Genomic DNA, 230,686 nt, shown 5'->3' with positions numbered 1-230,686 from the left:
TACCGCTGGCACTGGATACCGCTAATAAAAAAGCGATTGAAGCTGGTATTTCCGTATATAACCGTTCAAAAGGAAAACCAATCGTTAACTCTGCAGATGCCGGAGACAGAATCGAAAATATCGATTTAGCTGCAGCAAATGATGCAATTGTTATCGCATTATGTTCCGCAGAAGGCGTTCCATCTGATAATGACGAACGTATGATGCACTGCCAGAACATGTTAGAGAGAGGTCTGGAACTTGGCATGGAACCTACTGATCTCTGGTTTGACCCGTTATTCCTTGTTGTTAAAGGAATGCAGGACAAGCAGATGGACGTTTTAGAAGCAATTAAAATGTTCAGCGATATGGGATTAAACTCTACAGGTGGATTATCCAATAACTCTAACGGTATGCCAAAACATATCCGTCCGATCATGGATTCTGCTTTAGTAGCTATGGCTATGATGAATGGTTTGACTTCCGCTATCGTAAATCCTTGTGATTTAAGATTGATGGAAACAATCAAATCCTGTGATGTATTTAAAAACAATACCTTATATGCGGATTCCTATCTGGAGATCTAATATATGCATAAAGTTACTTTTAAGTTTGAAAACAGCGAAGATATTATTGTCTTCGCTGCTTTCGGTGAAAGCCTTCTTGAGGTAGCGAGAAAAACAAACGTAGCTATCGATGCACCGTGTTCAGGAAATGCATCTTGCGGGAAATGCAGAGTAAAGCTCGTTGGCGGTGAATTAGAATCAAAAAAGACGCGTCATATTACGGATGAGGACTATGCCGAAGGCTGGCGTCTCGCCTGTGTCAGTACCATAAATGCGGATGTGGAAGTACTGGTGCCGGATATTGCCTCTGCTTACAGAAGCCGTATGAAAGTGGCAGATCTAAGTTCGCCGGAAGAATTAAAGATTTTTTCCGATGCAAAAGAACAGATTTTAGAAGCAGGTATTGAACTGAAGAATACATTAGAGATTTTGAATGTATCTATGGATGAGCCTACTTTGGATGATACCATGCCTGACAATGAGCGGTTTACCCGCGCAATTACGGCAATAACCGGTATTGAAAAGATCCGTGTTCCATATTCGGTTTTGAAGAAATTGCCGGATGTGCTTAGGGAAAGCAATTTTTGTGTCAAAATAATTGTAAGAAAAATTGAAACAAATATATTTGTATATGATGTTTTCCCGGAGAATGAAGATGTGATTGTAGGTGGAATTGCAATTGATATCGGAACAACAACGGTTTCAGCAATTCTGATTAATATGCTGGACGGATCTATTCTTGCAAAAGGTTCTTCCGGAAACGGACAAATCCGTTACGGTGCCGATGTAATTAATCGTATAATTGAATCGGCAAAACCAGGCGGCAAGGAGAGACTGCAAAAAGCAGTTATTGAAGAGACGATTAATCCGTTGATCCAGACCATGTGCAGACAGGCGAAACTGGATCCTATGAGTATATATCGTATGTGTATTGCAGGTAATACCACTATGAACCATTTATTAATGGGTATCAATGCTGATCCTCTTCGTATGGAACCATACATTCCAACCTTCTTTAAAACGAATTCACTGTATGCATCTGATATTGGAATTCATATTAATCCGGATTCCCATATTATTATAGCTCCAAATATTGGAAGCTATGTAGGCGGAGATATAACAGCAGGTGCTTTTGTAAGTGCACTGTGGAATAAACCGGAGTTTTCCTTGTTTATTGACCTTGGTACCAATGGCGAGATTGTATTTGGTAACTCTGACTTTTTAATGAGTTGTGCCTGCTCAGCAGGACCGGCATTTGAAGGAGGGGATATCAGCTGTGGCATGCGGGCTACAGATGGAGCAATTGAAGCTTGTACCATAGATAAAGAAACAATGGAGCCAAATCTCTCTGTAATTGGAGATGAGGGGACGAAACCGATTGGAATCTGCGGTTCCGGTATCATTGATATTATCAGTGAGTTATTCCGTTGCGGCATTATTAACCCTAAAGGTAAATTTGTCCGTGAAGGAAAACGCGTAAGACACGATAAATTTGATATGGGCAGCTATGTGCTGGCATTTGAGTCAGAAGCAGGGTCTGTGAAGGATGTGGAGATTTCAGAAGTTGATATCGATAATTTTATCCGTGCAAAGGGAGCAATTTTCTCTGCAATCCGGACGATGTTATCTTATTGTGATTTTGATATTTCAATGATAGAACATGTTTATGTAGCAGGTGGCATTGGAAGCGGTATCAATATGGAAAATGCAATTCATATTGGGATGTTCCCGAAAGTTCCTTTGGAATTGTACCAGTATATTGGAAATTCATCCCTGTCAGGGGCATATGCAATGCTTTGCTCTACTCAGGCTGAGCGGAAAGTATATGAAGTTGCAAGAAATATGACTTATCTGGAATTAAGTGCAATCCCTCAGTATATGGATGAGTTTGTTGCAGCATGTTTCTTACCGCATACAGATACGACACTATTTGAAGACTAACTAAATTGGGATATTGAAAGGGAGCAATGGGAATACATATGAATATTGAGTACGAAAAAGACAACAAAGAACGAATCCCGTTCGAGCATTACCTTGAAGAATATCGCAAAATAGATCCGATTGAAGCAAGCAGACGCACAGGAGTTCCCTTTGATGAAGAAAAGCAGGTATTTACGCTGCGGATGATGCAGAAAAGTTATCTGATATCTTATCCGGAATTCAGTGTGGAAAAAGCAGAGACTGATGATGAGACATATGGTGCCCTTATGGAAGAAATATCTGCAAAGATTATTGCAATCCGTTTTTTGACAAAAGGCACAGCATCTGAGACAACCGGAAAGTATCTGACTTATCGTGAAGTGCCCTGGGGTGAGGTTTATTTCAGACAGTTTCAGGGCAGATGCCTGATGCGTCTGGCATTTTCCTACGGTTCAAAGTTAGAACTTTTTCAGGCACAAATGGAAAAAGTGGGCGCCGTAAGATTAGAGCTTGGCGATGTATCTTACGAGTTTGAATTCATAAATGGATATTTTGTACGATTTATTCTATGGGCTGGGGATGATGAGTTTCCACCGTCATCCCAAATACTATTTTCTGATAATTTTCCACTATCCTTTGAAGCAGAGGATCTGGCAGTTGTTGGAGATGTGTCCATCGGCACATTAAAAAAAATCTAAAATCCGTTAAAGTGTCAGGAAAACATTGGACGGATAGTTTTGAAAGGAGATATTTCTATGGGTTACAAATCAGACATCGAAATTGCACAGGAGACTACCATGTCCCCAATTACAGAAATTGCAGCAAAAGCAGGTATTGACGAAAAATATCTGGAGCAATATGGTAAATACAAAGCGAAAATTGACTACAACCTTTTAAAAGAAAGTGATGCTCCAAACGGAAAATTAGTTCTTGTAACAGCAATCAACCCGACTCCGGCAGGTGAAGGAAAAACGACAACTACGGTAGGTCTGGCTGATGGTTTACAAAAACTGGGCAAGAACGTTATGGTTGCGCTTCGTGAGCCATCTTTAGGACCGGTATTCGGCGTAAAAGGCGGCGCAGCAGGCGGCGGCTATGCACAGGTAGTTCCGATGGAAGACATCAACCTTCACTTTACAGGTGATTTCCATGCTATCGGTGCAGCCAACAACTTACTGGCAGCGATGCTGGATAACCATATCTTCCAGGGCAATGCATTAAACATCGACCCAAGAAAGATCACTTGGAGAAGATGTGTGGATATGAATGACCGCCAGCTTCGTAATGTAATAGACGGACTGGGCGGAAAGACAAACGGAATGCCTAGAGAAGACGGATATGATATTACCGTTGCATCTGAAATTATGGCAGTATTATGTCTGGCAAAAGATATCACAGATTTAAAAGAGAGACTTTCCAAGATTATCGTTGGATATACATATGGAAAAATTGCAGAGCAGAAACCGGTAACCGCAGGCGACTTAAATGCACAGGGCGCTATGACAGCACTGTTAAAAGATGCTCTGAAACCAAACCTGGTTCAGACTCTGGAACATGTGCCTGCAATCGTTCACGGCGGACCATTTGCCAATATCGCACATGGCTGTAACTCTGTAATTGCAACAAAGATGGCATTAAAACTGGGTGATTACGCAATCACAGAAGCAGGATTCGGCGCTGACCTTGGAGCAGAGAAATTCCTGGATATCAAATGCCGTATGGCAGGGCTTACCCCTTCCGCAGTTGTTATCGTAGCAACTGTGCGTGCATTAAAATACAATGGCGGCGTTCCAAAGGCTGACTTGAATAACGAAAACTTAGAAGCACTGGAAAACGGTATGCCAAACTTACTGAAACATGTAAGCAACATCAAAAATGTATACGGACTTCCATGCGTAGTGGCAATCAATGCATTCCCAACGGATACCAAGGCTGAATTAGACCTGGTAGAAGCAAAATGTAAAGAACTTGGTGTAAACGTAGCACTTTCTGAAGTATGGGCAAAAGGCGGCGAAGGCGGCGAAGCTCTTGCAAAAGAAGTAATCCGTTTGGTAGAAGAGCCGAGCGAATTCCACTATTCTTATGAATTAGAAGGAAGTATCGAAGATAAATTAAATGCAATCGTACAGAAAGTATATGGCGGAAAGAAAGCAGTTCTCACAGCAAATGCTCAGAAGCAGGCGAAAGAACTGGAAAACCTTGGATTCGGGAACTGCCCGATCTGTGTTGCTAAGACACAGTACAGTCTGACAGATGACCAGACAAAGCTTGGCGCACCGACAGACTTTGAAGTAACAGTACGTAACTTAAAGATCTCCGCAGGAGCAGGCTTTATCGTAGCCCTCACAGGAGAGATCATGACCATGCCAGGACTTCCAAAAGTACCGGCAGCAGAAAGAATCGACGTAGACGAGACAGGAAAGATTTCCGGATTGTTCTAGAGCGTGTTTGAAAATTCATTTCCGCGCAGCTGACAGAAAGCAATTTTCAGACAATCTTTAGAATCAATGGATAAAGCTTGGAAAAGCTTTGATTTGCAGGAATTTATATTGATAAGTCCGAAATGGGGCGTAGTATTTCATATATTACGCCCCATATTAAAAAACATGTAGGAGGGTATTATGGGATTTTCAACTGTACCATGTAATGAATTTGTAGAAGTATTAGCATCCAAAGCTCCGGTTCCGGGCGGTGGCGGAGCATCAGCATTAGTGGGTGCCATTGGCACAGCACTGGGAAATATGGTGGGAAGTTTAACTGTAGGTAAGAAGAAGTATGCAGAAGTGGAAGAGGAAATGTACGCGTTAAAAGCAAAATCCGACCAGCTTCAGAAAGATTTCTTGACATTAATCGAGAGAGATGCGGAAGTTTTCGAGCCCCTTTCCAAAGCATACGGTATGCCCCGTGAAACCGAAGAAGAAAAAGCAGAAAAAGCACGTGTAATGGAAATTGTTTTAAAAGATGCCTGTTCCGTACCCATGGAAATCATGGAAAAATGCTGTGAAGCAATTGATATTATTGTAGAATTTGCAGCAAAAGGAAGTACACTTGCCATCAGTGATGCTGGTGTTGGCGCAGCATTTTGCAAAGCAGCATTAGAAGGTGCCAGCTTAAACGTATATATTAATACGAAATCTATGAAGAACAGAGAGTATGCCGAAGAATTAAATAAAAAGGCAGATGAGATGTTAGAGAAATATACAAGTCTTGCAGACGAAATCTTTCAGAGTGTGCTTGGAAGACTGAAATAGGAGAAAGAGAAAGTTGGAAGAAAATTATGAAATAGAAAGGAAGCCACGCTGTAATTCTTTCAACTTGTTTTAATTGTGGCAGTATTGCAGGAAATCTGCAATATGCAATGGGTATAAAAATGGCAAAACAATTACTTGGAAAAGAAGTAACGGCAGCTTTAAATGAAAAAATCAAAGCAGATGCAGAAGCGCTAAAAGGAAAAGGAATTAATCCTACTCTTGGAATTATCCGTGTTGGGGAAAGACCGGATGATGTCTCTTATGAAAGAGGTGCAACAAAACGCTGTGAAACTTTGGGCGTATCTTATGAAAAATTCTTACTCCCTGCAGATGTATCACAGGAAGAATTAATGGAAACCTTAGATAAGGTGAATAAAGATGAGAAAATCCACGGGATTTTGATCTTCCGTCCATTGCCAAAGCATTTAGACGAAGATGCAGTTATTAAAGCTTTGAATCCGGAGAAAGATGTAGACGGAATTACAGATGGTTCTATGGTGGGTGTGTTTGCCGGAACAAAACAGGGATTTCCTCCATGTACTCCACAGGCATGTATGGAAATACTGGATCACTATAAAATCGATTGTACCGGTAAAAAAGCGGTTGTTGTGGGACGAAGCCTGGTAGTAGGAAAACCCGCGGCTATGATGCTGATTAAGAAGAATGCTACCGTAACGATCTGTCATACAAGAACAGTGGATATGCCTTCTGTTGTAAAAGAAGCCGACATTGTGATTGTAGCTGCAGGACGTGCGGGAGTAGTAGATGGTTCTTATTTGTCAGCAGGACAGACTGTAATTGATGTTGGAATCAATGTGAATGAGGAAGGCAAGCTCTGCGGCGATGTAAAATACGATGAAGCAGAACCGATTGTAGAAGCAATCACACCTGTTCCGGGCGGAGTAGGAAGTGTAACAACTTCCGTTCTGGTAGGACATGTGGTGGAAGCGGCTATGAGAACCTTATAATTAAATATGAGATCTGGAAAGGAACGGGAAAGCTGAAAAGCGGTACCGTTCCTTTTTTTATCAATCGATACCCAGATTTTTGATGTGTGCTTTGAGCGCAATGTTAATGTATTGTGATAAAGAGCGCTCATCAGAATCAGCTAATTGCCGTAGCTTTTTAATTACATTTGTTTCCAGTGTTAAGCTGACCTTTTTTTTCATCTTCTCATCTCCCTGTAGTAAAAATTGGCAAAATTATTATATACCCTGCTTTCGGTTTTTACCATGTGCAAATGATACAGGAATCTTAAAAAAACATGGATATTATATAAGATTATTTTTCAAATTTTACCAGCATAATTGAAAAATAATGAGCATTATAGTAAAATATTAATTTATAATCATTTATTGCAAATAATAAAAGATATGGGGAGAATGTGAATTATGGATGAACATGATAATGAATATTTATTTATTCATGAACAGTTCTATCAGGAGCTGGACAAATTGAAACCGGTGGAGAAGCTGTGCGTGATGCAGCATATCCTTTTGGATCATGACACTAGGTATAAGCTTTATTGTATGGCACGAAACCGGGCGGAAGCTGAAAAATTAAACGAAGCCCTGAACACAATTTTCACATACGGAAGCCAGATTGTACGCTGACCATTTGAAACGGTAATTTTCATTAAGCTTTCTTAATCTTTCTTTAAATCTCAGCGAATGCAGTCAAAAAATGTTATAATACCACAGACATCAGTTTTAGCATTGAATGATCCGCTTTTATGAGAGGAGAAAATTATGAGTTATTCAAGAGATCAGTACAATAACCAATATGGAGGATATCCGCAAAATGGCAGGATGCCTAAGCGGAAAAAGAAAAGAAGAATATGGCCGTTTATTTTATTAGTATTGCTTTTACTCATTGGGGCAGCAGCAGTGTTTGTTCTTGTGAAATTTGCGAAGATCCAGCGTAATGATATCCCGAAAGAGGATCTGGTTATCAATACAAATCTGGATCCGGCTGAACTTAAAAATATGTCCGGCTATACCAATATTGCATTTTTTGGTGTGGATTCCCGTGAAGGAAGTCTTTCTTCAGGGGCAAACAGCGATACGATTATGATATGCAGTATCAACAATAAAACAAAAGAAATCAAACTGGCATCAGTTTATCGTGACAGTTACCTGGATAATACCCAGGGAGGATATCAGAAAGCAACAGAAGTATATTCCATTGGAGGACCAAAGCAGTCTTTAAATATGCTGAACAAAAACCTGGATTTGAATCTGAGTGATTATATTACAGTTGATTTTCAGGCACTTGTAGAAGCAGTTGATTTGTTAGGCGGCGTTGATATAGAGTTGACGGAAGGTGAAGTACAGTGGCTGAATGGTTATCTGGTTGAGGGACGGGAAGTTGTGGGAAAAGAAACACCCGATGTTCCAGGACCGGGCATGCAGCATTTAAATGGTATGCAGGCGCTGGCATACAGCCGTATCCGTTACATCGGACTTGATTATGAACGTACGGAACGCCAGAGAAAAGTATTAGAACAGCTGATGCAGAAGGCAAAAACAACCGATTTGCTCACATTAAATAAAGCGATCGATACAATTCTGCCTATGGTCCTTACAAGCCTTTCTAATACGGAAATATTAAAGCTGGCAACAGGTATATCCGGTTATAACATGGGAGAAACCACAGGTTTTCCAATGGATAAAGATACTGCGGATATTCCATCAGCGGGAGACTGTGTGGTTCCTAAAAATCTTGCAAATAATGTTGTTCAGCTTCATCAGTTTTTATTCAGCGGGGAAAGCTATACCCCATCAGCAACTGTGCAGGAAATCAGTAATCAGATCATTAATAATACAGGCATCCAGTAAAAAGCAAAATAGAGTGGTATAGCCACTCTATTTATGAATGGACTAATACCACCTGGTCATTGGAAGATCATTATTGATGCCTTTTGAGATTAAGATCTGGTTCAGGTCGATGATACCATTGTGGAATGTGGCAGCGCACGCATTTAAATACAAATCCCACATTCTGGTGAATTCACTGCCCATCATCTCGTTGATCGTATCACGGTGTTCGTTGAAATTCTGGCTCCAGCAGCGAAGGGTTTTAAAATAGTGACGGCGGAGACTTTCTACGTCCAGGGTGTAGAAATTATAATCACCCAGGATATGAATCATTTCCCGCAGACTTGGCACAGTACCTCCGGGGAAAATATATTTTTTAATCCATGGATCACCGGGATGTTCCTGCAGCGCGCTGATATAGTGCAGCAGGAATAGCCCGCCCTTTTTCAAAACGGAGTCTACATTTTTAATGTACAGTTCGTAGTTGTCACGTCCTACGTGCTCCAGCATGCCTACACTTACAACGCGGTCAAAAGTTCTGCCGCTCTTAGCCAGATCTCTGTAATCCATCAATTCTACAGAAATCTGCCCGGTCAGGCCTTCTTCTTTGATCCTGTCCTGAAATTTTTTCTGCTGTTCTTTGCTGAGTGTAATTCCAAGTCCGGATACACCATATTTTTTAGCAGCTTCAATTAGCAGAAATCCCCAGCCGCAGCCAATGTCAAGGAGGCTCATACCTTTTTGCAGGTAAAGCTTTTCGAGAATGTAATCAACTTTATTTACTTGTGCATCGTACAGGGTATCATTCGCGTTTTTGAAATAGCCGCAGGAGTAGCTCATGGTGTCATCCAGCCATAAGCTGTAGAAATCATTACCGATATCGTAATGAGAAGATACTTCTTTTTGCTGATTCTTTTTCGAGTGTGAAGAGAAGATTAGTTTTTTCAGCGCAGAATGATTTGTGGAAAATTTCCCCATCTGCCCCAAAAAGTGGTCCAGTGCATCAAACAGGTCTCCGTCTATATCGAGATCACCCCGCATGTATGCTTCGCCTAAGGCGAGTGAAGTGCTTGTTAGCAGTTCCTGTTTTGGAATATCATTTTGCAATTTGACCGTAAAGGCGGGGGTCCCGTCACCGATTAGATGTTCTTCTTCTTTTAGCTTTACTAAAAAGGGATATTCATCAAATCTTTGAAGAAATTGAATTAAAAAGTTTTCTGTTAATGTCATTAAATTTACCTCCAGTCGTTTATAGATATTTCTTATAATACCAAAACAGTATGATATTATTTACAAAATAATTATAAACTTATTAAAATACTTTACAATATTAAATCTGTACAATAATTCACGGTTATATACAGCAAATCTTGAAAATATGTAGATTTAGATTGTGAATTTGTTGTGAACAATTATGTTTTGGGGATAAAACACTTGACACAATTGTTAAGTAAGGTATACTAGTATTATGAATTAATTTACATAATTATATGAAATTCAATTTGGCATTTAAGCATTAAAAACGAAATTCGCAGCAGGAGACAAAAGGAGAATACAAAAATATGCATTATAAATCATTGTGCAGGGTCATGGTTGCAGCTATGTCGCTTTCCCTGGTAGTTCCCAATGTTTCTATGGCAGCAGAACCCACGACGGTCGCATCAGAGAATCACACGGAGGCTCATTCACAGCCGGTAACAAATCCGGAGACTGAACCAGTTCCGCCAGAGACTCAGCCGTCAGAGACAACGCCATCAGAATCAAATACACCATCAGAAACACCAACTGAACCAACGACTCCGACTGAATCGGAATCACAGCCAAATACCAAACCGGAAACAGAACCACCCACTGAGACAGAGACGCCTTCAACAGGAGAAACGGGAGATGGCACGAATCCGGGTGATGATTCAGAATCCAACTCACAGGACGGGTCAGATACAGAAAAACCTACAGAAAGTGAGACGGAAGATCTACATAAGCAGCCTCAAATCGTAGGAACGGAAAAAGAGACCGAAAAGAAAGATCAGACTGAGAGTAATAAACAGACTGAATCCAATCAAAATCAAACGAATAATTCACAATATGGCAGCAATCAGGAACTGGTTGCAAACCAGCAGATCGTGATACCGCCTCAGATTCTATCTTCATTCCGTTTTGTTACGGTAAAGAAAGTATATGCGCTGTCAAAACAGAAAAATTTAAAGGTATACAGTGACAAAGATACTTCTTCTACGGTAGTTGGAAAACTGCCTAAGAATGGACTTTGTTATGTGCTGCAAAGTGAAGATGAAGAGTGGACATACATAGAGTCCGGATCCGTCAGAGGTTTTGTAAAAGCAGATAAACTTACGACTGGTAAAAAAACCAATAATTATGTAAAGAAAAAGACAGAGAAAAAGTTGCAGAAAGCAACTGCGTTAGTGAATCCCTTAAAGAATCCGGCTTTAACTTTTACAAAAACAACTACGAAGACAACAGTAGTTAAAAAGAGATATGCAATCGCTAAGACAGAAGGATTGAATATCAGAGAAGGTAAATCAGAAGAATCCCGTATCATTGGAAAACTTCCAAAAGGTGCTCTTTGCTATGTGTTAAAAGATGCAAAAAAAGACTGGGTTTACGTAGAATCCGGTGATGTGAGGGGATTTGTAAGCAGCAAACTCCTTATGCAGGGTAAAGAAGCTGAAAAGCTCGTAGAAGAAACCGGCGAAGATGAAATCGCTTTAGCAGATGAGCTGATTGACTCGGAAGAAAATGAAGTACTGTACTATACATTAACTTCAACCAAAGAGGGTGCAATCTCAAGTTCCATCCGTGATTCTATGGTTCGGTTTGCACAGCAGTTCGTAGGCAATGCTTATGTCTGGGGTGGTGTAAGTCTGACAAATGGAGCGGATTGTTCCGGATTTGTACAAAGTATCTATGCACAGTACGGTTACAGCCTTCCGCGTGTAGCTGAAGATCAGGCTCAGTATGGAATGAAAATTCCGGTTGAAGAAGCAGCACCGGGTGATTTAATTTTCTATGCCAGGGATGGTTATATTCACCATGTCGTTATGTATATAGGAGATGGTAAGACTGTAGAGGCACAGAGTACGGCAACCGGTATTGTAAATGCTAATGTTAATACGGGTGAAGCTGTCTGGGCAACCCGAATCATATCAGATGATGATGTAGCCAATGTGGAACTGGTATCCAATAATACAGGTCAGTATACTTCAGCAAGCGATTCCGATATCGGACAGCTTCTGGGTACATTTAAATTAACAGCATATTGCAGCTGCCCGATTTGTTGCGGTCAGTGGTCCGGAGGTCCTACAGCCAGCGGTGCAATGCCAATTCAGGGACGAACCGTAGCTATGGCAGGTGTTCCATTTGGAACCAGACTGGTAATTAATGGTCAGATCTATACCGTTGAAGACAGGGGCACACCTTATGGTCATGTGGATATTTATCTCAATAACCATCAGGAAGCAGTTAATTTTGGCGTACAGTATACGAATGTATATATGGCAAATTAATTTACGTTAAAGATGATAAAGAGCGTCGTATTTCAGAAAATGAAGTACGGCGCTTATAAATTATGGTTAAAATAGAATGTTTGATAAGTTTGGGGGAAGGATATGAAGGCACATCAGACGGACTTTTCCAAAGGAAATGTTTATAAGAATATATTAGAATTAGCTGTGCCAATGACCATGGCACAGCTAATTAACCTTTTGTACAATATCGTTGACCGGGTGTATATCGGCAGAATACCGGAACAGGGTACTCTGGCGCTTACCGGACTGGGTCTCTGCTTTCCGATTATTACAATGGTATCGGCATTTGCAAATTTATTCGGTATGGGTGGGGCTCCGCTTTGTTCCATTGAACGTGGCAAGGGGGAAATTCGGGAAGCAGAGAAGATAATGGGTACATCCTTTTCCATGATGATACTTTGCGGTGTTTTGCTTACGATTTTAGGACTGATCTTTAACAGACCTATATTATATGCTTTTGGGGCGAGTGACGCGACTTATCCATTTGCCAGGGATTATACTATGATTTACCTGTGTGGCAGCGTTTTTGTGATGATTGGACTTGGAATGAACAGCTTTATCAATAGCCAGGGATTTGGACAGATGGGTATGCTGACGGTTTTACTGGGGGCTGTGACCAATATTATATTGGACCCTATATTTATCTTTGTATTTGGTATGGGGGTAAAGGGTGCGGCGCTTGCTACGATTATTTCCCAGTTTCTCTCAGCAATCTGGGTTCTGAAATTTTTGACTGGAAAACGGGCGATCTTAAAGCTCCATTTGAAGACGATGAAAGTGAAATGGCATCGACTTAGGGAGATTGTAGGATTGGGACTGTCTGGATTCATTATGTCCGTTACTAGCAGTGCAGTACAGGTGGTCTGTAATGCAAGCCTGCAGTCCTATGGCGGTGACTTATACGTTGGAGTAATGACGATTTTAAACTCCATACGGGAAATTTTAAGCATGCCGGTGCAGGGAATTACGAATGGGGCGACTCCGGTATTAGGCTTTAATTATGGTGCTGGAAATTTTGGGCAGGTGAAAAAAGCAATTCGATTTATGTCTGTAGTATGTGTAGTTATAACTACAGTATCCTGGCTGATACTTATACTGTTTCCGGAATTTTTTATCCGTATCTTTAATAATGAGCCTGAAATGATACAGGCAAGTGTTGAAGCCATTCAATTATATTTCTTTGGCTTTTTTATGATGGCACTGCAGTTTGCAGGGCAGACAGTTTTCGTATCTCTCGGAAAGGCAAAGCAGGCAGTGTTCTTTTCGCTGCTGCGCAAAGCTGTTATCGTGATACCACTGACCCTTATGCTTCCTCAGATTGGAAGCCTTGGAGTAAAGGGAGTGTTTATCGCAGAACCTGTTTCAAATTTTATCGGGGGCCTGGCATGCTTTATTACCATGCTTTGTATGGTGCTGCCGGAATTATCAGGGAAAAATAGGAAAGAGGTAAAACAGTAGAACGGTAGTAGAATAATAGAAGGGAAAAATTTTAGATAGAAGGGCAATTTTATACAGTAGATTAAAAGAAGTCAGAGAAGTTTTGATAAAATAATATAAGATTATCAGATTTGCCCGTAAAACTCCTTGTTTAAATTGATATAAAAAAGATAGCTGGCACAAGCTTGGTCAACTTTTTTGTATTATGTGTATGGAATGAGCGTTAAGCGATAATGTAATACAGGAACAATCGGGATTGGACAAGATCAGCTTCCTGCAGGTAAAAAATTTATTACAATTAATAACAAAGTGTAAATAGAAGATTTAAAAAAATCAAAGAGTGTTTGATACAAAAGAACAGATAGGACAATATATCTTATCTGTTTTTATTTGTATTAATATTTGATTTTAGACTGTGTGGTGTAACAATCATATGAGTAGGGTATGGCAATCTATTAATTTATTGCAAAAATTTTTTGGCAATATCAATGCATTTCAGTACAATAATAATAAGATTATTACTTTTCATGTTATAATAATTATTAGATTATACGTGTTAAAAAGATGGGGGTAAAAAGGATGAAGAGAAAAAAAGTGATTAAGAAATTAGCAAGCGTAGGATTAGTGTGTAGTTTGTTGCTTAGTAATCAAGTTCATATATTTGCACAAGAAGGTGGAACTATTATTACTGAGCCTGTTACAGAGCAAACAGAAGTTGTGAAGGAAAGTGAAATTATTGTAGAGAATGATTCGAAAGCAAAAATAGAGGATAGTACAGAGGTAGTAGGGAAAGAAGAAGCTGACCATGAAGATGTGGATAACAAATTAAAGGATGACATCAATGAAATGAAACTGGAAATGGAATCAGATACTGTTGGTGGAGATGATAATTTTTTAGAAGATTTTACAGAAAAGAATAGAGATGAGCAGATTTCATACATATGTTCAATAATGCAAAAAGATATAAAAGATTTGGATTTGGTCGAGGAATTAAAGGATATAGATGGAAATCCTTTATATCTTTTGGTAACATTTAAGACAGAAGGGTATGCTGTTTTAATAAATGGATGTAATTATTCAGTGGAGTATACAGAAAAAGGACAAAACCCTTATGTTAGAGTTGTAGGAGAAAAATACTATTTAGGACCCTTACAGTATTTTTATAATGAAGGTGGTAGTCTCCATAACGTTATTACGAAGGAAATAATTTCAGATGATGATATGTGGCTAGGTAATTCAATAAAAGCAAAAGTATTGGAGATCAAAAAAAATCTCAAGAAACAGGGGACGTTAGCAGTAATTTTGAATCAAAGCAGGCTAATCCATATGAAGAAATTCTTGTGCCATATGTTGATGAAATAGAGAATATGTATTTTGGTGATAATGTCGGAACAGATATAAATCCGCATGGAACGTGTGGTATTTTGGCTTCTAGTATGATGCTTACATATTACGACCGCTTTATTAATAATAACTTTCTTCCCAAAAATCTTGAACTTGTGAAGCATTATGATGATACACTTCATGAGGAATTAATAAACAATTATCAAGTAGGTGCAACACTTGGAGGCTCTTTTCCCAGCGATGATGCGCAGCTGTTAAATCTTTATATCGGACAGAATGGATATATAAGAAACGGTGGATATCAGGCTAATAGTTCCTTGATATCAACACAGGGATTGATTCAATCAATAATTGAAGGTAGACCAGGATTGATTTATACAGTTTTCAACGAAAAATATGAAAAGCATACAATGCTTGCTTATGGATATAAGCTTGAAAATGGGATTGGAAAATTTAAAATACATACAGGGTGGCATGATAGAGATCTGAATACAATTTATTGCCAAAGAGAAGGAAGTGGTGATATTTGTGATCATACAAATGGACCATGGATTGATAGCGGACTGTTGTTAATCGGCGGTTCCACCTGGTTGGAAAAATATGAACAACATAACCATGATTTTTCAGAATGGATGGGAGTATCAGATATTGGAGATAGACCATTGATGAAGTGCAAAATATGTGATTTACTCACGGAGGATGATTATCCTAATAATATGCAATATTCAATTATGATGGATTATGACACTACAACCTCTGGAAAAATAAATTATAGTGGTGACGTTGACTGGTTTAAGATAGATGCACCCTACAAGGGAGGATATACGGTCAGGACAGTAGGAAAAAACATGGGAAACGGAACAATGTACCTGAACCTATATTCGGAAAAAGGGAATTTGATCCATTCCTGGCAAGGAGGGGATACGAATAAATATCTGGTTCTGGAAAAAGGGGTATATTATCTACGCGTCGCATCCTCACTGGTAACAGCAGATTATACAGTGGAAATAGGAAAATCGGAAGAAGATCAGGTAGGGGATACCCTTGCGGATGCCACAGAACTGAAGTTTGATACACTGGTGGAAGAAAAAATAAATTATAGTGGCGATGCTGACTGGTTTAAGATAGATGCACCTTATAAGGGAGGATATACGGTCAGGACAGTAGGAAAAAACATGGGAAACGGAACAATGTACCTGAACCTATATTCGGAAAAAGGGAATTTGATCCATTCCTGGCAGGGAGGGGATACGAATAAATATCTGGTTCTGGAAAAAGGGGTATATTATCTACGCGTCGCATCCTCACTGGTAACAGCAGATTATACAGTGGAAATAGGAAAATCGGAAGAAGATCAGGTAGGGGATACCCTTGTGGATGCTACAGAACTGAAGTTTGATACACTGGTGGAAGCAAAAATAAATTATAGTGGCGATGCTGACTGGTTTAAGATAGATGTACCTTATAAGGGAGGATATACGGTCAGGACAGTAGGAAAAAACATGGGAAACGGAACAATGTACCTGAACCTATATTCGGAAAAAGGGAATTTGATCTATTACTGGCAAGGAGGGGATACGAATAAATATCTGGTTCTGGAAAAAGGGGTATATTATCTACGCGTCGCATCCTCACTGGTAACGGTTAATTATACAGTGGAAATAAGAAAAGAGGAGGATGTAAAATGAAGAAGATTATAAAAAAACTAATATTCATAGTTATTATTATATTAAGTGTATTTGGAATATGGCAATTGGTTAAAGTAGCTCATGATGCAGATCATATATTTAATCGAACAAGATATGTGTTTGATGGAAAGGTTCTTACCATAAATGAAATTAGAGAAAAATCTTATGGCTTTTATGGTAAAAACAATATGAAAGATAGGACATTTGCAATAAAAGAAGGATCTATAACAGATAAGATATTTAAACAAAAAGTGAAAGGGGTAAATAAAATAATGGAAAAACAAATTATTACAGAAACAACTCCTTTTCAAGAATTCGATCTGAGTGGAGGACAAGCGTGGGTGCAAAAGCAGTGTTCTATACTAAAACCAGTTTTTTATGAATATAGTTTTTACGAATATCATGAAAAAGTATATATTAGGATGAAATTTGCGGTTGACTACAAAAGGAATTCTTTATCTGGAATGTATGAATTTGAAGATGTAACAGTAGAACAATTGAAACAGCTAATAAATAGCAGATAAAAAGATGGGTATTTCTGGAAATACTAATAATGTCGGAACAGTCCAGTTAAAAAAACTGCCGTTCCGGCTCTTTTTATTTTAAAGATACTGGCTAAGCCTTTTACTGTAAAGGACTACCAACATCATAAAAGGCTTGAACCGTTAATACTTTATAGTTACTAAGACAAAGAGTGTGTTTCTAAATGACAGCTCACTGGAAACGATGCTGTATCTTGCCAGTGGGAATGTCATAAAAAAATGGACTTAGAGATATCGAAACTGTGACAGGGTGCTGAACCAGTTGATTGGAAGCAGGGGAGCGGGCCCAGGGGGATAAGACTTGTCAAACGAAGTTTGAGGATTTTATAAATGGTGTTTAATGTATTTCTTAATGTTTCTCAGTGTAAGCAGCTTCAAATGGGTAAAATCCTGTTTGCAGCTGCTTTTGTTTTGAGAAAAAATATCATTGTTGCCGTGAGACAACCCTGATTTCATTAGCAACTGCGGTGAGTTATGGAAATATATGGATATAAACGGTGCGCAAAAGCAACGAAAATAAGTATTGCAATTAAAAATATGCAGTAATATAATGACAACCAGTTAGCAAGTGCTAATTGAAACTAATAATTTATATTTAACCCAAATAGGAGGGAACACATTATGAACAGAATTGCAAAAAAATTATTCGCAGCAGGATTAGCAGGAAGCATGACACTTAGTATGGGACTGACTGCATTTGCAGCAGAACAGCAGGGACCATTTGATGCAAAATTGTATAAAACAGGTACTACGACATTATCCATGGGTGATGGGGCACTTTTGGATGCTGTATATACTGAGACTTCAGGTGGGATTCAGGTTACGGTAAATGTAGATGAAGGTTTTAAGGCTTATGGGATGAGCGGGTCTCTCACAAAAGTATATATGGATACGGATGGGGATGGTGTAATCAATAAAGATGTGAATGTGGTAGCAGACCGGGACGGTAATGATAAAACGGATGCCCTTATCTTTACTTACACAGGTCCTGTATCCGATACAGAGAATTTAAAAATAAAAGGTGATTTTACAATCAGCGTATTGAATTTCATGCCAATGAATTCTATTGGTGATTTGGTGATTGAAAACCATGCAAAATAGCAATATTGCATTCATTTAAATCAGCATTGGCTGTGTATGGTGAAAGTAATCATATAAAATATTTTGTAAATGTATATGATTATTGAAAGTTCAGATTGAGAAGAATTTTCGTTTATACGTGAATTCTTCTTAATTACTGTTTAAAAAGAAAATTAACGGGAGGAAATCATGAAAATAATACTGAAAAAAAGCATAGCTGTTATGCTGGCATTCGCCATGATTATGACTTGTTTTTCTTTGGATGTATCTGCAGCGGAGGAAAAAACCGTTTTGGAACAATTTCAAGAAAAACTGGAATATGCTTTGACGCTAAAAGAAGAAGATTATACACCGGAAACGTGGAAACCATTTAAGGAGTATGTATTGGACCAAATGGCGGTGAATCCGGACATCCCCACTTATCCGGAGGCTGTAATTAAAAATTTTCTGAATTCCATTACAGCGTATTTGGATCAGCTGGAAAAAAAGGAAAAGACAGTTTATGAACAATTGCTGGAGAGAATTAGTTATGCAAAAACCCTGAAGGAAGAAGATTATACGCCGGCTTCCTGGAATTATTTTTCGGAATTTATGCAGGGGATAGAGGGGAATGAATATCTGGAGCCCATGGCAGCCATGTTTCTTGGCGGTTTAAATGCAGCCATCGATCAGTTGGTACCGGTGAATTCAGATACTACCACATTAGAAGACGGAGTGTATTCCGTGGGCTTATCCCTTTGGAGAAATTTTCAAAAAAGTGTTGATTTTTTCACACAGGAAATTCCGGTCCCGATTGTGAAAAATGGGATGATTACGGCAAAAGACGGTAAATATACATTAACATTAAAGATTTACCATTATTCTGATATGAAGTCCATAGAGGTATTAAAACCCGAATATCAAAAAAACCAGACAGCTGATGACTGGACTTTACTTTATAACTTTGGAACGAAAGGATTTTTACATAACTTCAATCCTTTGGAGAGCAATTTACATCCAAACGTTATAAATAGATTTTCTGCTGAAAATGATAATTTCTGGTCGGATGTGAAAATGGAAGAGGATTCTGATGATTCCGTTTATGTTTCGTTTGAAGTGAACGATTTATCCCAGGATATCTATGGAGACATTGTTTATTCTGTAGAGAAGAATGATGAAGAATATTATCTGTTCAATTATTTTTTGGCATCCTTAGATGTAAGCAGCATAAAGCAAATGCAGGAGCTTCCGCTTGCAGATAGTGAAGGAGAAGCGGGCTGCAGTAAAGGAGTGCTTTATGAGGCTGACGCACTATGTTTCCCGGATGAGTTGGGGAGATATACAATTTCCCAGGGAAAGATGACTCTGACCTACAGGTTTGATAACAAAGAGCAGCAGGAACAGATTAAAGATCCGGTAAAATTATACGACTGGAATAAGAATCTTATAAACTTGACGGATGAAGGTGAATTTTCGGCTGTTTACGAAAATTATAAAGATTTAATTTTTGGAAAAAGGTACTTGCTGATATCGAATCTCCTCAGTACCACATATCGCGCCTATGATATGATCCCCCAACTGGATGTCAAAACAATTTCATTGGAAGATCCCCAGTCAGGCACCATACTGGAAAGCAACAATTATGTGGTCTCTGAAGATGCCACGCTGAAATCAGAAGAAGTTACAGATAATCCGGATGAGTGGGATTTATATGATGATATCGATAATAATATAGGGGGCATAGCCAAAAATATACTGGCTTTCCGCTATTATATACAAAGCGGTGAGAATAAGATAACAAAACCAACACAAAAAGTAACTTTTAAGTTTAAGATACCGGATGACTGGGATAAGACAAGAATCCAGTTATTCAGAATGGCAGCAGAGGGTCCGGACTTAAGCGTTCAGGGCGGAAAAGTGGAAGGGGATTATTATGTAATCCAGACCAACGACATATCAAATTATGCCTTATATGAAGTTAAAAATGCAGACCAGGATGCACCAGAGCTTTTAGATGGAACCTATACTGTCCCTGTTACCGTATGGCATATCGTGGATGAAGGAAAACAGTCCATGTCTTCTAAATGCGTTGGCAAAACAGCGAAAATCGTAGTGAAAGACGGTGTGAAGACCATGTGGCTGGATTACCGTATGGTGACTAATGGATTGCTAGAGTCTTATATGACGGACATGTGGTATTATGACAAGGATGTAACTTACGATGCCGCAGGATACCCTCAGGGTGAGATACATCGGGTAACCTTTAACTCATATTTTAAATATGATGACGGATCTTATCTCACAGATATATTCAATGAGGGAACAGGGAGGTATTACCCTAAGACCGGATATTTTGTATTGCCCAGCGATAAAGCACAATTCCCGGTAAGGTTCCGTGTTCCGGTCATGGATGGATTTTCTGAAACCGGAGACAATTCCCAGGATGCCAGATTTTCTATTGACTATGCAAATATTAAAAAAGTATCAGATGATACGCTAGATCCTGATCCGGAAGAAATCCCACCGTCAGGACAGCAGACAGTCCTTGTAAATGATGGTATTTATACAACAGACAGTGCACTCTGGATTATGCGTTCTAACAGTGAGAGCGAATATAATGGTGTCATCAAAGGAGCGCGCCTTGCAGTAAAAGGTGGAAAAGTTACCGCATTTATTGATTTGCAGTCAGTAAAAGCAGGTTCGGGTGATATCTGGCTTACAAGTCTCAGTTACCAGGATGGGGAAGCATATAAAGATGCAGAAGTTACGCAGAAAGACGAAGATGGGAATATTACACAGGTAAAACTCACCCTGCCTTCCAGCGTAACATGTACAAATGTAAAGGCATCGTTCTCTGATATCAGTGAGGAAGGCCGTATATTCCTGGATCTTAGGAATGTAAAAGAACAACAGTCGGATAAGACCGGCTTAATGGAAAAACTTGCAGAAGCAAAATCTTATGAAAAAGACGGGTTTACGGCAGATACCTGGGAAAAGTTACATAATGCAGTGACCACTGCCCAGAAAATAGCAGATCATGCTGCTGCAAATCAGACAGAGATTGATGAACAGACAACATTACTGGAAGCCGCCATAGCAGGACTGATGCCTGCCGACAAACCAGGAGAAGTAAAGAAACAGGCTCTCAGAGAAGCACTAAAAGAAGCAAAAACATTTGAGGCAGAAGACTATACAGAGGAAAGTTTTGCTGATTTACAGGCAGTTATTGCAGAAGCCCAGGCAGTTGCAGATGATAAAAATGCGGATCAGCAGTCTGTAGATGCACAGGTAACTGCAGTGCAGGCGGCGGTGGCATCCCTTGTGAAATCCCAGACACCGGAAGCGGCAGATAAAACGGCACTGGATTTAGCGCTTGAGAAGGCAAATTCCTATACAGAGCAGGGTGCCTATACAACGGAGAGTTTTCATACCCTGCAGACAGCGATAATTTCAGCATCTCTTGTAAATGAAGATGTAAATGTCTCCCAGGAAGCAGTTGACCGGCAGAGTGCTTTATTAGATGCAGCCATAAATGCATTAACAGAGAATACAAAAGGTGTATTGAAAGACGGTACTTACATCATCCCGGCAATTCTGCGCCATTCGAGTAATCAACAGGATTCAATGGGAAATGCAGCGCTTATAAAACCATCCACACTTACTGTAGCAGAAGGAACTGCAACAATAACCATGGATTTTGAACCTTTGACCATTGCAGCATTTGGAAAAGGATATTTAGCAAGATTACAATATCTGACTTATGAAGGAGATGAATATCCACCGGAAGACAGTGAATTAATCCCGCTGACCGTGGACGCTCAATATACCGATATCTATGATGCTTACAATGATCCGGAAACCGGTCTGGATGAGAGTATAAAAGGACAGTTCTATCCGAAAACCATGTCAATGCCGGTTGCCATTGATGATTCTGAAATCTGGATGCAGGTGTACGTCCCTATTATGGAAAGCATCAGCGAAGGAGCAGGAACACAGTTTGCAAGACTGCAATTAGACTGGGATAACCTGGCATGGAAAGATGGCGGCGGAACAGATACCACCGTACTGAAAGCACTGATTGAAACGGCTGGTTCCCTGGAACAGGGTTCTGCATCCGATGAACTATACGGAGTACTCACCGCAGCAATCCAGTCATCAACTGCACTGGTAAATAATATACGTGCAGAGGAACCGCAGATTCAGGCACAGGAAAATGTTTTAAAGCTTGCTGTGGAAGCGGTAACAGCGGATTCCCAGGGAGCGGACAAAACGGTTCTTCTGCAAAAACTGGAAGAGGCAGAGGTGTATCTTGGACAAACACGTATTTACACGGCCCAGTCATTGGCAGTACTGCAGAATATTTATGATAAGGCAAGGGTGGTCTATGACAAAGAAAGGGCATCTGAGTCTGAAATTACCGCCATAATAAATGCACTGAATATTGCTGTTCAGGGTCTTCATGAAATCGTAAGACCGGATGTGACGGATCTGAATCAGAAAATTAACAGTGCAAAAGCAATCCAGAATACCGGTGGAATTTATACGAAGGCAAGTTTTGCGGCTTTGCAGACAGCGATTGGAAAAGCGCAGTCAGCTGCAGAGGATGATGACAGAACCCTGGAAAGCGTTCAGGCGGCAATTAACCAGCTGCAAAAGGCAGTCACAGGATTAGTGAAGACCAGCATAAGTCTGGATAAAAAGGCTGTGTCCATGACCGTTGAAGAGACAATAACATTAAAAGCTTTCGTAAATGAAACCGGCGCTTCCATTCAATGGACATCTTCGAATCCTAAGATTGCATCTGTTGATAAGAATGGAACGGTAAATGCCATTGCGCCAGGAAGCATAACCATCAAAGCAACTATAAACAGTGTAAGTTCAATCTGTAATATTACAGTCAAAGCAAAAGAAGTGAAACCAGTGCCAAAGCCTACAGCATCTCTGTCACTGAATAAGAGCAAGCTAACACTCTATACAAAAGGTGCCAAAACCTTTACACTAAAAGCAGCCGTTACAGGCAGCAGTAAAAAGGTAATCTGGAAATCCAGTAATACTAAGGTTGCAACTGTGAAAAACGGCAAGATCACAATTAAGAGAAAAACAGGAAGTGCAAAGATTACTGCAACTGCAAACGGAATCACCAGGACCTGTAAGCTTACAGTGAAAAAACCAAGTCTGAAGCTGGCGAAATATAGTAAGACCCTGAAAAAAGGAAAAAGTATCCGGATATCCGCCAAAGCTTTGCCAGGGGGAAAAATCAAATACAAGTCAGATAATAAAAAAGTAGCAACGGTAACCAGTAAAGGACTTGTGAAAACAAAGAAAAAAGGAAATGCGAATATTACAGTAAGCTGCAATGGAATTAAGAAAATTTTCAAAGTCAAGGTAAAATAAAATATACGAAAGAGCGTATCGAACAATTGATACGCTCTTTTTGCAAATGGAGTGATAAAAGCAATTATTAATCACATGCTGAAATTATCACAAGGCTATTAAGTGCTTATAATGAGAAAATATATCACAAGTTGCGTTGGAGCAACTACGAAACGCCTTGTAAATAAAGGCAAAAATGGATATCATCTGGAAAAACGGTTGCACAGTAGCAACAAAATAAGGATTGCAAAATATTACAGCTGGCTATATACTGTTGGAGTCAAAGTTAGCTATGGCTAATTAAATACATACAGAAAGAAACCAGGAGGAATCAGTAAGATGAAAAGAACGACAAAAGCAAAAGGTCTGTCAGTGTTGATGGCAGCAATGATGACCATGAGCTCTTTTTCGGCAGAGGCGTTTGCGGCTGAGCAGGATACAGCAGATTTGATCGTGTCACAATATCAGCAGGAAGCAGCGTATAACCTGCAAGAAGAGTTATTTCAGGTAAGCGCCCAGTTTTGGAAGACGGATAAAGATGAAGTTTCCATGTCCAATGGAATTATAAAAAGTGCCAGATTCATATCAGGGGACGGCGAAATGCAAGTGTACCTGGACGTACAGAAATTAACAGTCAGTATGGGAGGGAATGAGATCAGTGCATATATGCAGGGTCTGCAGTATAAGTCCGGCAATGAGGAAAACTCCTCAGCATCAGAGTATACAGATGCCGAGGTAACCGCACGCGACCAGGACGGAAATATCGCTCAGGTAAAACTGGTACTTCCTGAGAATACAGGACTTACTGATATTATGCTGGACAGCGGTATGATGGGGACACAGGGGGCAAGATTATATCTGGATCTGGAAAATGCAGTATTGCAGGATATCGACAAATCAGAGTTAAATGACCAGATTCAAAAAGCATCTGATTATGAGGAAGCAGCATATACACCAGAAAGTTACACAGTTTTTACAGAAGCATTGGCAGCAGCCGTTAAGACGGCAGCAGATCCTGCTGCATTCCAGGATGAGATAAATAACGCTTCACAAACTCTTGCGTCGGCAATAGCCGCACTGGTGAAGACGGCAGATAAGGAGTATTTGCTTAATGATGGTCTTTACAAAGTTACGGCACAGTTCTGGAAGTCAACAGAAGATGAATTGTCCATGTCCAATGGAATTGTAAAGTCCTGCAGAATTTTATCTGAAAACGGACAGATGAAAGTTTATCTGGATGCCCAGGCTTTATCGGTAGAGATGGGATCGCAGGTCATAACTTCATACATGCAGGGGCTGCAGTATTTAAGTGGAGATGTATATGTGGATGCAGATGTGACAGCCAGAGACAGTGAAGGGAACATTTCCCAGGTCGAACTGGTTCTTGCAAAAAATACGATACTGACAGATATCAAACTGGACAGCGGAAGAGTGCAGCCGGCGAGATTATATCTGGATCTGGAAAATGCAAAAGTCCAAAATGTGGATAAGAGCAGCCTGAATGCACAGATACAGTCAGCATCTGAATATACAGCGTCTGAATATACGGACGAAAGTTTTCAAAATCTGCAGACAGCCCTTCAGGCAGCGAAAGCTGTAGCTGAAAGCCCCATTGCAATGCAGCAGGAAGTATCTGATCAGTCGGATGCACTGATGGCAGCGGTAAACGCACTGGTAAAAAAAGCGTCAGTGGCAGATGGAAATTACACTATTCCGGTCAGCGTATGGCATGCATTAGCTGAACAGCCTTCCATGGGAAATGATGCGGTTATAAAGACTGCAGATCTAACTGTGAAAGATGGAAAAGGAATCTTAAAACTGACATTGCTGCCTGTTGATTTACAGGGGTTAAAAGGTTACCTCGGGTGGATGAAAAAAGTAACTGCAGATGGAACTGTAGATGCAGAAGTGCTGTCCACTTTTGATGTCTATGACAGTTTTAACGATAAGGAAAATGGAACAGATCCCCAGATGAAAGGAAAGGCATATCCAAGCAGTCTGTCATTTCCGGTTGACATAAATCTAAATGAAATGGAAATTCAGATGTACATACCGATTATGGAAGGTATACAATCTGGATCAGGTACACAAAATGCCCGTTTAAGATTAGACTGGACAAAGCTTACCCCAGTTAAAGAGGAAGAGCCGGCAGTAGATTTTTCTGCTTTAAACGCAAAGATTAACAGTGCCAGAGCAATCAACAATAACAATGGAATTTATACAAAGAGCAGCTTTGATGCTTTACAGAATGCCATTGCCAAAGCTCAGGCGGTTGCAGGCAATAAGAACAGCAAGCAGGCGGATGTGGATCAGGCACTTCAGGAACTGCAAAATGCGGTGAACGGACTGGTAAAGGAAAGCCCTGTGCCCACAGCAACTCTGGCATTGGACAAGAGCAATATCACTCTCTATACCAAGGGCAGCACTACCGCTACATTAAAAGCGACTGTGACAGGAAGTAGTCAGGCAGTGACATGGAAATCCAGTAATCCGGCTGTTGTGGAAGTCTTAAACGGAAAACTGACAGCAAAAAAAGCAGGTACTGCAGTGATTACCGCCACAGCTAATGGCATCAGCAAGACTTGTACGGTAACCGTAAAAGCACCGGCTTTAAAATTAAGCAGATCCAAAGCAACCCTTTATATCAATGGAAATAAGACAATAACCCTGAAGGCAGGCGTAACAGGTGCGAGCAGCAAAGTGACCTGGAAATCCGCCGATAAAAAGATTGCAGTGGTAAAGAACGGAAAAGTAACGGCGAAAAAGACCGGGACAGTTAAAATAAAAGCTACCGCAAACGGCATTACGAAGACTTGCACTATCACAGTTAAAAAGCAGAAGCTTCAAATTAAGTCATCTTCTATAGAATTAAAGAAGGGCGAAAAAGTTAAAATCGTGGCAAAGGCAGTGCCAAGTGGAAAAATCACCTATACATCCAATAAGAAAAAAGTAGCAGCTGTAACCAGTAAAGGTGTTGTAAAGGCGAAGAAAAAAGGAACTGCGAAGATTACGGTCCGGTGTAATGGACTGAAAAAAACAGTTACAATAAAAGTGAAGTAATTCCAACAGATTTTAATTTTAACAGGGATGCGGCATAAGATATGCGGCATCCCCTTTTCGGGAGGAGTGAGCGTATGAGAACAGAGCTGACACCGGTACGTGTGAAAATTCTGTTAAATATTTTGAAAATGGAGAAAAACGAATTAAGTGCGGCAAATATAGCAAAAAAACTGCATATTTCCAAGTCAACGGTAAGCCGTGCGGCAGACAGTTTTGCAAATGAGAAAATACTGTATGAAAAAGAGTTAAAATTTACGCCTTATGGAGAAAAACAGGTCAAAAGAATTGATCATGAAAAAGAGATCCTCCAGAACTGGTTTATCAGTGAAGGCGGAATGTCTTTTCAAGAGGCAGAAGATCAGGCGATTCATCTTTTGCTATGCACTGCTGACCAGACCAGGGAGCTGCTGATCGAAAAACTGGCAAGCGCCGCTAACAGATGTGCCCTCTGCGATGTGGATGGATTCTGTGAAAAGTGTATTGACTATCTTCTGGCTGACGGGGAATATTCTATTGCTTATACGATTTATAAAGATAATTCCAAAGAACATCTCCAGGTATCCATGGCAAATGAAGGCTTCTGCCACCCTGGCATTCTACGTGTGAAAGATGGTGTGGGATACGTATATCTGAAGTCAAAACGGCTGGTTCGCCCGCTTCCTACGGGAAAAGGAATGATGTCCGGACAGGTAGATGAGGTGGCATATCTGATGAACCATCAATTTCAGGCAGCAGTACGTAATAACAATATCTGGAGCTTTCCTACTTCCTGTATGAAATTTACCTACAATAAAGGAGAAGGGGTCTTGCTTGGAAGTGCTCCTCTGAAAATGAAATGTTCTTCAGGCAGTATGTATATGCCCGAAAGTGTAGCAATATTTACTATGGCACTGGTGCTGTAAAGGATACCGAAATGATAAGATTTATCATAGTTGCGCAGGTGCAACCCGGTATTTCCTTTATTAAATGCGCTGTGGTAAGGATTTTACATAAAGTCAGGTTGCATGGGAGCAACTTTTTCTTTCCTTGATCATATTTAATTTATCATTATAATAGAGAAAAGAGGTTAGCCGAGACTAACGACAGGGCGTGTCTGAATCATTATTGCACCCAGGCATAAGTGATTAAGACACGTTCTGATACAGAGATTATAAAAATAGGAGAGTGAAACATGAAAGGTATGATAAAAAGAGCCATTGCACTACTTTTGGCACTATTAGTGATCGTTACTTCCTGTCCATATGAGGCCATGGCCGGGGAAAAGGGAAGTCTTCAACAACTTCAGGGAAAATTGGCTTATACGCAAGCCTTATTGCAGGAATTTGAAGGTGATATCCAGACATGGCTGCAGCCATATATTGACGGAGCCCATGCAGTTGCGGATGATCCGCAAGCTTCAGATGAAGAAGCAAGAACACAAATGGAAACATTGGACATGGTGATTGAGACCTTAAATACATATGAAGAAAGCCAGGATCAGACAACACAGGCCAAATCAGGAGGTTTATCCAAAGCAGAAGGTTCGGAAGGTTTCAGCCAGAATTTGTCAGAAGCAGAGTTAAAAGGCCAGGAATCCCAAACCGACCCGTCGGCTTTAAATGAAGCAATTGCACAGGCAGCCGGGATAGCTAAGGGAAATTATACCGATAAGAGTTATGATGCTCTCAAAAAAATAGTGACAGCAGCAGAATTAACGGTAAATGATGCCGCGCTTAATCAGGAGACGGCAGACATTTATACATCTGCAGTCTGGGCGTCTATAGCAGCGCTGACAGAAAAAACGGTAGAAGGAAAAATTCTGGATGGCATTTATACCATTCCTTCTGTTTTAAAACATGCAAATAACAGGCAGGATTCTATGGGAAATGCGGCTCTGAAAAAACCATCTCACTTAACGGTAATAGACGGAAAGGGGACGTTAACTCTTGATTTTGTATCCTTGTCCATTGCCCTTGGCACCGGCTATCTGGGACAGTTTTATTACCTTACCTATGACCAGGAAGGCTATCCGCCTGCAGGTACGGAAGTTTTTTCCCCAACGGTGACAGCTTATTATGAAGGGGTATACGATACTTATAATAATCCGGTAAATGGAATTGACGCGTTGATGAAAGGAAAGCTTTATCCTAAATCCATGACCATGCCCGTGACACTGGGCGACAGTGAGATCTGGGTTCAGGTATATGTGCCAATCATGGAAGGCATCTCAGCAGGAGCTGGAAAACAGTTTGCGAGACTACAGCTGGATTATGGAAACATGGAGCAGGTTTCCGGATTGGATTCAGATAAATCCATACTAAATGCAATGATTAACCGGGCGAAAAACGTTGCCCAGGGAACGGCTTCCGATGAGGTATATGCAGCTCTGCAGGCATCCATTGCAGCTTCGGCAGAACTGGCTGCCAATATGAATGCATCCCAGGATCAGGTAAATGCCCAGACAGACGCACTGCAGTGTGCAGCAGAAATAATTACCGGAAAAATTTTAATCACTGATAAAAGTGCTCTGGAGGCAAAACTTGCAGAAGCGAACGCGTATTTGTCTAAGACGAAAGAATATACGGCTGCATCCCTGGCATCTTTAAAGAAAATAATTGAAACAGCGGATACCGTTTTCGGGAAAGAAGATGCATCCCAGGCAGAAATTGACGGCCAGGTCACAATTCTGGAGCAGGGGGTTGCATCACTGGTAAAACTGGCTGATAAGACTGCACTAACAGCAAAGATCAAAGAGGCACAGGGCTATCTGGAGCAAACCGGTGTCTATACCGAAGAGTCCTTAAATGTCCTGAAAAGCGCAGTCGAAGGCGCCAAAAAGATTTCTGACAATGCCCAGGCGGTTCAAAGCGATGCAGATGAAGTTGTGAAATCTCTGAATTCAGCAATTGCAAACCTGGAAAAAAAGAAAACGGCAGATAAGAGCAAGTTAAAAGAGAAACTGGAAGAAGCTGAAAAACTGGCAGAACAAAGTGATACATATACGTCATCTACCCTAAAAGCACTGAAAACGGTGATGAAAGCAGCACAGGCAGTTTATGACGCAAATGATGCGCCCCAGACATCCATAGATGCACAGACAGAGGCTCTTACGGCTGCAATCAGAGGTTTAAAGAAAACCACGGATGAAACACTGGACTATAAGAATTTAAAAGATGGTGTCTATTCTGTTTATACGGATATGATTAAGACAGACCGGGTCAGCAAGTCCATGTCCAATGATGCCATTAACCATACAATTAAATTAACGGTGAAGGATGGAACGTACAATCTGACTCTGGATTTTACAGGTCTTAAAATTAATGGCAGTTTCGGTTATTTAAGTAAATTGAAGTACTATGCAGATGGGTACACCTATGACTCCCTTGGAAATCCCCAGGGGACTTTAAAGGACGTAACCGTACTGACAACCCAGAAAGACAGCGATGGCAATGTGGTTGTGGATATCTATAATGATGCGCAAAGCCCATACCCGGACACCGTTTCTTTTGAACTGGTAAATACGGCTTTGAACGATGAAAATGGATTAGTACCCTTACAGGTATTTGTGCCTATCATGGATGCTATTTCTGCAGGAGCAGGTACGCAGAATGTATTGATGAAATTAGACTGGACTACGCTGAAAAGCACAACGGATGACGATCCGGATTTGCAGCCGGATGATCCCGCAGAGCAGTCACCGGCATTTGATAAAACGGTAAATGGGGTTCGTATAGCAGCCGAAAAAGGAATGATACCCGAAGGTGCCAAAGCAGAGGTTACAGAGATTGCCCAGGGAGAGGAATATACCAGTGCAAAGACAGCACTTTCATCCGTGTTTAGCAATTTTAAACTTTACAAAATTACCCTGAGTTTGGACGGGAACGAAATACAGCCCGAAGGTTTTATAACGATCAGTATTCCACTGGGCAGTTTATCCGGAACAAAAGCCGGAGTTTATCGTGTGAACAGTGACGGAACGAAATCTCTTTTAGCGGGCAGCGTGGAAGACGGGATGTATGTATTCAAAACAAATAAGACCGGGCTGTTTGCAATTGGTGAGAAGACAGCTTCATCTATTACACCAAATACAAATAAACCCACTGTAAATACCCCGAAAACATCCGCGGGCACAACCCCAAGCACAGGCGGTACGGCTGTAAAAACAGCAGCAAATGCAAAGACAGGAGATACAACACCGATCGTACTTTTTGGAATGTTGTTTATGGCATCACTTGGGATTTTATCCTTAGCTGTTAGCAGAAGACTGAAAACAAGGAATAGGTGAGCAGAATGAAAAAAAATCTAAAAATAGAAAGGGTGCCACATTGCGATTCTTTCGGCCTGCATAATTGTGGCAGTATTGCAGATCAGACTGCAATAGGCAATGGGTGAGAAGTGTGAAAAAGTATTTGAAAAGATTGATAGCCGTATTAGCAGCAGCTGCAGTGGCAGCAGGATCAGCCGGTTCTGTGATGCCGGTACAGGCAGCAATGGCAAATGGAGTCTATACCGCAGTCGTCCATCCGAGTTACAGCCATCCGGTATCAGGGGAAATTGAAGATTCCGGAGGAGAATCGTCCCAGGTACTGGGACAGTCTATGGTGGAGAGTGTATTATATACCCAGGCTCTTTTGGAGGTAGACGAAAGCGGAAACACCTATGCTAATGTGAGATATTTTTTGGCGGACCAGATATCCGATGTGCAGTTTGCCGTGCAGGAATGGGGAGACAGCAACTGGATGAGTACGGATGGCAGCGTGATGCAGGAAAATGCAGGCGGAACCTATTGTACCGATTACCGCATCCTTCTGACTTCTGAAACTACAGTAGTCAGGAGTACGTTTTATGTGGAACCAATGGGAAGATATGTAATCTTTTATTATTATTTTTCAGATCTGACGGAAGGAAACAATACGGACTTCATACAATCTGTCACAGTCACAAATGACATCCAGGCCCCAGAGACCCAGGCTCTAGAGACTCAGGCAGCAGCGCCCCAGACGCCGGCACCCCAGGCTGAGCCCCAGACAGCGTCCTCCCAGGAAACACCTCAGACAACGCCTCAGACAACACCTCAGACAACAGCCCCTCAGACGGAGTCCCAAAAAGAAACAGCAGCAGCACCGACAGCGGCACCTGTAACCGAAGCTTCAAATCAGACCGGGCAGAAGAAGAAAGAGGAGAAACAGGATAATAGCAAATCTGATAATCCACTGGATGATGCAGTTGGGTTATCTGCATCAAAACCAATTGCAGCATCGGAAGAGGAAAGTGAAGAAGAAACAGCTTTACGCAAGGATAACGAGGATCGGACTGTGGGTGCAGGCAGCAGTTCAGGCGACATGGGACAGATGGTGAAATTAACCATAGTTACAGTCGTTGCCGGTGTTGTGACAGGAGTGGTATTGATGGCAGCTGCAGGTGGTATTCTATATGTAATCTACAAACGCAGTAAGGAGGAGGATGATGATTAAGCGCAAACTACTAAAAAAAGCCGGAATCCTTTTACTTGGGCTCTTTACCATGGTGACCCTGGGCGGCTGCGTTGATCAGACCCAGGGTAATAAGACCTTATCCCAAACCGCGGAAGTTACGGATTCCCTTCGCATTGCCGCAACCTCTATGGCAACCGTTGCCATCTGCGAAAAGCTGGATCTGGATCTGGCAGGGGTGCCTAAAAGCAGCCTTACAACCCTCCCGGACAGATATAAAGACGTGGAAGTAATCGGAACACCTATGTCTCCGGATATGGAGATTTTAAAGTCAATAAAACCGGATTGGGTATTAAGCCCGTCCAGCCTGCAGTCAGACCTGCAGAGTAAATACGAAGCAGCGGGTCTGGATTATGCTTTTCTGAATTTAAAAAGTGTTCCAGGAATGTATAAGTCAATTCAGGAACTGGGGCAGCTCTTTGACCGTGAGGAAGAGGCAGAGGTCCTGGTAAATGAATTCCTGGATTTTTATAATTCTTACAAAGATAAAAATGCAGATCAGGAAAAACCACGGGTGCTGGTATTGATGGGCCTGCCCGGCTCTTATATTGTAGCCACAGAAAATTCCTACGTTGGAAGCCTGGTGGAACTGGCAGGTGGAATCAATGTATATGAGGGGAGCGATCAGGAATTCCTTACGGCAAATACAGAAGATATGAAGAGCAAAGACCCGGATATTATATTAAGAACGGCGCATGCCATGCCGGATCAGGTCGTGAAGATGTTTGCCGATGAATTTGAGACGAATGACATCTGGAAACATTTCAGGGCCGTAAAAGAAGGCAGGGTTTACGATCTATCCTATGATAAATTTGGAATGAGCGCTACCTTTAATTATCCGGAAGCTTTGGAGGAATTACAGCCCATTCTCTATCCGGAAAGCGGAAGCAGTGTCAAAAAAGCGGATGCGCTTAAGGATACAGAGAACTTATCAGAAGAAATAACAGAAGACAAAACAGAAAACATAACAGAAGACAAAACAGAAAACATAACAGAAGACAAAACAGAAGACAAAACAGAAAACGAGGAGCAGACACATGGTAGCAATTAAAGGACAGGTGGGACAGGAAGCCGGCAGGAAAAGAAAAATATCGAAAACCGGGCGGAAAACAGTTTCTTTCATGGTGATGATCATCCTTTTAATCACGCTGTTCTTTTTAGCAGTAAATATAGGAAGCCTGAAAGTATCTTTTATACAATTATTAAAAGGATTGTTTGTTGCGTTTGATGACCAGGTTGCTACTATTTATGACCTGCGTTTCCCCAGAATTATGATCTCCATGCTTGCAGGGGCTGCCATATCCGTCTCCGGTGTGCTGTTTCAGGCGGTGCTGAAAAATCCCCTGTCAGACCCTGGTATTATAGGCATATCCAGCGGTGCCAGCTTTACGGCAGTATTAATAACGGCATTTGCACCCCAGTGGTTTTTCTTCACTCCGATATTTGCTTTTCTGGGTGGATTAACAGCCTTTTTATTAGTCTATGGACTTTCCTGGAAGGGCGGCCTAAGCCCTCTGCGTATTATTTTAGTTGGTGTAGCCGTAAATTCCATGTTTGCAGGGCTTTCCAGCGCATTTAATTCCATGAACGGCGGAAATATGTCCGGTGTAGCGGCTATTGTGAATGGGAATATTACCATGAAGACCTGGGATGATGTCCACACACTTGTCTGGTATGTTGCAGCAGGATTGATTTTATCCATGGTATTTTCCGGGAAATGCAACCTGTTATCCCTGGAAGATAAGACAGCAAGAGGACTTGGGGTAAATGTCAATACAGTTCGTATTGTAATTTCCTGTGTCGCCGTACTGCTCGCCAGTATTTCTACAGCTGTGGCAGGTGTGATTGGATTCTTAGGGCTGATTGTTCCCCATATTGGCAGAATTCTGGTAGGATCGGACCATAAGGTGCTGCTTCCTTTTTCCATGCTGCTTGGAGCATTTACGTTTCTTCTGGCGGATACCATTGGAAGAACCGTCGCCGCTCCTTACGAGGTTTCCGCATCCATTATTATGTCGGTGGTGGGAGGACCATTCTTTATTGTATTATTAAGGAGGAGTTCAAAGTATGGAAGTTAAAAACCTGTCGTTTTCCTATGGGAAAAATAAGATCCTGGATGATATATCTTTTCAGGTGGAAATGGGGAAGATCACAACAATCATGGGTGCAAACGGGTGTGGAAAGTCGACCTTATTTTCGCTCATGACAAAAAATCTGATGCCCGACAAAGGAAAGATTTATCTGAATGGAAAGAATATCCGTAACATGAAATTAAAAGATTTTGCCACAAAGGTATCCATCGTTCATCAGTACAACTCCTCAAGCAGTGATATAACTGTGGAAAAACTGGTATCTTATGGGCGGACCCCTTACGCCAGGATGATGCATGGACAGAATGAAGACGACGAAAAAATGATTTCCTGGGCGATGGAAGTGACGAATATTGAAAAATATAAAGACCGGGAAGTAGCAAAGCTTTCCGGAGGTCAGAAACAGCGTGTCTGGATTGCGATGGCACTTGCCCAGAATACAAAGATATTGTTTCTGGATGAACCTACCACATATCTGGATATCCGATACCAGATAGAGATTTTGGAATTGGTAAAAAAATTAAACCGGGAATATGGCATCACCATTATTATGGTGCTTCATGATATCAATCAGGCTATGTACTTCAGCGACAATGTAATCGGTTTGAAAAAAGGGAAAATTGCGGTTTATGGAAATCCGGAAATGGTGATTGACTCTGATGCAATTCAGTCCCTCTATGGAATCCGTCTGGATATTGCTGACGTTAAAGGAAAAAAATTTGTGCTGGCTGTATAATCAGTATTCTCTTAAGCAGTGTTCATTCGACAAATCTTTATAAAATTCATGGATAAAGGAAATTTAAAGTGTTTATCTCTTGCAATTATTCTAATAAATGTTACAATCTAAAAGGAAAGTATTGAAGTACAATATAGAAGCTGGAAAGGAACGTGGTGATACCTATGCATTGCACAAGAAAAGTAACGGACAACATTTATTGGGTAGGCGGAAACGACAGAAGACTTGCCTTATTTGAAAATTTATTCCCAATTCCGAGAGGAGTATCTTATAATTCCTATTTAATTATGGATGAAAAAACAACACTGATGGATACCGTGGATTTTTCCATCAGCCGTCAGTTTATTGAAAATGTTCAATATGTATTAGCCGGCAGAACTCTGGATTATTTAGTAATTAATCATATGGAACCGGACCACTGTGCAAATATTGAAGTGCTGGTAAGGTTATATCCCGAGATGAAACTGGTTGGAAATGCCAAGACGGTACAAATGATCAAACAGTTCTATGAAATGGATCTGGAAGGAAAAGTGATTGAAGTCAAAGAAAAAGATGAACTTTCACTTGGAGTACATACCCTGCAGTTCTTTATGGCACCTATGGTGCACTGGCCGGAAGTAATGGTAGCTTATGAACAGTCAGAAAAAATATTATTCTCCGCAGACGGATTTGGAACTTTCGGAGCATTAAACGGCAACATCTTCAATGACGAGATGGATTTTGACAGGGACTGGCTGGATGATGCCAGACGCTACTATACCAATATTGTAGGAAAATACGGTGTGCAGGTACAGGCACTGCTGAAAAAAGCAGCAACTCTGGACATCGAAATGATCTGCCCGCTTCACGGTCCCGTATGGAGAAGTGATCTTGGATATTTCATAGACAAATACGACAAATGGAGCCGCTATGAGCCGGAAGATAACAACGTGGTAATTATCTATGGTTCCATGTACGGCAATACGGAAAATGCAGCCAATGTGCTGGCAATGTCACTGGCGGACGCAGGCGTGAAAAATATTGCGGTATATGACGCTTCCGTAACCCATGTATCCCATTTAATTGCGGAGGCATTCCGCTGCAGCGTAATCGTAGTTGCAACGCCTACCTATAACGGTGGAATTTACCCATCCATGGAATCTTTCCTGCTGGATATGAAGGCGCTTGGGATTCGTAACCGTAAAGTCGGTATTCTGGATAACGGTACCTGGGCACCTACCGCATCCAAACAGGTGAAGAAAATCTTAGAGGAAATGAAAGAGATTGAAATCCTTGGAGAAGTATCGATTAAATCTACGTTAAAGCCAGCGGGGCTTGCAAATGTAGAAGAGTTAAAAGATGCCATTATGACATCTTTGAATGCCTAAGAATAGCAGAAGAGTTTGAAAAAACGTTCTTTGCACAAGTGAGTTCCATCACCTGCGAAGAACGTTTTTTTCATTTGTCTCTAAAAGCGGCTGCACCTGCGGGTCATAAAGTGGGGCGTGCGCTATAGTTCATATTCTGCATCCAGCAGCAGATCCCTGGCAGCAAGTACTCCGTATCCCCGGTTGCCAGCCGTATCCTGAACCAGATCTCTGGGATTAGCGCCTACCTCGGCATAAAGCTGGTTAACTCCCCCTGACAGGGTCAGAGGCGTTACTTCATGAGCATTCATGGAGCGGGAGGGTTTGGTTACCAGCCTTGCCACGGCAGCAATTTTAGCAAGTTCAAGGGATGAGATCCGGCCTTTGTCAGCCAGCGGCGTTCCGGGAACCGGAGTTCTTCGCATAACAGCCATTGCTTCCACGCCATAGTCTCTGGCACGGAGCATTTCATCTGCAATTTCTTCATAGGTATGTTCCGGACCGATTGGTTCTACACAGTAATAGAGTTCCAAACCTGTTTTTTTAATGACATCCAATGTCTGTATGCGTCGTTCCGGTAAAATGTCCGTATCAATGCCTTCCCCCAGACGCCGGATATGGTAGACACCCGTGAACCCGGTTTCCTTCAGGAGCATTGCTTTATCTTCATCAAAATCACCGATGTTAGCTACAAACCGGATATGATCAGGCAATACTTTTTTTACTTCCCTGGAAATATTCAGGAATTCTTCAAAGTCATAATGTGCTGTTGTCATTAGAAACAGATCATGGGTTCCGGCAGCAATTAACTGACGGACCGTTTCTAAGATATCCTCAATATCGTCCATAGTCTTCAGAAATGTGCCATCCATCACATAATTGCTCTCTGCCATAGAACAAAACTTACAGTTCATAGGACAGGGCTGGGCATTCAATCCAATCTGAGAAAAAATGTATGACTTATTATCATATTCATTACGGGTCATTTCATTTGCTAGTGCTAATAAATCGTAGAATTCCCTGCTTCCGTTTTTCGTCTGCAGCAGGGCAACGGCATTCTCTTTTGTCAGCTCGGCAACCGATGCTTTTTTTAATAATTCTGTAATCATAAGAATTCCTCCTGATCCGGTATTGCCGGAAATGTAAATTTAATAGGAACTATCCGGGGAAAATCCCCTGGGAAATGGAGCGTGCAAGATGGCTTCATTTTTAAACACGTTCTGGACATATTATAAAATAATTTGTGTTATACAGCTGGAATTAATTTTCGTTTTTTGTAAAAAATAATAGATAATATAAAAAAATTCCAAAAAATATTGAAAAATATAAAAATGGTAATTGACAAATCCAGCATACATGCTTATAATGTAGTTGTGTAATTTAATATTGCTATATTAAGTGCTAAGGTTAATATCAGGACGAAGGGTATTAATTTTAGAAGAGGGAATTAGGTGAGAATCCTAAGCGATCCGGTCACTGTATTCAGGGAGTGAACCTTCATAATCCATTGCATAACCCATTGTGTGAGAAGGAGAAGGCAAACTATGATCTGTAAGTCAGGAAACCTGCTTAATGTATGAGATGCGCTTCCGTGAAGAGCGAAACATCCAGCCAGTTTAGTGTATGTACATATTCTATAAGTGCAGTACATTAATCTGTATCAGGTGTCGGCTTAGGGTGAGCAGGCATATTTTATTGTAGAAACTGATGAGAGCCTGGTTTATCAATTCTGGAAAAGATTGATAAACACGCAGATTGCGATGAATCTCAAAGCATATATAAATTCACAAAATACCTCCTTCATGACCGTTGTATTCATAACATCTCTTAGATGACCTCCGCAAAGATTCTGGGAGAAAAAGTGTCATGACCAAATGATGTATGCAGGTTCCCGCAAACTTGTATATATCGGAAGAACAGCTGATTTCCCGCAAAAATCAGCTGTTCTTTTTTTGTGTATTTAAAACAAGCCATTTCATATTAAAAATTCATTTTCTCTGTCTGCACACCCTGTTTTGTGCGAAATTAAAGTTAATTTCTTAACTTTTGGAATGGGTATTGTGCAATTTATTGATATAAGGTATAATATCATCAATATATATAGACAAGATATATAAGGACATTTTAGAAGAAGAAGGAGGATTGCGGATGCTTGATCAGTCATTTTACCAAAAAACAGACGAAATCATCGCACATTATGGCAAAAAGGCCAGTTCGTTAATTCCGATTATGCAGGATATTCAGGGGGAATACCGATATCTGCCGGGCGAACTGCTTACGTATGTGGCAAAAGAAATAGGAGTTAAAGAGGCAAAGGCTTATAGTGTTGCTACCTTTTACGAAAATTTTTCTTTTGAACCAAAAGGGAAGTATGTCATTAAAGTTTGTGATGGAACAGCATGTCATGTGCGAAAATCAGCACCCATATTAGAAGCACTTTTTAAAGAGTTAGGGCTTAGTCAGAAAAAGCATACAACTGATGATATGCTTTTTACGGTAGAGACGGTATCCTGCCTTGGGGCATGCGGACTGGCGCCTACGCTGACTGTTAATAATGAAGTACATCCCACAATGTCACCGGAGAAAGCATTGGAATTAGTTGCGGAATTGAGAGGTGCAGGCGTATGATCATTGATAGCAAAAAAACATTAGAAAAACATAGAAAAGATTCCAAAGAAGTGATTAAATCTTTTTCCTGCAGAATTCTGGTCTGTTCCGGCACCGGCTGTATCGCAACCGGTTCTGAAAAAATATATGAACGCATGAAAGAGCTTTGCGGCGATTTGGAAGGCGTTGTGGTAGAGATGCAAAGAGAAATTCCCCACATCGGTGTAGTAAAGAGCGGATGTCAGGGAATTTGTGAATTGGGTCCTTTAATGAAGATCGAACCTTATAATTTTCAGTATGTTAAGGTGCAGTTAGAGGATTGTAAGGAAATATTTGACCGTACCATTATGAAAGGGGAACCGGTTGAACGACTGTTTTATCATAAAAAGGACAAAGTATTTGCCCATCCAAAGGATATCCCTTTTATTTCAAAGCAGACTCGGATCGTACTTGAAAACTGTGGAAATATAGATGCAGAATCCATTGATGAATACATAGCATCCGGCGGATTTAATGCCCTTGCAAAAGCAATTTTTGATATGAAACCGGAAGAAGTCGTGGAAGAGGTTGATAAATCCGGGCTCAGAGGACGTGGGGGCGGCGGCTTCCCGGCAGGCAGAAAGTGGAAACAGGTAGCGCGGCAAAAGGAAAAAATCCGCTATATTGTATGTAATGGCGATGAAGGCGATCCCGGTGCTTTTATGGACGGAAGCGTTATGGAAGGGGATCCGTTTAAATTAATAGAAGGTATGATTATTGCAGCCTATGCGGTACAATCCCACGAAGGCTATATTTATGTAAGGGCAGAATATCCATTATCCGTAGCAAGGCTGCGCATGGCGATTCAGCAGGCAGAAGAATACCACCTTTTGGGTGATAACATTATGGGAAGTGATTTCAGTTTCCATCTTCACATTAACCGCGGTGCAGGTGCTTTTGTATGCGGTGAGGGCAGTGCACTGACGGCTTCCATTGAAGGAAATCGCGGAATGCCCCGTGTAAAACCGCCGAGAACGGTAGAAAAAGGACTATGGGAAAAACCAACCGTTTTAAATAACGTAGAAACTTTTGCCAACGTGCCTAAGATAATTTTAAAAGGCGGCGAGTGGCTTCGTACCATTGGATCAGAAGGAAGTCCGGGTACCAAGACATTTTCAATAACCGGAGCAATTGAAAATACAGGATTAATCGAAGTTCCAATGGGAACTACCCTGCGTGAAATTATTTATGATATCGGCGGCGGCGTTAAGAATGGCGGTGAATTTAAGGCTGTTCAGATCGGAGGCCCCTCAGGAGGATGTCTTACAGAAGAACATCTGGATGTGGGACTGGATTTTGATTCCGTTAAGAAGTTTGGAGCAATTGTAGGCTCCGGCGGACTGGTTGTTATGGACGAACATACCTGTATGGTAGAAGTAGCCCGTTTCTTCATGAGTTTTACACAAAGAGAATCCTGCGGTAAATGTGTACCCTGCCGTGAGGGAACAAAACGGATGCTGGAAATTCTGGAAAGAATCGTTGCAGGAAATGGAAAACTGGAAGATCTGGATCAGCTGGTAGAACTGGCTGAGATGGTAAAGAGTATGGCTCTTTGCGGACTTGGCAAGAGTGCCCCGCTGCCTGTTTTAAGTACCCTGAAAACTTTCCGTGATGAATATGTAGAGCATATTGTTGATAAGAAGTGTGCATCTAAGACCTGTGAGGCACTGCGCTCCTATCACATTAATCCGGAATTCTGTAAAGGATGCAGTAAGTGTGCGAAGTTCTGCCCTGTAGCAGCAATTACTGGAAAGTTAAAAGAAGCATATACGATCAACAATGACCTTTGTATTAAGTGCGGTGCCTGCAAGGACAACTGCGCATTTGATGCAATCTACATCGAAGCATAGGAGGGATTATATATGGGATTTATGACAATAGACGGTAGAAAAGTAGAATTTACCGACGAGCGGAATGTCCTTTCTGTGATTAGGAAGGCCGGTATTTCATTACCTACTTTGTGCTATCATTCAGAAGTTTCTACTTTTGGCGCCTGTCGCTTGTGTACCGTAGAAGACGACAGAGGAAGAACCTTTGCTTCCTGTTCAGAAGAACCAAGAGACGGGATGGTGATCTTCACCAATACCGGAAGAATAAAAAAACATCGGAAATTAATTGTGGAACTGCTTTTGGCAGCCCACTGCAGAGATTGTACGACCTGCGTAAAAAGCGGGGAGTGCGTGCTTCAGGAATTAGCTCACAGAATGGGTGTTACCAATGTCCGTTTCCAGAATACCCGTGAGATCAGACCGGTGGATAACAGTTCACCATCCATCGTTCGTGATCCCAATAAATGTATTCTCTGCGGAGACTGTGTACGTGCCTGTGAAGAAATCCAGGGGATTGGTGCATTGGGATTTGCATTTAGGGGAACGGATGCCATGGTTATGCCGGCATTTAATAAAACCATCGCAGAAACCGATTGTGTAAACTGCGGACAGTGCCGTATTTACTGTCCTACAGGAGCAATCAGTATCCGTACCAATGTAGATGAAGTCTGGGATGCTATTGCAGATAAAGATGTGCGTGTGGTTGCGCAGATTGCCCCGGCTGTCCGGGTTGCGGTAGGAGATGCATTTAACCTGACAAAAGGCAGGAGCGTAATGGGCAAGATTGTAAATGTGCTGCACCGCATGGGATTTGATGAAGTATATGATACTGCATTCAGTGCAGATCTTACCGTTATGGAAGAATCAGAAGAATTTCTGGAACGTATCGAAGAAGGTGAGAATCTTCCGCTACTGACATCCTGCTGCCCGGCATGGGTGAAATTTGTCCATGACCAGTATCCGGAATATGTGAAAAATATTTCCAGCTGCAGATCTCCACAGGGAATGTTCTCCGCAGTTGTAAAAGAATTTTACCGTCATCCCAAAAATGCAAATGGGAAAAAGACGATTATGGTGTCCATTATGCCATGTACGGCAAAAAAAATGGAAGCCAACAGACCAAATAGTTATACAAAAGGGAAAAAAGATACCGATTTAGTTATCACTACAACAGAGTTAATACGAATGATTCGAAATTCCGGTATTGAATTTGAAACCCTGGATCCGGAGGCATGTGATATGCCATTTGGATTTGGATCCGGCGGCGGAATGATCTTTGGTGTTACCGGCGGTGTGACAGAAGCTGTTTTAAGGCGTCTGACAGATGAGCATGACAAAGCAACCCTGGACGCAATTGCAGAGTGCGGGGTACGTGGAGAAGATGGTATCAAAGAAGTTACGGTACCTTACAATGGCACCGACTTGAAGATCTGTATTGTAAGCGGTCTTGCCAATGCAAGAGACGTCATGGAACGGGTGAAAAAGGGCGAAGCAGATTACCATTTCATCGAGGTAATGGCATGCAGAAGAGGGTGTATCATGGGTGGCGGACAGCCAACCAGAGCAGGAGACCGGACCAAAAATGCCAGAGAAAGAGGATTGTACAATGCAGATAATATAACGATTATCAAGAAATCGGATGAGAATCCGCTGATTGCACCTCTGTATGATGGATTGCTGAAAGGAAAGGTACATCAGTTACTGCATAATCAGGAAACGTAATTAAGTAAATATATACATTTTGGGACTGCCCGAAAGGGTTAGTCCCTCCTTGTGTTATTTAAATAACAAAAGAAAATTTAAGAAACGGAGATGAAAGAAATATGAGCAGGCTTAGTATTATTACTAGAAATCAGGCCCAGACCACAGTCGAAGAGCTCTACAAGGATTTGGAACGCAGAATCGTTGCCAGTCCACCAGGATTGTGTCCGGTAGACCTGGCAGTATCTTTCCTGAAGGTCTGTCATGCACAGACTTGCGGAAAATGTGTTCCCTGCAGGGTAGGATTAGGACAGCTTCAATGTTTGCTGGAAGATGTTCTGGATGGAAATGCAAAGATGGAAACCATTGATTTGATCGAAGAAACAGCCAGAAGCATTTATTATTCCGCAGATTGTGCAATTGGCTATGAAGCAGCAAATATGGTGTTAAAAGGCGTGCATGGCTTTCGAGATGATTTTGAAGAGCATATACTGCGCGGAAGATGTACCTGTGAATTAAATCAGCCGGTACCATGTGTTGCTCTGTGTCCTGCGGGAGTAGATATACCAGGATACATCGCCCTGGTGGCTGAAGAACGATATGCAGATGCGGTAGCATTAATCCGTAAAGATAATCCTATGCCGTCCGTATGCGCATTGATCTGTGAACATCCCTGTGAGGCCAGATGCCGCAGGAATATGATAGATGATGCGGTTAATATCCGTGGATTAAAACGTTATGCAATCGATCATGCAGGTGACGTGCCGGTACCGGAGCCGGCAAAAGCAACCGGTAAAAAGGTTGCAATCATAGGAGGCGGACCGGGCGGAATCAGTGCTGCTTATTATTTAGCTTTAATGGGGCATCAAGTGACGATTTATGAGCAGAGAAAGCAGCTGGGCGGTATGCTTCGTTACGGGATTCCTAATTACAGGCTGCCCCGCATCGCTCTGGATAAGGAAATAGATGAACTGTTGTCAATCGGTGTCAAAGTTAAGACGGAAGTAACGGTTGGGGAAAATCCCAATATCGTGGATATCCGCAACCAGTTTGATGCGGTCTATATTGCCATTGGTGCTCATATTGATAAAAAGATTGGTATTGAAGGTGAAGAAGCCACTGGAGTGGTATCTGCAGTTGAAATGCTTAGAAGTATCGGTGATAATGAAATGCCTGAATTTGACGGAAAAGATATCATTGTAGTCGGTGGCGGTAATGTTGCTATGGATGTTGCAAGATCAGCAGTCCGCCTTGGTGCGAAAAAAGTAAGAATCGTCTACCGCAGGCGTATTGAAGATATGACAGCAATGCCCGAAGAAGTACAGGGCGCCATTGCAGAGGGCTGTGAAGTATTAGAACTCCAGGCACCCCTTCGCATTGAACAGGATGAAAATGGAAATGCATGTGCACTCTGGGTTCAGCCTCAGATTATTGGTCTGGTGCAAAGAGGAAGACCGGCACCTGCAACAGCTGCGCAGGAAGAAGTTCGCCTGGACTGCGATATGGTTATTGTGGCAATCGGACAGGGTATCGAGTCCAAGGCCTTTGAAGAATATGGAATTCCGGTAAAACGAGGAGTTATTGAAGCCCTAAGCTGGAGCGGAATCAAAGATATCCCGGGCGTATTTGCCGGAGGCGACTGTGTTACCGGACCGGCTACGGTTATTCGTGCAATTGCTGCAGGTAAAGTGGCGGCTGCCAATATCGATGAATATCTTGGATTTAAACACACGATCAAATCAGATGTAGAGATTCCGAAAATCAGGCTGGATGACAGAAATGCCTGTGGACGTGTTACCATGAAAGAACGGGATGCTTCCGAACGGAAAGATGATTTTGAACTGATTGAATGCGGCATCACTCATGAAGAAGCATGTCAGGAATCCAGAAGATGTCTGCGCTGTGATCATTTTGGATTTGGCGTATTTAAAGGAGGGAGGATAGAAAAATGGTAAAATTGACAATCGATAAACAGCAGATAGAAGCAGCGGAAGGCACTACCATTTTAGAAGCAGCAAAAAGTGCAGGAATTCATATCCCGACTCTGTGTTATTTAAAAGAAATAAATGAAATCGGAGCCTGCAGAGTCTGTGTAGTTGAAGTAGAAGGGATCACCAAATTAGTTACCGCATGCAACAACGTGGTAGAAGACGGAATGGTAATCCATACCAACAGCCCGAAGGTACGTAAAACCAGAATGACTAATGTGAAACTTATTTTATCTCAGCATGACTGTAATTGCCCTTCCTGTGTCCGAAGCGGGAATTGCAATCTCCAGAAGATTTCCAATGATCTGGGTATTTATCATGTACCTTATAAGACGAAGCTGTCCCATATAAAAGGGTCGAAGGAATTTCCGCTGCTTCGTAATTATGAGAAATGTATCAAATGTATGCGCTGCATTCAGGTTTGTGATAAGATCCAGAGTTTAAATGTATGGGATCTTGCCAATACCGGTTCCCGTACCACGGTAGATGTATCCGGAAACCGTACTTTGGAAGAGGCAGACTGTACCCTGTGCGGACAGTGTATTACCCATTGCCCGGTTGGGGCACTTCGGGAAAGAGATGATACAGACCGGGTATTCGATGCCCTCGCAGATCCGGATAAAATTACGGTAGTGCAGATTGCACCATCCGTCCGTGCAGCATGGGGCGAGCCTTTGGGACTGGACCGGGAATTTGCCACTGTGAACCGCCTGGTTTCTGCCCTTCGGAAGATGGGATTTGATTATATTTTTGATACGGATTTTTCTGCTGACCTCACAATTATGGAAGAAGCAAGCGAGTTCTTAAAGAAAGTGGAAAATAAAGAAAAGGAGAAGTTTCCGATGTTTACCTCCTGCTGTCCGGGGTGGGTACGTTTCTTAAAAGCACAGTATCCGGATATGGTAGATCAGTTGTCTACCGCCAAATCACCGCAGCAGATGTTTGGAGCAATGGCGAAGAGTTATTATGCGGACTTACTTGGGGTGGATCCTTCCAGAATTTATTCCATTTCCATTATGCCATGCCTTGCGAAAAAGCATGAGTGTGCAATACCCACCATCAATGATGCCGGTGCTGGACCGGATGTGGATGTAGTGCTTACAACCAGAGAAATAGACCGGATGATCCGAGCCGAACATATCGCGGCAAAGGAATTGGAAGAGGAAGAATTCGATATGCCTCTTGGTATTGGCTCAGGTGCCGGTGTGATCTTTGGTGCAACAGGCGGCGTTATGGAAGCCGCTCTTCGTACAGCTTATTATTTCGTAACAAATGAGAATCCGGATCCTGACGCATTTAAAGATGTACGTGGTATGAAAGGATGGAAAGAAGCAACCTTTGATCTGGCCGGAACTCCCCTGCGTGTAGCGGTAGCCAGTGGTCTTGGAAATGCCAGGGAGCTAATCAAAGCTATCCGAAAAGGAAAGACGGACGTAGACTTTGTTGAAATTATGGCATGTCCGGGCGGATGTTCCGGCGGCGGCGGACAGCCAATTCAGGATGGAGAAGAACTGGCGGAAGTGCGTGCAGCAAATCTCTATGGACTGGATAAAGTAAGCGATATACGGTTCTCTCATGAGAATCCGTCTATTGTACAATGTTACCAGCATTATTTGCAGCGTCCTCTGTCACATCGTGCCCATGAACTGCTGCATACCGATCATCATAGCTGGAAGATGCCGGGAGAAGAATAATCGGTCACTTTACTAGATTCAGTTTTGAAAAATGATTCATCAATGATTCTATCATTGGCCCCCTCTGCATATACTATACCAGTATATAGAGGGGGTATTTTAATGGAAGAATTCAATTTATACAAAGATATACAAGCCCGTACCAAAGGTGAGATCTTCATCGGCGTAGTTGGGCCTGTAAGGACAGGAAAATCTACCTTCATCCGTAGATTTATGGAACTGATGGTATTGCCGGCGTTAAAAGAAAACGACAAGGCGATTGCAACAGATGAAATGCCAACCAGCGGCAAAGGACGTACCATAACTACCGTAGAACCGAAATTCATACCAAAAGAAGCAGCAAAACTGTCTTTATCTGAAGATGTGGATGTTAGAATGCGGCTGATCGACTGCGTAGGCTACATGGTAAAAGGCGCAGCAGGAATGGATGACAATGAGAAGGTCCGTATGGTTAAGACACCCTGGTCGGAAAAAGAAATTCCGTTTACCCAGGCGGCAGAAATCGGAACAAGAAAAGTTATTCGTGACCATGCTACCATCGGATTAGTAGTTACCTGTGACGGAACATTTGGAGAAATACCAAGAGAAAATTATCTGGAGCCGGAAAAACGTGCGATCACAGAATTAAAGAACATCGGAAAACCATTCCTGGTATTGGTTAATTCAGAACGCCCTTATGGAGAAGAGGCAAAGCAGGCGGCATCTTATATCTTCGATACTTATGGGGTTACTGCGATGCCGGTAAACTGTGAGCAGTTGAAAAAAGAAGATGTAAGCAAAATCCTGGAACAGGTACTATACGAATTCCCACTGGTTAAGATTGAATTTTATGTGCCCAAATGGGTAGAAATGCTTCCGGGCGACCATGTGATAAAGGAAAGCCTGATCAAAAGCATACGGGATATCATGAAAAAAATGCAGCATATACGGGATATTTCCAATGAAGCGCTGCAGATGGACTATGACTTTATTAATAGTGTGAAGCTTGACGCAATCGAGCTATCCCAGGGAACTGCCAAAGTCCGTATAGATCTGGACGATACATATTACTACGAGATGCTCAGTGATATGGCGGGAGTTCCGATCCAGGGCGAATATCAGCTTCTTTCTATTATTAAAGAACTTTCCAGGAAAAAGGGCGAATACGAAAAAGTAGAAAATGCCCTGGAAGCAGTCAGAAATACCGGATATGGAATTATTACGCCGAATCAGGAAGAAATTGTTCTGGATGCCCCGGTAGTCATTAAGCAGGGCAGTAAATTCGGCGTGAAAATCAAAGCAGCCAGCCCATCGGTTCATCTGATCCGGGCTGACATTGAGACGGAAATTGCACCCATTGTAGGCAGTGAGCAGCAGGCGCAGGATCTGATGTCATTTATTAATGAAAACAGTGCCAAGGATGGAATCTGGAATACAAATATTTTTGGAAAATCAATCGAACAGCTGGTAGATGATGGAATTCATACAAAGCTTGCGAAAATTGGAGAAGAAAGCCAGACAAAACTTCAGGATACGATGAAGAAAATTGTAAATGAGTCTAATGGAAGCCTTATTTGTATCATCATATAGGTAATCAGAATCGTGCAGCGGCATTCGATCAATTTCGGATGCCGCTGTTTCTGTCGAAATAGAAATGAAACAAAAAATTGACAAATACTAGTAAATGTTTTATAATATCTTCATATTCTTAATATAATCGTAATAAATATACGAGGGGTTCCACGGGGAGTTTCACGAAAGGAACGAGTATGAAGGAATTAAAAAGAATATTGTCATTGGTTCTATTGTTTGTTTTGCTGGCTTCTATATCTATGGACAGCCAGGCAGCATGGAAACGTTACAAAGGAGACCGCTGGAAATACACAGTTTCGTCTGAAAATACGGTCAGAAAAAAGTATGTTAAGAACAAATGGAAAAGAATTAATGGTAAATATTATTACTTTGATTCAAAGGGATGGCTGAAAACCGGACGGATTAAGGTAAAGAAGAAATGGTATTATTGCGATTACGAGAAAGGGCGTATTTCTAACCAGTGGGTAGGAGACTACTATTATGGCAGAAATGGAGTTATGGTCAGGAACAAATGGGTGGGTATGTATTATGCCGGTAAGAACGGCAAAAAAGTTCCTGGAAAAATTCGGAATACAAAAGATGTACGGCTGTTGTCTGCGATTACTTATCTGGAAGCAGGGAATCAGTCCTATGAAGGAAAACTGGCAGTGGCAAATGTAATTTTAAATCGTGTCAATGACAGCAGTTTCCCGAATACGATACAGGAGGTCGTATATCAAAGCGGGCAGTTTACGCCTGCAATGAATGGAATGCTGAGCTGGTTGTTAGAAAGCGGTCAGGCTGTGCCATCCGAATGTATCAAGGCTGCAAAAGATGCTCTTACGGGAGTGAATAATGTACCTGGATATCTGTATTTTACAACTGGAGTATGGGGGCCGTTAAAGATTGGTGACCATTACTTCCGCAAAACTTATTAACATCGTATGATGAAGATTGAACAGGGAGATTTTACAAGTGAAAAAAAAGATATTAACAGCTGTAGCAGTGATGTTTGTCGCATTTATCGTAACTCAGCCATTGAATGCGAAAGCGGATTGGAGACAGACTGCAAAAGGGAATTACTATTATATTGGTAATGATGGTAAAAAGGTAAAAGGCCGCTGGATTGGGGATTACTATCTCAATTCTAAAGGCTACATGGTAAAAAATAAGTGGGTCGTAAGCAACGGAACAAAGTATTTTGTCGGGGCAGATGGGAAATGGATTCCAAATTTCCGTAAGGGATGGTATCAGATCGGAAAGAAATGGTACTATTATACAAGTTCCGGTAAGATGAAGACTGGATTTTTTACGGTAAAAGGGAAAAAATACTATTGCAACAGCAAGGGGATCATGCTTACAGGACTCCGTAAAATCAGTGGAAAGCGATATTATTTTGACAGCAGCGGAGCGATGAAATTTGGTTTTCGGACAGTGAAGGGAAATCGTTATTATTTCCGCAAGACTAATAAAGATGGTTATGCATTTACCGGACTTCGTAAAATGGGCGGAAAGTATTATTATTTCTCTGCAACCGGTATTATGCAAAAGGGCTGGCAGACGGTTAACAATGCCCAATATTACTTCCAGAGCGATGGTAAATCAGCTACCGGCTGGGAGAACATCAGCGGAAATACATATTATTTTACAAACAAAGGTATTATGGTAAAAGGTTTGCAGAATATTGACGGAGCTTTGTATTATTTTGGTGATAATGGAATCATGTATAAAAATACCACAATAACCGTCAATGGAGTCACCTATCAGGTCGATGCAAGCGGAAAATGTAATCAGAATGTGAATGATCCAAGCGGCGGCGGGTCAGTTTCCCAGGAAATGTTATTCTTTACGAAATATGAATCGGGTCCGGAGGCTTATGGACAGACTGGTGGAGACAATGGAAACGCATGTGGAAAGTATCAGTTCGATTATCGCTATTCACTGCTTCCTCTGGTAAAATACTGTTATTCCAAAGATCCGGTAACTTTTAAAGAATTTCAGCCATATGCAGCTTATGCCCTTACGGAGAAAAATAAGGCGAAGCTGAAAGGCAACCAGAAATTCTTCCGGGCATGGCAGACAATTTATGCAAGAGCACCAAGATTATTTGCTTCATATCAGGATGAATTTGCAAAACAGGAATACTATGATGAAACTGAAAGATATCTCATGAATATGGGTATCAATATTAAGTTCCGCCCGGACGTGGTAAAAGGAAGTGTATTCAGCTACTCTATCCAGCATGGAGCCTATTCTGCGGCACTTGCAGTGAAGGCAGCGGGAATAAATAATGGAACTTCAAACAGAAGTTTTATTAACAAATTATATACTTATAGAATTAGTAATTTCCCACTTTATCGAACTAGATATAACAGTGAGAAAGCAGAAGCTTTAAGTTATTTGTAGTTCATGGGAGATGTTAGGAGGCGATGCTTAGTCATCGTCTCCTTTTTTGCGTCGATCCCCTCATTCTTTCCCTTGACATGAAAATTATTGTAACTTATTATATTATTTAAAGAGTTTTTTGAAAATTTAATCATGGAGGACTTACAAATGACATTAGAAGAAGTGCTTCTGACTGTGAAAGAGCCAGATGAGGGTGCAATGAACAACTGCAGGAAAAGGTGGGACAGTATTGCAAAGCCGCTGCATAGCCTGGGTAAAATGGAAGATTATCTTGTGAAGATTTCCGGAATGACAAAAAGCAGTAATATTGATCTGGCGAAAAAAGCATTGGTAGTAATGTGTGCAGACAATGGTGTGGTAGAAGAGGGTGTGACCCAGACCGGGCAGGAAGTAACCGCAATCGTATCGGAAAATTTTCTGAAAGAGCAGGCGACGGCAAGTATTATGTGCCGGGTGGCAGGAGCAGATATTTTCCCGGTGGATATAGGAGTTGCAAGAGATACCAGTATCATTAATCATAAAATTGCCTATGGAACCAGGAATATGGCAAAAGAACCGGCAATGACCAGAGAAGAGACTATACTGGCTATTGAAACGGGAATTCAAATGGTTGCTGAATTAAAAGAAAAGGGATACCGTATCATTGCTACCGGAGAGATGGGGATTGGTAATACCACAACCAGCAGTGCGGTTGCCTCGGTTCTTTTACATACATCGGTGGAAGTGGTAACAGGAAAAGGAGCAGGACTTTCTTCAGAAGGATTCAAACGTAAGATCGACACTATTAAAAAGGCGATTGCGCTTCACACGCCGGATCCTCAGGATGCCATAGATGTGTTATCGAAAGTGGGCGGTCTGGATATCGCCGGACTTGCAGGTGTATTTTTAGGCGGGGCAGCATACGGGGTTCCCATTGTAATCGATGGATTTATTTCTTCCGTGGCGGCGCTTGCAGCTGTGAATATCTGTCCTTTGGCAAAAGCGTATATGCTGGTTTCCCACGTATCCAAAGAACCTGCGGCACACCTGATTCTGGAAGCGCTGAAGATGGAAGCGGCACTTACCTGTGATATGTGTCTGGGAGAGGGTACAGGGGCTGTAACCCTGTTTCCGGTATTAGAGATGGCAGTGGCAGTTTATAACGGGATGAGTACATTCCAGGATATACAAGTGGAGGAATATAAGCCTTTATCATAAAAGGGCTGGGGGTAAGTGTGAAAGAAAAACATTTTCACACTATTGATATGGGAATAGCACAAGCCAGCTTGTGCTATTGCTGGGGGTAAGTGTGAAAGAAAATCACTTTCACACTTTCTATTGACGCAGTACCGCAGATCTGTCTGCGGTATGCAGGAGGTACAGATATGTTAATGATTGTAACAGGAGGCAGCGGAAGCGGCAAATCTGCCTATGCAGAAGAACAGATTATGAAACTGGGAGAAGGAAGCAGAATATATATTGCGACGATGATGAGCTTTGACGCAGAAGGCGACAGAAGGATTGAAAGGCACCGTAAAATGCGGGCAGCCAAGAACTTCCAAACCATTGAGTGCTATATGGATTTAAGCTCTGTCAATCTTCCCCCGGACGGAATTGTGTTACTGGAATGTATGTCCAATCTGGCTGCAAATGAAATGTATGCACCGGGCGGTGCAGGTGAAAATATGGTAGAATCCATTCTGCAGGGCATACAATCTGTTTTATCCCAGGTAAAAGCGCTGGTGGTTGTGACGAATGAGGTATTTTCCGATGGACAGGAATACGATTCCCAGACCATGCAGTATCTTGAATATTTGGGAATCATCAATCAGGAACTGGCTAAAAAGGCAGATACAGTTACAGAGGTGGTATGTGGTATTCCCCTGGTTAGAAAAGAGAGGCTGGATTCATGAAAAAGATAGGTAATAGTTTTATCATTGCATTTGCAATGTACTCCAAGATCCCTATGCCCAGGACCGAATGGACAAAGGATAACATGAAATATGCAATGTGCTTTTTTCCGGTGATTGGAGCGGTGATTGGAGCGGTTATACTTCTGTGGAATTATATCCAGGGGTATGCTGGGTTTGGAAATTCATTTTATACAGTTGTTCTGATGATGATACCGGTTCTGATAACCGGAGGAATCCATCTGGATGGTTTGCTGGACACCTCGGATGCTTTGAGTTCCTATAAACCAATGGATCAGAAACTGGAAATACTGAAAGATTCCCATGCGGGGGCATTTGCAATTATCGTAGGGATATGTTACTTTTTTTTACTGTTTGGATGTTATTCGGAGACAAATGCCAGAATGCTTTCGGTACTGGCAATCGGTTTTATGCTGTCCAGGGCACTTAGCGGACTTGCGATTGTCAGCTTTCGTATGGCGAAGAATACCGGGCTGGCAGCAACCTTCTCAGATATGGCTGTAAAAAGCAGGGTAAAGATGGTAATGATCATTTATATCATTTTGTGCGCTGTGGGGATGATTCTCCTTGAACCGGTTCTTGGAACCGTTTGTTTCCTCAGTGCCCTTTTCATGTTTGCTTACTACCGCCATATGTCTTATCAGAAGTTTGGCGGGATTACCGGAGATCTGGCAGGATTTTTCCTGCAGGTATGCGAACTGGTAATGGCGGCTGCCGTTGTAATAACAGCTAAGATTATCGGGATGTAAGTTATCAAAAAAGTATGGAACAAGTAAAGATATGGAATAGTATAGTATCAATGTAAACATGAACCAGCAAATGAACGAAATTTCGTAAACATAGAAATAACAGAAAGGAATAGACTATGAAACTTGTAATCGGCGGTGCTTTCCAGGGCAAGAAAAAAGCAGCCTGTGAGCGGTATCAGTTGTCGGATTCAGACTTTATAGACGGCATTACCTGTATGCCGGAAGAGTTAAAAAGCTGCAGGGGGATTTTTCACTTTCATGAATATATAAAGAGAATGATCCGGGAGGGGGAAAATCCAACAGGGCTGATAGATATGTTATATGAAACCAATCCGGAGATTATCATTGTGTGCAATGAACTTGGATATGGGGTAGTCCCGATGGAAAAGTTTGACCGGGAATATCGGGAAACAGTAGGAAGGCTTTGCTGCAAAGCCGCTGAATATTCGGATGAAGTAGTGCGGGTGGTATGCGGACTGGATACGGTGATCAAACATGCCTGAGATTTTACTGATACGCCATTCCAAAACAGAAGGAAACCTGCTGGGGCGTTATATCGGAACTACAGACGAACCACTCTGTGAAAAAGGAGTTGAACTGCTGAAGCAGAAAAAATATCCTACAGCGGACAGCCTTTATGTAAGCCCGATGAAAAGATGTATAGAAACAGCCAAGAGAATCTATCCCGGTATGCCCTGCGAAATTATAGAGGATTTTCGGGAATGCAGCTTTGGAGAATTTGAAAATAAAAACTATAAAGAACTGGATGGAAACCCTGCGTATCAGGCGTGGATAGACAGCCAGGGAACAATTCCTTTCCCGGGCGGAGAGAGCCAGGAAGCATTTCGCAGCAGATGCTGCCATGCATTTCAAAATACCGTGAATGATATTATAAGCAAAAAAGTTTCAAGAGCTGCTATCGTGGTTCATGGCGGTACCATCATGAGCATTATGGAAGCGTTTGCTGTTCCGAAAAGAGCATTTTATGATTGGCAGGTAAAGAATGCGCAGGGCTTCCTGGTGGCGTTAGATGAGGCGGCCTGGCGGGAAGAGAAGAAGATTCGGGTGGTAGAGAAAATTGGGGTTTAGCTGATCAAGACGCTTTGTAAATGATAGGTAGTGTACAGAAAGATGGGTGTGGGAAACTGGCATGGGCTCCGTCAGCTGGCCGCAGAACTGGTATGGTCCGCCCCCTTCTCTTTCCGTACACCACCTCCATCTACAAAGCGTCCCCTTCTTATCTAAACCCGTCAATTTCGAACATATGGTTGAATTTATAAAAAATATGTGCTATCATGTACAAGATATTTACAAAATATGAGCATCACAATACACGGCGGTGAATAATGAAAAGAAATGACTGGATATTGGCAGGTGCTGTAATAGCGGTTGCTTTCATTGCATTTATTGGATATACAATTTTTCAAAAAGACGGAAATATGGTTCAGATAATGGTAGATGGAAAAGAATACGGAGTCTATTCCCTTTCTGAGGATCAGGTGATTGAGATCAATGATACCAATACTCTTGAGATTAAAGGCGGGAAAGCAGATATGATTTCGGCAAAGTGTCCGGATAAGCTCTGTGTCCAGCAGAAAGCCATTAGTAAATCAGGAGAATCGATTATCTGCCTTCCCTATAAAATTGTAGTCCGGGTGGAAGGGGCGAAGGATGCCTCCGATTATGATTCCATAGCCGGCTGAAAGAATCACTTTTTGTGAAGCATACATTGATATTGGATTTAACTTCGCAGTTTACATAGGAAGAATAAGTTTGAAAAGTGTGAAAGGAAATCGCTTTCGAACTATCTACGCGCCCTTCATTGGGGAGAATTCTCCCACAAACTGTGACGCGCAGCTGTCAGAAAGCAATTTTTAGATACGCCTAGCGCAAGTCAGCTTGTGCTACTTAGGGAGATTAAGATGGGAACTAGAACAAAGGCGGCATATTTTGGTGTGTTTACTGCTTTGGCATTGATTGTCAGTTATGTGGAGACACTGATTCCATTTTATTTTGGTGTCCCGGGAGTGAAACTGGGGCTTACTAATATTGTCATCATATGTGTTTTATATTTTATGAGTGCCAGAGATGCACTTTTGCTTTCTGTTTTAAGAATTGTACTGGGAGGATTCCTGTTTGGAAATATGTACAGTATTATATACAGTCTTGCAGGAGGACTGTTAAGTCTTGCAGTGATGTATCTGCTGAAACAAAGCAAAGGGTTTTCCATCGTTGGGGTCAGCATGTGCGGCGGAATCACCCATAATATAGGACAGCTGCTGGTTGCAATGGCAGTGGTGGATAATTTTAACCTGTTTTACTACCTCCCGGTATTACTGATCTCCGGGCTGGTTACCGGGCTGCTGATCGGAATATTAGGAAAAGAATTACAGAGAAGACTGCCAAAGGAGATTTTTAGATGATAGCATATTTACGTGGGGACGTAGCTGCCCTGAATGAGAACAGCGTAATACTGGAAGTGAATAATATCGGGTACCTGGTATATGTCTCGGGCAGAGATGCTGACAGGCTTGCAGGAGCAAAAAAAGAGGTTTGTGTCCACACTTACATGCATGTAAAAGAAGATGCTTTACAGCTGTACGGTTTTTGTACCCAGGATGATCTTGAAATATTTAAACTGCTTCTTGGCGTAAACGGGATTGGACCCAAGGCGGCGCTTGGTGTATTGACGGCGCTTTCTGCAGATGACCTGCGGTTTGCAATTTTATCAGAAGATGCCAAAGCGATTGCAAAAGCTCCGGGTGTTGGAAATAAGACTGCCCAGAAAGTAATTCTGGAACTGAAAGATAAACTAAGCCTGGAAGACGCATTTGAAAAGCGTTTGACAAATCAGAATGATCTGGCTGTGTCCACCGGAATGACGGATAACAAAGGGGAAGCAGTTCAGGCGCTGGTTGCACTTGGATATTCCAATACGGATGCATTAAAAGCCGTGAATAAAGCAGAACTTACCGAGGAAATGGACACAGAAGCAATCTTAAAAGCAGCGCTGAAGCAAATGGCATTTTTATAAATCCCGTCATTTTAATGATGGGGAGTTCAAAACAGGTCTTTGGAGGCGGAACATGGGAAAACGTATTATCACAACGGATACATTAGAAGAAGATATAAAAATAGAGCCGGCTCTGCGCCCGCAGACTTTAGATGAATATATTGGACAGGAAAAGGCAAAAATTAACCTTAAGGTTTATATAGAAGCGGCAAAGCAAAGAGGGGACGCTTTAGACCATGTTCTTTTTTACGGGCCGCCAGGTCTTGGTAAGACTACGCTGGCGGGTATTATTGCGAATGAGATGGGGGTGAACATGAAAATCACCTCCGGACCGGCAATTGAAAAGCCCGGAGAAATGGCAGCAATTCTCAATAATCTGCAGGAAGGAGATGTCCTTTTTGTAGATGAGATACACCGGCTGAACAGACAGGTGGAAGAAGTGCTCTATCCTGCAATGGAAGACTATTCCATTGATATTATGATCGGAAAAGGTGCGGCAGCGCGTTCGATTCGCCTGGATCTTCCTAAATTTACACTGGTTGGGGCAACCACCCGTGCAGGGCTTCTGACAGCGCCCCTGCGGGATCGTTTCGGAGTTATCCATCACTTAGAGTTTTATACGGAATCTGAACTGCAGACGATTATTGTGCGTTCTGCAAAAGTGCTGGGTGTAGAGATTGATACAAATGGTGCCAAAGAACTGGCAAAGAGATCCAGAGGCACGCCAAGGCTTGCGAACAGGCTTTTAAAGCGTGTAAGAGACTTTGCACAGGTAAAATATAATGGGCATATTACGGAAGATGTGGCGGCGTTTGCTCTGGATTTGCTGGAAGTTGACAAATACGGGCTGGATATGATGGATCGAAGTATTCTGACGATTATGATCGAAAAATTTAAGGGAGGTCCGGTAGGCCTTGATACCCTGGCAGCGGCCATTGGAGAAGATGCCGGAACCATTGAAGATGTGTATGAACCCTACCTGATTAAGAATGGTTTTATCATGCGTACACCAAGGGGAAGGGTTGTTTCTGAGCTGGCATATCATCATCTCGGCATAATGTTATAAATTGTCTTATAAATCGACCTTGATTTTTCTTCCACTTCTCTGTATAATGAATAACAGTAAACTCCAATATTTTGTAGTATTTTATAGAATGTTGTGATAATAGAGAAAAAAGTGGAGGAAGTCATATGTCAGCCAAGAACAAAGCAGAAGTCTTGATTGCGGGAAAAATATATACTTTGAGTGGATATGAGAGTGAAGAATATCTGCAAAAGGTAGCTACATACATTAATAATAAACTGGCAGAATTTAAAAAACTGGAAGGATATAATCATCTGTCAAAGGAGACAAAAGGGATTCTTTTGGATCTGAATATTGCGGATGATTATTTTAAGGCGAAAAAGCAGGTAGAACTTGTAGAGGAAGAATTGACTTCCAAGGACAAGGAATTATATGATTTGAAGCATGAAGTAATCGGTGTTCAGATCAGATATGAGACTGCTGAAAAAGATTTAGAAAGACTGCAGAAAGAATCCACGGAATATCAGAAAAAAATTGTGAAGCTTGAGACAGAGCTGGATGAATTATTGAGGAAATAGACAAAGAGAGGCTGTTGCTTAAGATAAATCGTGCAACTGCCTCTTTTTTGATCAGAGCGTATCTGCAGATTGATGAAATTCCATGCAGGCTCTGTGATAATGATAAATAATGAGGTGACTGATGAAAGTAGAATTACTGGCCCCGGCAGGGTCTTACGAAAGTTTAACAGCAGCAGTAAATGCAGGAGCAGATGCTGTTTATGTAGGGGGAAGCAGATTTGGAGCCAGGGCATTTGCAAATAATCTGACGGAAGAGAAACTGCTTCAGGCGGTTGACGAGTGCCACTTAAGAGGAAAACAGCTTTATTTAACCGTAAATACCCTTTTAAAAGACGATGAGATGGCAGAACTCTATGATTACATTCTTCCCTATTATACCAGAGGGCTGGATGCAGTTATTGTACAGGATATGGGTGTTTTTACTTTTTTGAGAAGAGAATTTCCCGATCTGCCCATACATGCCAGCACCCAGATGACAATTACAGGTCCGGATGGGGCTAAGCTTTTAAAAGATCTTGGTGCCTCCAGAATTGTAACTGCAAGAGAATTGTCATTGCAGGAGATAGCCGGAATCCATAAACAGGTAGATATTGAAATTGAAAGCTTTGTGCACGGGGCTCTGTGTTACTGCTATTCCGGACAATGCCTGTACAGCAGTCTGATCGGAGGACGAAGCGGCAACCGGGGCAGGTGCGCCCAGCCCTGCAGACTTCCTTATGATCTGTACCAGAAAGGGAACAGGCTTAATTATGGAGCGGACAAGTTTCTCATGAGCCCTAAAGATATGTGTACCCTGGATCTTATTCCGGAACTGGTAGAGTCTGGTGTCTATTCATTTAAAATTGAAGGAAGAATGAAAAAGCCTGCATATACCGCAGGTGTGGTTCGAATTTACCGTAAATATATTGATTTATATTTACAAAAAGGAAGAAGAGGGTTCCATATTGAAGAAAATGACCGTCTGGAACTGATGGATCTCTATAACCGCGGTGGTTTTTCTACAGGATATTATAAAACCGGGAACGGAAAAGAAATGATGTCTCTTGTTCGCCCTAACCACATTGGAACCAAAGCGGCTAAAGTTGTGGATACCGGGAAGAATATATTAAAGCTAAAAGCAGCAGAAGCACTTCATCCCGGAGATGTTCTGGAATGCCTGGATGAAAAGTCAGGGCAGAAAGGGACAGAATTTACAATGCGGGAAGAAAAAAAACCAGGAGAAGTCTTCCAGGTTAAAATCCCGGCAGGAAAAAAACAGGAGACATATAAAACGATTATCCGTACAAGAAATGAACAGTTGTTAAAACAGCTGGAGGATACGTTTCTTCTTGGCAAATTTAAAGAAAAAATTAATGGGAAATTAAGACTTTACAAAAAAAATCCTGCTATACTCGAATTAAGAATGGGGGATTTTGCAGTTCATGTTACAGGCGACGTAGTAACAGAAGCGATGAATCAACCATTGTCTTATGAAAAAGTAAAAAAACAAATGCAAAAAACGGGGAACACGCCTTATATATTTGAAAAGCTTGATATTGAAATGGACAATGATATTTTTCTTCCGGTACAGTCTTTAAATGAACTGCGGCGCATGGGACTAGAACAGCTGACCATTGAAATTCAGGACAGTTACCGAAGAAACATTCCATCAAAAGAGAGTAAGGATGAAAGAGAAATAAACCGCTCATTTAAGGACATCCCAAAGCCTGTCGGTTACACATATGGTGATAAAGGTGGCAGTCCAAAGGGTCAGGGGGATCGAAAGACAGATATGAAGTTCATGGTATCCTTAGAATCTCTGGATGCATTTGAAATGCTCCTTGGACTGGAAGAAGTATCCGCAATTTATTTGGACAGTTCAGCGTTTAAAGATAACCGGGAGTTTCAAAGTTCTGGAAAATACATCGCTCAGTGTCATGCGGCAGGTAAAAAGTGCAATTATATTATGCCGTATATTTTCCGGTCAGAGACCAGAAAATATTATGAATCGGAATCTGCTTTAAAAATGCTGGCGGCTTACGATGCATTGGTTGTGAAAAGTCTGGATGAAGCAGGTTATCTTAAGGAACGCGGCTTGACCAATCCCCTGATAGCAGACTACAATCTCTATGCTTTTAATCGGGATTCCGAATCCTTCTTTAAAGAACAGGGATTTGCTTCCGACACAGTGCCTTTGGAGCTGAATGCAAAGGAAATAGGAAAAAGGGGCTGTGAAAACAGTGAGATTCTGGTTTACGGTCATCTGCCAATGATGGTCAGTGCCCAGTGTCTGAAAAAAACAGCCGGGAGATGTAATAAAGTGCCGGAAGTGCTGTATTTACGTGACCGTATGAAAAAAGATTTTCCAGTTAAAACAAACTGCCAGTTCTGTTATAATGTAATCTATAACAGTGCGCCGGTGGTACTTCTGGATAACCGGGAAGAGATCAGAAAATTATGTCCGGCAGCGATACGTCTGAGTTTTACATTAGAAAATAAGGCACAGGTTATGTCTATTACGGAAAAATATATTGACGCATTTTGCAAGGGGAAAAATAGCAGGCTTGATTTGCCGGAGTTTACAAGAGGGCATTTTAAGAGAGGCGTGGAGTAGGTGAAAAAGTGACAAATCTAATCATTCAGGTTTCAAAATATGTAATTATTATTTTAATGGCGATTTATACATTGCAAAGCTATGTGGTATTTCGCAAGAAGGATGAAGACGATGCCGATTTTTTATTTTTAAGGCAGAATGTAATTATGTTCTGTATGCATTTTGTGGCATTTATGGTGCTTTATCTGGAAATGGAAGAATCGCAGCTGCTGTTCTTCTATGGCGCCCAGGTTATTTATCTGGCTGCCACTCTGGTGCTGTTTCGGAATCTTTATCCGAAGGCGTCCAGATTATTAATCAATCATATGTGTATGCTGATATCCATAGGTATGATTATGATTACCAGAATATCTTATGACCAGTCAATCAAGCAGTTTAAAATTGCAGCAGCTTCTACCGTGATAGCACTGTTTATTCCGGTTATTATACGTAAGCTGCGTCTTATTACAAAATGGGCTTGGGTGTATGCTGTTCTGGGTATCGGGCTGCTTGGACTGGTTGCAGTTGCGGCTCGTTCAACCTATGGAGCAAAAATTGCATTTACAGTGGGAGGAATTACCCTGCAGCCATCAGAATTTGTAAAAATAATCTTTGTGTTCTGTATGGCGGGTCTTCTGCTCCGCGCCAAAACTTTTAAGGATATTGTAGTGGCAACGGGGCTTGCGGCACTTCATGTTTTGATACTGGTAGTGTCTACTGACCTTGGAAGTGCACTGATTTTCTTTGTTACGTATTTAATTATGCTTTACGTAGCTTCACGAAGAGCAATATATCTGGCGGCAGGGCTTGGAGCAGGAAGTCTGGCTGCGGTTGCAGCGTATTTTTTATTTTCACACGTGCGGGTGCGAGTGGAGGTATGGCTGAATCCCTTTGCTGATTATGCTGGAAACGGATATCAGATTGCTCAGTCACTATTTGCCATTGGTGCAGGCGGCTGGTTCGGAACCGGATTATTTCAGGGATCTCCAACGGCAATCCCTATTGTAGAACAGGATTTTATGTTCTCGGCAGTGACGGAAGAACTGGGCGGGATTTTCTCTATCTGTCTGATTCTGGTATGTTTAAGCTGTTTTATTATGATTCTTAATATCGCCATGAGATTATCCAATCCCTTCTACCGGCTGGTTGCATTGGGACTTGGTACGATGTATGCAGTCCAGGTATTTCTGACGGTAGGCGGAACGATGAAATTTATCCCTCTGACCGGTGTGACCCTGCCGTTTGTCAGCTACGGAGGAAGTTCCATGCTAAGCACGCTGATCATGTTTGCAGTCATACAGGGACTGTACATTCTTAGGGAAGACGAGGAAGATAGCATTGAGAAGGAAAAAATCTACGGACAATATCCAAATTAATGAGATACCGGTTAATGAACCGCAGAGGAAGCAGAATATGGGCCCGGAGTCCCGGGGCGGCAGAAATAAAGATATGATGAAAGTTGCATATCTCTTTGCTGCAATGTTTTTTATGCTGATTGGTTATCTGGTATATTTTAATACAATAAAAGCGGATACAATTAATTCAAATGTAAATAATACGAAACAGGATGCACAATCTCAGAAGATTGTCCGCGGGGCAATCATTTCTTCGGACGGAGAGACTCTTGCCGGAACGAATGTGGATGCTGAAGGCAATGAGGAGCGTCTTTATCCTTATAATAATATATTTGCCCATGTAGTAGGGTATGCCAGCAATGGTAAGGCAGGGGTAGAGGCAACCTCGAATTTTGATCTCCTTACTTCCCATGCGTCTATTCTGGAACAGGTACAAAATGAGGCGAATCATGAGAAGGTAAGGGGAGACAGTGTGGTACTGACCCTTGACAGCAGACTTCAGTCAGCGGCATATAATGCCATGGGTGTGTACAAAGGAGCAGTCGTGGTCATGGAACCAAGTACAGGTAAAATTCTGGCAATGGTTTCTAAACCGGACTTTAACCCAAATACCATATCCAGTGACTGGGATGCCCTTGTCTCTGATGAAACGAACAGTTCCCTTCTCAACCGGGCTGTACAGGGTCTCTATCCTCCTGGGTCTACGTTTAAGATTATGACGGCATTAGAATATCTGAGGGAACATCCGGATTACCAGAACTATAGCTATAACTGTACCGGAAGCATTTCAAAGGAAGATGTTACAATCACCTGTTTTGGAGGAGAAGCACATGGCCAGGTCAATCTGGCAGACTCTTTTAAATATTCCTGTAACAGCTCGTTTGCCAATATAGGTCTGGAACTGGATAATAATGCATTCCGAAGTTTATGTGAAGATTTTATGTTTAACAATACACTGCCTATTGCTATGGAGGCCAGCACAAGCCGTTTTGAACTGAATGAACACACATCTTATGGAGAAGAGATGGCAACGGCAATCGGACAGGGAAATACCCTGGTATCTCCCCTTCATATGGCGTTGATTACATCAACAGTAGCAAATGCAGGTACTTTAATGAAACCATATATTATTGACCGTCTTGAAACTTTTGACGGGGATATGGTAAAAGAAAATAAACCTGAGATATATAAGGAATTAATGTCTGCTCAGGAAGCCGGGGTTCTATCTGATTTTATGACACAGGTTGTAGAGGGCGGTACAGCAAAATCCCTCAGCGGACTTGGTTATACAGTTGCCGGAAAGACCGGATCTGCCGAGTATGAAATTGGGCAGAACGCTGCGGACAAAGGAACTCATTCCTGGTTTGTAGGGTTCTCAAATGTCAGCAGTCCCGATATTGTGGTTAGTGTAATTGCAGAAGACGGCGGTACCGGAAGCTCTGCAGCAGTGCCAATTGCACAGGCTGTATTCGATGCCTACTACAATAACAGTATGAATCTTACCAATAATTAAGGTTGCATGATTTAAAAAAAAGAGTTATACTAAAACCAGTTAGGAGTGCACAACGCATAACAGGAGGGATTGCAATGGTCGAAGCAACGAGCTGTGGCGGTGTGGTAATATTTCGTGGTAAGATTCTTCTTTTATACAAGAGTTACAAGAATAAGTATGAAGGATGGGTGTTGCCTAAAGGAACTGTAGAAGCTGGCGAGGAGTATAAGGATACAGCAATAAGAGAAGTATTGGAGGAAACAGGAGCCAAAGCATCAATTATTAAATATATTGGTAAAAGTCAATATACCTTTAATGTGCCGGAAGACACAGTAGCAAAGGACGTACATTGGTATTTAATGATGTCTGACAGCTATTACAGTAAACCGCAGCGCGAAGAATATTTTGTAGATTCAGGTTATTATAAATTTCATGAAGCGTATCATTTATTGAAATTTGCTAATGAAAGAATAATTCTTGAAAAAGCATATAACGAATATTTAGACTTGAAGAAGTCGAATCTTTGGGGAAGCCGCAAATATTTTTAGGATGAAAAGAAGATACGAATCTGTATCTTCTTTCTTTTTTCTTTTTAAATTTGCCAGAGCGTGTTTTAAATTGCTTTCTGGCAGCTGTGCGTCACACTTTGTGATGTCCTGTGTCTGAAATATTTCTTAAATTTCCTCTATTAAGATGAATTATTTTAAGAAATCTGTTAAAATATAAAATAGTTAGTAATATATACCAGAGGCGCAGTGGCTGCCTGGAAAGGAGCAATATATGCTGGAGAAGATTGATCTGACAAAGAAAATGGGGAAAAAAGAATTTAAACAAACGATGGAAGAACTCTCTGGGAAGCTGGGAACGCTGCAAAGAGAGTGCAGGAATTTAAAGATACCGGTAATTATCGTTTTTGAAGGATTTGGTGCAGCAGGAAAAGGAACCCTGATCAATCAGCTGATTCAGCCGCTTGACCCCAGGGGATTTAACGTATATGCCATTAACGGGGAGTCTGATGAAGAACAGCTGCGGCCCTTTTTGTGGCGTTTCTGGACAAAGACACCTGAGAATGGGCGGATTGCCATATTTGACCGAAGCTGGTACCGGCGCGTTCTGATTGACCGGTTTGATGGGTTAACCACAGAAAAACAGCTTGGATACGCTTATAATGAAATTGTTTCTTTTGAACAGCAGCTTACCGACGGGGGAAATGTAATGATTAAATTTTTCCTGGATATTACGAAAAAGGAACAGAAAAAGCGTTTTGATAAAATGCTGGAGTCAAAAGAAACGGCATGGAAGGTTTCCAAAGGGGATTTAAAAAGAAACAAACATTTTGCAGAATACAAAATGATGAATGAGGAAATGCTTCAGAAAACGGATACGGATTTTGCACCATGGACCATTATTGAAGCCATGGACAGGGAATATGCTGCGGTGAAGATTATCAGTACGGTGGTAGATTGTCTGGAGAAGAGAGTTTCAAATCAAAAAGAGCTGGAGAGACTTGCCAGGGAAGAAGAAAAGCTGGAAAATGTGGAATCGGTTGAAGTAAAACCAGGTTTTAAGTCATCGGTGCTAAGCAGTGCGGATCTTACTTTAACCTATACAAAGGAAGAGTATAAAGAAAGGCTGGATGAACTGCAGAAAAAGCTCTCTTTACTGCACAGTGAACTGTACCGCAGACGGATTCCGGTCATTTTAGGATTTGAAGGATGGGATGCAGGCGGAAAAGGCGGTGCCATCAAGCGGGTAACACAGTGCCTGGATCCAAGAGGCTATGCAGTGAATCCCACTGCGGCACCTAACGATATAGAGAAAGCACACCACTATCTGTGGCGTTTCTGGCAGACTTTTCCAAAAGCCGGTCACATTGCGCTCTATGACAGAACCTGGTATGGAAGAGTTATGGTAGAGCGGATCGAAGGATTCTGCAGTACCCAGGAATGGAAGCGGGCATATAAAGAAATTAATGATTGTGAGACTACCCTTGCACACAGTGGTGCAGTTGTGTTAAAATTCTGGATGCAGATAGATAAAGAGGAGCAGGAGCGCCGATTCAAAGAGCGGATGGCAAATCCGGACAAGCAATGGAAGATTACAGACGAAGACTGGCGGAACCGGGAAAAATGGGATGCTTATGAAGCGGCAGTGGATGAAATGTTAATCCGTACATCCACAACATATGCGCCCTGGATCATCGTAGAGGGAAACTGTAAATATTATGCCCGGATAAAGGTGTTGGAAACGATCGTAAAAGCTTTGGAAGCACGTATAAAATAAAAAAAGAAGCAAGGTCAGGAATAAAAAAGATGAAATGGTATCAAAATCTATATGTAGGCGAAACAGCCAGAAAGAAAAAAAAGAGAATAATCTGGAAAATAAATCATAACGCAGGCCTGATAGATGTGTATGTTGTTACGCTGGCGGCCAATGGGACTGATTTATTTGATATCGTTTCATCCGCCGTCCTGATGCAGAAGGCAGTAAGGCGTAACTGCCCTTTGATTGTAGGGATAGCATGCGGCTATGATGAAGCTGTACAATTAGCTCTGAATATTGCCCTTGAGGTTTATAAAGAAACCGGAGGTTTTCAGGTACGCCAATATTTAGCCCGTAAGGAGAGAAAAGAAAGAAATTGACAGGTGTGAGAATATGCTACATATCATTTTGGTAATACTTAAGATTATAGGTATCCTGCTGGCTGTTATTTTGGCACTGTTACTTCTGGTTCTCCTGGCAGTGGTGTTTGTGCCTTTGCGATACCGCTTAACACTTCAAAGAGAAGGCGATATTCTCTATGGACAGGGAAAAGCCAGTTATCTGCTTCATATTATAACGATAATGGCAGAATATAAAGAAGGTAAGCCCAGATATGAGATCAGGCTTTTTGGAATACCGGTGGAGAAATTTAAAGTTCTAAAGAAATTTATAAAGTTCAAAAAGCCAGGAAAAGCTAAGACAGCAGATAAGATGGATGATAAAGAGGAAACAAAAGAGCACAGAAAAGAGCAGGAATCCCGGCCGGTTGCCGGCAGAGTAGAGATGGCTGAGCAGTCAGAAGCTCCCGGCGACAGAGCAGAAGACGGTCAGCAGAAAGAATTGCCGGAAACGACAGAGCAAAAAGAGAAAGAAAAGCAAACAGGGGAAACAAATAAAACAGAGAAGAAAGAAAATACAGACAAAACAGATAAAACAGAGCACAGGGGTATATTTACAAAAGGAAAAGCCATTGTACAGAAAGTACAGGCTGTGTTAAAAAAGATTTGGAGTATTTTAAAAGGAATTCCAAAGAAAATACGAAATATACTTTATAAGCTTACCCATGTAAAGGGACAGGTTCATAAATACCTGGAGATCATTCGTGCAGAAGAAACAAAGTTACTGTTTGGGAGTTCACGGACGGAATTTCTCTATCTGCTGAAGCACTTTAAACCAAGACAGGCAAAAGGGTATATTCGTTTTGGTACCGGAGATCCGGCAACAACAGGTCAGATTCTGGGAATAGCCGGACTTATTCTGCCAATATATTCGACCAAAATTCAGGTTTATCCTGATTTTGATAAATCCATCTATGAGGGTTTTGTAGTAATTACCGGGCATATCCGTGCATGCCATCTTTTGAAATCCGGATGGAAAATCTATAAAGATAAAAACACTAAGAAATTCCTAAAACGTATCAGACAATAAGGAGGAAATAAACATGGCTTCAGACAATAATTTTCAGACAACCGTAGATTCATTATTCAAGGGGATGGACAGCTTTATCAATACAAAAACTGTAGTAGGAGAGGCAATGTCCGTAGGAGACACTATAATTCTTCCGCTGGTTGACGTTTCTTTTGGAGTTGCCGCAGGTGCTCTTTCCGGAGACGCTAAAAATAATGGCGGAGGAGCAATGGGCGGAAAAATGTCCCCCAGTGCAGTACTGGTGATTCAAAATGGAACGACGAAACTTGTAAATGTGAAGAATCAGGATGGTCTTACAAAAATACTGGATATGGTGCCTGATTTTGTAAATAAATTTGCAGCAGGCAAGACGGAAACAGATACTTCTGCAGCTTCTGGGAAAACAGAAACGGAAAGTACAACGGATTATGAAACAGATGAAGAATAAAATGTGTTAAATCGATAGTTCCTGCATATGATATAGAAACGAGATATGCAGGTGGACGGTTATGAAACGGATTGTAGGTTATACACTGTTTTGGGTGGCTGTAGGGATGCTCTTAGCTTTATGCATGCCAAATGCCTTTATAACCGTTCTGATAATTTTTGTGCTCTTATTAATAGGATATAACCTGTTTATGTGTTAGAGTGTGTTTGAAAATTCATTCCCGCCATCTATACGCCCCACTTCGCGGTATATTAGCTCCAAACTCAGATTACACAGCCCGCTATGTGCCTTTTATTTGGAACGAATCTCCCACAAAGTGTGACGCACAGCTGTCAGAAAGCAATTTTAGTAACACGCTCTAGAGGAATGGTTGATATATAAAACTATCCATAATGTATAGAGACATCGCTTAGTTCTGCCTAACAGCACGAAATTTATCAAAACGGTGAAGCAATTCTGTGAAGCGAATGGATTAAAATAAGCCAGTCCCAATGCCGGTTTTCAGCATTGGGACTGGCTCTTAGCTTGTTGTGTACGAAGTCGGTTTCTGCAAAAAAACCCCTCAACCAATGGTGAGAGGTTCCTCTAACTAAGCTCTTTCAACTTTACCGGATCTTAAGCAAGAAGTACATACATACATCTTCTTAGCAGCTCCGTTAACTTTTACTTTAACTGATTTGATGTTAGATTTCCACATTTTGTTCGATCTTCTATGAGAATGACTCACATTGTTTCCGAAATGAGCACCCTTTTCACAAATAGCACATTTAGCCATGAATAAGCACCTCCTTGACTTTAATATTCGTCTATCACTCTTGTACAACATTGCACAAATAATGAAACAATACACTTTGTCTATCCGTGACAGAGAATGTTCAGCGTGTATTACTTAATTATTTGCGCAAGTCTGTACTAGATATAGACTCACAACACTAGTTATTCTATCAGATGGCACCATATTTTGCAAGTGAAAAATAAAAAATTATGAAATAAATTGTTAAAAATTAAAATTAATATTTCATTTTGTGTGAAAAGAGGGTATAATGTACGCAGAGATATTATAATTTAAAAGTTGGAGGTAACGATATGAAGGGACGCATGGATACAGATCTGGGTTCTATCTTGATTGATACTGATGTAATCGCTACTTATGCAGGCAGCGTTGCCGTTGAATGTTTTGGTATCGTAGGTATGGCTGCTGTTAATATGAAAGATGGTTTAGTAAAGCTCTTAAGAAAAGAAAGCTTGAAGCATGGGATTAACGTCCGGGTAGAAAACAATAAAATATCACTGGATTTTCATGTGATTGTGGCATATGGCGTAAGCATTTCAGCCGTTGCGGATAATTTACTCAGTAATGTAAAATATAAGGTAGAAGAGTTTACCGGCATGGAGATTGAAAAAATAAATGTTTACGTTGAAGGCGTAAGATCGATTGATTAAGGAGGAACTTGTTGTGGTAACAAATACGATAAATGCCAGTCTGTGTGCAAAGATGTTTCTGGCGGGTGCTAAAAATCTGGAGTCTAAGAAAGAATGGATCAATGAATTAAATGTATTCCCTGTTCCGGATGGAGATACAGGAACGAATATGACATTGACAATTATGTCTGCGGCAAAAGAGGTGGCGGCACTTACCGATCCTGACATGGAGGTGTTGGCGAAAGCAATTTCTTCTGGTTCCCTGAGGGGAGCGAGAGGAAATTCGGGCGTTATTCTGTCACAGCTGTTTCGTGGCTTTACGAAAGGGATTAAGATGCATGACGAAATCGATATTCAGATTTTGGCGGGTGCATTCCAGAAAGCGGTAGAAACCGCTTATAAAGCCGTTATGAAGCCCAAGGAAGGTACAATCCTTACGGTTGCCAAAGGCGCAGCACAAAAGGCTGCAGAGCTTGCGGAAACGGATATCGGAATGGAGCAGTTCCTGAAAGAAGTGATTGAACATGCAGATTATGTTCTTTCACAGACTCCGGAGATGCTGCCGGTATTAAAAGAAGCCGGAGTGGTAGATTCCGGCGGACAGGGACTGGTACAGGTTCTGAAAGGGGCTTACGACGGATTCCTTGGAAAAGAAATCGATTATACAATTGAAGGCGTATCTGCCCAGGGAAGCGTAAAGAAGATTACACCGCAGGCAGAAGCTGATATTAAATTTGGATATTGTACTGAATTTATCATCATGACGAAGAGTGAACTTTCAGATAAACAGGAAATGGAATTTAAGGGATTCTTAGAATCCATTGGTGATTCTATTGTTGTTGTTGCTGATGAGGATATTGTCAAGGTTCATGTACATACCAATGACCCTGGAAAGGCAATTTCCCGCGCATTAACTTATGGTGAACTGTCCCGCATGAAGATTGATAATATGAGGGAAGAACATCAGGAGAAACTGATCAAAGATGCCGAAAAACTTGCATTACAGCAACAGGCAGAAAATCAGGTGAAAGCGCAGTCAATGCCGGCAACACCACCAAAAGAAGTTGGCTTTATTTCCGTTTCCATAGGAGAAGGAATTGGTGAAATATTTAAGGGACTTGGTGTGGATTACCTCATTGAAGGCGGACAGACTATGAACCCCAGTACGGAAGATATGTTAAATGCAATAGAAAAAGTAAATGCAGATACCATCTATATCCTTCCAAATAATAAAAATATTATCCTTGCAGCTAATCAGGCAAAACTTTTGACAAAAGATAAGAAAATAATTGTAATTCCTACAAAGACTGTACCACAGGGTATTACAGCTATTATCAATTATATTCCGGAAAAAACACCGGAAGAAAATGAAGCTGCAATGGTAGAAGAGATTCAGCATGTTAAGACAGGTCAGATTACCTATGCAGTTCGGGATACCCATATTGACGACAAAGAAATCAAAGAAGGCAATATTATGGGTATTGGGGATCATGCTATCCTGGCAGTCGGTGAAAAACTGGAAGCTGTAGCAAATGAGACCGTTGATCTGATGATGGATGATGAATCAGAGCTGATCAGTATCTATTATGGAGAAGAAGTGACGGAAGAGGCGGCAAATGAACTTGGAGATAAATTCAGGGAGGAATATCCGGAATGTGATGTAGAAGTTTATTCCGGTGGGCAGCCGATTTATTATTACGTGATTTCAGTAGAGTAACAGGTGATTTATGATGAATATGGAATCATCCATTCAGGAATTAAAAGGAATCGGAGAGAAGACGGTTCTGGTTTTTCAAAAAGCAGGGATTAGAACAATTGATGATCTGCTAAATTATTATCCGAGAAATTATGATACTTATGATAACATCGTTAAGGTATCTGAGATCTCGGATGATGATGTGTCGGCAGCCGTCTATGGTACGGTTGTACAGACTCTGGATGTAAAAAGAGTCAGACGGCTGCAGATTACCAATACGGTCATTCGGGACGACAGCGGCGGCATGATCCGTTTGACCTGGTTTAATATGCCCTATTTAAAAAATACCCTGAAAAGGGGAAGTAAATATATATTCCGTGGGAAGATTTCACGTAAAGAACAGCAGTTGTTGATGGAACAACCTGCTGTTTTTCGTGTAGACCAATACCAGGAAATGCTCCATGTGATGCAGCCAATTTATACCTTAGTGACCGGGCTTACCAACAATATGATTACCAAAGCTGTGCGCCAGGCACTTCCTCTGCTGGAGGAGTACCATGATTATCTTCCGGAGGAAATCAGAAAAGAATATCATCTGGCTGAATTCCACTATGCCATTGAACAGATACATTTTCCAAAAGATATGCATGATGTTATGCTAGCGAGAAACCGTCTGGTATTTGATGAATTCTTTTTGTTTATTCTGGCACTGCGCCGCCTCAAAGACAGTACGGAAGAGCTGTATCACAGTTTTCATATGCAGCAAACACCGCTGACAGATCAGATTATTGCCAATCTTAAGTTTTCACTTACCAAAGCCCAGGCGAAGGTATGGAAAGAAATTGAAAAAGACTTATTAAGTCCGAAAGTTATGGCAAGACTGGTTCAGGGAGATGTTGGTTCCGGGAAGACCATCCTTGCCATTTTGGCATTGATTATGACGGCACAGAACGGATATCAGGGATCCTTAATGGTTCCTACGGAAGTTCTGGCTGTACAGCACTTTGAATCCATCTGTGGCCTGTTAGAGGAACAGCATCTTGACTTTAATACGGTGCTTTTAACAGGTTCTATGACGGCAAAAGAAAAAAGGGCAGTATATGAAAAAATAGAAACAGGCGAAGCCGATATCATAATTGGTACCCATGCACTGATTCAGGAAAAAGTAAATTATAAAAATCTGGCCCTGGTAATTACGGATGAACAGCACCGCTTCGGGGTACGCCAAAGAGAGGCGCTCTCCGAAAAGGGAGAATTACCCCATGTACTGGTTATGAGTGCTACACCGATTCCGCGGACATTGGCAGTTATTCTTTATGGTGATCTGGATGTCTCTGTTATTGATGAGCTTCCTGCAAACCGTCTGCCAATTAAAAATTGTGTAGTAGATACCAGGTATCGTCCGAAGGCATATTCCTTTATTCAAAATGAGATTGAAGAAGGGCGCCAGGCTTACATCATCTGCCCTATGGTAGAAGAGAGTGAAGCGATTGAGGCAGAAAATGTAATCGAGTATACCGAGCGGCTGAGGGCGGCGCTGGCTGAAAATATTCAGATCGAATATCTGCATGGGAAGATGAAACCAAAAGAAAAAAACAGCATTATGGAACGTTTTTTAAATCATGAAATTGATGTATTGGTTTCTACTACAGTAGTGGAAGTCGGCGTGAATGTACCCAATGCCACTGTGATGATGATTGAAAATGCAGAGCGGTTCGGTCTGGCACAGCTGCATCAGCTCCGGGGCAGGGTGGGACGGGGACAATACCAGTCCTATTGTATTATGGTGCGTGCATCAGACAGTAAAAAGGTAAAGGAGCGTCTGGAGATCCTTAATAAATCCAACGATGGCTTTTTTATTGCCAGCGAAGATTTAAAGCTTCGGGGACCGGGAGATGTATTTGGCGTGCGCCAAAGCGGTTTGCTGGAATTTAAAATCGGGGATGTATTTACCGATGCATCCATCCTGCAAAAGGCCAGCGAAGCGGCTCAGATTATTCTGGATCAGGGTGAATTGGCAGGAAAACCCGAGTACTGCTATCTGGATAAAAAACTGCAGGAATACATGCTGCAGGGCTTTGGCCGCATCAACTTATAGAAGAAATAGTTGCTATTTTTGAAAAAATGGTATATTATGCTTTATGTAAATGATATATATGCATGGAAGTGTTTTGCGAGGAGGAAAATGTATGAAAACCGTAAAAGCAAACGTAAAAGAGACAGCAGCAGCTACGACAGAAGCCACTAAAGCAACAAAAACACCATCAAAGAGAGCAGCGAAGAAGGCAGAGCCGGCTGCTAAGACTACAGAAGAAAAAGTAACAGATGCAACAGAAGAGAAAGCAGCAGCAGTAAAAGCTCCGGCAGCTAAAACAACAGCAGCTAAGACTGCAGCAAAGGCAGCAGTTAAAGCAGAGGAAAAGCCAGCGGCTGAAAAAGCTCCGGCAGAGAAAAAGACAGCAGCAAGAAAAGCACCGGCTAAAAAGGCAGATGTAAAAGAAACAATCTATCTTCAGTATCTGGGGAAAGAGATTAATACAGAGGAAATTACGAAACAGGCAAAAGAACATTGGACAAAAGTTTTAAAAAATAAAGCTGCGGATATCAAATCCATAGACATATATTTAAAACCGGAAGAAAATGCTGCATATTTTGTAATCAACGGCGATGTAACCGGTAATGTGTACTTATAGATAAAATCATATAACAGAGAAAAGCCCAGATAAAATTATCTGGGCCCTTTCTTTGTCAAATACGAATGAATTCATTTTTGAGATTAGTACTGAGAAGTGCTACCTGCTGACATGTTACCTGCTGACATGTTACCTGCTGGCATGCTTGCTCCGCCGGACATCTGTCTTTCCTGAGCTTCGATCATTTTCTTAACCATATAGCCACCAACGCTACCATTCTGTTTGGAAGTTAAGTTACCATTGTATCCGTCTGTTAACGGTACTCCTAATTCGTTAGCTACCTCAAATTTGAAACGGTCTAAAGCTCCTTTTGCTTCTGGTACTGCTGCTGTGTTAGATGATCTGTTTGACATCATAACCCCTCCTTTTTTTCTGTCTGTTTTTTTTTATTTGCAATTTGTTATTGCCTTCCTAGTATATGAATTAATTGAAATTCTAAACTGGAAATTTTTGCAATTTTTTACAAATTTAGATAAAAACAAAAAAACATTTTCCATTTTCCCTATTTATATGTTATAATCGGTAGAAAGAAGAGAAAAAAGGATGGTTAGATGAATATCGGTATTATTGCACATAACAGTAAAAAGAGTTTAATTGAAGATTTTTGTCTTGCATATAAGCATATACTTAGCAAACATGAAATTTATGCGACAGGAATTACAGGGCGCCGTGTAGAAGATGTAACGAATCTCCGCGTCCACAAATTTCTCCCTGGAAGCGTGGGAGGAGATAAGCAGTTTACAGAAATGCTTGAGAGAAATGGCCTAGATATGGTAATCTTTTTCTACAACCCGGCTATGGTAGATCCTAAGGAGCCGGATATTTATACAATATCAAAATGTTGTGATAAATATAATATCCCAATTGCAACCAATATTGCAACTGCGGAATCTTTAATTCTTGGATTAGCTCATGGTGATCTTGAATGGAGATTACAGATTTAAAATCTAAGAGAGGGGTGTAGCAGCATCCCTATTTTTTTGTGAATTTATTCCCGCGGGCAGCGAGCCAGACGGATGCGCCTGCGGATACATAGGACTTATTATGAAAAAGATTTGGTTTAAATTAGGAGGATTATCAGATGTCAATTAATGACGTACAGAATTTGTTTATGTTTTGCGGAGGCCTTGGAATGTTCCTTTACGGTATGCACAGCATGTCGGATGGAATTCAGAAATCGACCGGCAACAAAATGAGGGAGCTGCTGGGAGTTTTAACCAATAACCGGGTAATGGCAATTCTGGTTGGAGCCTTGATTACGGCAATTATTCAAAGCAGTGGTGCGACTACGGTAATGGTAGTTGGATTTGTAAATGCAGGCATTATGAATCTGGGACAGGCTGTGGGAGTAATCATGGGTGCCAATATCGGTACCTGTATCACATCCTGGATTGTATCCCTGGGACAGCTTGGGGACAGTTTTAAAGCTGTATCGCCATCTCTTTATGCGCCCTTATTAGTGGGTATCGGAGCATTTTTTATTATGTTTTCCAAAAAGCAGAAGAAGAAAACGATTGGTGAAATCATTATTGGTCTGGGCTTATTATTCATCGGTCTGGATTTTATGAAAAATTCTGCTTCTTCTTATACGGAACTGCCGATCTTCACAAAGGCATTTGCATTATTTGGCAGCAATCCGTTCCTTGGTATTGCAATTGGAGCTTTGGTTACCGGTATTATGCAGAGTTCTTCTGCCTCTGTTGGTATTCTGCAGACACTGGCTGCTACCGGCGGTGTTGTTACGGCAAGCTCGGCAATTTATATCAGCCTTGGTTCGAATATAGGTTCTTGTTTTACTGCACTTTTATCAAGTATTGGAGCACCCAGGAATGCGAAGCGGGCAGCTGTAATCCATTTATCATTTAATATGATAGGTGCGGTAATATTCGGTGCGGCAATGTTTGCCATATTCCAGCTGAATCCTGTATTTGCGGCAGCCGGAATCGGCAGCGTGGGAATTTCTATTTTTCATACTATATTTAATATTATCTGTACAATTATTCTGTTCCCGTTTGCAAACAAACTGGTTCAGCTGTCCGGGCTTATTGTTTCGGATAAAGGCGGCGAAGCTTTGGAAGGAACAGAATCAGACGAAGTGATTACATTACGTCATTTAGATGACCGTATTTTAGAGACTCCCTCTTTTGCAGTAGAAAATGCAATTCTGGAAGTTGTTCATATGGGAAGAATTGCTCAGACAAATATGCAGAACGCATTTGATGCAGTACTTAATAATGATACTGAAAAAATAGATACTGTTTATAAGACGGAAAAAACTATTAACAGCATGGAAAAAATGATTACCGAATATCTGGTTAAAATCAGTAATCTTTCATTGAATGAAGATCAGCATACGATTATTAATAATTTGTTTTATTCCGTAAGCGACATTGAGCGTGTGGGAGATCATACGGAAAATATCGCAGAACTGGCGGAAAATAAAGCGAAGGATGATATTCAGTTCTCCGAAGAGGCAGGTAAGGAATTAAGCGAGATCATGGAACTGGTTACCAATTCATTCGTTTATGCCATGAAGGCAAGAGAAGAAGAGAGTATAGATGCTGCAACGAAAGTAGTAACTTATGAAGATATGGTTGATAATATGGAGGAAGAACTGCGGGAAACTCATATCGAACGACTTTCCAAGCAGTTGTGTAACCCTACTAACGGAGTAATTTTCCTGGATATTATCAGTAACCTGGAAAGAATTTCGGATCATGCCTATAATCTGGCAGGGTACGTAATGAGCGAGCATTAAGACGCACTAAAGATCTAAGTATTAAGCTCCTGTAAACAGGCATATGGAGGTTTTGATAAGATTATGAGTCAGATGATTTATTGTGTAGAAGATGATATGAATATCAGAGAGTTGGTCGCTTATGCCCTGAAGACATCAGGGTATGAAGCAATTGGTTTTGAGAATGCCGCAGAATTTTATAAAGGCTTAAAAAACGGAAATCCTGATTTGATTCTGCTGGATATTATGCTGCCGGACGAAGACGGCATCAGTATTTTGAAGAAATTGCGTGCCAGAAATGAGCACAAGGATATCCCGGTAATTATGCTGACCGCAAAATCTACGGAATATGATAAAGTCAAGGGACTGGATGTGGGTGCAGATGACTATGTAACGAAGCCTTTTGGTGTTATGGAATTGATTTCCAGAATCAAAGCGGTACTTCGCCGGAGCCAGAAAAGCATTTCCACCGATATGATGGTACTTGGGGATATTCATCTGGATATCCAGAAGCATGAAGTGACTGTCAGCGGCAAAGAGGTCATCCTGACCTATAAAGAATTTGAACTTCTTACGTATTTGATGAAAAACCAGGGAATTGTACTTTCCCGGGATAAAATACTGGAAGTAATCTGGAATTATGATTACGAAGGGGAAAGCCGTACCGTTGATGTTCATATCGGCTCGCTGAGGCAGAAATTAGGCAGCAGCGGGAATATGATAGAAACCGTTCGCGGGGTGGGCTATAAAATGGGAACCAAAGAATGAAAAAGAAAATCTATAAAAATGTATTCGGACTGGGGATTTTGACTGTAATTTTCATTACGGCTGCATTTGTGTTATTTTTTAATTACAATATGCAGCAACAATTAAAAAACGAATTAAAGACAGAAGCAGTGTACATCGCCAAGGCCTATGAAGGTTTGGCGGATCCTGTTTCTTTTTTGGATGATATAGAGGCACAGACGCCTTCCAGAATCACATATATCGATCCGAAAGGTAAGGTTATTTACGATAGTCAGGCGGATGCCAGCAAAATGGAAAATCACCTGGAACGACCGGAAATTATAGATGCCGCGAAAGATGGAACCGGTATTTCCAAGAGGACTTCTGACACGCTGAGACAGCATACTTATTATTATGCAATAAAATTGTCAACGGGAAGCTTTTTGCGGGTTTCCGGTACTATTGACGGCCTGATACCCACGTTTATGAAGGTACTGCCGGCAGCCTGTGTTATTTCATTGATTATTTTACTGGGTTCCTTTATGATCGCCACAAAGCTGGCAAATGGAATCATATCCAATATTAATAACATAGATTTGCAGCATCCAACCCAGGACGTTTCTTTTAATGAGCTGTTTCCGTTATTAAACCGGATTGAAAAGCAGAATTATCAGATTAAGGATCAGATGACAGACCTGATTGAACAAAAGGAAAAATTCAATACGATAACTACCAATATGAATGAAGGATTGATCCTGCTGGATAAAGATTCCAGGATTGTATTTATTAACCAGAGCTGTAAAAATATATTAGGTGCACCCAGTATGCACTATATTGGTAAAAATATTTCACTGTTCAACCGCAGCCAACAGCTTCAGAATACAGTGGAAAAGTCATTGAAAGGGGAAACCCACAGTGAGATCTTAAAGCTGGATGAAACCACAATTCAGTTTTTTGGAAATCCGGTAATACAGGATGGCAGTATCCAGGGGGTTGTACTTTTTGTACTGGACATTACAGAAAAATACAAAGCAGAGAAAATGCGAAGAGAATTCTCAGCAAACGTTTCTCATGAATTAAAAACACCGCTTACATCTATCTCCGGATATGCGGAATTGATGCAGAACGGAATGGTACAGCCACAGGATATATCTCAGTTTGCAGGTAAAATCTATAAGGAAGCAGCACGATTGATTTCCCTGGTGGAGGACATTATCAAAATCAGCCGTCTGGATGAAAAAGATGCGCGTACAACAAAAGAACTTGTGGATCTGTATGAGATTTCAACGGAAATAGTAGAACGCCTTTCATCCGTAGCAGAACGTAATATGGTAACGCTTCACCTGGAAGGTTCTAGCGTAAAATTGATTGCAGTCCGGGCAATGATGCTGGACCTGATCTATAATCTTTGCGAAAATGGAATAAAGTATAACCGTCAGGGCGGTTCGGTTACCATATCCATATATGAAGAGGATCAGCATCCGGTCATAAAAGTGTCGGATACAGGCATTGGAATTCCCAGTAAATACCAGGAACGTATTTTTGAAAGATTTTACAGAATCGATAAAAGTCATTCCAAACAGACGGGTGGTACGGGATTAGGACTGTCTATTGTAAAGCACGTGGTTGAATATCAGGGCGGATATATTGAAGTGCACAGTACGCCGGAAGAGGGAACTGCAATTACGATTCATTTATAAATAAAAAACAGCTGTTATTCAGGGAAATATCTTGAAAGAACAGCTGTTTTTTTATGCAAAAATTTATTTTTTCTGATTCCAATGCTGTCAAAAAAAAGCATTTTTTATTTTTATAAGTATATTTTTTGATTTTACATAAACTTTACATATACAATATATAATCTTTATACGCATCAATTAGAATACATTCATGTAATAACAAATTAGAAAAGTTTTGGAGGAAAAAATTATGAAGAAATTAATCGCAATGGCGGTAGTTGGAATTATGACATTAGGACTGGTTGCTTGTGGAAGCAATACAGGTACAACAGAAACATCACCATCTACAACAGCAGCTACAGAAGCAGGAGCAGGTGATACACAGGCAGCAACAACAGAAGCAGCTTCTTCAGAATCAGCAAGTGCAGATGGAAGCGAAGCTCCCGCAGGAGATATCAGCGGAAATATAGTAATTACAGGATCTACTTCAGTAGAGAAGATCTTAAACGATATGAAAGATGAATTCGAAGCACAAAATCCTGACGTTACAATCGAATATACAGGCAGCGGTTCATCAGCAGGTATTACAGATACAAAATCAGGAACAAACAATATCGGTGCAGCATCCAGAGAAATTAAGGATGAAGAAAAAGAAGACGCACTTAAGACAGAAGTTTTCGCATATGACGGAATTGCAATTATTGTAAACCCGGCAAATGAAGCAGTGAAAGATATTTCAGAAGAGCAGTTGGCTGATATTTATTCCGGTAAAATTACAAACTGGAAAGAGGTAGGCGGAAATGATGAAGACATCTTTGTAGTATCCCGTGAAGAAAGTTCAGGAACAAGAAGTGCATTTGAAGAGTTAATTAAGCTGGAAGATGCTGGCGGACTTTCCGGAAATGCATCTGTATCTGAAGGAAATGGACCTGTACAGGCGGCAGTAGCAGGAAATGAAAATGCAATCGGTTATGTATCTTTCTCATTTATTGATGACACAGTAAAACCTCTTACAGTAGCAGGTGTAGAACCAACCGCTGAATTAGCAAAATCCGGAGAATATCCACTGAGCAGACCATTCCTTTTCTGCTATTATGATGACAAAGTAACAGATGCAGGCAAAGCATTCTTAGAATTTGCTATCTCTGAAGAAGGACAGGCGGCAGTTGATACTCACGGCGGAATTCGTATTGACTAATTCTACTGATATAAGCTTCATTAATTTAAGCCGCAGGAAATGCGGACCTGGAGTAAATGGTGAAAGAAAATTAGAAATAGAAAGGGAGCCACACTGTGATTCTTTCACCTTGTTTTAATTTGTGGCAGTATTACAGGCAAGCCTGTAATATGCAATGGGTATAAATATGAACCGAAATGTAAAGAGAGACGTATTTGAAAAAGTAGTAGAAGGAATCTTTTTGCTCTGTGCCCTTGTGGGAGTTATTTCGGTAATAGCAATTATAGTATTTGTTTTTTACAAAGGATTACGACCGTTTTTCGGTCCTGACAGCTACAGTTTCTTAGATTTCATCAGTGGAACCAGATGGGCTCCCGGACAAAATGTTTACGGAATCTTCTATATGATTGTAGCTTCTGTACTGGCTACAGCGGGAGCAATTGTAATAGGTGTGCCGATTGGTGTTCTGACAGCGGTTTTCATCGCTGAAATAGCGCCAAAAGGTGCCGTGAAGGTAATTAAGCCAGCAGTTGAATTACTTGCTGGCATTCCTTCTGTTCTATACGGTGCATTTGGTTTGGGTGTGATCGTTCCGATTATTAAGGAAATATCCCCTAAAGTGCAGGGACAGTCATTGCTGGCAGTAATCATTGTATTGACAATTATGATATTACCGACTATTGTTTCCCTATCAGAAAGTGCAATTAAATCAGTACCGAAATCATACCGGGAGGCGTCCCTTGGCCTTGGTGCATCCAAAGTGCAGACGATTTTCAAAGCAGTGCTGCCAGCAGCAAAATCAGGTATCCTTTCGGCTACCGTGCTTGGTGTCGGACGTGCAATCGGTGAGACGATGGCTGTTATGATGATAGCGGGAAATCCAACACAGGGGCTGCCGGACAGTATTTGGTCAATGGTGCGTCCGCTTACAACGAATATTGCCATGGAAATGAGCTATGCATCCGGAAGACAACAGGAGATGCTCTTTGCAACCGGTGTAATCTTATTTATCTTTATTATGATTGTTAATTTAACCTTATTAAAAATTACACGCAAGGCAGGTGAAAAATCATGAGCAGGAAAACGAAAGACTCAATTGTAAAAGGCCTGATCTATGGTTCTGCCGGATTTACGGTATTTATACTTGTAGTAATCATTGGATTTATTGTTATAAAAGGGCTGCCGGGAATCAGCTTTGATTTCCTTACCAGAAATTATGAAGATAAAACTACTTATGTAAATTCACAGGTGGCAGCAGATATGCCGGATAACGGACAGGAAGGATATATTCCATCCCTGGGAATCACGCTGAATATAAATAAAGACAAAAAAGTTTATATCAGTGATATGGATAAAACATCTCCTTTGAAGGATGCTTTAAACCAAAAAAAAGAAGCATATCCCATTGAAAAGAAAGATATACTTTCAAAAATAGGAAGTATTAATGTAGATACACTGGTAAAAGAGACAGATCCGGAAAATCCGGAAGCAGTAAAAGCTGCTGTAGCTGATTTAAAAACCCAGATTCAGGGTCTCAAAGACAGTAATCTGAAAATAAAAGTTGTTCGTCCCGGCGGCGGTATTGTGCCGATGCTTGTAACGACGCTGTATATGATTGGATTATCACTGCTGATTGCAGCGCCAATCGGAATTTTGTCTGCCGTTTATCTGATTGAGTATGCAAAACCGGGTAAACTGATGAGGACGATACATTTTGCAATAGAGAATCTTGCGGGAATTCCTTCTATTATTTATGGTTTGTTTGGTTCACTGTTTTTTGTAAAAATCTGTGGACTGCAGTATTCTCTACTGGCTGGAGCTTTAACTCTTAGTATTATCCTGCTTCCAACGATTATTACAACCACAGAAGAAGCATTAAAAGCAATTCCCAGAACTTATCGGGAATCTTCCTTAGGACTGGGTGCAACCAGGCTGCAGACAGTATCCAGGGTTGTTTTACCAAATGCACTGCCTGGAATTTTAGTTGCTGTTTTGCTGAGTATCGGGCGTATCGTAGGAGAATCAGCGGCACTTCTGTTAACTGCAGGTACCGTTGCACAGATTCCCGGTGCCCTGTTTGGAAATTCTGCAAGCGGCGCTACTTTAACGATTAAAATGTATACCCTGATGAAAGAAGAAAATGATTTGACAACGGCTTGTGCAATCGGTATTGTTCTGCTGGTCATCATCATTGTCTTAAACTTTGCATCAAAAGTGGTTACAAAAAAACTTCTGAGTAAAAAAGGAGAGTAGGCATTATGAATCCGATAGAAAATCCTAAATTTCGTGTAGAGGATCTGAATCTTTATTATGGAGACTTTAAAGCTCTGAATAAGATTAATATGAATATACCAAAAAATGAAATTGTTGCCTTTATAGGTCCTTCCGGATGCGGAAAGTCTACTTTTTTGAAAACAATCAACCGGATGAATGATTTGATTGAAGGTGTAAAAGTGGAAGGTAAGATATATTTGGATGACGTGGATATTTACGGTGATATTGACGTAATAAAACTGCGTCAGCGGGTAGGTATGGTCTTCCAGCAGCCGAATCCATTTCCTATGAGTATCTATGACAATGTTGCATATGGTCCCAGGATTCACGGAATTAAAAAGAAACAGGAATTAGATGAAATTGTAGAGCGCAGTTTGAAACAGGCAGCGATCTGGGATGAGGCAAAAGACAGGTTAAAGAAAAATGCCCTGGGCATGTCAGGAGGACAGCAGCAGCGTATCTGTATCGCCAGAGCACTTGCTGTGGAACCGGAAGTTATCTTAATGGATGAGCCGACCAGTGCATTAGACCCGATTTCCACCTTAAAGATAGAAGATCTGGCTGTTGAGTTAAAAGAAAAGTATACGATCGTCATCGTTACCCACAATATGCAGCAGGCCAGCCGTATTTCTGATAAAACTGCTTTCTTCCTTACTGGTGATGTGGTAGAATATGGAAATACTACACAGATATTCAACAATCCAAAAGAGAAAAAAACCGAAGAATATATTACAGGACGTTTCGGTTGATACAGGTCAGAAAGGGGAATAGTATAATGACAACCAGAAAATCTTATATAGCAGAATTAGATGATATTACGCTTAATGTAGAAAAAATGGGTTTACTTCTAGAAGTCATGATTAACAAAGTGATCAAGGCACTTACGGAGACGGATGCAGAATTGGCAAAAGCAATTATGGAACAGGATGATGAAATGGACTGTCTGGAACGGGAGACAGAAAAAGCCTGTATCCGCATTGTGGCTAAGCAGCAGCCGGTAGCTACTGACTTAAGAAGAGTTACTTCTATTATGCGTTTAATTGCCGATATAGAGCGCATTGCAGACCATTGCAGCGATATATCCGAATATATCATCGAACTGGCAAAAGAAGATCCGGTGCCGATGCCGGAAGGTGTTACACAAATGATTGACGCCATGAAAAAGATGGTAAATATGACAATCCAGTGTTTTATTAAAGAAGACGTTTGGCCAATCGAAAAAATCATCGCTATGGACGATACCGTGGATGATTATTTCTTCCAGATAAAGGACGAACTCTGTGTGGCGATGAAACACAAACCGGAAGCGATTAAAGCGTATACAGATTACCTGCTCATTGTAAAGTATGTAGAGCGTATGGCTGACCATTCCACCAATATAGCAGAGTGGGTGTCTTTTATCGTAACAGGGGACCTGGAACAGTATTTAAATTAATACTGTTTCCTTTTTGTTTTATAAATTCCATACTTTTCACGAAAAAGCTCAGCACCACAACCTGAAATTGTGATATGCTGTGCTTTTTTATAGTATGTTTTAGGTAATCCGGGTAATATATTACTGCCAATAGCGTCCAGCATGCCACACCCCCGGGGTTCCACCATGTTGAGAAAACCAGCTTTGTATCAATAAACTTAATCCCTGAAAGCTTGCAGGAGTGTTTTTTTTGCGGATAGTATCCGACTTAATCAGCGCCCCCCATCTCTTCCAATTTCCCCCTCTTTCTCCAGTGCCTGTGTGATTATCGGTCCATATTTCTTAATTCTACCATAAATGTCAACAAAAGTAATTGACATGAACACCAAAAAACAACTATAATAGTACGGAATAACATTACAATAAAGGTAGGAAGATTCTATGAGAGTAGTAGCAGGGACGGCGAAACGCCTGCCTTTGAAAACGGTACCTGGACTTGAGACCAGGCCTACGACAGACAGGATAAAAGAGACTTTGTTTAATATGCTGCAAAATGATATTTACGACTGCAGGTTTTTAGATCTGTTCAGCGGAAGCGGGGCGATTGGGATAGAAGCCCTGAGCCGGGGCGCTTCTTTTGCTGCATTTGCAGAAAATAACCGCAGGGCTGTGGAGTGTATTAAAGAGAATCTCAAATTTACAAAACTTGAAGAACGGGCACAGGTAATGCCCTGTGATGCCATTAGTGCAATACATAAATTAGAGGGGCAGGAGCCATTTGATATTGTATTTATGGATCCGCCTTATAATCTGGAGTGGGAAAGACGTGTCTTAGAGGCATTTGCAGATTCTTCCTGTATTACGGAAGATACATTGATTATCGTGGAAGCATCAAAAGAGACAGATTTTTCTTATCTGGTAAGTATTGGCTATATAATCGAAAAGTATAAAGAATATAAGACAAACGCCCACGTCTTCATAAAGCGGGCCGAAGGGAGATTAGCATGAGAAGAGCAGTATATCCGGGAAGTTTTGATCCGGTAACGTTTGGGCATCTGGATGTAATGGCACGTTCGGCAGCATTAGTGGACGAGCTGATCGTAGGAGTTTTGAATAATAATACAAAAACCCCGTTGTTTTCTGTAGAGGAACGTGTTAATATATTACTTGAAGCGACAAAAGACATAACGAATATCCGGATAGAATCGTTTACGGGACTGTCCATAGATTTTGTGAAAAAATGTGATGCAAAGTTTATCGTAAGGGGACTTAGGGCGATAACAGACTTTGACTATGAATTGCAGATGGCGCAGACGAACCGTATTATGGATCAGGATATCGATACAATATTTCTTACAACAAGTTTGGAATATGCTTATTTGAGTTCGACAACTGTGAAGGAAGTAGCCGCATATGGCGGTGATATTTCGAAATTCGTTCCACCGGTCGTAGTTGATAGAATTTATAATAAAATATGGGAAAGAAAGAATAATAAGGAGAGATTATAATGAGCAGCAGAATCGAACAAATTATTGAAGAAATTGAAGAGTATGTAGACAGTTGTAAATTTCAGCCTTTGTCTTCTACTAAAATTGTTGTAAATAAAGAAGAATTGGAAGAATTACTTAGAGAACTTCGCATGAAGACTCCGGATGAGATAAAGAGATACCAGAAGATAATCAGCAATAAAGATGCCATACTGGCAGATGCCCAGGCAAAAGCAGACAGTATGCTGGCGGATGCTACTTCACAGCAGCAGCAGATGATCAGCCAGGATGAAATCATGCAGCAGGCAGTTGCACAGTCAAATGCACTTCTGGAACATACCAACCGCCAGGCACAGGAAATTCTGGACAACGCAACAAATGATGCTAACAGTATCCGTATGAGCGCGATTCAATATACGGATGAGATGCTGGAAAACTTAGAAAAAATTATGAGCCATACGATTGATACGGCAGGTGCTAAATATAATACATTCCTGAATTCTATTCAGTCTTGTTATGATATTGTAAATAAAAACCGCAGCGAACTGTCTCCGCAGTCTGTTCCAAATAATTATGTTGCAACAGCAATGGAAGAGAGCGGCGAAGGCGAAGCTGCAGAGTAAAGCGTTTCATTGAACACTTGGGTGAATCCCTTTTTACAGCAGATAACATGCGGCAAGAGCAAGGGCGATGACAGTAATGATGAGCTTTGATATTACATACTTGGAAAGGCGAAGACCGCTTTCGTGTATCATGCTTTCTGTCTGCGCAATTGAAGACAATCCGCCAAAAGAACAGATTGCAATCAAAAGCAGGTATTGGATGGTAAAGGAGGCATTTTCCATAGATATGGTATGAATCCCATTGGTCACTTCCATGATGCCAACCAGGAAAGCTTTTATGACTGCATTTGAGATGGGCAGATATAATACGATTTTTGCCAGTATGGCAAAGAGCATGATGTATCCCCCCAGTTTTGTAATATTTATTATACCGTTCATAATACAGGCATCTACCAGTCCAAAATTCAATGTCGTGGTAGGTGCTGTATTTGTATGTAAAGAAGTAGATTCCCGGAATTGTTTTCTGCATCTGATGCCGGTAAACAATCCATAAAGTAATGGAGCACCGTATATGATTACAATGGTGGGAATAATCAGTTCTTCCTTATGCAGATGTTCCAATACCAGAAAATTGATAATGAACATGGGGCTTACATTGTTGCAAAACCCCAGAAGATATTGTGCTTCGGGAAGGGTAATCTGTTTTTCATTGGTAAGGTCTGCAATGACCTTGGCACCCATGGGATATCCGCAGAAGAATCCCACAGTGAGTGCATAGCTTCCGTTTGTACCCACGCCGAACAGAAAGCGAAAGATGGGAGCAAACAGAAACATCAGCGGTTCGATCAGTCCCAGATTAATAATCAGATTGGACAGGATCATCAGGGGAAGCAGGGTAGGCACCAGTGTCTGGAACCAAAGGAGCAGTCCGGCAAGTGAGGCATCAAAGCCGTCTGCGGGGCAGAGATAGAGGAAGATCAGTGCGGTCGTAATGACCAGGCCATAGAGCATTTTTTTCATAGATGCTGTACCTGTGACTATCTGGCATAAATAACAATATATAATTTCTGGATCGTGTTTTAGAAGCAATTTTCAACACGCTCTAACAGGAAGTAAATTTTAATTATATATCGTTATTTACGTCAGACAGCGCGAATATGTTTTTTATAGTATATGAAGTGCCTGAAGAGATTCATTCCTGAAAAAATGTCATTTTTTGATTCTAAATCAGCAAATCTACGCATATATTAATCATGAGAATAGAAAGTCTGTGGCTTGGGCTTGCTATCAGAGCGTGTTTGGGCACAAGCGTTTTCAAACAGGCTCTAGAGGAAGAGTCGAATAGATGAATAAAATAAAGCTTCTTCGAAATATCTGTGTAATTCTTCTGGTGGGCATTTTTTGTTATGGATGCATCGATTATTTACATACCCAGGGAAAAATATTCAATTTAACGTATCAGTCCAATGAGACAATGGGATTTCGCAGCCAGAAAATTGGGGAAGATAATTTTCGGCGGTTAATGGAAGTCAGTAAGGCGGAAGACGTTCCGGTTTATGACCTGCTTTCCGTGTGGATGCCCAAATACCAGTTTGAATTGGATCATGTGAAAACGTCCGCACTTACCCCTTCGGATTATTATTTATGGCGGACTTATTTTCAGGCGTATAATTTACATGCGCTGCAGGAGATTCAGCAAAGCTATGCTGCTGTATGGGAGGACGTATTGTATTACCCCGTGCCGGACAGTACCAGTGAGGATGAATCTCAGACTTCTTTTGAAGACTCCTGGATGCTGGAGCGCAATTACGGCGGCAAACGGGGGCATGAAGGAACAGACATTTTCCCCAAAGAAAATGTAAGAGGGAAATATCCGGTGGTCAGCGTATCAAAGGGTATTGTGGAACAGGTGGGATGGCTGGAAAAAGGCGGCTGGCGTATTGGTATCCGCTCAGAGCATGGCGGATATTTTTACTATGCGCATCTGAGTTCTTATGCAGGGGATTTTAAGAAAGGTGATGAGGTTCAGGCAGGAGAACTTCTGGGATATATGGGAGATACCGGGTATAGTAAAACGGAGGGTACGACAGGAAATTTTGACGTACATCTGCATTTTGGAATCTATATCAGAACAGACCGAAAGGAAGAAGTCAGTGTTAACCCCTACTGGGTTCTTCGTTATTTAGAAGATCGAAAGTTGAAATATGCATATGAAGTGTGATATACTAAAATATTAAGGGGAATTATTATAGTTAAGAGGAGAATCAGGTATATGGAAATACAATTATGGAGAGAAATTCTGGATCCATATGAATTAGCAGTGAATGAACTGACCGTGAAGTTTGAGCATCTGATCAGAGAGCATCGGGCACGTGGGAAGTATTCACCTATAGAACAGGTTATGGGGCGGGTGAAAGCCATATCCAGCATATTGGAAAAGGCACAGAAAAAGAAAATACCGCTGAATGAAATAGAAGAAAAATTAGATGATATTGCAGGTGTACGCATTATCTGTCAGTTCGTGGAGGATATTGAAAAAGTAGTGGAGATTATCCGAAACCGTACAGATATGTCTGTAAAGAGCGAAAAGGATTACATTGCCAATATGAAATCCAGCGGTTACCGCAGCTATCATATGATCGTCTATTATGAGGTCCAGACATTAGCAGGAAGTAAACGGATTCAGGTTGAGATACAGATCCGGACACTGGCAATGAATTTTTGGTCAACAATCGAACATTCGCTGCAGTACAAATATAAACGAAATATTCCGGAGCATATCCGCATGAAGTTAAGCAAAGCAGCGGATGCGATTATTGTGCTGGATAATGAGATGTCTTCGGTGCGCAGTGAAATTATGGATGCGCAGAATTCCTTCCAGATTCAGGCGAATCTGGTATCAGATATCTTAAATAACATACAGAATCTGTATCATCTGGCGAATAAGAGAGAGATCATTAAGATTCAGGATGAATTTTACCGTATCTATGAATTGAACGATATTGAACAGCTGGAACGTTTTCACAAGCAGCTGGATATTATTGCAGAAGGATACCGCGCCCAGTCACTGGCGAAATAAAATACATAGATTAGAGCGTGCAGACGCTCTTCAACAAAGGAGCAATAAATGAATTTACCACAGGACTTTGCGGATTCCATGAAGGAACTGCTGGGAGCAGAGGAATATGAAGCATATTTAAACAGCGCAGGCCAGGAACGGGTTCATGGTCTTCGTGTGAATACAAGTAAGATAACGGTAGAAGAATTTTTAAAACTGACGCCTTTTTCATTAGAGCCAATACCCTGGGTGGAAAATGGATTTTTTTATGACGACTCACAGGCCGTTACGAAGCATCCTCATTACCATGCAGGGTTATACTATGTGCAGGAGCCAAGTGCGATGATACCTGCAGACAGACTTCCTGTAAAAGAGGGGGACTGTGTGCTGGATCTCTGTGCGGCGCCCGGTGGAAAGGCAACGGAGCTGGGAGCTAAATTAAAGGGGACGGGAGTCCTGGTTGCCAATGATATCAGCAATTCCAGGGCAAAAGGTCTTTTGAAGAATCTGGAGCTGTTCGGACTACCGGATATTCTGGTAACCAGCGAATCCCCACAGAAACTACTGCCTTATTTTAAAGGCTTTTTCGATAAAATATTAATCGATGCACCCTGTTCCGGAGAAGGGATGTTCCGCAAAGATCCGGCTATGATCAAGAGCTGGATAGAACATGGACCGGAATATTATGCCGGCATTCAAAAGGAAATATTGCTGATGGCAGCCGATATGTTAAAGCCGGGCGGTTTATTGCTTTATTCCACCTGTACGTTCTCTGCACTGGAGGATGAGTGTTCGATTGCCACTCTGCTGTCGGAAAGAACGGAATTTGAAGTGATACCGATGAAAGGCTATAAGGGATTCGATAAAGGGATTCCAGGCGCTGCCGGTGGAGATGAGCAGTTAAGGAACTGCGTCCGTATCTGGCCCCATAAAATGGCTGGAGAGGGACATTTTGCGGCACTTCTAAAAAAGAACGGGGATTTCGTTGCCACGGATACCGGCGCAAAGACAAAAAAGAAGAAGCAGGTGCTGCCAAAAGAATGCCAGGAATTTTTTGACCAGTATTTAAGGCTGGATTTTACGGACAGGAATATTACTGTATATGATAACCGGGTTTATGCCATACCAAAAGCCCTTGGTAATATCCGTGGACTGCGGTTTCTGCGTACAGGATTATATCTGGGAGAAATAAAGAAAAACCGTTTTGAGCCAAGCCAGGCACTGGCGATGAGTCTGAAAAGAGACCAGGCAGTATACAGCATCTCTTTTTCAGGCAGTGATGAGCGGACGGTGAAATACTTAAAGGGTGAAACGATAGAACTTGAGGATGCCGAGGCGAAGGGCTTAAAAGGCTGGATTCTGGTCTGTGTGGATGGATATCCGCTGGGATTTGCGAAAGCAGCCAATGGTTCGCTGAAGAATAAATATTACCCTGGATGGAGATTACAGTAAATGAGTCTGATAAGATTAGATAAATATCTGGCTAACGCAGGAGCGGGAACCAGAACAGAAGTAAAGAACCAGATCCGAAAAGGATTGGTTACAGTTAATGGAGAAGTTGTTAAGAAGCCTGAGATGAAGCTGGATTCGGACAGGGATGCGGTGTGTGTCGGTCAAAGTCCAGTGACATACCGGAAATATGAGTACTACATGTTCCATAAGCCGGCAGGCTGTGTGACAGCCACCCAGGATAACCTGCATCAAACAGTGATGGATTTCATCTCTTCGGGGAAGAAAGAGGAACTTTTCCCGGTGGGAAGGCTGGATAAAGATACAGAAGGGCTTTTGCTGATTACCAATGACGGTGCCCTTGCCCACGAACTGCTTTCTCCAAGAAAACATGTGGATAAAACTTATTATGCAAAAGTCGATGGAATGGTAACAAAATCGGATCAGGAAACATTTTTGCAGGGCGTGGATATTGGTGAAGACAAACCTACACTTCCGGCGAATCTTGAGATCTTAACCAGCGGTGAAATATCAGAAGTGTGCCTTACCATACGGGAGGGGAGGTTTCACCAGGTAAAAAGGATGTTTGAAGCGGTGGGAAAGCAGGTTGTGTATTTAAAACGCCTGTCAATGGGAGCAATTAGTCTGGATGAACATCTGGCTAAGGGAGAATACCGCCCGTTGACCGGAGAGGAAATAGAAAGGATCGGAGGAAGCGGATGTTAGAAGGAATCAGAGCGGTCATATTTGACTTAGACGGAACTTTGGCAGATTCCATGTGGATGTGGCCCAAGATAGATATAGAATACCTGAACAGATTTCAGATTCAGGTACCGGCAGGACTTCATGAGGCGATTGAAGGTATGAGTTTTACAGAGACCGCTGATTATTTCAGGACCGCATTTTTCCTTCCCAAAACCACAGAGGAAATCAAACAGGACTGGATGGATATGGCGTATGATAAGTATGCCAATGAGGTGCCGCTAAAACCCGGCGCATCTGAGTTCCTATACGAACTGAAGCAGCGCAGTATTAAAACGGGGATTGCTACCAGTAACGGCAGAGGACTTGTGGAGGCAGTGATGCATGCACAGCATCTGGATGACCGGATTGATGCAGTCCGGACCGCATGTGAGGTGGCAAAAGGAAAACCTTCTCCGGATATATACCTCAAAGTAAGTGAGGATCTTCGGGTTGCACCAAAGGAATGCCTGGTATTTGAAGATATCAGCATGGGGATTCTGGCGGGTAAGAACGCCGGAATGAAGGTATGTGCAGTGGAGGATGCATTCTCCATGGGGCAGATTGAGAAAAAGAAAGCCCTGGCAGATTATTATATTTTGAATTATCATGATGTTTTAAATAATACGTATGAACATCTTCGTTAGCAGCGTGTTTTACAATTGATTTATGCCTGCAGACAGCAGGCGGACAGGAGTACGAATGAGTAAGCAGTTTCTGCCCGTAAACAGGGAAGATATGAAGGCGCGTGGCATTGCCCAGCTGGATTTTGTATATGTAACAGGGGATGCCTATGTGGATCATCCCTCCTTTGCCCACGCGGTGATCAGCCGCATGCTGGAGGCAAACGGATATAAGGTAGGGATTATTGCCCAGCCGGATTGGAAAGACAAAGAAAGTATCATGGCGCTTGGAGAGCCGAGGCTTGGTTTTCTTGTTTCAGCAGGAAATATGGATTCCATGGTGAACCATTATTCGGTATCCAAGAAGCGAAGAAAAACAGATGCTTTCAGTCCAGGAGGAGAAATGGGGAAACGGCCGGACAATGCGACAATTGTCTACTGCAATCTGATTCGCCAGGTGTACAAAAAGGTGCCGGTTATCATTGGCGGTATCGAAGCCAGTCTGCGCAGGATGGCACACTATGATTACTGGGCGAACGCACTAAAACGCTCCATTTTACTGGATTCAGGTGCTGATCTGATTTCTTACGGTATGGGAGAACGTTCCATTGTAGAAATTGCAGATGCACTGAACAGCGGTATTGAAATGAAAGATCTGACCTTTATTGATGGAACCGTATTTAAAACGAAAGATTTATCCATCGTTTATGATGCGGTTTCACTGCCGCCCTATGAAGCACTGAAAGCAGACAAGCTGAACTATGCAAAAAGTTTCTATGTCCAGTATTGCAACACCGACCCATTTACCGGGAAACGTCTGGTAGAAAGCTATAAGGACGGGTGGCATGTGGTGCAGAATCCACCTGCAAAGCCCTTAAGCCAGTCAGAGATGGATCGGGTCTACTCTCTTGGATATATGAGAACCTGGCATCCTTCTTATGATGAAAAAGGCGGGATTCCGGCAATTGAAGAAGTGAAATACAGTCTGGTGAGCAACCGTGGATGTTTTGGGGGATGCAGCTTCTGCGCCCTGACTTTTCACCAGGGAAGAATCATCCAGACCAGGAGCCACGAATCAATTCTGGCTGAAGCAAACCAGTTTATATGGGAGAAAGATTTTAAAGGATATATTCATGACGTGGGAGGTCCTACTGCAAATTTCAGGCAGCCGGCATGTGACAAACAGCTTGAAAAAGGTGTGTGTCCCAAAAAGCAATGCCTGTTCCCCACTCCTTGTAAGAATCTGAAAACAGACCATAGTGATTACTTGTCGCTCTTGCGTAAACTGCGGGAACTTCCAAATGTGAAAAAGGTATTTATCCGATCCGGCATTCGTTTTGATTATTTAATTTATGATCCGGATGATTCCTTTTTTAAAGAATTGGTGGAGCATCACGTGAGTGGCCAGTTAAAAGTAGCCCCTGAGCATATTTCGGATAAAGTACTCAGTAAAATGGGCAAACCGGAGCGTAGTGTCTATGAAAAATTTGTGCATAAATATAAAGACCTGAATACAAAATGCGGGAAGAATCAGTTCCTGGTACCATATCTGATGTCATCCCATCCGGGTTCTACTTTAAAAGAAGCAGTGGCACTTGCAGAATATCTTCGCGATCTGGGATATATGCCGGAACAGGTACAGGACTTTTATCCGACGCCGTCGACTATCTCAACGTGTATGTATTATACAGGCGTAGATCCAAGGACAATGGAACCGGTTTATGTTCCGAATAATCCCCACGAAAAAGCAATGCAGCGAGCGCTGATTCAATACCGGAATCCAAAAAATCTGGAACTGGTAACGGAGGCTCTGACCAAAGCACACCGCACAGATCTGATTGGGTTTGATAAAAAATGCCTGATTCGCCCTATAAGAGGGGAAGGGAAATCTTCCAGTTATTCATCCGGCAGGTATGGTAAGCCGTCGGGAGATAAAAATGGGGGAAAAGGTGAAAAAAATAATGGTGCTTCGTTTGGCAATGGAAAAGATAAGAATAAGCCTGTGAAGAAGAAAACAATCCGGAACGTGCATAAGAAGAAATAAGTAAAAACCCAGCGTCCCGGTAAATAATAACGGCAGAAAAATAAGTAGAATTGTGAGGAGATTACGGATGAAGAAAGTTTCAAAGGGAAAACGCGGCTATATTCTTTCCCAGAAGAAAAAGCGGGGACTGATAACATTTATTCTGTTCCTGATTCCGGTAATTATATTTGTGACCGGTTTAATTCAAACAGGCACAAGACTTAATATGTTTACCTTCGTGGCAGTTATGGGATGCCTTCCGGCAAGCCGCTCTGCAGTTGGTATGGTGATGATGTTTATGCAAAAGCCTATAAGTGAAGAGATTTATCAGAAGATTCAGTCTCATGTAAAAGATATGGTTTGCGCTTATGAGCTGACGATTACTGCTTATGAGAAAAATACCCCCATTGACAGTCTGGTGGTATGCGGCACTCACGTCATAGGGTATAGCAGCAGTCCAAAGGCAGACCCATCTTTTGCAGAAAAGCATATAAAGGAGATACTGAAAGGCAACGGATATAAATCAAATGTAAAAATTTTTACCGATCTGAAACATTATCTGGAAAGAATTGATATGCTTTATCCAAAGAAAGAGGAACTGGAAGCAGAGGGAACCTTTACCCCCAGTGAAGATTATCCGGATCTTAGCAGAAGCGAATTGATGAAGCATGTAATACTGGCGATCTCTTTATAAGAACGAGGAAGAAAGGTGACAGCTTTGCAGGCAAAAGAGTGTTTGAAAATTGCTTTCTACAAATGGCGGGAATGAATTTTCAGAAACCCTCTGGCCTGCAGTATGCAGCGGTACAAATATGAAATTAGTAATTGTAAATGAAAATGAAGCCGGTCAGCGTCTGGATAAACTGCTGGCAAAATATCTAAGTGAAGCATCCAAAAGCTTCCTCTATAAAATGCTTCGTAAAAAAAATATAACTTTGAACAACAAAAAAGCAAATGGAAATGAAAAAACCGCACTTCATGATGAAATACGGTTTTTTCTCTCTGATGAAACTTTTGAAAAATTTTCAAAGAAAAATACGGATATTACCAACATTAAAATCACCAGTAAACTTCAGATTATCTATGAAGACAAGCATATACTCCTATTGAATAAACCGGCAAATATGCTTTCCCAAAAGGCGAAGAGCAGTGATATTTCCATAAATGAAGAAATGCTTGCATATCTTCTTGAAACAGAGCAGATTACCGGGGAAGAACTGAAGACTTTCCGTCCGGCAGTCTGCAACCGTTTAGACCGCAATACAAGTGGTTTGATTGTAGCAGGGAAAACGCTGATTGGACTGCAGACCATGGCTGAGGTTTTTAAGGACAGGAGCCTGCACAAATATTATCTCTGCCTGGTTTCTGGAGAAGTGGCTAAAGAGCAGACGATTGATGGCTGGCTTACAAAAGATGAAAAGCAAAATAAGGTACAGATCAGCCGGGAATGTACAGAAGGTGCGCTTCCCATACACACCCAGTATACGCCTTTGGAAACGAAAAATGGTATTACTTTATTAAAAGTCTGGCTGATCACAGGAAGATCCCACCAGATCCGCGCTCATCTGGCATCCATCGGACATCCCATAATCGGAGATGCCAAATATGGAAACCGAAAAGTAAATCAGAAGTTTGCGGAAGCATTTGGAGTCAAATATCAGATGCTTCATTCCTATCAATTGGTGATGCCGCAGATCAAAGGGGAACTGGGCTATCTTTCTGGAAAAGAATTTACGGCTAAAGTGCCGCTTGTGTTTGACAAGGTCTTTGGGATATGTTAAACGTTTCCTGATTGATTTGAAACATAAAACAGAAAGGATCATCCATATGTCAACATGGAATTCAAGAGGACTTCGAGGGTCCACATTGGAAGACTTAATCAACCGTTCTAACGAACAGTATCAGGAAAAGGGACTGGCATTGATTCAGAAAATCCCCACTCCGATTACCCCAATCAGAATTGATAAAGAGAACCGTCATATTACACTGGCATATTTTGAACAGAAAAGTACGGTTGATTATATTGGAGCAGTGCAGGGAATACCTGTTTGTTTTGACGCAAAAGAATGTAATGCGGATACTTTCGCGCTCCAGAATATCCACGAGCATCAGGTACAGTTTATGGGAACCTTTGAACAGCAGGGTGGGATTTCTTTTTTGATTATCTTCTATACCAAAAAGAATGAATTTTTTTATCTGCCCTATGAGCGAGTGAAATTTTTCTGGGACAGGGCGGCAGAAGGCGGCAGAAAAAGCTTTCGTTATGAAGAACTTCCCCAGGAATTTAAGCTGGAGAGTAAAGGTGGTATTTTAGTACCTTATTTAGATGCACTGCAAAAGGATTTAGATATGAGGGATTGACTTTTTTTCGTCCATCTATTATAATGTTAAATAATTTTATATAGTAGTGAATTATCACGTTACCACGATAAAGTAAAGCGAATTAAGATTTTCAGAAAGAGGAGAGAGAGATGAATCAACGATTATTACATACGCCGGAAGGTGTCAGGGACATTTATAATGCAGAGTGTGAAAAGAAACTTACTTTACAGGACAATCTGCATAAAGTCTTAAAATCCTATGGCTACCGGGATATAGAAACGCCGACTTTTGAATATTTTGATGTATTTGGTCAGGATGTTGGAACCATTCCATCCAAAGATCTGTATAAGTTCTTTGACAGAGAAGGAAACACACTGGTTTTAAGACCGGACTTTACACCGTCCATTGCAAGGGCAGCAGCAAAGTATTTCACGGAAGAAGATCTTTCCGTGCGTCTCTGCTATATGGGCAACACCTTTATTAACAACTCCAGTTATCAGGGGCGTTTAAAAGAAACAACCCAGCTGGGAGCGGAATTTATCGGAGATGACAGTGTGGATGCAGATGCGGAGATTATCACCCTGGTCATTGAGACACTGCGCAGTGCAGGACTCAAAGATTTCCAGATCAGCATCGGTCATGTGGAATTCTTCAAAAGCCTGATAACGGAAGCAGGGATTGATGAGGAAAATGTGGGGACAGAGGAAGAACTGCGTGAACTGATTTCCAATAAAAATATGTTTGGTGTGGAAGAACTGTTATCTGAAAAGAATATCAGTGAAGAATTAAAAAATGTGTTTGCAACCCTTCCTCAGCTGTTTGGAACAGTGGATGCACTGGAACGGGCAAAACTCCTTACTTCTAATCCAGGAGCACTGAAAGCAATTGCAAGACTGGAAGAACTATATGGCATTTTGAAATATTACGGTGTTGAGAAATATGTTTCTTTTGATCTGGGAATGATCAGCAATTATATGTATTATACCGGGATTATTTTCCGGGGATATACCTTTGGAACAGGGGATGCCATAGTGAAAGGCGGACGTTACGACCATATGATGGGACATTTCGGAAAAGATGCGCCGTCTATAGGTTTCGTAGTGGTAGTAGACCAGCTGCTGACAGCTCTGTCCAGACAGAAAATCGATGTGCCGGTGGAGCAGGTAAACCGTCTGATCTTATATAAAAAAGAGCAGAGAAAAGAAGCGATTACACTGGCAAAGCATCTTCGGATAGAAAATAATTATGTGGAACTGATCTGTCAGAAGGAAAGTCTGTCCTTAGAGGATTATCTGATATTTGCAAGGCGCAGCCGCATTACGGAAATCTTGTATTTTGAGGAAAAGGATAGAATACTGTCTGTAAATACAGAAACGAAGGTTATGAAACCTGCGGAACTTACAACGTTATTGCTATAATAAAAAAAGCTGCAGTAAATGCAGCACTGGAGGATAAGGTGTGAAAGAAAACGTTTCACACCCACTATATTTAAAGCTGCAGTAAATGCAGCACTGGAGGATAAGGTGTGAAAGAAAACGTTTCACACCCACTATATATTTAAAGCTGCAGTAAATGCAGCACTGGAGGAGGATAATGAGATATTTAACGTTTGCCCTTGGGAAAGGACGATTGGCGAAACAGACCCTGGAGGTTTTTGAAAAAATAGGAATTACCTGTGAAGAAATGAAAGACCCGACCAGCCGGAAACTGATTTTTGTAAATGAGGAACTGAAATTGAAATTTTTCTTGTCTAAAGGTCCGGATGTACCCACTTATGTAGAGTATGGTGCGGCTGATATCGGAATTGTAGGAAAAGATACCATTGCAGAGGAACAGAGGAAGCTGTATGAAGTACTGGATCTGGGATTCGGAAAATGCCGGATGTGTGTCTGCGGTCCGGCTTCTGCAAGAGAATTATTAAAGCACCAGGAATTAATCCGGGTTGCAACAAAATATCCGAACATTGCAAAAGATTATTTTTATAATAAGAAGCATCAGACGGTAGAGATTATTAAACTAAACGGCTCGATTGAGTTAGCGCCCATTGTGGGACTCTCGGAAGTAATTGTGGATATTGTGGAAACGGGTTCCACGCTCAGGGAAAACGGATTGGAGATTTTAGAAGAAATCTGTCCGTTATCTGCAAGGGTGGTAGTAAACCAGGTAAGTATGAAAATGGAAAACGACAGAATTACGAAGCTTTTAACGGATTTAAAAGCAGTCTTATAAGTGCAGGAAAACCTAGGAGGTTATTATGAGAATTGTTGAATTGACGAAAGATACCATGCAGAATGTACTGGAAGACCTCTTGAAGCGGAGTCCAAACAGTTACGGAGAGTTTGAAGGACGTGTGACAGAGATAATCCAGAATGTAAAAAATGACAGGGATAAGGCAGTCTTTGATTATACCAGGCGTTTTGACGGGGCAGATATAGGCGCAGAGAATATCCGGGTGACGGAAGAGGAAATTCAGGAAGCATATGAACAGGTGGATAAAAGTCTGGTAGAGGTGATCCGGAAAGCATTGGTAAATATTCGTTCCTATCATGAAAAGCAGCGGCAGTACAGCTGGTTTGACAGCAAACCGGACGGAACAATGCTGGGCCAGAAGGTAACACCGCTCTCTAAAGTAGGGGTTTATGTTCCTGGGGGCAAGGCAGTTTATCCATCTTCTGTTTTAATGAATATTGTGCCAGCCAAGGCAGCAGGTGTTGAGAAGATTATTATGACAACACCACCTGGGAAAGACGGTAAAGTAAATCCTTCTACTCTTGTGGCAGCCCATGAGGCAGGGGCGGATGAAGTATATAAGGCAGGCGGTGCCCAGGCAATCGCGGCACTGGCATTTGGTACGGAGAGTATCCCTAAAGTAGACAAGATTGTAGGACCCGGCAATATTTATGTGGCGCTGGCGAAAAAAGCAGTCTATGGGCATGTGAGCATCGATTCTGTTGCAGGCCCGAGTGAGATACTGGTTCTTGCAGACGAGACAGCCAATCCCAGGTTTGTTGCAGCAGACCTTTTATCCCAGGCAGAGCATGATGAGATGGCTTCGGCGATTCTTATTACAACCAGCCGGGAACTGGCAAAGGAAGTATCGAAAGAAGTGGATGCCTTTACCGCGGAGCTATCCAGAAAAGAAATTATTCAGAAATCCCTTGATAATTACGGCTATATTTTAATCGCTGAAAATATGGAAGATGCAATTGATACGGTAAATGAAATCGCATCAGAGCATCTGGAGATCGTAACGAAAGATCCTTTCCAGGTAATGACCAAAATTAAAAATGCAGGTGCCATTTTTATCGGAGAGTACAGCAGTGAGCCTTTGGGCGATTATTTTGCAGGACCAAACCATGTATTGCCTACGAATGGCACAGCGAAATTCTTTTCTCCTTTAAGTGTTGATGATTTTATTAAAAAATCCAGTATTATTTATTATTCCAGGGAAGCTCTGGAGCCAATTCATGAGGACATTATTAAATTTGCAACAGCGGAACAGCTAACCGCCCATGCGAATTCTATTAAAGTCCGCTTTGAAAAATAGGAGGCATTTATGACCAGGATAAAAACAATTGAGAGAAATACCCGGGAAACCCAGATCAGCCTTACTCTGGATCTGGATGGAACGGGAAAATCAGATATCCATACCGGCATAGGTTTTTTTGACCATATGCTGGATGGCTTTACCAGACATGGATTATTTGACCTTAAGGTTTGTGTAACCGGGGATCTGGACGTAGACTGCCATCATACAATCGAAGACACCGGAATTGTACTGGGTACGGCTATCCGGGAAGCTGCAGGGGACAAAAGGGGAATCCGCCGTTATGGTGATATTATACTTCCCATGGATGAAACACTGGTGCTTTGTGCCATTGACTTAGGCGGCAGACCGTATCTGTCCTATGATGCATCTTTTAGTGCGGACCGTATGGGCGATATGGATACCGAGATGGTAAAAGAGTTTTTCTATGCCGTTTCATATGCAGCGGCAATGAATCTGCATATGAAGGTCTTGACACCGGGGAATAACCACCATATGGCAGAAGCAATGTTCAAGGCATTTGCCAAGGCTTTAGATGAAGCAGTTACTTATGATTCCAGAATAATGGACGTGTTATCAACGAAAGGGAGTTTGTAATGATACATAAGAAATTAATACCTCATATTTTTATTAAAAAAGGAATTGCCGTAACGGGATTTTTCGATAACCGTGTATTTGCAGATGGAGATGTGGTTAAGCTCGCACAGCATTACAGCAACAATGGTGCGGATGAATTAATCATCTTTGATTTATCCAATACGGACAGCGAACATGACCAATCTTTAAAGCTGATTAAAGAAATTTCAAGAGAAATAGATATTCCCATCCTGGGCGGCGGAAATATAAAAAGAGTAGAAGATGTAAAAAAACTGATATATGCAGGCTGCAAAAAAGCCTTTTTAAATATGGCTAAGAAAAGCAACCTGGATCTAATGCCGGAAGTATCCAAGCGCTTTGGCAAAGAGAAAATTGCGGCATGTGCAGATAATTTTGCATTATTAAAAGAGCAAAAGGAACTCCTTGAGACCTATACAAGCGAAGTCTTATTATTAGGTGATAACCTTCATTTATACGAAGCAGTAAGTGCTGTTTCTGTAGGAGCCGTACCGATTCTGTCGCTGTTGGATAAGGAAAAGATGATTGCACTTTTATCCATCGAACAGGTATCCGGCATATCCGGTAATCTATTATCAGATCCGTCCATAGATCTGATGGATTTAAAAGGGGAACTTAAAAGAAGGGGCATTGTGGTGAACACCTATGAAAGCAAGCTTAAATGGTCTGATTTTAAGTTAAATTCCGATGGAATGATGCCAGTAGTAGTCCAGGATTATAAAACACAGGAAGTACTTATGATGGCATATATGAATGAGCCTGCATTCGAGACTACAATTAAGACAGGCAAGATGACATACTGGAGCAGAAGCCGGAACGAGCTTTGGACAAAAGGGCTTACAAGCGGACACCTGCAGTATGTAAAAGAACTTCGGATCGATTGTGATAATGATACGATTCTGGCAAAAGTTTCCCAGGTAGGTGCAGCCTGCCATACGGGACACCAAAGCTGCTTCTACCGTGATCTGGTAAAGAAAGAATACGACAATACCAATCCAATGAAAGTATTCGATGATGTATATTCAGTAATCAAAGACCGGAAGGATCATCCGAAAGAAGGTTCTTATACAAATTATCTCTTTGATAAAGGCATTGATAAAATCCTGAAAAAAGTTGGCGAGGAAGCTACGGAAATCGTAATTGCAGCTAAAAATCCGGATCCGGAAGAAATCAAATATGAGGTATCGGATTTCCTGTATCATGTAATGGTACTCATGGTTGAGAGAGGCGTTACATGGGAGGATATTACGAAAGAACTGGCGCAGAGGTAAAGAGTGGTGTTTTCCCGCTCTTTTCCCGGGATTTATTAACATCCCATAAAAATTTTCACCGTAAAAGTTTATCCTATAAATTGTAGTCCCCCTATTGCGAAAATGTTACAATTCTGTTAAAATCTACTAAGAGTATTCTTTACATATGCTCTGAAGAAATAAAAAGGGGGAGCTATTCTTTGAAGTACAACAGGAAAAAGACACAATTGCGGATGATCCTTTTATTATTCTGCGTATTGATCGGTTTTGCTTTGAGCGATTCTACGGCACAGGCGGCAAAGAGAACCGGCTGGAAGACGGTAAAAAGTTCGAAGTATTACTATGTTTCCGGGAAAAAGGTAAAAAATAAGTGGAAAAAGATCAATAAAAAATGGTATTATTTCGACAGAAAAGGCAAAATGCTGAAGAAGCGCTGGGTTGGGGATTATTATCTTGGCTCAAAGGGCTACATGTTGACGAATAGATGGATCAAAAGCTATTTTGTCGGGGAAGACGGTAAATGGATTCCGAAATTCAGAGGTGGATGGCAGAAAATCGGCGGCAAATGGTATTATTATACCAAATCAGGGAAAAAGAAAACGGGCTGGATTACTTCAAAGGGAGACCGCTATTTCCTGGATTCTAAAGGTGTAATGAAGACAAAGTGGACAGCAGTTAAGAAAAAGAATTACTATTTTTCCAGCTCCGGTGCACTGCAAAAAAATACCTGGCTGAAAAAAGGCAAGTATTATTACTATGTGAATTCCAAAGGGGTTATGGATGCTTCCAGAAAAATGAATACCAAAAGCATCAATACGGCTACTTATCTGGAATACCGCAGCAGTACCTTGTCAGTGAAGATTAATAAAAAGCAGAATTATAGTTCTGTGTACTGGGTGGCACGCATTAAGACCAGTAATCCCAAACAGCTGCGCTCAGCCATGTCTTACGGGTCCTATGGAGGATCCAGACAGCTTACCTCACAGGCGGTATCTTCTAACGGTGGAATAATCGGCATCAACGGAAGCGCATTCTCTTATTCTACTGGACAGCCGTCACCGCTTGGCATGTGCATCAAAAACGGTAAGATTTATGGCAATTATGCAACCAGCTATACGACTATGGCAGTTAAAAAGGATGGAACAATGTACACTCCGCCAATGGGATTATGGGGACAGTCCCTTCTGGATATGGGTGTCAAAGACACTTATAATTTCGGTCCGGTTCTGATTAATAATGGAATTGCCGCACCACTGGATATGCAGAATTTTTCTTTGACCAGCTATAAAGATCCACGTACTGTAGTAGGAATGGTTCGGCCCAATGACTACGTTATACTGGTAGCGGACGGAAGGCGTTCAGGCTATTCTCTTGGTCTTGACCATTATGAAATGATTGCAGAACTGCAAAGACAGGGATGCCGCTATGCTTACAATTTAGATGGCGGAGGCTCCACAACGCTTTATTACGATGGAAAGGTTTTAAACAGGCCTTCTGATGGAGCGGAACGCCTCTGTGCAGATTTTCTTTATTTTACTAATTAAACACATGTGATACATAAGTACCCGCTATTAACCACAGCCGTTTGCTCCAAAAAGGAGCAGGCGGCTTATTGCTACCCAAAACCGCTTTATAAGTGGCACATATCCTTTAACATCCAGGGTGTTCATTGAAAACCCGGATTCAAGGGTTCCATGTCAGTATTTGTCAGTTTCGACAGAAAATTTGATTTATCCACGAAATGATTGCAGAAAAAGAAAAGTAAGATTATAATAGAGAAAGCAACAAATGTACTGAGGAGAAAATACTACGCGTATCAAAAACGGAAATTTAGGCCGTATACTTCAAGAATGCGGCTCAGCATGCGCAGTAGTGCTGTATTAAGAGATGAAAAGCTTTCATATAATAAACAAAATTGCCTGTGTGATCTTTATTTTAGCAGCTGTCTTCTTTGTGCAGACAGCAGTAAGAAACACTTTTTTTCCAGCTGCTGCCGCTCACCGGGATAAGTACCATTCCCAGACTGCCGGTACGGAAAACCAGTATAGCATTTATACTGCGGAGCACACCATAAATGAGCAGGTTTTGGAACATTCTGTGCCTCCGGGCAGAGTCCTTTTAAATCAGGTATACAGTCTGTTTCGCGGAGATCTGTCTTCTGGTTCCTGGATCTCAGAACTGTATATGCCTCAGAGCATCTATTACATGATGTTCGGCGGAGGCGTATTTTTGCTGTTCTTATATCGGGCTTCGCTGCCCGTCCAGTTTTATGACAAACTGAATATTACCCATGAGTCAGACGGGAAAAAGCGTCCGCTGTAAATTCTGCGTATCTTTTGGTTATGCACAGGTTACAGTGTAAATATTATGACAAGAATGGGAGAAAAAAGAATGGAACTATCTGATATTTTAATGCTTCTCGGCGGTCTTGCCTTGTTTTTATACGGCATGCAGATGATGAGCAGCGGCTTAGAGATGGCCGCCGGAAACAAGATGAAACAAATCCTCGAAAAACTCACCTCCAACCGGTTTAAAGGAGTTTTGGCGGGAGCAGCCATAACGGCAGTAATCCAATCCTCTTCAGCTACGACTGTTATGGTCGTTGGTTTTGTAAACTCTGGTCTTATGACCTTAAAACAGGCGGTATGGGTAATCATGGGCGCCAATATCGGTACCACCATCACCGGACAGCTGATCGCATTGGATATCGGTATGATCGCTCCGCTGATCGCCTTTCTGGGCGTTGCAGCAATTCTTTTTGTTAAGAATGAAAAAGTAAAGCATATCAGTGAAATATTTGCAGGTCTGGGTGTGCTTTTTATCGGTATGGATATGATGGGTTCTGCCATGGTACCTCTTCAGAACTCCGAAACCTTTATCCATTTCATGACAACCTTCCGCAATCCGCTGGTAGGTATTTTAATTGGTGCTGTCTTTACTGCCATCATACAGTCTTCCTCAGCTTCGGTCGGCATCCTGCAGGCTTTGGCCGGTACCGGTATGATTCCGCTGTCCAGCGCAGTATACATTTTGTTCGGACAGAATATCGGAACCTGTATCACAGCAGTTTTAGCATCCATTGGCACTAAGACCAATGCAAAACGGACGACGGTCATTCACCTGATGTTTAATGTTATCGGAACTTTTATATTTACAGTAATCTGTCTGATCACTCCATTTACAGTTCTTATGGAGCAACTTACTCCCGGGAATTCAGTGGCTCAGATTGCCAATGTACATACGGTGTTTAATATTGTCACCACGCTGCTTTTGCTGCCATTTGGTACTTATATGGCACATCTGGCAGAAAAGATTCTGCCGGATAAACAAAGTGAACAGGAAGAAATGCTGCATCTGCAATACATACAGCCCTTTGAAAGCCACTATGCAATGGGGCAGGGGGCATTGGTTCTGACACAGATTGACCAGGAGATCGAGCGGATGCGGAACATGGTCTGTGAGACCGTTACCGGTAGTTTTGATGCCGTACTTCACAGCTCATCAAATGATAAAGAGGAGCTGGAGCAGAAGGAGGATTATATTGATTATCTGAATGCAGAGGTTTCCCGGTATATTGTGTCTGTTATGCACCATGAGATGGCAGCGGAAGATTCGGTCAAAATCAGTGGATATTACAAGATTCTTGGTAATTTGGAGCGAATCGGTGACCATGCCATGAATATTCTCGGGTATGCTGTCAGTATGAAGAAAATGAATGTTAATTTTTCAGATAAGGCAAAAAAAGAGATACTGATTATGAGAGATATGAGCCTTCAGATTCTGGAAGATGTGGCTGGCAGCAATGTATCTGATATAAAAACGATGCTGGAGAAAACTTCCCGTGACGAACAGAAAATTGATGATATAAGAAATGAGAATCTGAAACAGCAGATGGAGAGGATGGGAAAGAGCGAATGTATCGCTGACGCAAGTATTTTCTTTTCCGAGTTGCTGACAGATTTTGAACGTATCGGAGACCATGCATTAAATATAGCAGAACAGTATCATGAAATGCTGACAAGAGTTATCTGATTTATAATTCCCAGGAATAAGGCAGTCTGATATTCCTTTGCTTTTGAACCGTCATGCTGTAACAACTGGCATTTACGGGTTGTACCATTTCTGATTTTAGTCTATAATGAAGAAAAATAGAGTTGGAAGGAAAGCTGGAAAATAGAATGGCAAAAGAACGAGCTAATATTTATACAATTGCAGAAGAAGCAGGCGTTTCACCTTCTACCGTTTCACGGGTAATGAGCAATGCGGCCAGAGTCAGTGCAGAAAAACGTAAACGAGTGGAAGCGGCTATCCGCAAATATGATTATAAACCGAATGCTCTGGCGCAAGGGCTAAGTACTTCGAGAACAAAAATGATTGGAATTGTGGTAGCGCATATTGAGAATGTGTTTTATTCCAAGATGGCTGCAGAATGTGAACGTGTAGCAAATGAAAGAGGCTATATGCTAATGATGCTCAGTTCTTTGAGTGACTTTGAACTGGAAAAGCGACAGATACAAAAATTGTATGAACAGTGTGTAGATGCAATTATTATACTAGGGGGAAATGTAGATCAGGTAGTAGCAGATGAGGAATATGTAGAGATTATAAATCGGATTTCTGAAACAATTCCAGTAGTAGCTACAGGACGGCCTCAAGGTGTAAATTGTTATAAGATTGGGATGGATGAAGGATATGCGATGGAACTTGCCATGAATTATTTAGTTAATTTAGGCCATAAGGAAATTGCAGCTATGGGAGGTTGTAAGACGGTGAAATCAACCTTAGATAAAAGAATTCGTTACCGGAGCCTTATAAGGGAACATGGTTTGGAATACCGCGAAGAGTACCTGGTAGAAACCGAAAATTATAATTTTGATTCAGGCTACAATAGCATGAAAGAATTATTAAAAAAATCACTTCCATCAGCGGTGATCTGTATCAATGATTTTTTTGCCTGTGGCGTCATGAAAGCCATAGGGGAAGCAGGATTGAAAATCCCGGAGGATATTTCAATCATAGGGTTTGACAATACTATTTTATCTAGTATATTAATTCCGGATTTAACCGGTGTTGCCTGCGATTACGAGGATTTTTCAAAGAAGCTGGTCGAAACTGCAATAGGGGCTGCAGAGAGAAGAGAGATGCCAAAAGAGCAGATTACAGATGTTTCGTTAATTATCAGGTCATCCTGCAGGTTGATAAAATAAAATTTAAAATACATATATACAGAATCCACAATTTGAGTTCATACAAATTGTGGATTCTGCTATTTTCGTGAATGATGGCAATAAACATGTTGATTATTTCGTATGGTTTGTTATAATAATTTTTGAAAGCGGTTGCAAATTTTAAAATAATAACTAGGGTAATGATTAAAAAAATGTATATATTTGTCGTTTTGTTACAGGATAAAATAAAAATATTATGCATAATATCTTATTATTCTATAAAAATGTGAAATCGCTTTCAATATATTACAATCAACTATGACAAGGTAAAACACAGATCAGGAATTTGGAACGGGTATCATTTTTAGAAGCAGGAGGGCAGAATTATGAATAAGAAATTATTGCAGCTTATGCTGGCAGCATCTGTCTGTACCTTTCTTTTTTGCGGTTGTCAAAAAAAAGATACAGACGGAAAAATTGAGATTGAATTTATACACTGGGGTGGTGACTCTACTTACAGCGGTTGTTATAAAGACCGCATTGCCATGTTTGAAAAAGAGAATCCGGATATTAAGGTGAAAGTAACTACGGTTGCTTCAGATTATGATACAAAAGTACAAACGATGTTTGTTGGTAAAAATGCACCGGATGTTCTGCAGGTACAGCCAAGCAGTTGCACTACATTTGCAGAAAAAGGGGTATTGGAGGATTTAAGCGGACCGGTTAAAGAATCGGATTTAGATTTGGAGGAAACATTTGGTGGGGGTATGGATGGATATGAAACAGATGAAGGAATCTATGCATTACCTGACAGAGGCGGTACAACAATCACTTATTATAACAAAGATATGTTTGATGAAGCCGGTATTTCTTATCCGGATAAGGACTGGACGATGGATGATTATATGAAAGCATGTGAACGGTTGACAAAGGATACCGATGGAGATGGTGAGACTGACCAGTGGGGGGCTGCTTCTACAGATTATCTGGGAACATGTGGTCCACTAATTTTAAGCTATGGGGCAAATATCGTAAATGAGGATTATGAAATTGGTGTAGATTCAACTCAGATGAAAGAATTCATGGAAGACTATAATAAATGTTATCAAAATGGTTGGATTATTCCTTATGAAGAGTTAGAAAAGTCTGGATCTAATGGGGATAACTTTTTTGCACAGCAGCGTTGTGCCATGATTTTAACCGGATTCTGGAATGTAGAATCATATACAAAAATGGATGAACTCAACTTTGATATTGCGCCTACACCAACCCAAGAGACACCGGCAGCATGGGCTATGGGAAGTGCATTGTCCATTAACAAGCAGTCCAGCCCTGAGAAAAAAGAGGCAGCATGGCGGTTTATCCAATTTATGACAGGAGAAGAGGGGCAAAATATGCTGGCGCAAACCCTTGCAGACTGTCCGGCGAATCTCAAGGTATTAGGAAGTGATACCTTCGTCAATCAGGAGGTAAATGGTAAAAAGTTAAGTCTGGATGTTATTGGATTGGAACAAAGCAGGGTGAAAGTAGATGGAATCTCCAAAGGAGCATATAGCAGTGAATTGACAGGTGAACTGCAGTCGAGAATTAAAGAGATGCTCTTAGGAAGAGAAACTGTTGATGAGGCACTTAGAAATATGGATGGGAAATTGAAGAAACTTATCAAGTATTACAAATAGGACAGGAGGAATAAGAAATGTCACATTCAAAAAAAGCGGTAAGTTCCCGAAGAGAAGCAAATCAAAAACGGTGGTTTTTTATATTTATATCTCCATGGCTGATCGGTTTTCTGGTCTTGACGATTGGTCCTATGATTTTTTCCTTTCTGATTAGCTTTACAGACTGGGATTCTATTTCCAAGATAAATTTTACTGGTGTACATAATTATCAAAGGCTGTTGGAAGATGACAGGTTCATGATTAGTTTAAGAAATACGTTTGTCTATACGATCATCAGCGTACCGCTGAGTTTACTGATATCCCTTGCTATGGCATATTTACTTAGTTTCCGATTAAAAGGGATGAGGGTTTTCAGAACGTTGTACTATTTACCGGCTGTGGTACCGGCAGTTGCTTCCTGTATCCTGTTTAAGCGTATTCTGGCAACAGATGGTCTGGTTAACCAATTTCTGGGGATTTTTGGAATAAAGGGACCTGCATGGCTGCTCAGTAAGGATTATGTACTGTTCGGTTTTGTATTTCTTGCAATCTGGGGAGTGGGAGGCACCATGATTCTTTTGCTTTCTGCTATCAATAGTGTGGGCGAGGAAATGTACGAATCAGCTCTTATTGATGGTGCAACCAGATTTTATATGTTTCGCAAGATTACAATTCCACAGATTACACCAATTATTTTCTTTAATCTTATTACAGGTATCATTGGATCCTTACAGACTTTTACCCAGGTATACATGCTGACGGACGGCGGACCGGATTATGCCAGCAGTATGATTGTGCCTTACCTGTATCGCAATGCTTTTAGTTATTTCAGAATGGGATACGCGTCTTCTATGGCCTGGGTGCTGTTTATAATTGTTATGATTCTGTCTGTATTGGTACTGAAATCATCCAGCGCATGGGTCTTTTATGAGGAGGAGATAAAATAATGTTAGATAAAAATATGTCGCAGACTTCAAAAATAATTACGTATATTATATTGATTTTATTTGCAGGTATCCTTCTTTGCCCTTTTTTATATATGATTAGCATTGCACTGGCAACTCCGGATACCAATGCCAAAGAGCTGTTCACCATGATGCCGAAGGAGTTTTATTGGAAGAATTTTACGGAGCTGTTTTCCGGTGCATTTGACGGAGAAAAACCAATTGGAACATGGTTTTTAAATACGTTATTAGTAGTAGCATTAGGTATTGCCGGTCAGCTGTTTTCCAGTACTTTTGTAGCATTTGGTTTTGCGAGAATGCGTTACAAACATAAAAATAAATTATTTTTAATTATGCTGTGTACAATGATGCTGCCAGGGCAGATTACACTTATTCCGGTATTTTATTTATTTACCAGGGTTGGACTTTATAATTCTGTCTGGCCGCTCATTATTCCACAGTGGGTTGGATCAGCCTATAATATCTTTTTTACAAGACAGTTTATTTCTGCTATACCAGGTCAGCTATATGAGGCGGCTGAGATTGATGGATTAAGTTACATGGGTATATACCGAAAGATTGTAATACCATTAGTTAAACCTGCTCTGTGTGCTATCGCAATTTTCACTTTTAATGCAACGTGGGGAGATGTATTTGGACCATTAATCTATATTTCGGATACCAACAGGATGACTCTGGCGCTTGGAGCAGCAAATCTTTCTGCATCTTCAAATCCTACAGGAGCAATTAATTTATCTGTATGTATGTGCATGTCACTGCTTTTATCCATACCTCAGATTGTAGTTTATTTTGCGGGGCAGAAAAGTCTGTTCCATATTAATCTTGGAATTGGCAACAGTGGTACAAAGTAAAAGTAGGAAGGCAGCGGTGTAATGAAGAAAGATTTTTATAAGGTTTATGGATATATCAGTTATTTGAATTATATTCTCTGGCTGTTGGAACTAAATTTGCTGTTCTTTCTGGTAAACTTGCCGATAATGGGCCTTTTCTTATTTGTGAAATTTCAGCTCACGACAGCGCCGTTGTTTTTTGCAGCGGGAGTGACGGTTGGACCATCTCTTTATGCGATGTTTGAAAGTTTACGGGATGTGGAAAAAAACAATGGGATCATTATTTGCTACCTGAAATCCCTTAAAGCGAATTTTTTACCCTGTTTAAAAGTTACGATAATACTGGATTTTCTGATGATCCTAATTTTAAGTGAATTAACGATGATGGACAGATTACAAATAATGGAAGGTTTCAGATGGTTTCTAATTTTCTTTATGTGCATTCTGATTACCTTTAGTGTGAATTTATTTATAGTCTTTAGCACATGGAAGCAGACGGGAAAAGAGGCAGTTATACTTAACGCGAAACTAAGCATTGTTAAGGCGGGCAGATATAATTTAAGTTTAATGATTTGTCTTGGCACGTTTATACTGCTGCAATATGTACCTGTCTATATGATACTTTATGGATTTGCTCTGGCAGGTTTCTTATGCTATAAGAATTTCGTGCCTATCATACATTTCGTTAATGAAAGGCCAGAGAATACAAATCGGGAAACTTTGAATTAAAAAAAACTGTTTAGCCGGAATAATGCGGCAGATTTCAATAGATGAAAGAGATGGTGAAAAACTTGAATACAATTATAGAAAATAGAAATGAAAATTGGAAATTCCATTTAGGAGAATGTGAAGAAGCCTGGTATAAAGGATTTGATGATAGTCAGTGGAGAAGTGTCAGGCTGCCTCATGACTGGTCCGTTGAAATTCCATTTTCAAAAGAATATTCCAGTGGAACGGGATACGCTGCCGGCGGAGTCGGCTGGTATCGGCTGCGTTTTACACTTCCCAAAGAATATAAAGGAAAATGCATCCGGGTGGTTTTTGACGGGATTTATAAAAACAGCCAGGTTTGGTGTAATAGTTACTATCTGGGGAAAAGACCAAATGGATATACTACCTTTTCCTATGACTTAACTTCGTTTTTATGTTTTGGGGAGGAAATGGATAATGAGATCAGTGTAAAGGTGAACCATACGGATATTGCAGATTCAAGATGGTTTACCGGAAGTGGTATTACTAGAAAAGTTACATTTTTGATAGAAGAGAAAGTGCATCCAAAAGAGTATGGAATCTTTTTTCAGACAAAACAGATGAATAGGGATGCTGCACAGATAGAGGTAGCTAATTGTATCGAGAATACGTCAGATCAAAGCGTCACGGTTAATATAGAGACTATTTTATCAGATGCATGTGGAAATATCGCTTTACGAATAAAGGATAAAACAGTTTTAAATGCTCTTGAGACCAAAAAATGTATCATGTCTGGCATGGTATCTAATCCAAAACTGTGGTCACCCGAAGAACCGAATCTATATAAGATGCAAACCTTTTACAAAATTGATGATAAGGCACCCTATCAGGTGCAGGAAGAGATGGTCGGTATTCGGACGATCTGCTTCGATGCACAAAGAGGATTCTTTTTAAACGGCATAGAAACAAAGCTAAAAGGAGTCTGTATACATCATGATGGAGGCTGTCTGGGAGCGGCTATGGTGGCAGAAGTATGGCAGAGAAGACTGGAAATACTGAAAGACTGTGGATGTAATGCAATTCGATGCAGCCATAATCCACATATGCCGGAGTTATATCAACTTTGTAACAGTATGGGATTTTTCGTGATGGATGAGGCTTTTGATGAGTGGGAGAATGCCAAGAACAAATGGTCTGACGGGCATAATGTATATCCCCCTAAGCATCAGGGATATTTTGAGGATTTCCCCCAATATCATGAAGCTGATTTAAAAGCGATGGTAAGGCGGGGGAGAAATCATCCTTCTATAATCTTATGGAGCATTGGTAATGAAGTAGATTATCCAAATGATCCTTATTGTCATCCCATGTTTGAAACTATGACTGGTAATAACGATTCAAATAAGCCCGCTGCAGAGCGTATGTATGATCCTAACAGACCAAATACAAAGCGTTTGACAGTTTTGGCGAAGAGGCTTTCAGATATTGTTAAGCAGGAGGACAAGACAAGACCAGTTACCTTAGCAGCAGCATTTCCGGAACTTTCGTCCAAACTTGGGCTTTTGCATCCATTAGACGTTGTAGGATATAACTATAAGGAACACCTGTATGCAGACGATCACAAGGAGTTCCCTGACAAACCATTTTTGGGAAGTGAGAACAACCATAGCTACCAGGCATGGCTGGCAGTAAAGGAAAATCCATATATCAGCGGACAATTTTTATGGACCGGTATTGACTACCTGGGAGAGGCTCAGGGCTGGCCTGTGCATGGTTCACCGGCTGGAATTATAACCTGTGCCGGATATAGAAAACCAGAATTTTATAAAAGAAAATCTTTTTGGAGTAAAGAAGATGTCTTGCACATTTCCACAAGAAAGGATGATGGAAGAACGCAAGAGTGGATTCCGGTTAGTGATACCTGGAATTATGAAACAGGAGAGATGATTTTAGTTAAATGTTTTTCTAATCTCCCGGAAGTAAAACTATATTTAAATGAAAAACAGGCAGGCAGACAGAACCAGCTCCATGATGATGGTACGTTTTGCTTTCGGATACCGTTTGAACCTGGCATTTTAAAAGCAGTCGCTTGTGATGCGAGTGGGAGGATTTGTTTGACCCATCAATTAAAAACCTCAGATGGAGCAAAGAAAATAGTATGGGATTTGTGGAAAGGAAAAGATGCTATAACAAATACTTGCTGGAATGAAATTTCTGCAAGACCGGGTTATCTATATCAATTAGAGATCAAACTTATGGATGATGCCGGTCAGATCCCAGTCGGGGATGACCGAAAGATTAAAATCCAGGTAAATGGAGATGGGGAACTTGCCGGAATCGAAAATGGAGATTTGTCTGATGTTACGCCGTATTCTTCGAATGAGCGAAAAACATACAATGGACAGTTGATTGTGTTTATTAGACGAACGGGCATAAGAAAGATCTATGTGGAAATAGAGTCAGATATGGGTATACATAAATTAGAGATTGATTAAATTAGGTCTTTTGTGTACCCGGCTGGTCAATGGAGGGATTGCTGAGGCAGTTCCTCTTTTTCTGATATGCTCTAATACTACAGGGAACGATTTTATCTTAAATTGGGGTTTAGCTAAGGAAAGACGCTTTGTGTAATATAGGTAGTGTGCGGAAAGATGGGGATGGGAAACTGGTATGGACTCCGTCAGCTTGCCGCAGAACTGGTATTTTCTAACCTTTGCAGAGCGCTTTTTGGCGGCACGCGGGCATTCGCTCCGAAATCCTGATGCATTTCGCAGCTCACTGCCCGCTTAGTATCCGATGGGAGCCAATCGAATACTATCCGCCAAAAAACACTCCGCAAAGGTAAGTAAATACTCAGCTCTGCTCTACGCTTCCTCCGCCCATACCAGTTTCCCATCCCCATCTTTCCGAGATTCAAGTTGAGAAAACCAGCTTTGTATCAACGAATGCCCTCTTCTCTTTTCGTATATTACCTATCATATACAAAGCGTCTTACTCAGCTAAACCCAAATTTAAGATGAAACTGTTCGCTGCAGTACTAAAAAGTCCCTCTTTTATTTCTTCGACGTTTAGAAAAGCGCAAATATCAGGAAATCTAGACAGGCAATAAAGATTTACTTGAAGTTCTTCCAGAAACTTCGTATAATTAGGCAGGTGTGGATAATTATTCGCATAGGGCTTACGCAATACATTTTATGAGCACAATATAATGAATCAAAAATCATTCTAAATTGAGCAATAGAAACAGGTGAAAGATTTATTATACAATATCAACAAAATACAAGGAGATATAATGAGAAAACTAGCTTTAAATGATGAAATACTGCTAAAAATCGAGAAGCCTGCCCGCTACATCGGTAATGAGGTCAACTCGGTTATAAAAGATAAAGAAAAGGTGGATATCCGCTTTGCCATGTGCTTTCCCGATGTCTACGAGATCGGGATGTCACATCTTGGAATTCAGATTCTTTATGATATGCTGAATCGAAGAGAGGATATCTGGTGTGAAAGGGTGTATTCTCCATGGATGGATCTGGATAAGGTTTTAAGAGAAAAGGATATCCCGTTGTTTGCACTGGAATCACAGGAGCCAATCAAAGAATTTGATTTTCTTGGAATCACCATTCAATATGAGATGTGCTATACAAATATACTGCAGATACTGGATCTGAGTAAAATTCCGCTTCTAAGCAAAGACAGAGATGAGAATTGTCCAATCGTAATCGGCGGTGGTCCATGCAGTTATAATCCAGAACCCCTGGCGGATTTCTTTGACTTGTTTTATATAGGAGAAGGAGAAACGGTATATTTCAGATTAATTGATCTGTATAAAGAATATAAATCCAATGGAAAAGGAAGGAAGGCATTTTTAGAAGCTGCTGCCCTCATCCCCGGAATTTATGTACCGTCTCTTTACGAAGTAACATACAAAGAAGACGGAACCATTGCTTCTTTTCAACCAAAAAGTGCGGATACACCGGCATTTGTAGAAAAACAGATTGTAATGGATATTACGGATACTTATTATCCGAAAGCACCGGTTGTTCCGTTTATTAAAGCAACCCAGGACAGGGTAGTGCTGGAAATACAAAGGGGCTGTATCCGTGGATGCCGTTTCTGCCAGGCGGGAATGCTTTACCGGCCCACCAGAGAGCGGGATCTTGCTATGCTGAAGGAATACGCATATGAAATGCTGAAAAATACCGGGCATGAAGAAATTTCCTTAAGTTCATTAAGCTCCAGTGACTATTCCCAGCTGGAAGGATTAGTTAACTATTTAATCGAAGAATTCAAAGGAAAAGGGGTTAATATTTCCCTGCCATCCCTTCGTATCGACGCTTTTTCCCTGGATGTTATGAGCAAAGTGCAGGATGTGAAAAAGAGCAGCCTTACATTTGCTCCGGAAGCCGGCTCCCAGCGCCTGCGCGATGTAATTAACAAAGGGCTGACCGAAGAAAATATTATAGAGGGTGCAGGCCAGGCATTTGAAGGCGGCTGGAACAGGGTAAAGCTGTATTTTATGCTGGGACTTCCTACTGAGACGGAAGAAGATATAAAAGAGATCGCACATCTGGCTGACCGCATTGCCAGACGGTATTATGAGATACCCAAAGAGGAGCGAAACGGTAAATGCCAGATTACGGTCAGTACCTCATTTTTTGTGCCAAAACCTTTTACGCCGTTCCAATGGGTAGGGATGAACACAAAAGAAGAATTCTTAGGAAAAGCCAGAATAGTTAACCAGGAAGTGAAGGACCAGTTAAATCGCAAAAGTATTAAATATAACTGGCATGAAGCGGATGTTACTGTTTTGGAAGGGCTGCTGGCACGAGGAGACCGCAGAGTAGGGGCAGCCATACTGGATGCTTATCAAAACGGTGCACTTTACGATGCATGGTCCGAGACTTTTAAGAATCAAACCTGGATGGAAGCATTTGTACACACGGGAATAGATCCGGATTTCTATACGACCAGAGAACGTTCCATGGATGAAATACTTCCCTGGGATTTTATACAAATCGGTGTTTCAAAGAATTTCCTGATACAAGAATGGAAAAAAGCGGTTTCAGAAACAATTACAAATAACTGCCGTCAGGGTTGCTCTGGATGCGGTGCGGGAATATACAAAGGAGGCGTGTGTATTGAAAGTAAGAATTAAATTTGCCAAAGAGGGTGCTATGAAATTTATCGGACACCTTGATATCATGCGCTATTTTCAAAAAGCAATGCGAAGGGGAAATATTGACATTGCTTTTACTGAAGGGTTCAGCCCCCATATGATTATGTCATTTGCAGCCCCTCTGGGTGTGGGTCTTACCAGTACGGGAGAATATCTGGATATTGAAGTTCAGACTGAAATTTCATCAAAAGACGCAATTGAGCAGTTAAATGCTTGCATGGTGGAAGGAATGAAAGTCTTAAGTTTCCGAAGAATTCCCCAGGAAAAAGCAAGCAAAGCGATGTCTCTGGTTGCTGCTGCCGATTATCTGGTAAACTTCAGAGAAGGGAAAGAACCGGATCAGGATTATAAGAGCCGGCTGGCGGAGTTTTATGACCGGGAAACCATCACAATTATAAAGAAAACAAAAAAAAGTGAAAAAGAAGTAGATATCAAGCCTATGATATATGCTTTGGAACTTCGGGAAGACGGAATATATATGCAGCTTGCTACAGGAAGTGTCAATAATCTGAAGCCGGAACTTGTGATGGAGGCATTTGCCCAGTATCTGGGAATGGAAATGGAACCATTCAGTCTGTTGGTTCATCGGCTGGAAGTCTATGCAGATCTTGGAAATGAGAAAAAGCGCAGTCTGGTTTCTCTGGAAGATCTGGGAGAGGATATTCCCGGGTAGCAATGGAGATGGAAGAAAAAAACAGTAAGCTGGTTATCACAAGGGAGGAGGGGCAGATTTTAACAACGCTCCTTCAGGATGGAAAACCGGTAGAATTTCATTTAGAACCGGAAGGGGTAGATTCACTTCTGGGAAATATTTATATCGGAAAAGTACAGAATATTGTACAAAATATCCAGGCTGCTTTTATTGAAATCAAAAGTGGTTTGCCTTGTTACTATTCTTTGGAAGAAAATCCTACACCTTACTATACCAGTAAAATGAACTCCCGCAGATTGGTGGCGGGAGATGAGCTTCTGGTGCAGGTAAGCCGTGAAAATATGAAAACGAAGGCACCTACTGTCACTTCTAATTTAAGCTTTACCGGCAAATATCTGGTTCTGACAAGTGGAAACACACGGATAGGGGTCTCAGGTAAACTGTCTCCATCTCAGAGAAAAGACCTTAAGAACCTGCTGGAAGAATACCGCTCAGACCAATATGGCTGGATTATCCGTACCAATGCAGCGCAGGCAACACATGAGGAGTTAAGGCAGGAAGTCTGCCAATTGGCAGGACAATATGAAAACTTAAAGGAACGGGCCAGATTCAGGACCTGTTTTTCGTGTCTTTACCAGACACCCAAGAATTATCTGACCCAGCTGCGGGATACTTACAGCGGCAAACTGGAAACAATTCTAACAGATGACCAGGGGTTGTATGATTCCATGCAGGAATTCCTTGCCGAATACCAGCCGGAGGATCTGGATAAACTGTCATTTTATGAAGATTCCCTGCTGCCCCTGAAAAAACTGTACAGTCTGGATCAGGCTTTAAAAGATGCATTGAAAGAGCGTGTATGGCTGAAATCCGGAGCTTATCTGGTCATTCAGCCTACGGAAGCCCTGACATCCATCGACGTGAATACGGGCAAATATGACGGTCATAAGAATCAGGAAGCAACCTTTTTAAAAATCAATCAGGAAGCAGCCAGGGAAATTGCCAGGCAGCTGCGGCTGCGCAATATTTCGGGCATTATTATTGTTGATTTTATTAATATGAAATCTCCTGATTCTAAAAAGCAGTTATTGGATGGATTTGAGGCATATCTGTCCAAAGATCCCGTCAAAGCGTCACTGGTAGATATGACGGCATTAGAACTGGTGGAAGTAACCAGGAAAAAAGTTAAAAAATCCCTGGCAGAACAGGTAAAAGCAATTACTGAGATACAAAGGAAGTGACTTAATGATCAGAGCGGATTTACATTTACACAGCCGTTATTCCGATGGCAGTGATTCAGCAGAAGAGGTTTTTGAAAAAAGCGTCCGGGAAGGACTGGATGTGATTGCACTTACAGACCATGATGCGCCGCCAAAAGAAGATATTCTGAAAGCGCTTGGCAGAAAACACCATATTCAGGTAATTATGGGAATGGAATGCGGCAGCAGGGATTCTGAGACAAAACTGGATGCCCATATCCTGGCATACAATATAGCCGATTATGAGCCGGTTGCCAGACTGATGAAGCCGGTACTTGAAATGCGTCATGAGCGGAGCTTATGGCAGATTAAACGGCTTCGGGAAATGGGTTATGAGATCAGCCGCGAAGAAGCAGAAAAAGAGACAGATGGGTGCTGCATTTATCGCCAGCATATTAATTATGTACTCTATAAAACAGGGCAGATCGATGCCATGTTCGGCTCCTGGATGCAGCGGATGTACCGGGAAAACGGACCCTTAAGGGTCAGCTATGAGTATCCCGACACAAAAGAGGTTGTAAAAGCCATTGCAGAAGGAGGCGGAAAGGCAGTACTTGCCCATCCGGGACAGCAGCAGAATATCCGGCTGATTCCAAAATTAGTGGAAGCGGGGCTTACCGGTGTGGAATTACTGCATCCGTCTAATACACCGTTTGATATGAAGGAGATTGCAGCTACGGCGGAATATTATCATTTATTTCTTACAGGGGGCAGTGACTATCACGGCCTGCTTTCCCCAAAAGGCGGACAGGTAGGCGAATGTGTTATGGAATTTAAGGATTTCCATGAAATTTTTAAGCCAATGCAGAGCGCACTTGAAATGGCATGAAATGGCATTCTGACAGCAGTGTGCCACGCTTGAATAAAATATGAATCAATGATATAAAATTGCACATAATAGCAGGAGTAAACTAGTTTGAAAGAAAAGCGCTTTCAAACTACTTATTAAGGCAGTATTGCAGGCAGGCCTGCGATATGCGGGAGGTATAATTATGATTAAATTTAACCACTTTAACTTTAATGTTCTGGATTTAGAAAAATCCCTCACTTTTTACGAAAAAGCACTTGGATTAAAGCCGGTGAGAGAAAAAAATGCATCTGACGGTTCTTTTAAGCTTGTTTATCTGGGTGATGGCATTACCGATTTTACTTTGGAGCTCACCTATCTGACAGAACGTAAAGAGCCATACAATCTGGGGGAACTCGAATACCATCTGGCATTTGTAACCGATGACTATGAAGGATTTCATCAGAGACACAAAGAAATGGGATGCATCTGTTTCGAAAATGAAGCGATGGGAATTTATTTTATTGAAGATCCGGACGGATACTGGATTGAAATTGTCCCGGAAAAATAAGAATTTAAACACACCCTAGCCTGTTTGCGCTATTTATTGGGTAAATTTTGAAAAAATAGTTGACGTAAAATCTTCAGTATGATATTATACTCTAGTATGCCGCACAGAGAGGTCTAAGAGTCATGCAGATGATCACCAAATCTGGCGAGTAATGATAATAGGAGGTGCCATATGTACGCAATTATTGCAACAGGTGGTAAACAGTACAAAGTAGCCGAAGGCGATATCATTAACGTAGAAAAGCTTGGAGTAGAAGCTGGAGAGACTGTTACTTTTGATCAAGTACTTGCAGTAAGCAATGATGGTCTTAAAGTTGGAGCTGACGTTGAAAGCGCAACTGTAACCGGTAGCGTTGTGAAAAACGGTAAAGCGAAAAAAGTTATTGTTTACAAGTATAAGAGAAAAACTGGATATCATAAGAAAAACGGTCATAGACAGCAGTTTACACAAGTTAAAATTGAAAAAATTAACGGTTAATTGTCAATGATTAAAATCACAGTTTATAAGAGTTCAGAAGTATATAGAGGATTTGTAGCCAAAGGCCATGCGGGTTACGGGGAAGAAGGACAGGATATTATCTGTGCTGCCGTATCTGTACTGACTGTGAATGCAATTAATTCCATAGAGCAGTTTACTGAGGATAAATTCGCCGTAAGGCAGGATGATGACGGCTTGGTAGAGTTGATCTTGGAAGGTGTAGTTTCAAAAGAGACGAAGCTCTTGCTGGATTCGATGATTCTTGGTTTAAAGGATATCCAAAATAATTACGGTAATGAATATATCAAGATTATATTCAAGGAGGTGTAAGACTATGTTAAAAATGAACCTTCAAATTTTCGCTCATAAAAAGGGAGTTGGTTCTACTAAAAATGGTAGAGATTCCGAATCTAAGAGATTAGGCGCGAAAAGAGCTGACGGACAATTTGTAAAAGCTGGAAATATTCTTTACAGACAGCGTGGAACTAAAATTCACCCGGGCGTTAACGTTGGACGTGGTGGAGATGATACTTTATTCGCTTTAGTTGATGGTGTTGTAAGATTCCAAAGAAAAGGAAGAGATAAGAAACAAGTTTCTATCGTTCCAGTATCAGCAGAATAGTAAAGGTGGCTTCAAATCAAATTGGTTTGAAGCCTATTTTTTTAGAAAGAAGGTGAATGGAAATGTTCGCAGACAGAGCAAAAATATCCATACGTTCTGGTAAAGGCGGGGACGGCCATGTAAGCTTTCGAAGAGAATTATATGTTGCCAACGGCGGTCCTGACGGAGGAAACGGCGGAAAAGGCGGAAATATTATTTTTGAAGTAGACGAAGGCTTGAATACGCTGGCAGACTACCGCCATAAACGCAAGTTCAGTGCGCAGGACGGTGAGCAGGGCGGAAAGAAACGCTGCCATGGAGGCAACGGCAGTGATTTGATACTGAAGGTTCCGGAAGGTACGGTAATAAAAGAGGCTGAAAGCAATAAGGTAATTGCAGATATGTCCGGAGATAACCGCAGGCAGGTTATTTTAAAGGGCGGAAAAGGCGGACTTGGCAATATGAATTTTGCCACACCCACTATGCAGGTACCAAAATATGCACAGCCGGGACAGCCGGCTCAGGAACTTATGGTGAATCTGGAATTAAAGGTGATTGCAGATGTGGGACTGGTTGGATTTCCAAACGTAGGAAAGTCTACGTTGCTATCCCGCGTTACGAATGCGAGACCTAAGATTGCCAATTATCACTTTACAACCTTAAATCCCAATCTGGGAGTAGTAGACCTGGACGGTGGAAAAGGATATGTAATTGCAGATATACCGGGGTTGATTGAAGGTGCTTCCGAAGGTGTTGGTCTTGGACATGAGTTTTTACGTCATATTGAACGTACAAAAGTGATGATCCATATGGTAGATGCAGCATCCACAGAAGGACGTGATCCAATCGAAGATATCTATAAAATCAACGAAGAATTAAAAGCTTATAATGAAGAAATTGCAGCAAGGCCTCAGGTGATTGCGGCAAATAAAATAGATGCCATTTTTGAGGGTGATGAAGATCCTGTCCAGAAGATCAGGGATGAATTCGAACCTCAGGGAATTAAGGTGTTTGCCATATCCGCAGTCAGCGGAAAAGGTTTGAAAGAGTTATTGTATTATGTACGGGAACTGTTAGATACGGTGCCGGAAACTCCGATGGTATTTGAACAGGAATTTTTCCCGGATCAATTTAATATGACTGAGAATCTTCCATATACGGTAGAAAAATCTACGGAGGAAGAGCATACCTACATTGTAGAAGGACCGAAAATTGAAAAAATGCTGGGTTATACCAATCTGGAGTCGGAAAAAGGCTTTGCATTCTTCCAGAAGTTCTTAAAAGATACCGGCATATTGGATGAATTAGAAGCTGCAGGCATTGAAGAAGGCGACACCGTGCGTATGTATGGACTGCAGTTTGATTACTATAAATAATTTTATATAGATAAAGAGGATACATGTGCCCGGATAACGTGATTACCAGGCATCCGTATCGGAGGGAAAGATGACAAGTAAGCAACGTGCGTATTTAAAAGGTCTGGCAATGACTATGGATTCTATTTTCCAGATTGGAAAATCCAGTCTTACACCAGAAAATACCCAGGCGATCAAAGAAGCCCTGGAAGCAAGAGAATTAATAAAGGTTAATGTCCTTCAGAATTGTATGGACGATCCGAAAGAGCTGGCATCTATGGTAGCGGAGCGTACCCGTTCACAGGTAGTACAGGTTATCGGAAAGAAAATTGTACTTTATAAAGAAGGAAAAGACGAAAAGAAAAAGATTCAACTTCCTTTATAAAAGCGGGGAATTCAAAGAATGAAGCAGCGACGTAAAAAAGTTGGTATCATGGGCGGAACTTTTGACCCGATCCATATCGGACATCTGATTCTGGGAGAAAACGCATATCTGCAGTTTGACCTGGATTATGTGCTGTTTATGCCCTCCGGCAATCCTCCTCACAAGCAGGAGCGCCAGGGGCGTGCGACGACAGCACAGCGGGTGGCAATGGTTTCCCAGGCAGTCAGCAGTAATCCGCATTTTGAACTTTCTATGGCAGAGACACATGACGAGGGTTATACCTATACCAGGGAGACGCTTAGCCGTCTGGTGAAGGAGAACCCGGATACAGATTATTACTTTATTATGGGAGCCGATTCCCTGTTTACTTTTGAAACATGGAAAGAGCCGGAAGATATCTGCCGCCTCTGTACCCTTGTAGTAGCGGTAAGAGACCATGTGAAACCGGAGAAATTAAACCGCCAGATTGATTATTTAAAAGAGCTCTTTCAAGCTAAAATAGAAAAGCTGGATACTCCAAATATTGATATTTCATCCGGTACGATCCGAAACTGGATCTGCAGGGGCAAATCAATTAAGTATTATGTTCCTGACGAAGTAATACAATATATTGAAGAGCATTGCATGTATCAGGAGTGTGAAGAAAATGAGTGAATTCAATATTTTAAAAATGCAGGATAAACTGAAAAAATATCTGGATGAAGATCGTTTTACCCATACCCAGGGCGTTATGTACACCAGTGCCGCACTGGCAATGCGTTATGGGGAGGATGTGAGAAAAGCACAGGCAGCCGGATTGCTGCACGATTGTGCGAAATGTATTCCCAACGAGAAAAAAATCAGTATCTGCGAAAAGAACAGGATTCCCATATCGGATGCAGAACGGGAAAATCCATATTTACTTCATGCAAAAGCAGGAGCACAGATCGCGCAAGAAAAGTATAAGATTACAGACCAGGATATTTTAAATGCCATTGCATATCATACCACAGGAAGGCCAGGCATGTCTCTTTTGGAGAAAATCGTCTATATAGCGGATTATATAGAGCCGTGGCGTTACAAAGCCCAGAATCTGGAATTGACAAGGAAAATGGCATTTTCTGACATTGATGAAGCTCTGTATATCATTTTACGGGACACCCTTTCGTATCTGAGGTCTACAAAAAATGTACTGGACCCAATGACTGAGAGAGCTTTTGAGTATTATAAAGAAGTTAACAGAGAAAAGCAAATAATGAGACAGGAGGGAAAATAATTTGGAAAACAAGTCAAAACAAATGGCTAAAATCGCATGTGCTGCTTTAGAAGAAAAAAAGGCAGAGGATTTGAAGGTCATCAATATTGAAGAAGTATCCGTATTGGCTGATTATTTTATCATTACCAGCGGAACTAATAAAAATCAGGTGCAGGCGTTAGTAGATAACGTAGAAGAAGCCCTGGGCAAAGCAGGATATCAGGCAAAGCAGGTAGAGGGTTACCAGACAGCAAACTGGATTCTGCTGGATTATGGTGATATTATCATTCATGTATTTGATTCGGAAAATCGTTTATTCTACGATCTGGAGAGAATCTGGAGAGATGGCAAGAGTATTTCAGTAGAAGAATTATAATAATAGAATGGCTGTGCATCGTATTTTACCAGAATACGGTGCATTTCTGCTATGCAGCAATATCACTGTCTATCAGGCAGTATAATTAAAAATAGAAAGGGTCTATAAATGAAAAAATGGTATGATGAAGAATACGAATTTGAGATTGAGGTAACAGGATTTCTACGCAGCGACCATACAGAGCGGTATTGCCGAAATGGCGAGGAAATAGGAGATAAATATACCTGTACCTATGGATGCCCTGTAAATGCGGATAGACAGGGAATTTGTTCAAAAGTAATGATGATGTTATATCCAATCATGGAAGCTGTCAGAAGCGGTGGAGATTTAGTGAACATCGGCGGTAATGATAAATACAGCAAGGATATTGTTTGCCCAGATGGCTGCGTTATGTTCCGGCTGACCGCAAAGAAACTTGGAAATGAGAATTTTTATAAAGGGAAATTTTACGATTGATTTTTAGTTCAGAACACCCCTGCTGGATTTTAGTGCCGCATATGGCGCGTAAAACTGCAGGGGTGTTCTGTTTTGTTTATTCGGATGAAGTGCTTTTAGAAATTACAGGCATTTTAATTCTGCTGATAAACCAGATCCCGTCTTTGTAGCATTCAAAATATCCTCCGTGAATGTGCATAATCCGCTCACATGTCTTAATACCGATTCCGGTACTTTCGTGTGCGGACAGATCTTCCTCAATTCTATTATGAAATTCAAGTACAAAGTATCCGTCTATTTCTCTGGAAATAACATGCAGCGGGTAGCTGGCATCGGCATACTTATGAATATTGGATAAAATGTTATCCAGGGTTCTCTGTACATATTCAATGTCCAGATAGCAGTTGCTCTTCAGGGAATCCAGATCAAACTGGGATTCAATTTCAAAGCCTTCACTTTCCAGTGTAAATAACTGATCGTCTGACAGACCGGTAATCAAATTGATCGTAGGGATCAGTTCTTTTTGATATGCTTCTTCCCCTCGTTCGGATACCAGAAAGTATTCAAATAATTTATCTGATAATTGCTTAATCTTATAGGCTTTATTTTTAATATGCCCTAAAAAGTTGTGCAGCTGGTCCTGGTTTTGGTATCTGCCCAGAATCAGCAATTCCACATATCCGATCAGGGAGGTCAGGGGAGTGCGCAGATCATGGGACATGGCGGTAATCAGCTTTTGGTGTGCTTCTTTTACAGCCTGTTCATTTTCATCCCGCTCGATAATAGACTTCCGCATCTGATTGATGCCCACCGCCAGGCGGTAGAGCTCGTCACAGCCGTTTTCCCGGACTTTATAATTCAGATCCCCACCTTCTAAGATTTCAAGATCTTCTGCGAGTTTGTTAATATATTGGATTTTCCTGTGGATGAAAAATAAGAAAAGCAGCAGGAAAATCAAAAAGCAGAGAAAGAGGCAGGCATAGTACAGCACCACATAATACTTCACATAAAAGTAGCAAAAAACCTGGGTATCCAGCGTGATATGGTCCGAAAAAGTTATTTGATACATGGGAATATCCCCCTGTTCCTGTACCGGTTCTGTAAAATTGTTTTTAATATACTGGTTAAAATAATTTTCCAGACTGTCTCCTTCCGGAGGAACCGCACCAAAATCAGAATTGAATATTTCATAATCTTTATAGTAAAAAGATATAGAAGTATTACCCTGTTCTTTCATCCATTTGTGTATCTGAGAAATTTCTTTGGATGTAATCTCATTTTCATCAATAAAACTCTGCAGTTTCTGGACGAAATCTTCTTCTGTACGTTTTACATAGGAGGGAGACATAAGTGTTTTATCCAGCAGATAATATCCAAATCCAGAAAGCGGTTCGTATGCCAGGTAGGCGATCAGCAAAGAAACGGTAACAGCGAGCACCAGCTCTCTGGCTAATTTCTTAGAAAAAATATTCTTGATTTTAGACAATGCGATAACCCCTTCCCCAAACGTTTTGTATATAGTGCGGATTCTGTATATCATCTTCCAGTTTCTTTCTCAGGTTTCGGATATGGACGGCGACCGTATTGCTGGAAAAGGAATAATAAGGCTCCTTCCATACGCTTTCATATATATTCTGAGCGGAAAAAATCTTTTTTCGATGAGTAGCAAGGAGTGCCAGAATCTGATATTCCAGATCCGTCAATGTAATTTCCTTTCCGGATTTTGTCACTCGCTGAGCATCCATATCGATTTCTATATCCTGGAGATAAATATGTCCCAGGCTTTTGGTATCCTGTCCCATGTAAATGCAGTATCTGCGGATTAATGCCTTTACTCTGGAGAGCAGCTCAGTGTAAGAAAATGGTTTTACAAGATAATCATCAGCGCCTGCAGAAAAACCGATCACAATATCTTCTTCTTTTGACTTAGCGGTCAGAAATAAAATAGGAACCATATGTTCTTTGCGGATTTCATTACAGGCGATAATCCCGGAACATCCGGGCATCATTACGTCTAATATAATCAAAACAATGGAACTTTCCATCATCTCTATGGCTTCTTTCCCATTTGCCGCTTCAATAACCTGATATCCTTCCCCTTCTAATAAAATACGGATTACTTCACGGATTTCAGCATCATCGTCTGCAATCATAATTTTTTGCAACTTGTTCATGTATTACCTCCTCTGTTACAGGATACCTTTCATATAAACAGATACCCGAAGTAATATTATTGTACCATGAAATCGGATCTGGGAGTATCTTATCTTTTTAATCTTCATATTTCTTCACTAAATCTGCTGTTATTTTTTAAAATTTTCCTGTTATTCTGGTTTCTGAACAGTAATAAGGAGGAGGAAGCGGCAGTATTGCAGGTAAGCCTGTAATAGGCGCAGGACAAAATGGAAGAAATTATCAGAGTATCAAATATCCGTAAACAATATATCGTAGGAAATGAAAAGGTAGTCGCTCTTAAAAAAATTAACCTCTCTATTCATAAAGGGGAAATTTGCTGTATTTTTGGTACTTCCGGTTCTGGAAAAAGTACACTGCTGAATCATCTTGCAGGATTTGAAAAACCCACAAAAGGCGAAATTTTTATTAAAAATACTTCGATCACGAAGCTAAGTGAAAAAAACATGGCTGCGTTTCGTCAGCTGCATATTGGATTTATTTTTCAGGCGTATAATTTACTGCCTAATTTAACGGCACTTGAAAATGTAGCTCTGCCCCTGGTGTTCCGCGGGGTAGAGATGGATAAACGGATGCACAGGGCAATGCAGCTGTTGAATAAGGTTGGTCTGGGCAAAAGAGGTGCACATTATCCCTCACAGATGTCCGGAGGCCAGCAGCAGCGTGTGGGGATAGCCAGGGCGTTTGTTACCCATCCGGAAGTAATATTTGCAGATGAACCAACTGGAAATCTGGATACCAAAACAACGGCAGAGGTAATGAACATGATTGTCGGTATGGCTCATAAATACAATCAGACAATTGTACTGGTCACCCATGACCCGGAAATGGCAAAGTATGCTGACCGTATAGTAACTTTAATCGATGGGGATATTGTGAAAGATACGGCTGTTCAGAAAGACCCCGGTATTAAAAATGCTTAAGAAAACGTGACTAAAAGTAATACAAAGATTAATTATGAGAAAATAATCAGGAGGTTAAAAGGTGAAGGGAATGAATTTAAAGAAATATTTAAAGAAGATCGGTATCTGGGGGTTGATAATCAGCATTGCCATGGGGTATCCCGGTATTATAAGTGAAGCCAAAGAGGCAGCAAATCCGCCTGAGAAGCCGCCGGTTGCTGAATCATCAGGCAGTGAAGGGGCAAACAGTACAGAAACATCTGCAGAAGGGATTACAGAGCCAGTTACCGAAGAAACAAAGGGAGAAAATATTCCTGCAGTCTCCCCACCTGTAATCAGGATCAGCAGAAGAGAAATAAAAAAGCCGATTAAAGCGGGAAAATCATTTCAGACAGTTCTGATAGTGGAAAATAAAAGCAAAGAGCTGCCGATAGAAAATGCCCGATTAAGCGTTGAAACAGGAGAAGGGCTTTTGTCCCAGGAACTTACCGGTTCGCTGGACGTAGGAAAAGTAGGGGTGCAAAGCCAAAAGAGCTGTAAACTGCATCTGAAAACAGCAGAGGAGATTCAATCTGAAGTCCAGACCATTACCGTAACGCTTGAATACGATTACCAAACAACAGAAGGTATGATCCATGAGCAGAAAGTGGAAAAAATCATGATTCCCACGGTAGTATCAAAAAGACAGGGAACAGAAGAGCCAAATGATAGCCAGGAAGTTTTCAACCCATTGGAAGGATCCGGATCAGGAGATTCTTTTGGCGGGCAGCCGGCTCCGTCAGATGATAAAAAAAATATCGATACGCCGGTTCCCAATATAATCGTAAGCAAATATGAGTATGGGAAAAAAGTAACTGCAGGAAAAGAATTTCATTTGAAATTGCAGATAAAGAATACCAGTTCCATAACGGCGGCTGAAAATATGATTATGTCTCTGGAACTGGGGGATGCACTTGCAATTACCGATTCATCCAACTCCTTTTACATAGATAAAATAGGGCCAGGAGGGGTAATGGAAAAGGAAGTTACCATCAAAGCACTGGCAAATGGAAAGCCTGAAAATTCGAAAGTGGATATTAGTTTTAAGTATGAGTACGTGCATGACAAAACCCGCACCCAGGCAACATCCGCAGAAAAGCTCTCTATTCCGGTTATACAGCCGGACAGATTCAAGGTGAATGTGCCCCAGAGCCAGGAAGAAATGCATCAATTTGCGGAAGCTACTTTAAGTCTTCCCTATGTAAATAAAGGTAAAAGTGCCGTTTACAATGTAGAGGCTTCTCTGGAAGGGGATGTGGAAACAACGGAAAACTATAAGTATCTGGGGAATTTTGAATCCGGTTCCAACGGCACCATTGACTTTCTTATAACTCCGCAGAATATCGGAAAACAGGAGCTTCAGGTCAAAATTAAATATGAGGATTCTGCAAATAAATCAAGAACTATAAATATAGCGGTACCCATTAATGTGCTGGAGCCGCAAGATCCGGCAGGAGATATGAACTTTGGAGAGGAAGCCGCAATGGGAGAGGAACTTCCACCGGAAGGCGGTACAAATATGCTTTCTTACGCAGCAGGAGCCGGAGGACTCATACTGATTCTGATCATTGTCATTGCGGTTGTGAAGAAAAGGAAGCGAAAGAAAGCATTTCTGTACGAAGAGTTCGAGGAGCAGGATGATGATGAATAAACGGAGGTTTCAATAGAATGAAAATGTATGATAAACTTCGGATGTGTGCCAGAAACCTCTATCGGAGAAAAGGAAGAACTTTTCTGACCGTTTCGGGGGTCGTCATTGGCTGCTGTGCTATTATCATAATGATATCAATTGGTATAGGCATGAAAGAGTCTCAGGAGAAGATGCTTTCGGAAATGGGAGATCTGACCATGATTACGGTGATGCCCACACCCGGTAATCAAAAAGGGAAATTAAAGCTGGACGAGAAAGCGGTGAAAAGCCTTCAGGCTATAGAACACGTAGTTCTGGCGGCGCCTAAAGTAAGTTTAACCAGTGAGAATACGCTCATTGCCACCGGGAAAAATCATCGGTATCAGGGACAGGGAATCAGTATTATCGGAATGCCGGAGGACGCAATTGAAAAGCTGGGATATCGTTTGAAGGAAGGGGATTATCCGGGAAAGAAACCTTATGAAGTTCTGGCAGGGTCTGCATTTGCCTATCAGTTTGCGGATACGAAAAGACCGGACGGCAGCAATATGGTAGATTACTGGACCAATCCCGAGGCGAAGCCTTATTTTGAACCCCTGAAAGAAGAAATTAGTTTTTTAATGGAACAGGAGACATCCGGGAATGCCCCTTCTTCCGATATGGATAGTCCGCAAGGAGAAGAAACTAAAAAGTACAAAGAGCTGGCCGTTCTTAAGATCAGCGGGATCATGAAAGAGGATTTTGGAAAAGGAGAAGAGACCTCCGGAGGATTGATTATGAAGCTGAAAGACCTTCAGGCAATTCAAAAAATATTGACAAAAAATAAAAAAGTAAAAGCAGCGCCGGAATTTACCCAGGTTATGGTTCAGACGGACAATGTAGAAGAAGTGGGAAAAGTAGAGCAAACGATTAAAGACATGGGGTTTCAGACCAGCTCAATGGAAAGCATAAGGGAACCTATGGCTAAGGAAGCCAGGCAGAAACAGTTTATGCTGGGCGGCCTGGGAGCTATTTCCCTGCTGGTTGCTGCAATTGGTATTGCAAATACCATGATTATGTCTATTACCGAGCGAACCAGGGAAATCGGTATAATGAAATCCCTGGGCTGCTTTATCAGCGATATTAAAAGTATGTTCCTTATGGAAGCTGCAATCATCGGACTCCTGGGAGGAATCATTGGAATACTGGTAAGCTTTGCCGTATCCGTAATTATGAATATGTCTGCCCAGCATTTTGTATTTACCTCATTTGATGCCCTGGTAAATCTTTTGATGGAAAAAGGCAGCAGGACCTCTGTAATCCCATTGTGGCTGGCTGGGTTCTCAATGCTGTTCTCCACTCTGATCGGTGTTATCGCAGGCTATTATCCTGCGAATAAGGCAGTAAAGATATCAGCGTTAGAAGCGATGAAGTATTAGGACTACAGCGAACAATTTTATCTTGAATTTGGGTTTAGCTGATTAAGGGGACGCTTTGTAGATAGGTGTAGTGCGCGGAAAGAGGAGGGGGCGGGCCATGGCAGGCGTTTGGAAGGCTTACCGCAGAACTGGCATTTTCTAACCTTCCCGGAGCGCTTTTTGGCGGCACGCGGGCATTCACCGAGAAATCCTGATGCATTTCTCGGTTCAGTGCCCGCTTAGTATCCGATGGGAGCCAGTCGAATACTATCCGCCAAAAAACTGCTCAGATCTGCTATACGCCTTCCAAACGCCTGCCATGGTCCGCCCCCTTCTCTTTCCGGGATGCAGTTTATTGATACAAAGCTGGCTTTCTCCGCATGGTGGTACCCCGGGGTTGTGGCATGCCGGACGTTATTGGCATAGAACATATAAAATGCATAAAGCAGCTGATCTTCTCACTGCAGCTTGTTTCTTCATTCTACTACATATATTTTTGGTTACAGGAAATTTATGTTTTCTTCATCATCTTGCGGTAGTCTCCGGCGCTCATCCCACAGGCTTTTCGGAAACTCTGGGCAAAATAACTCTGAGAAGAAAAACCGGACAGCTGGGCAATTTCAGCAATGCTGTGATCGGTAGCGGTAAGCAGTTCTTTGCTGGCCTGTATCCGTTTTTCGCTCAGATAATTAATAGGTGAAAGTCCGTAGGAATCCGTAAAAGCGTGAGCAAAATAATATTTATTCAGATGAGCCATCTCCGCCAGGGTATCCAGTGTAATGTTATCGGAAATGTTGGAGTCGATATAACGCTTAATACGGCTGCATTCCCTGCTTGCTTTCTGGGCAGGAGCGATTTCAAATGCAAAATCTGCATGGCGGATCAGGTTAATAATTAAAACTTCAAGGAGATCCGCACAAACCAGTTCGTAATTTTTTTGCTTCTGTTCAATCTCCTGAAGCATAGAGGTAAAATAGAACATCATGTTATGTTTGTTGTTCTGACAGTTAAAAACCGTATATTCCTGATTATCGCCGAAAGAAAAACTAAGTCCTTCGACCCCCAAGATTACATATTCTAGAGGTGTGGTGTCGAGGGATTTTTCTGTATGTTCCAAATGCGGGTTGATTATTACCAGATCATCTTTTATAATGGGAAAGGATTTATCTTCAACAATAAAATTGCCGGCACCCTTTCGTACATAGAATAGTTCCGTGAAATAGTGAGAATGTTTAATGCTCGGCCAGTCTCCTTCATAGCGGGCAGAAGTTACATACAGCAGTTTTACCGGCATTTTTTCATGTCCTGATTCTGTCAGTTGATAGCGTGTATTTCCCATATTTTCTCCCTTCCAATTCATATAGTTATGGGGATTTTTCTGTCGTTTTCTGTCGAATGTTAAAAAATTTTTCCTATAATATTAGTTATATTGCGCTAATGAAAAAAATCCAATTTAGATATAATGATTATATCAGATGTCTTTTGTTATTACAATAAAATAATAAAACCAGATAAAACAGAAAAAAATTGTGCAATATATTGGGTGAATTGAAACTTTAGAGAGATAAAGTATAAAAAGTCTTGTGTAAAATGTATTTTATTTATTTAGAAGTAAAAAGCAATAAATATAAAATATGGAGCAATATATGTATTGATAAATCCCGTAATTTCGATTATTCTTAATGTACAAAGTAATGATGCGGCAACGTATCAAACATTTAAATTATTAGGAGGAAAATGTTATGAAGGCAAAAAAGGTAAAAAAAGTACTTTGTATGACTATGGCAGCAGCTATGACGCTTGGTCTTACAGCGTGTGGAAGTGGTAGTTCATCTGACACATCAGCAGCAAAAGATACAACCGCTGCAACAGAAGCAAAATCTGAGGCAGGAACAGATGCGGCAACAGAAGCTAAATCTGAAGCAGCTGATACCGAGCAGGCAGCTGATACAGCGGCAGCCGGAGAAGAGCAGACTCTGAAAGTAGCAGCAGTAGAAACAGCTTATGGACAAGATATGTGGAAAGAAGTTTGTGCAGCTTTCGAAAAAGCAAATCCTGGCGTTACAGTTGAATTAACCATTGACAAGAAATTAGAAGATATCATTACACCAGCAATGAAATCCGGTGATTATCCGGATGTTATCATGCGTCCTGTAGGCGGAGAATCTGCGTTGACAGAAACTTTTATTAAAGACAACAATATTGTTGACTTAACAGATGTTTTATCAATGACAGTTCCTGGCGAAGACAAAACAGTAGGTGATAAGATTCTTCCAGGTTTCGTTGACAACTCCATAACAAATCCTTATGGTGATGGCAAAACTTATCTTATGCCTATGTTCTATGGTCCTTGCGGATTATTCTATAATGAAGGGCTGTTAGAAGAAAAAGGCTGGACAGTTCCTACAACATGGGATGAAATGTGGGAATTAGGCGACAAAGCAAAAGCAGAAGGCATTGCATTATTTACATACCCTACAGCAGGATATTTTGATGCATTCTTCTATTCACTAATGCATGAAGCAATGGGCAACGACAATTTCCAGAAAGCACTTCGTTATGAAGAAGGTATCTGGGATACACCGGAAGCAAAAGAAGTATTTGATATTGTTGCTAAACTGGCTACATACACAGAAAGCACAACACCGGCAAATGCAAATGACAATGACTTCCGTAAGAATCAGCAGATGATTCTGGATAACAAAGCATTATTTATGCCAAATGGTAACTGGGTTATCGGTGAAATGGCAGATGCACCTCGTGCAGATGGTTTCAAATGGGGATTCACAGCTCTTCCGGCTGTAAAAGACGGTGGAGAACGCGCTTCTTACACATTCTTTGAGCAGGTTTGGATGCCTAAGGGAGCAGAAAACCAGGATCTTGGAAAACAGTTTATTGCTTATCTGTATACAGATGAAGCAGCTGGAATCTTCGCAGAAAAAGGCGGAGCAGTTCAGCCAATCCAGGGTATGGCAGACAAATTAGACGGCGATGCTAAACTTTACTACTCAATCTACGATACAGGTGCTGTTGCTGTTATGGACGCATTTGCAACTACAGATCCAGTAGAAGGTGTCACAGTTCGTACTACATTCTTCGATCCGATCAACTCACTGGTAAGTGGTGATAAGACCGTTGATGAATGGGTAGACCAGGTGAAAAAAGACAGCGATGCGCTGCGTGCAGCTTTAAAGTAACATTTATAAACGAAAAAACAGTCGGTGAATGAATGTTCACCGTCTGTTTTTTATCAGGCAGTATTACAGCTGCAAATTTAGAATTGGAGATGAAGCCATGAAAAATAGAAGAGGGAGAGGGAGATTCATATTCTTTTGTTTAGCTCCCGCCGTAATCCTGTTTATAATATTTATGATTATACCTACAATTGACGTATTCCGCATGTCTATGTTTAAATGGGGTGGATATACAGATGATAAAACTTTTGTGGGACTCCAGAATTTTCAAAAGCTGTTTCAGAGCGATAAGTTCTATCAGGCATTTCAAAATTCAGTATTATTAATTGTTCTTGTAACAATCGTTACTTTTTCACTGTCATTGATTTTTGCGGCTATGTTATCCCGTGAAAAGATTAAAGGACAAAATTTTTACAGAGTAATTTTCTACATACCGAACATTTTATCCGTAGTTGTTATCAGTGCTATTTTCTCAGCGATTTATGATCCGAATCTTGGTTTGTTAAATTCCTTTTTGAATCTGTTCAGAGGACAGGCAGGCGTTGATAATCCAACATTGTGGCTGGGAAATCAAAAAATCGTAATTTACAGTATTGTGATTGCAATGGTGTGGCAGGCAATTGGTTACTACATGGTTATGTATATGGCCAGTATGGCAAACATACCGGAGAGCTTATATGAATCTGCCAGCCTGGAAGGAGCAGGACGCATAACACAGTTTTTCTCCATTACACTTCCGCTGATCTGGACGAATATTCGTACAACGCTTACGTTCTTTATCATCAGTACCATCAATATGAGTTTCCTGTTCGTAAGAGCAATGACAAATGGCGGTCCTGATGGAGCATCCAGCGTATTTTTGAGTTACATGTACCAGGAGGCATATACAAATTCATCTTATGGATATGGTATGGCAATCGGCGTTATGGTATTCTTATTCTCATTTGCCCTGGCTGCAATTCTGAATGGGGTAACAAAACGTGAAGAACTGGAATTTTAAGGAGGTGGATTGGAATGAAAAATGATCAGAAATCAAGTGGTTCAAAAGTTTATAAAGCGGTCATCTATATTGTATTAACAATATTAGCAATCGTAATTATCGTTCCGGTTGCCTGGGTATTTATTGCTTCTATTAAGCAAAATTCTGAGTTTTATGGAAATCCATGGTCCATACCGGAAGGTATACATCTGCAAAACTTTGTGGATGCCTGGCAGAAAGCCAACATGGGGTCTTACATGTTAAATTCAGCAATCGTTACCGTAGTTGCAATTGTTCTTTTGGTTGTGATTGCACTTCCGGCTGCATATGTTCTTGCCAGATTTAAATTTAAATCCAGCGCATTCTGGAATATTATATTTATGGCCGGTTTGTTTATCAATGTTAACTATATCGTAGTGCCGATTTTCTTAATGCTGAATAATGGAGATAAGATAGCCCGCGGAATCTTAGGACATCCGTTTTTCCTGAATAATCTGTTTATTTTATCAATCGTTTATGCAGCTACAGCACTTCCTTTTACCATTTACCTTCTGTCTGGATATTTTAAATCACTGGCAAAGGATTATGAAGAAGCTGCTTATGTGGATGGCGCCGGCTACTGCCGCACCATGGTACAGGTTATCATGCCCATGGCAAAACCAAGTGTTGTAACCGTCATCTTATTTAACTTCCTTGCATTCTGGAATGAATATATTATTTCTATGACATTGCTTACTAAGCCGGAGATCAAGACTCTGCCTGTGGGCCTTATGAACCTTATGGCGGCTCAGAAATCAGCAGTTGAGTATGGCCAGATGTATGCCGGACTTGTAATTGTTATGATTCCGACACTGGTTCTCTATATGTGCGTCCAGAAGAAGCTGACCCAGGGAATGACACTTGGCGGCCTGAAAGGATAAGGGGGATAATATTATGAATGAAACAACAAAAAAAGTAATCACCGGCATAATAGTCTTCATTATATTTGTAGTCTGCGTATCACTGATTGTGATCGGGCAGAAAAATGTAGGCGCACCCTGGTTGTGTATGATGCTGGTGGGTCTGGCAGGGCTGGTTTTCTTACTTTGGCTTTATAACAGAAAATATAAATAAACGGGGCGCAGGCTCCGGATAATTTAGGAGGACTTTTTATATGAACCAAAAGCAAGGTCGTGTTACGATACCAACCGACATAGATGTAATTCCGGAAACTCTAAAAGTCATGAAACGCTGGGGAGCAGATGCGATCCGGGATTGTGACGGTACAGATTTCCCGGCAGAACTTCGTGATGTGGATGCTAAAATTTACTCTACTTATTATACGACCCGTAAAGATAATAGCTGGGCGATGGCAAATCCGGAAGAGATACAGCAGATGTATCTGATGACACCGTTTTATACAGCAAAAGAAAATCAATTATCCATTCATCTGATGAAAGGATTATATCCGGATATGCTGACACCCAATTGCAGGGATGATATCAAACGCTGGTGGGAAGTAATTGACCGAACTACTGGCGAAGCAGTTTCGACAGATGCCTGGAGCTATGATGAAGCAACTGGAGATGTGACACTTAAGGCAGTTCCGTTCCATGATTATACGGTTAGTTTTCTGGCTTATATCATGTGGGATCCGGTACATATGTATAATGCAGTAACGAATGACTGGAAGGATGTAGAACATCAGATTACTTTTGATGTAAGACAGCCAAAGACTCATGCCTATACTTTAGACAGACTTAAAAAATTTATCGAGGACCATCCTTACGTAAATGTACTTCGATTCACTACATTTTTTCATCAGTTCACCTTAGTATTTGATGAACTGGCCAGAGAAAAATATGTAGACTGGTATGGCTATTCCGCATCGGTGAGTCCATATATTCTGGAACAGTTTGAAAAGGAAATGGGATACCCGTTCCGCCCGGAATATATTATCGATCAGGGTTATTATAATAACCAATACCGCATACCCACAAAGGAATTCCAGGATTTCCAGGCATTCCAGAGAAGGGAAGTTGCCAAAATTGTAAAAGAAATGGTAGAACTTACCCATGAATGCGGGAAAGAAGCAATGATGTTCTTAGGAGACCACTGGATTGGAACAGAACCATTTATGGAAGAATTCAAGTCTTTGGGACTGGATGCGGTGGTAGGAAGTGTTGGAAATGGTTCTACCCTTCGCCTGATCAGTGATATTGAGGGTGTGAAATATACAGAAGGCAGACTTTTGCCATACTTCTTCCCGGACACTTTTTGTGAAGGAAAAGATCCTGTAAAGGAAGCAAAAGAAGGCTGGGTAACTGCAAGACGTGCTATTTTAAGAAAGCCTGTTGACCGTATCGGTTATGGCGGATATCTGAAACTGGCGCTGGAATTTCCGGAATTTGTCGATTATGTAGAGGATGTCTGCGAAGAATTCAGGACACTTTATGAAAATATCAAAGGCACAGTTCCTTATTGTATTAAAAAAGTTGCAGTCTTAAACTGCTGGGGTAAAATGAGAGCCTGGGGATGTCATATGGTTCATCATGCACTTTACTACAAACAGAATTATTCGTATGCCGGTGTAATCGAGGCATTGGCTGGTGCACCATTTGACGTAAAGTTCATTAGTTTCCAGGATATCAAAGAAAATCCCGGGATTCTCAATGATATTGATGTGATTCTGAACGTAGGCGATGCAGATACAGCACATACCGGCGGTGAATGGTGGTGCGATCCGGAAATTGCTGCCAGTATTAAAAAGTTTGTACACAATGGCGGCGGTATTATCGGTGTTGGCGAACCTACTGCCCATCAGGAAAATGGACGTTTCATTCAATTGGCAAATGTGTTCGGTGTAGAAGAAGAACGGGGATTCACCCTTGGCTATGATAAATATAACTGGGAAAACCACAAACATTTTATTATGGAAGATTCCGGAGAAGTGATTGATTTTGGCGAAGGCAAGAAAAATATGTTCGCACTGGAAGGAACCCAGGTACTTGTTCAGCGGGAAAAAGAAGTGCAGCTGGCAGTCAATGAATTCGGAAAGGGACGTGCCGTTTATATCAGCGGACTTCCTTACAGCTTTGAAAACAGCCGTATGCTCTACCGCTCAATCTTATGGAGTACCCATGATGAAGAAAATATCCATAATTGGTTTAGTACGAATTATAATGTTGAGGTTCATGCTTACATAAAAAATGGTAAATACTGCGTGGTCAACAACACATATGAACCACAGGAAACCGTTGTTTACCGTGGAGACGGAAGCAGCTTCAACCTTAGTATGGAAGCGAACGAAATAAAATGGTATAAGATTTAAGCACATAAAAAGAGCCCATTCAGGCTCTTTTTATGTATTTTCCATGACTATTGGCATGAAAACTGTAAAAGATTCAACTTACCCATTTTCGAAAAATAATATGTTTATAGTTATCCAGCACGTTAAGTACAATAAGTCCCAGGACTGCACACGAGAGAACTTCTCCGATTCCCACTGTAAGCATCATCAGTGGAATTGGTAAATTGATGCCGTATCCATAATAAAGGACAAAAGGCACAACCAAAGTATTGGCAATAATTGGTGGAAGCACAACCAGATATTTTCTGCGTCGGAGCAAATAAGAACAGTATGCTGCAATTAGTGTTGCAAAGCTGCCGCACACAATATCGATGGGAATTGCACCGCTGATCAGATTACCAAATATACATCCAATAAATAATCCCGGAATTGCAGCCGGAGTAAAAAAAGGCAGGATTGTCAGCGCCTCTGATATCCGGACCTGGATGCTGGCAAATCCGAATGGGGCAAACAGGACTGTCAACACTACATAGATCGCAGCAATTATGGACGCCTGTGCCATAAATAATACTTTTTTGTTTCTCATAATTTTCTCCTTTAGTTTTGTTTTAAATGAGGAAGGTTTCGAACTCATTATGGTAAGTAGTAACTGAAGATACACGCTCTAGTATTATAACTCTTTTGAAGGTAAAATAAAAGTTAATTTTATTATGGAAAACTTAAGAATAAACCAGATGATAGTAAAAATTCACAAAATATGGTACAATAATGGACATCTGTAAGCAGACAGACCAGTTCGTGTCTGAAGTGCTTTAACAAGATGCAGGGATTCTAAATCTCGGATTGGAGGAGAAACGTGAAGAAAAAATTATTGAAAATGACAGTGGCGGCATTTTGCCTGTCTTGTCTGGTATCGATCACTGCCTTTGCAGACAGCAGTAAGGTGGTGACTCTTGGAGCGAATCTGTCTCAGGAACAAAAAGATACGATGTTTAAATACTTTGGAGTAGAGAAAAATGCGGTTGAGGTAATCGAAGTAAATAATACAGAAGAGCGCCAGTATCTGGAAGGGATTGCTTCCGAAGAGGTAATTGGGACAAGGACTTACAGCTGTGCCTATATTGAACCGACAACTTCCGGCGGAATACAGGTAAAAACAGCAAATCTGACCTGGGTTACCAGTAATATGATTGCATCTACTCTGACAACAGCCGGCGTTACAAATTGTAATGTGGTTGCGGCATGCCCCATCGAAGTATCGGGTACGGGAGCATTGACTGGAATTTTAAAAGCGTATGAAAAAGCTTCCGATGGCACATTAAGCGAAGAAAAAAAGCAGCTTGCCACGGATGAACTGATTCAGACCGGAGAGCTTGGTGATACGATCGGAAAAGATAAAGCTATCCAGTTGATCAATGGTGTGAAAATGGAAGTGATCAAAGGCGAAGTAACCAGTCCGGAGGAAATAAAAGGGATTGTTGAAAAGGCAGCAAGTGAAGCTTCTGTTACACTTACCGGAGAACAGGTTGCATCTCTTACTTCCCTGATGGAAAAAATCGGTGCACAGGATTATGACTATGAATCCCTAAAAGATACTTTAAACCGGGTAGAAAATAATGTAAAAGATGCCCTGGATAATGCATCGGAGGAACAAAAGAACTTCTTTTCAAAGTTATGGGATTCTATAAAGAATTTCTTTTCAAATTTGTTTGATAAAGAAGAAAGTAATCAGGAATCCGAGACGCTTGCACCGGATAATATTCTAAACAACACCAATGATTCTATCCTTGGAGATGTTGTGGGAGATGCCACAAATGATCAGGCAAATCCAACAACTGAAGGAGAAAATGAAACGAAAAAAACTGAATCAGGAGCGGTCTTGGAAACAGACTCAGCATCACAAACAGAGACGGTAAATGCATCAGAAATTCAGACAAATAGTATGGAAACAAACATGGAAACTACTGAGAATAGTACAATAGAAAATCCGGCAGATTCCGAAAGTATGGATAGCCAGACCGGTACTGAAATTACTCCGGAAGAAAATGAATCAGGCAGTATAAATGCTGCGGATCAGACGGAATCTTCATCAGAATCAGATACTGCTGCAAAGGCAGAAAACTTAATTGATAAATTTATCAATTGGATAAAAGGATTGTTTCAATAATAATTAAATTTTAGGATCAGGGGCGTTTATTTATGAAAAAAAGAATCCATTTAGCTGTTACATTTATGATTGTTTTTTCAGCAGGAATGTATCAAAATTCAATGACTGTCTGGGCAAGTGACCTTCCATTTAATCTCCGGTTTGGAACAGGAATAGAAACAAAAGCGAATCTAGATTTAATAATAAAAAATACGATCATTATACCTCAGGCATCTGCAAAACCAGTGGAAATATCAGAAAAAAGTCCAGATACTGATGAAGGCAGTCCACTGCCTTTTGATCTCAGTACGGAACTTGGTATTCAGACAAAAGAAGAGTTGGATGAAGCCATAAAAGAGGAAGGTCCCCAGTTAGTACTGCGCCAGGAAGATGAGGAAGAAAGTAAACAGACCGGCGATGCTGAAAATGCTGAAAACACCGAAGGAACGGGGAAAAAAGAGACAGCAGAGTCGGAATTTTCAAGAGATCAGCTTCAGGTATACGATAAGGTTATCATGGTTGGAGATTCCAGATTTGTAGGTATGAGTTCGGCTGCGAATCATCCTTTATGTCAGTGGATCTGCGAGGTCAGCATGGGTTATGACTGGCTGGTATCGGAAGCGGCACCGGTGATAGATGCCAGCATTGTACCAAATTGTGCGATCGTCATAAATCTTGGTGTAAATGATGTTTACCGGCCGGGTGATTATGCTGGATATTTAAATAGTAAAATTGACGGTTGGGTTGGCGCAGGAGCAGATGTGTATTTTATGTCTGTTAATCCGGTTGTGGATGGTTATGGCGGCAGTGTGACAAATGCCGCAGTAGAACAATTTAATAGTACGATGACAGCAACACTTTCACAAAAAATAGGATATATTGATACTTATAAATATTTAATTGAGAATGGGTATGGAACAGCGGATGGCCTTCATTATGACGCATCCACCTACGCTGCTATTTTAAATTATTGTTTAAGACAGCTGCGGGTTCCCTGAATAAAATAAGTCTGCAATCTTTCTAATTATGTATCTGAGTCTGAGAAAAACCGACAGCAAATTTCAGTAGTTAAACTGATTTTTGCTGCCGGTTTTTTTGCTCATATTTCGTATAATTTAGCTGCAGATAATGCAAATTTAAAATACAAAATGAATAGAAAGAATTCTTGGAGACAGGTACGGGAAAAAGACAGATAATGAAGGGATTTAGCACAAAATTAGAGTTGGTAAAAATGTGCAATTAGTGCAAAAAAAGGAAACGAATATACAAATAAATATATACTATAGAAATGTTATAATAGTTTCAATGATAAAAACAGCTATATAAAACGCGCAATATCATTAAAAAATAGGCAATATGTATAGCATAAGTTTCGGTCAATTGTGAAAGCCGGCTGCGATTGATCTGATGCTTTTTATGTTATAAATCCATCAAAGGAGAAAGAGTTTATGAAGAGAAAAAACTTAACTAAGTCACTAAGTTTTATGCTATCCATGTCTATGGTTTTGAGCTCTGCATTACCTGCTACGGCATACGCGGAAGGCAATGGAACAGAATCACAAGACGTAAATATGGAAGCGGAAGTGGTACCGGGTGGTGCCAAAAATGCGGCTGATAATGGTGTTGAAACTGAGCCGTCAGAGGGAGAAAATGAGACGGGAGAAACGAATTTAACAGAAGCAAATGATGAGTCTGATTCTTCAGAAAATGATTCAAAAGTACAAGAATCACAGTCTGAAACAGAGACAGAAATCGTTACTGAATCCGAATCTGAAGCACTGGCAGAAACAGAAACGCCTCTTGATGCAAAGCAGGAAACTACTGAGGAAAACAACAAAGGCGCTCTGGAGGATGGTATTCATGATAGCTGGGCACAGGATACTTCCACGCAAAAAGGCGGAGAAATCTGTAAAGTGGCAGATGGATACCTTCATTTAAAATCCGGATCAGCTAATGGAAATAATCCAAGTGCAACTGCTCCTCCTGCTATTTTTACAAATGGGAAAGAATATAATTTTAATGAAGCGGGATACTTTGAAGCAAATTTCAAGACAGAACAGGCAGGGAGCCTGAATCGTACCGGTATTTACATAGGATACAAAGACCAGAACCACGGTATGTTCTTTGGTTACAATGCATCCGGCTGGTATTGGCAGAAATACGGGGAAGCAACTGACCCATGGAGTCCCAATGTTGGTACCGTACCTGCTGCAGGTTCTACCGTAAAGGTTAAAGTGGAATGGACAGCGGATAAAAAGGCAACCTTCTATGTAGATGGAACTGCTTTATTCAGTGATGTGGATTTCAGCAAAATTGTAGATCAGGGAAATCAAATAGGTATTAAGGCAGGGACATTTGGAACTGAACTCACAGACGTCTATTTGAAAGACATTCATTATACTGGTCAGGCCGAAGCAGAAACATTTGCCATATCCGGTAAAGTAATGGAAAATGTGGATGGGAAAACACAGGCGGTAGAAGGTGCAACGGTAAAATTAAACGGCAAGACTGTTCAAACCGATAAAGATGGTAATTATAATTTTGCTGATGTGGCAGCCGGAAAGTATAAAGTTACCGTCACAAAAGAAGGATATCTTGTTGCTGAAAAGGAAATTACGGTAACTGAAGGTGCTGTTGCGGTTGAAAATATTGTACTGGAAAAAGCACCGGAAGTAGCCTATCGAACAATCTCCTCTGATCAAATGGATGTTGATGTGGCAGAGAAATTCCCAAGTGTTGTAAAATACACCATGAAAGGTGATTTGAAGGGAAAAGTATTCTACGGTCAGACCGAAGCCATCGATGTTATTAAAATCAATGGGACAGAAATTAAGGTAACAGAAGATAATCTGAGCGTGAAGTTTGACAAGGATAAAGCTACTTATACAATGACTTTAAAAGGACAGAATATTGATGCTGTTCTGACTGCGGTAATCGCAGTGGAAAATAATGAACTGTCATTTGACATTACGGATGTAGAGAACAAGCTGGATAATAATGAATATCCGGTTCAGACGATTGAAATACCCCACCACAGCCTGATTTCCGTAAGAAGTACCCAGAAGGGCGCAAATTTAAAGGCTGCTAAGGTATCCAGCAATACCTCCATCTCCGGTGACAGCTATGTGGATGTGAAAGACGGCATGACATTTTCTAAGGAAGATTTCATGTATGGTTTTGTATCCAATGATGAATTAAGTGCCGGATTGTGGAGTAATTCAGAGTATAACGGTACACATAAAGCGGCTTATGTTGGTTCCGGCGGATCCAGCAATACCAGAGTATGGGCGGAAACAACGAATCTGGCTGCCGGTAAATCACTGGGGCTTTCCAGCACATTATGGTATTATGACCGCAAGGTAGAACCTTCTGTGAATGGAGTGAAAAAAGCATATGTGGTAGAACATGATGCTGATGTTATGCCAAGCGCAAAAGTAGTCATTACCGGTGATGAGAATGCGGATGATCAGATTGACTGGCAGGATGGTGCAATTGCATATCGTGCAATCATGAACAATCCGTTCAAATCAGAGGAAGTGCCTGACTTAGTATCACAGCGTATCGCAATGAATTTTGGAAGTGAGGCAGCTAACCCATTCCTTACAACATTAGATGGTGTGAAACGTGTTTATCTGAATACTGATGGACTGGGACAGAGCATCATTTTAAAAGGTTACGGTTCCGAAGGACATGATTCCGGACATCCCGATTATGGTAATATCGGTGAGCGAATCGGCGGTGCCAAGGATATGAACGAATTGATGACTGAAGGTGGAGCATTAGGCGCACGTTTTGGTATCCACATCAATGCAAGTGAAATGTATCCGGAAGCGAAAGCTTTTGATGATGATTTATCCAGACACAATTTTGGCTGGAACTGGTTAGATCAGGGAATCGGTATCAATGGTATGTATGACCTTGCAAGCGACAGGCGTGAAGGCAGGTTAGATGAACTAAAGGCAAAAGTTGGAAATAATCTGGACTTTATCTACCTGGATGTATGGGGAAATAATACCAGTGGAAATGAGGATGCATGGGAATCCAGAAAAATCGCTAAACAAATGAATGACCATGGCTGGCGCTTTACCACAGAATGGGGTCCCACACAGGAATATGATTCTACTTTGCAGCACTGGGCAGCAGATCTGGGGTATGGCGGATATGCAGCAAAGGGACAGAACAGTGAAGTAATGAGATTCTTACGTAACCACCAGAAGGATTCCTGGGTTGCTGATTACCCAAGCTATAACGGAGCTGCACAGTCACCTCTGCTGGGTGGATTAAACATGACCGATTTCGAGGGCTGGAGTGGAAGAACCGATTACAGCAACTATATCAATACCACATTTACCCATAACGTACTGACTAAATTCCTGCAGCATTATAAGGTAATGAAGTGGGTAGACGGAGAGCCGGTAACTATGAAGAACGGCGGCGGAACCTTCCAGTGGACACCGGAAATGGAAATCACACTGCAGGATGACGCAAAAGAGAATACCGTTGTTGTATCCAGAGATTCCAATGATTACGCAGGAGATCTTAAGGCTTACCGTTCCAGAACAATCACATTAAATGGAAAAGTAGTTTCCAAAGGTGCACCTACCGGCGGTGACGGTTCCAATCCGGGAGATGAGACTTATCTGCTTCCATGGTATTGGGATACAAACGGCGAGATTGCATCAGAGGAAAAACTGTATCACTGGAATACCAAAGGCGGCGATACTACCTGGGAACTTCCAGGCGGATGGGAAGGCCTTGCAAATGTTGTTGTATATGAACTGACCGATGAAGGAAAGCAGAATAAAACCGTAGTTCCGGTAGCCAATGGTGAAGTAACCTTAGCAAATGTGAAAGCAGAGACACCTTACGTTGTATACCAGGGCGAACAAGGACAGCTTCCGGTAGACTGGCAGTCCACACCATATATTTATGATGTTGGATTCAACAGCGGAAGTCTGGATTCTTACTGGACAGCAGCAGGAACCGGTCTGGCTGAAATCTTCCGAAATTCTAGCGAAAACCCGATGTTAAAATTAAGCGGTGATGTATCCGTAACCAGCAAGGCTTTAACAAATCTGGAAGCAGGAAAAAAATATGCACTGTATGTAGGAGTTGATAACAGAAGCAATGCGAAAGCATATATGACCGTAAATGCAGATGGCAAGGAAATTGCTTCTAATTATACGGGACGCTCTATTGTACAGAATATCGTTTCTTCAAATCAGCATCATACGGGAAGCGGAGCAACAACAGGCGGTACCAGCTATGTTCAGAATATGTATGTATTCTTTGAAGCACCGGCAGGCGGTGAAGTTACTTTGACTCTGAAACGGGATCAAGGTGACGGAGATACGTATTTTGATGATCTTCGTGTTGTGGAAACCGGTATGGATCTTGTTAAAGAAACAGACAAGGACGGTATGGTTACCAGGTTCCAGCAGGATTTTGAAAATAATGCCCAGGGTATTTTCCCATTTGTAATTGCAGGTCCGGGCTCAGGTGCCGGCGCAGTTACCGACAACCGTATCCATCTCTCTGAGCTTCATGCACCGTATACCCAGGCTGGATATAACGCGAATGAACAGGGACAGAAGAAATTAGACGATGTATTAAATGGCGACTGGTCTGTTAAAATCAATGGACTTACCTCCAACAATTCCATGATCTACCAGACAATTCCGCAGAACTTCCATTTTGAGCCGGGTGTTACCTATAACGTCAAGTTCAAATATCAGATGGGAAGCAGGGACACCTATAAAGTAACGGTAGGCGAAGGAGAATTTGCAGGCAATACTCAGTTATACACCATGCCGGAAGCAATTGGTCAGACAAAGGAATATAGCTTCTCCTTAATCGGAGGAGAATCCGGACAGTCCTGGTTTGGTATTTATTCAACCAGTACAGCACCGGATCTGAAAGAATATGCCAGTGCAGGTGATGGAGCGAAAAACTTCAGCGGTTACAAAGATTTTATTCTGGATGACCTGGTAATTGAAGTGAGCGATATCCAAAAAGGAGATCTGCAAAAAGCGATTAACACAGCAAACACAAAATTCCAGCAGGATTACACAACTGAAACCTGGGGTGTATTTGCGGAAGCTTTAGCAGAAGCAGAAGAAGTTTTAAACAACCAGAATGCGACAAAAGAACAGGTTGAAACAGCAACTGATAAACTGACATCTGCAACTGAAAAGCTGGTTGCAATTATTGGTTCCGTCAGCGGAACAGTCAAAGATGCAGATGGAAAACCAATTGCAGACACACAGATTACACTTTCCTCCAATAACCTGGCTCCAATTGAAATCCGCACGGATGACAAGGGCAGCTACAAGTTAGAGAATATCTTTATCCGTAATTATTCTGCAAAGGTTGTAAAAGATGGTTATGCATCCCTTTACGCACAGCAGGTAACACCGGTGGCAGATATGATGACCACCTTTGATTTCACACTTCAGGTGAAAGAGATTCCGGAATACTTCAATTACTTCGAAAATGGAGTAGACAGTATTCAAAATCTGGCAGGCAATCCATCCCAGGTTGAAATCGAATCCGTGCAGTACAATGGCAGCGGCGCGCTGAAAGCCTCATTTGGCTCCGACCGCCCAAGTATTATTGACACAGCAGCACCGAAATTTAAAGACGGAATCTTTGAAGCAGATGTAACGCCTCAGGCAAGCCCGCTTCGTTTCGGCTTTGTATTAAGAGCAAATAACCATAACCAGAGACTTTATGTGGGATATGGTGATTCCGAAGGCAAATGGTTCTGGGAATACTGGAATGGCACTTCCAATAATTATTCCGGAATGTTTAGCGGTCCTATGATGGAAATCGGAAAAACAAGCCACATAAAGACAGAGTTAGTTGGTAATAAACTTTCACTCTGGGTAGACGGCACGGAAGTCATGAAAGAAGCAGTCGTAAATGGATTATTTAATGAAGCCGGATCTGTAGGATTTAACAAACGAAACGGTGGAAGCATGATCTTTGACAATCTGGAAGTAACAAGCTATGATGAGGTAGAAAACTCCAATGCAATAGAAGGTTCTATTGTTGATGAGAATGATGCACCGATTTATCAGGTAAATGTTGCATTAACAGATGCAGACGGCAATGAAATTGCTTCTACGATTACCAATCTGAACGGTATCTATAACTTTAGCAAAATTCCTTACGGAACTTATAAGCTGGCATTTACAAAAGCTGGTTACGAGGCAGGAGCAGCTGAAGTAGAAGTTAAGGCAGAGAGTTCTTCTGTTGTTGGAAAAGTGCAGATGGTAAAATCTGAGATATCAAAAGAAGCATTAACCAAGAAAATCGCAGAAGCAAAAGCGATAGAAAAAGGCGATTATACTGATGCATCCTTTAAAGCATTAACCGATGCCATTGCAGAAGCAGAAAAGGTAGCGGCAGATCCAAAAGCAACCCAGGCAGCAATCGATGCCCAGGTAAAAGCACTGGATAACGCAATAAAGAATCTGGAAGTAGAAGCACCACAGCCATCTAAGACAGAGTTAACTAAGAAAATCGCAGAAGCAAAAGCGATAGAAAAAGGCGACTATACGGATGCATCCTTTAAAGCATTAACCGATGCAATTGCAGCAGCAGAAAAGGTTGCGGCAGATCCAAAAGCAACCCAGGCAGCAATCGATGCCCAGGTGAAGGCACTGGATGCAGCAATTAAGAACCTGCAGGTCGTAACACCACAGCCATCTAAGACTGCATTAAACGCTAAGATTGCTGAAGCAAAGGCAATTAAAAAAGGCAACTATACCGATGCATCCTTTAATGCATTAACTGCAGCTATTGCAGCAGCAGAAAAAGTAGTGGCAGATCCAAAAGCAACCCAGGCAGCAATCGATGCCCAGACTGCAGCGCTGACAAAAGCAATTCAGGGATTAAAAGCAGACCCAGACAAAGAAGCAGCAGCGAAGGTGCAGGCATCTACCGTAACTGTAAAAGCGGCAAATCAGGCTTCCAGATACATTAAATTAAGCTGGAATAAAGTTGCTGATGCTGACGGATACGTAGTAATGAACGAGACCAGCAAGGGATGGAAAACAGTTAAAACAATCAAGAAAAACAGTACTACATCCTATGTATACAAAAAAGCTGAGCTTGGTAAGAAATACAAATTTGCAGTAAAGGCATATAAGAAAGCAGATGGTAAAACAGTTTACAGCAAGTATAAAAAAGTTTCCATTAAAGCAGTTCCCCAGAGCCCGGCTATAAGAGCCAAGGCATCAAAAGGAAGCGTAAAAGTAACATGGAAAAAAGTATCTTCTGTTGTAACCGGATACCGAATATACAGGAAAACAGGCAAAACCTGGAGCCGTATTGGAATTGTAGACCGCGATACCACCATTTTTAAAGATAAGAAAGTGAAAAAAGGAAAAACTTATACTTACAGAGTACGTGCTTACAGGAAATCAAATGGTAAGAATGTCTATGGTAAGTACAGCAACGAGATCAAATTGCAAGCAAAATAATCATTCGAAACGATGATCTGGATATGCCCGAAATAAAAAAGTAAGATGATAAAATAGGTCCTCATCTATAAGTTTTTATAGAAGAGGATCTATTTTTTCACTGTTTTTGCTTAAGAAATTCTATATTTTTCCTAATAAATTTGTATGGAGTATTATGGCCAAAAAATATATAATAACAACGAAAGATGAATATAAAACATGTACAAAATGTACAAAGAAAAGGGAGGACATTCCATGAGAAAGACAAAAAGATTTTTAGCACTAGGTTTAGCGGCATGTACATCAGTAGCTTTATTGGCAGGTTGTGGTTCTTCAACCACCGAATCAAATTCAACAACGAAAGCCACAGAAGCAGGTACAACTGCTGAAACAAAAGAAGCTCAGGGAGACAGAGCAAAGACAGATGAAGGAAGCGGAGATACAGCCGGGGTAAAGGAAGTAGGAGTATTTCTTTATAAATTTGATGATACTTATATCTCTACCGTTAGACAGAATCTGGAAAAGATTCAAAAAGAAAATCCGGACAAGGTTAACTTTACCTTCTATGACGGTAAGGGTGACCAGCCTACACAGAATGACAGTATTGATACCATTCTTCAAAAAGATGTGGATCTTCTAATGGTTAATTTAAATGATACCGGAGCGGCTCAGACTGTAGTGGATAAAATCAAAGCAGCGGACAAGCCAGTTGTATTCTTTAACAGAGAGCCAGTTGACCAGGCAGCAATCAAATCTTATGACAAAGCATGTTTCGTAGGTACCAATGCAAAAGATGCGGGGATTATCCAGGGCAAGATGATTGCAGACCTTTGGAGCTCAGATACAGCTAAATATGATAAAAACGGCGATGGCGTTCTGCAGTATGTAATGTTAAAAGGTGAGCCGGATAACCCGGAAGCAGTTGCAAGAACAGAATATTCTGTTAAGACAGTAGAAGAAGCAGGGATTAAAACAGAGCAGCTGGAAATTCAGGTTTGTAACTGGGATCAGTCTCTGGCACAGAATGCAACAGAAGCATGGCTTTCTAAATTAGGTGATAAGATTGAAGTAGTTATTGCAAATAACGATGGAATGGCACAGGGGGCTATCGCAGCGTTACAGGCACAGGGATATAACAATGGCGATGCAGAAAAATTTATACCGGTATATGGCGTAGATGCAACAGAAGCAGCACAGGATTTAATCAAACAGGGCTTTATGTCTGGAACAGTTCTTCAGGATGCACCTGCAATGGCAGAAGCGTTATTTACAACAGGCATGAACCTGGCTGAAGGCAAAAGTGCTATTGATGGAACAGAATATCAGTTTGATGATACCGGATATGCAATCCGTATCCCTTATCAGGAATTTACAGGCAAATAAATATGGAATAGGTAACTGCACAGTGTAGGTAATCTTCATTGTGCAGTTGCTAAGTAAAGGAAAAGTGGTGAATGGAATATGGCAGAAAAATATGTTTTGGAAATGATAGATATTGAAAAGCAGTTTCCAGGTGTAAAAGCCCTTGATCATGCACAGTTAAAATTAAGGCCTGGCACCGTCCATGCACTGATGGGTGAAAACGGCGCCGGAAAGTCTACCTTAATGAAATGTTTATTTGGTGTCTATGATGAAGATGGCGGAGAGATAATCGTAGAGGGAAAGAAGACTAAATTTTCCAATCCCAAACAGGCAATGGAAAATGGAGTTGCAATGGTACATCAGGAATTGAATCAGGTATTGCAAAGAGATGTTATGGATAATATCTGGCTGGGAAGATATCCAAGCAAAGGTGGGATTATCAGTCAGCGTTCTATGTATGAGGAAACAAAAAAAGTATTTGATAAATTAGAAATCGATGTAGATCCCAAATCAAAAATGGCGAAGCTGTCTGTATCCCAAAGACAGATGGTAGAAATCGCCAAAGCGGTATCTTACAATGCGAAGATTCTGGTATTAGATGAGCCGACCTCTTCTCTTACTCAGGAAGAAGTAGATCATCTGTTTCGCATTATTAACCGTTTAAGAGACCAGGGATGTGCAATTGTATACATATCTCATAAAATGGAAGAGATCTTGGAAATATCAGACGAAGTTACCATCATGCGTGATGGACAGTGGGTAGATACCAAATCTGCGGCAGAACTGACCACGGATAAGATCATTAAGCTGATGGTTGGACGTGATCTGACTAACCGTTTTCCGCCTAAGACCAATAAAATGGGAGAAGTCATTCTGGAGGTAAAACATTTAACCGGGAAATACCAGCCCTCCGTTATTGATGCATCTTTTGAACTTCATAAGGGAGAAATTCTTGGAATTGCAGGTCTGGTAGGATCCAGGAGAACAGAGTTAATCGAAACCATTTTCGGCATTGCCCATAAGAGCGAGGGTGAGATCCTGCTCCACGGAAAACCTGTCGATAATAAAGATTCCAGAACAGCAATTAAAAATGGATTTGCCCTTCTGACAGAAGAGCGTCGTGCGACAGGTATTTTTGGCGGTCTGAATATTCTTTTTAATAGCATAATCGCTAATATAGACCGTTATAGTAAAATGGGACTGTTAGATAACAGAAAAATGATAGAAGATACTAAATGGGTAATTGACAGTATGAATGTTAAAACCCCATCCCAAAAGACAGCAATACGAAGTTTATCCGGTGGAAATCAACAAAAGGTAATTATAGGAAGATGGTTATTAACAGAGCCGGAGATCTTACTTTTAGATGAACCAACAAGAGGAATTGATGTTGGTGCGAAGTATGAAATTTATCAGTTGATTATTGACCTGGCTGCAAAAGGAAAAGGAGTAATCATGGTTTCTTCTGAGATGCCCGAGCTGCTAGGCATCTGTGACCGTATACTAGTTATGTCAAATGGACATGTGTCGGGAATTACAAATACTGAAGAGCTGGATCAGGAGCGGATTATGGCTCAGGCAGCGAAATATGTTTAAGAACGGAAGGTGCAGATATGGAAAAATTAAAAACAGAAGGAAAGAAATTTAACGTTGGAGAATTTCTCATAAAATACGCGTTATATATTGTATTGATACTAATGATCGTTTTCTTTATCATAAAAGAACCAAGCTTTTTATCACTTGGTAATTTTACGAATATACTCAGCCAGGCTTCTACAAGAGCTATTCTGGCGTTAGGGGTTGCAGGGTTGATCGTACTACAGGGAACGGACCTTTCTGCCGGCCGTATCTTAGGTCTTACAGCGATCATTTCAGCATCTTTGCTGCAGTCAACTACATATGCAGCAAGAATGTATCCAAACCTTCCGGCATTACCGCTGTTTGTTCCTCTGCTGGGTGCAATTGCGGTAGGAGTTATATTTGGATTAATCAATGGGTTTGGTGTTGCTAAGTTGAAGGTACATGCATTTATAATTACTTTGGGCACTCAGTTAATAGCATATGGTGTATCTTGTCTTTATATTGATCGCCCGCCGCTTGGGGCACAGCCGGTTGCTAATCTTGATCAGCGATATATTCATTTTGTAACGGGCGGTTTTCAAATTACCAGTGAATTTAAGATTCCATATCTGGTATGTTATCTGGCAGTAATTGCAGTAATTATGTATATCATCTGGAATAAGACAAAGCTTGGAAAAAACATGTTTGCAATTGGCGGTAATCCGGAGGCAGCTGAAGTGTCTGGAGTTAATGTTGTAAAAAATATTATGATTATCTTCATGATTTCTGGTGTGCTGTATGGAATTGCAGGTTTCTTAGAGGCTGCTAGATCAGGATCGACAACCAGCAACACTGGATTAAATTATGAGCTGGACGCAATTTCAGCATGTGTGATTGGTGGGGTTTCCTTTACAGGGGGTGTGGGAACCATTCCAGGTGTATTGATTGGAGCAACTCTATTACAGGTTATCAACTATGGACTAATTTTTATCAGCGTAAGTCCATACTGGCAGTATATCATTCGTGGTTTAATTATTATCGTTGCCGTATCATTGGATGTACGTAAATATCTTGCTAAGAAATAACAAAATGATACATTGAGGAAAAGGATCAGAACTTATGGAGGAGTAAACATAAAGATATGGAAGAACAAATAAATGATTTATCATCAGCAGAGCAGCAGGATGATATAGAGCAAAAGAAAACCGTGCGAGACTGTCTCTATGGCAGAATAAATGTTTCGCTAAAAACTATGGACAGGATTATATTCAGCCTGGTTCTGGCAATTATAGCGGCACTAATCTGTGGGATTATATTTTAACATACAAAGGAATTTATATTAGCATTTTCAATTATTAATATGCACGCGAAAAAGATGCGTAATGGAAAGAAAAAATTCCTTTACGCATCTTTTTATGTTATAATAACAAAATAATTTCGCGTTAATTTTCAAATAAAAAAATATATTTTTTAGGAGTGTATATGGACTTATATAAGGTGATTATAGCGGACGATGAAGCAGAAATCAGGGAGGGGATTATCCGTAAAATTGATTGGGCAAAGTATGGTTTCCAGGTGATTGGAAGTGCGGAAAACGGCAAGGAGGCTCTGGATCTGGCTGAAAAGCTTCAGCCGGATGTGATGATGACAGACATTATGATGCCCTTTATGGATGGACTTGAACTGGGAAAAGCTTTGCGCAAGAAAAATCCGTCTACGAAGCTGATTGTATTTTCCGGTTCTGACGATCTGGAATATGCCCACAAAGCAATTTCTATTAATGTAGTAGAGTATGTACTTAAACCTGTGAATGCAGAGGATATGGGAAAAATATTGACAAAGCTCAGGCTTTCTCTGGATGAACGGTATGAAAGTATGAGAAATCTGGAGAATCTCAGGCAGCATTATATGGACAGTCTTCCGGTTATCCGGGAGCAGTTTTTAGTCAGCCTTCTGGAAGGGAGGGTTACCCAGGAGCAATTTAACCGCAGTGCAGCCATGGCGGGAATTAATGTAGATGCCACAGGATTTATCGTCTGCCTGATTCAGATTGAAAAGGGGGTTTTGGAAGAGTCGGTAGAAAATATCTTTAAAAATCATGATGATGCTCTTATTCCTATCACGATCAAACATCTCGTAGATGAGGAAATTAGAAAATACTGTGATTTTACAAGTTTTTTCTATGGAGATATTATTGCAATTATCGTCAATGCCAGATGCAGAGAAGAAATCTATGATCTGATTTCCGGAATTGATGAGGTATGCAGGGAGTCCCAGAAAATTTACGGGCTTGTGATATCCGGTGGTATCAGCCTTATGTGCCATGAGCCACAGACCTTACGCTACGCCAGAAAAGAAGCGCAGTCTGCTTTGGATTACAGACTGGTTCTGGGGTCTGGAAGAGCTATTTATATCGGTGATGTGGAACCGGATACTTCTGTGCTGCTGCAGTTTAAAGGTCAGGATGAACATGCGATAGTCACTGCTATAAAAATGGGAAAAAGAGAAGACATTATAGAAAAAATTGAAGAGGTATTTGCCAAGTTCGGTGATACGGTTTTGGAAATAGAGCAGTATCGGATTTATTTTATGGAAATTAAGATTTCCCTGCTGCGTCTCTGCCAGACTTATGGCTTAGATCTGGAAGAGGCATTAGGTGAAAACTTTAATAACGACAATCAATTGGAAAAACTGGGTTCCATGGACAACCTGCAAAGATGGGTACAGGAAATCAGCCTGCGGATCAGCAGTATGATAAAAAGTGAGCGTGTTCATACGTCCAGTTATATGGTGGATACGGCAGTACAATATGTACGGGACAATTATGCCGACAGTGAGCTGACTGTAGAAAGGCTCAGCGAACTCCTTCATGTCAGTCCTACTTATTTTTCTACGATTTTCAAAAAGGAAACCGGAAGCAGTTTTATCGGGTATTTGACAGAAACCAGGCTGGAAAAAGCAGTGGAACTTTTGAATACAACCAACGACAAGAGCTATCAGATTGCAGAAAAGGTAGGATATCTGGAACCAAACTATTTCAGTTATGTGTTTAAGAAAAAGTTTGGTGTGTCCCCATCCAGATACCGTAATACCTAATAGAGGTTGCTATGATTCCAATAATTAAAAAGTACATATCTAAAGCAAAAAAATGGTACCAGAAAAAAAGCATTCAGAACATGCTCTCCATTTATTTTACACTGCTTTCCGTAGTTGGAATGGTATTGATTGCTGTGCCCCTCTATCTGAATTTTACCAATACGGCAGAGCATATGGTGGAACAGGAAAACAAGCATGTCATTGACCAGACGAATCAATTTCTGGATACTTATTTGAGAAATATTATGAATGTCTCCAATTCTGTTTATTATCAGGTAATTAAAAATGCGGATCTTGCCAAAGACACCATTGTAGAGCAGCTGGACCTGCTTTACAACACCAACCGGGAACAGCTGGTGAGTATCGCTATTTTTAATCTGTTCGGAAAGGTTGAAGCTGCAGCTCCCTTATCTAATCTCAAAGAAAATATTGATCCTAGGGATGAGGAATGGTTCAGAAATGCGGAAGCTCAGATTGAAAATCTGCATTTTTCAAAACCCCATGTACAAAATCTGTTTAATGATCCGGATAACCGATACCGCTGGGTAGTATCGATGAGTAATGATGTTGAAATCACGAAGAATGGCAAAAGGGAAAATGGCGTCTTGCTGGTAGATATGAATTTCAGCGGAATTGAGCGGGTGTGCCAAAGTGCAAATATCAGTGATTCCGGATATGTCTATCTCATGGATGCAGATGGAGAGATTATTTATCATCCAAAGCAGCAGTTATTATATTCGAAATTAGAGAAAGAATCCAATGTGGAAGCAGCAGGGTTAGATGATGGAAACCATACGGAGATCTTTCAGGGCGAAAAGCGTCTGGTAACCATAAAAACCGTAGGTTATACCGGGTGGAAACTGGTGGCAGTTACGCCCCTTACAGAAGTTGTGGCAAAATATTCCCAGATCCGGATCTTTGTTCTGTTTATCTTTTGTTTTGGATTATTCGTATTAATATTTGTCAGCCTTTTGGTATCCGCCAGAATTGCAAACCCCATTAAGCGCCTGGAAAAATCTGTTAAGAAGCTGGAAAAAGGAGATTTGAATGTAGAAATTACAGCCAGTGGTCCCTACGAGATTATGCATCTGGGCAAGACGGTGCGTTCTATGGTAGAACAGATGAAGAAATTAATGGATGACATTGTAGTGGAGCAGGAACAGAAACGTAAAAGTGAACTGGATGCGCTGCAAACCCAGATTAATCCCCACTTTTTGTACAACACGCTGGATTCTGTCATCTGGATGATTGAAAATGAACGTTATGAAGGAGCAATTACCATGGTTACCTCCCTTGCGAGACTGTTTCGGATAAGTATCAGTAAAGGGAAGTCTATTATCACGGTTAAAGACGAGTTAGAACATGCCCGCAACTATCTCACCATACAGAGCATCCGTTATAAAAATAAGTTTACTTATGAGATTCAGGCGGAGGAAGAGACTTTGCAGCTGGCTACTATGAAGCTGATTATTCAGCCTATGGTGGAAAATGCCATCTATCACGGAATGGAATACATGTTAGAAGATGATGGGGGTAAGATTGTCATTAAGTCTTATATCAGGGATGAGGATCTCTTCATAGAGGTATGTGATAATGGTATCGGAATGGCTCCGGATGTACTGGCAAGCCTGCTATCAAGGGAACAGCGGGTAAGGAGCAGAGGCTCCGGTATCGGAATGAATAACGTGCATGAAAGAATCTGTCTGTATTTTGGCAGGGATTACGGCGTACACGTAGAAAGTGAAGCGGATGAAGGGACAAGGGTGACGATTCATTTGCCAAGGATTCCGATAGAAGAGATCGGTCAGGAGGGAGGAGCATTTTGAAAAAGAAATATTATTTTCCTGTCTTCATATTAGGAGCAATTTTATTTTTCAGCCTCTATATCTTATCCCGGGAGACAAATGTAAAAGAGATTCCGGTGAAAAATATCTCCGTTATTACAAGAGGAAAGCTGAGTGAGAGCTGGGAGAATTTTAAACAGGGGGCAGAGCAGGCAGGAACAGATCTGAATGCAAATATCCGCATGATCAGTCTGGGGAATGAGGAAGCGAATAAACTGGAGGAACAAATCGAATTACTGGAACGGGAAGTGAATTCCGATGCAGATGCCATTGTTATCGCTCCTGTGGATCATGAGCATATGGCAGAATCTCTGGCTAAAATGAAAAGAAATATCCCGGTGGTTCTTGTGGAATCGAATGTGGATTCCAAGCTGCCTTATGAAGTTATTGCCTGTGACAATAAGAAGATGGGAACTGCATTGGCAGAAGAAGTGATGCGACATGGAAATTTCCGTAAAAAAAGTGCTTCTGATTAACGGAGACATTTCCTGCAGCAGCGTTTTAGACCGGGAGGCAGCATTTCGGGATACCATGAAGATCAGTTATAATGAGATACTGGAATGGGAGCAGGCGGACTACAGCAGTGAAACCATCTTAAACTATCTGCGAACAAACAATGTGGATGTGATTGTGGCGTTCGATACGGAAATACTGGAAAATGCCGCAAAGGCTTTAAAGGAATATGAAGATCAGTATCCGCCGCAGCTTACAGAGCTGTATGGTGTGGGAAGCAGCAGCAAAGTTATTCGTTATCTGGAAAATGATAACATTGTCAGCATTGTTGTCCAGGATGATTACAGCATGGGGTATCTGGGAGTGAGGGATGCCATCAATGCAATCAACGGCAGGGAAGAAAAAGAAAGAACAGAAATTGCATTTAAAATTGTGGATCACGAACACATGTATTCAGAAGAGAATCAGAGGTTACTATTCCCTTTTGTAAGGTAAATCAGGAGAGAGATTATGAAGGTGAAAAAATTATTAATGGAAGCAGCTATGGTCATTCTTTGTCTGGCTGGATGCAGTACGCTGGCAACAGAACAGAAAAAGGAGCAATTGCCGGAATTGAAAATAGGTGTATCGGTCTATTATCAGGATGATGTGTTTATTGAATCGATTATCAGCCGATTGAAAGAATCGGTAAAGAAGATGGAAAAGGAAGAGGGTTACAACATTACTCTGAATATCGTAGACGGTCAGAACAGCCAGACTTTGCAAAATGAACAGGCTGATAAATTCATCTCTCAGGGATATGATGTGATCTGCATGAATCTTGCTGACCGGACTGCAGCAGCTACGATAATTGACAAGGTTAAGAATGCGGATATACCGGTTATTTTCTTTAACCGGGAGCCGGTTAGCGCGGATATGAAGCGATGGGATAAAGTTTATTATGTAGGTTCCAGACCGGAGGAAGCCGGAACCATGCAGGGTGAAATCGTTTTAGAACAATATCTAAAAGACCCGGGAAGCGTAGACCGCAACCATGACGGCAGGATTCAATATGTTATTCTGGAGGGAGAACAGGGACATCAGGATAGCCTGATCCGTACTGAATACTGTCTGAAGCCATTGTTAGACAATAATATCGTGCTGGAGAAGCTTGCCAATGCCACTGCAAACTGGCAAAAATCCCAGGGGGAAGAAAAAATGGGAGGTTGGCTGGAAGAATACAAAGATAGGATAGAAGTAGTCTTCAGTAATAATGATGAAATGGCTCTAGGCGCAATATCTGCAATTAAAAAGGCAGGATATGAAGGGAAAATCCAGGTTGTGGGGGTAGATGGAACAGAGTCTGCAATCAAAGCGGTAGAAAATAAAGAGATGCTGGGAACGGTTATCAATGACGCAAGAAAACAGGCTGACAGTATCCTGAAACTGGCTTTTAATTCCGGTTCCGGTCAGGGGGTAGGGATGGTTAAAGAACTACAGCCGGATAACTGTGTACGTATTGGACATAAAGTGTTTGCACAATGGTCAGTGCAGCAGGATACAGAAGGAGAGTCAGTGGAATAACGTAATAATGTTTGGTAAAAAGAGGGAGCTATACACCGATGATATAATTATTACTGACCTGTAAAGGTTCAGTTTATCATTCAGTGAAATAGCTCCTTTAAATATGTAAAAGTTAAGTTGTTCCTTATAAATAGAAACGAAAATGCATGATTTAATGAATGAAACGGAAAACTCCAATTACTTTTCCCTGTATACAAAGTCCGTCATTTTCAACGATTATTGGCTCCATTGTATCATTTTCCGGCTGCAGGCGATAGTACCCATCTTCTTTATAATATGTTTTTACTGTAGCAGAGTCATCTATTAAGGCAACCACGATATCACCATTTTGTGCGGTGTTCTGCTTTTGTACGAGAATCTGATCACCATCGAAGATGCCGGCATTAATCATACTTTCACCTTTAACGGTAAGCATAAAGGTCTGTGCATTCGGCATAAACTCGGATGGGATAGGAAAGTAGCTTTCTACATTCTCCACTGCAAGGATAGGCTGGCCGGCAGCGATTCTTCCAACAATTGGAACATTCACAACCTCACGTCTGACCATATTAAAATTGTCATCGAGTATTTCAATCGCCCTTGGCTTCGTAGGGTCACGTCGGATATAACCGTTTTTCTCTAATGTTTCCAAGTGGGAATGAACAGAAGAGGTCGACTTTAAATGTACTGCCTCACAGATCTCCCGAACTGCTGGTGGAAAACCACGGTTTAAAATTTCATTTTTTATATATTCTAATATTTCAGCTTGTTTTTTAGAAATTTTGCCATATGCCATATTACACATACCTCCTAATACATCTATTTTCCTTATACTATCATATTTTTGTGCAAAATGCAAACAAATGTTTAGAATACTTGTTCGTAATTTTGTCGAAACAGTGTTGACAAACGTCTGTTCTTGTAATATAATGTCAGTAAATCGAACACTCGTTCGTAACAAATGTTCGGACAAGTTTTTTGTATAAAATAATCAAAAATGAATACAATCAAGTGTAGAAGGGGGATTTAGTTATTATGGGAACGAGAGAGAATATGCATTCTATGAAAAATGAAATGATAAAGTTATTATTTGACCGCAGAGTGATTTTAAGTCTGGCTTCGTTAGTAATAGCAGCAATGATCTTAATTGCCTGCAATAGCTTTATTGTCAGCGCAAGCAGCAAGACAAAACCACAGACATACAAATACTATACAGAAGTCCGTATAGGACATAATGATACATTATGGGGTATAGCAAATGAATATATTACCGATGATTATGATTCTGTAAATAGCTATATAAACGAAGTATTGAATATTAATTCTATGTTAACAGAAGATGTGCATTATGGACAAAGGATAGTCGTACCTTATTACTCAACAGAATTAAAACAATAGAGGAATCAGTTCTTCCTAATAGAGATATTAGAACATAAAAGCATTATAGTAACAACGTAAAAGAGCCCCAGTTGGCCGTCGAGTATTTTTTCTCGGCGGTTTTTTTTAAAATTAATGTACCATATTGTGGTATACTGGTAGGAAAATAGGTAAATATTCATAGGAGTAAAGAAAAATAATATGGAGAAATCTTGTAATGACAGCAAAAACAGAACGTATGTTCAAGTGGGTGAAAATATCGAATATCATTTTGAAAAAGTAACGAAATCAAATTTACAGGACATACTGAATTTGCATCTGCCAGAAGAACAGAAGCATTTCATAGAAACCCCGTTGGAATGCCTAAAAGAGGCGGAAGAATTGAATGATTGGCAGCCACGGGGAATTTACTATAGAGACCAGCTAATCGGGTTTACCATGTATGGAGAGATTTTATCGGAAAAACGTGTATGGATGGACCGATTATTAATCGATCACAAATTTCAGGGGCAAGGTCACGGAAAAAAAGCTTTGTCTAGCCTTATTGCGTATTTGTTCCGGAAATACTCATGCAGCGAAATTTATCTGAGTCTTTATCCGGATAACCAGCGGGCATTCACTTTATATGAAAATTTAGGTTTTAAGCTTAACGGAGAGCTGGATACGAAGGGTGAACTGATTATGGTTTTGGAAAAAAGAACATGGCTGTATAATTTAGAAAACGAAAATAGACATTATTTATAGATATTCGGTAATATAGGAATTAACCGGATATTTTAGAAGCAGATGGGAGTTAGAATAGTTAAGCGGACAAATACAGTTTTTTCCGACTAACTAACAAGGAAACAATGTATAACCGGCTATTTATATTATTTTGCCTGATCACCGTGGTTTTTAGTTTAAGTTAATATTTTGGTCCTTATGTATATTGTTCATACTCATTTTATAATTTATTTATGTTATTTCATTGTATCTGTTTATGCTTGTCTTATCATGATATTTTAAAATGATATTATTATAGGTTTACGTTGATAAATCATTTTTGATATACCATAATAATCAATATATTTGCCAACCTTATTATGGTATATCTTTGTAAAACGTGTACTTCGGTAAAATAATTGACTAGCCCGCAACATCACATTACACCGTCTTGCAGTGTGAAAAATATATCCTGCGTCTATATTGAGATTTTAAACTATATGGACTACTTGTTTTAATTAATAAATATCCGATTACTCGCCAGGATCTTTCATAGATAAATTTCTTGTATGTACTCTTCTGTCAATTTACACCTTGCAGAACGTGTGTTCGAAAAAGCTTGCGATTTTAATTATTTATTATTTATCTACAGTATTAAAATTCCATCAATTAAAGAGTAATTCTGTCTAATTACTTATATGGTTCTTTAATTAACAGTGCTATGTGTCTGGTTTTCCGCTGATGCAAACTTTTCCACTTCATATTTTAATACCCAGTTACACATTTCTAATAACATTGGAAGCAGATCGTATCCCTTTTTGCTTAATGAATATTCTACTTTAGTAAGAATTTTTGAATTTTCTGTTCGGATGATAAGTGCATCTTCTTCCAGTTCTTTTAACTGTTTGGTCAATTTGTTGTGCGGAACATTTCCCAGTGCATTTTTTAATTCATCATAGGATAAAATTTTGTTTAAGCCAAGTATATAAAGTACACGCATCTTCCATTTACCGCCGATCATATTGACTACCTTTTCAAAGTATTCATAGCCCAGTTTTTGAACCGGACAGTCTTCTCTATCCATGGTTTCTCTCTCCTTATTACAATTTTAATAATTTTATTACACAAAACGAATTAAATCTTCGATTCTTAAAAGGGGGTATATACAACTTATTATTTAGTTTCTTATAACATATTAAAGTTTGCAATATATTGTTGGACAGGCAGGATACATAGAAAACAAAATAGAATTGCTCCAATAATAATTGCTAGCCGGATGATTGGAATCCTCTTCCACTGCCATATTATAGTCATTAGAAATACTGCGGTCAGCCAAATCATAAAGACACTTGTCAGTATCCGCTTTACCGTAAGGCCGTACACAGAAATATATAAGAACATTTTACTCATTGCTGTTGCAATCAAAAGCAGGGTCAGAACGGAAAGGATTACATTTATCCATCGTAAAATCCTGTTATCGCACTTTTGTGTTTTGCTGAAAGCGTTTGCTCCGAGGATAATCAGTACATTGATGACTGCAATAATGCATAACTCGAAGAATCCCTGACGGGCATATTGGGCATAGGTAAAATATTCGGGGCGTATCCCGGCAAATGCTGAAAATAAATAACTGCTTTGTAATCCGATAAATAACCCATAGGATATACAAACTAATAGGACCGCTGTATCAATGGCAGTATCTGCGATACAGTGAGTCTTTATCATTATTTTACTGATGGAATCCATATGAAAATGATCCGTATTGCGGTGATAAAGGCACCCATATATAAGTCCAAACATATAAGCTGATATAGGTAATGATAACACAAAACGAAGAATATTTGCAAATAAATGTCGGTAAAAATAATCTCTTGTTTCAACTAATAATTGTCGGAAACCACTATCTGCACTTGAGAGTAACGGAAGCACGACAGCCAGAACCGGAATGGCAATACAAAGCCCTAAAGCTGCCGAAATCACCTTATTTCCTGACCTGGATTTTCGGAGTGCTGATTTTAGTACGCGAAACTGGCAAGTGAAGTTATAGAAGGGGATAATAATGAATGCATTCCATAAGTCGAGCATTACCCATTCACTGGATTTATTTTCCTTAAGTAGTATTCCGGTTACGGAAAGTGTCCAATACGCGGCAATCACGATTAGTGCCAGTATCTGAATGACTCTCATAACGCTCCAAAAACCATAGGGAATTCCCACACCCAGCAGAATAGCCAGCCAAAAGAAACTTTCCTTCGCAGGTCTTTGTTTGCGGGCAAAGACGTATGCCAGAACTCCGATAACATATGCTATCGTGAACAGTGCTATATTGCGGTTAAAATTAAGAAATGACGAAAAAACATATACAAGGCCATAGCCGAGTATCAGATAGGTTAACGCAAATCCTTTGTCTTTACCATCGGAAATAAGGGGTTTTGATTCGTTTACCGTTGATATTTGATCTAAAATAGACGCACTTTCACAAGGCAGGCCGCTTTGGCTTACCATTTCTTGATTTTCCATATAAAATAAACCTCCTCTGTACGATTACGTACGGTTATTCTTCTTCCAGGAACTCCAGAATATCACCAGGCTGACATTGTAATGCTTTACAAATGGCTTCCAATGTCGAAAAACGGATTGCTTTTGCTTTTCCATTTTTTAAGATTGACAGGTTAGCCGGTGTGATCCCAACTTTTTCAGCAAGATCTCCGGAACTGATTTTACGACGTGCCATCATCACGTCAAGATTTACTATAATAGCCATACCGGCACATCCCTTCTATATGGTATAGTCATTTTCTTCTTTAAGTTCGGCAGCCTGGGCAAATACATTTTTAATCACCCTTAGAATCAGGCTCATGAATAAAGCCATAACAGCCAGTACCCAAAATGGTGCAAAGTAAAATCCACTTAAGAGATAAATCATACCTGCTGCCAGACAGCACCAGGAAAGGTGACGCAGGCATTTTACATTGCATTTTTCGAATACAATGTCTTTACGGATATTGTTTAACAGACAATGTAAATTGTACAGTGCAACTGCTACAAATACCGCAGATGTGTATACCGTGATTAAAAATAAAGTCAGTTTATTGTCTAAGTACGGCCCCACTGTCTTTATAAATATCCCAAACAGCCATGGAGCGCCAATGCAGCCTGCAATCAGGCAGAGAGAAAATAACAGTACACAGATTCTGGACAGCGCCAGACTCTTGTCTTTGTTCCAGTTCATTTGATTGCCTCCTTTTACAATATAATTAGATAAAATGATTTTATAAGTCATTACTTCTTAAGCTGTTTGTATTATAGCATGGTAAATATTGATATTCAAGTATAATTTATCGTTTTTCGATATATTTATATTGCTATACATAAAAATACGCACTTGATTGCAGTTTGATTACTCACCTGTAAGACGAGATGCCACTTTGTAAAGTGAAAGGCCATCTTTGTAACTGACAATTAAATATTTGTAAACGAAATGCCACTTTTGTAATTGAAATACATGATTTGTAAACCAAACGCCATTTTTGTAACTGAAATGCAGTTTGATTTTTGCTTTTATTGTCGTATGATAATAAAAATAAGTATGCCAAAAAGAGGTCGACTCCCTCTCGATTTTTTTGTAATCGGAGAATCCACCCCTAACTTGTCCCTTTCGTCTGTACTCTTCATATCAATTCATGGTTTACTCCTATTGCTCCCTTTAGGTAAAACAGCTGATTACATTAAAGAAGAACGTTTGCTATTGTTGTTGTGTTTGGGAAGAATTGTTAAAATCCCGGAGTCGCTGAGTGTAGCCAGGGTTATTTTTTTAAGATCCTGGTATCCCTGCCTATCCAGTTCTTCCATCAACCATACCTGGTCTTTACCATAAGGCGCCAGATTGTGCTTCATGATCTTTCCATCAATAATGATATTTGCCCGGAGGGAATCATCCTTAGCCGGAAAGGAAAAATCGGAGGATTTCGGTGGACGTGCAAAGTCTTTTGGCATTACAGAGATACTGCCTTCCGGCTCAAGAATGGCATATTGAACTTCACTGATATCAAAATAACCCTGAGTGCGAAGCTGGCTTAACAGTAAATTGATGTCAAATTTGGCCTGCTTTAACCCATCGTATTGTATGAGTCCATTTGCAATAAGAAAAATTGGCTTACCAACTAAGATCCTCCTCAGCGTAATGCTCTTTCTGGAATAGAAAGAAAGCAATATGGAATGAAGAAAAAAAATAAGGATAGAAAGAATACCGTAAAAAATAGGTACCGTATGATCGATTGTAAGCTCTCCAGCAAGTGTTCCGACTACGATTCCTGCAATATAATCATAAAAGGTCATCTGCGCAATCTGTTTGGCGCCGCTGATCTTTGTCATAACTGATAAAATGATAATTGTCAGGACGCTTCTGAAAAGTAATTCCCAGATATCCATGATATCGCATCCTTTCGTTAAGTAGGTTTATTTACTGCACAAAAGTATTGTAACCGTTATACGGTATCGTATCCATGAGATTTCCGTTATAAAAAAAGAACTGTTTGAGGTTTTCAAACAGTCTGTTTTTTATGTGTTACATATGTTTAGCTGTCCAGGCTAATATCTCTGCAATAATTTCATCTTTGCATGGTTCATTTAAAATTTCATGGCAAAGATTTGCATAGATTTTAAGGGTTTTGTCCTTAGAAGCAATATCTCCGAAGAAGTCACGGGAATCTTTTTCGCTTACCAGTCCGTCACAGCATCCATGGAGTATAAGAACTGGATCTGTAAAGGATGTTCCGTTTTGGGAAAGCCAGGTGACACCTTCACCCAGGCTGTTAAACAGTGCAACAGAAATTTCCTTTTCAACCAAAGGATCCTTATCATATGCTTCGATAACTTCCGGATCACTGCATACGCCGTCCCCAAGGTTATTCGGCAGATAGGTATCTTCCGGTATCGTCATAGGAAGATCGCCCGCCAGTTTATGGTTATATCTTGTCAAAGCACCGGACAAAATGATTCCCCTTGCCTTGCCGGGATATCTGGTGGCGAAGGATGCCGTGGCATAGCCGCCCATGCTGTGACCAATTACAAATAGAGGAAGTCCGGTATTTTCTTTGGCTGCCATCTCTGTTACGGCATTCACATCATCACTGATCTGTGTGTACTTATTGTAATAAACTCTTCTGCCTTCCGATCTGCCATGTCCCCGATGATCAAAGCGGTACACACAAAATCCATGATCATTCAGTTTCTGTGTGACGTAATCATATCTTCCAAGATGCTCACACAGCCCGTGTACGATGACAAAGACACCTATTGGATGTTCAACTTCGTTCTTTACCATAAATAATTTTGTCCCGTCAAAAGAGATAAATTCCATTTCTTTTTTCATGTAGTGCCCTCCTTTTGATTTACAAGTTCTTTCTGATGATCCTATTATAACAGGTCACTATCGTAATTACATTGGATAACGATGACCTGAAATGATGAATCTGAATGGTAAAATGATGCACTGAGCAGTAAAATATGTAATATAATGTTCTTACATGAAAAACAATCAGCCTTTACAGTAAGTGCGGTACACAGCCGGAGTTACGCCTACATACTTTTTAAAGGATTTTATAAAATAACCGGCTTCGCTGTAGCCCAGTTCATCACTGATTTCGGAAATGGGCGCATCCGATGATTCCAGCAGAGCTTTTGCCCATTCAATTTTTAACCTGGCCGTAAAAGAAGAATAACTCTCTCCCACTTCTTTTGTGAAAAGTCTGCTCAGATAGCTGGAACTGACATTGCAGTATGCAGCCATGTTTTTCAAAGAAGGCGATTCTCCTTTGTGGTGGTAGATGTAATCAAATGCTTTTATGATAATGCTGTTTGTGGAGACAGGAACATCACATCCGGCATTCTCTATATTTGAATTCAAAATTACATTAGATAGAGCTGCTTTCATTTTACGGGCGGATTCCATCGTATAATGAGCGCCAGGAGGCTCCTCCAGGATTTCCTGGTGTCTGTTGACTACAGTTTCATACATTTCTATAATCTGTTCTTTGTGAATTGCTTCTTTGACCATATAATTACAGAGAAAATAAAGCATCATAGCAATCATCTGCATACGCTCATAGGATAAAAATGGGATTTCGTTATAGAGTTGTCGGAAATTTTCTTTTGCTTCCTCGATAATTCTGGGGTTGGCGGGACTGAATATCTTCTCCATAAAGCTGTCATCTTTATGAATGGGCAGACGTACCTGTCCAGCCATTACAGCACCCAGGTATTTGTCATTCACAATAATGGGGATAGCAATATCAACTATAGAGAAATGGCATTGGTATATATAGGGCTCATTTATCCGTACCGCTTCCAATCCGCCTCTGGAATCACACTTTTGACAGAATTTGCCCAGTGTCGGATCGTTCCGTACCTTTTTACAAAATTCATGGCAGCAGCTATGTTCTGTTACCGGTACACCTTTGTAATCCACGGTAAGGATTGCCATGTTTGTCACCTCAGCCAGGGAGCGCTGCAGGTTCGTCCATTGTTCCATATCGAAGATCTGATCAATGGCAAGTAATTTATTCATAATACACGGTCCTCCTTTAAAATCATCTACCTGCACTATTTATGGTTTTTTCCAACCGGAATTAATACCTGGGGTGTTTTTACTTCTTTCTCCTGATCCAGCCAGATGCCTGCTTCCAGCATTCGGGCTACGACGGGGAGATATTTTTTCGGAAGTCCTTCTCCGGCACGGAACATTTTCGAGAAGGATTTTTCATAGATATAATTGGAGTAATTCTGATACAGGCGTCGTCCATGATCCGTTACCCGGATAATAATATTTTTCCGGTTGCCCTCCAGATAAAACTTTTCCAACAGATCCTTTTGCGTTAATTTATTTACCAGTTTTGTGAAAGCACTGGGACTGATTCCCAGCCTTCCTGCAATTTCAGACATGTTCAGATTGAGTTCCTCATTTTCCAGTAAATATTCCAATACCTGGATTTGTGAAAATGAAATCGGAATACTTGTTCCATAATAATCCTCTTTGTTATAAATTGAAGCATATACATTTGCATACTTAATCAATTTCTCCACAAATGACCGGTATTCTCCCATCCATTCCAGTTTCATAAAACCACCTCCCCCAAAATTAATTTTCATTCATAAATAAAATAATTTCCAAAGGAAACTATAATCTTTACGTTAAGAATAATATAATTTGGGAAAGAAAACAATAGTTACTTATTCACAGAAATGAGTCTGTAGAATTAGCCATATTTACAGCCTGTTTCTTATGAGTATGCCGATTTCCATGTAAAAAAACCTTGTTAAGAATGGTCCGCCTATTGCAGGGGAGTCTTCTTCACAAGGTTTTTGTATGGGATCATTTCATTGGAGTTTCTGGTTCATGTATGGGATCATTTCATTGGAGTTTCTGGTTCATGTATGGGAATCGGTACTTCTGTTTACTGTAATTTATCTTTTAATCGGTTAATCGCATCTTCTTTGGTAAGTGTAAAAAAGATATCATTTTCACAATTACCTTCATAAATGAAATATTTTAATGGTTTACTTGTATATCTAGTAATCGATTCCATGCACTTTCATTGCTTCTGCTATATCCCGGAATATGACACCCAGCCCATAGGCTCCGGCATCCGGATATCCAAGACTCCGCTCTCCCACTGTTCCGGCTCTGCCCATGCGGGCAACGATTTTTTCTGTGGCCTTGGCACCGTCTTCTGCTGCCTTAGCTGCTCTTATAAGAGTGGTGGAAATATCCTCCCCGGCTTTAGCACAAAGGCTCCAGGTATTTGCACAGGGAAGAAAGGCATCAATCAGTGTTTTATCGCCTATTTCTGCACCTCTTCCAAACGACCTCTCTCCGGTTGCCTGAATCCCTTTTACTGATGCCTGCAGCATTTGTGCAAATTCAGAAATGGTCAGCTCCGTTTTTGCTTGCGCGTATTTTCCTGCTGCACGGAAGGCAGATCCCCAGATGGGACCGGAAGCTCCTCCACAGTGTTCCATGATAACCAGAGAACAAGCATCCAGGAAATTCCCTATGGTGTCTGTATGATGGGTGATGATCTCGTTCCATTCCATTTTAAGCCGGCGGAATCCTTTGGCAATACTCATACCGAAATCGCCGTCTCCTGCATGGGAATCAAGCTCACAGAAGGGTACTTCATTTCTTATTACGGATGCACTCATACAATCGATCATGTAAACCATATTCTGCAGGCTGATACAGTTATGATGAATGATTGCGTAATCCGGGCTTGTTTCGATCTCATAGCTGGCTTTAACTCCGGTACCAGACATGTTCCCGGCTGGGGTATAAGGAATACTTTGCTTCCAATCCTGAATCGTAAAAACCGGAGCACTGCAGGGGGCGCTCAGCAGGCCCTTTAATTCCTCATCCAGTTTCAGAATAGACAAAGATGCGCCTGCCATATCGATACTGGTCATGTAACTTCCTACCAAGGTTCGGGAAACTATAACCGGATGCTTTGCCAGTTCCTTATTTACTGAATTATTCAACAGGTATAATTCCTGGGCAGGGGTTGCACCAAAGCCATTTACCAGAAGGGCAATTTCCTGGTCCGTATCCGGCTTAAGCTCTTCTAAAAGTGCATCCACCATTTTCATCGCCAGTTCATCGGCGGTAATGAGTTTTTCACGCTTAATCCCCGGCTCACCATGAATTCCCACGCCATATTCCATCTCATCGTCACCAAGAACAAAAGTAGGCGTCCCCTTGGCTGGAACCGTACAGGAGGTAAAGGCAAAGCCGATGCTTTTTACATTAGCTACGGTTTTTTCAGCCAGGCGCTTCACTTGTGCTAAATCCATGCCCCTCTCCGCTGCGGCACCTGCAATTTTATGTACAAACACGGTACCTGCAACACCTCTTCTACCAACGGTATACAGGCTGTCTTTTACGGCGATATCGTCATCAACTTTTATATAATCAACAGATATGCCATCTTCTTTTGCCAGATATGCTGCATTTTTAAAGTTCATTATGTCACCGCTGTAATTCTTAATAATCAGCAGGGTGCCTTTGTCCCCGGCTGTTTCCCGGATTGCCTGATATACCTGAATCTGTGAGGGAGAAGCAAATACATCGCCGCATACGGCGGCATCCAGAAGTCCATCCCCTACAAAGCCGGCATGTGCAGGTTCATGCCCGCTGCCGCCTCCGCTGATCAGGATTACCTTCTCCTTATTTACGTCTCGCTTTTTGATAATTTTATATTTCGGTATGAGTTCCAGATCAGGATGTGCAAGGACAATGCCATTGCACATTTCCATAACAACATTTTGAGGATTATTTATTATTTTTTTCATTTGCCGCACCTGCTTTCCTCTTTGAAGTTTTTTCCGATACGGTCTGCTGTAATGATTGCAGCGGCCACTGATTGAGGTGTTACCGGGAAAGGCATGGCATGGATGGATTCTTCCGGAATACAAGCTTTATTTGCAGCTTCCATCAGTTCTTCCGTCGTAAATTGATCCACCCCGATATCTTCCAGGCAAACCGGAAGTCCAATTTTAAGGCAGAAGTCCAAAACTTCTTCAATTTCCTTCGAAGGAGCATTTTCCAGGACTAACTGCGCCAGTGTACCAAAGGCTACTTTTTCACCGTGGAAATATTTGTGGGTACCTTCAAAAATGGTAAGTCCGTCATGAATGGCATGAGCACCTCCAAGTCCGGCACTTTCAAATCCAAGCCCCGATAATAGAATATTGGTTTCAATAATATTTTCCAGTGCCGGAGTGACCTGATTACAGTCACAGGCTGTTTTGGCTTTCTCTCCATCTTCCATCAGAGTCTGATAGCACAGAGATGCCAGCGCCATTGCGGTATTAGTACCTTTGGCAGGACCGCAGCATCCTTCCCGAAACCCGCAGGGAAGTCCGGCATTTACATTTGAACAGGAGGCAGCAGTTGCCCTTGCTTCAAAATAAGTAGACAGGGCATCTCCCATTCCGGAAACCAGAAAACGGGAAGGTGCCTGGGCAATTACCGTGGTGTCAATTAAGATAACACTGGGACTCTGTTTGAAATATGCATAGTCATCAAATGCACCGTCCGGTGTGTAGAGAACTGCTGAATGGCTGGTTGGGGCATCGGTAGCTGCAATCGTGGGAACAATGATCAAAGCTTCGCCTGCTGCAACGCATTTTGCGGTATCAATCGCCTTTCCGCCGCCAAGTCCAATGGTACAGTGGCAGCCTTTTTCTTTTGCCAGTTCCTGCAGGCGTGCTACCTCCTGTCTGGAACATTCGCCTTTAAATCCGCTTTCGACAAAAGAGATCTGATACTCCTTTGCAGTTATCAGCAGCTTTTCCTTAACTCGGCCGACATCATCCGGGTGGGCAATCAGTAATGCGGATGATCCGAATGTTTTTACGAAGTAACCCAGGTTTCGGATTTCATCTTCTCCCTGTACGTATTTGGTTGGACATATAAAAGCTTTTCTCATTTTAATACCTCCTGCTGTATTTGATGGTTTTATTTTAGCAGGAATGCATAACGGATACAGTGAGGAATGATGACCGGAAATAATGATTCTATATCGTAATTTCTTGTCATCAGATTCCGGAATGGTAATTTCATGCAGCGCCAATAGCATTTTTCAAACACGCTCCAGGGAAAATTTGACGCAGGCGCAATTCTATATTATGATAATGGAAAGTGTTATAAACCAAGGATAAAGCGGAGGCATGGTGCGCCTATGACAGATCAGATCTCAGAAAAATTAGAACATCTTCCGGAAGCCCCGGGAGTCTATAAAATGCTGGATGAAAAAGGAAATATAATATATATTGGGAAAAGTAAATGCCTGAAGAAACGGGTGAAATCTTATTTTGTGGAAACTCCAAAATGGGATAAGGTAAATCGAATGGCACCTTTTATAAAAGATATCGACTATGTGGTTACCGATACCCATCTGGAAGCTATGCTTTTGGAATGTGAACTTATTAAACAAGTCCGCCCTTATTTTAACGTAATGATGAAATACGATGACCGGTACGTTTACCTGAAGGTAGGACAGACATTTCCGGACAGACTGCTTTCCATTGCTAACCGCAGGGAAGAAAACTGCTTTGGGCCTTTTCGCAGCAGAAGCACACTGTTGCAGATTATGGACTTTATGAAAAATGTGTATCCGATTGAGAAAGTGAAAAGAACATACCAGCTTACCTATCATATCTTTCCCAAACCGCTTACCCGGGATAACTGGGAGGATACACAGCGGGCGCTGATGGAATTTTGTAAGAAAGCTTCTATACGGGAACAGTTTATAAGAGAGATGCAAAAGAAAATGAGCAAAGCTGCACAAGAAGAAAAATACGAAACAGCGGCATTCTATCGGGATGCTGTTGAAAACCTGAAATACTTGAAAAAGGGGATAGATTCTTATGACCATTGGATGAAGGGGCATGTACTTTTGAATCTGGAAACTGACAGTGGCAGGAAGCTTTTTTACATTGTTAAAGGACGCGTTATACATAAGAAGGCGTTTCAACAGATTGTGCCGCCCGTAAAGGAGAATTTCAGAAAGGAAAGTCTGGAAATATTATTACATATTACCGAAGAACTGGATAATAAGGGAAATATAGATTACTGCGATATAATATATAGTGAAATGAGAGGTCAGCCAACAGAAAAAATAGAAATAGAATTTTTGTAAAAATGGATGCAGTCAACAGTAATATTGACTGCATCCATACCATCCTGCAATTTAGTTATTTTCACTTTTCCGGCTCTTTCGGGGCGGTAAAAGCGAGAACAGACCATGATTGCTGCAGCAGATGTAGAATTTCCCACTCCTTATTTTAGGGATGCGAAGTTCTGCATTTTGTTCGGGATATAATTTGATTAGCTGTAACCGGTCGCAGGTAACATATGCTGCAAAGGTAAGGTAGTGTTCCCGTGTCATTTCGTGATTTATGGTAATATAGGCTTCATCATCGATGTCTTCTACCGTAATCTGATGATCTGCATCCGCTGGCTTTTCTTCCAGGGGTTCTAATTTTCTGCCGCAGCAGGAAAGTTCTGCTTTTGCCGTACTTGTCAGGACATTGCCGCAAGTCGGGCACAGATAAAATTTTACTCTTTTCATATTGCCTCCGTCTGTATGGTTGGGGTCTAAATCCCCCTGCAGTATTTTTTCTATATTTACTCCTAATATTTGGGATAGTTCACTAAGCAGTGATACATCGGGACAGCCAAGTCCTCTCTCCCACTTGGAAATAGCCTTGTCACTGATATTCATGGCATCTGCAATTTCTTTTTGTGTCATATTCTTTTCTTTACGCAATTCCAATATCAGCAATCCCACTTTATTACAATCCATTACGTTCACCTCCAATTATCAGCATAAACCACCCGGGGGAACTTTGCAATCAACGCTCCGTAGAGTAGGTGTACAAGTTTCCCTTCTTTCCCGTTCTTTGAACAACTTCTAAGTTATATAGCACATTTAATGCCAGCTGTGCTTTGGAAAGAGACAGCTTAGAAGCAGTTTTAAAGTCTCTGGATGTAAAATCAGGCTTTAGCCCCGGGGGAATCAGCTTATGGTAATCTTCCCTGCTGTCTATGAGGATTTCATCCGTTAGGGCTATCGGGATCCGTTCGCAGCGGGAGGATCCTTTTTTCTTGTCACGGCTCCACCCATCCAGATAGCGGTACTCTTCTATCTCAATCATGGCAATGCTTAACTTAATTCTGGGATTTTTAAGAAGCTCCTTAATTCTGTACAGCTCATGGAAAATATCATAAGAGTTACCACGTCTCGGACTTTTTCTGGGTGAAGATATCTCACCGGTAGTTTTATCTACCCAGAGCAGCCATTTGGTACTGGCTATGGGGTAAACGATTCGAACGTCACTGACTTCCGTAAATACTTCCAGCTTTTTTCTGAGTTTGTTAAAATTCTGGGTCTGTATTTCAATGATCTCCTGGTCTGTCATGATATCTGCTACGTAAGAAGCTACCCGTATTTCCTGATGGTCAGCCCGTGGCTCATAATATTCTTTTAATACTGCATGGAGCGTCTTTTCTGACAGGGTTCCGATGCCATTGAAGTTTTTTTTGCCATATCGTATTTTGTGACAGGCATTTTGAAATCGTAATTGTTTCTTTTCCAGGTTATCCATAAGCTTATTTATCTGTCCTTAAAGTTTCTATTTGTATATCGGCTATACGCTATAAGCATACAACGGTGCAGCGGGTATTGTAAATAGAAAATTTTCTTAAAAAAGATGTCACAACCGCAAGCCACAGTTGTCTAATTAAGTGTAACGAATTAAAAGCGCATATATTATGCAATCATCAAGGAGGACAAAGATGAACAACAAGGTAATTTTAGAGTTTTTAACAATGCTGCAGGAAAACAATTCTTTGGAATGGATGCAGGAAAATAAGAAACTGTATCAGGAAGCAAAGGAAAAATTTGAAGGCCTAATCCAGGAAATGATTGTACGGATTTCAGCGTTTGACGATTCCATCGCATGGCTGAAAGCAAAAGATCTGGTGTTTCGATTAAATAGGGATACCCGTTTCAGCAAGGACAAATCCCCATATAATCCCTCTTTTCGTGCACATATTTCATCCGCAGGACGTCTCCCTATTCCGGCAGGATATTTTATCTGCGTGAAACCCGGGGAATCCATACTTGGCGGCGGTGTCTTTGCCACGCAATTCCCGGATGCCACCACTTTAGTACGGGACTACCTGACCGGACATGGTGTGGAATTTTTGGATATTATAAACAATCAGGATTTTCGGGAGAATTTCCAGGTATTTGGCGAAAAGCTGAAAAATGTTCCAAGAGGTTATGATAAGAACCATCCCCTTGCAGAATTTCTGAAACATAAATCATGGGCTTTGGAATATGCAATCAGTGATGCACAGTTTGCTGACGTAGATGGATTTTTGGATCTGTCTGTTGATATCTTCCGTAAAATGAAGCCTTTTAATGATTATCTGAATCGGGCATTAGCTTCATTTACCATGCCGCAAAGACCATAAGCTCTGCTAATTTAAAAAATGTCCCGAAAGTAATTTGACAATAGAAATATTTTACTTTAAAATATTTCTATTGCAATACAAAATGAAACTGGTGTAATGACACTGAGAAAGCGTGAGAATATGGGACATATTACTTCAAAAGAAGCTTATAAAAATTTGGAAGAACGAATTAATTGGTTTACCCAGGGTGCTCCTGCTTCGCAAACACTATACAAAATCCTTGAGGTTTTATATTCGGAAAAAGAAGCAAAATGGATATCGCTGCTGCCGATACGGCCTTTTACGGCTAAAAAAGCGGCACAGATCTGGGGTACGACAGAATTAAAAGCAGAAAAGGTGCTGGATCACCTATGTGAAAAAGCATTACTGGTTGATTCTTTTCATAATGGACAACGAAAATTTGTGATGCCGCCGCCTATGGCCGGATTCTTTGAATTTGCCCTGATGAGGACCAGAGGGGACATTGATCAGAAGTATTTAAGCGAACTGTATTATCAGTACATGAATGTGGAGGAGGATTTTGTAAAAGATCTCTTTTATGCAACAGAAACAAGACTGGGGCGCGTTTTTGTACAGGAACCGGTATTGTCTACAGAAAATACACTCCATATACTGGATCATGAGCGTGCCAGCCACATTGTGGAAGATGCGCAGTATATCGGACTTGGCACCTGTTACTGCAGGCACAAGATGTTTCATGCGGGACATCCCTGTGAAATTGATGCTCCCCTGGATGTCTGTCTGACCTTTGGAAATGTGGCACGTTCTCTTGCAGAACACGGATGCCATGCCAGGCTTATCTCCAAAGAAGAAGCTTACGATGCGCTGGAACGCTCTTATGCGTCCAATTTGGTACAGATAGGTGAGAATGTAAGGGAAGATCCAATGTTTATCTGCAATTGCTGTGGATGCTGCTGTGAGGCCTTACAGGCAGCAAGGAAGTTCAGCCCCATGCAGCCGGTTGCAACCACAAATTATATACCGGAGGTATCAAAGGAAAAATGTATTTCCTGCGGCAAGTGTGCAAAAGTCTGCCCAATCCTGGCAATTAAAATGGAGGACAAGAATGCCGTTATTGATACGGATATCTGCCTTGGCTGCGGTGTCTGTGTTGGAAACTGTCCCATAAAAGCCATTGAGCTGAAACGCCGGGCGGTTCAGATTATTACTCCGGTAAACAGTACCCACCGGTTTGTACTGCAGGCAATCGAAAAGGGAACGCTTCAGAACCTGATTTTTGATAATCACGCCTTTGCCAACCACAGAGCGATGGCAGCTGTATTCGGAACTATTTTAAAACTTCCACCGGTGAAGCAGATGCTGGCAAGCAGGCAGATGAAATCAATTTATCTGGATAAACTGCTGTCCATGAAAAAGAAGAAAACTGATTAATGTTTTTGGGTTTAGGTAAGAAAGGTGACGCTTTGTAAAATGATGTAGTGCTCGGAAAGAGAAGGGGGCGGACCATGGCAGAGAACGTATAAAACCTATAAAGCAGCTGGATCTTTTCAGCGTAGGACGTTTTCTTCATTCTACTATGGGAGTGTGCTCTAACATAAAACAAGGAGCATTTCGCGTAATATCAAAGCGAAATGCTCCTTGTTTGTAAAAGCTTTTATTTATACTTCCATAATGATTGGCAGTATCATAGGCGATCTTTTAATTTTCTTCCACAGAAAATCTCCAAGATCATCCCGGAGTGCGGATTTAATTTTACCCCAATCCGTTATTTTCTTCTTATTACAGCGTTCCAGCGTATCAGCGGCAAGGCTGCGCAGCTGGGACATTAATTCCTCGGATTCCCGGACATAAACAAATCCTCTGGAGATAATATCCGGTCCAGCCAGAACCTGGTTTGTATCTTTCTCCAGGGTAACGGTAACAACCATGATACCATTTTCAGACAGGCTCTGTCTGTCATGCATGACGATATTCCCCACATCACCGATGCCTAGTCCATCTACCATGACGCCTCTTGCAGGAACTTGTCCGATAACACTGGCTTTATCTTCGGAAAGTGCCAGTACATTGCCGGATTCAATCAGAAATGTATTTTCTTTTGGGATACCAAGTGACTGTGCCAGGTTTGCCTGAGCAGCACGGAAACGGTATTCTCCATGCATTGGCACAGCATATTTCGGATGAACCAGGGAATAGATCAGTTTGATCTCTTCCTGGCATGCATGTCCGGATACATGGGTATCCTGGAAAATAACATTGGCGCCCTTCATGGATAATTCATTTATAATTTTGGAAACGGCTTTTTCGTTTCCGGGAATTGGCGTTGAGCTTAATATAATAGCATCCCCCGGTTTTACGGAGACTTTTTTATGGGTGGAATCAGCCATACGGGACAAAGCTGCCATGGATTCTCCCTGACTTCCGGTTGTGATTAAAACCAGTTTTTCGTCGGGATAATTCTTCATAAGATCAATATCGATCAGGGTGTTCTTAGGTATTTTAACATAGCCCAGATCCGATGCAATCCGAATTACATTCAGCATACTGCGCCCCTGCAGAATAACTTTACGTCCAAACTTATATGCAGTGTTAATAATCTGCTGTACCCTGTCTATATTAGAAGCAAAGGTGGCAACAAATATCCGGTGTGATTTGTTTTCTTCAAACAGTGTGTCGAATGTCTTTGCAACCTTGATCTCTGATGGAGTAAAGCCGGGACGCAGAGCATTGGTACTGTCACACATAAGAGCAAGTACACCTTTTTTACCAAGTGCGCCCAGACGCTGCAAGTCGATTGCATCACCGAACAACGGCGTATAGTCGATCTTAAAGTCACCGGTATGCACGATAATACCAGCGGGTGAATAGATTGCCAGTGCGCTGGCATCCGCAATACTGTGATTGGTTTTGATGAATTCAATACGGAAGGAGCCCAGGGTAATGATACCGCCATGTTTCACTACTTTACGGCGGGTATTTTTCATCAGATGGGCTTCTTCTAATTTATGCTCGATTAATCCCATAGTCAGCTGGGTTGCATAGATCGGAATATTGATCTGGGGCAGGATGTATGGCAGAGCCCCGATATGGTCTTCGTGGCCATGGGTAATGACAAATCCTTTAACCCTATCCTTATTCTCGATTAAATAAGTGACATCCGGAATAACTTTATCGATTCCAAGCATATCTTCGTCCGGAAATGAAATCCCGCAGTCTACGACGATAATACTGTCTTCGTATTCAAATGCGGTAATATTCATACCTATTTTATCAAAGCCTCCCAACGGGATTATTTTCACGCTGCCTATATTTGTGTTCTTTTTCAATTGAAACCTCCTAGTGTTTTTCTGTTAATATTGTTTACAACCATTTGTTTAGAATATTCATAATTTGCGGTATGTCAGGCGGGTTTGCCAGCTGATCATTCATACCGGATTGTAATGCCATGTCTATGTCTTCTGCAAAAGTATTTGCACTCATGGCGATGATGGGTATCTTTTTTAGTATCGTTTCTGCATCTATGTGTGTCAATGCGGTATTTATTGCCTGTAACTCGTAAAGATATGATCTATAAATTCAGGTTTCATTCCGATTCCATTGTCTTCAAAAATAAATTCACTACATCCGTCAGATCTTTTAATGCATCTATAACATATATTGTGTCCGGATTTTCTAAAATATAAAACAAAGCCCGAAGTTTACGTAATATTGTTATGTAAACTTCGGGCTATCCTACAGCTTTGAAGTCAGGATTCTAAGATGATCGTAAAAGGTCCATCATTACATAACTCTACTTTCATGTCGGCACCAAAACTGCCTCTCTGGACATTTGGCACCTGCTTTTTACATTCTGCAATAATGTATTCATACAACTCTTCTGCCATCTTTGGTTCACCGGCTTCTATGAAACTTGGGCGGTTGCCCTTCTTACAGTTTGCGTAAAGCGTGAATTGGGAAATCAGCAGCAGGCTGCCATCCACATCCTTTAAGGACAGATTGGTCTTACCATTTTCATCTTCAAAGATGCGAAGCCCGGTCATTTTCTTTACCAGGGAATCCGCTGTTTCACGGTTATCTGTCTGGCTGATGCCAATCAGTACCAGAAACCCTTTTTCGATAGTGCCAATAACTTCGGAATCAACTCTAACGCTGGCATGTGTTACTCTTTGAATTACAAATTTCATCTTCCGTGCTGCCCTTTCTGACTTATGATCTGCTTTCTTTGATCTTAATAAAACTTAACAGTTCTTCAACGGTGCCGTCAACGCCAAGAAAACCACTGTCTACACAAAGATGATATCCGGTTGCTTCCCCCCACTTTTTACTGGAAAAGTAATTGTAATAGCTGGCACGTTTTTTATCTGTTTTAATAATCAGATCTTTTGCTTTTGCATTCGTCAGGTCATATTTAGCGGCAATTCTGTTAATTTTATTTTCCATACTTGCATGGATAAAGACATTGATACAATCCGGAAAATCTGCTAACGCATAGTCTGCACAACGGCCGACGATTACGCATGGACCTTCTTTTGCGATATCTTTAATAGCATTGAACTGAGCCAAAAATACTTTGTGATTAATTGGCATATCTGAGAATGCTGCTGATGAATATCCCATGGAATATGTATCCATAACCAGTGAATATAAGAAACTGTTTGTCGGTTTCTCATCATGATTTTCAAATAATTCCTGACAGATGCCGCTGTCTTTTGCTGCTCTGTCGAGAAGTTCCTTATCATAGCACTTGATGCCTAAGGAGTCTGCCAGCTTCATACCAATTTCTTTACCGCCACTACCAAATTCTCTTCCGATTGTTATAATTGATTTACAAGCCATACAAAACACATCCTTTCTACCTTTGCTTTATGTTACTATTATAAAACAATTTTGGTACAATGTATACTAATTTCACTTAATTATTATAATTTATTCAGTAAATTTATAAAATACTCTGGCAGAGGTGCCGTAAATTCCATATAGCATCTTTTTCTGGGATGTATAAATCCAAGGAGCATAGCATGCAGTGTCTGCCCCTGCAGGTGATAAGGACACTTTATGGGGCCGTAGACATCATCCCCTAAAATGGGATGTCCGATACTTTTCATATGGACACGTATCTGGTGGGTACGACCGGTTTCCAACTGGCATTCAATATACGTAAAATTGGAAAAACGCTGGCAGACATGGTAATGAGTGACCGCAGGTTTTCCATTTTTATAGTTTACTGCCATCTTCTTTCGGTCTGTTTGATGTCTGCCGATGGGGGCGTCCACAATACCGTCATCTTCTTTCAGGACGCCGTGGACGATAGCCCGGTATTTTCTCTGAATAGTATGTTCCTTTAACTGTTCCGCAATATGATTGTGTGTAAAATCATTTTTGCATACCAGCAAAGAGCCGGTGGTATTCATATCTATCCGGTGAACGATTCCGGGGCGCATAACGCCGTTGATACCGGATAATTCTTCACGGCAGTGGAACATAAGGGCATTAACCAGGGTTTGGCTGAAATGACCGGCACTGGGATGTACGACCATGCCTTTTGGTTTATTTACCACAATAAGGTCTTCATCTTCATATAAAATATCCAGTGGAATGTCTTCCGGCTGGATATTTACTTCTTCCGGTTCTGGTACGGTAACGCTTATCACATCACCGGAAGCCACCTTATAATTTGCCTTAACGGTTTTATCATTTACCTTCACATCTTCTGACTTGAGCAGTTTTTGAAGATAAGATCTGGACATCTCGCCCATATTATCCGACAGATATTTATCAATCCGCAGACTGTTATCTTCTGCGGATACGGTAAAATGTATGGTTTCCATCTAGTTCTCCTCTTTTGATGCAGTTTTATGCCTGAGGGACAGACAGGCGAAGTCCTCTTCCTTGTAGTAGAAAAAGATTAGGATAATCAGTAAGATCAGGGAGACAACCACATAGCAGTCAGCTACATTAAAGATCGGGAAGTCGATGAGTGAAAAGTAGAAGAAGTCAACTACAAATCCATTTACAACGCGATCAATCATATTCCCAACCGCACCTGCGCCAAGGAGAACACAGGTAATGCGAAGCCAAAGATAATGCTTTGTAACCGGGAATTTCTGATAGCAGTAGCCGATAAAAGCTAAAATAATCACTGCCATAATTAGAAACAGCCATCGCTGGTTCTGAAACATACCAAAAGCTGCACCGCGGTTCTCCAGGTATTGCAGTTCAAAGACACCCGGGATCAGTACAAATGGCTCCTGTCCTGCCAGATTGGATACAGCCAGATGCTTTGTGAACTGATCCAGTCCTAGTAATAAAGCAAAAGCAATAATGCCCATTATCCAGCATATTAATTTTTTGTTATTTTTATTCATTTTCATCCTCTATTTCCGCATTCAAAAAGTCGACAGCAGCAAGTATTTCCTCATCCGTTACCGTTTTGTCAATGTAAGCACGGCCGATTCCTTTTAGTAAGATAAATTTGATTTGCCCGGCTTCCATCTTTTTATCCAGTTTGGTAGCATCCAGGATGTCTTTAGAATCCAGCCCTGAAAAAGATACAGGAAGATCAAATCCCACATTCATATCCCGGATTTCAAAGAACTCTTCGGTACTGAGCAGTTCCCGTTTCCAGGAAATGTGCGCTGCGGCAACATATCCCAGAGCAACGCACTGTCCATGAAGTAATTCGAAATTTTTCAGTTTTTCAATGGCATGGCCGATGGTATGCCCGAAGTTTAACAGTGCCCGGTCTCCTTTTTCATATGGATCCTGTTCTACGACCCGGCGTTTGATTTTACAGCTGATCTCAACCATGTCCAGTAGTGTCTGACTGTCCCGTTCGGTAATTTCACTCATCCGTTCGATTACCCATTCATAGTAACCGGCATCTTTGATTAAGCCATGTTTTAAAATTTCACCCATACCGCAGTAAAATTGTTCATCCGGAAGTGTCTTCAGTGCCGACATATTCATATATACCATTTTGGGCTGATGAAAAGCACCTACCATATTTTTGTAACGATCGAAATCGACTCCGGTTTTACCGCCGATACTGCTGTCCACCTGGGCTAAAAGAGAAGTGGGAACCTGTATAAAGGAAATGCCCCGCAGGTAGGTAGCTGCAGCATATCCGGTGAGGTCACCGACAACGCCGCCGCCTAAAGCTACCAGCATATCTTTTCGGTCAAAATGTTCTAAAATGAGATGTTCATATAAATTCCTGACGGTATCCAATGTTTTATTTTCTTCTCCGGCAGGAAAAGTGAATACAGTGACTCTGGCGCATACTTTTTCCAATATCCCGGTAAGTGTACCGGCATAAAGTGCGCCTACATTTGAATCGGTTACGATACAAAGTTTCTTAGTTTTTACATCCAGTTCGCTTAAATAAGATTCTAATTTTTCAAAATCATTCTCAAAATGAATCTGATAAATTTCTTTTCCTTCTTTATGTACCGGAAGGCTTTTGTGTTCTGCTGTATATTTCATAAGGTGGTTTCTCCTATATATATTTTTCGATTTCAACAAAGGTTCGCCCTTTTTTTGACTGAGAGAGTGCTGTGACATAACGAAAACGCCCATAGCCACGGGCTGATATCATGTCTCCCTCTTTCAAGGCATAACCATTGGAAGTAACTAACTTCCCATTTACAAAGATTTTTCCGGTTTCGATTAGAGATACCAGGCTGCTTCTGGAAGTTTTAAAAGCAAGCGCTAAAAGGGAATCCAGACGAATAGAAGCTACTGTCCCCTTGATGAGCTCTGTTTTGGGCGTATAAGCGAGCTCAGAAAAAGGAACTGCTTTACAGGATATTACCGTATGTTTGATACGTGTCAGTTCCTTGCAGATAAACTCAGACATTCCTTTACAACAAAAAAGATAGGCAGACTGATCCATCACCAGGATGTCCCCTATTTTACTTCGTTCAATTCCCAGATTTAGAATGGCGCCTAAGTAATCCCTGTGATTCAGTACATCTGCAAATTTCTGGTTTAATGGTGCGATCTGTATGCACGCTATAGGGAAATTCTCTATTATTTCTACTTCCGAACGCAAAGAAAAAGCATCAGGAATAAAGGCTGCCATCTGACGCTCTGCGAGTTCATAACCACCAAAAGTTTTCCAGCTGATATAGGAAAACTTTTGGGTAGAGCTATGAAAAATATTCAGTTCATTCAGATTCATAAAATCACTGTACAGCGTGATACCTTTCGATAAAGCCCGGTCAGCCAGATCAGCCAGCCGCTTTTGAAACAATTCTTCGTCTTTATTCATAATGAAACCTAGTAACCTGTGTGAATAGAGGGTACGTCAAACGCTCCGCTCAATATTTCCTGGAAATCACCGGACACATCTACACCCGATGGAGTTATAATGAAAATGTAATTACTGATCTTTTGCAGATTTCCATTGATAGCATAGCAGGAACCAGAAGCAAAGTCTATGATTCTCTGGGCAATATCCAGATCTAATCCTTCCATGTTTAATACCACTGTGCAGCTTGCAAGAAGTGTCTCCGTAATTTCTCTCGCATCTTCCATGCTCCTTGGTTTAATTACACATACTTCCATACCAATCCCTGACTTTCTGGGACGCATAGGTGATACTTTACTGCTAGTGCTTTGCTGCTGATGAACAGGTTTCACCTTCTGCTGCCCTTTATTTTGACTCTTCATTTTTGGAACCTGAGCGGACCTGTTATCATAATCGTCATAGTCATCATAGTCATCTTCTTCTATTTTATTAAAGAAACGCTTTTTCGGACGTTCTTCCTCATAATCGTCGATTTCATCATCTAAAAAATCATCATCGTCGTAATCGTCGTCATTCAACTTCATTGCATTCAAGAACTTATCCAAAACACTCATTATAAATCTCCTATCTTCCTATCGTTTTATCATTTCACGTAATTTCTTTCACCAAAGATGCCTGTCCCAACGCGTACCAGAGTTGCACCTTCCTCAATGGCAATTTCGTAGTCACCTGTCATGCCCATACTCAAATTGCACATATTAACATTATCAATGTTTTTGCTTTTGATGTCAACATATAATTTTCTTAAATTTTCGAAATATACCCTGTTTCGTTCAGCTTTTTCGACAAAAGGTGCAATTGTCATCAGCCCTTCCACTCTGAGATTAGGGAGTTTCGCCGTCTTGCGTACCAATTCTTCGGTATCTTCCAGGGATACGCCAAATTTCGACTCTTCTTTGGCAATATTTACCTCAATCAGCACAGGCATGACCAGCCCCTGTTTTTCTGCCTCCTGCTGGATGGTTTCCGCCAGACGTAAACTGTCTACGGAATGGATCATACAGGCTTTATCTATAATATACTTCACTTTATTCCTCTGTAGGTGGCCAATCATATGCCATTTTAAGTTTTTTGGAAGAATTTCGTACTTATCCTTTAATTCCTGTGGTTTATTTTCACCGAAATCAACGACTCCCTCAGCCATGATTTCTTCGATCATAGTTACGGGTTTTGTCTTACTGACTGCAATAAGGGTGACTTCTGAACTGTCCCGTCCGGCCCTTTTACAAGCGGCTTCTACCCGCTTTTGTATATCATATAGATTTTCTTTTAACATCATTGAATCCTCCTGTTAATAGACTATAGCTTTAGCTTTAATTGACTATATCAATATCTTTAATTAACTATCTTATTTGCTTTATAGACAATATCCTCATTATTAATAGACAATATCCTCAGCTTTAATAAACAATATCTTCATCATTTACCGTATTTGCATTCAGAACAATACGGTCATATTGAGACAGGCCGTATGAAGAACCCGCTGATACAATACAGTATTCCTCATTTTCATCTATGATAGTAATTTCCCGGAATACGGCATATCCTTTATTTATATTATAAACACCCTGCAGGCTTCCAGTTTCTGAAATCTGGTACTTTTTGGAAGAGTCTTTCTTCAATATATAGTCGCCTACCTTAAAAAGCGTCGTACCCACATAATAATCTGTATCCGTTTTTTCATAAACAGTTGCAGTTATGTATTTCGTTACGGTTTTTCCGTCTTTTCCCACGCTCTCTTTCAGAATGCTGACTTCATTGTCATTTTCTTCGTTCTCTGTAACAAATTCTTTAGGGATTTTGAAGAACTGCTTTTCCGCAATTGCACTTTTTGGTATTTTGAGTCCGGTCTCTCTGTTTAACACCAGCTCAATATCTACAAAACGCTCTCCGGCGTACCGAATGACAGAATTACTAATATCCAGTTTTCCATAAGAATTTTCTCCATTCTGAATAATGGAGAAATCTGCGTTAAATGCAGTGCCATCCTTCAGGAAACGAAAACGTACTGTTGTTTTATCGGTCAGTTCCGTTAACAGTTTTTTATCCAGAGGAATAATCAGTGACCAGTTTTCATCGGTGACCAGTTTATATACCGCATCTCCTGTTTTTACCGATTTATTCAGACGGAGATTCTGCTTATGGTAATTTTTCTGATCAAAAGATTCCGGTTTTATATCCTCTATGGTCAGATTCTCATACTCATCTACCGCATATACTACTATTCCTTCCTGTGGAGCCTGATAGAGGCTGCCCAGAACAGAAAGCTGACCGTCAGAGTTTTCCAGATCGGACAACGCTTTTTCATTTGCCAGTTCTAAGACAGTGCTTTCGGTATCTGCTTTAAAATTGTAGACATTCTGAAAAGACATTTCGTTAAAACCGGAAGCAAAGTTTGCCATATTACTTCTTACCTTGGATAAGCTTTTACTGTCCAGATAATCAACTGCAGCTTCAGTTTCGGCTGGTACCTGGGTAGTTTCTGACTCGGTACCGGATGAGGACTCTGACTGTCCTTCAGCATTGGTTTCTGATTCTTTTTTTGGGGTATCAGTTGTTGTAGCCGGCGTCGTGGCAGGTGTCGTTGTCTGAAGCGCTCCGCCAATAGAATAAACGTTATTTCCGGCGCCTACTTTTGAGCCTTCCCGGGCATAATAATTAATATTGCCGGATTGTTCGGCTGTTACTATTTTTTCGGACTTTAATGCCAAAGCACTGAATCGGTAGTTTCCGGACAGCGGGCCGGCTGTGACTTCATAGGCTGTTACATGAGTACTTGTCAGATATATCACTATGCAGATTATCATATATACAAAAACGATTCCAAACATCAGAGTACCGATATTAAAAAGTGGAAAACGCTTCATTTTCGTTATTTTTTTGTTTTTTTTCTTAATAGGCAACATTGTAGCCTCCCTTCCCGAACATTTTACCACGTTCATTTCGATTGGACAACCTAGATTTTTGTATAAAATTTAGTAAATTGGAAAAAATAGAAAATAACCACTATAAGGAGGTAAAAAGCAAATGAATTCTAAATGGTTAGATTATACTTCATTGACACTTGTGGTCATTGGTGCGATCAATTGGGGATTAATCGGATTCTTCAAATTCGACCTCGTAGCCTTTTTATTCGGCAATATGAGCTGGATTTCAAGAATTGTTTATGCTCTGGTTGGGCTTGCGGGATTATATATGATTAGTATCTATGGCCGCATCGGCCAGATGGGCAGAGATTAATTGTTACATGCCGCAAAAAAGGCTGGGTATCCACAAAAGGACCCAGCCTTATATTCGTTCTATGTATTACAGGGATATGATTACCTTTGATTTTGCAATTTCCGGCAGTTTATCAGCATCCACAGATACACTCAACACAAACGTGATGTTGTACTTCTCACCGACAGATTCCAGTTTTTGAAGAGTCGCTGTAATATCATCATTTTCCAATTTTGCTATCTTTAAGAAACTATCTAAATACATTTGTTCCAAATCGTTATCCTGAGAAATTATCCCATAAATAAATCCTACGAACTCATCACAATTAGTGATTGAAAAATCCGATGTATCAATTAAACGAACCTTATTGTTTAATTCATACATATGCTTAGCGCTTTTGTCTAAGTAGACAATATTACCATGTACGGACTTAATTTCGGCATTCACCTTGTCAAGTAATAGCTTTGTTTTGCCTTTTCCTTTTTTGCCTGCGATTATCTGTATCATTGTAATCTCCTCCTTCAGTTTCTTCATGCACGATTTTATATGTACAATTATACTGCATAAGTTTTGAAATTACAACCTCTATTTGTTAATTTTAGACAATAAATCATTCATTTCAATATATAGCTGATCTTTGGTCTCAGCACCCATGATAATTGAAATAAATGGGTTTCCATACGGGTCTTTACTCATCAGTGCCAGACATGCTCCTGCTTCATCCGTAGTACCTGTTTTTCCACCAAATACAGTAACTCCTTCCGGCGCCTGTGCCAGCTTCATAAAGTAATGGTTGGTAGCATCCCACACACGTTCCACTTCGGTGTCGTCAGCCAGTTTAAACTTGGCAACGTAACTTTTCTGATTGATAATATCACAAAAATCATCGTATTTGAGTGCTTCCTGGAACATCAGGTATACATCATAAATGGTAGTATAATGTTCTTCGTCCTGCAATCCGTGAGGATTTGTAAAGTGTGTGTTTGTAGCGCCGATATCATATGCTTCCTGATTCATCATCTGCACAAACTCTTCCACGCTGCCCCCTACGTGTTCTGCGATTGCTACGCTGGCATCGTTTCCTGATGCAATTAAAAGGCCGTAAAGCAGTTGTCTTAAGGTGTATTTATCTCCTAACTGCAGATAACAGATAGAAGATTCCGGATCGATGTCAAGAGCACTTTCATCAACAGTAATTACATCATCCAGATTCCCGTATTTCAACGCTACAAGGGCTGTCATGATTTTGGTCAGACTGGCCGGATAGAGACGTTCATGAACATCTTTGGAATATAATACTTCATGTTTGGTCAAATCAAACAATCCTGCACCTTTAGAGGTTAAATTCAGACCATCCATTGGAACATCTGCACCTGCTACACAGAGATCCTGAGTAAATGGTACAGCGTAGTTTGTCGTCTGAGCCTCATCTCTCTGCAAGCCAAGGGTTACCTGATTGCGGTCAAAAGGCATCACCAGTTCAGCATCCTTCTGGCCTTTAATTAAAAAGAAATATGCTAAAAAGCCAAGTATTACAAGTAAAACAACCAGTAAAACACAAAATGTGATTACGGTTTTCATAGTTTGCCTGTTCTGCTGCTGATGCCGTAATTCTCTTGGAGTTAATCGTTTATTACTTGTACATTTCACGCCACTCTAAATCTCCTCTGTCTAATGATTTAATCAATAGTTCCGCAGTTGCAAGATTGGTTGCAAGAGGTATGTTATGGGTATCACATAAGCGGAAAATATTTTTCACATCCGGCTCATGTTTTTTAGGTGACAGCGGATCTCTTAAAAAGATTACTAAGTCAATCTGATTATTTTCGATCTGTGCTCCCATCTGCTGCTCTCCACCCAGATGACCGGCAAGGTATTTGTGGATATTTAAAGATGTTACTTCTTCAATAAGCCTTCCGGTAGTTCCTGTTGCGTATAAATCATTTTTTAATAAAATCCCCCGATAGGCGATACAAAAATTCTGCATAAGTTTTTTCTTGGAATCATGTGCAATTAAGCCAATATTCATTCTCTCTTTACCTCCGTTAATATTTTCGAACCTGAAGTCCTATATTCAGAACAATTCCGATACCTATAAAAAGCGTAACCAGCGATGTCAGACCTGCACTTACAAATGGCAGCGGCAGACCGGTATTTGGCAATATCCTCGTTGTAACACAGATATTGATGAATGTCTGCAGGAATATCAGTGCACCCATACCACAGCATACCAATGTTCCGGCTAAATCTCTTGCTTTTTTCCCAATACGGATACATTCTACCGCAATCAAAAGTTCCAGAATGATAATGATACAACATCCCAGAAATCCTAATTCCTCACCTGCAACGGCAAAGATAAAGTCTGTCTGGGGCTCTGCGATAAAGTTACCGTTTTTCACGGATGAAACAAGATTGGTATCCAGACCTTTGCCATACAGCTGGCCGGAGCCAATAGCAATGACAGAATTCATCTGCTGATATGCCAGCTCGGGATACTCTTCCGGTTTTAACCATGCCAGAATACGGCCTGCCTGGTAACCTTGCAGCAGCGTCTGGTTTGGCTGTAATATAATGCTGAAAAATAACACCGCTGCCGGAACAGCTACTACTATAATACCACCAATGATTTTATAACTCAACCCCGCAACGAACATCATTGTAAGAAAAAATTAAAACAACCAGAATACTCGTTGAAAGATTAGGCTGGCGGTATATCAGATACCATGGAATGGCAAGCAGTACCAATGCCGGTAATATAATCTTAGGGCTATTCAGTTTTTCTTCATATTTAGAAAGAAATTTGGCGAAAAATACGATTAATATAATTTTTACAATATCGGAAGGCTGGAATTGAAGACCTCCGATTACGATCCAACGCTGTGCTCCGTTTACCTCCCTGCCCAATACAGGAAGCAATGCCATTAATATAACACCACCCAGATAGGCGATCCAGTAAAAATTCATAATCCAGGTATAGTCAATCAAGGAAATGATGACCATACAGACAAGTCCAAGAATCAGACCGATGATCTGCTTGGACATTAAATCCTCCTGTGCGCTTCCAACAACCATTACGCCCAGTATGGACAGTGCCGTAACCCATATAACTAATCTAAATTTATAATCCTTTAATTTGTATTGTTTTAACATTCCCTGCACCCTGTTCTATCTCATTTATCACGTCAATATGTATATCCATGCTTTCTTCATCAATGTCCATGTACTTTTGTATTACCTTGATCAGGTCTTTTTTCATAAGTGCCATATTTTCAGCAGAGCAATCCAGCCGCTCACTGGTGAGCAAAAGCTTTAACCGGTCTCTGGCTACATCTTTAGAACATGTTTTTCGAAATCCATGGAAATTTATCATGCCGGCTCCTCTCAATTTTTCTTGAAAATGTTGGAAAATCTTGAAAAGAACGTGGTTGTCTTAGTTAGATCCGTCATAGGAACAGTTTCCCCAGTAATGCGACGGCTGATACTTAAAAATTCCTGTCCGGCACGGGTATCGTTTCCAGCCAGCGGTTCACCCTGATTGGTGGCAATAACTATGCTTTCTTCGTCTAAAATGGCTCCGATCAGATTCACGGCAAGGATATCGATTACATCTTCTACCGACATCATATCTCCTCTTTTAATCATGTCCATTCTCAGACGGTTTATTAATAAATCAATGTCTCGGATATCAGCGGCTTCTAAAAGCCCGATAATGCGGTCAGCATCCCGAATGGCGGATACTTCCGGTGTAGTTACTACAACGGCTCTGTCAGCGCCTGCAATGGCATTACGAAAGCCCTGTTCGATTCCGGCGGGACAATCCAGCAGGATATAGTCAAAATGTTCTTTTAAATCTTCTGTGAGTTTTACCATTTGTTCCGGAGTGACTGCGGATTTATCCCGGGTCTGTGCTGATGGCAGCAAATACAGATTGGGATACCGTTTATCTTTGATCAGTGCCTGTTTTAAACGGCAGTTTCCTTCTATAACATCCACAAGATTGTAGACAATCCGGTTCTCCAGTCCCATGACAACATCCAGATTACGAAGCCCGATATCTGTGTCAACCAAAACGACTTTTTTATTTAATTTCGCCAAACCGGTACCGATATTGGCTGTAGCGGTTGTTTTACCAACGCCGCCCTTTCCGGACGTTATTACAATTACTTCACTCATGCTCTATCCTCCAAAATAACACTTATTTATTTTCGTTATCTGGTGTGTTTTCATTCTTTAATGCCCCATCAGCCTGACGGGGGGATTTGATTTCAATTGGTTGTTAAAGGGAGATGTCATTTAACGCATCCTGAGATATGTTTTTAACAAAGATATGATCATCTTTTATGTAAGCAATCTTGGGATCAATGGCATATTCCCCGGTATCTGCCTTTTTTGTGATTGCGCTTCGCGCTATTTTATCGGCAATGCGTATCTGGTTAGGTTTCATCACCAGTGCGGCAACAAAGCATTCCCGGTTGCCGCTGGCACCTGCATATACATTTCCACGGCAGGAACCAAGTACTACTATATTGCCTTTGGAAGTCACGATCCCCCCTGGATTTACATCCCCGAGAATAATAATGCTGGTTTCAACCTCCAATACCTGCCCTGCACGCAGTGTACCTTTATAGAACTGTCCGTCACGCCTGTCCAACTCTTCCATAGCAGCAGTGACGGCATTTTTATAGTACTCTTCATCGTCTTTTCTTTCGTCTACCACACATAGGATATGGATTCTTGAATTATTTACAATGGCAGAAACCATGTCTTTCTCCTGCTGTTTCGTAAGTACTCTCCCCCGAAAGGTAATCGCCATTTTAGCATCCTGGAAAAAATTTGTAGATTCCAGGAATTTATCTGCGACTGCCTGAAGCAATTCATCAAAGGGAAGTTTATCATCCAGTATTACAATAAGTCCATACTTATTGCTTTTAATAATGACGGAACTTTGATTCATAGTGATACCCATCGCATATTGCAGATAAGACTGCAATGCTGCCACAAATAAAATAGGTTGAAAGAAGCACAGCGTGGCGTCCTTTCATTTCTCAATTTTCTTTCAACCCTGACATCGTTCAGTACCGCAGTAATTTGGGGTACCGCCTGTATCAGACAGTGTAAAGGGATTCCTTTACACGCTGCCTGACAGATGGATGTTAGTCGAATCTCTGAGTGTTTGCGTCTACCTGAATAGCATGTCCAGGTATAATTTCATCTGCTTCCTTGTTTTTAAATATATAGTTCACCATATCCCCTGCAACAGAAGCTGCATTGGTAGAGGTATAACCATTAGTGATTCGAACGGCGATGGCGATTTCCGGGTTATCGTAAGGTGCATACCCAACGAAAAGAGCATGACTGGGTACGCCTGTTTCCTGTGCCGTACCGGTTTTACCTGCCATATCTGTTTTGATATTTTTTAGAATATTATTTGATTTTACCATTTCATTCATACCTGTATGAATAGCAGTCCAGAGTTCAGGATCCAATTCAACATTATTATGAACTTTTGGTTTTTTCTCTTCCAGTACACGGTTATCGGAATCCGAAATTTTATCAAGCAGTGTCAGGTCGTAACAGGTTCCTCCATTTGCTATCGTTGCTACATATCTGGAGAGCTGTGAGGTTGTGAATGCATTGGTACCCTGTCCCATTGCGGATGGTGCCATACCATTGTCGGAAATATGAGGATCTGTTTCACCGATTTCAATTCCGGTAGGAGCATCGAAACCGAACATCTCAGCATATTTAGCAAGCTTTTCGATACCTACTTCATCTACGGCTTTGCCATCTTCTGCACCTACGTCACCTAACGTATAACCAATCGTGTTGAAATAGAAGTTACAGGAGTCACGTAGTGCAGTAACTAACGACTCGGCACCGTGTCCGAATTTGTTCCAGCAATTGATTGGCGGATCAACTAAGTCAAAAGTACCGGTACAATTAATTGTATCATAAATTCCAATAACACCTTCGGTAACACCTGCGGCAGCCGTCACCATCTTATAGGTAGAACCGGGAGCCGTAATTTCCTGAGTTGCCTTATTATAAAACGGGCTGGACAAGTCAGTAGCCAATTTTGCATAATACTCGGAATCCATATCATTTGCCAGCCTGTTATTATCATAACTCGGATAAGTCACACAGGCAAGTACTTCTCCAGTATTCGGGTCATTTATTACCAAAGATCCGGAACATGGATCAAGCGCTAACTGCGCAGGGGTAAGTTCCAGGCTGTAAATTTTGGCATGTACAAAGTCAAATGCAGTCAGACTGCCGGAGGCAAGGGAATTATAATCTTCCTCGTTCATTTTAATAACACCCTGGTCAAAGAGCATCAGACATACATCAGTAGCACTTAACGTATCGGATTCTATCATATATCGATAGATTTTTTTACTGAAATGCGTGTCCGTAGATAAATATTTCGCAATATAGTCGGAAAGCGCGCTGTATACTTCTTTGGAATCCAGATATTCCGTATCTACCGGTATTTTGGAGATGTCAACCCAGTTTTTTGAAATTGCATAAGTTAAATACTCCTGAAGGCTGATACTCCCGTCATTCGTCCATGCCAGATATGTTTCATCAGATTTATCAATAGCATCTTTCTGCAGAATACCGGTTCCTTCCATCAGCATATTATTAACCACATAGGTCATATAGGCCTGCATATCTTTACCCAAGTCTTTATAAGCCGCCGGTGAATCCGAGGTCAGTTCCGATTTGATAGCAGCAAAAACATTGGACTGTTCACTTAAAAACTGTTGGTATACCCGCTTTTCCGTTGTACTGGCATCTGCTGATGAAATATGGTTTACATCCAGAACGTTGTTTTCAAAAAGCGCGTAATATACGTCGTATACCGGAATTTTGATATCATCTGTGGTAGCATAATCTTCTATATTCACTTCTTTCGTATCGATAAGCATGGTGTAAACAATACCGGCTATATACTGTTCCAGAATCCGGTATGCAGCTATCTGGTAATCGGTATCAAGTGTCAGCTGAATGTTATTTCCGGCCTGGGGTTCCACACGGTTATCTTTTTTAAGAATTTTTCCAAGGTTGTTTACATATACTCTTTCAGAACCTTTTAATCCCTGAAGCTGGTTTTCATAAACCTGTTCCAGACCGATTTTACCTACAATGTCGTTTTGGTTATACACTTCACTGTCTTTGTTCAGCTCATTTAATTCTTCGGAAGAGATCTGACCGGTATAGCCGATAATCGGCGCAAAATAGATGCTGTTATCATAGACCCGGATTGTGTCATCCACTACATCCACACCTGGATATTTATCTTTGCTTTCCATAATTGTGGACATGGATTTATCACTGATATTGGTAGCCAGAGTTGCCGCTAAATATTTTTGGAAACTGTTTGCGGCTATTTTGCTTCGCATTATTACAATACTGAGAGTTTCTTCTTTTGTCAACGTTTTCGGAAGACCATATTTAGCCAGTTCTTCTTTTGTATTTTCTTTGGAAAGTACACCGTACCCTTTCTCTGCGCAAAGGTCATCCATCATCTGGGAGGCGGATGCATTGGTCTGCGCCTCGGTCAGGTTTTCAATATAAGCCTGTCCATAGATATCTGCTTTAAATCGCAGCAAGTTTGTTCCGCTGTAGACAAATTGATACTCTCCGGCACTGTTCAGGGTAATTCCAAAATTATCGGTTACTTTATCTCCATTTTTTTCGAGAATCTTCAGTATGCCATACATGCTGCCATTCAGGGCAAGATTTTTTTCATGCATGGTAAGGTTATCGTAAGCTCCGGTATCTTCAAATGAAACAGAATGGGCAAGCTTATTATAAGCCAGTAACTTTCCGTTTCGGTCCGTGATGATTCCCCGGGTACTTTTTAGAGTTCTCTCTTTTTCAATCTGCATGGTAAAGTCGTTCAGGTAACTCTCACCTTCTACAATCTGCAGTGTGAATAAGCGGTATACCAGTATAAATGCAAGTATCAGGAATACGACTACAAGTATTACCATACGCGACTTTGCTGCTTTTGAAATGGTATCTTTTACATACTTAAACAAAACTATTTACACTCCTCTGTTCTGACTTCTCCAGTTTACGGTTGATAAATAATAGTATACGGTAGCACAGAAATGTCAATACAATGGTATAGATGACCTCCGGCATGATAATCCGCCTCAGATAGAAGAAGAAGTCAACTCTTCCACGAAGCAGGAACTGGAATCCATAAACAATGATTCCATATACCAGGTCACTGGCAGCGGTTAAAACAACCGGCATTTTAATATCGTCATCATAAAATATGTGGTAGCAGAATCCGTTTAAATAACCAATATACATATAGATGATGGCATGGAATCCCATGGTATCACCAAAGAGAAGATCTGCCATGAGTCCACAGACAAAGCCAATCCACAGTCCGGAACGTTTACCTCTCATCAGCCCAAAGGATACAGTCACAATGATCAGTAAATTTGGTGTAATAGAAGCGATAGAAAGTGCCGGCAGCAATGTGCATTGTAGAATAACACATATTAACAGCACAAAAAAAAGTATCACCTTGCTTTTCATATCTTATCTCCTATCTGTATGTTACTCAACGGACTTAGGTGCTTCCGTTGACTGTGATTCCGTCTCAGATGATGTTTCACTTTCGGTATCACCGGTTTCGTCCAGACCTTTGGCTTCCGTCTGCTTTGGTTCCGTCTCTTTAGTTTCGATCTGCTGTTTTAAAGATTTGATTACCAGTACTTCCTGGATATCTCTAAAATCAACAGCCGGAGAAATATATCCGGATTTTGTCAGGTGGTTAGAATCGTCATTTATCTCGCTGATGTAACCAATCAATATGCCAGGCAAAAATTTACTGCTGACATTGGAAGTAACTACTTTATCTCCAACACTTACTTTATTGTCGGTATCCGTTAATTTAATCAGGTTTACCTTATCTTCATCGATTAACCTGAGATCACCGGCAATAATACATTGTTCATTCGTTGGGGAAACCATAGCGCCTACATTGCTGTAATCGTCTATAATGGAACGGACAGTAGACCAGTTCGGCCCGACTTCGGTAATGATTCCGGCAAGGCCTCCGCCTGCCAGGACATTCATATCTACTGCAAATCCGTCATTGCTGCCCTTGTCGATAGTAAACATATGGAACCAGTTTCCGCTTTGTTTTGCGATTACTCTGGCGCCGACTTTTTCGTAGTCTTCATACTGATGATCCAGTTCGTAGAGATCTCTAAGACGGTTTAATTCTTCCTGATCCTGAATAAGACGGGTATTTTCAATCGTCAGATCATCCACTTTTTTCTGCAGGGATTTATTTTCAGTAACCAGATCTGCAGAATTCTGGAAATAATCCCCTTTTCCAGCGATCCAGGTTCCAACCTGGTTAATACCGCTTTGCAGGGGGGTAATTACAAATTCGCCAACCTGCTTCAGCGGTCCGCTGCTCATATCTACTGTGAAAGACAGTACAATCATAACACCGCATACAGCTGAAATGATCAGTAAAATTGCTTTGCTTTTTATCGAATTCTTTTTCTTCATAACGATTCCTCTTTATATGGTATTTCCTGTTAGATCTTTTAATGAATAAGTACACGTTTCTAATTCTTTATGATTCATGATAGCAAGAAGTCCGCGAAGTGTACTGGTAACAGGTTCTCTGACAAGATATACGGGAACTTCCAGTTCTCTTCTCATATATTCCGCCAGGTTCGGTATCCCGGAGACACCGCCGCTTAGATAAATGCCGTTTTTCCGGATATCTGCCAGAAACTGCGGTGGTATGCGGTTCAGTGTACTTTTTATGTTCTGGATAATGCTGTCGATGGTTTCCATGATACAGACACTTACAGAAAGAGACGGTATCACAGCGCTTTTAGGCAATCCGGACACCGTACTGATACCATATACTTCAAGGGAAGCAGCCGGCCCATCAATGATGTAAGCCAGGGCATTTTTCAGTTTATCTGCCGTCCGCATACCAATGTTCAGCTGAAACATACGCCGTACCATGGTACAGATATCTTCATCTAACTTCCGGCCTCCATACTGGAGCATTTTACTGAGCAGTATCTGCCCGCCGGTTAATACGGAGATATCAGTGGTACCGGCTCCGATATTTACTACCATGTTTCCAATTGGTACATCGATGGGAAGTCCAATGCCTATGGCATCAGCGACTCCTTTATCAACCAGACAGATTTTTTTCGCTTTAATATTACCGCTTAACACATTGTAATATGCCCGCTTTTCCACTGCGGAAATGTCACTTGGAACGGCAATATAAATCGTTGGATGAACTGGTAAAAGGGAAGAACACCGTCGCAGAAGTCCCACGAGAAGCAGTTCCATATTTTTGGCATCAGCAATTGCACCATGCATCATAGGACAGGCGGCCTGTACATTCACAGGCGTCTTTTCATACATTTCGTATGCTTCGTCTCCGATGCCGATAACCTGGAGCTCGTCCCGGATTGCAATCATATTTTTCTCTGCAATCATTATTTTATTATTTTTATCACATATTTTTATCGTGTCTGTGCCAAGGTCAATTCCTAATAACATGGCTTCTTCTCTCCCTCATAGTTACAAAAGTCCTCGTTCTTTGAAGCTTAAATACTTTTTATCACCAATAATAATATGATCCAGCAGTTCAATGCCAATCATAAGACCTGCATCCCGGATCCGCTTGGTTAAAAGGATATCCTCTCTGCTTGGAGAGGGATCACCGCTTGGGTGATTATGCACAAGGATAATAAATACCGCATGATGATGCAGCGCTTCCAGATAAATTTCCCGGGGCGTAATCAGTGCTCCGTTTACCGTTCCCTTTGAAATTATATGGTCACACAGGAGCCTGCTTTTGGTATTCAGCATTAATAAAAGCATCTGTTCCTGGGTACAGTGACGGAAATCTTCCATATAATAGTCTGCAATGGTTTCCGGTTTTGTAAAGCATAGGCTGCCCTTTGCAGAAGATTTTGCAATTCTTCTGGACAATTCCACAATGCACTTGATCTGTATGGCTTTTACTTTTCCGATTCCCTTCATTTTCATAAGGTCGGAAATACTTAAGTGATGGAGACCCAAAAGGTTATGTTCTACTTTTGAACATTGCAAAACCTCCTGTGCCAGTTCCAGTGCCTGAATCCCCTGGGATCCGGTCCTTAAGATAACAGCCAGAAGTTCAGCGTCTGACAGCACCTGTGCTCCCATCGCAAGGCATTTTTCATAAGGCCTGTCATCTGTAGGTAATTCTTTCATTGTAATTGCTTCATTCATAGTATTCCCTTTCAAGCTCTCCCGGCAGGAAGCCTTGAATCAGGATTTATCCTGTCAAAACAAGACTATAAATAATCATCATTTTATCATAGATTTATGACAAAGTACACACTTATTAATCTTAAAATTTTGTGATGTCTTAAAAAGAATGGAATTTTTTGATAATAGCTTCCGCTACTTTTAAGCCGTCCATTGCCGCACTGGTGATCCCTCCTGCATAGCCGGCACCCTCCCCGCAGGGATACAAACCGCCTATGGTACTTTCAAAGAAATCATCTCTTGTAATACGCAAAGGAGATGACGTCCTGCTCTCAATTCCGGAAAGAATGGCATCTTTTCTTGCAAAACCCCGGATCATATGGTCAAAGCCCAGAATGCCCTGTTCGATTGAGTCGCCCAGGAATTTTGGCAGACATTCTCTTAAATTCCCAAAGTCATATGCACCTTTTATTGCTGGAGCAAAATCACCAAGCCCGCTGCTGCTGCGATGTTTTACAAAATCCTCAAACAGCTGTACCGGAACTTTGCCATTACACAGCTGATAAGCTTTCTGTTCAAGACTCTGCTGAAATCTGGCACCGCTCAATGGATCTGTCGCACCGTAATCTTCCGGTGTGATCGTTACGACGATGGCGCTGTTCGCATTCTTACCGTCTCGTTTCTGATAACTCATACCGTTTACTGCAGTCATGTTGTTTTCAGAAGAGGCATTTACCACATAGCCACCCGGGCACATACAGAAGGAATATACACCTCTGCCGTTATCCAGTTTTTTCGTAAGCTTATAATCAGCCGCAGGCAGCGTTTTCAGTTCGGTTCTTGCATATTGGGATTCGTTTATCATACTCTGTGGATGTTCGATACGAAGTCCGACAGCAAAAGATTTTGGCGACATAGCAAGCGGTTTCCTTGAAAGCATGGTAAAAGTATCTCTGGCGCTGTGACCGGTTGCAAGAACCACAATTTCGGTTTTTAAGATTTCACTGTCATTGATACAGATACTTTCAAGTTTCCCGTCCCGGATCTGAAGATCTGTCATCTGGCTTTTAAATCGTACTTCTCCGCCCAGACGCTGTATTTCTGTTCGCATATTTTTTACTACGCTGCGAAGGACATCCGTACCGATATGGGGCTTATTCAGGTATAAAATAGAACTGTCCGCACCGGCGTCCACAAATGTTTCCAGTACATAACGGCCGCGGCCTTTGGGATCTTTTACCATGGTGTTTAGTTTTCCATCAGAAAAAGTTCCTGCTCCGCCCTCTCCGAACTGGACATTGGAGGATAGATTCAGGGGATTTCCTTTCCAGAAGCGTTCCACTGTCTCCTGGCGTGCATCTACGTCTTCGCCCCGTTCCAGTATCAATGGACGGTAACCGCATTTTGCGAGAAGCAGGCCGCAGAACAATCCGGCAGGTCCCATTCCTACAATAACCGGACGGTTTTTTAATGCTTCTTCTCCACAAGGCGGTATTTGATAAGAAACCGGCGTGGATTTTACGATTTGGCTGTTTTTGCATTTTTTTAATATCAAATGCTCTTTTTCAACCTCCGCATCGATGGTATAGCTGTATTTGATATCCGGCTTTTTGCGTGCATCTATGGAACGTTTTATAATATGGAAACTTTTTAGTTCTGTTTCCTTTATTTTCAGCTCTTTGCAGATTGCCCTTGTCAAGTCTTCACTGGAATGTTCCGGCTGTAATTTTATCTGGGGAATCCTAATCATTCATATCCTCCTCTTTTTTATCTCATTTTATTCTGTCTATTTTATATGGCACTGTGAAATCCGGCTGCATAACCGCTGGACCATGCCCATTGCAGATTATAGCCGCCGCAGGCTCCGTCAACATCCAGAATTTCTCCCGTAAGGAAAAGCCCTGGGGCGATTCTGGATTCCAGGGTTATATTTTGTACTTCCTTTGTAGGAACACCGCCGGAACACACCTGAGCCTGGGTAAAATCACGGAAACCGCTGATTTGCAACAAACTGTTTTTAATACAGTCAGTAAGTTCTTTTATTTCTTTGGGTGATACGGAAGATGCCGGCTTCGTATTTTTGATTTTGGCCTTTTTCAGTATTACCGTAATCATTTTCTTATTTAAAAGTCCGGTCAGAATCTCTTCTGCCGACCGTTTGGGATAATGAAGGCATCGGTTCTGCATTATTTTTACCAGATCTTCTGTTTGAATATCAGGCATCAGATCCACACTTACCATGACATGTTTATTGTCCTGTAAAGCCCGGACTGCATAACGGCTAAGCTGGAATACCACAATTCCAGAAATGCCGTAATCTGTCCACTGTAATTCACCTGTCTCAGTCAAAATGCAGTTCTGATCTGCATAAAGTGTCAGCCGGGCATGACTGCGTACCCCGGCAAGGCTTTTAAACCAGTCTCCTTTTGCTTTTAATGGCACAAGTGCAGGAAGAGGTTGAATAATCCGGTGTCCCACGCTCTTAGCCAGTTCATAGCCGCTGCCATCTGATCCGGTAACGGGGGCAGCCTTTGACCCGGTGCTTAAGATCACAGCATCTGCCGTATATGTCCAGCTGGCTGTTTGGATCTGCCATTTTCCCTGTGCATGATAAAGCTGTTTTACTTTTTCCATACATTTCAGCTTTATGGAAAGCCTTTTTACTTCCATTAAAAGCAGGTCTAAAACAGCCGATGCCTGTTCCACGTAAGGATAAATATAGCCGCTGCGGTCTTTGAGCAGCAGTCCCAGGTCTTCAAAAAACGCCAGTGTATCCGATACGCCAAATTGCTCCAGAATCTGTTTTACAAATTCCGGGTCACTGGATCGGAAGACATTTGGATCGGACATGGCAGTATTGGTGATATTGCATTTGCCGTTGCCGGTTGTAAGAAGCTTTTTACCTGGCTTTTCCATGCCTTCCAATATGGTGACGGCGGCCCCGTTTCTGGCGGCTGTAATTGCGGCGAGCAGACCGGAAGCACCTGCTCCGATGACGAAAACATTTTTCATAATACACTCCTTATCTTCCGGTTAAGGAAGCTGTACTAAGTCCTTTTCTATCAGCCGCTGCAGAGATTTTAAAATTCCCAGCTTCGCATGCTGCCAGGTAAGCCCTCCCTGAAAATAAACAGCGTAAGGCGGTTTTATAGGACCATCTGCGCTCAACTCAATGGAGGAACCCTGAATGAACGCACCGGCAGCCATGATGACATCGCTGTCATATCCCGGCATTGCCCAGGGTTCTGGTGTAACATAACTGTCCACCGGTGCGGCAGCCTGAATGCCTTCGCAAAAAGCAATGACGCCTTCAGGGAAGCCAAATTCTACTGCCTGTATGATATCGTGCCGGCTTTCCTGCCCGTTTGGAACTACTTTAAATCCCAGTTTCTCATAGATATTTGCAGCAAAAACAGCGCCTTTCAGTGCTCCGCCCACTACGGTCGGGGCAAGGAAAAGACCCTGGTAAAAGGACTGCATGATGCCCAATGTCGCGCCGACTTCTCTTCCCAGTCCCGGAGAGGTCAGACGGTAAGAAGCGTTTTCAATGCATTTCTCGGTACCTGCAATATATCCGCCGATGGGAGCCAGTCCCCCGCCCGGATTTTTAATCAGGGAGCCGACTACCATATCTGCGCCTACATCAGAAGGCTCTATGCATTCTACAAATTCACCATAACAGTTATCTACCATACAGATGATATCCGGATTTATGGATTTCACAAATGCAATTGCCTCGCCAATGGCTGTAACAGACAGTGTTGGACGGGTCTGATAGCCTTTGGAACGCTGGATCTCAATCATTTTTGTCTTTGGACTTAGTGTTTCCCTTATTTTTTCATAGTCAAAACTTCCGTCTGCTAAAAGGTCTACCTGTTTATAGGATACCCCATATTCTGCAAGGGAACCGTTGGAAGGACGGATACCTATGACTTCTTCTAATGTGTCATAAGGTTTTCCGGAAATAGAAATAAGTTCATCACCTGGTCTTAAATTTCCGGAAAGTGCTACTGCCAGAGCATGTGTGCCACAGGTTATCTGCGGGCGAACAAGGGCAGCTTCCGTATGAAAAACACTGGCATAAACAGCTTCCAGCGTTTCTCTACCGGCATCGTTGTATCCATAACCGGTACTGGAGGTGAAATGTTCTGCACATACACGGTTTTGCTGCAATGCGCGGATGACTTTTAACTGATTGAATTCTACGGTTTCATCTATTTTTTCAAAACGGTCTTTGAGTCCGCTTTCGATCTCTTTTCCATATGCAAACACTTTCTTATTAATCCCAAGTGTCTCATACATCTCTTCTATTTTGTAATTATTCATAATATCCTTTCAAAAGCATATGTCAGAGCCTATAGCGTGTCAGAAAGCAATTTTCAGACACGCTATAGAACGTGTTACATTATTTTTTTGTCTTTCAAAATGCTCAGCATAGCTTGGAGTATCTCCGTATTATTATAAGCAAAATGGTCTTTATCCATCCAGGTAACATCTTTTTCCCTCTTAAACCAGGTAATCTGGCGCTTAGCAAAATGCCGGGTATCCCGTTTTAAGATATAAACGGCTTCTTCCAGGGTGCAGTTTCCTTCCAGATAATCCAGGATTTCTTTATAGCCAAGTCCCTGCATGGACACCATTTCTTTGGTATAACCTTTTTCTTTTAACTGCGCCACTTCCTTTAAAAGTCCTTCTTCCAGCATACGGTCTATTCTGATATTTATTCGATCATACAGGTTTGACCGCAAATCATTTAAAACAAAATATGCAAAATTATAAGGGGATTCTTTCTGGCGCTCCTGCTCATTGTGTTCGGAGATGGGCTGACCGGTGTCGTGGTAAAATTCCAGTGCCCGAATTACCCGCTTCACATTGTTTGGATGAATTTCAAAAGCTGATTTGGGGTCTGCTATGCGCAGTTTTTCATGCAGATATTCACTTCCTTTTATGGATGCCAGTTCTTCCAGTTCCTGCCGGTAAGCAATGTTGCCTGTGGTTTCCGTAAAGTCAATATCATATAAAACAGCTTGTATATAAAAACCGGTGCCGCCTGTTAAAATCGGGATTTTTCCTTTGTCCCAGATTTTCTGCATATATTTTTTCGCATATTCCTGGAATTTCACTACATGGAATTCCTCGTCCGGATCAAATTCATCTATAAGATAGTGCGGTATCCCATCCATTTCCGGGGGCTTTATTTTTGCAGAGCCAATATCCATTCCACGGTATACCTGCATTGAATCGGCAGAGATAATTTCGCCGTTTACTGCTTTCGCCAGGGCGATGGATAGCTCGGTTTTTCCAACGGCTGTGGGACCGGTTAATATAATGAGTGGTTTTTTCATAGGAACCTTTCCCTTCTTCAATTTAAACAATACGCTTGAATTTCTTTTCCATTTCATACTTTGTCATAGAAATAATCGTAGGTCTTCCATGAGGGCAGTTGTATGGATTCTCTAATGTGAGAAGTTCGGCAATCAGGTTTTCTGCTTCCATGGCAGTCATTTTATGGTTGCCTTTTACAGCGGCTTTACAGGACATGGAAGCAATTTTTTCGTTAATTACTTCTGCTTTCATACGCCCGGTCTGTTCACCCAGACTGTCCAGCATCTCGATAAACAGATCCTGCTGGGTAATCCCGAATAAATTATCGGGTACAGCGCGAATGGAATATTCCTTGCCTCCAAATGGTTCGATTTCAAAACCGATTTGGGTGAAGTTATCCATGTAACGATTTAACAGATCTTCTTCCTGCATACTGAGTGTCAAAATAATGGGCGGGCTTAAATACTGGGAAGTATAAGTGCGGTCATTGAGATTCTTCATGGTTCTTTCATATAAAACTTTTTCATGTGCCGCATGCTGATCAATGATATAAAGCTTTTCCTGGAATTCAACCAGCCAGTAAGTACCGAATACCTGTCCGATAATCCGGTGCTCGGATACACTTTCCTTCGAAAGCAGTTTTCCTTCAAAGAGGTCCAGCTGCTGGGAAGATTTTATCAATGCCTGGTCCGCCTGATCTGCACCAGCATCTGAATCTGCTGTTTTCTTCAGGTCTGATTCTACCTGCGATTCTGAAGTCTTCTTTAGGTCTGCGGCAACGTCTTTATGCAAAGCTTTATGCAAAGTTCCCGCTGCATCCGTTTGTACAGATGTATCAGCCTGAGCGTCCGGAAGCATATTCCGTTCTGAATGGCTGGCAGGTGTATTTGCCGACGCAGGGGTAACGAATGATGCAGAGGATACGGGCTGACGTGGCGGAACTGGTGGATTTTCTGCAAAAGAACGGGAAGTATCTGATTTCGGTGCAAAAGGTTTTGCCTGCGAGGCCTGATAATTGCTTTTCTCACGCATCTGTTCCAGCCTTTTCTTTTCAAAAGGCTCCGGAATGGATTGCAGAACTTTTGCTTCTTTTATTTTTTCTGTTTTATCTTCTTTGACGGTAACTTCCGGGATCAGTTCTTTCTGAGTCAGCCCTTGCTTAACAGAGTCATAAACCAGCTGGTACATTTTTTCATTATCGGCAAATCGAAGCTCCATCTTTGTGGGATGTACATTGATATCCAGTAAGTCTCCATCCATGGTAAAATGAATGGCGGTAAAGGGATATTTATGCTGCATCATAAATGTTTTATAGGCATCTTCGATTGCCCGGGCAATAATGCTGCTCTTAATATAACGCCCGTTTATAAAATAATTTTCGTAATTGCGGTTTCCTCTGGAAATAATCGGTTTACCGATATAGCCTTTCAGAGATACCTGTTCATTGGCATTTTCCAGGGTGATGAGATGGTTTGCGATGTCACGCCCATAGACGTTGTAGATGATATCCTTCAGGTTATCATTCCCGGAGGTATGCATTTTCGTCTGGTTATTGCTAATGAATTTAAAGGAAACATTGGGATGGGATAATGCCAGACGCTCCATCAGGTCATTGATGTAACCTGCTTCTGTCATACTGGATTTTAAAAACTTTTTTCTGGCAGGAGTATTGAAGAAAATGTTGCGCACAAGGAAAGTCGTACCCTCAGGAGCACCGATTTCTTCTATGGATTTTTCGATCCCGCCTTCAATAATATAACGGGTACCGGTAAGACTGCCTGCGGTTTTCGTAATTAATTCTACCTGGCAGACGGCAGCAATGCTGGAAAGCGCTTCTCCGCGAAATCCAAGGGAAGTAACCCCCAGCAAGTCTTCTACCCGTTTGATTTTACTGGTAGCGTGGCGTAGAAACGCCAGGGGAACCTGACCTTGAACTATCCCTTCTCCGTTATCCGTAATGCGGATCAGAGAAGTACCGCCATCCCGGATTTCAACGGTTACTGCATTTGCGCCTGCATCAATGGCATTTTCCACTAACTCTTTTACCACGGAAGCAGGGCGTTCAATCACTTCTCCTGCCGCTATCTTATCGATTGTCTGCTGATCTAAAACTTCGATCGTCTTCATGCGTATACCTCCTGCATACTGCAGATTAGTCTGCGGTACTGCACTAATAGAAAGTTTGAAATGATTTTTGTTTTCAAACTTATACCTCCTGCATACCGCAGATCAGTCTGCGGTACTGCGCTAATAGAAAGTTTGAAATGATTTTTGTTTCACACTTGTATCACCACCGATTCTTTAACTTATTCTGAAGACGGTAAATTGTGTTAAGTGCATCAATTGGAGTCAGTGTACTGATATCCATCTCCTTTAGTTCCTGAAGAATATCCTGGTCGCTGACCGTATCAAAAAGAGACATCTGCTCTAAATCTACCTGATCATATTTCTTTGTTTTGACTTTTGTTTTGTTGCCGGTGTCAGCCTGGATTTCCCTTGCCTTTGCCGTAATATCCGCATCACTCAGTTCTTCTACCAGCTGTTTGGCACGTTCAATAACGCTATCCGGCACCCCGGCTAATTTTGCAACCTGGATACCATAGCTCTTGTCTGCACCGCCTTTGACTATTTTACGAAGGAAGACAATATCATCTCCTTTTTCCTTTACGGCAATACAGTAGTTATTGACACTGCTTAATTTGCCTTCCAGTTCCGTAAGTTCATGGTAGTGGGTGGCAAAAAGGGTTTTGGCACCTAAAAGTCTTGGATTGCTAATGTGTTCTACCACTGCCCAGGCGATACTCAGACCGTCAAAGGTACTGGTACCCCGTCCGATTTCATCTAAGATCAGCAGGCTGTTGGAGGTGGCATTTCTCAGTATGTTGGCAACCTCAGTCATTTCCACCATAAAGGTACTTTGCCCGGATGCCAGATCGTCAGAAGCACCCACACGGGTAAAGATTCGGTCTACGATGCCGATTTTTGCGTTTGCCGCCGGTACAAAGCAGCCAATCTGTGCCATTAATACAATCAGGGCACTTTGGCGCATATAAGTGGATTTACCCGCCATATTAGGACCTGTGATAATGGAGATACGGTTACTGCCATTGTCCAGATATGTATCGTTGGAAATAAACATATCATTGGATATCATTTTTTCCACTACGGGATGGCGGCCTTCTTTTATATCAATGACCCCTTTTTCGTTGATTATAGGGCGTACAAAGTTATTGCGTTCCGCTATCAGGGAAAGAGAGGCAAATACATCAATTTTAGCCACGGCTTTTGCCGTCGTCTGGATTCGTACAACTTCTGCAGCTATCCGGTCCCGCACATCGTTGAAGAGGTCATATTCTAAAGCAAACAGCTTGTCTTCTGCTCCCAGAATAATATCTTCCAGCTCTTTTAATTCCGGTGTAATATATCGTTCTGCGTTTGCCAGAGTCTGTTTACGTGTATAATAATCAGGAACCATGTTTTTATTGGAGTTGGTAACTTCCAGATAGTAACCAAAAACTTTGTTAAACTTAATTTTTAAGTTTTTGATCCCGGTTTTATCCCTCTCTTTGGCTTCTAATTCAGCCAGCCATGTCTTTCCTTCGGTTTTTGCATGGCGCAGCTTATCGATCTCTTCATTACATCCTTCTTTGATAATTCCACCTTCTTTTATGGTAATTGGCGGTTCATCCATAATAGAGCTGTCGATGAGATCACACAGGTCTTTAAGCTCGTCCATCTGCTCAAAGATATCCATAAGCAGTTCCTTTTTAAAGTCACCCAGCAGGTATTTAATGTGGGGGAGCATGGAAAGGGAACTTTTAAAAGCAATTAAATCTCTGGGATTGGCTGATTTATAACTGATTTTACTGATCAGCCGTTCCAGGTCATATACCGGATTTAAGTATTCCCGAATTTCTTCCCTGGAAATCGCATTTTGATTTAATTCTTCAATGGCATCCAGACGGGAATTGATTTCAGATTTGTCAATGAGCGGCTGTTCAATGAAGCTTCTCAGCATCCTGGCGCCCATGGCGGTCTTGGTCTTATCCAGAACCCACAGAAGGGAGCCGCGTTTTTGTTTCTCACGCAGGGTTTCACACAGTTCCAGATTTCGTCTGGTGGAACTGTCGATAATCATATATTTTCCTGTTACATAGGGAGTAAGGCTGGTCAGATTGGCAAGGGATGTCTTCTGGGTTTCCGTCAGATACTGAAGGATTGCTCCAGCAGCAATGACGCCACAGTCGTAGTCAGCCAGTCCAAGTCCTTCCAGACTGTTTAGTTTGAAATGATCCATCAGGCACCGTTTACACAAATCATCGTCAAAGTACCAGGATTCCAGTGAATATACGGTGATGCCAAGCCTGTTTTTCAGATCATCGATATCCATACCGCTGACATAAAAGGAATGATTGCAAATAATTTCTTTTGGAGAAAATTTGGTGATCTCATCCATTAATTTCCGGGCAGAATCCAGTTCAGTTACAAAATAATCGCCGGTTGTAATGTCAGAAATGGATACGCCGTATTTGTCGGCCATATAGACGATACACATCAGATAATTATTCCGGGTCTCATCCAGAGCCTGGGTATTTAAATTGGTACCGGGCGTTACGATACGCAAAACTTCCCTTTTTACAATTCCTTTTGCCAGTTTCGGGTCTTCTACCTGTTCACAAATCGCCACCTTGTAGCCTTTTGCTACCAGCTTTGTTAAATAGCCTTCTACAGCATGATGAGGAACGCCGCACATTGGCGCCCGCTCCTCCTGTCCACAATTTTTCCCTGTTAATGTAATTTCCAGTTCTCTTGATGCAGTTATGGCATCATCAAAAAACATTTCGTAAAAGTCACCAAGGCGGTAAAATAAAATACAATCTTTATACTGTTCCTTGGTAGCCATATATTGTTTCATCATTGGTGTTAGTTGTTCCACGCTTTTTGTTCCTCTCTATATTACAATTTCGCCCATATAGTAAAAGCCTTTGCATTCCTGCAGGTGTACATTTACAATTTTGCCAAGCAGTTGCGGTGTACCCGGAAAATGTACCAGCAGGTTATTGCTTAAACGTCCTGTCATGTAATTGTTATTGTGGTCGTTTACCTCTTCTACCAGCACTGGAAGAACGGCGCCGGTATATCTGGCTGACATCTCTCTGGAAATTTCCTGCACTTCTTTTAAAAGCCGGTCAAAGCGGTTTTTCACCTGATCTTCCGGCACCTGATCGTCTTTGGCTGCTGCGGGAGTTCCGGTACGTTTGGAATAAATAAAGGTAAACGCACTGTCAAAGCGGACTTCTCTCACTACTTCCAGCGTTTCCAGAAAGTCTTCTTCCGTCTCACCCGGAAAACCTACTATAATATCTGTGGTCAGGGAAATATCAGGTACAGCCGAGCGAAGCCTGTCCACAAGATCCAGATACTGCTCTTTCGAATAATGACGGTTCATTTCTTTTAAAATTCTGGAACTGCCGGACTGCAGGGGAAGATGCATGTGTCTGCAAATCTTTGACGAGTTCTTCATAGTTTCAATCAGTTCCTCTGACAGATCCTTTGGATGGGAGGTCATAAACCGAATTCGTTCAAGTCCTTCAATCTTTTCGATTTCTTTCAAAAGTCCGGCAAAGCTCATAGGCGTTTCCAGGTTCTTTCCATAGGAATTTACGTTCTGTCCTAAAAGCATGACTTCCACCACGCCATCTGCCACTAAACGTTCAATTTCCCGGACGATATCCTTAGGATTCCGGCTTCGCTCTCTTCCACGCACATAAGGTACGATACAGTAACTACAGAAATTGTTACACCCAAACATGATATTAATGCCTGATTTGAACGGATATTTCCGTTCGCTTGGAAGATCTTCCACGATTTTGTCTGTGTCTTTCCAGATATCAATCACCATACGGCCGGAATCGTAACGTGTGGCAATTAATTCAGCAAACTTATAGATATTATGAGTACCGAAAATCAGGTCTACAAAACGGTAACTTTGTTTTAATTTTTCAACAACTTTTGGTTCCTGCATCATGCAGCCGCATAAAGCAATCAGCATGTGGGGATTTTTCTTCTTGATGCTGTTTAAAGCACCCAGTCTGCCGTATACTCGCTGATTTGCATTTTCCCTTACGGTGCAGGTATTATAAATTACAAAATCTGCATGTTCATCTTCTATGATCTCGTATCCGATCTGCTCCAGGATACCGGTTAATTTTTCGGAGTCCCTGGCATTCATCTGACAGCCAAAGGTAACGGTGGATGCAGTTAACCTCCGGCCCAGATGTTCGCTTTGCTGGCGAACCATTTCACGGCACTTTTTTATAAAATAGTATTGACGAGAAGGTTCCGTTGCCGGGGGTTCTTTATTTAAATCTATTTTGTCTAATGCTTCTTCAAATTCTTTTTCCAGATTCATGTATCTTACTCCTTATCATTTCGCAATGCTGTACTTGTCAGGTACCTGTAATTTTCAGACATGCTCAAGGCATATGAAAATATTATAACAAAAACCGACAAAAAAAGCGATCATTATTTTTTAGAATATTTCTCAAGGAAAGAAAAAGGAATCTTTTTGATTTCTTCATAAGTATGGATCTGATATTCGGTATCCAGGGGAAATACGGCTTCGTCTGCGACGGTTTCCACTGTCAGAGCCAGCTTTTTGAATATCTCTGAGTAATAGTTTACGGAGTTTCCACCACTGCTTACATCCCCGAATTCTTCTGCACTGCTGCCAAGGTCATAATGGGCAAGTGACTGAAGGTGTTTTGCCATTCGTTCACTTTCCTTATTATAAGACGCTGGCATTGCGTTACGGAAGTAATAAATGATCTGTCCTCTGGAGTGAAAATCTATGTACCCAACTGAATTTGGAAATTGCCTGAATACTCCGATTAAAGCCTGTGTTTCATTCTCGCTTCCGGGATAAAGCATCCTCCCCTGCACCCGGAATGATTTGCATGGAAAATTACGGTTAATATCCACTCCCCGGCCATTGAATTTCCATTCCTCATAGGGGATACCATCCATTAAAATTGTATGGCGGTAGATTGGATTGCGGATGGACTGATATCCGCATAAAGCGATTTCATATCCGTCCGGATTCATAAGCGGCAGAAAACAAAGACTGTATTCTTCCAACAGTTTACTCCCGGATTCCGGACAAATGCAGTAATCCTCAATTATTTTTAACATTAAGATCGGATTAATGCTTTCTCTGCCATGTATCCCGGCACTGCAAATCAGGCATTTCTCAGACGTTCCCATCTGAAGCATTGGTATTTTTCGCTCATCGTGGCTGTATCCTATGACGGACAATTTCAAAAGATCGGAAAATCGGCATTCCAGTTCATAGATACACTGCATGATTTCATCATATGTATAAGTTTGATTTAATTTTACCACATCTGCACACCCCTTCCTCTTATCAGTATATGAATTAAAATGTGCAAATATGACAAAACTCCAGATCAGCAATCACGATCGCCAATCTGGAATTTAAATTTTATTTACGGATCTGACCATTCCCGTAAATGATATATTTTGTTGTCGTCAGTGCAAGGAGACCCATTGGTCCTCTGGCATGAAGTTTCTGCGTACTGATTCCGATCTCAGCACCAAATCCAAACTCAAATCCGTCCGTAAAGCGGGTAGAGGCATTTACATAGACAGCGGCAGCATCAATTTCTTCCAGGAATTTCTGGGAATGGGAATAATCATTCGTTATGATTGCTTCTGAATGTCCTGTATTATACCGGTTGATATGAGAAATGGCTTCTTCTATGGATGTAACGGTTTTTATAGACAGGATGTAATCCAGATATTCACTGCCCCAGTCCTCTTCTACAGCAGGCAGAATACCCGAAACAGCATCCATTGCAGGCTGGTCGCCCCGAAGCTCCACATTTTTTTCATCCAGACGGTTTTTTAGTGCCGGAAGCAGATTATTTATTACATTCTTATGTACAACAATGGATTCACATGCATTGCATACGCCGATTCTTTGGGTTTTTGCATTGAAAATGATATCAATTGCCATATTAAGGTCTGCCGTTTCATCTACATAGACATGGCAGTTTCCAGTTCCCGTTTCAATTACCGGAATGGTGCTGTTATTGACAACTGCCTGAATTAAGCCGGCGCCCCCTCTGGGAATCAGTACATCCACATACTGATTTAATTTCATAAATGCAGTAGTCGTTTCCCGGTTACTGTCTTCAATCAGCTGAATTGCATCCCTGGTAATATTAAAATCAGCTAATGCATTCTGTATTACGGAAACGATTGCTTTATTGGAATGAATTGCATCGCTTCCGCCTTTTAAAATGACTGCATTTCCCGTTTTAAAACAGAGTCCGAAGGCATCTGCCGTTACATTGGGGCGGGATTCATAGATGATGCCAACTACTCCAAGGGGAACTCTTTTTTGTCCGATCATCAGTCCATTGGGACGCTTCTTCATAGAAAGAACTTCTCCAATCGGGTCTTCTAAGGTAACCAGCTGTGTCAGACCTTCTGCCATTCCTTCAATTCGTGCGCGGGTCAGAAGAAGGCGGTCAACCAGTCCTTCTTTCATCTGATTTGCACGGGCAGCTTCGATGTCTTTTTCATTTTCTTTTAATATGGTGTCGCTTTCCTCTAAAAGGGCATTTGCTACTGCTTCCAGTGCGGCATTTTTCTTCAGGGTTTCTAAAGTCTGTAATGATGGCTTTGCCTTTTGGGCTTTCTGCCCGATTTCCTGTAAAGTTTGCATCTTAATCCTCCTCACAATCATTTTATGGGTATCAGTGTTTCCGGTTATGCAAAATAGCTTGCAGTAGGTGTAATCAGCATCTGAGGCAGGATATCATGTGCATCAGATGGGACGCTGCCTACTAACTGAAAATCAAAAGCAATCGCAATTGTTCTGTGTTTTTTATGTATATTCAGATAGCGGTCATAAAATCCTTTGCCATAACCGCATCGGTGGCACGCAGTATCGAAAGCCACGCCGGGTACGATTAACAGGGCATTTTCTTCCAGCGCCTGGGCTGTGGTAACCGGTTCCGGAATATGAAAATATCCGGGAGCTACATCATCATAAGAATGAATATAATAATAAACCATATCCGCACCTGTTACCTTTGGTGCCGCTACGCGTTTCTTTTGCCGCCAGGCCTCATCGATAAGTTCTCTGGTAGAAACTTCACCATTATAATCCATATAGACGTAGATGCACTCTGCTTTTTGAAAATCTTCTGATTCTATAATTTTGCGGCAGATTGCATAACTGTCTGAGCGGATTAGCTCTTCTGTAAGGTGTGCACGTTTTTGAAATATCAGTGTTCTAATTTCCTTTTTTTCCATACTTTTCACCTAAATTAATGATGGTGCCGTCTTCTTCCTGCATATCAATATTATTTAACTGGCTTCTAAGATTGCTGCGGATGGATTCAATGTATTCTCTTCGAAGATCTGCCTGTTCTTTTTTCTCTGATTCGGTAAGTCCTTCGGCCTTAGATTTCCTTGCCAGTTCATTGATTCGATCTAATTTTTCCTGATTCATAATGATTCCCATTGCATATTGCAGGCAAGCCTGCAATACTGCCACAATTAAACAGGTTGAAAGAATCACATCGTGGCGTCCTTTCTATATCATAATTTTCTTTCAACCTTAAACTACTTACTGTATTATATTACTGCATTTCTTCCAGGTAATCAATCAGGAAGAAATCTGCATCGGATTTTGCCAGGAACAGAGTTCCATGGTTACGTCCCTGGACTATTTTATGTAGAACATGAAAATCTTCCCCGTTGGCAATTACCATATCGGTACCTGCGGAAGTAGCTATTTTGGCTGCAACCAGTTTGGTTGCCATTCCGCCTGTTCCAACGCTGCTTTTGCTGCTGTCTTTTCCCATGCCCATTAAATGATCATCCAGAGTTTCTACGATATCTATAAACTTTGCATTGGGATTCTGATTAGGGTCGTCGGTAAACAGTCCGTCAATATCAGAAAGCAGAATCAGAAGGTCTGCCCCAACCAGGGCGGCTACAATGGCTGAAAGAGTATCATTGTCACCAAAGCGCATTTCATAGGTAGATACTGTATCATTTTCATTAACGATAGGAATTGCGCCAAGCTTTAATAATTCCTGAAAGGTATTCAATGCATTTTTTCTGCTTAAATTATCTACCATTGTGTTCTTTGTCATTAAAATCTGGGCAGCCATTTGTCCGTATTCCGAAAACAGCTTCTGGTAAATCATCATAAGCTTAGCCTGTCCAATTGCGGCACATGCCTGTTTTCTCGCTATTTCATCCGGTTTGGATTCCATACCTACTGCTTTTGTTCCAACCGCAATTGCACCGGAAGATACTAAAATAACATCTTTCCCCATATTGCGAAGATCACTTAATTCACGTACCAGAATTTCAAGTTTTGTCAGGTTCAATGCACCTGTTTCCTCATGTGTCAAAGATGAGGAACCGATTTTTACAACTATTCTTTTTTTATCTATTAGTTTTTCACGAATGTTCACTTTGTGCCTCCTTCACTATTTCCAAACTATCTTACACCATTTTTAGGGAATCGTCTAGTGGTAGTTGGAGATTACTGATTGAGGACGCTTTGTGTAATCAACAAGGCCTGCCATTACCCACCTTTTCGTACAACCTCCTAATACAAAGCGTCTTTACTCAGAAAAACCTAACTATTCTCTCAAGTTGAATAGTTTTCCAAAAAATCATACAACTCACTAAAATCTTTTAAATACTTACCCTCTTCGATCTCCTCCTGTACACTTTCCGGGAGGCGGTTCATATTGATGTTCGTATACTCATAGAGGATATCCCCGTTCGTACGGTATACGGTTATTTTTCCATTTTCTTCTTTTAGATAGAATTTTCCTTTATCAGAAACATCGGATGCGGATACTTTTTTATCTTTGCTAAAAGATACGTCTTTTGCCTGCATATTCAATATATTATCTTGTCCGGGCTGCAGTTCATAGCTTTGTGTCCAGCGGTAGCTGGCATAATAGGCGAAACACAATAAGCAGACACTAAATAAAACGCCGACACTATATTTCCATTTCATAAGATCACTCCTTTGGAAATAGTATCGGCATTCTTTGATTACTTATTCACGAATTTTGTCACTATTCAGTCAAAAATCCGCATTACGCGGAATTTGTGACCCTCGCGGCAGTCGCCAAATGGTTCCGCAAGCGCATCCGCTTGGCTCATTGTTCACGGGAATAGATATTTAAGATTTGGCTCTAAGAGAACTCCTTCTTTTACAGGATATCCGTTCTGATCACCTGACTGTATACATTTGCAGACAAACTGATGTGCTTCTTTAGCAGCAGCAGCCAAAGATAAACCTTTCATAAGTTTCCCCAGCAGTACGCTGGCAAACAAATCACCGGTACCGGGATAAGATCTTCCGGTGCTGGCTTTTGAAAGAATTTTTACTGTTTCACCTTCACACAATGCGATGGATTGTGGAAAATCCTGTAATGGAACACTTGTAATTACAGAACAGCGACAGCCTTTTCGCCTTAACTTTTCTGCTATCCGTGCGATCTGTTCTTCATTGCTGTATTCCAGACAGGACTCTCCCGTAAGCAGGCAGCTTTCTGTATAATTGGGTGTCACCAGTGTACTATAGGGAAGCAATTCCCACATTGCCTGATTATAAGATTCGTCAAAATTCATATAGAAGCTTCCATGGTCTCCCATAATAGGGTCAAATAAAACATCTGCATCCGGAAAGTACTTTAAAAACTGCAAAACTTCACGGACAACCTGGATATTGCCCAGATACCCTATAAATATATAGTCAAAAGAAATTTGATTATTTTTAAAATGTTTGGCCGCTTCTGTCACAAAAGATGGAAGCGGCATCATTACCGGTTTTCCAAAACCGCCGGTATGAGTGGAAAGTATCATAGTCGGCACCGGACAGGGTTCGATTCCCATAATGGAAAATACCGGTAGTATATTAGTCATAGCAGCTTTTCCGACACTGCACATATCATGGATTACAGCTACTCTTTTTATCGGTTTCATCGGTTGCCTTTCTATAAAATGCGGAATTTTTTTAATATTATTACCATCAGCCGGCCTTTTGGAAGATCCAGTATTTCCCGCTCTTTGATGCCTTTAAGCTTAATCAGGCAGACACTGTAAACGATTACACCGATTAAAATTGCAATAACCGTGGAAACTGTATTGCCCATAAGTTTATTTAAAAGCCATTGTACCCCAAATACGACAAGACCCATAACTGCTGATGACAGAAGCGGAATTAAAAAAGTTTTTTTCAGCTCCTGACGGTAATGCAGATGTTTCCGGATGGAAAGGGCATTTAGTATACAGATTACAAAGGCAAAGAATATATTTGCGTAGACAACACTGTAAATATTCAGAGATGCTTTTGTTAATAAAAACATTAATACAAATATATGTAGTACCAGGGCAATTGCTGCGTGAATTAATGGAGCCCTCAACTGGTTAAGGCCCTGAAGTATTCCCGTCGTCAGCGTTGACAGCGCAAACAGAACGATCATTAATGCACCGGTCTGCATGATTCCGGAAGTAAGGGCACGTCCGTCATTAAACAGGAGTTTCATGATGGGAGTAGCCAGTGCTGCCATTCCAACAGCGCAAGGAATGGTAAGTACCATGGTATACCGTATGGTGTTGCGCACCTTTAAAGAGGCATCTTTAAAATCATGATCGACCATCGCCTTAGTCAGACTGGGAACCACAGACGGTGCCAGGCAGGAAGCAAGTGCCAGGGGTACATTCATTAATACCCGGAATTTTCCCACATAGACGCCCCAGATGGTGGTATACTGCTTTTCCGAGAATCCCTGACCGGATAAAACAGCATTAAAAATACCCTGGTCCAATACAGTAATAATGTTGTAAATTACCGTACTTAAAACAACCGGAATGATTGTCCAGAGGATTGCTTTGTAGATCAGTGCATCTGGTTCCAGCCTTTTGGTTGGATCCTGCCGCATCTGTTTTTTAAAATTTCGCTGATAGGAGCTGAATATGGCTACCAGGAAAATAAGTGCCACAGCAACACTGACAACCGTACCCAGTGTACCGCCGGCAGCACCAAATGCCGGGGCGAGGGAACTGTTGCCTTTTTCCTTGACGAGACTCGCTCCATAATTAAATAATATGCCTGCTGCGGCAACGGATACCACAGCATTTACAATCTGTTCAATGACCTGGGACACTGCCGTAGGCACCATAGAACCATGCCCCTGATAGAAACCACGGAATACTCCTGCGATCGCAAATATAAATACTGCCGGAGCTAACACACGCAGTCCATAGGAAGCCATTTCTGTCTTCATAATGTCTTTTGAAATCACACCTGCCAGCAGGAAGGTTAAAACAGAGACGATTCCTCCTGCGATTACCGCAAATTTCAGGGAACACTTAAAAACTTTATATGCATTTTTTTTCTGTCCTAAATGTAACCGTTCAGATACCAGCTTGGATACTGCCAAAGGGAGACTGAAGGAGGATACCATCAACAGAATGGTGTAAATTTCATTTGCTGTTGAATAATAGCTGTTTCCTTCATCACCCAGAATATTTGTCAGCGGAATGCGGTAAATCATGCCTATAATCTTGGCAAGAATAGAAGCTACCGCAAGAATCGTACCCTGCACTAAAAACGAATTACTCTTCTTCTTCTTTCCCACGTCATACCTCGTTCATCTCATGTTTTATTCCCGCGAGCAGCGAGCCAAACGGGCGCCGATTGCGAACCATTTGGCAACTGCCGAGGGTTGCTGAACGTCCAGTGGACGTTCGTCTGGCAACGACCGGAGCGAAGCGCAGACCAAATATCCTGCCGCGGACGGCAGCATTTAACTACTGAATTACTACATTACTTTCATAATTTTTAGGTACAATGCAGACCCAGGTTTTGCCCTGATTTAATACGATCTCTTTCCCGGAGGCGTCATAGTATTTTGCAGGACCCCATTCATCATCTTTCTTCCAGGTTCCTTTCTGGTAAGTACCGTCTGAAAATACAATTGCATTTCCACCTGATTTTGTGTCTATGTTCAAATAACCGTTGTCGTCATAATTCTCTATCTGGGAATACTGGAAAATTACATTTTTATATGCCAGCTGCTCATCGGTAAGCTGATCAATCTGCTCTTTCTTGTACTGGGAACGGTAGTAAAGCTTGTCCTCTGTGTTGTAATCAAACCAGGGTTTGTTGATCTGGTAAGCCGGCTCTATATGCTGGGCGGAACCATCTGTATAGGTAACTTCTTCGCCGTCCTTGGCAAATTTATAATGTCCGGTATAATCATCCGCTAATTCTGTGCTGTAGCCTTTCTTTTCAATTGCTTTTTCGATTCCCTCGGCACTGATATATACATTGTGTGGGGAAGGCCTGTCTGAGGAGCGGTAGAAAATATCTTCTCCTGCGTAGCCTTTTAGTTTGCCGGCTTTCTCCTGGTATTCCAGTCCGCTGATGTTATTAACCCGGTCAGAATTTAACAGATCAAAAGCATAAACAGCCTGTCCAAAGTGTGTATAGATTGCATCAAATTCTAAGGCATACCGTACATAATAGTCACGGCAGCTTCTTACGGAACCGATTTTCTCCATATCCGTATAATCCTCGAAGATGCCCATAAGACGTGTCAGGCCGCCTTCCACCGGTGCTTCGTATACAATGCCTGCACGGGCAATACCTGCCTGTGGGCAGGCGTCTATGATATTATTCAGCATAATCGCAATCGGACGCTTATATGCAAGATTGACATCGGTTAATGCTCCTGTCAGATAGCTGTGCACCTGCCCCTGGGCGTTTGGTGTCTCACGTGTGGAATTCTGGTCATCCGTGTTATTGACGGTAAATGAACCGGTCTCCAGTTCTGAATCTGTTTCCAGATCAGCTGTGGTATCATTCTGTGCTGTCTGTGTTGCAGGTTCGGTCTCTCCTTTTTTCTGGCAGGCGGTAAAAGTAACTGCTGTCAAAGTCAATAATGCAAGTACTGTTAATTTTTTCATAGTTTTCGTCCTTCTTATCTGTTTATTTTCAGCGCATTTAAAATTTCTTCCTGCTTGGTTTCCATAACTTTCGCTTCCTCCGGCTCCATATGGTCATAGCCCATTAAATGAAGCATACTGTGCGCTATCAAAAAAGCAAATTCCCTTTCTGCAGAATGCCCATAAGCTTCTGCCTGTTCCAAAACCTTTTCTACGGAAATTACAATATCGCCTAATAATAATTCCCCGGATTCCGGATTAAAGCATTCCGCCCATACATCTTCCAAATACTCAAAATCGGCAGGTTCGTCATATTGCAGCATAGGAAAAGACAACACATCGGTTGCCCTGTCGATTTCGCGGTATTCATAATTCATGATTCTGATCTCTTCATTCGAAGTTAAAGTAAGGTTTATTTCGGCTTCGTAGGGACACTTCTCGTAGTCCAGAGCTTCCCGGATTACTTTTTCAGCCATTGCCCGGTAATCAAAAGAAAAGGGTATCCGGCATTCTTCTTCATACTGTATTGTCATATTGTGACGTCCTTTCTGTTTTTACTATATTTTCCACTTAAGTTCTCGTACGCCGGACTTTACCTGTGGACTCCCGGGACTTAGATCTCTTTTCGAAATCATCATATGCCTGTACAATTTTCTGTACCAACGGATGCCTTACAACATCCTTGCTGGTTAACATACAAAATGCAATATCTTCTACTTTCTTCAGAACCTGAACGGCAACATCCAGACCTGATTTTGCAGCAGCGGGAAGATCTTTCTGTGTTAAGTCCCCGGTAACAATAACTTTTGATCCAAAACCGATTCTGGTCAGGAACATTTTCATCTGTGCAGGCGTAGTATTCTGTGCCTCGTCCAGAATGATATAGGCATTATCCAGGGTTCGTCCCCTCATATATGCCAGTGGTGCAACTTCGATCAATCCTTTTTCCATATTCTTCTGAAAACTGTCCGGCCCCATAATCTGATACAGGGCATCGTACAGCGGACGCAGATAAGGATCAACCTTACTCTGCAGGTCACCGGGCAGAAAGCCCAGCTTCTCTCCCGCTTCAATGGCAGGCCGGGTCAGAATAATGCGGCTTACTTCATCATTTTTAAATGCATTAATTGCCATTGCCATCGCAAGATAAGTTTTACCCGTACCGGCAGGCCCGATTCCAAATACAATCATCTTTTCACGGATGGCATCCACATATTTTTTCTGACCCAGTGTCTTTGGCTTGATTTGTTTACCGCTGATGGTATTGCAGATACAGTCCCTGTCGATTTCAACAATTGCAGATTCTTTATCTTCAAAAGATAAGGCAATCGTATAATCTACATTCTGTTCGCTGATTATATTGCCTTTTTTTGATAATTCCACCAGCTGTAAAATAATGTTCTTCGCCTTCAGGGCGGCGGCTTCGCTTCCAAGAATTTTTAAGGCGCCCTCCCTGGAGATTATCGTTACGTTCAGTGTTTTTTCAATTTTCTTAATGTGCTGGTCAAACTGCCCGAACACATTCTTCTCATGTTCCATGGGAACAGAGGTTATGATTTCAACGATGCTCATTCACTCATAGTTCCTTCCTGCGGAGAAGTAATGACTTCAGTAGGGACTCTTTTGCCTGCTTTCCCAATCAAAATTAATTCTCCTTCTGCTTTACAGGTTTTCTCACCTACGTCTATTTTAACATTATTTTGAAATATTTGAACCCCTTTTTCCTGAATTTTTTCAAGAAATTTATTAAGAGTTTCTGTAGCTTTCTTTTTTGCCTCATCTTTACTGTATTTTTTGTCCACAATCTGGTATTCTTTTACTACTGATTTGCCGAAGCTTAAAGGCAGATAAAAGTCCTCTGTCAGCATTGCCTGGTATTCCTGCGTTACGGTATCGGACTGCTCAAAATTCGAAGAAGGACGATTTATTCCAATGATATCTTGAAATACTTTCAGATAAAAGCCTTCTTTTTCCAGTCCGGTATATTGCTTCTTTTTGTAGGCAAGTGGAAATTCGTTTACATAGGGATAAGTGGTTTTCACGTAGATATCTGCATCAGAGGGGACATATCGCACGTTACTTACCTCTCCGCTGTCATTTAAAATATCCAGTTTCCCAAGTACTAATAAATCGCCTTCTTTGATCTCATCTCCCACTTTCACCTGGGGAGTACCGGCTCTCGTAATCATTTTTACGATGGTTCCGTTTACATTGGAAATAATATCACTGTCATCGTATTCTTTTTCTTCTGCCAGTTCCAGATCGGTATTTTCCTGTACATCAATAAAAAGGCGGGTACCTTTAATTTTCACCGATACCCAGATAAAGTCTGAAAACTGGCGCCGCAGTGCAGCGGCAAGTTCTTTACAGTCAATGCTGGATTTTTTAGCACCGTGTCCGGCACCGTTTTCGTTCAGGTATTCCAATATCACTTCCCTTGTTTCTGAGTAATTTCCTTCAATACGGATATCCCAGATAAAACAGGAAAGCAAAAACAACATTGCCAGGCAGACCAGAAAGCCTGCCAGAAATAACTTCCTTTTTTTGTGGCGGTGCAGAAAAAAGGGAAGCCCATAACGTTTTTTAATTGCAATTTTTGTCCCTGTCTTACGGACCAGAGGCCGGATCTGGCGAAAATCCTTAATTGTCATATTCACTTCGTAACAGGTATCGGTAGGTAGTAAATTCCATAAGTAAATATAGTGGTTGGCACAGAGGTTTAAAAACCGTTCATAGGAATTTCCCTGTACCCGGACTCTAACATAGCCCTTTATGAACTGCAACAGCCTTTTTATCAAACAGAGCCCCTCCTGGTTTATAAATAGTTTATCTGTTCGATATGTCCTCTCACTTTCAGTTCATCGCTGGTATAATACATAATTACCAGATGTTTTCCCAGAATCTCCAATTTACAGGTTTTAGTGGCTAACATAAGCCTGCTGTCCGTATATTCGATAATACCTCTATAATTTTCGATAAAGGCTTCCTCTTGTCCTGTAAGTGATACCAGTACTGCACCAAGAGTCAGGTCGTCTGGTATTTCCATTGCCTGGGTCATCTTATAATACAACGGCTTTTTCTTCGAACTCATATACTATTTTTGCCTTTTATTACACAATATATGAGAGAATTATTTACTTATACCTGTCAAAAAAAATCATTCCAAACCAGGTCACGGTAGTGCTGTCATAAAAGAAATCGATCTGACATTTTTCGGCGGATTCGGTTACCAGGATGCCATAACTTTCAATACAGGGAAACATTTTATCCGGGTGGCGGCAGGGAGCATCCGGATAAGTGCATTGTTCACAGATATGGCAGGATTCACTGGAAAGAGCCATGCAATCTTCATACATGCTGTTTTTGATATCCAGAAGCAACCCTCTGGTGACCTCCTCATGATCTTTGCGGGTAGCCAGGGTCTCTTTCAGTAAAGCGGTATCGCTGACCTCAGCCAAAGTGGTAAATAAAAGTGCTTTTCGATAGTTCAGGCATTTCCTGCTGCATTTGTCCACACTGCCTACTGCCGGCGGGCAGGACCAGGTTGTACCGTAGCATTCACATTCCTGTTGGCATATCTGCCTGACGTGATCTGAAAAAACCAGTTCTCTGGTGTCCAGAAAGCCGTATTGGCAGATGGGATAGGAAGCGATCAGCGCTTCCATTTTTTCTAAGTTACTGTTATCTTTCATGTATCTGATCTCCTGATTTATATTGTATATTTACATAGGGGGTGTATGAAAATGCAATCCGTCATCGGCACGCTCCCCTATGCGTTAGTCATTTGATTTCCCGTCAGAGGGGAATTTAACTTCTACAAGCCGTACATACTGCTGCAGGGAAAATCTCCCGTCATGGGTCATGCCCAGTTGTTTTGCGGACATTTCATCCCGGGTGTCCCTATCAGCACGATGAACTGGAAGCAGATGCTGCGGCTGCACTGGCAGCGGCTGCGGAAGCACAAAGTGCCGCCTGCTGTGCGATCACAAGTGATACCACTCCATTAAGTGCTGCCGTCTTCATAGGCTGTAACTCCGGCATGTAGTCACACATGGTCAGAATGCCTGCATACATCAAACGCTGCCTTGCGCCAATACCAAATGCACCGAACCCTTTTTGGGAATGAAGATAATCATCCACTTCCATGATATCCTGCGCCAGGGTTTTCACATCCGTATCTAACAGTGCCAAAACTCCAAGGGAAGCCAATTCGTAGCTTGTGCCGTATTTATGGCCGTGGGATTTCAGATATTCAAATAGTTCTATTGCCTTTGTGCACTTCTGCTCTGGAGATCCTTCACCCAGTGCAAGGATATGGCTTAAGGACTGTACGGCATTACCGGAATAGAAGTATGGTTTCAGAAGTGAGTAGCACCGTTCCATTTCCTGCTCTATATAGATATCATCTAGTTCGGAAAGGGCTAGCAGGGCAGCAAATGAGCTGTCTTCTCCCGATGTAAGAAAAGGATGTGCTTCTTTCATTCGATTATAAATCATTCTGGTTCTCTGGGTAATCTGTTCGTATTGCCGGGGCTCTGCCATATCCGATATAACAGATGCAGCTACGGTCAGGTATTCAGATCCCCAGAACACTTCCTTTAGCCTCCCGTAAATATCCAGTAATTGGTTCATTTTATACTCCGCGTTGGGAGAAAGGGAAAGCATGGTAACCGTTGCCATTTTCGATATGCCTCTGAAATTAGAGAGAAAACCAGTCTTCTCCCTCAGGAGATCCCGGCAGTCCTTCATTACTCCGGCATCTGCATGTATTCCTTTTATTGTATATAAGCTTGCACACAGTGGATAAATATAGGCACTTTCCCAACCGAATGCGTATTTTACAATATCTCTGTTTTCTATAAAAAGCTGACAGCGTTTCTGTAATTCATCTCTCATATTGTTTGCCTCCTGTATCAAAAATTGAATTGTTTTACATTCTACAGCTATTATACATTACCGTGTCAAGGAAGCCAATCAAAAAAAGCAGAAGTCTATCGTATACTGATAAACTTCTGTTTTTTTATGAATCAGACTGTTTAAATTTACATTGTTTTATCTGGTTTACCGCATGTCTGTGAATTTCCTTTTTCTTCAAACCATTTCGTTTAATCCCCTGTCTCCAGCCCATTTCTGCTGCAAATTTATAAGCAAATCGGGGAAATCCAGGAGATATATAAATATTATTTCTTGTTTTTCCGTATAAAATCATATCGGTAAAATGATCAAGTGAATGAATGATATTCTTCATAGGTCCATTATCTGCTGAAGATTTGCCCAGCATAGGAAGCATGCCGCCGCCGCCCACTCCAATGCCATATCCCCAGTCGGCACCTGCCTTTAGACACCAGCATTTTAAAATATCCAAAGCAATTTTGTTCTGGTTCCCTTCATAAAAACCACAGTTAGCGATTGCATATACCATTCGTTTTTTCTTTGGTATGTATCGTTTCAATACACTTTCCAGCTGAACCAGGCATCCGGTCATATGGGAAGGGAGTGCATCTATATAGAGTGGAAAAATGAATAACAGAGTATCACATTCACAAATATGGGTGATGGAATCTTCATCAAGTTCTTTTTTCCGCAGATGCATTTCTAGCAACTCTGCCTTCCCCGCAAAAAGAGTCAGAAGCTTTTGGTACAGGAATTCTGAGTTGCTGTCTTTGGTCTTGGGGCTACAATTTATCAGTGCAATTTTCATATCTCAGAGCCTCCTTTTATTTGATAAGGACTTTTTGAAAAAGTAACAGAGTTTAAGCTACAGTACAAATTAATGGAATTTGCTTTTAACAGTTCTTTAGCAATTTCCTTTTCCTGATCAGTGATATCTTCTCCGTAAAAGTGCACGTTCAGCTCTAACTCTTTTTGATAGCGCTGTCTGTGATGCATTTCACCATTTTTAATTACAAAATCAGGATGGAGGTAAGGCAGACTCCGATCTAATACATTTTTGACAAAACAGCTAAAGCCTCCATAACAACACTTACTGATGAGGGTTATTTTTTCACATTGTGAAATCAGATAACCCATGTCACCGTAGGCATCGCTGCGTATCATACAGGTGCCAGGTGTTTTTAACCAGCAGCCAAAGCAGCCAATGCATGGATGGATACTCTGGTCATCCCCAATAATCAGGGTATCTTTTTTTATATCCGGCATAAGTTTATGAAATTCTTCTTTCTGCAGATCATGAATTATGAGTTTCATATGTTTAAGTCTCCTTTCTGGACTGGTCTAAAAATGCTCTAAATGCCGCATCCGTTAAACTCTGTACATCCTCATAGGGAATATCCGCGGCTCCTGTAGCGATCATGGAAGCAATGCCGTGAGTATAGAGCATCATGTTCAGGTAAATTTTTTTTGATTCTTCCCTATTCAAATCAAGGGAATTCATAATGGATTCCGTAACATCATCTCTGGTACACTGTCGGATAATATCTTCAAAATTAGCAGCATTCATATATTCAGACAGATACAGAAAACGAAATAGAAACTTCTCATCTTTGGCAAATCCGATATGGCATTTGCCAATGGACGCAAAGTAGCATTCCTGTGATGCATTTTTTTCAATATACTGGCTTAAAAACTGCTGGGTATGGTCAAATAAATCAAGCATAAGCTCAGACATATTCTCATAATAACTGTAAATTGGCTGGACGGAACAGCCTGTCGCTTTCGCTACACTGCGTGCATTCACCGCTTCATGACCGCTATAACGCAGTAATTCAAAAGCGGAATCCAGAATTTTTTGTTTGGTTATTTTTTGTTTAGGCATAACACTCCTTATAAATAACAATAGTTATATAACTATTGTTATTATAATGGGTGGATCTGATATTGTCAATAGAAATGGAAATTGCATAATAAAAAAGCAAAAGTCTTTTCATTTCTGAAAATAACTTTTGCTTTCTGATCTTCTTTGAGTAAAAAATTTTCATAATTACTTCGTTGTTGTTCTTATCATGTAATCCTCTGCTATAGCATAATCTAAGATTTCATTTTATAAATGATTTATTTGTGATAGGGTTCATTTTGTATAATTCGATAGGAACGATAAATCTGCTCCAATAAAATTACCCGCATGAGTTGGTGGGGAAAGGTCATGTCAGAAAAACTGATCAGGCGGTCAGCTCTTTTTAATACCCGCTCATCCAGTCCCAGAGAACCGCCGATGATAAACATCAGATGGCTGTCACCGCCGATGCCAAGACGGTTGATTGTGTCTGCGAAGTCTTCGGAAGACATTTTCTTTCCCTGAATTGCCAGAGCAAATACATAAGTACCCTCTTTGATGGCTTTTAGGATACGTTCGCCTTCTTTTGCTTTAATCTGCATCTCTTCTGCTTCGCTTGCCCCATCCGGTGTCTTTTCATCAGCCAGTTCCAGAATCTCAAGCTTACAGTACCGGCTGAGGCGTTTGGCATATTCCTTAATTGCTTCTGTAAAATATTTTTCTTTTATTTTGCCTACGGTAATTAATGTTATTTTCATTGAGAATTAAAAGTCCAGGCAGGCACGGTTGCAGGTTACGCTTCTGACAAATTTACCGGCTTCTACATGTGCAGGATGAACGGTATAATTATTCAGTGCTTCTACGCTCTCATATTCTGCAATCAGGGCGATGTCACGGTTGCTGCTGTCAAGTTCATTCAGAACTACTTTTAATGAAATAACGCCTGGTATTACGTCTTTAAGAGGTTCCAGGACAGATTTCATTTTCAGCCCCGCTTCTTTTTTTTCATCTGCTGACATAGTTTCTATAAAATTCCAAAGTACAATGTGTTTTACCATAGCGATTGCTCCTTATGCTTTTTTGTTATTTTATATTTTCTAAAACTTTTATATTAGAAATGAGGGGGAAGGTACCGCTTCCGCCCTCATTCTATACATAATGATAATTGATTTTACCAACTATCTGTTTTTTAAAAATTCATCAATTCCCTTTGCTGCGGCTTTTCCGGCACCCATAGCAAGGATAACGGTAGCTGCGCCTGTAACGGCATCTCCGCCTGCGTAAACACCGTCTTTGCTGGTCTTACCGGTTTCTTCATCAGCGATAATACATTTACGTTTATTAATATCCAGACCGATGGTTGTGGAAGAAATCAATGGGTTTGGAGAAGTTCCAAGTGACATGATTACCGTATCCAGTTCTAATTCAAACTCAGATCCCGGAATCTCCACCGGACGTCTTCTGCCGGATGCATCCGGCTCCCCAAGTTCCATGCGGATACATTTCATGCCTTTCACAGCATCGTTTTCATCCACCAGAATCTCAATCGGATTGGTTAATAAATCAAAGATGATGCCTTCTTCTTTTGCATGATGTACTTCTTCTACTCTGGCTGGAAGTTCAGCTTCACTTCTGCGGTAAACAATATGTACTTCTGCACCCAGACGCAGAGCTGTTCTTGCTGCATCCATTGCAACGTTTCCTCCGCCGACTACTGCTACTTTTTTCCCACGTGCGATTGGTGTGTCATAATCTTCCCGGAATGCTTTCATCAGGTTATTTCTGGTCAGATATTCATTTGCGGAGAATACTCCGTTTGCATTTTCGCCAGGAATGCCCATAAACATTGGAAGACCTGCGCCGGATCCGATAAATACCGCTTCAAATCCTTCGTCATTCATCAACTCATCAATGGTTGTGGATTTACCTATAATAACGTTTGTTTCCAGCTTTACGCCAAGAGATTTTACGTTTTCTACTTCTTTAGCAACAACATCTGATTTCGGAAGACGGAATTCCGGAATACCATATACTAATACTCCGCCCGGCTCATGAAGGGCTTCAAATATAGTAACATCATATCCCATTTTTGCAAGATCACCGGCACAGGTAAGTCCTGCAGGACCGGAACCGATCACAGCTACCTTATGTCCATTGGAGGATGCCGGTGCAGGTGGTTTAACATCATTATCTCTTGCCCAGTCAGCTACGAAACGTTCCAGTTTACCGATGGAAACAGGTTCACCTTTGATTCCGCGGATACATTTTCCTTCACACTGGCTCTCCTGAGGGCATACACGTCCGCAGATAGCCGGGAGGGAACTGGATTCGGAAATAACGTTATAAGCTTCTTTTATATTTCCTTCTTTCACTGCACTGATAAATCCCGGGATATTGATGGAAACAGGACAGCCGGTAATACATTTTGCATTTTTACAGTTGATGCAGCGTACTGCTTCTTCCATGGCTTCGTCCTGATTGTATCCAAGACATACTTCTTCAAAATTGGCGGCTCTGACTTTCGGAGCCTGTTCTCTTACCGGAACCTTTTTTAATACGTCACCCATTATTTGTCACCTCCGCAATTTCCACATCCGCCATGATGTGTATCTCCTTCTTGCAATTTCAAGATTGCACGGCCTTCATCTGTTTTATACATCAGCTGTCTTTTCATGGCCTCATCGAAATTAATTAAGTGTCCGTCGAATTCAGGTCCGTCTACACATGCAAATTTTACTTCGTCGCCTACAGTTAAACGACAGGCGCCGCACATGCCGGTACCATCTACCATTATCGGATTCATGCTGACAACAGTAGGAAGACCCAGCTTCTTTGTGGTCAGACATGTAAATTTCATCATAATCATCGGACCGATTGCGATTACAACATCATATTCTTTTCCTTCGTTCTGAACGAGGTCTTCAATGACTTTTGTAACCATACCGCTTCTGCCGTATGAACCATCATCAGTTGTGACATAAAGATTGCCTGCAACTGCTTCCATTTCTTTTTCCAGAATTAATAAATCTTTCGTTTTTGAACCCATAATAACGTCTGCTGCAATTCCCTGTTCATGCAGCCATTTTACCTGGGGATATACCGGAGCTGTACCAACACCACCCGCTACAAATAAGATTTTTTTCTTTTTTACTTCTTCCAGGTCTTCTGTGCAAAGTTCAGAAGGCTGTCCTAAAGGTCCTACAAAATCTCTGAAATAATCTCCCGTCTGCATTTTTGAGAATTTTTCTGTGGAAGCACCTACGATCTGGAATACGATGGTAATTGTTCCTTCTTCTGCATCATAATCACAGATGGTAAGTGGAATTCTCTCCCCTTTTTCATCCTCTTTTGCGATGACAAATTGTCCTGGCAGACAATGTTTGGCAATTCTTGGTGCATCAACTACCATGAGAAAAATCTTGTCCGCAAGTTTTTCTGCTTTACGTATTTTGTACATAATCATCCTCCTATTTTTAACAGAGTCTTATAGGCTCTATTTTTTACCTCATTACTACTATAAAGCAAACCTATCAAAAATTCAATATTAAATGTACTCGTCAATGTAATTTTCAAATTCTTCCATTGACATGATAACTTTTCTGGGCTTCGTGCCTTCTTCTTCGCCAACAACCCCTGCTTCAGCAAGCTGATCCATAATACGGGCTGCCCTGTTGAAACCGATTTTGAATACGCGCTGCAGCATCCCGATAGAAGCCTTATCTTTTTCAATGATGAATTTTCCTGCATCTGTAAAATAAGCATCTACTTCGCTGCCGCCGGAAGAACTGTCGTTAACAGCCTGCTGGACTTTACTGATCTGCTCTTCTACCTCTTTGTTATAATCACCGCTCATATTCGTCTGAGCGAGGAATTCTACCACATCACCAACTTCGGAATCGGAAACAAAAGCACCCTGAACTCGTGCAGGTTTTTGATATCCCTGTGGATAAAAGAGCATGTCACCTTTACCCAGCAGCTTTTCAGCCCCGTTCATATCGATAATCGTTCTGGAATCCACACCGGATGAAACGGAAAATGCTATTCTGGACGGCATATTCGCTTTAATCAGACCGGTGATTACATTGACCGAAGGACGCTGGGTCGCTATGATCAGATGAATTCCGGCAGCACGCGCCAGCTGTGCCAGACGGCAGATGGAATCTTCTACTTCTCCCGGTGCCACCATCATAAGATCTGCAAGCTCGTCTACAATGATAACGACCTGAGGTAGTTTTTCCGGCTTATTTTCATCCTCTATATCTGCAACGGATTCAATTTTTGCATTATATCCCTTCAGATCCCTCACGTTTAGATCCGCAAACTTTTTATATCGTTCGGTCATTTCAGCTACGCCCCAGTTCAGAGCTCCCGCTGCTTTTTTAGGGTCGGTTACAACAGGAATCATCAGATGAGGAATTCCATTATAAACACTTAACTCCACGACTTTAGGATCGATCATAATGAGTTTCACATCTTCTGGCTTCGCTTTGTATAAAATACTCATGATAATGGTATTGATACAGACGGATTTACCGGACCCGGTAGCCCCTGCGATCAAAAGATGGGGCATCTTTGCAATATCCGTTACAACTACTTTTCCGGCAATGTCTTTACCGGCAGCAAATGCCAGATTGGAGGGATGATTCTTAAAATCATCTGATTCCAGAAGCTCTCTTAACATAACAGCACTGTTTTCATGGTTTGGAACTTCAATACCAACAGCAGATTTGCCAGGTATCGGTGCTTCAATTCGAATATCAGCTGCAGCCAGATTTAATTTAATATCATCTGCAAGATTTACGATACGGCTGACTTTTACACCCTGCTGAGGGGTTAGTTCATATCTTGTTACAGAAGGCCCGCAGCTAACGTTGGTTACTGTTACGTCAACACCAAAGCTGTGAAGAGTAGTCTGTAGTTTAATTGCTGTTTCACGCAATTCTTTGTCTGTATCGCCATTCTTTCCTCGTTTTGGCTTTTTCAGCAAATCGATGGATGGGAATACATATTGGGGTTTTACAACCTGTGCGGTTATTTCCATTTCCTGCTCTACCGTTTGGATTCCCGCCTGTACTTCTGCAGGAGAAGATTTGGAGCTCCTGTTCACTTTGGCCGGAGGAGCTGCATCTGGAAATTTAAGTTTCGGAACCGTGATATCCGGCATTTTTTCCTCTTCTATAGGATCCATTACCGGTGACGTTTCAAAAACAGGTTCCGGGGTAGGAGCAGGTTCGTCTTTCACATCAAAAATAGACTCGTCTATTACCGGTTCCGTATCTGTTATATCGTCCGAATTATTGTTTGTAATCACAAAATCAATATCAGAAGATTCTTTTTCGATTTCTGTCTCCGGGTTGCCCGGTTCGGAATCCATGATCGTAATACCACCGCTGCTGTCATTAGCAGGCGCTGCTGTCTCACTGTCATTACGCTGTATTGTAAAGTCAATCTGTGCCATGGCCGGAGACGGGGGAACAGACGGTATTACCTCATGTATTTCATCAAAGGTATTGTCGCCGTTCTGCAGTGCCGTATCCATACTCACTCCTGATATCTTCTTACCCAGCCGTTTACTGGCTTTAGTACTTCGCTTCCCGGCGGCTGCTTCTTCCCGTGGTTTTACCACTACGCCCGCAGTCTCAGCACGGATTTGATCCAGTACTTCTTTTAACTCCTGCTGTTTCTGCTGATCTCTTTGCATATCCCGCTGTTGTCTTTTTGCAGCGGAGATTTCTTTTCTTCTGGAAGCATCTTTTCTTGCGTTTTCATAAACTCTGCTGGTTTTGTTTTTCATACCCGCAAATAAAGAACGCTCAGTGATTAAAACAATACAGATCAGCATCAGAATGATGATAAGCACATAGGCGCCTACGATGCCGATAGTTGGGCAAAATGCCTTGCAGAGCAATCCGCCGGCAAGACCGCCACCGGTCTTATACTTAGAACTGAATTGGTAAAATTCGAGAATTTTTTTCTCCGGATCGTAACTGTTTACGATTAATTCAAAAATAGAACACAGAGCAATTAAAAATGCGTATACAGCTGCCGTTTTTCTCCATGCGGCTGAATTTTGTTTGTTAGAAATGATGAATGCTGTTGTAAAAAATAAAATAAATGGAACGATATATGCCATAAAACCAAACACACCAAAAAAAAGGGAACTGATTTTCTGGCCAAGAGAACCCCCGAGATTGAAATTACTGATTAAGATAATTACGGAAACTGCCAATATCGCCCACAATATAATTTCATCCCGAAGTATGGCACCTGGTTTGTTATAAGACTGTTTCCTGGAAGTCTGTCTTTTGTTTTTGGTCTGTGGTTTTCTTCCGTTTGTCTTCTTCGCCGTACTGGTTTTTCTGGCGGTGCTTCCTTTCTTCGTTCCGTTACTGGTTCTTTGCGAATTCGCAGTCATGAATCTGTCTCTCCTTACTTAAAATACAAAATGCGCAACAATTGCAAATATACCTACTGCAAAGCAATAGAATGCAAATCCTTTAAATTTCTTCTTACGTACTACTACAAGCATAGTTTTCATACATACATAACCTACTACACCGGCAACAATAGCTCCAATCAGGTAAATACCAAACTGGGAAAAAGTAATTGTTTCTTTTCCAATATCTTTTAGTTCCAGAACTGCTGCCCCTAAAATAGCAGGGATTGACATAATAAATGAATATTTTACAGCAAATTTCCGGTCAAACCCGCTTAAAAGACATGCCGCAATTGTGGTTCCGGAACGGGACAGACCAGGTAGAGTAGCTATTCCCTGGCAGATACCGATAATAAAACCATTGGAGTAGGAAACTGTTTTTGGAATTTTATGACCGTCTTCTGAAATATCAGATACCAGCAAAAGAACTCCGGTCAGCAACAGACAAACACCCGGAATTACCAGTGTCATACTTGCTGCGGCAACCAGACTTTTGGCGGCATAGCCAATAATTCCGGTAGGAATCGTAGATACGATTACAAGCAAAACAAATTTACGATAATTGTTATGTACTACTTTCTTGTAGCGAAGTGCATCATCGTGTTTCCGATTGTGCAGAAAGGTTTTCCCATTTTGAAAAGAATCCATGCACATGCAGATTGCTTCCACAATCATTCTCAGGATATCTTTTCGATATACGATGAAAACTGCGACTAACGTACCTACGTGAAGCAAAATATCAAACAACATTCCTCCATCTGTTTTGATGTGGAATACGTTTTGTAGAATAGCTAGATGTCCCGAACTGCTGACTGGCAGAAATTCCGTAATCCCCTGTACCAGTCCCAGCAGGATAGACTCTAATATTGACATAACCATTTCTCCTCTTCGTCCATTTCCCCGCTACTGCAAAGAAGAACTGTATCTTATATTTTTTATATAGTGTAAACATTTTTATTATAGCGCTTAATTATAGCATATATTGAGAGAATTTACAATGAAGAAAATTTAGAGAGGAGGTGTGCTGAATATAGACGCTTTGTAGATATAGGTAGTGTTCGAAAAGAGAAGGGGGCGGACCATGGCAGGCGTTTGGAAGGCTTACCGCAGAACTGGCATTTTCTAACCTTCCCGGAGTGCTTTTTGGCGGCACGCGGGCATTCGCTCCGAAATCCTGATGCATTTCGCAGCTCAGTGCCCGCTTAGTATCCGATGGGAGCCAGTCGAATACTATCCGACCAAAAAAACACTCCGGA

The 230,686-nt window shown here is 41.3% G+C and carries 204 protein-coding genes, 1 pseudogene and 1 riboswitch (1 of these 206 cut by a window edge); of the genes and pseudogenes, 129 read left to right on the top strand and 76 right to left on the bottom strand.

Going from position 1 to position 230,686, the window contains the following annotated elements; all coding sequences use genetic code 11:
• The 6 genes from acsE to RHS_RS02820 all read left to right on the top strand — a co-directional run.
• A protein-coding gene (gene acsE / locus RHS_RS02845) for a carbon monoxide dehydrogenase/acetyl-CoA synthase methytransferase subunit (protein WP_027293931.1) crosses the window boundary here: on the top strand, window positions 1–566 show its 3' portion. The gene continues 220 nt to the left of window position 1, outside the view; 566 of the gene's 786 nt are visible here — the last part of the coding sequence; its start codon lies beyond the left edge, outside the window; its stop codon occupies window positions 564–566.
• A gap of 3 nt (window positions 567–569) precedes the next feature.
• A complete protein-coding gene (gene acsV / locus RHS_RS02840) occupies window positions 570–2,486 on the top strand; it encodes a corrinoid activation/regeneration protein AcsV (protein ID WP_047832248.1) in 1,917 nt (638 codons plus the stop codon).
• A 38-nt stretch (window positions 2,487–2,524) separates the two neighbouring features.
• A complete protein-coding gene (locus RHS_RS02835; RefSeq protein WP_044289334.1) occupies window positions 2,525–3,163 on the top strand; it encodes a DUF3786 domain-containing protein in 639 nt (212 codons plus the stop codon).
• 57 nt (window positions 3,164–3,220) lie between these two features.
• Window positions 3,221–4,906 (top strand): formate--tetrahydrofolate ligase, encoded by a 1,686-nt coding sequence (locus RHS_RS02830; RefSeq protein WP_027293934.1) that lies wholly within the window; start codon window positions 3,221–3,223, stop codon window positions 4,904–4,906.
• Window positions 4,907–5,086: 180 nt separating this feature from the next.
• A complete protein-coding gene (locus RHS_RS02825; protein ID WP_027293935.1) occupies window positions 5,087–5,716 on the top strand; it encodes a cyclodeaminase/cyclohydrolase family protein in 630 nt (209 codons plus the stop codon).
• 119 nt (window positions 5,717–5,835) lie between these two features.
• Window positions 5,836–6,684, top strand: coding sequence for a bifunctional 5,10-methylenetetrahydrofolate dehydrogenase/5,10-methenyltetrahydrofolate cyclohydrolase (locus RHS_RS02820; RefSeq protein WP_027293936.1), 849 nt, complete (start codon window positions 5,836–5,838; stop codon window positions 6,682–6,684).
• A 60-nt stretch (window positions 6,685–6,744) separates the two neighbouring features.
• Here RHS_RS02820 and RHS_RS02815 read toward each other — a convergent pair whose 3' ends face one another.
• Window positions 6,745–6,885, bottom strand: coding sequence for a DUF6364 family protein (locus RHS_RS02815; RefSeq protein WP_027293937.1), 141 nt, complete (start codon window positions 6,883–6,885; stop codon window positions 6,745–6,747).
• A gap of 222 nt (window positions 6,886–7,107) precedes the next feature.
• Here RHS_RS02815 and RHS_RS02810 point away from each other — a divergent pair, with 222 nt between their 5' ends.
• Entirely contained in the window at window positions 7,108–7,329 is a 222-nt protein-coding gene (locus tag RHS_RS02810; RefSeq protein WP_027293938.1) for a hypothetical protein, read from the top strand.
• A 135-nt stretch (window positions 7,330–7,464) separates the two neighbouring features.
• Window positions 7,465–8,553 carry an LCP family protein gene (locus RHS_RS02805; protein WP_242849088.1) on the top strand — a complete coding sequence of 363 codons (1,089 nt, stop codon included), beginning with the start codon at window positions 7,465–7,467 and terminating at the stop codon, window positions 8,551–8,553.
• Window positions 8,554–8,595: 42 nt separating this feature from the next.
• Here RHS_RS02805 and RHS_RS02800 read toward each other — a convergent pair whose 3' ends face one another.
• Entirely contained in the window at window positions 8,596–9,762 is a 1,167-nt protein-coding gene (locus RHS_RS02800) for a cyclopropane-fatty-acyl-phospholipid synthase family protein (protein WP_027293940.1), read from the bottom strand.
• A 332-nt stretch (window positions 9,763–10,094) separates the two neighbouring features.
• Between RHS_RS02800 and RHS_RS29965 the strand changes: the two genes are divergently transcribed.
• The 15 genes from RHS_RS29965 to RHS_RS02725 all read left to right on the top strand — a co-directional run bounded on the left by RHS_RS29965 (window position 10,095) and on the right by RHS_RS02725 (window position 36,244).
• Window positions 10,095–12,056 (top strand): NlpC/P60 family protein, encoded by a 1,962-nt coding sequence (locus tag RHS_RS29965; protein ID WP_395021069.1) that lies wholly within the window; start codon window positions 10,095–10,097, stop codon window positions 12,054–12,056.
• A gap of 102 nt (window positions 12,057–12,158) precedes the next feature.
• A complete protein-coding gene (locus RHS_RS02790) occupies window positions 12,159–13,535 on the top strand; it encodes an MATE family efflux transporter (protein ID WP_047832247.1) in 1,377 nt (458 codons plus the stop codon).
• A 558-nt stretch (window positions 13,536–14,093) separates the two neighbouring features.
• Window positions 14,094–14,876 carry a hypothetical protein gene (locus tag RHS_RS02785; protein ID WP_047832246.1) on the top strand — a complete coding sequence of 261 codons (783 nt, stop codon included), beginning with the start codon at window positions 14,094–14,096 and terminating at the stop codon, window positions 14,874–14,876.
• A complete protein-coding gene (locus tag RHS_RS02780; RefSeq protein ID WP_047832245.1) occupies window positions 14,855–16,546 on the top strand; it encodes a hypothetical protein in 1,692 nt (563 codons plus the stop codon). Before RHS_RS02785 ends, RHS_RS02780 begins: the two co-directional genes overlap by 22 nt.
• Entirely contained in the window at window positions 16,543–17,070 is a 528-nt protein-coding gene (locus tag RHS_RS02775) for a hypothetical protein (RefSeq protein ID WP_047832244.1), read from the top strand. Before RHS_RS02780 ends, RHS_RS02775 begins: the two co-directional genes overlap by 4 nt.
• 639 nt (window positions 17,071–17,709) lie before the next feature.
• Window positions 17,710–18,189, top strand: a complete 480-nt coding sequence (locus RHS_RS02770; RefSeq protein ID WP_047832243.1) for a hypothetical protein — start codon at window positions 17,710–17,712, stop codon at window positions 18,187–18,189.
• A gap of 168 nt (window positions 18,190–18,357) precedes the next feature.
• Entirely contained in the window at window positions 18,358–23,541 is a 5,184-nt protein-coding gene (locus RHS_RS29960; protein ID WP_395021065.1) for an Ig-like domain-containing protein, read from the top strand.
• A 318-nt stretch (window positions 23,542–23,859) separates the two neighbouring features.
• Window positions 23,860–26,580, top strand: coding sequence for an Ig-like domain-containing protein (locus RHS_RS29955; protein ID WP_395021063.1), 2,721 nt, complete (start codon window positions 23,860–23,862; stop codon window positions 26,578–26,580).
• 74 nt (window positions 26,581–26,654) lie between these two features.
• Complete coding sequence (locus RHS_RS02755; RefSeq protein ID WP_027293952.1) at window positions 26,655–27,482, top strand: HTH domain-containing protein; 828 nt, start codon at window positions 26,655–26,657, stop codon at window positions 27,480–27,482.
• Between the two features lie 269 nt (window positions 27,483–27,751).
• The gene (locus tag RHS_RS29950) at window positions 27,752–30,844 is read left to right on the top strand and encodes an NEAT domain-containing protein (RefSeq protein ID WP_395021061.1); all 3,093 of its coding nucleotides are present in this window, start codon (window positions 27,752–27,754) and stop codon (window positions 30,842–30,844) included.
• A gap of 112 nt (window positions 30,845–30,956) precedes the next feature.
• Entirely contained in the window at window positions 30,957–32,033 is a 1,077-nt protein-coding gene (locus RHS_RS29945) for a heme-binding Shp domain-containing protein (RefSeq protein ID WP_395021059.1), read from the top strand.
• On the top strand, window positions 32,023–33,102 hold the full coding sequence (gene isdE, locus RHS_RS02740) for a heme ABC transporter substrate-binding protein IsdE (protein ID WP_047832242.1): 1,080 nt from the start codon (window positions 32,023–32,025) through the stop codon (window positions 33,100–33,102). Before RHS_RS29945 ends, isdE begins: the two co-directional genes overlap by 11 nt.
• A 70-nt stretch (window positions 33,103–33,172) precedes the next feature.
• Complete coding sequence (locus tag RHS_RS02735; protein WP_377139008.1) at window positions 33,173–34,129, top strand: FecCD family ABC transporter permease; 957 nt, start codon at window positions 33,173–33,175, stop codon at window positions 34,127–34,129.
• Window positions 34,119–34,877: an ABC transporter ATP-binding protein gene (locus RHS_RS02730; RefSeq protein ID WP_027293955.1), complete on the top strand. Its 759-nt coding sequence runs from the start codon at window positions 34,119–34,121 to the stop codon at window positions 34,875–34,877. Before RHS_RS02735 ends, RHS_RS02730 begins: the two co-directional genes overlap by 11 nt.
• Before the next feature lie 164 nt (window positions 34,878–35,041).
• Window positions 35,042–36,244 carry a flavodoxin domain-containing protein gene (locus RHS_RS02725; protein ID WP_047832241.1) on the top strand — a complete coding sequence of 401 codons (1,203 nt, stop codon included), beginning with the start codon at window positions 35,042–35,044 and terminating at the stop codon, window positions 36,242–36,244.
• Window positions 36,245–36,366: 122 nt separating this feature from the next.
• Here the strand turns inward: RHS_RS02725 and RHS_RS02720 are convergent, their stop codons facing one another.
• Window positions 36,367–37,332 carry a radical SAM protein gene (locus RHS_RS02720; RefSeq protein ID WP_044289338.1) on the bottom strand — a complete coding sequence of 322 codons (966 nt, stop codon included), beginning with the start codon at window positions 37,330–37,332 and terminating at the stop codon, window positions 36,367–36,369.
• A gap of 270 nt (window positions 37,333–37,602) precedes the next feature.
• Window positions 37,603–37,811: riboswitch (cobalamin riboswitch) on the top strand.
• A gap of 560 nt (window positions 37,812–38,371) precedes the next feature.
• Between RHS_RS02720 and RHS_RS02715 the strand changes: the two genes are divergently transcribed.
• The 27 genes from RHS_RS02715 to RHS_RS29930 all read left to right on the top strand — a co-directional run bounded on the left by RHS_RS02715 (window position 38,372) and on the right by RHS_RS29930 (window position 67,210).
• Window positions 38,372–38,851 (top strand): NAD(P)H-dependent oxidoreductase subunit E, encoded by a 480-nt coding sequence (locus tag RHS_RS02715; RefSeq protein WP_027293958.1) that lies wholly within the window; start codon window positions 38,372–38,374, stop codon window positions 38,849–38,851.
• A complete protein-coding gene (locus RHS_RS02710; RefSeq protein WP_027293959.1) occupies window positions 38,848–40,719 on the top strand; it encodes an NADH-quinone oxidoreductase subunit NuoF in 1,872 nt (623 codons plus the stop codon). The genes RHS_RS02715 and RHS_RS02710 overlap by 4 nt, the downstream gene beginning before the upstream one ends.
• A 12-nt stretch (window positions 40,720–40,731) precedes the next feature.
• Window positions 40,732–42,420: a [FeFe] hydrogenase, group A gene (locus RHS_RS02705; protein WP_027293960.1), complete on the top strand. Its 1,689-nt coding sequence runs from the start codon at window positions 40,732–40,734 to the stop codon at window positions 42,418–42,420.
• A gap of 101 nt (window positions 42,421–42,521) precedes the next feature.
• Window positions 42,522–44,354: an NAD(P)-binding protein gene (locus tag RHS_RS02700; RefSeq protein ID WP_027293961.1), complete on the top strand. Its 1,833-nt coding sequence runs from the start codon at window positions 42,522–42,524 to the stop codon at window positions 44,352–44,354.
• Window positions 44,348–46,081, top strand: coding sequence for an NADH-dependent [FeFe] hydrogenase, group A6 (locus RHS_RS02695; RefSeq protein WP_027293962.1), 1,734 nt, complete (start codon window positions 44,348–44,350; stop codon window positions 46,079–46,081). Before RHS_RS02700 ends, RHS_RS02695 begins: the two co-directional genes overlap by 7 nt.
• A 102-nt stretch (window positions 46,082–46,183) precedes the next feature.
• Window positions 46,184–47,650 (top strand): stage IV sporulation protein A, encoded by a 1,467-nt coding sequence (spoIVA, locus tag RHS_RS02690; RefSeq protein ID WP_027293963.1) that lies wholly within the window; start codon window positions 46,184–46,186, stop codon window positions 47,648–47,650.
• 179 nt (window positions 47,651–47,829) lie between these two features.
• Window positions 47,830–48,570, top strand: coding sequence for a cell wall hydrolase (locus RHS_RS29940; RefSeq protein WP_052377782.1), 741 nt, complete (start codon window positions 47,830–47,832; stop codon window positions 48,568–48,570).
• Between the two features lie 37 nt (window positions 48,571–48,607).
• Complete coding sequence (locus RHS_RS29935; RefSeq protein WP_395021054.1) at window positions 48,608–50,038, top strand: N-acetylmuramoyl-L-alanine amidase family protein; 1,431 nt, start codon at window positions 48,608–48,610, stop codon at window positions 50,036–50,038.
• A gap of 147 nt (window positions 50,039–50,185) precedes the next feature.
• The gene (gene cobT / locus RHS_RS02675) at window positions 50,186–51,235 is read left to right on the top strand and encodes a nicotinate-nucleotide--dimethylbenzimidazole phosphoribosyltransferase (RefSeq protein WP_047832240.1); all 1,050 of its coding nucleotides are present in this window, start codon (window positions 50,186–50,188) and stop codon (window positions 51,233–51,235) included.
• A 167-nt stretch (window positions 51,236–51,402) separates the two neighbouring features.
• Window positions 51,403–51,930, top strand: coding sequence for a bifunctional adenosylcobinamide kinase/adenosylcobinamide-phosphate guanylyltransferase (locus RHS_RS02670; protein WP_044296763.1), 528 nt, complete (start codon window positions 51,403–51,405; stop codon window positions 51,928–51,930).
• Entirely contained in the window at window positions 51,927–52,697 is a 771-nt protein-coding gene (locus RHS_RS02665) for an adenosylcobinamide-GDP ribazoletransferase (RefSeq protein WP_027293967.1), read from the top strand. Before RHS_RS02670 ends, RHS_RS02665 begins: the two co-directional genes overlap by 4 nt.
• 116 nt (window positions 52,698–52,813) lie before the next feature.
• Entirely contained in the window at window positions 52,814–53,200 is a 387-nt protein-coding gene (locus RHS_RS02660; RefSeq protein ID WP_027293968.1) for a bifunctional adenosylcobinamide kinase/adenosylcobinamide-phosphate guanylyltransferase, read from the top strand.
• The gene (locus tag RHS_RS02655) at window positions 53,193–53,786 is read left to right on the top strand and encodes a histidine phosphatase family protein (protein WP_047832239.1); all 594 of its coding nucleotides are present in this window, start codon (window positions 53,193–53,195) and stop codon (window positions 53,784–53,786) included. The genes RHS_RS02660 and RHS_RS02655 overlap by 8 nt, the downstream gene beginning before the upstream one ends.
• Before the next feature lie 257 nt (window positions 53,787–54,043).
• Complete coding sequence (locus RHS_RS02650) at window positions 54,044–54,400, top strand: NusG domain II-containing protein (RefSeq protein WP_027293970.1); 357 nt, start codon at window positions 54,044–54,046, stop codon at window positions 54,398–54,400.
• Between the two features lie 219 nt (window positions 54,401–54,619).
• The gene (locus RHS_RS02645) at window positions 54,620–55,120 is read left to right on the top strand and encodes a Gx transporter family protein (RefSeq protein WP_047832238.1); all 501 of its coding nucleotides are present in this window, start codon (window positions 54,620–54,622) and stop codon (window positions 55,118–55,120) included.
• Window positions 55,117–55,731 (top strand): Holliday junction branch migration protein RuvA, encoded by a 615-nt coding sequence (gene ruvA, locus RHS_RS02640; protein ID WP_027293972.1) that lies wholly within the window; start codon window positions 55,117–55,119, stop codon window positions 55,729–55,731. Before RHS_RS02645 ends, ruvA begins: the two co-directional genes overlap by 4 nt.
• A gap of 52 nt (window positions 55,732–55,783) precedes the next feature.
• The gene (ruvB, locus tag RHS_RS02635) at window positions 55,784–56,776 is read left to right on the top strand and encodes a Holliday junction branch migration DNA helicase RuvB (RefSeq protein WP_027293973.1); all 993 of its coding nucleotides are present in this window, start codon (window positions 55,784–55,786) and stop codon (window positions 56,774–56,776) included.
• Between the two features lie 125 nt (window positions 56,777–56,901).
• Window positions 56,902–57,312: a cell division protein ZapA gene (gene zapA / locus RHS_RS02630; RefSeq protein WP_027293974.1), complete on the top strand. Its 411-nt coding sequence runs from the start codon at window positions 56,902–56,904 to the stop codon at window positions 57,310–57,312.
• Between the two features lie 121 nt (window positions 57,313–57,433).
• On the top strand, window positions 57,434–59,905 hold the full coding sequence (locus RHS_RS02625) for a DUF3656 domain-containing protein (RefSeq protein ID WP_395021050.1): 2,472 nt from the start codon (window positions 57,434–57,436) through the stop codon (window positions 59,903–59,905).
• An 8-nt stretch (window positions 59,906–59,913) separates the two neighbouring features.
• Entirely contained in the window at window positions 59,914–61,260 is a 1,347-nt protein-coding gene (locus RHS_RS02620; protein ID WP_027293976.1) for an FtsW/RodA/SpoVE family cell cycle protein, read from the top strand.
• Entirely contained in the window at window positions 61,223–62,752 is a 1,530-nt protein-coding gene (locus RHS_RS02615; protein WP_330373861.1) for a penicillin-binding transpeptidase domain-containing protein, read from the top strand. Before RHS_RS02620 ends, RHS_RS02615 begins: the two co-directional genes overlap by 38 nt.
• Before the next feature lie 74 nt (window positions 62,753–62,826).
• The gene (locus RHS_RS02610; RefSeq protein ID WP_027293978.1) at window positions 62,827–63,279 is read left to right on the top strand and encodes an NUDIX hydrolase; all 453 of its coding nucleotides are present in this window, start codon (window positions 62,827–62,829) and stop codon (window positions 63,277–63,279) included.
• A gap of 232 nt (window positions 63,280–63,511) precedes the next feature.
• Window positions 63,512–65,014: a phosphate--AMP phosphotransferase gene (locus tag RHS_RS02605; RefSeq protein WP_047832236.1), complete on the top strand. Its 1,503-nt coding sequence runs from the start codon at window positions 63,512–63,514 to the stop codon at window positions 65,012–65,014.
• A gap of 29 nt (window positions 65,015–65,043) precedes the next feature.
• Window positions 65,044–65,373, top strand: coding sequence for a hypothetical protein (locus RHS_RS02600; protein ID WP_027293980.1), 330 nt, complete (start codon window positions 65,044–65,046; stop codon window positions 65,371–65,373).
• A gap of 13 nt (window positions 65,374–65,386) precedes the next feature.
• Window positions 65,387–66,421: a DUF2953 domain-containing protein gene (locus RHS_RS02595; RefSeq protein WP_047832235.1), complete on the top strand. Its 1,035-nt coding sequence runs from the start codon at window positions 65,387–65,389 to the stop codon at window positions 66,419–66,421.
• A gap of 13 nt (window positions 66,422–66,434) precedes the next feature.
• Window positions 66,435–66,848 carry a GerW family sporulation protein gene (locus RHS_RS02590; protein ID WP_047832234.1) on the top strand — a complete coding sequence of 138 codons (414 nt, stop codon included), beginning with the start codon at window positions 66,435–66,437 and terminating at the stop codon, window positions 66,846–66,848.
• A 200-nt stretch (window positions 66,849–67,048) separates the two neighbouring features.
• Window positions 67,049–67,210: a DUF6783 domain-containing protein gene (locus RHS_RS29930; RefSeq protein ID WP_334295874.1), complete on the top strand. Its 162-nt coding sequence runs from the start codon at window positions 67,049–67,051 to the stop codon at window positions 67,208–67,210.
• A gap of 227 nt (window positions 67,211–67,437) precedes the next feature.
• Here RHS_RS29930 and rpmB read toward each other — a convergent pair whose 3' ends face one another.
• Complete coding sequence (gene rpmB, locus RHS_RS02585) at window positions 67,438–67,623, bottom strand: 50S ribosomal protein L28 (RefSeq protein WP_027293983.1); 186 nt, start codon at window positions 67,621–67,623, stop codon at window positions 67,438–67,440.
• A 311-nt stretch (window positions 67,624–67,934) separates the two neighbouring features.
• On the opposite strand from rpmB, the gene RHS_RS02580 reads away from it, so the two are divergent.
• The 4 genes from RHS_RS02580 to RHS_RS02565 all read left to right on the top strand — a co-directional run bounded on the left by RHS_RS02580 (window position 67,935) and on the right by RHS_RS02565 (window position 72,659).
• Complete coding sequence (locus tag RHS_RS02580; RefSeq protein WP_027293984.1) at window positions 67,935–68,291, top strand: Asp23/Gls24 family envelope stress response protein; 357 nt, start codon at window positions 67,935–67,937, stop codon at window positions 68,289–68,291.
• Window positions 68,292–68,343: 52 nt separating this feature from the next.
• Entirely contained in the window at window positions 68,344–69,987 is a 1,644-nt protein-coding gene (locus RHS_RS02575) for a DAK2 domain-containing protein (RefSeq protein ID WP_047832278.1), read from the top strand.
• A gap of 10 nt (window positions 69,988–69,997) precedes the next feature.
• Window positions 69,998–72,064 carry an ATP-dependent DNA helicase RecG gene (gene recG / locus RHS_RS02570; protein ID WP_395021047.1) on the top strand — a complete coding sequence of 689 codons (2,067 nt, stop codon included), beginning with the start codon at window positions 69,998–70,000 and terminating at the stop codon, window positions 72,062–72,064.
• Between the two features lie 91 nt (window positions 72,065–72,155).
• Window positions 72,156–72,659, top strand: a complete 504-nt coding sequence (locus RHS_RS02565) for a DUF6465 family protein (RefSeq protein ID WP_044296751.1) — start codon at window positions 72,156–72,158, stop codon at window positions 72,657–72,659.
• Between the two features lie 83 nt (window positions 72,660–72,742).
• Here RHS_RS02565 and RHS_RS02560 read toward each other — a convergent pair whose 3' ends face one another.
• On the bottom strand, window positions 72,743–73,012 hold the full coding sequence (locus tag RHS_RS02560) for an alpha/beta-type small acid-soluble spore protein (RefSeq protein WP_047832232.1): 270 nt from the start codon (window positions 73,010–73,012) through the stop codon (window positions 72,743–72,745).
• Window positions 73,013–73,210: 198 nt separating this feature from the next.
• Between RHS_RS02560 and RHS_RS02555 the strand changes: the two genes are divergently transcribed.
• From RHS_RS02555 to RHS_RS02500, 12 genes are all read left to right on the top strand, one after another.
• Window positions 73,211–73,603, top strand: a complete 393-nt coding sequence (locus RHS_RS02555) for a methylglyoxal synthase (protein WP_027293989.1) — start codon at window positions 73,211–73,213, stop codon at window positions 73,601–73,603.
• Window positions 73,604–73,740: 137 nt separating this feature from the next.
• The gene (locus RHS_RS02550) at window positions 73,741–75,417 is read left to right on the top strand and encodes a Na/Pi cotransporter family protein (protein WP_027293990.1); all 1,677 of its coding nucleotides are present in this window, start codon (window positions 73,741–73,743) and stop codon (window positions 75,415–75,417) included.
• Between the two features lie 72 nt (window positions 75,418–75,489).
• Window positions 75,490–76,164 (top strand): response regulator transcription factor, encoded by a 675-nt coding sequence (locus RHS_RS02545; protein WP_027293991.1) that lies wholly within the window; start codon window positions 75,490–75,492, stop codon window positions 76,162–76,164.
• Window positions 76,161–77,822 (top strand): ATP-binding protein, encoded by a 1,662-nt coding sequence (locus RHS_RS02540; RefSeq protein WP_027293992.1) that lies wholly within the window; start codon window positions 76,161–76,163, stop codon window positions 77,820–77,822. The genes RHS_RS02545 and RHS_RS02540 overlap by 4 nt, the downstream gene beginning before the upstream one ends.
• Window positions 77,823–78,051: 229 nt before the next feature.
• On the top strand, window positions 78,052–78,999 hold the full coding sequence (locus RHS_RS02535; RefSeq protein ID WP_044296748.1) for a phosphate ABC transporter substrate-binding protein: 948 nt from the start codon (window positions 78,052–78,054) through the stop codon (window positions 78,997–78,999).
• 166 nt (window positions 79,000–79,165) lie between these two features.
• On the top strand, window positions 79,166–80,053 hold the full coding sequence (gene pstC, locus RHS_RS02530) for a phosphate ABC transporter permease subunit PstC (protein ID WP_242881466.1): 888 nt from the start codon (window positions 79,166–79,168) through the stop codon (window positions 80,051–80,053).
• Window positions 80,050–81,231: a phosphate ABC transporter permease PstA gene (gene pstA / locus RHS_RS02525; RefSeq protein WP_395021043.1), complete on the top strand. Its 1,182-nt coding sequence runs from the start codon at window positions 80,050–80,052 to the stop codon at window positions 81,229–81,231. Before pstC ends, pstA begins: the two co-directional genes overlap by 4 nt.
• 5 nt (window positions 81,232–81,236) lie before the next feature.
• Window positions 81,237–82,001, top strand: coding sequence for a phosphate ABC transporter ATP-binding protein PstB (pstB, locus tag RHS_RS02520; RefSeq protein ID WP_027293996.1), 765 nt, complete (start codon window positions 81,237–81,239; stop codon window positions 81,999–82,001).
• Between the two features lie 26 nt (window positions 82,002–82,027).
• Entirely contained in the window at window positions 82,028–82,687 is a 660-nt protein-coding gene (gene phoU, locus RHS_RS02515) for a phosphate signaling complex protein PhoU (protein WP_027293997.1), read from the top strand.
• 420 nt (window positions 82,688–83,107) lie between these two features.
• A complete protein-coding gene (rsmD, locus tag RHS_RS02510; RefSeq protein ID WP_027293998.1) occupies window positions 83,108–83,674 on the top strand; it encodes a 16S rRNA (guanine(966)-N(2))-methyltransferase RsmD in 567 nt (188 codons plus the stop codon).
• Complete coding sequence (gene coaD, locus RHS_RS02505; RefSeq protein ID WP_027293999.1) at window positions 83,671–84,174, top strand: pantetheine-phosphate adenylyltransferase; 504 nt, start codon at window positions 83,671–83,673, stop codon at window positions 84,172–84,174. Before rsmD ends, coaD begins: the two co-directional genes overlap by 4 nt.
• Window positions 84,174–84,776: an ATPase gene (locus RHS_RS02500; protein WP_027294000.1), complete on the top strand. Its 603-nt coding sequence runs from the start codon at window positions 84,174–84,176 to the stop codon at window positions 84,774–84,776. The genes coaD and RHS_RS02500 overlap by 1 nt, the downstream gene beginning before the upstream one ends.
• Before the next feature lie 33 nt (window positions 84,777–84,809).
• Here RHS_RS02500 and RHS_RS02495 read toward each other — a convergent pair whose 3' ends face one another.
• Window positions 84,810–85,736, bottom strand: coding sequence for a hypothetical protein (locus RHS_RS02495; protein ID WP_047832230.1), 927 nt, complete (start codon window positions 85,734–85,736; stop codon window positions 84,810–84,812).
• Between the two features lie 325 nt (window positions 85,737–86,061).
• Between RHS_RS02495 and RHS_RS02490 the strand changes: the two genes are divergently transcribed.
• From RHS_RS02490 to RHS_RS02310, 37 genes are all read left to right on the top strand, one after another.
• Window positions 86,062–86,937 carry a peptidoglycan DD-metalloendopeptidase family protein gene (locus tag RHS_RS02490; RefSeq protein WP_047832229.1) on the top strand — a complete coding sequence of 292 codons (876 nt, stop codon included), beginning with the start codon at window positions 86,062–86,064 and terminating at the stop codon, window positions 86,935–86,937.
• Between the two features lie 51 nt (window positions 86,938–86,988).
• Entirely contained in the window at window positions 86,989–87,795 is an 807-nt protein-coding gene (locus RHS_RS02485) for a GTP pyrophosphokinase family protein (protein ID WP_027294003.1), read from the top strand.
• A 48-nt stretch (window positions 87,796–87,843) separates the two neighbouring features.
• Window positions 87,844–89,226, top strand: coding sequence for an RsmF rRNA methyltransferase first C-terminal domain-containing protein (locus tag RHS_RS02480; RefSeq protein WP_047832228.1), 1,383 nt, complete (start codon window positions 87,844–87,846; stop codon window positions 89,224–89,226).
• Window positions 89,227–89,949 (top strand): pseudouridine synthase, encoded by a 723-nt coding sequence (locus RHS_RS02475; protein ID WP_047832227.1) that lies wholly within the window; start codon window positions 89,227–89,229, stop codon window positions 89,947–89,949. It abuts the gene before it with no gap.
• Window positions 89,943–90,611: an HAD family phosphatase gene (locus RHS_RS02470; protein ID WP_047832226.1), complete on the top strand. Its 669-nt coding sequence runs from the start codon at window positions 89,943–89,945 to the stop codon at window positions 90,609–90,611. The genes RHS_RS02475 and RHS_RS02470 overlap by 7 nt, the downstream gene beginning before the upstream one ends.
• Before the next feature lie 55 nt (window positions 90,612–90,666).
• Window positions 90,667–92,631: a YgiQ family radical SAM protein gene (locus RHS_RS02465; RefSeq protein WP_047832225.1), complete on the top strand. Its 1,965-nt coding sequence runs from the start codon at window positions 90,667–90,669 to the stop codon at window positions 92,629–92,631.
• A 67-nt stretch (window positions 92,632–92,698) separates the two neighbouring features.
• On the top strand, window positions 92,699–93,304 hold the full coding sequence (locus tag RHS_RS02460) for a hypothetical protein (RefSeq protein WP_044289347.1): 606 nt from the start codon (window positions 92,699–92,701) through the stop codon (window positions 93,302–93,304).
• 118 nt (window positions 93,305–93,422) lie between these two features.
• Window positions 93,423–94,391: an RluA family pseudouridine synthase gene (locus RHS_RS02455; RefSeq protein ID WP_047832277.1), complete on the top strand. Its 969-nt coding sequence runs from the start codon at window positions 93,423–93,425 to the stop codon at window positions 94,389–94,391.
• Window positions 94,392–94,437: 46 nt separating this feature from the next.
• Window positions 94,438–94,971 (top strand): Holliday junction resolvase RecU, encoded by a 534-nt coding sequence (locus RHS_RS02450; protein WP_027294010.1) that lies wholly within the window; start codon window positions 94,438–94,440, stop codon window positions 94,969–94,971.
• A 110-nt stretch (window positions 94,972–95,081) separates the two neighbouring features.
• A complete protein-coding gene (gene hisZ / locus RHS_RS02445; protein WP_044289349.1) occupies window positions 95,082–96,350 on the top strand; it encodes an ATP phosphoribosyltransferase regulatory subunit in 1,269 nt (422 codons plus the stop codon).
• 175 nt (window positions 96,351–96,525) lie between these two features.
• Complete coding sequence (gene hisG, locus RHS_RS02440; protein WP_027294011.1) at window positions 96,526–97,161, top strand: ATP phosphoribosyltransferase; 636 nt, start codon at window positions 96,526–96,528, stop codon at window positions 97,159–97,161.
• Window positions 97,162–97,186: 25 nt separating this feature from the next.
• Complete coding sequence (hisD, locus tag RHS_RS02435; protein WP_047832224.1) at window positions 97,187–98,479, top strand: histidinol dehydrogenase; 1,293 nt, start codon at window positions 97,187–97,189, stop codon at window positions 98,477–98,479.
• 9 nt (window positions 98,480–98,488) lie between these two features.
• Entirely contained in the window at window positions 98,489–99,076 is a 588-nt protein-coding gene (hisB, locus tag RHS_RS02430; RefSeq protein WP_027294013.1) for an imidazoleglycerol-phosphate dehydratase HisB, read from the top strand.
• On the top strand, window positions 99,076–100,365 hold the full coding sequence (hisIE, locus tag RHS_RS02425; RefSeq protein WP_395021038.1) for a bifunctional phosphoribosyl-AMP cyclohydrolase/phosphoribosyl-ATP diphosphatase HisIE: 1,290 nt from the start codon (window positions 99,076–99,078) through the stop codon (window positions 100,363–100,365). The genes hisB and hisIE overlap by 1 nt, the downstream gene beginning before the upstream one ends.
• A gap of 179 nt (window positions 100,366–100,544) precedes the next feature.
• Window positions 100,545–101,888, top strand: a complete 1,344-nt coding sequence (locus RHS_RS29925) for a phosphodiester glycosidase family protein (RefSeq protein ID WP_395021036.1) — start codon at window positions 100,545–100,547, stop codon at window positions 101,886–101,888.
• Window positions 101,889–102,297: 409 nt separating this feature from the next.
• Window positions 102,298–102,666, top strand: coding sequence for a hypothetical protein (locus tag RHS_RS29920; protein ID WP_395021034.1), 369 nt, complete (start codon window positions 102,298–102,300; stop codon window positions 102,664–102,666).
• 69 nt (window positions 102,667–102,735) lie between these two features.
• On the top strand, window positions 102,736–104,376 hold the full coding sequence (locus RHS_RS02410) for a Na/Pi cotransporter family protein (RefSeq protein WP_044296739.1): 1,641 nt from the start codon (window positions 102,736–102,738) through the stop codon (window positions 104,374–104,376).
• A gap of 146 nt (window positions 104,377–104,522) precedes the next feature.
• Window positions 104,523–105,551 (top strand): substrate-binding domain-containing protein, encoded by a 1,029-nt coding sequence (locus RHS_RS02405; RefSeq protein ID WP_047832274.1) that lies wholly within the window; start codon window positions 104,523–104,525, stop codon window positions 105,549–105,551.
• 347 nt (window positions 105,552–105,898) lie between these two features.
• On the top strand, window positions 105,899–107,191 hold the full coding sequence (locus RHS_RS02400; RefSeq protein WP_047832223.1) for an ABC transporter substrate-binding protein: 1,293 nt from the start codon (window positions 105,899–105,901) through the stop codon (window positions 107,189–107,191).
• A 17-nt stretch (window positions 107,192–107,208) separates the two neighbouring features.
• On the top strand, window positions 107,209–108,117 hold the full coding sequence (locus tag RHS_RS02395; protein ID WP_197041662.1) for a carbohydrate ABC transporter permease: 909 nt from the start codon (window positions 107,209–107,211) through the stop codon (window positions 108,115–108,117).
• On the top strand, window positions 108,117–108,986 hold the full coding sequence (locus RHS_RS02390) for a carbohydrate ABC transporter permease (RefSeq protein WP_027294021.1): 870 nt from the start codon (window positions 108,117–108,119) through the stop codon (window positions 108,984–108,986). The genes RHS_RS02395 and RHS_RS02390 overlap by 1 nt, the downstream gene beginning before the upstream one ends.
• A gap of 21 nt (window positions 108,987–109,007) precedes the next feature.
• Window positions 109,008–109,694: a hypothetical protein gene (locus RHS_RS02385; protein WP_047832222.1), complete on the top strand. Its 687-nt coding sequence runs from the start codon at window positions 109,008–109,010 to the stop codon at window positions 109,692–109,694.
• A 41-nt stretch (window positions 109,695–109,735) separates the two neighbouring features.
• Window positions 109,736–112,150, top strand: coding sequence for a glycoside hydrolase family 2 TIM barrel-domain containing protein (locus RHS_RS02380; RefSeq protein WP_395021030.1), 2,415 nt, complete (start codon window positions 109,736–109,738; stop codon window positions 112,148–112,150).
• A gap of 797 nt (window positions 112,151–112,947) precedes the next feature.
• A complete protein-coding gene (locus tag RHS_RS02375; RefSeq protein WP_047832221.1) occupies window positions 112,948–114,813 on the top strand; it encodes a TIGR03960 family B12-binding radical SAM protein in 1,866 nt (621 codons plus the stop codon).
• Window positions 114,797–115,507: a TIGR03936 family radical SAM-associated protein gene (locus tag RHS_RS02370; protein ID WP_044289355.1), complete on the top strand. Its 711-nt coding sequence runs from the start codon at window positions 114,797–114,799 to the stop codon at window positions 115,505–115,507. The genes RHS_RS02375 and RHS_RS02370 overlap by 17 nt, the downstream gene beginning before the upstream one ends.
• Window positions 115,508–115,515: 8 nt before the next feature.
• Complete coding sequence (locus RHS_RS02365; protein ID WP_047832272.1) at window positions 115,516–116,727, top strand: Rne/Rng family ribonuclease; 1,212 nt, start codon at window positions 115,516–115,518, stop codon at window positions 116,725–116,727.
• A gap of 4 nt (window positions 116,728–116,731) precedes the next feature.
• Window positions 116,732–117,574 carry a PHP domain-containing protein gene (locus tag RHS_RS02360; protein WP_047832220.1) on the top strand — a complete coding sequence of 281 codons (843 nt, stop codon included), beginning with the start codon at window positions 116,732–116,734 and terminating at the stop codon, window positions 117,572–117,574.
• Between the two features lie 163 nt (window positions 117,575–117,737).
• A complete protein-coding gene (locus RHS_RS02355) occupies window positions 117,738–118,103 on the top strand; it encodes a VOC family protein (protein ID WP_044296731.1) in 366 nt (121 codons plus the stop codon).
• Window positions 118,104–118,274: 171 nt separating this feature from the next.
• The gene (gene rplU / locus RHS_RS02350; RefSeq protein ID WP_027294031.1) at window positions 118,275–118,580 is read left to right on the top strand and encodes a 50S ribosomal protein L21; all 306 of its coding nucleotides are present in this window, start codon (window positions 118,275–118,277) and stop codon (window positions 118,578–118,580) included.
• Between the two features lie 6 nt (window positions 118,581–118,586).
• Window positions 118,587–118,910, top strand: coding sequence for a ribosomal-processing cysteine protease Prp (locus RHS_RS02345; RefSeq protein WP_047832219.1), 324 nt, complete (start codon window positions 118,587–118,589; stop codon window positions 118,908–118,910).
• 4 nt (window positions 118,911–118,914) lie between these two features.
• The gene (rpmA, locus tag RHS_RS02340; protein ID WP_027294033.1) at window positions 118,915–119,202 is read left to right on the top strand and encodes a 50S ribosomal protein L27; all 288 of its coding nucleotides are present in this window, start codon (window positions 118,915–118,917) and stop codon (window positions 119,200–119,202) included.
• A gap of 62 nt (window positions 119,203–119,264) precedes the next feature.
• Complete coding sequence (gene obgE, locus RHS_RS02335; protein WP_044296730.1) at window positions 119,265–120,557, top strand: GTPase ObgE; 1,293 nt, start codon at window positions 119,265–119,267, stop codon at window positions 120,555–120,557.
• A gap of 70 nt (window positions 120,558–120,627) precedes the next feature.
• Entirely contained in the window at window positions 120,628–120,921 is a 294-nt protein-coding gene (yhbY, locus tag RHS_RS02330; RefSeq protein ID WP_047832218.1) for a ribosome assembly RNA-binding protein YhbY, read from the top strand.
• A gap of 18 nt (window positions 120,922–120,939) precedes the next feature.
• Window positions 120,940–121,575, top strand: a complete 636-nt coding sequence (gene nadD / locus RHS_RS02325) for a nicotinate-nucleotide adenylyltransferase (protein ID WP_044296729.1) — start codon at window positions 120,940–120,942, stop codon at window positions 121,573–121,575.
• Window positions 121,568–122,176, top strand: a complete 609-nt coding sequence (gene yqeK, locus RHS_RS02320; RefSeq protein WP_047832217.1) for a bis(5'-nucleosyl)-tetraphosphatase (symmetrical) YqeK — start codon at window positions 121,568–121,570, stop codon at window positions 122,174–122,176. The genes nadD and yqeK overlap by 8 nt, the downstream gene beginning before the upstream one ends.
• 22 nt (window positions 122,177–122,198) lie before the next feature.
• On the top strand, window positions 122,199–122,531 hold the full coding sequence (gene rsfS / locus RHS_RS02315) for a ribosome silencing factor (protein ID WP_044289966.1): 333 nt from the start codon (window positions 122,199–122,201) through the stop codon (window positions 122,529–122,531).
• 108 nt (window positions 122,532–122,639) lie between these two features.
• Window positions 122,640–122,987, top strand: coding sequence for a TIGR04076 family protein (locus tag RHS_RS02310; protein ID WP_047832216.1), 348 nt, complete (start codon window positions 122,640–122,642; stop codon window positions 122,985–122,987).
• Window positions 122,988–123,063: 76 nt separating this feature from the next.
• On the opposite strand, the gene RHS_RS29915 is transcribed toward RHS_RS02310, so the two are convergent.
• Both RHS_RS29915 and RHS_RS02300 read right to left on the bottom strand, forming a co-directional pair.
• A complete protein-coding gene (locus tag RHS_RS29915; protein WP_377138803.1) occupies window positions 123,064–124,452 on the bottom strand; it encodes a HAMP domain-containing sensor histidine kinase in 1,389 nt (462 codons plus the stop codon).
• Window positions 124,445–125,140: a response regulator transcription factor gene (locus RHS_RS02300; protein WP_027294040.1), complete on the bottom strand. Its 696-nt coding sequence runs from the start codon at window positions 125,138–125,140 to the stop codon at window positions 124,445–124,447. Before RHS_RS02300 ends, RHS_RS29915 begins: the two co-directional genes overlap by 8 nt.
• Window positions 125,141–125,368: 228 nt before the next feature.
• On the opposite strand from RHS_RS02300, the gene RHS_RS02295 reads away from it, so the two are divergent.
• The 3 genes from RHS_RS02295 (at window position 125,369) to RHS_RS02285 (ending at window position 129,148) form a co-directional block, all read left to right on the top strand.
• Entirely contained in the window at window positions 125,369–126,082 is a 714-nt protein-coding gene (locus RHS_RS02295) for an ABC transporter ATP-binding protein (protein ID WP_044289361.1), read from the top strand.
• A gap of 70 nt (window positions 126,083–126,152) precedes the next feature.
• Complete coding sequence (locus RHS_RS29910; RefSeq protein WP_395021089.1) at window positions 126,153–127,751, top strand: GGIII-like transmembrane region-containing protein; 1,599 nt, start codon at window positions 126,153–126,155, stop codon at window positions 127,749–127,751.
• Between the two features lie 17 nt (window positions 127,752–127,768).
• Complete coding sequence (locus tag RHS_RS02285) at window positions 127,769–129,148, top strand: FtsX-like permease family protein (RefSeq protein WP_047832215.1); 1,380 nt, start codon at window positions 127,769–127,771, stop codon at window positions 129,146–129,148.
• A 490-nt stretch (window positions 129,149–129,638) separates the two neighbouring features.
• Here RHS_RS02285 and RHS_RS02275 read toward each other — a convergent pair whose 3' ends face one another.
• Window positions 129,639–130,466 (bottom strand): AraC family transcriptional regulator, encoded by an 828-nt coding sequence (locus RHS_RS02275; protein WP_027294043.1) that lies wholly within the window; start codon window positions 130,464–130,466, stop codon window positions 129,639–129,641.
• 403 nt (window positions 130,467–130,869) lie between these two features.
• Here RHS_RS02275 and RHS_RS02270 point away from each other — a divergent pair, with 403 nt between their 5' ends.
• The 5 genes from RHS_RS02270 (at window position 130,870) to gnpA (ending at window position 136,610) form a co-directional block, all read left to right on the top strand.
• Window positions 130,870–132,324 (top strand): carbohydrate ABC transporter substrate-binding protein, encoded by a 1,455-nt coding sequence (locus RHS_RS02270; RefSeq protein WP_047832213.1) that lies wholly within the window; start codon window positions 130,870–130,872, stop codon window positions 132,322–132,324.
• 97 nt (window positions 132,325–132,421) lie between these two features.
• On the top strand, window positions 132,422–133,321 hold the full coding sequence (locus RHS_RS02265) for a carbohydrate ABC transporter permease (protein WP_027294045.1): 900 nt from the start codon (window positions 132,422–132,424) through the stop codon (window positions 133,319–133,321).
• 14 nt (window positions 133,322–133,335) lie between these two features.
• Window positions 133,336–134,220, top strand: a complete 885-nt coding sequence (locus tag RHS_RS02260; RefSeq protein ID WP_027294046.1) for a carbohydrate ABC transporter permease — start codon at window positions 133,336–133,338, stop codon at window positions 134,218–134,220.
• A gap of 13 nt (window positions 134,221–134,233) precedes the next feature.
• Entirely contained in the window at window positions 134,234–134,413 is a 180-nt protein-coding gene (locus RHS_RS02255; RefSeq protein ID WP_027294047.1) for a DUF6903 family protein, read from the top strand.
• Window positions 134,414–134,453: 40 nt separating this feature from the next.
• A complete protein-coding gene (gene gnpA / locus RHS_RS02250) occupies window positions 134,454–136,610 on the top strand; it encodes a 1,3-beta-galactosyl-N-acetylhexosamine phosphorylase (RefSeq protein WP_027294048.1) in 2,157 nt (718 codons plus the stop codon).
• Between the two features lie 73 nt (window positions 136,611–136,683).
• Here gnpA and RHS_RS02245 read toward each other — a convergent pair whose 3' ends face one another.
• Entirely contained in the window at window positions 136,684–137,175 is a 492-nt protein-coding gene (locus RHS_RS02245; RefSeq protein ID WP_047832212.1) for a QueT transporter family protein, read from the bottom strand.
• Window positions 137,176–137,445: 270 nt separating this feature from the next.
• On the opposite strand from RHS_RS02245, the gene RHS_RS02240 reads away from it, so the two are divergent.
• From RHS_RS02240 to RHS_RS02185, 12 genes are all read left to right on the top strand, one after another.
• Entirely contained in the window at window positions 137,446–138,756 is a 1,311-nt protein-coding gene (locus tag RHS_RS02240; RefSeq protein ID WP_070041354.1) for a DUF1002 domain-containing protein, read from the top strand.
• Between the two features lie 32 nt (window positions 138,757–138,788).
• Window positions 138,789–139,733 carry an SGNH/GDSL hydrolase family protein gene (locus RHS_RS29905; RefSeq protein ID WP_052377788.1) on the top strand — a complete coding sequence of 315 codons (945 nt, stop codon included), beginning with the start codon at window positions 138,789–138,791 and terminating at the stop codon, window positions 139,731–139,733.
• A 450-nt stretch (window positions 139,734–140,183) separates the two neighbouring features.
• Window positions 140,184–147,221 (top strand): endo-alpha-N-acetylgalactosaminidase family protein, encoded by a 7,038-nt coding sequence (locus RHS_RS29900; RefSeq protein WP_395021022.1) that lies wholly within the window; start codon window positions 140,184–140,186, stop codon window positions 147,219–147,221.
• Window positions 147,222–147,455: 234 nt separating this feature from the next.
• Window positions 147,456–148,583 carry a substrate-binding domain-containing protein gene (locus RHS_RS02225; RefSeq protein ID WP_047832211.1) on the top strand — a complete coding sequence of 376 codons (1,128 nt, stop codon included), beginning with the start codon at window positions 147,456–147,458 and terminating at the stop codon, window positions 148,581–148,583.
• A 78-nt stretch (window positions 148,584–148,661) separates the two neighbouring features.
• The gene (mglA, locus tag RHS_RS02220; RefSeq protein WP_027294051.1) at window positions 148,662–150,158 is read left to right on the top strand and encodes a galactose/methyl galactoside ABC transporter ATP-binding protein MglA; all 1,497 of its coding nucleotides are present in this window, start codon (window positions 148,662–148,664) and stop codon (window positions 150,156–150,158) included.
• Between the two features lie 17 nt (window positions 150,159–150,175).
• Window positions 150,176–151,207 (top strand): galactose/methyl galactoside ABC transporter permease MglC, encoded by a 1,032-nt coding sequence (gene mglC / locus RHS_RS02215; protein WP_027294052.1) that lies wholly within the window; start codon window positions 150,176–150,178, stop codon window positions 151,205–151,207.
• Between the two features lie 56 nt (window positions 151,208–151,263).
• On the top strand, window positions 151,264–151,443 hold the full coding sequence (locus tag RHS_RS02210; protein WP_027294053.1) for a hypothetical protein: 180 nt from the start codon (window positions 151,264–151,266) through the stop codon (window positions 151,441–151,443).
• A gap of 161 nt (window positions 151,444–151,604) precedes the next feature.
• Window positions 151,605–153,218 carry a response regulator gene (locus tag RHS_RS02205; RefSeq protein WP_027294054.1) on the top strand — a complete coding sequence of 538 codons (1,614 nt, stop codon included), beginning with the start codon at window positions 151,605–151,607 and terminating at the stop codon, window positions 153,216–153,218.
• Between the two features lie 11 nt (window positions 153,219–153,229).
• Window positions 153,230–155,044, top strand: coding sequence for a sensor histidine kinase (locus RHS_RS02200; protein ID WP_027294055.1), 1,815 nt, complete (start codon window positions 153,230–153,232; stop codon window positions 155,042–155,044).
• Complete coding sequence (locus tag RHS_RS02195) at window positions 155,041–155,538, top strand: substrate-binding domain-containing protein (protein ID WP_047832210.1); 498 nt, start codon at window positions 155,041–155,043, stop codon at window positions 155,536–155,538. The genes RHS_RS02200 and RHS_RS02195 overlap by 4 nt, the downstream gene beginning before the upstream one ends.
• Window positions 155,504–156,010 carry a substrate-binding domain-containing protein gene (locus RHS_RS02190; protein WP_047832209.1) on the top strand — a complete coding sequence of 169 codons (507 nt, stop codon included), beginning with the start codon at window positions 155,504–155,506 and terminating at the stop codon, window positions 156,008–156,010. Before RHS_RS02195 ends, RHS_RS02190 begins: the two co-directional genes overlap by 35 nt.
• Window positions 156,011–156,025: 15 nt before the next feature.
• Window positions 156,026–157,078 (top strand): galactose ABC transporter substrate-binding protein, encoded by a 1,053-nt coding sequence (locus RHS_RS02185; RefSeq protein ID WP_052377791.1) that lies wholly within the window; start codon window positions 156,026–156,028, stop codon window positions 157,076–157,078.
• Window positions 157,079–157,229: 151 nt separating this feature from the next.
• Here the strand turns inward: RHS_RS02185 and lexA are convergent, their stop codons facing one another.
• Window positions 157,230–157,853: a transcriptional repressor LexA gene (gene lexA, locus RHS_RS02180; RefSeq protein WP_027294057.1), complete on the bottom strand. Its 624-nt coding sequence runs from the start codon at window positions 157,851–157,853 to the stop codon at window positions 157,230–157,232.
• Window positions 157,854–158,092: 239 nt separating this feature from the next.
• On the opposite strand from lexA, the gene RHS_RS02175 reads away from it, so the two are divergent.
• Both RHS_RS02175 and RHS_RS02170 read left to right on the top strand, forming a co-directional pair.
• Window positions 158,093–158,455 carry a hypothetical protein gene (locus RHS_RS02175; protein ID WP_395021019.1) on the top strand — a complete coding sequence of 121 codons (363 nt, stop codon included), beginning with the start codon at window positions 158,093–158,095 and terminating at the stop codon, window positions 158,453–158,455.
• Window positions 158,456–158,635: 180 nt separating this feature from the next.
• Window positions 158,636–159,178: a GNAT family N-acetyltransferase gene (locus RHS_RS02170; RefSeq protein WP_395021017.1), complete on the top strand. Its 543-nt coding sequence runs from the start codon at window positions 158,636–158,638 to the stop codon at window positions 159,176–159,178.
• 664 nt (window positions 159,179–159,842) lie between these two features.
• On the opposite strand, the gene RHS_RS02165 is transcribed toward RHS_RS02170, so the two are convergent.
• The 10 genes from RHS_RS02165 to RHS_RS02120 all read right to left on the bottom strand — a co-directional run bounded on the left by RHS_RS02165 (window position 159,843) and on the right by RHS_RS02120 (window position 169,617).
• A complete protein-coding gene (locus RHS_RS02165; protein ID WP_044289364.1) occupies window positions 159,843–160,220 on the bottom strand; it encodes a helix-turn-helix domain-containing protein in 378 nt (125 codons plus the stop codon).
• Window positions 160,221–160,321: 101 nt separating this feature from the next.
• Window positions 160,322–161,656 carry a DUF4153 domain-containing protein gene (locus tag RHS_RS02160; protein WP_047832208.1) on the bottom strand — a complete coding sequence of 445 codons (1,335 nt, stop codon included), beginning with the start codon at window positions 161,654–161,656 and terminating at the stop codon, window positions 160,322–160,324.
• A 34-nt stretch (window positions 161,657–161,690) separates the two neighbouring features.
• Window positions 161,691–161,900: a helix-turn-helix transcriptional regulator gene (locus tag RHS_RS02155; RefSeq protein WP_027294059.1), complete on the bottom strand. Its 210-nt coding sequence runs from the start codon at window positions 161,898–161,900 to the stop codon at window positions 161,691–161,693.
• 15 nt (window positions 161,901–161,915) lie between these two features.
• Window positions 161,916–162,368 (bottom strand): DUF2975 domain-containing protein, encoded by a 453-nt coding sequence (locus RHS_RS02150; protein WP_027294060.1) that lies wholly within the window; start codon window positions 162,366–162,368, stop codon window positions 161,916–161,918.
• 491 nt (window positions 162,369–162,859) lie between these two features.
• Window positions 162,860–163,567: a DUF421 domain-containing protein gene (locus tag RHS_RS02145; RefSeq protein ID WP_047832207.1), complete on the bottom strand. Its 708-nt coding sequence runs from the start codon at window positions 163,565–163,567 to the stop codon at window positions 162,860–162,862.
• A 136-nt stretch (window positions 163,568–163,703) separates the two neighbouring features.
• Window positions 163,704–164,510, bottom strand: a complete 807-nt coding sequence (locus tag RHS_RS02140) for an alpha/beta hydrolase (protein ID WP_047832206.1) — start codon at window positions 164,508–164,510, stop codon at window positions 163,704–163,706.
• A 165-nt stretch (window positions 164,511–164,675) separates the two neighbouring features.
• Entirely contained in the window at window positions 164,676–165,704 is a 1,029-nt protein-coding gene (locus RHS_RS02135) for a PocR ligand-binding domain-containing protein (protein WP_330377192.1), read from the bottom strand.
• Between the two features lie 35 nt (window positions 165,705–165,739).
• Window positions 165,740–166,255: a MarR family winged helix-turn-helix transcriptional regulator gene (locus RHS_RS02130; RefSeq protein WP_027294063.1), complete on the bottom strand. Its 516-nt coding sequence runs from the start codon at window positions 166,253–166,255 to the stop codon at window positions 165,740–165,742.
• Window positions 166,256–166,705: 450 nt separating this feature from the next.
• Window positions 166,706–168,478, bottom strand: a complete 1,773-nt coding sequence (dhaK, locus tag RHS_RS29895) for a dihydroxyacetone kinase subunit DhaK (protein WP_070041345.1) — start codon at window positions 168,476–168,478, stop codon at window positions 166,706–166,708.
• Window positions 168,475–169,617: a glycerol dehydrogenase gene (locus RHS_RS02120; RefSeq protein WP_047832266.1), complete on the bottom strand. Its 1,143-nt coding sequence runs from the start codon at window positions 169,615–169,617 to the stop codon at window positions 168,475–168,477. Before RHS_RS02120 ends, dhaK begins: the two co-directional genes overlap by 4 nt.
• A gap of 252 nt (window positions 169,618–169,869) precedes the next feature.
• On the opposite strand from RHS_RS02120, the gene RHS_RS02115 reads away from it, so the two are divergent.
• On the top strand, window positions 169,870–170,829 hold the full coding sequence (locus tag RHS_RS02115) for a GIY-YIG nuclease family protein (RefSeq protein ID WP_047832205.1): 960 nt from the start codon (window positions 169,870–169,872) through the stop codon (window positions 170,827–170,829).
• A gap of 51 nt (window positions 170,830–170,880) precedes the next feature.
• On the opposite strand, the gene RHS_RS02110 is transcribed toward RHS_RS02115, so the two are convergent.
• Together RHS_RS02110 and RHS_RS02105 are read right to left on the bottom strand one after the other, a co-directional pair.
• Window positions 170,881–171,495 carry a helix-turn-helix domain-containing protein gene (locus tag RHS_RS02110; RefSeq protein ID WP_027294066.1) on the bottom strand — a complete coding sequence of 205 codons (615 nt, stop codon included), beginning with the start codon at window positions 171,493–171,495 and terminating at the stop codon, window positions 170,881–170,883.
• A gap of 49 nt (window positions 171,496–171,544) precedes the next feature.
• A complete protein-coding gene (locus tag RHS_RS02105; RefSeq protein ID WP_044289366.1) occupies window positions 171,545–172,297 on the bottom strand; it encodes a hypothetical protein in 753 nt (250 codons plus the stop codon).
• Window positions 172,298–172,487: 190 nt separating this feature from the next.
• Between RHS_RS02105 and RHS_RS02100 the strand changes: the two genes are divergently transcribed.
• Window positions 172,488–173,171 carry a DUF2461 domain-containing protein gene (locus tag RHS_RS02100; RefSeq protein WP_027294068.1) on the top strand — a complete coding sequence of 228 codons (684 nt, stop codon included), beginning with the start codon at window positions 172,488–172,490 and terminating at the stop codon, window positions 173,169–173,171.
• A gap of 120 nt (window positions 173,172–173,291) precedes the next feature.
• The gene (locus RHS_RS02095; protein ID WP_047832265.1) at window positions 173,292–174,563 is read left to right on the top strand and encodes a 4Fe-4S dicluster domain-containing protein; all 1,272 of its coding nucleotides are present in this window, start codon (window positions 173,292–173,294) and stop codon (window positions 174,561–174,563) included.
• A 227-nt stretch (window positions 174,564–174,790) separates the two neighbouring features.
• On the opposite strand, the gene RHS_RS02090 is transcribed toward RHS_RS02095, so the two are convergent.
• The 10 genes from RHS_RS02090 to RHS_RS02045 all read right to left on the bottom strand — a co-directional run bounded on the left by RHS_RS02090 (window position 174,791) and on the right by RHS_RS02045 (window position 184,346).
• Window positions 174,791–176,458 carry a ribonuclease J gene (locus RHS_RS02090; protein WP_027294070.1) on the bottom strand — a complete coding sequence of 556 codons (1,668 nt, stop codon included), beginning with the start codon at window positions 176,456–176,458 and terminating at the stop codon, window positions 174,791–174,793.
• 420 nt (window positions 176,459–176,878) lie between these two features.
• Window positions 176,879–177,316, bottom strand: a complete 438-nt coding sequence (dtd, locus tag RHS_RS02085) for a D-aminoacyl-tRNA deacylase (RefSeq protein ID WP_047832204.1) — start codon at window positions 177,314–177,316, stop codon at window positions 176,879–176,881.
• 22 nt (window positions 177,317–177,338) lie between these two features.
• On the bottom strand, window positions 177,339–177,968 hold the full coding sequence (locus tag RHS_RS02080; RefSeq protein ID WP_027294072.1) for an AAA family ATPase: 630 nt from the start codon (window positions 177,966–177,968) through the stop codon (window positions 177,339–177,341).
• Window positions 177,969–178,051: 83 nt separating this feature from the next.
• Window positions 178,052–178,960 (bottom strand): RluA family pseudouridine synthase, encoded by a 909-nt coding sequence (locus tag RHS_RS02075; protein ID WP_047832203.1) that lies wholly within the window; start codon window positions 178,958–178,960, stop codon window positions 178,052–178,054.
• Entirely contained in the window at window positions 178,961–179,497 is a 537-nt protein-coding gene (gene lspA / locus RHS_RS02070; protein ID WP_047832202.1) for a signal peptidase II, read from the bottom strand.
• Window positions 179,490–180,614: a 3-dehydroquinate synthase gene (gene aroB, locus RHS_RS02065; protein ID WP_027294075.1), complete on the bottom strand. Its 1,125-nt coding sequence runs from the start codon at window positions 180,612–180,614 to the stop codon at window positions 179,490–179,492. Before aroB ends, lspA begins: the two co-directional genes overlap by 8 nt.
• A 13-nt stretch (window positions 180,615–180,627) precedes the next feature.
• Window positions 180,628–181,401 (bottom strand): RNA-binding protein, encoded by a 774-nt coding sequence (locus RHS_RS02060; RefSeq protein ID WP_047832201.1) that lies wholly within the window; start codon window positions 181,399–181,401, stop codon window positions 180,628–180,630.
• 8 nt (window positions 181,402–181,409) lie between these two features.
• Complete coding sequence (locus RHS_RS02055; RefSeq protein ID WP_027294077.1) at window positions 181,410–181,994, bottom strand: cell division protein SepF; 585 nt, start codon at window positions 181,992–181,994, stop codon at window positions 181,410–181,412.
• Between the two features lie 29 nt (window positions 181,995–182,023).
• Window positions 182,024–182,716, bottom strand: coding sequence for a YggS family pyridoxal phosphate-dependent enzyme (locus RHS_RS02050; protein WP_044296031.1), 693 nt, complete (start codon window positions 182,714–182,716; stop codon window positions 182,024–182,026).
• A 124-nt stretch (window positions 182,717–182,840) separates the two neighbouring features.
• A complete protein-coding gene (locus RHS_RS02045; protein WP_047832200.1) occupies window positions 182,841–184,346 on the bottom strand; it encodes an HlyD family efflux transporter periplasmic adaptor subunit in 1,506 nt (501 codons plus the stop codon).
• Window positions 184,347–184,467: 121 nt separating this feature from the next.
• On the opposite strand from RHS_RS02045, the gene RHS_RS02040 reads away from it, so the two are divergent.
• Window positions 184,468–184,680, top strand: a complete 213-nt coding sequence (locus tag RHS_RS02040) for a DUF378 domain-containing protein (protein WP_027294080.1) — start codon at window positions 184,468–184,470, stop codon at window positions 184,678–184,680.
• Window positions 184,681–184,746: 66 nt separating this feature from the next.
• Here the strand turns inward: RHS_RS02040 and RHS_RS02035 are convergent, their stop codons facing one another.
• From RHS_RS02035 to RHS_RS01825, 43 genes and pseudogenes are all read right to left on the bottom strand, one after another.
• A complete protein-coding gene (locus RHS_RS02035) occupies window positions 184,747–185,166 on the bottom strand; it encodes a twitching motility protein PilT (protein WP_047832199.1) in 420 nt (139 codons plus the stop codon).
• A gap of 78 nt (window positions 185,167–185,244) precedes the next feature.
• A complete protein-coding gene (locus RHS_RS02030; protein ID WP_047832198.1) occupies window positions 185,245–186,309 on the bottom strand; it encodes a serine hydrolase in 1,065 nt (354 codons plus the stop codon).
• Entirely contained in the window at window positions 186,293–186,688 is a 396-nt protein-coding gene (mgsA, locus tag RHS_RS02025; RefSeq protein WP_027294083.1) for a methylglyoxal synthase, read from the bottom strand. The genes RHS_RS02030 and mgsA overlap by 17 nt, the downstream gene beginning before the upstream one ends.
• 16 nt (window positions 186,689–186,704) lie before the next feature.
• A pseudogene (locus RHS_RS02020) lies at window positions 186,705–187,809 on the bottom strand (FtsW/RodA/SpoVE family cell cycle protein).
• Window positions 187,778–188,029, bottom strand: a complete 252-nt coding sequence (minE, locus tag RHS_RS02015; RefSeq protein ID WP_027294085.1) for a cell division topological specificity factor MinE — start codon at window positions 188,027–188,029, stop codon at window positions 187,778–187,780. The pseudogene RHS_RS02020 and the gene minE overlap by 32 nt, the downstream one beginning before the upstream one ends.
• 11 nt (window positions 188,030–188,040) lie before the next feature.
• Window positions 188,041–188,832, bottom strand: coding sequence for a septum site-determining protein MinD (gene minD / locus RHS_RS02010; RefSeq protein ID WP_027294086.1), 792 nt, complete (start codon window positions 188,830–188,832; stop codon window positions 188,041–188,043).
• A gap of 103 nt (window positions 188,833–188,935) precedes the next feature.
• Window positions 188,936–189,613 carry a septum site-determining protein MinC gene (gene minC / locus RHS_RS02005; RefSeq protein WP_044289979.1) on the bottom strand — a complete coding sequence of 226 codons (678 nt, stop codon included), beginning with the start codon at window positions 189,611–189,613 and terminating at the stop codon, window positions 188,936–188,938.
• Between the two features lie 199 nt (window positions 189,614–189,812).
• Window positions 189,813–192,704 (bottom strand): penicillin-binding transpeptidase domain-containing protein, encoded by a 2,892-nt coding sequence (locus RHS_RS02000; RefSeq protein WP_047832197.1) that lies wholly within the window; start codon window positions 192,702–192,704, stop codon window positions 189,813–189,815.
• Window positions 192,697–193,215: a rod shape-determining protein MreD gene (mreD, locus tag RHS_RS01995; protein WP_027294089.1), complete on the bottom strand. Its 519-nt coding sequence runs from the start codon at window positions 193,213–193,215 to the stop codon at window positions 192,697–192,699. The genes RHS_RS02000 and mreD overlap by 8 nt, the downstream gene beginning before the upstream one ends.
• Before the next feature lie 21 nt (window positions 193,216–193,236).
• On the bottom strand, window positions 193,237–194,202 hold the full coding sequence (mreC, locus tag RHS_RS01990; RefSeq protein ID WP_063837247.1) for a rod shape-determining protein MreC: 966 nt from the start codon (window positions 194,200–194,202) through the stop codon (window positions 193,237–193,239).
• A gap of 12 nt (window positions 194,203–194,214) precedes the next feature.
• Window positions 194,215–195,225: a rod shape-determining protein gene (locus tag RHS_RS01985; RefSeq protein WP_027294090.1), complete on the bottom strand. Its 1,011-nt coding sequence runs from the start codon at window positions 195,223–195,225 to the stop codon at window positions 194,215–194,217.
• Window positions 195,226–195,246: 21 nt separating this feature from the next.
• Window positions 195,247–195,942, bottom strand: a complete 696-nt coding sequence (gene radC, locus RHS_RS01980) for a DNA repair protein RadC (protein ID WP_027294091.1) — start codon at window positions 195,940–195,942, stop codon at window positions 195,247–195,249.
• A gap of 139 nt (window positions 195,943–196,081) precedes the next feature.
• Window positions 196,082–197,671, bottom strand: a complete 1,590-nt coding sequence (locus RHS_RS01975; protein WP_027294092.1) for an NAD(P)/FAD-dependent oxidoreductase — start codon at window positions 197,669–197,671, stop codon at window positions 196,082–196,084.
• Between the two features lie 41 nt (window positions 197,672–197,712).
• Window positions 197,713–198,933 (bottom strand): NAD(P)/FAD-dependent oxidoreductase, encoded by a 1,221-nt coding sequence (locus RHS_RS01970; protein WP_047832196.1) that lies wholly within the window; start codon window positions 198,931–198,933, stop codon window positions 197,713–197,715.
• A gap of 21 nt (window positions 198,934–198,954) precedes the next feature.
• Window positions 198,955–200,247 (bottom strand): methionine gamma-lyase family protein, encoded by a 1,293-nt coding sequence (locus RHS_RS01965; RefSeq protein WP_047832195.1) that lies wholly within the window; start codon window positions 200,245–200,247, stop codon window positions 198,955–198,957.
• Window positions 200,248–200,321: 74 nt separating this feature from the next.
• The gene (miaA, locus tag RHS_RS01960) at window positions 200,322–201,266 is read right to left on the bottom strand and encodes a tRNA (adenosine(37)-N6)-dimethylallyltransferase MiaA (RefSeq protein ID WP_047832264.1); all 945 of its coding nucleotides are present in this window, start codon (window positions 201,264–201,266) and stop codon (window positions 200,322–200,324) included.
• A gap of 22 nt (window positions 201,267–201,288) precedes the next feature.
• Window positions 201,289–203,373: a DNA mismatch repair endonuclease MutL gene (gene mutL / locus RHS_RS01955; protein ID WP_047832194.1), complete on the bottom strand. Its 2,085-nt coding sequence runs from the start codon at window positions 203,371–203,373 to the stop codon at window positions 201,289–201,291.
• 160 nt (window positions 203,374–203,533) lie between these two features.
• Window positions 203,534–206,164: a DNA mismatch repair protein MutS gene (mutS, locus tag RHS_RS01950; RefSeq protein WP_047832193.1), complete on the bottom strand. Its 2,631-nt coding sequence runs from the start codon at window positions 206,162–206,164 to the stop codon at window positions 203,534–203,536.
• Between the two features lie 33 nt (window positions 206,165–206,197).
• Window positions 206,198–207,658 carry a tRNA (N6-isopentenyl adenosine(37)-C2)-methylthiotransferase MiaB gene (miaB, locus tag RHS_RS01945; protein WP_044296019.1) on the bottom strand — a complete coding sequence of 487 codons (1,461 nt, stop codon included), beginning with the start codon at window positions 207,656–207,658 and terminating at the stop codon, window positions 206,198–206,200.
• Between the two features lie 113 nt (window positions 207,659–207,771).
• Entirely contained in the window at window positions 207,772–208,647 is an 876-nt protein-coding gene (locus RHS_RS01940; RefSeq protein WP_138001643.1) for a M14 family zinc carboxypeptidase, read from the bottom strand.
• Window positions 208,648–208,747: 100 nt separating this feature from the next.
• A complete protein-coding gene (locus RHS_RS01935; protein ID WP_395021007.1) occupies window positions 208,748–210,016 on the bottom strand; it encodes a glutamate-5-semialdehyde dehydrogenase in 1,269 nt (422 codons plus the stop codon).
• 23 nt (window positions 210,017–210,039) lie between these two features.
• Window positions 210,040–210,588, bottom strand: coding sequence for a 5-formyltetrahydrofolate cyclo-ligase (locus RHS_RS01930; RefSeq protein ID WP_047832191.1), 549 nt, complete (start codon window positions 210,586–210,588; stop codon window positions 210,040–210,042).
• Window positions 210,569–210,787, bottom strand: coding sequence for a DUF896 domain-containing protein (locus RHS_RS01925; RefSeq protein ID WP_027294102.1), 219 nt, complete (start codon window positions 210,785–210,787; stop codon window positions 210,569–210,571). Before RHS_RS01925 ends, RHS_RS01930 begins: the two co-directional genes overlap by 20 nt.
• Window positions 210,788–210,917: 130 nt before the next feature.
• The gene (gene proB / locus RHS_RS01920) at window positions 210,918–211,763 is read right to left on the bottom strand and encodes a glutamate 5-kinase (protein ID WP_027294103.1); all 846 of its coding nucleotides are present in this window, start codon (window positions 211,761–211,763) and stop codon (window positions 210,918–210,920) included.
• A 179-nt stretch (window positions 211,764–211,942) separates the two neighbouring features.
• Complete coding sequence (locus tag RHS_RS01915) at window positions 211,943–212,320, bottom strand: hypothetical protein (protein ID WP_052377795.1); 378 nt, start codon at window positions 212,318–212,320, stop codon at window positions 211,943–211,945.
• Window positions 212,321–212,472: 152 nt separating this feature from the next.
• Window positions 212,473–213,294 (bottom strand): pyridoxamine kinase, encoded by an 822-nt coding sequence (locus RHS_RS01910; protein ID WP_047832190.1) that lies wholly within the window; start codon window positions 213,292–213,294, stop codon window positions 212,473–212,475.
• A gap of 11 nt (window positions 213,295–213,305) precedes the next feature.
• Window positions 213,306–214,952 carry a polysaccharide biosynthesis protein gene (locus tag RHS_RS01905; protein ID WP_027294105.1) on the bottom strand — a complete coding sequence of 549 codons (1,647 nt, stop codon included), beginning with the start codon at window positions 214,950–214,952 and terminating at the stop codon, window positions 213,306–213,308.
• Between the two features lie 172 nt (window positions 214,953–215,124).
• The gene (locus tag RHS_RS01900) at window positions 215,125–216,282 is read right to left on the bottom strand and encodes a DUF3048 domain-containing protein (protein ID WP_395021004.1); all 1,158 of its coding nucleotides are present in this window, start codon (window positions 216,280–216,282) and stop codon (window positions 215,125–215,127) included.
• Between the two features lie 14 nt (window positions 216,283–216,296).
• A complete protein-coding gene (gene ybeY / locus RHS_RS01895) occupies window positions 216,297–216,794 on the bottom strand; it encodes an rRNA maturation RNase YbeY (protein WP_047832188.1) in 498 nt (165 codons plus the stop codon).
• Between the two features lie 37 nt (window positions 216,795–216,831).
• On the bottom strand, window positions 216,832–217,833 hold the full coding sequence (locus tag RHS_RS01890; RefSeq protein ID WP_027294107.1) for a PhoH family protein: 1,002 nt from the start codon (window positions 217,831–217,833) through the stop codon (window positions 216,832–216,834).
• Window positions 217,830–219,059, bottom strand: coding sequence for a sporulation protein YqfD (yqfD, locus tag RHS_RS01885; RefSeq protein WP_047832187.1), 1,230 nt, complete (start codon window positions 219,057–219,059; stop codon window positions 217,830–217,832). The genes RHS_RS01890 and yqfD overlap by 4 nt, the downstream gene beginning before the upstream one ends.
• Window positions 219,060–219,076: 17 nt before the next feature.
• Window positions 219,077–219,352, bottom strand: coding sequence for a YabP/YqfC family sporulation protein (locus tag RHS_RS01880; protein WP_027294109.1), 276 nt, complete (start codon window positions 219,350–219,352; stop codon window positions 219,077–219,079).
• Between the two features lie 43 nt (window positions 219,353–219,395).
• Window positions 219,396–219,953, bottom strand: coding sequence for a DUF2284 domain-containing protein (locus RHS_RS01875; RefSeq protein ID WP_047832186.1), 558 nt, complete (start codon window positions 219,951–219,953; stop codon window positions 219,396–219,398).
• A 211-nt stretch (window positions 219,954–220,164) separates the two neighbouring features.
• Window positions 220,165–221,157, bottom strand: a complete 993-nt coding sequence (locus RHS_RS01870; RefSeq protein ID WP_027294111.1) for a DUF4003 family protein — start codon at window positions 221,155–221,157, stop codon at window positions 220,165–220,167.
• A gap of 124 nt (window positions 221,158–221,281) precedes the next feature.
• Window positions 221,282–221,962 carry a hypothetical protein gene (locus tag RHS_RS01865; protein WP_044289372.1) on the bottom strand — a complete coding sequence of 227 codons (681 nt, stop codon included), beginning with the start codon at window positions 221,960–221,962 and terminating at the stop codon, window positions 221,282–221,284.
• Window positions 221,959–222,468 carry a flavodoxin family protein gene (locus tag RHS_RS01860; RefSeq protein ID WP_044296006.1) on the bottom strand — a complete coding sequence of 170 codons (510 nt, stop codon included), beginning with the start codon at window positions 222,466–222,468 and terminating at the stop codon, window positions 221,959–221,961. Before RHS_RS01860 ends, RHS_RS01865 begins: the two co-directional genes overlap by 4 nt.
• A gap of 4 nt (window positions 222,469–222,472) precedes the next feature.
• Window positions 222,473–223,036 (bottom strand): TetR/AcrR family transcriptional regulator, encoded by a 564-nt coding sequence (locus RHS_RS01855; protein ID WP_027294113.1) that lies wholly within the window; start codon window positions 223,034–223,036, stop codon window positions 222,473–222,475.
• A 236-nt stretch (window positions 223,037–223,272) separates the two neighbouring features.
• Entirely contained in the window at window positions 223,273–223,752 is a 480-nt protein-coding gene (rlmH, locus tag RHS_RS01850; RefSeq protein WP_044296004.1) for a 23S rRNA (pseudouridine(1915)-N(3))-methyltransferase RlmH, read from the bottom strand.
• Window positions 223,753–223,758: 6 nt separating this feature from the next.
• The gene (locus tag RHS_RS01845; protein WP_027294115.1) at window positions 223,759–224,052 is read right to left on the bottom strand and encodes a Dabb family protein; all 294 of its coding nucleotides are present in this window, start codon (window positions 224,050–224,052) and stop codon (window positions 223,759–223,761) included.
• A 120-nt stretch (window positions 224,053–224,172) separates the two neighbouring features.
• Window positions 224,173–225,561 carry an NADPH-dependent glutamate synthase gene (gltA, locus tag RHS_RS01840; protein ID WP_027294116.1) on the bottom strand — a complete coding sequence of 463 codons (1,389 nt, stop codon included), beginning with the start codon at window positions 225,559–225,561 and terminating at the stop codon, window positions 224,173–224,175.
• A complete protein-coding gene (locus RHS_RS01835; RefSeq protein ID WP_027294117.1) occupies window positions 225,561–226,451 on the bottom strand; it encodes a sulfide/dihydroorotate dehydrogenase-like FAD/NAD-binding protein in 891 nt (296 codons plus the stop codon). The genes gltA and RHS_RS01835 overlap by 1 nt, the downstream gene beginning before the upstream one ends.
• 87 nt (window positions 226,452–226,538) lie before the next feature.
• Complete coding sequence (locus RHS_RS01830) at window positions 226,539–229,409, bottom strand: DNA translocase FtsK (RefSeq protein WP_027294118.1); 2,871 nt, start codon at window positions 229,407–229,409, stop codon at window positions 226,539–226,541.
• 18 nt (window positions 229,410–229,427) lie between these two features.
• Window positions 229,428–230,303: an undecaprenyl-diphosphate phosphatase gene (locus RHS_RS01825; RefSeq protein WP_027294119.1), complete on the bottom strand. Its 876-nt coding sequence runs from the start codon at window positions 230,301–230,303 to the stop codon at window positions 229,428–229,430.
• Window positions 230,304–230,686: the final 383 nt, after the last annotated feature.

Origin of the sequence: Robinsoniella sp. RHS (assembly GCF_001029355.1) — a bacterium.
Lineage (GTDB): Bacteria > Bacillota > Clostridia > Lachnospirales > Lachnospiraceae > Robinsoniella > Robinsoniella peoriensis.
This window is presented reverse-complemented; position numbering and strand designations above follow the sequence as displayed.

Bases quoted from the DNA above. Each gene is read 5' to 3' on its own strand.
- acsV (WP_047832248.1), top strand. From the start codon at position 570: ATGCATAAAGTTACTTTTAAGTTTGAAAACAGCGAAGATATTATTGTC.
- RHS_RS02835 (WP_044289334.1), top strand. From the start codon at position 2,525: ATGAATATTGAGTACGAAAAAGACAACAAAGAACGAATCCCGTTCGAG.
- RHS_RS02830 (WP_027293934.1), top strand. From the start codon at position 3,221: ATGGGTTACAAATCAGACATCGAAATTGCACAGGAGACTACCATGTCC.
- RHS_RS02825 (WP_027293935.1), top strand. From the start codon at position 5,087: ATGGGATTTTCAACTGTACCATGTAATGAATTTGTAGAAGTATTAGCA.
- RHS_RS02820 (WP_027293936.1), top strand. From the start codon at position 5,836: ATGGCAAAACAATTACTTGGAAAAGAAGTAACGGCAGCTTTAAATGAA.
- RHS_RS02815 (WP_027293937.1), bottom strand. From the start codon at position 6,885: ATGAAAAAAAAGGTCAGCTTAACACTGGAAACAAATGTAATTAAAAAG.
- RHS_RS02810 (WP_027293938.1), top strand. From the start codon at position 7,108: ATGGATGAACATGATAATGAATATTTATTTATTCATGAACAGTTCTAT.
- RHS_RS02805 (WP_242849088.1), top strand. From the start codon at position 7,465: ATGAGTTATTCAAGAGATCAGTACAATAACCAATATGGAGGATATCCG.
- RHS_RS02800 (WP_027293940.1), bottom strand. From the start codon at position 9,762: ATGACATTAACAGAAAACTTTTTAATTCAATTTCTTCAAAGATTTGAT.
- RHS_RS29965 (WP_395021069.1), top strand. From the start codon at position 10,095: ATGCATTATAAATCATTGTGCAGGGTCATGGTTGCAGCTATGTCGCTT.
- RHS_RS02790 (WP_047832247.1), top strand. From the start codon at position 12,159: ATGAAGGCACATCAGACGGACTTTTCCAAAGGAAATGTTTATAAGAAT.
- RHS_RS02785 (WP_047832246.1), top strand. From the start codon at position 14,094: ATGAAGAGAAAAAAAGTGATTAAGAAATTAGCAAGCGTAGGATTAGTG.
- RHS_RS02775 (WP_047832244.1), top strand. From the start codon at position 16,543: ATGAAGAAGATTATAAAAAAACTAATATTCATAGTTATTATTATATTA.
- RHS_RS02770 (WP_047832243.1), top strand. From the start codon at position 17,710: ATGAACAGAATTGCAAAAAAATTATTCGCAGCAGGATTAGCAGGAAGC.
- RHS_RS29960 (WP_395021065.1), top strand. From the start codon at position 18,358: ATGAAAATAATACTGAAAAAAAGCATAGCTGTTATGCTGGCATTCGCC.
- RHS_RS29955 (WP_395021063.1), top strand. From the start codon at position 23,860: ATGAAAAGAACGACAAAAGCAAAAGGTCTGTCAGTGTTGATGGCAGCA.
- RHS_RS02755 (WP_027293952.1), top strand. From the start codon at position 26,655: ATGAGAACAGAGCTGACACCGGTACGTGTGAAAATTCTGTTAAATATT.
- RHS_RS29950 (WP_395021061.1), top strand. From the start codon at position 27,752: ATGAAAGGTATGATAAAAAGAGCCATTGCACTACTTTTGGCACTATTA.
- isdE (WP_047832242.1), top strand. From the start codon at position 32,023: ATGATGATTAAGCGCAAACTACTAAAAAAAGCCGGAATCCTTTTACTT.
- RHS_RS02735 (WP_377139008.1), top strand. From the start codon at position 33,173: ATGGTGATGATCATCCTTTTAATCACGCTGTTCTTTTTAGCAGTAAAT.
- RHS_RS02730 (WP_027293955.1), top strand. From the start codon at position 34,119: ATGGAAGTTAAAAACCTGTCGTTTTCCTATGGGAAAAATAAGATCCTG.
- RHS_RS02725 (WP_047832241.1), top strand. From the start codon at position 35,042: ATGCATTGCACAAGAAAAGTAACGGACAACATTTATTGGGTAGGCGGA.
- RHS_RS02720 (WP_044289338.1), bottom strand. From the start codon at position 37,332: ATGATTACAGAATTATTAAAAAAAGCATCGGTTGCCGAGCTGACAAAA.
- RHS_RS02715 (WP_027293958.1), top strand. From the start codon at position 38,372: ATGCTTGATCAGTCATTTTACCAAAAAACAGACGAAATCATCGCACAT.
- RHS_RS02710 (WP_027293959.1), top strand. From the start codon at position 38,848: ATGATCATTGATAGCAAAAAAACATTAGAAAAACATAGAAAAGATTCC.
- RHS_RS02705 (WP_027293960.1), top strand. From the start codon at position 40,732: ATGGGATTTATGACAATAGACGGTAGAAAAGTAGAATTTACCGACGAG.
- RHS_RS02700 (WP_027293961.1), top strand. From the start codon at position 42,522: ATGAGCAGGCTTAGTATTATTACTAGAAATCAGGCCCAGACCACAGTC.
- RHS_RS02695 (WP_027293962.1), top strand. From the start codon at position 44,348: ATGGTAAAATTGACAATCGATAAACAGCAGATAGAAGCAGCGGAAGGC.
- spoIVA (WP_027293963.1), top strand. From the start codon at position 46,184: ATGGAAGAATTCAATTTATACAAAGATATACAAGCCCGTACCAAAGGT.
- RHS_RS29940 (WP_052377782.1), top strand. From the start codon at position 47,830: ATGAAGGAATTAAAAAGAATATTGTCATTGGTTCTATTGTTTGTTTTG.
- cobT (WP_047832240.1), top strand. From the start codon at position 50,186: ATGACATTAGAAGAAGTGCTTCTGACTGTGAAAGAGCCAGATGAGGGT.
- RHS_RS02670 (WP_044296763.1), top strand. From the start codon at position 51,403: ATGTTAATGATTGTAACAGGAGGCAGCGGAAGCGGCAAATCTGCCTAT.
- RHS_RS02665 (WP_027293967.1), top strand. From the start codon at position 51,927: ATGAAAAAGATAGGTAATAGTTTTATCATTGCATTTGCAATGTACTCC.
- RHS_RS02660 (WP_027293968.1), top strand. From the start codon at position 52,814: ATGAAACTTGTAATCGGCGGTGCTTTCCAGGGCAAGAAAAAAGCAGCC.
- RHS_RS02655 (WP_047832239.1), top strand. From the start codon at position 53,193: ATGCCTGAGATTTTACTGATACGCCATTCCAAAACAGAAGGAAACCTG.
- RHS_RS02650 (WP_027293970.1), top strand. From the start codon at position 54,044: ATGAAAAGAAATGACTGGATATTGGCAGGTGCTGTAATAGCGGTTGCT.
- RHS_RS02645 (WP_047832238.1), top strand. From the start codon at position 54,620: ATGGGAACTAGAACAAAGGCGGCATATTTTGGTGTGTTTACTGCTTTG.
- ruvA (WP_027293972.1), top strand. From the start codon at position 55,117: ATGATAGCATATTTACGTGGGGACGTAGCTGCCCTGAATGAGAACAGC.
- ruvB (WP_027293973.1), top strand. From the start codon at position 55,784: ATGGGAAAACGTATTATCACAACGGATACATTAGAAGAAGATATAAAA.
- zapA (WP_027293974.1), top strand. From the start codon at position 56,902: ATGTCAGCCAAGAACAAAGCAGAAGTCTTGATTGCGGGAAAAATATAT.
- RHS_RS02625 (WP_395021050.1), top strand. From the start codon at position 57,434: ATGAAAGTAGAATTACTGGCCCCGGCAGGGTCTTACGAAAGTTTAACA.
- RHS_RS02610 (WP_027293978.1), top strand. From the start codon at position 62,827: ATGGTCGAAGCAACGAGCTGTGGCGGTGTGGTAATATTTCGTGGTAAG.
- RHS_RS02605 (WP_047832236.1), top strand. From the start codon at position 63,512: ATGCTGGAGAAGATTGATCTGACAAAGAAAATGGGGAAAAAAGAATTT.
- RHS_RS02600 (WP_027293980.1), top strand. From the start codon at position 65,044: ATGAAATGGTATCAAAATCTATATGTAGGCGAAACAGCCAGAAAGAAA.
- RHS_RS02595 (WP_047832235.1), top strand. From the start codon at position 65,387: ATGCTACATATCATTTTGGTAATACTTAAGATTATAGGTATCCTGCTG.
- RHS_RS02590 (WP_047832234.1), top strand. From the start codon at position 66,435: ATGGCTTCAGACAATAATTTTCAGACAACCGTAGATTCATTATTCAAG.
- rpmB (WP_027293983.1), bottom strand. From the start codon at position 67,623: ATGGCTAAATGTGCTATTTGTGAAAAGGGTGCTCATTTCGGAAACAAT.
- RHS_RS02580 (WP_027293984.1), top strand. From the start codon at position 67,935: ATGAAGGGACGCATGGATACAGATCTGGGTTCTATCTTGATTGATACT.
- RHS_RS02575 (WP_047832278.1), top strand. From the start codon at position 68,344: ATGTTTCTGGCGGGTGCTAAAAATCTGGAGTCTAAGAAAGAATGGATC.
- recG (WP_395021047.1), top strand. From the start codon at position 69,998: ATGATGAATATGGAATCATCCATTCAGGAATTAAAAGGAATCGGAGAG.
- RHS_RS02565 (WP_044296751.1), top strand. From the start codon at position 72,156: ATGAAAACCGTAAAAGCAAACGTAAAAGAGACAGCAGCAGCTACGACA.
- RHS_RS02560 (WP_047832232.1), bottom strand. From the start codon at position 73,012: ATGTCAAACAGATCATCTAACACAGCAGCAGTACCAGAAGCAAAAGGA.
- RHS_RS02555 (WP_027293989.1), top strand. From the start codon at position 73,211: ATGAATATCGGTATTATTGCACATAACAGTAAAAAGAGTTTAATTGAA.
- RHS_RS02550 (WP_027293990.1), top strand. From the start codon at position 73,741: ATGTCAATTAATGACGTACAGAATTTGTTTATGTTTTGCGGAGGCCTT.
- RHS_RS02545 (WP_027293991.1), top strand. From the start codon at position 75,490: ATGATTTATTGTGTAGAAGATGATATGAATATCAGAGAGTTGGTCGCT.
- RHS_RS02540 (WP_027293992.1), top strand. From the start codon at position 76,161: ATGAAAAAGAAAATCTATAAAAATGTATTCGGACTGGGGATTTTGACT.
- RHS_RS02535 (WP_044296748.1), top strand. From the start codon at position 78,052: ATGAAGAAATTAATCGCAATGGCGGTAGTTGGAATTATGACATTAGGA.
- pstC (WP_242881466.1), top strand. From the start codon at position 79,166: ATGAACCGAAATGTAAAGAGAGACGTATTTGAAAAAGTAGTAGAAGGA.
- pstA (WP_395021043.1), top strand. From the start codon at position 80,050: ATGAGCAGGAAAACGAAAGACTCAATTGTAAAAGGCCTGATCTATGGT.
- pstB (WP_027293996.1), top strand. From the start codon at position 81,237: ATGAATCCGATAGAAAATCCTAAATTTCGTGTAGAGGATCTGAATCTT.
- phoU (WP_027293997.1), top strand. From the start codon at position 82,028: ATGACAACCAGAAAATCTTATATAGCAGAATTAGATGATATTACGCTT.
- rsmD (WP_027293998.1), top strand. From the start codon at position 83,108: ATGAGAGTAGTAGCAGGGACGGCGAAACGCCTGCCTTTGAAAACGGTA.
- coaD (WP_027293999.1), top strand. From the start codon at position 83,671: ATGAGAAGAGCAGTATATCCGGGAAGTTTTGATCCGGTAACGTTTGGG.
- RHS_RS02500 (WP_027294000.1), top strand. From the start codon at position 84,174: ATGAGCAGCAGAATCGAACAAATTATTGAAGAAATTGAAGAGTATGTA.
- RHS_RS02495 (WP_047832230.1), bottom strand. From the start codon at position 85,736: ATGAAAAAAATGCTCTATGGCCTGGTCATTACGACCGCACTGATCTTC.
- RHS_RS02490 (WP_047832229.1), top strand. From the start codon at position 86,062: ATGAATAAAATAAAGCTTCTTCGAAATATCTGTGTAATTCTTCTGGTG.
- RHS_RS02485 (WP_027294003.1), top strand. From the start codon at position 86,989: ATGGAAATACAATTATGGAGAGAAATTCTGGATCCATATGAATTAGCA.
- RHS_RS02480 (WP_047832228.1), top strand. From the start codon at position 87,844: ATGAATTTACCACAGGACTTTGCGGATTCCATGAAGGAACTGCTGGGA.
- RHS_RS02475 (WP_047832227.1), top strand. From the start codon at position 89,227: ATGAGTCTGATAAGATTAGATAAATATCTGGCTAACGCAGGAGCGGGA.
- RHS_RS02470 (WP_047832226.1), top strand. From the start codon at position 89,943: ATGTTAGAAGGAATCAGAGCGGTCATATTTGACTTAGACGGAACTTTG.
- RHS_RS02465 (WP_047832225.1), top strand. From the start codon at position 90,667: ATGAGTAAGCAGTTTCTGCCCGTAAACAGGGAAGATATGAAGGCGCGT.
- RHS_RS02460 (WP_044289347.1), top strand. From the start codon at position 92,699: ATGAAGAAAGTTTCAAAGGGAAAACGCGGCTATATTCTTTCCCAGAAG.
- RHS_RS02455 (WP_047832277.1), top strand. From the start codon at position 93,423: ATGAAATTAGTAATTGTAAATGAAAATGAAGCCGGTCAGCGTCTGGAT.
- RHS_RS02450 (WP_027294010.1), top strand. From the start codon at position 94,438: ATGTCAACATGGAATTCAAGAGGACTTCGAGGGTCCACATTGGAAGAC.
- hisZ (WP_044289349.1), top strand. From the start codon at position 95,082: ATGAATCAACGATTATTACATACGCCGGAAGGTGTCAGGGACATTTAT.
- hisG (WP_027294011.1), top strand. From the start codon at position 96,526: ATGAGATATTTAACGTTTGCCCTTGGGAAAGGACGATTGGCGAAACAG.
- hisD (WP_047832224.1), top strand. From the start codon at position 97,187: ATGAGAATTGTTGAATTGACGAAAGATACCATGCAGAATGTACTGGAA.
- hisB (WP_027294013.1), top strand. From the start codon at position 98,489: ATGACCAGGATAAAAACAATTGAGAGAAATACCCGGGAAACCCAGATC.
- hisIE (WP_395021038.1), top strand. From the start codon at position 99,076: ATGATACATAAGAAATTAATACCTCATATTTTTATTAAAAAAGGAATT.
- RHS_RS02410 (WP_044296739.1), top strand. From the start codon at position 102,736: ATGGAACTATCTGATATTTTAATGCTTCTCGGCGGTCTTGCCTTGTTT.
- RHS_RS02405 (WP_047832274.1), top strand. From the start codon at position 104,523: ATGGCAAAAGAACGAGCTAATATTTATACAATTGCAGAAGAAGCAGGC.
- RHS_RS02400 (WP_047832223.1), top strand. From the start codon at position 105,899: ATGAATAAGAAATTATTGCAGCTTATGCTGGCAGCATCTGTCTGTACC.
- RHS_RS02395 (WP_197041662.1), top strand. From the start codon at position 107,209: ATGTCACATTCAAAAAAAGCGGTAAGTTCCCGAAGAGAAGCAAATCAA.
- RHS_RS02390 (WP_027294021.1), top strand. From the start codon at position 108,117: ATGTTAGATAAAAATATGTCGCAGACTTCAAAAATAATTACGTATATT.
- RHS_RS02385 (WP_047832222.1), top strand. From the start codon at position 109,008: ATGAAGAAAGATTTTTATAAGGTTTATGGATATATCAGTTATTTGAAT.
- RHS_RS02380 (WP_395021030.1), top strand. From the start codon at position 109,736: ATGAAAGAGATGGTGAAAAACTTGAATACAATTATAGAAAATAGAAAT.
- RHS_RS02375 (WP_047832221.1), top strand. From the start codon at position 112,948: ATGAGAAAACTAGCTTTAAATGATGAAATACTGCTAAAAATCGAGAAG.
- RHS_RS02365 (WP_047832272.1), top strand. From the start codon at position 115,516: ATGGAAGAAAAAAACAGTAAGCTGGTTATCACAAGGGAGGAGGGGCAG.
- RHS_RS02360 (WP_047832220.1), top strand. From the start codon at position 116,732: ATGATCAGAGCGGATTTACATTTACACAGCCGTTATTCCGATGGCAGT.
- RHS_RS02355 (WP_044296731.1), top strand. From the start codon at position 117,738: ATGATTAAATTTAACCACTTTAACTTTAATGTTCTGGATTTAGAAAAA.
- rplU (WP_027294031.1), top strand. From the start codon at position 118,275: ATGTACGCAATTATTGCAACAGGTGGTAAACAGTACAAAGTAGCCGAA.
- RHS_RS02345 (WP_047832219.1), top strand. From the start codon at position 118,587: ATGATTAAAATCACAGTTTATAAGAGTTCAGAAGTATATAGAGGATTT.
- rpmA (WP_027294033.1), top strand. From the start codon at position 118,915: ATGTTAAAAATGAACCTTCAAATTTTCGCTCATAAAAAGGGAGTTGGT.
- obgE (WP_044296730.1), top strand. From the start codon at position 119,265: ATGTTCGCAGACAGAGCAAAAATATCCATACGTTCTGGTAAAGGCGGG.
- yhbY (WP_047832218.1), top strand. From the start codon at position 120,628: ATGACAAGTAAGCAACGTGCGTATTTAAAAGGTCTGGCAATGACTATG.
- nadD (WP_044296729.1), top strand. From the start codon at position 120,940: ATGAAGCAGCGACGTAAAAAAGTTGGTATCATGGGCGGAACTTTTGAC.
- yqeK (WP_047832217.1), top strand. From the start codon at position 121,568: ATGAGTGAATTCAATATTTTAAAAATGCAGGATAAACTGAAAAAATAT.
- rsfS (WP_044289966.1), top strand. From the start codon at position 122,199: ATGGCTAAAATCGCATGTGCTGCTTTAGAAGAAAAAAAGGCAGAGGAT.
- RHS_RS02310 (WP_047832216.1), top strand. From the start codon at position 122,640: ATGAAAAAATGGTATGATGAAGAATACGAATTTGAGATTGAGGTAACA.
- RHS_RS02300 (WP_027294040.1), bottom strand. From the start codon at position 125,140: ATGAACAAGTTGCAAAAAATTATGATTGCAGACGATGATGCTGAAATC.
- RHS_RS02295 (WP_044289361.1), top strand. From the start codon at position 125,369: ATGGAAGAAATTATCAGAGTATCAAATATCCGTAAACAATATATCGTA.
- RHS_RS29910 (WP_395021089.1), top strand. From the start codon at position 126,153: ATGAATTTAAAGAAATATTTAAAGAAGATCGGTATCTGGGGGTTGATA.
- RHS_RS02285 (WP_047832215.1), top strand. From the start codon at position 127,769: ATGAAAATGTATGATAAACTTCGGATGTGTGCCAGAAACCTCTATCGG.
- RHS_RS02275 (WP_027294043.1), bottom strand. From the start codon at position 130,466: ATGGGAAATACACGCTATCAACTGACAGAATCAGGACATGAAAAAATG.
- RHS_RS02270 (WP_047832213.1), top strand. From the start codon at position 130,870: ATGAAGGCAAAAAAGGTAAAAAAAGTACTTTGTATGACTATGGCAGCA.
- RHS_RS02265 (WP_027294045.1), top strand. From the start codon at position 132,422: ATGAAAAATAGAAGAGGGAGAGGGAGATTCATATTCTTTTGTTTAGCT.
- RHS_RS02260 (WP_027294046.1), top strand. From the start codon at position 133,336: ATGAAAAATGATCAGAAATCAAGTGGTTCAAAAGTTTATAAAGCGGTC.
- RHS_RS02255 (WP_027294047.1), top strand. From the start codon at position 134,234: ATGAATGAAACAACAAAAAAAGTAATCACCGGCATAATAGTCTTCATT.
- gnpA (WP_027294048.1), top strand. From the start codon at position 134,454: ATGAACCAAAAGCAAGGTCGTGTTACGATACCAACCGACATAGATGTA.
- RHS_RS02245 (WP_047832212.1), bottom strand. From the start codon at position 137,175: ATGAGAAACAAAAAAGTATTATTTATGGCACAGGCGTCCATAATTGCT.
- RHS_RS29905 (WP_052377788.1), top strand. From the start codon at position 138,789: ATGAAAAAAAGAATCCATTTAGCTGTTACATTTATGATTGTTTTTTCA.
- RHS_RS29900 (WP_395021022.1), top strand. From the start codon at position 140,184: ATGAAGAGAAAAAACTTAACTAAGTCACTAAGTTTTATGCTATCCATG.
- RHS_RS02225 (WP_047832211.1), top strand. From the start codon at position 147,456: ATGAGAAAGACAAAAAGATTTTTAGCACTAGGTTTAGCGGCATGTACA.
- mglA (WP_027294051.1), top strand. From the start codon at position 148,662: ATGGCAGAAAAATATGTTTTGGAAATGATAGATATTGAAAAGCAGTTT.
- mglC (WP_027294052.1), top strand. From the start codon at position 150,176: ATGGAAAAATTAAAAACAGAAGGAAAGAAATTTAACGTTGGAGAATTT.
- RHS_RS02210 (WP_027294053.1), top strand. From the start codon at position 151,264: ATGGAAGAACAAATAAATGATTTATCATCAGCAGAGCAGCAGGATGAT.
- RHS_RS02205 (WP_027294054.1), top strand. From the start codon at position 151,605: ATGGACTTATATAAGGTGATTATAGCGGACGATGAAGCAGAAATCAGG.
- RHS_RS02200 (WP_027294055.1), top strand. From the start codon at position 153,230: ATGATTCCAATAATTAAAAAGTACATATCTAAAGCAAAAAAATGGTAC.
- RHS_RS02190 (WP_047832209.1), top strand. From the start codon at position 155,504: ATGGAAATTTCCGTAAAAAAAGTGCTTCTGATTAACGGAGACATTTCC.
- RHS_RS02185 (WP_052377791.1), top strand. From the start codon at position 156,026: ATGAAGGTGAAAAAATTATTAATGGAAGCAGCTATGGTCATTCTTTGT.
- lexA (WP_027294057.1), bottom strand. From the start codon at position 157,853: ATGGCATATGGCAAAATTTCTAAAAAACAAGCTGAAATATTAGAATAT.
- RHS_RS02175 (WP_395021019.1), top strand. From the start codon at position 158,093: ATGGGAACGAGAGAGAATATGCATTCTATGAAAAATGAAATGATAAAG.
- RHS_RS02170 (WP_395021017.1), top strand. From the start codon at position 158,636: ATGGAGAAATCTTGTAATGACAGCAAAAACAGAACGTATGTTCAAGTG.
- RHS_RS02165 (WP_044289364.1), bottom strand. From the start codon at position 160,220: ATGGATAGAGAAGACTGTCCGGTTCAAAAACTGGGCTATGAATACTTT.
- RHS_RS02160 (WP_047832208.1), bottom strand. From the start codon at position 161,656: ATGGAAAATCAAGAAATGGTAAGCCAAAGCGGCCTGCCTTGTGAAAGT.
- RHS_RS02155 (WP_027294059.1), bottom strand. From the start codon at position 161,900: ATGGCTATTATAGTAAATCTTGACGTGATGATGGCACGTCGTAAAATC.
- RHS_RS02150 (WP_027294060.1), bottom strand. From the start codon at position 162,368: ATGAACTGGAACAAAGACAAGAGTCTGGCGCTGTCCAGAATCTGTGTA.
- RHS_RS02145 (WP_047832207.1), bottom strand. From the start codon at position 163,567: ATGGATATCTGGGAATTACTTTTCAGAAGCGTCCTGACAATTATCATT.
- RHS_RS02140 (WP_047832206.1), bottom strand. From the start codon at position 164,510: ATGAAAAAAGAAATGGAATTTATCTCTTTTGACGGGACAAAATTATTT.
- RHS_RS02135 (WP_330377192.1), bottom strand. From the start codon at position 165,704: ATGAATAAATTACTTGCCATTGATCAGATCTTCGATATGGAACAATGG.
- RHS_RS02130 (WP_027294063.1), bottom strand. From the start codon at position 166,255: ATGAAACTGGAATGGATGGGAGAATACCGGTCATTTGTGGAGAAATTG.
- dhaK (WP_070041345.1), bottom strand. From the start codon at position 168,478: ATGAAAAAAATAATAAATAATCCTCAAAATGTTGTTATGGAAATGTGC.
- RHS_RS02120 (WP_047832266.1), bottom strand. From the start codon at position 169,617: ATGAGAAAAGCTTTTATATGTCCAACCAAATACGTACAGGGAGAAGAT.
- RHS_RS02115 (WP_047832205.1), top strand. From the start codon at position 169,870: ATGACAGATCAGATCTCAGAAAAATTAGAACATCTTCCGGAAGCCCCG.
- RHS_RS02110 (WP_027294066.1), bottom strand. From the start codon at position 171,495: ATGGATTGTAATAAAGTGGGATTGCTGATATTGGAATTGCGTAAAGAA.
- RHS_RS02105 (WP_044289366.1), bottom strand. From the start codon at position 172,297: ATGGATAACCTGGAAAAGAAACAATTACGATTTCAAAATGCCTGTCAC.
- RHS_RS02100 (WP_027294068.1), top strand. From the start codon at position 172,488: ATGAACAACAAGGTAATTTTAGAGTTTTTAACAATGCTGCAGGAAAAC.
- RHS_RS02095 (WP_047832265.1), top strand. From the start codon at position 173,292: ATGGGACATATTACTTCAAAAGAAGCTTATAAAAATTTGGAAGAACGA.
- dtd (WP_047832204.1), bottom strand. From the start codon at position 177,316: ATGAAATTTGTAATTCAAAGAGTAACACATGCCAGCGTTAGAGTTGAT.
- RHS_RS02080 (WP_027294072.1), bottom strand. From the start codon at position 177,968: ATGGCTTGTAAATCAATTATAACAATCGGAAGAGAATTTGGTAGTGGC.
- RHS_RS02075 (WP_047832203.1), bottom strand. From the start codon at position 178,960: ATGGAAACCATACATTTTACCGTATCCGCAGAAGATAACAGTCTGCGG.
- lspA (WP_047832202.1), bottom strand. From the start codon at position 179,497: ATGAATAAAAATAACAAAAAATTAATATGCTGGATAATGGGCATTATT.
- aroB (WP_027294075.1), bottom strand. From the start codon at position 180,614: ATGAAATATACAGCAGAACACAAAAGCCTTCCGGTACATAAAGAAGGA.
- RHS_RS02060 (WP_047832201.1), bottom strand. From the start codon at position 181,401: ATGAATAAAGACGAAGAATTGTTTCAAAAGCGGCTGGCTGATCTGGCT.
- RHS_RS02055 (WP_027294077.1), bottom strand. From the start codon at position 181,994: ATGAGTGTTTTGGATAAGTTCTTGAATGCAATGAAGTTGAATGACGAC.
- RHS_RS02050 (WP_044296031.1), bottom strand. From the start codon at position 182,716: ATGTTAAAAGAAAATCTATATGATATACAAAAGCGGGTAGAAGCCGCT.
- RHS_RS02045 (WP_047832200.1), bottom strand. From the start codon at position 184,346: ATGTTGCCTATTAAGAAAAAAAACAAAAAAATAACGAAAATGAAGCGT.
- RHS_RS02040 (WP_027294080.1), top strand. From the start codon at position 184,468: ATGAATTCTAAATGGTTAGATTATACTTCATTGACACTTGTGGTCATT.
- RHS_RS02035 (WP_047832199.1), bottom strand. From the start codon at position 185,166: ATGATACAGATAATCGCAGGCAAAAAAGGAAAAGGCAAAACAAAGCTA.
- mgsA (WP_027294083.1), bottom strand. From the start codon at position 186,688: ATGAATATTGGCTTAATTGCACATGATTCCAAGAAAAAACTTATGCAG.
- minE (WP_027294085.1), bottom strand. From the start codon at position 188,029: ATGATAAATTTCCATGGATTTCGAAAAACATGTTCTAAAGATGTAGCC.
- minD (WP_027294086.1), bottom strand. From the start codon at position 188,832: ATGAGTGAAGTAATTGTAATAACGTCCGGAAAGGGCGGCGTTGGTAAA.
- minC (WP_044289979.1), bottom strand. From the start codon at position 189,613: ATGAATCAAAGTTCCGTCATTATTAAAAGCAATAAGTATGGACTTATT.
- mreD (WP_027294089.1), bottom strand. From the start codon at position 193,215: ATGAAAAGCAAGGTGATACTTTTTTTTGTGCTGTTAATATGTGTTATT.
- mreC (WP_063837247.1), bottom strand. From the start codon at position 194,202: ATGAAGAAAAAGAATTCGATAAAAAGCAAAGCAATTTTACTGATCATT.
- RHS_RS01985 (WP_027294090.1), bottom strand. From the start codon at position 195,225: ATGTTATTAGGAATTGACCTTGGCACAGACACGATAAAAATATGTGAT.
- radC (WP_027294091.1), bottom strand. From the start codon at position 195,942: ATGAATGAAGCAATTACAATGAAAGAATTACCTACAGATGACAGGCCT.
- RHS_RS01975 (WP_027294092.1), bottom strand. From the start codon at position 197,671: ATGATTAGGATTCCCCAGATAAAATTACAGCCGGAACATTCCAGTGAA.
- RHS_RS01970 (WP_047832196.1), bottom strand. From the start codon at position 198,933: ATGAAAAATGTTTTCGTCATCGGAGCAGGTGCTTCCGGTCTGCTCGCC.
- RHS_RS01965 (WP_047832195.1), bottom strand. From the start codon at position 200,247: ATGAATAATTACAAAATAGAAGAGATGTATGAGACACTTGGGATTAAT.
- miaA (WP_047832264.1), bottom strand. From the start codon at position 201,266: ATGAAAAAACCACTCATTATATTAACCGGTCCCACAGCCGTTGGAAAA.
- mutL (WP_047832194.1), bottom strand. From the start codon at position 203,373: ATGAAGACGATCGAAGTTTTAGATCAGCAGACAATCGATAAGATAGCG.
- mutS (WP_047832193.1), bottom strand. From the start codon at position 206,164: ATGATGAAACAATATATGGCTACCAAGGAACAGTATAAAGATTGTATT.
- miaB (WP_044296019.1), bottom strand. From the start codon at position 207,658: ATGAATCTGGAAAAAGAATTTGAAGAAGCATTAGACAAAATAGATTTA.
- RHS_RS01935 (WP_395021007.1), bottom strand. From the start codon at position 210,016: ATGATTGTGAGGAGGATTAAGATGCAAACTTTACAGGAAATCGGGCAG.
- RHS_RS01930 (WP_047832191.1), bottom strand. From the start codon at position 210,588: ATGGAAAAAAAGGAAATTAGAACACTGATATTTCAAAAACGTGCACAC.
- RHS_RS01925 (WP_027294102.1), bottom strand. From the start codon at position 210,787: ATGAATCAGGAAAAATTAGATCGAATCAATGAACTGGCAAGGAAATCT.
- RHS_RS01915 (WP_052377795.1), bottom strand. From the start codon at position 212,320: ATGAAATGGAAATATAGTGTCGGCGTTTTATTTAGTGTCTGCTTATTG.
- RHS_RS01910 (WP_047832190.1), bottom strand. From the start codon at position 213,294: ATGAAACCGATAAAAAGAGTAGCTGTAATCCATGATATGTGCAGTGTC.
- RHS_RS01900 (WP_395021004.1), bottom strand. From the start codon at position 216,282: ATGAAAAAATTAACAGTACTTGCATTATTGACTTTGACAGCAGTTACT.
- ybeY (WP_047832188.1), bottom strand. From the start codon at position 216,794: ATGACAATACAGTATGAAGAAGAATGCCGGATACCCTTTTCTTTTGAT.
- RHS_RS01890 (WP_027294107.1), bottom strand. From the start codon at position 217,833: ATGAGCATCGTTGAAATCATAACCTCTGTTCCCATGGAACATGAGAAG.
- RHS_RS01880 (WP_027294109.1), bottom strand. From the start codon at position 219,352: ATGAGTTCGAAGAAAAAGCCGTTGTATTATAAGATGACCCAGGCAATG.
- RHS_RS01875 (WP_047832186.1), bottom strand. From the start codon at position 219,953: ATGAAAGATAACAGTAACTTAGAAAAAATGGAAGCGCTGATCGCTTCC.
- RHS_RS01870 (WP_027294111.1), bottom strand. From the start codon at position 221,157: ATGAGAGATGAATTACAGAAACGCTGTCAGCTTTTTATAGAAAACAGA.
- RHS_RS01865 (WP_044289372.1), bottom strand. From the start codon at position 221,962: ATGAAAATTGCACTGATAAATTGTAGCCCCAAGACCAAAGACAGCAAC.
- RHS_RS01860 (WP_044296006.1), bottom strand. From the start codon at position 222,468: ATGAAACTCATAATTCATGATCTGCAGAAAGAAGAATTTCATAAACTT.
- RHS_RS01855 (WP_027294113.1), bottom strand. From the start codon at position 223,036: ATGCCTAAACAAAAAATAACCAAACAAAAAATTCTGGATTCCGCTTTT.
- rlmH (WP_044296004.1), bottom strand. From the start codon at position 223,752: ATGAAAATAACATTAATTACCGTAGGCAAAATAAAAGAAAAATATTTT.
- RHS_RS01845 (WP_027294115.1), bottom strand. From the start codon at position 224,052: ATGGTAAAACACATTGTACTTTGGAATTTTATAGAAACTATGTCAGCA.
- gltA (WP_027294116.1), bottom strand. From the start codon at position 225,561: ATGGGTGACGTATTAAAAAAGGTTCCGGTAAGAGAACAGGCTCCGAAA.
- RHS_RS01835 (WP_027294117.1), bottom strand. From the start codon at position 226,451: ATGTACAAAATACGTAAAGCAGAAAAACTTGCGGACAAGATTTTTCTC.
- RHS_RS01830 (WP_027294118.1), bottom strand. From the start codon at position 229,409: ATGACTGCGAATTCGCAAAGAACCAGTAACGGAACGAAGAAAGGAAGC.
- RHS_RS01825 (WP_027294119.1), bottom strand. From the start codon at position 230,303: ATGTCAATATTAGAGTCTATCCTGCTGGGACTGGTACAGGGGATTACG.